The sequence below is a fragment of the Nocardia sp. NBC_00881 genome (assembly GCF_045207455.1).
Taxonomy (GTDB): domain Bacteria; phylum Actinomycetota; class Actinomycetes; order Mycobacteriales; family Mycobacteriaceae; genus Nocardia.
This window is the reverse complement of sequence record NZ_CP108798.1, coordinates 3,280,789-3,505,152: the sequence shown is the minus strand read 5'-3', so window position 1 is coordinate 3,505,152 and position 224,364 is coordinate 3,280,789. Positions and strand designations below refer to the sequence as shown.

Below are 224,364 nucleotides of genomic sequence, written 5' to 3'. Positions count from 1 at the left end.
ACGGCGGCCGGGCACCCCACACCTGCACCGTTATCAGCATCCGGAAGTTGTTCTGGTGCGGGCTGAGCACCACCATGGCCAAGCCGTCCGATGCAAAGGGATGCGCCGCCAGCGCACGGTCGAGGAGATCGATTTCCTCATCGGGATTTCCCAAACCGCCATCGATACAGAACTGTCCATAATCCATGAACAGCTTCACTGTTTCCTCGCTGATCGGACCTGCCGCGGTGCTCATCACGCCATCCTGACACGACAGGAGGGGTTGTCTATTCCTTCGCCGCTGATGTGATGAGGTCAGCGACAGCGTTCGGAGTGGAGACGGCGACTGCGTGTGAGGCCGCGATTTCGATGGTGTGGGCGTCCGCGCGGTCTACCATGAAAGTGCCTGGATCGGGATGTTCTTGTCCTCGGTGGTGAGTAGGGCGAACGCGGGGATGGTCCGCCACGCTGCCGCGGTCGCCGGTTCCTGTAGTGCGGCGAGGGCGACCGGCCGTTGGGTCGCGGCCATCAGCTCGGCGGTCTCGGCGGGGACGTCGGCGGCGAATTGGGCGGGGAATTCTTCTTGCCGGATATAGAGTTCGGTGCCCGTACCAGCGTCGGGTAGCGGGTACTGCACCGGACGGGTGGTCGGCCCGAGCGTGGACCCGGGGTACTTCTCGGTCAGTTGCAACACACTTTCACCCTCGGCGGGGATGAACGCGGCGATGTAGACGAGCGCTGTCACGTTCTCTTTCGCCGCGGCGGCGACGGTGATGACGCTGCCGCCGTAGGAGTGCCCGACGAGGACACAAGCGCCCTCGATGCTGTCGAGGACGGACCCGACATAGGCGGCGTCACTGTCGAGGCCACGCAGCGGGTTCGCGGCGGCGAGCGGTAGGGCAGCGCTCGGGTCATGCCGTGTGCAAGGCGGTCCGCAGCACCGCGACAGCTTGGGCGACAGCGGCTTTGGCGGCGTGGGTATCGTGCATCGAGTTGACCATGACGAAGTCGTGGATGATGCCCCCGTAGCGCGCCTGGATCACGGGCACGCCCGCGGCACGTAGCTTGCTCGCGAAGGCTTCGCCCTCGTCACGCAGCACATCGGCTTCGGCGGTGATGACCAGCGCCGGCGGAAGTCCCGCGAGTTGTTCGGTGGTGGCGCGCAGCGGCGACGCGGTGATCTGCGCGCGGTCTTCCTCACTGGTGGTGTACTGATCCCAGAACCATTGCATGCCCTCGCGGGTAAGGAAGTACCCTTCGGCGAACTGCTGGTACGAGCCGGTGTCGAAGTTGGCGTCGGTGACCGGGTAGAACAGCACCTGCTGCGTAAAGGCGACGTCGCCACGCTCCTTGGCCATGAGGGTCAGCGCGATGGCCATGTTACCGCCGACCGAGTCGCCCGCGATCGCGATCCGGGACGGGTCGAGCGCCTTCTCGGCGCCATGGGTGGTGATCCATTGGGCGACACGGTAGGACTGCTCGTTCGCGACGGGGTATCGCACGTCCGGCGAGCGGTCGTATTCGGGGAACACGACGGCCGCGTGCACGCCGACGGCGAGGTCACGCACCAGGCGGTCGTGGGTGTGCGCGTCGCCGAACACCCAACCGGCGCCATGCGTGTAGACGATCCCGGGCAGGGGTTCGGTGACGCCCTGCGGCTTGACGATCCGGGCCCGCACCGACCCGGTCGGTCCGCCGTCGACGGTGATCCACTCTTCGTCGATTTCGGGCTTGTAGATCGGCGAGTCCTGCACCGAGTCCACTGCTTTGCGGCCCTCGCCCGGGGGCAACTGGTAGAGGAAAGGGGGCTGCGAGGTCGCGTCGACGAACTCCTGTGCTGCCTGCTCCAGCGAGATGTTCAACGGATTTCCTGTCATTGTCGTTCCTTCGGATAGGGAGTGAATGTGTTGGGGCGTTGCGGATTCGAAGACTCAGGCCAGTTCGTCGATGGCCTCGCCGACGACGGTGGCGACCTCGTCGGGATGGGTGTGCATGACCAGGTGCGGCGCAACGCCTCGCCGCTGCCGTACCCGGCCGCCATCGCGGCCTCGGTGACGCTGTGCCCGGCATGCAGCATATCCCTGGCAACCCCGAAGCGGGTGGAAGCGACGTACTCGGCAGGCGATCGTTCGAACTCGGCGCGGAACAGCCGCGTCATGTGCCGGACGCTGACCTGGGCATGGGCGGCCAACGTCTGGACCGCATGCGGGAACGCCGGGTCCGCGCAATCAGGTCGACGACCCTTCGCACGAGCGGGCTGCGCGGCGCCGGGCCGCTGAGCGACGCCGAGAACTGTCATTGCCCCGCCGGCCGGCACGATCTCTGGCTGCCTTGGCCGTCCAGGTCATGTGCCAGGGTGCGACACAAATCGGCCGGACTAACCTGACAGTAGATGTCATGTTAGTCCGGCACGATTGCGTCCATGGCAACTCAGTACTACACCGCGACCAGTCTCGATGGCTTTCTGGCGGATCAGGACAATTCGCTGGGCTGGTTATTCGAGGTGGATGACGAAGGGCGCTCCGAGGAAATCACCTCCGCGTTCCTGATGGGCGTGGGCGCCATGTGTATGGGCGCGACCACCTATGAGTGGATTCTCGCGAACGATGGACCGGACTCTTGGGCGAAGTGGTACGGCGACATGCCATGCTGGGTGTTTACTCACCGCGAGCTGCCCGCGATGTCCGGTGCGAACCTGTGTTTCGTGTCCGGTGATGTCGAGCCGGTGCACAAAGCGATGGCCGAAGCCGCCGGGGACAAGAATATCTGGCTGGTTGGTGGTGGCGAGCTCGTCGGACGATTCGACGACGCCGGATTGCTCGACGAAATCATCGCGAGCATCGCCCCGGTGACCCTGGGTGCCGGGGCTCCGCTGCTGCCGCGCCGAATCCCGTCCTCGCGCATGCGACTTGCCGAAGTAGAGCGATTCGGTCAGTTCGCGATGCTCACCTATCGGCTGACGTAGTTCCTGGTCGGCGCGGACGAGACCCTCAGCGCTGGCGGCGATGCCACCAGCGAGCGCCGCACGACCGGCGTGAACCCTGGTGTTTTCGGGCAGCACATCTACGACGAGAGACGGCCCTGTGGTTCTGGTCGTGTCTCCACTCCACTCGACCGGCGTGTTGATGGAGGCCACTGGGCCGGGTCGGAGGAGACGTCACCGTATGGCCGCGGACGGTCAGTCCAGGCGAATTCCGCCTCCTATTCGTCGAGAATCACGGCCGCCTCGCTGCCTTCTCGTGTACCCGCGGGGCGCTCGGCCAGGACCGGGAATTGACCGGTGACTCCCTCGCGCTCCCGCACAATGGCCACCACCCGCTTGCGTGCCAGGAACCAGCCGCCGACCAGCAACGGAACCATGACCACCACTGTGGCGATCACCGAAACGCGCTGCACTTCGTCGTCACTGAAGGCCATCAGGGCGACTACCACCGCCAGGAACAGCAGCGTCGCCACGCTCGTGTAGGGGGCACCGATCAACTGGAACTTCGGACGTTCCATCCTGCCGCTGCGCGACCAGCGCCACAACTGCAGCTGGCAGATCACGATCGCCGACCAAGTCGAGATGGTGCCCAGAGCCGACATGTTCAGCACGATCTCGAATACCTTTTCCGGCACGACCACGTTGAGCCCGACGCCGATCAGCGCGATCGCGCCGGTCGCGAGTATGCCGACATAGGGCACACCACCCTTGGACATGCGCGACGTCACCGTCGGCGCACTGCCGTTCATCGACATCGAGCGCAGGATCCGGCCGGTCGAATACAGGCCAGCGTTCAAGCTGGAGAAGGCCGCTGTCAACACCACCAGGTTCATGATCGAACCGGCGCCTTCTACGCCGAGTTTCGAGAAGAAGGTGACGAAGGGGCTCTCACCGGCCTTGAAAGCCGTGTAGGGCAACAGCAGTCCGAGTAGCACCAGTGAACCGACATAGAACAGCGCAATGCGGGCGATGACCGAATTGATGGCCCGCGGCATGATCTTTTCCGGATTCTCCGCCTCACCAGCGGCTGTGCCGACCAATTCCACTGCGGCATAGGCGAAGACGACGCCCGTCGTGACGGTAACCAGTGGCAACAAGCCGGTCGGCAACAACCCGCCGTGGTCTGCGATCACACTCACACCGGTGTGCTCGCCCTTGATGGTGGACCGGCCGGCCAGGAAGATCGTGCCGACGATCAGGAAGGTGGCCAGTGTGACGACCTTGATCATCGCCGCCCAGAACTCCACTTCGCCGAACCAGCGCACCGAAATCAGGTTGACGGTGACCACCAGGGTCAGCGCCACGAGCGCGATCAGCCACTGCGGAACCGCTTCGAAGGCTCCCCAGAAATGGACATAGGTGGCGATCGCGGTGATGTCCACGATCCCGGTCATGCTCCACTGGAAGAAGGACATCCACCCGACCGCGAAAGCCAGCTTTTCGCCATAGAACTCGCGGGCATACGAGACGAACGACCCGGAGGAGGGGCGATGCAGCACCAGCTCGCCCAGCGCCCGCAGGATGAAGAACACGAACACGCCGCAGATGGCGTACACCAGGAATAAGCCTGGGCCTGCGCTGACCAGTCGACCGCCCGAGCCCAGGAACAGTCCGGTGCCGATGGCGCCGCCGATCGCGATCATCTGCAGCTGACGTGGGCGCAGCGATTTGTGGTAGCCCGCATCCTCGGCATGCGGTACGTCCACTGGCGCCTCGGACGGAGGTCGAACTGTTGTCATAGCGAAGACCTACTCACGTGATGGCGACCATATCAATGTGCAATGTACCGTCATTCAACGGCTCGTTCAATAGCGGTGGAGCGGCGCCTGAGGTTGATATCAGGGCGAAACAGCTTGCCGCACGGCGAGTTCGACCGATGCCGACGTGCCCGGTTGCGGCCGGTTCGCGGGTTGTCCCGAGTCGTGTTCGAGCGGTTCTTCACCCGACCCGTTCGGCCACCGCCGGGACTGGAGCCGCACAGGTGCGTAGGTGCCGCCACGCTCGGGCCACGGCGGGAACTGGTCGGGTGTCGTTGGCGCTGAGTGCGGTCGATGTGGCGCTGCGCCACGGGAGCCGCGCCGGCGGGCCGGAACGGTCGGTTCGGCTACTGCCGCAGTGCAATTGCGACGGTTGTTCCATCTGGACGAGAAAGGCCTTCGGGTCGATGAATAATGACGTTTCGAGCTTATTTCTCTCACTCTCCGCCCCTGAGGGCGCGGAAAGACGGCGGGGGCGGGCATGAGATCAATTGCCTCGGGCGGTATTTGGCTGATATACCGGTTGGCGGGTTCGGGTCCTCCTGTGGTGTCCCAGAGCGGGCCTGTACCCGTAGACGTGCGGAATTTGTTTTTCGAAGTGCCGCACGGTTCTTGATATCTCTCGATGCCTCTTCGATGCGAAAGTAATTGGGCCGTGCACCGTTGAGTACCTCTGGCGGATGCCGTCGCACCGGTATAGCAACTCGGTCGTTCACGTGACGACATCACTCACCGGCCAGGTAACAGCACGGCACTGATATCTACCCGCGCGCACACCGGGTAGAACCAGAAACTGTGGAGATTCGTGATGACATCGGAGATCGGTGAATACCAGGGTGCGTCGTCGGATGCGGTCCGGCATCACTACGACATCGGAACTGAATTCTACCGGCTGTGGCTGGACACCAGCATGACCTACTCGTGCGCGTTGTGGGCGGACGGCGACGACCTCGACCGCGCCTAGCAACGAAAACTCGACTACCTCATAGCCCAAGCCCGCATCACCGGCGCTGAACGAGTGCTCGACATCGGGTGTGGCTGGGGAAGTCTGATGCGGGGAATAGCCGACAGGCACAAGCAGGCCCACATCACCGGCCTCACCCTCAGTCGAGACCAATACGACTACGTCCGCACCCACGCCGCAGGCCGGATCGACGTTCGCTTGGAACACTGGAATGCGCACCGCCCCGACCGCAGGTACGACGTCATCTTCTGTATCGGCGCGCTCGAACATTTCGAGCGATTCGGATTGTCTCGGCAGGAACGCACAGCAGCCTATCGGGAATTCTTTACCCACTGTCACCGCATGCTCCACACCGGTGGCGGGCTCATAGAGGTGATCTCAGCAAGGCTCGGCGGTTGATTTCGGCGGTACGCCGGTATGCCGTGTCCGGGCGGTCTCGATGCGCTGCGGCCAGAAAGTGCTTGTGCGGGATCCGCGACCGGTCCACCGTGCTTACCTGTCATTAAGGATTCCTTAAGGCCGATCGGCAAGAGTGATCACGAAACCAGCGGCCTACCTATGGATTTCACAACGCGGGCAATGTAATAAGCGATCGGGGAGATGAATGTCCCGTACGGACGACAAGCGCAGACCTGCAACGCAGCTCATCGGCATCGTGCAGGTTGTCGGTGGGATTGCCACCGGCGGGATGGTGGGTTTCTACCTCTTTCCGACCGCCTTAAGACTCCAACGGGCTTTCGGCATCACCGATCCCCATGGACCCATCGGACACGGTGTCGGCGTGACTGGATTTTGGATGAGCTGGATCGTCGCCTTCATGGTGGTATTCGCGATCTGCGTCGCAGCGTCCGTCAGCAGACACACGCGCCCGTTCGGCATCGCTGCAGCGGCATCGTTCACGCTGCTTGCTCTGGAGATGGCGTGGGTCCTCGCTACCTTCGAGGGCCCGAGTTGACGCAGGGCAACGGCTCACACTCCTGGACCTAGCGGCGAAGTTGGCAAAGAGGTGCTGTCACCAACTTTCAGTTCGATCGGCGGTGTTCGAAATGGGTGGGTACGAGTGCGGCTTTGACGATGTCGCCGATCCTGGTGGGGCTGGCGGTGATGTGGTGCTGGGTGCGCCAGCGGCCGGTGAGCACGGCGAAGCCGCGTTCGCCCAGGCAGCACAGCCCGCGTAGGAGGGCGTTGTAGGTGTGGTTGTCCGCGTCGAGGGTCTGCCCGCCGGCGGGCTGTGTGATCGGAGTGTGTACCCCGATACCGGCGCCGGTGTAGCCGCCGTCGGCCAGTGTGGGCAGATCGAGGTGGGATGCGGCCCAGTACAGGGCGCCGAGTACATGCTCACGCGCCACGGTCACGTCGTGCACGGAGCCGGGCTCGACATCGGCTACCCACAGCGGGAAACCATCTGGTGCGCAGAGCGCTTGGATGTTGCCGCCGTGCTCATGGGCTTTCGCGGAGTACCACAGGTCGTTCTGCGTGCCTTGCACGCTGGTGGTTTTCTCGCCACAGTGGTCAGCGGGGAAGATCTTCCCGTCGAGGATCACATACGCCAGCGAGGACCGCGCCAGGCGGTCAGCGGGTGGACGGCCCCACCGGGATGTCGCCGCGCAGGGTTATGCGGTGCATGACGCGGTGTTGCGTGCCGTAGTCCCGGTTGGCGTAGTGCAGGGTGCTGCGGTTGTCCCACAGCACCAGATCACCCAACCGCCACCGGTGCCGTACGACGTGTTCGGGCTTGGTCAGATGGGCGTACAGCAGGTCGAGAATGCCGCGGCTCTCAGCGTCGGATACTCCCACGATGTGCGAGGTGAAACCCGGATTCACGAATAGGCCCCTGCGGCCGGATTCCGGGTGCACCCGCACCACCGGGTGTTCGACCGGTCGCAGAGTGGTGACGGGTTTGCCGTCCCAGATGTTGCCTCTTCCACCGCGCCGCTGGGCCAGGTAGTAGCCGAATTCGCGGGTGCCGTCGTGCACCGCGGTCAGCTCGTCGACCAGCCGGCGTACCGGCTCGGACAGTGATCGGTACGCCAATTGTGTATCGGCCCAACTGGTGTCGCCGCCGCTGAGCGGTAGCACCACCGGGCGCAGGATAGAGCCCATCGGCGGGCGCGGCATGAAGGTGACGTCGGTGTGCCACACATCGGCGAATCCGTTGTCCTGGCTGTCGAGGGCGTAGACCTCTGGTGGTACGGCACCGCTGTCGTGCACCGGGTGCCCCGCGGTCAATTCGCCGAGTCGTCGACCGAACTCGATATGCGCGGCGTCATCGAGACGTTGATTGCGCAGAATCAGCACCTTGTGCTCTGTCAGTGCTGCGCGCAGTGTCGCTACCTGCTCGTCGCCTGCCTCGCTGACTTCGACACCGGTCACCTCCGCACCGAAATCCGGTCCCAGCGGCGTGAATTCGAGATCGCCGTGCAATCGGGTCGTCGTTGTCATGCCGCTGCTGCTTTCACCGCGCTCGCGACCTCGCGGCGTAGCTGTGCGAACCGTGCCGAGGCCCGCAGTTCATCGGGGTCGACACCGCTGCGCGGGAGATCCACCGTCAGGTCCAGCGCGATCCGCCCCGGTCGCCTGGTCAACACCACGATCCGCGAACCGAGGAATACCGCCTCGTCGGCGCTGTGCGTCACGAACACGTTCGTCCTTCCCGATTCAGCGCTGACCCGGCGTAGGTCGTCTTGCAGCCGATCCCGTGTCAGCGCGTCGAGCGCGGCGAACGGTTCATCCAGCAACAGCAGCGAGGTGTTCGCGGCCAAGGCGCGGGCGATGGCGACACGCTGCTGCTGGCCCCCGGAGATCTCCCATACCCGCCGCGCGGCGGTATCGTCGAGTTCGACCCGTGCCAGCAGTTCATCACGGCGCGCGGCCCGCAGCTCGCGCGGCACACCGGCATACTTCAGTGCGAGCTCGACATTGCCGCCCACGGTCTGCCAAGGGAACAGACGTGGCTGCTGGAAGACCACACCGGAGCCGACGCCGGGCACGGGTGCGGCTCGGCCCACCTCTACCTGCCCGTCGCGGACCGGTTCGAACCCGGCCAGAATGCGCAGCAGGGTGCTCTTACCGCATCCCGACGCCCCCACGAGCATCAGGAATTCGCCGGCCGCGACTTCGAGATCGATCGGCCCCAGCGCGGTGACGGTTCCCGGACCGCGACCGTAGCGATGCGTCAGATTCCGGATCCGGATGCCGCCGGTCTGTTCCACCGTGGCGGAATCTGCTGCGGGTGTGGTGGTCGCCTCAACCGAGGACATTCGGAAGTCCCTTCACATACAGCGCATCTCGATACACCGACAACGGCGGCACCGACGGGATCTGCTGCTGGTTGGCCAGGAATTCCGCGGCACTATGCAGGTTGGCGGCCACGTTGCCCGGCACGGTTTCGGTGCCGAGCCACTCCGGGGTGGCCAGCTGCTCAGTGGTCAAGAAACTCCCTTGGCGCAGCTGCGCGGCCGCCTCGACGGGACTCGTGCCGATCTGCGCGGCCACGGCTTCGGCGGCCTGCTCAGGTGAATCCTTGATGGTTCGCAGTGCGCGAGCCTGCACCTGGCGCCAGGCGTCGACGACGTCCGGGTGCCCCTGTGCGAACTGTTTCGACACCACGCCGAGATCGAGGGTCGGCTTGCCGGCGGCAGCCAGTTCCTTGCTGGTGATCAGTGTCTTACCGGAGGCGCGCAACTGGTCGAGGGTCGGCAGCCAGGTGTACACCGCATCGATATCGCCGCGCTGCCAGGCAGCCAGCGACGCCTGCGGCTGCAGATCGATCAGCTGCACGTCCGATGCGGACAGTCCCGCGCGTCCGAGCGCCGCCAGCAGACTGTAGTGGGAGGTGGACGCGAATGCGGTCGCTACCCGCTTGCCGCGCAGGTCCGCGATCGATTTGACACCGGTGCCGGTGCGCGCCACCAAGGCCTCGTTCTCGCCGGCCACATCGAGCACGAACGCCACCTGATAGGGGATGTTCAACGGTGCGGCCAAGCCGCGGGCAACCGGGCTGGAGCCGATCGCACCGAAGTCGATCTGCCTGGCGAGGAATGCGGTATTGACATCGGCGCCGGAGTCGAACTTGGTCCACTTGATGTTGTAGCCGGGCAGCGCGTCCTCGAGCCACCGGTTGTTCTTCACGATCAGGTCGCCGCTCGGAAACGACTGGTACGCCAGGCGAATGGTAGGTTTGCCGGCGTCCTGCCCGGAGTGATCGATCGCGCAACCCGACAGTCCTAGCGCGGCCACCCCTACCAGCGCCGCAATCGACTGCAGCAGTTTGTGTTTCACAGCTTCCCTCTCCACGGGGCAACGCGGTGTTCGATCAGACGCAGCAGTGCGTCGATGAGCAGGCCGGACCCTCCGATGGCGAAGATCCCGACCAGCACCACCGAGGTGTTGTTGTAGTTGCTGGCGTCCTTGACCAGGCCGCCGATGCCGGGCATGCCGTTGAACAGCTCGGCGGCGACCACCGAGGAGTACGCGATACCGACCGCGATCCGAATACCGGTGAACGTCTCCGGGACGGCGGCGGGCACGATCACATCGCGGATGACCTGACCTCGGGTGGCACCGAGGGCTCGGGCCGCCTCGATCAGCCCGACCGGCGCGGCCAGCACCGCCGATGTGGTCGCGACGGCGGTCGGCGGCAGCGCGGCCAACGCGAGCAGGGTGATCTTCGGTGCCTCATCGATGCCGAGCCAGATCACCAGCAGGAAGAAGTACGCCAGCGGCGGCAACGCACGCAAGAATGTCAGCCACGGCTCCAGCACCCGCCGCAGCCAGCCGACGGTGCCCATCGCCAAGCCCGCCGCCGCCCCGACGGCAACCCCGACTCCCACGCCGGCCAGCACCCGCCGCAGTGTCATGTACAGGTGCTCCCACAACAGGTAACCCTGATAGCCACGGACGCCGTCGTGCGTGGTGGAGGTCTCGACGAATGCGCGCCACACCGTGGACGGAAACGGCACGAACGTCTCGTTCCATATGTGGCAGGCAGCCACCAGCTGCCACACCACGATGAACACCGCGACCGAGGCCAGCGGCAACGACACACGTACTACGCCGCGCAGCCTGGGTCCTGCCGTACTACTCCGCTCGACCGCGGCAGCGGCATCGACAGTGCTGCGGTCGACAGAGCTGGACATGGAACCACGACTTTCCGGATGGCGAGGTGATGACAATGCGCGCCGCGAGACGACGCCATGCAACCGGTAGTGTTCCCTGCTGCCGCATCCGAGGAAAGCGTTCGAATCGTCGTAATTCGAATCCTGTGCGGGACTGTTCGAGCGGACTACGCGACGAGTGTGACGGGAGCGTCCTCGGCCCTGCGGCCGCCTGCTCGGGTCATCAGGCGAGCGATGGCCTCGGCAACCCGGCTCGGCTGCTCGAGTATCACAGAGTGACCGGCGCCCTCGACCATGACGAAATCCGAGGACTCGACGGCCGCGGCCATCGCGACGGACTGCGACGGTGGTGTCATCAGGTCGGCGGAGCCGCACAGCACCAACGTCGGGATTTTCGAGAGAACAGCGAGTGCGTCGGTTTGGTCATAGACCACGAAGGCGCTCAAGAAGCTCGCCATCGTCACGATCGGCGTCTCGTTGTGCATCGCGTTGGCAAGGGTGAGCGCGCGAGCGCTGACCTTGCGATCGCCGAATTCGGCGGTACGGATGATCGGGGCGAAGACCTTGCAGCCCATGAGCTTTGCGTGGTGCATCACGTTCGGAGCACGCCGGACGGCGGCCTGTAATACCGAAACGACCGGGTTGCGCAGGAGGCGGCCGAAGCCGGCGTCGGCAAGCCCGCTCGCGGCGGTCGCGATAAGTGCGACACCGACGATGCGGGTGCCGATCTCGTGCGGGTTCTGGCTGGCGTAGGTCAGCGCGGTCATGCCGCCCATCGAGTGGCCGACGAGGACCACCGGTCCGGTGGGGGCGACAGTGTCGAGAACATCCCGCAGGTCGCGGCCGAGCTGCGCGAGGTTGTAGGTTTGTCGGGCTGCCGTGGCGGAGTCGCCGTGGCCGCGGTGGTCGTAGCAGACGACCCGGGCGCCGGCGTATTGGCGCAGCAGCGCGTCTCGAGCATAGGTCCAGGACTCGCTGCGCAGGCAATGTCCGTGCAAGAGCACGACTGTGAGTTCCGCATTTCGTGGGCCGTATTCGCGAACCGCGAGTGCCACACCGTCTTCGGTCGACACCGTGGCACGACGTTCTGCCGAGGTGGCGATTGTGCTGGTGATCGACATCGGAGGCTCCGGTTCGCTGGTGGTGACTTCTCCAACTGTGCGCCGTATTCGTCGCCGGTATCAGGTCCCCGAGTGCTGAGGTCAGTCGACCAAGGGTGGGCAGATCACCACCAAGGGTGCGGCCTTGTCGCCGATGGACCTGGGCTCCACGCCCGCCACGCCGTACGCCGCCCCGGCCCCCGCCCTGTCCGTCCTGCCACCCGTCGACATCGCCTGCGCGGAGTTCTGTCCGAACCGCTACGAAGGCATCTACTACGCGCTGCGGCTGCTGCGGGCGGCGTGCCGCATCAGTGGCCGGGCACATTCCACGGATCGCAGGCGATCCTGTCCGCCGACGTGTCTCAGCGGCAGAACGCCGAACTCGCCGCGCCCTGGCCGAATGAGGCACGCGAACGGCGTAGTTGCCGGGCGTCGAGATTTGGTTCCAGTTAGCCTCTACCTCAAACGTTTTCAACGGCTATGGAGGCCCACAACCATGCAGGCATCGCAGGATCCTGTTTCCCTGACCGCGGGGCTCGCTGGGCCCGGTGGCGTAGACGCCTCCGCGGAACTGTCGGAGCGAATGGTGGAGCTGATCGGCAAAAACGCCCGCGCTACAACAGTTTTCGGCGAACCGATCACGGCCGACGGCATCACCATCGTCCCCGTCGCACGCGCGGGCCTCGGATTCGGCGGTGGGGGTGGCGGCGCGGGAGGAGGCATTGACGTGCGCCCGCTGGGCTACATCGAAATCCGTCACGGCGTCGCGCGCTACCACCCGATTCGTGATTTATGGGGTCATGTCATCGTGCCGCTGGCCGCGATCGCTGCCGGGCTCGCCGCGCCATGGATAATCCGCTCGGTGATGAAATTCCGCCGCATTCGTCATCGATGACATCGCTGGACCTGAACAGGCGTCCGCCAACGGGCGAAATCAAGCCGGAGCTTTCCAGCCAGGCCGCCAGTTCACCCCACGCGTTCGGGGCGGCGTAGCCACCTGGGCATGTGCGGGCCCGGCCCGGATCGGACGATCCTGGGCCGAGCCGGGATTCGTCTGCCGGTCAGCTCAGCTCGATATGCTGGCGAATATGCCGGGCTCGTAGGAACCTCCCTGTTGGCGCAGGATCACGCCGAGCCGGTTGGCCGCGTTGATCAGGGCGACCAGGGAGACCAGTGTGGCGATCTGGTCGTCGTCGTAGTGTTCGCGCACTCGAGCCCAGGTCTCGTCGGACACGCCGTGGTGGGCGTCGGCGAGGCGGGTGCCCTCCTCGGCGAGCGCCAGCGCGGCCCGCTCGGCGTCGGTGAACACGGTGGACTCACGCCAGGCGGCGACCAGGTTGAGCCGGACCGGGGTTTCGCCGGCAGCCGCGGCCTCCTTTGTGTGCATGTCGATGCACCATCCGCAGCCGTTGATCTGGCTGGCTCGCAGGCTCACCAGTTCCTGCGTGGACTTCGGCAGCGTCGACTGGGCGATCACCTGGCTGAAGTTGGCGAACCGCTTGCTGATCTTGGTGCCGAGCTCGTTGGTCAACAGGTTGAAACGGGGTTCCATGACTTCGTCCTCACTCGTGGTGTTGCGGTGAACGAACATGAGATGCCAACGAGCCGATCCGTGTGACAGGCGCGGTTACGTGACGTGCGCCACACGTGAGGACTGGATCGGCCTGACGGACCGCTGCTCACGACACTGCCTCGACCAGAGAGGATGTCAACGTCTCGGTGTCACAAAACCGCGGGGCGCGGTGTCTGGTGGGTAACACAGCCGAGAGCGAAGAGACAGGAGCCACTATGGCCGGCACGTCCAAGACCAGGCCCGAAGATCGCGGTCCGGGCGGGAGCCAGGGGGACCACCCGGACCCTGCCACCGCCGCGTTCGTCGCCCACCGCAACCTGCTGTTCACCGTCGCCTACGAGATGCTCGGCTCGGCCGCCGACGCCGAAGACGTCCTCCAGGAAACCTGGTTGCGGTGGACGGGCGTCGATCTCGAGATCGTGCGGGATCAGCGTGCCTACCTGGTCCGGATCACCACCCGCCAGGCGCTCCTGCGGCTGCGCACCCTCAGTCGGCGCAAGGAGTCCTACGTCGGGTCCTGGCTTCCCGAGCCGCTGCTGACCTCACCCGACGTTGCCGAGGACGTCGAGATGGCGGACAACGTGTCGATGGCGATGCTGCTGGTGCTCGAGACGCTCGCACCGACCGAGCGGGCGGTGTTCGTGCTGCGCGAGGTGTTCGACCTGGCCTACGACGAGATCGCCGAAGCCGTCGACAAGAGCCCGGCCGCGGTCCGCCAGATCATCCACCGGGCGCGGGCACACGTCGCCGCGCGCCGACCGCGCGGGGTCGTTTCCCCGGCCGAGACCCGAGACGCGCTCGATGCCTTCCAGCGGGCGATCGAAACGGGCGATATGCAAAATCTGCTCGACATCCTCGCGCCGGACGTCGTTCTCTTGGGCGACGGGGGCGGAATCAAGCAGGCTGTGCCGCGCCCCGTCATGGGGGCCGACAAGGTGGCTCTTTTGCTGGCCCTCGGTCTGGACAGGGTTCGCGCCGAGGTTTCGGTCGAGTCGGTGCAGGTCAATGGCTCCCCGGCGCTGCTCCTCCGACTCAACGGGGAGGTCGACAGCGTTGTGGCGGTGCGGATCGACGACGGCCTCGTCACCGGGCTCTACGCCGTGCGAAATCCCGAGAAGCTGTCACACATGCAGCGCGAGACCGCTCTGCACCGCTGAGTTCCGTGGGCGTGCCATGCTGGCGGGATGCAGTCGGCCGCGGCGGAGATCCTCGACATCGTCGATCAGGTGTTGGCGATCGTGCAACACCTGCCGCAGGATCTGACCTGGCAGTCGCGGTACTCGGATGAGCGAGAGCTCGTGGATGATCTAACCGATCATGCTGGGCGAATCCGGCAGGGAGATTCGAGCCGGTTGCCTGATCTTCGATTCCTGTTCATGCCGACCGGGCCGCTGTGTGAGATCGCTGCCAGCAGCGGATGGCTGGATACCTACGCGGTGCTGGGGAACCGGTTCGATGAGTCGCACGAGCGCCTGCGACAACCGTGACGCCGGGTGATCGGAGTGGATGGGAAACTTCTCCCGTGCTGCTTCAGTTTCTCGCTGCCTCTGGTGTGCTCGCCGTGTTGACCATGGTGCCTGGTCCGGACATGGCTGTGGTGACGAAACGGGCCGTCGAATCCAGCTGGCAAGACGGCTTGCGGACGGTCGGCGGTATCACCATCGGACTGCTGATATGGGGCCTGCTCACGGTGATAGGGCTGGCCGCAATCGTGGCAGCTTCCGCAACGGTCTACACCGTCGTCAAACTGGCAGGTGCTACCTATCTGGTGTTCCTCGGCGCCCAAGCGCTGCTGCACAGTCGCCGTGCCCGCTCGGCTGCCGTGGTGGCAGCCGTTCGGTCTCCAGCGGGCGACCCGTGGCGGACGGGGTTGGTCAGCAACCTGTTCAACCCGAAGATCGCTGTCTTCTATACCGGCCTGCTGCCGACTCTCGCGCCGTCAGGCCTGTCTGCGCACCTCGGGATGATGCTGCTGGTTCTCGTGCACGCGGTGCTCACCCTCGGATGGCTGGGCGGCTACGTGATGCTGCTGGCCAAGGCCCGTGCATTCTTCGAAAGGCTCGTCGTACGCCGGGCCATGGATCGGGTGACCGGGGTCGTCCTGATCGGGTTCGGTGTGAAAGTCGCGGTCTCCCAGCCCTGACATACTCACTATGCCGCTGATGCTGCGGCACGGAAGCGTCTGAACGTCTGCTCATCAGCCCCGTGTGGTTAGGCCGGGAGGGAAAAGCCTTCGGGCGGCGCGCCCTCGGCGAACAGCATCTGAACGCGCACTTTGCCTTCCCGTATCCGGCGGGCTTGCAGGTACTCGGGGGAGTCATACCACTGCCGAATCCGATCCATGTCGGGGAACTCGATGACCAGGATCCGGGGTGAGTCCCAGGTGCCTTCCACCGGCTCCGGTGTGGGGCCTGCGACCAGATAGCGACCGCCGTGGCTGAGGATGGACTTCTGGGCCACGGGAGCGTAAGCCCATCCGGCCTCCTCGTCGAGCACCTCGGCGTTGACGATGACGTAAGCAGGCATGTGGTTTCCCATCTTTGGACACGGCGTGTAGTAATGGCACGCATAAGAGTATTGAACCCCCGTATCCTGTCAACGTGAGCAAGGGCGACAACGAATCCGGTGCGAGTGTGCTGAGCCGCCGAGAGCGACTGCGAGCGGAGGCCAGCCGGGAGATCCAGGCCATCGCGCTACGGCAGATGGCCGACGCAGGGCCCGGAGCAATCTCGCTGCGTGGCATCGCCCGCGAGATGGGGATGACCCCACGCGCGATATACAGCTACTTTCCCACCCGAGACGACTTGATCACGACACTGATCAGCGGAATCGCCACATCGCTCGCGGACGCGTTGGAGACCGCCACGAACGCGGTGCCCGAGACCGACCCCGGCGGCAGGCTGGTGGCATGGGGCCAGGCTCTGAGGGAATGGGCACTGGCTCACCCACAGCGCTTCCGGCTCTTCTATGGGCACCCCATTCCCGGCTATCAACCCCCCGAGGACGGGCCGGTGGACCGAACTGCACGCCGTGTGTGCCGCGAGCTCACCCGTCTGGTGGCTGCCGCATGGCTCGACGCCCAGCACCGTCAGCCCCAGGAAACCTCCTGGTCGGACCTTCACCCCGACTATGTCGCGAAGATTCGGAAGGACCTCCCGGACGTGCCGCCCGCCGCGGCGGCGCTCGCGCTGCGCGTCTGGGGCCGGATGCACGGTCTTGTGGCGCTGGAGATCGACGGCCACATCCATCCGGTTGCCCGCAATCCCGCCGCGTTGCACCACGCCGAGATGCTCGACCTGGTCAGATCACTGGGTTTGGCGTAGAAGTGTCAGCCCTTCTCGACGGTCTGAGCGCAGCGCCCGTGCAAGCCAACGTGATCGAACCCGAATTCCTGGATTCATCGGTGTTCGACTACACACGGTCCAGTGCGCTCGCCGCCCGGAACAACATCCTCCAGACCACAGCCGTCGTACTCGCGATCGCGGCGCTCGTCGCTACGGTGGTAATTGCGTTCGCCAGTTGACACAACCGTTCTGAACTCGGATATCCACAACTGCTTGATGTTCGCGCCGGTCGCTGTGGGACGCTGCACGTTATGGCTGAGCGTGTAAGCAAGTCGCCGAATCTGACGGGTACGGGGCGGCCGGCTTCGGTCTTGCGGTTCACCACCGAGCTGGTGGCCTGGGTTGCGACGCCGTGGGCGCTCGTTGGCTATTCAGCTCGGTCCTAGCGTTGAACGCGTTCCTGGCAACGCTTCCGGCGACACCGGCGCCGGCAGTCCCGGTGGTCACGGGTGCGGCGCGAGACGTTCCGCGATTCGGTGTGGGTCGCCGTAGCCGCGCGGGTCGCCTGGGGTTCTGACGCCCGGCAGCCGGGCCACGAGGTCCGCGGCCTGACTCAACGAGCACCTCGGACCGAAGAGTTCGCGGACCAGCACGATGCGTTCAGCGACTGAATGATGCGAGTCGGCAAACCGTTCCGCGAGTCCTGGCGTACCGTCGGCGGCCAGCACTGCGCGCAGGGCGGGCAGTTCGTGGCGGCAGTGCTCGGTCAGCAGCGGCAGGAGTCTGCTCGGGCCGGAAGGGAAGGTCGGGGCCAGCGCGACCACGAGTCGCCACACGAACTGCTCGTGTGCGCCGGCGAGCGGCGGGTGGTCTGCGGCGAATGCGTGCCAGTCGACGTCGTTGGCGATCTTCACTATCAGATCCAGCGGGGCATCGAGGGCGGCAAGCGCCGGTATATGACAGGACTGCAGGGCTTTGTCGAGTAGGTCACCGGGCAGCCGGCAATGTTCGGCCAGCAGAACGGCGTCGTAGAGGTCTTTACCCAACGGGCCGGGTTTGTCGGCGTCGTGATCCTCGTTCGGTTCGGCACCGAGGTCGGCGTCGGCAGCCAGCCAGGCGACCTTCCACGCCAGCGATAGTCGTTTACTCGCGGCCTGCAGCACCATCGGTGGGCCCGTCGAACCCGAGCGCGGAATCGACGTCGGCTCGGGCGGGTCGTGCAGCGGCTCGTCGAAGGCGAAATCGATCTGCACGGTGCCCACGTGTCCACGCCCGTGCCAGGACAGCACGAGCCGCTCGCCGGGCAGATTGTCGTAGTCGTCGCCGATCTCGCCGCGCCAGAGCAGTTTCCGGTCGATGCGGACGGTGCTACCCGGTCGGTGTGACATCGCCACAGCAGCTGCCACGATGTCGTCGAACATCTCGTCCACCGACGGCTCGTCGAGTCGCCACCGCTGGTGATGGACTACGAAATCCAGGTCGCCGGGCTCCCGCGCCCACACGCCGAACCATGCCTTGGCCAGTGCACTGCCGCGCAGGACCAGACGCGGCGACCACGGCGACTGCGCGATCGCGGCGAGCACGTGATCGATCGCCTCCCGCCGGGCGGCCAACCAGCCGCCGCCATCCTCGGGCTCGGTGAAGTACCAGGGAAGGTGAGCGGTCACGGCGCCACCGCCGGCTCGATGATCCAGCCCTCGTCGGCCGATTCGTTCGTGTCGTACACCACGAATTCCCGCTCGACGGACAGGACCCGGTAGTCCGTCAGCACCGCCAGTAGATCCGCCAGCCGGGCTTCGGCGGTCTGGTTGCCCACGGCCCGGCAGCGCTGGGTGACGAACCGCTCCGTCCGGCCGTCCGGCCGAGCCCGCCGCGCATTCGCGGACACGTGCGCCTGGTGTCCAGCGACCGTCGCGGCCGCATCTTCCGGTCCTGCGCCGACGGGAAGCAACAGCTTGATGTGGTGTTCGAAGTAATACCGCGATCCCAAAACCTTGGCGGCCTCGTCGGTGCTGGGCACCCCCTCGGCCCACGGTGTCGCCTCGAGCTTTACCCGCGCCACCTCGAACCCAGCTGCCGACAGCGCCACTACCACCGTGTCGATCCATTCACGCACCGCCACCAACGTTCCGGATCGCCGCACGGTCACCATCGGCTGATCAGGCATCCTTCCCCGCATCAACACGATGTGGGTGAACTTCATATCGTGTTGCGCCGCGTACCGTTCCAATGCCACGACGGTCCCGGGTTCGCACGCCCGAATGGTGATATGTCCCTCGAAATCGCCCCGCACGACCGCCAACTCAACCTCTGTCACCCCATGATGGAAGCAGAGGGCACCGACACCTCGGACACTTCCCTCCATCCCCGCCTATGACCCACTCCAGCCCTTGCACCCACTTGCGCGACAGCGGTATCGGCGACCGGCGCGGAGTCGGACGCCGATACCTGTCATGTCAGGCCGGTGCGGTGCCGACCCGCCGACTTTCAGACTTCAGCGCCGGAAAGTGACCACGTAGACCGAGACGCCCGTCTGCGGTCCGTCATCGCAGTTCGGTACCGCGCCACTACCGACGACGGTCACGGTGTCGTTCGCGAAGCGCGTGCTGTCGGCGGACACCTGTCCGGTGGCTGCGAACGCTTTGTTCGCGATGTCCGTGTGTCCGTTGGTCTTGGTGGTGGTACTTGTCCCGTCGTTCCAGCGAGTGGTGACCGTGTCCGCACATTGCGAACCGGCGGCCGTGCTCGCAATCTCTGATGTTCCCGAGATCAGAGGGTTTCCCTCACTGTCCGTGCACGAAACTGTGTCCCGCCCCGTGAAGATCCCCGTTTCCGCAAGAATGGGAAGCGCGGCCATCTGTGCGACACAAATAGCGTCGACATCGTCGCTTGGCAAGGGGGCGGCGGAGGCCGGGGTGAAGGTCCCCGCACAGCCGAGGAACGCGATTGCCAGGCAGACGCTGACACGAGCACCGACATCGGACACGTTCATACGGCGCCTGCTCTCGTTATCGAAGATCCTGGAGATCACAGATCGTTCCTTTCCGTTGTTCGGGACTGCCCCGAGTTCCGTTGACTCGCTGAGCTGCCCCGGATTTGATTACCGCGTGGTATTTCTGGCCGCGAGTACGGGCCCGGTTGGTGAGAAGCGTCCCCCGCCGCCTAGAGCAAGTAGGACACGAAGGGCGCACGCTCTGGAGTGGCCATGACATCCCAGAGCCGCACATGGCGAGGGTCTCGGGCGTGCAGGCGTCCACCCCGATGGACGCCGGAAGCCGAGGTCCCACCCAGCACGATCGCGCCCAGGGTCGACACGTCCATCTCGAGGTCGTGCTCTGCTGTCGTCCGTCGGCACACACCCACTCCGCTGTCGACTTCCAGACGGTAGGTCCCCGCCGCATAGCCCCTGGCGTCGTGCACCCGAATCGTGAGTACGCCGTCGGCCGACCACTCACGGGCCTCGAGCGTCCTGGGTACGTCGAGCAGGCGCAGCCAAAGCCCGTCCCGGCGCAGATTCCGCATCCACCGTGCGTCAGTGACCCACCAGCGCAGCGGATCATCCATCGACAGCCGTCGCACGTGGATCTCGCCGATCATGTCGATCGAGAACAGATACCGCCACAGCGCACCTGCGGTTTCGCTGTCGGCCGCCAGAAAATCGATAACCTTCAGCACGCCATTGGGTGCCTGCTCCGCTGTCCAACCCGGGGTGATCCGGTACGAGACGAAGCCGCGGTTTTCGATCGCGGCACAGTGCCGTGGTCCGCCGCCGGGACCGCTGAGCGACAGCGTCGTCTCCAATGCGGGCGAGGACGGCTCGGTGGAAAGCCGATCCCAGAAGGCGGCGGGGGGAATGACTTCGCCAGGGGTCGCTGCGGCGTGCAGCGCGTACACCCGCTGGGCCGTTTCCTGGGCCTCTTTCCCGGTGACTCGCCGCGGCCGGATGCCTGCTCCCGGCACATCGTCGCGCAAACCCGCTCGGCGCACATCGATCTCCGCGTATTCGTACCAGACAGCAGGGCCGTGCCCGAATCTCTGGTAGATGGGCCACTCCGAGGGCGAATCCGCGCACAGAGCCTTCTCCTCCTCCGCGGCCCGTCGGTACACCCGATCCAGCATGATCGTCATCAGCCCCCGTCGAGTAAGTGTCGGATGACAGGAGCCACCGGTGCACAAGGCCGCCGGCACCGTGGCGCCACCTGGCAGAACCAGATCGCAATCCAGCGAAGTGTTCGTCGCGCCGTACCCGTGGTTGTCCTGGATCGCGATGGCTCGCTCGGGCGGATAGACCTGGCGGTGGAAGTCCACAATGGCCGGATCCGGGTCGGTCGGGGTGGCGAGCGTGGTCAACCAGCAGCCCAGCCATTCGGGATAACGGTCCTCGGGAATTCCTTCTACGAGACTGAATCCATCAGGCAGGGTGTGGCTCACGGGCACGCGTCCTCTACAGGTGTATGGACTGGATCACACGAAGACTGTCCGGGCAGAGTGTACTGGCGAGTTGATGGAAATCCGCGGAACCCCACCGCCGCAAGGGTTATGCAGTACGCGCCCGTGGATCGGATCATCAGCCCATCCTCGGCTTCGAGGTCCACCTGGTTGTCACCCGCAACACCGCCATCCGCTACGCAACGATGCGGGCCAACTGCTCCAGGCCCCAGTCGAATCCGGTCTGAAGACGTGTCTCTAGTCGAAGGAACGATCACGTGTACCCATAGTTCTCAGACCCAGATCGCCCGACCGGACGTAATATCGACGCCGCTCGGTCGCTTGTTTCTCAGGCCGGATCGGATGCGCCGAGAGCGAGATATGCGGCATGAGCGACTATTTGTCCGAGGTATAACCAGGCGCGGACGGCCTACGAGTTCGGTAATAGGACGGTGCTGAATGCGGAATGCATTGGGCAGCAAGGCGTTTCAGCACGTCGGTAGGGGCGAGCGCTGTTGCGGCGAGCGCTCAGGTCGGCTGGGGTGCGGTCTGTAGGCCCGAGAAAACCGCAGCGATAAGGCGTCTACCCTGGGCCGCTCCGTCGTCGTTGTTCGCGACGCGCCACAAAAAGCTCATCAGCATGATGATGTCGGCGGGGTCGTGCCCGGCGGCGATGGTGCCCTCGGTTGCGGGCGAGGTCCGTGGCGCCGGATACCAGCAAGGCGTTGAGCCGTGATCGGGTCGCGGAGATCCTGAGATCGGATGCGCCGCTGCGGGAGCGGGTGTTGTGGCACATGCTGTACGAGTCCTCAGCGCGCGCCGAGAAGGTGCTGATGCTGGACGTGCCGGATCTCGATACGGCGAACCGGTGTGCGGTGGTGACCCGCGAGGGCGGGGCGCGTGAGGTCATCGCGTGGCAGACCGGCACCGCCCGGTTGTTGCCGCGGACGCTGGCCGGCCGCAAATCCGGTCCGCTGTTCCTCATCGACCGCAACGCCCGTCCTCCGGTGGCCCGCAACGACGTCGACCGGGCGACGGGGCGAGCGCGCCTGTCGTACCGCCGCCGCGCGGCCGAGCTGTTCGAGGCCCACACCGAGTGTTTCGACGACGGCCCGTACACGCTGCGCCAATTGCGGCATTCCCGGTTGACACACGCCGCGGAGGAGGGCGCGTCGACACCGGTGTTGATGAAGCTGTCGGGACATACGTCGGTGCGCAGCCTCGCCAAATACGCGAGGGTGTCCGACGAGGGGCTGCGGCGTTATCAAGCCGACAGTGACCCGGCTGCGCGTCGGCGGCCGGGTCACTGATCGGCGGAGGTGCCCATCGCGGCGTGGTTGGTAATGGGGCGGGGTTCGTGGTTTCTGCCCGTCGCGTTTGGTGCCGTGGATCGGGTGGGTTCGCCGGTCACTGTGGGTGCCGGGTCGGTGCTCGGGTGGAGGACCTGCAGCACGATCACGGTGCCGTTGGTTCCGTACACGTACATCGTGTCGAACAGCTCGAACGGGTACGGATCGAGTCGTATGGCGCGGTCGCCCATGAACAGACACCGGCCGGCGGGTGACCAGGCAGTCGGGTCGTAGACCACGCGTGATATCGGCCCGGTCCGTAACTGGAGTGCGGTGATCAGATCAGGGAGCTCGGTGACGAGGTCGCTCGATCGTGGCCACCAGGTGGCGTCGATGTAGTCCCTCGGGTCCGGATGGAGATGCAATCGCGGGGGCGGGGTGAGTGCGCGCGGCGGCGCCGACGGCATGGATAACGTTGACGGCGTCATCGGACGCTCCCGTCACGGCCTGGCGGAAGGCCGGATCGTTTGAATCCGGTGACGACGCAACCTCTGCTGGTCAGCGCGCGTGTTGCCGCCGGATACTGTCGAGCTTACGCCCCAGATGTGGCCATCCCGGTGCAGGCACCGACAGCAGGACCGGGTCAGGCCGTCCGTTCCGGGGTGCGCGCTGATGGTCGGTCGGGCCCGGATCAGTGGTGCGGATTACTGCGCGCCTGCTCGCGGATGAGCTGGTCGGCGGTCCACAGCGGTTGCAGCATGTGCCAGTCGGCGGGGTGCGCAGCGATACCGGCGGCGAACCGGTCGGCCAGGGCCTGAGTCGTGGGCTGCACGCCGCCGGCGGTGTCGATCGCAGCGCCCACGTGGAATCCCCAGCCGTCGGGGGTGAACCAGCAGTGCACCGGCAGCAGCGGCGCACCGGTGTCGATCGCCAGCCGGGCCGGGCCTGCCGGCATGCGGGCCGGTTCGCCGAAAAAAGTAACCGGCACACCTACGCCGGTGGTCAGGTCGCGGTCACCGAGCAACCCGACGATCCGCCCCTGCCGCAGCCGCGCGGTCAGTTGCTCGAACGGCGGTGCGGCGCCGCCGGTGAGCGGGACGATCTCGAATCCCAGGCGCTCACGGAACCGAACGAAGCGCCGGAACAACGATTCCGGTCGCAGCCGCTCAGCGACGACGGTCGGTGTGCCGACCCGCTGTACCAGCCACACTCCCGCCAGGTCCCAGTTGCCGCTGTGCGGTAGCGCCAGCACGGCCCCGCGCCCGTGCTCGACCGCCTCGTGGATGTGTTCGAGCCCGGTGGCCGCGGTTTCGATGGTCGCGGCCAGCCGCACCGGATCCAACGACGGCAGCCGGAACGCTTCGCACCAGTACCGGGCGTAGGAGCGCAGGCTCGCGCGCACGAGTTCGTCGGGCACATGCGCCGGGGTGGTGGACAGCACCCGGGCCAGATTCCGTCGTAGCTGAACCGATCCACCTCCTCGGGCAGCGCGATCGGCCGCGACCTCGAACGATCGCATCGCCCACCGCTGCGGCAGGGCCCGCACCAGCCGCCAGCCGGCCGCGTACCCGAGATCCCACACGCGGGCCTTCAGAGTCACTGACCAGCACCGGCCCCTGCTGAACACCGGCAGATCGTGGCGGTATCCGGCTGTGCACATGTGTCGGTGGGTTCGGCGAGGTGACCGAACAGGCGCGGCGGCCGACGATTCTTGCCTTCCATCTCTCGAGTGTCCTCCCCACCTACCGCGAACGGGCAGCACCGACGACCACAACACCGCCGACACCGACAATGACGACTGGGTAAGAGCACAGGTCACTGTGCATGCGTGCACGTCAGGCCAGTGTGTATCCGGTGGGTAGGATGAAGGTGTCGGGGGCTTTTCGTACGAGACCACCCGTGGTCTGGTCGTCGCCCGGCGAATATGCGGGGCCGCCACGCGGCCCCGGTCAGGAGCGTCGTGATGACGCTACAACACGAGCCGACCCTGCTGGACCGCTCTTCACGCTTTGCCCTCCGCAGCGGCCCGCCGCCGTCGTCACGGCGGTTAGCGACACCGCGAGCACCCCGCCCGGGGGCGGTGGATGGGGCCTGGTGGCCCCTCACGACCGACTTGGTCGCCGAACTGTCCGATCTGGAGGCGCTGCTGGGTCGGCGGGCAGGCAGCATCGACCGAATCATGTACAACATGGACGCCTGGCAGCCGGCCCCGAGGCGCACGATGATCGGCGGGTGTTCGGTTCGCCTGGACGGATACCGGCACCTGCCCGCCCATACACTCTGTGTTCTGGGACCCGACCGCACCCGTCTGGTCCTGCTGGTGATCCCCGCAGACACCCAGAACGCCACCGCCCAGGCCTTGCTGGCGGGCGCATCCCGACCGGGCAATGAATTCACCGCCGACGAACTCGTGGCCACCGACACCCGCCACAGCCTCGATCACACCCAGAACGAGGCCGCGTTGCGCCGCTGGGACGACGAAGGCGGTCACGGCGCGCCGATGGACCCGGCAGACCAACGCGCATCCTGCGCAGGATCCCCGGCCCTTGCCAGAGGCCTGATATGACACAAAACCCGCCGCAGGACAGAGGCGGCGCCGCCGGCGACCGCGGCCTGGGCCGATCCCAGGCCAGCGCCGAGGGTGGGCAACCATTCGGCACGCCGACGCGCACACCGCGGCTGCTGCTGCGCGAGGGTGACGAGGAATCCGGCGGTGTCGACGGCGCTTGGTGGCCCAGAACCGACAACCTCACCAGCGAACTGCACGACCTGGTCACCGCCCTCACCCCGCGACTGGGCGCGACCGCCCGGATCAGCTTCGACTGGAATTCGCTGAGCCTGTCCCAACGCCGCATCGACGCCCCCGACGGGATCGAGGTCACCGGACCGCTTCCGGACCAGCTACCCCAGGTGATGTATGTCTTCGGCCCACACGATCGGCGCCTTCGATTGCTGGTGATCAACCCCGCCACCACCGCAGACCGCGCCCACGCGCAGATGCGCAAGGCCGTAAGCGCCAGCGCCGACCAGCCGCAATCATGAACGACCCCGGGCAGCGACATGGCCGGCCACCGCGCCTTTGCCGCTGCCCGTTGCTATCCGATGGTGAGGTTCTTCATCGCGACCACCCTGTATCGCCGCGGCACCGACAGTGGATGGCTCAGTCGTCGGCGCGGGCGTCGGGATCACGCAGCGGGCGGTGGGTTCCGCCGAGGTCGGGCAGGTGGAAGGCGTAGTGCCCGTCCAGGCCGATGTGGCCGCGGATGAACGCCGACAACCGAGCGGCGTCTTCCTCACTCACCGGATAGTCTTGTGCGCGAAGCTGTTCAAGGGCGCGGTCGCTGTCGACGGTGTTCCACAGCACGAGACAGTTGAGCACCAAACACCATGCGCCGCAGTCAGAACCAGGAACCACCCTGACCAGCGGCTACCCGAACTTCGTTGTTTTTTGCGCGGTCCGGAACCCGCACACTCTACGGGGACCCTCAACCCCCCGAAGGGCGGGCGGACCAGCGGCCACCCGCACCCGAGACACACCTGTCCGCGCGCCGAAGACGCGCGGACAGGTTCGAAATCCTTTCGGTGTATCAGGGCTAGGGTGCCGTGATGGTGTTGGTGTCCAGGGTGACCGCGCCGTTGAGGGCCAGGACGCTCCCGTTCACGGTGGTGCCGGTTGTCACCGTGTCCGAGGTGAAGGTCAGGATGTTTCCGGCGAAGTTGGTGTTGGCGCCCAGTGTGGCCGAGCTACCGACTTGCCAGAACACGTTGTCTGCGGTGGCACCGTTGATGAGGTTCACGGTGCTGTTCGCGCCGGTGATCAGTGTCGTCCCGGCCTGGAAGATGAATACCGCGTTCGGATTGCCTTGCCCGTCCAGGGTGACGGTGCCGTTGACGCCGATCCCGCCAACTGCCTTGTACACCCCGGAGGTCAGGGTTTGTCCCCCGAGATCAGCGACCACGAACGCGGTGGGCGTCCGGCCCGCCGCGTCGATGTAGGCAGCCTGCAAATCGGTGTGTGCCTGGGCCGCGACCGCGTCCCCGGCATGGATCGCTCCGTTGATCACCGTTCCCGGGGGGAATCCGGTCACTGCGGTGCCCGGGCTGACACCCAGGTTACCGGAGATGGCCGTGGCTCCGGTGTTGGTGACTGTCGTGGCACCCAGCACCGCGAACGACGAGGCTGTCCCCAGATTGACCGGCGCCAGACCCGACACGTAGGTGTAGGCGATACCGTTGCTGGTTCCGCCGGGGGTGGTGACGGTGACCAGTACCGTCCCAGCTGAATGGGCTGGGGTGAGGGCAGTGATCTGGGTGTCGGAGTTGACGGCGAACAGAGCCGAAGGTGTCCCACCGAAACTCACTGCGGTGGCTCCGGTCAAGCCTGTCCCGGTGAGCACAACCACTGTCCCACCGCTCGGCGGGCCCACGTTCGGCACCACTGTGAGGAGGACAGGCACCGCGATGTAGGTGAATGCGACACCGTTGCTGGTGCCACCGGCGGTGGTGACGGTGACCGACACCGTCCCGGCTGAATGGGCTGGGGTGAGGGCAGTGATCTGGGTGTCGGAGTTGACGGTAAACAGGGTCGATGGTGTCCCACCGAAACTCACTGCGGTGGCTCCGGTCAAGCCTGTTCCGGTGAGCACAACCACTGTCCCACCGGTTGGCGGCCCTGAGCTCGGAGTGATGCTGGTGAGGGTGGGCACCGCGATGTAGGTGAATGCGACACCGTTGCTGGTGCCACCGGCGGTGGTGACGGTGACCAACACCGTCCCGGCTGAATGGGCTGGGGTCACCGCCGTGATCTGCGTCGAGGAGTTGACCGTGAACGAGGTTGCCGGTGTCCCACCGAAACTCACTGCGGTGGCTCCGGTCAAGTTCGTCCCGGTGAGCACAACCACTGTCCCACCGGCCGCTGACCCCGAAGCCGGACTGATGCTGGTCAAGGTCGGAGCCGGGAGCCCCCCATAGGTGTAGGGCAGCGGGTTGCTCGTGCCGTCCAGCAGTGCCTGTACGGTGACGTTCACCGTGCCGGTCCCCGGCGGAACGATGGCCGTGATCTGGGTATTGGAGTCGATGGTGAATGTCGTTGCCATCGTGCCGAACCGGACAGCCAAGGGACCGACATTGGCGAACCCGGAGCCGGTGATGACTACAGAGTTCAAACCTGCTGGAGGGCCGAAAGAGGGTGTCAGCGAGGTGATTACAGGTGCCATTTTTTGCCTTCTAATGAGTGATCGGTGGAAAAAAATTCTCCCGCAGCAGCGCAGGCCTGGCCGTTTTGTTGCGCCGCTTATATCCAGTAATCCTCCAGTGGCGGCACTTTGGCAATGCATCCCCGGTCCGTTTCCGTCCGGCCTTTGTTATTTTTCGGGTTCGGCCGGTAGCTATCGGAAAACTGGACACCAGGCGTGACCTTGTCGCCCGGCTTCGATTGGCGCCGCCGTTTAGTTCGGGCGCCTGAGCCTTGTTCGCGAATTCTGACGCCGGTTGTTCGCGAATTTAGGCGTCGGTTGGGCTGGGTGATTCCCGATCCCGGTCGCGAGAATTGACATCACCTGAGCGAGGACCTGCCACCACAACGGTGTCGAAATTCGCAATCACAAAAATCCCGAAGCGGTGTCGAGATTCACGACCAACTGCTGCCCAGATTCGCGATCAGAAACGTGCCGGTAAGAACCGCGTCATCTGGTATTTGAAGCGCAAACTGCCTGGTAGCCGGTGGTGGTGGGTGTAGTTTGCCGGTGATGAGGGGGCTTGACAAGAATCAGCTGATCGACCGATGGACGCTTGCCGTTGAGGAGTCGGGGCCGGTCGCTTCCAAGCTTGGTGCGGCGACGCTCGGGTTTGCTATCTTCAGCTGAATCGGGGCCGTCTACAACGACGGTCTGGCCGCCGCGAAGGCCCGCAGCCGGGTCGGCGGCCGCCTCGCGCTCTTTCCCAAATCCAGCTCGACCAGGCCCAGCGCATGTACGACGAGGACCAGCTCACCGTGGACCAGATCGCTAAGCAGCTGCCCACGCTCGGCTTGCAGCTCGGCGACGAGCGCCCGCACGTCAAGGGCAAGCTCCGCGAATACGTCCGGCTCTGACCAGCAGCCGGAAACCGAATGGAACCGAGAACATGGCACGACCCCGGGCGTCGGTGATCGGCTGCGGGCGCTGGCGACCGGCGACCTGCCGCTGACCCACGAAGCCTTCACCGAGGACACATTGCCCCCGATCGACCGCGTCGCGGGCCTTCTAGTCCTGCTCTATGCCCAGCCCGCCACCCGCATCGCCCAAACCAGGCTGGACGACGTGACCATCCAAGACGGTCAGGTGTTCCTCCGGATCGCTGAAGAAGACGTGCCGATGCCCGAGCCCCTGGACAGTCTCATCACCGATCTGATCACCCAACGTCGCAACATGGGCACCGCCGCCAACCCGACGTCACCCTGGCTGTTACCCGGGCAGCGGCCGAACCGCCCGATCAGCACCACCAGACTCCGGGAACGGCTTCGCCGCCTCGGTGTCACCGGCGCCAGCCGGGTCGCGGCCTTCAACGAACTGGCCGCTACCGGTGCCGAACGGCTGACTCAGTTCGTGTGCGGGTGGTCCTTATGCGGGTGCCGGATGGAGTCGCCACCCTTTGTCTCGTGCAGCCGGCCGAACCGGCTGGCGAGCAGATGTGCCATGCTCTCGGCCGCACCCCGACAGGCATCGTCGATCGTCGCGGCGTTGTGGGTCACCGCGACCGGCTGCTGACCGGTTGGACGAGCCTGCAACACGCATCGCTTGTCGCCTGGTCCACCTTTGCCCGCGTTCTGATCACTGAGGTGGGCTTCGACGCTGACGACCTGGTCGCTGAAGCGCTCGAGCGTCGAAGCGATCTCCTCCTCGACGTGCCGGATCAGCTTGTCACCGCTGTCGATGTTGCTATCGGTGTTGATCTGAATCTGCATGTGCGATCCATTCCGGTAGGTGGCAACTGTTACCCGGACAGAGGCGGATGGTGTTCATTGTCGACTCCGCCGCCTGCTCCGCCTGGACTCCCGTACTCACTGTAATCCCCGATGACTGTCGGACCGAGAGATCACTATCTGCGGTAAGTCCTACTTGGGACCCTGCGTATTGGACCCCATCCGGGCATGGGTCCGGGAATTCATTCCGGGACTGATTCCGGACCCCGTGAGGGTTGCCATGTGTGCGGACGTTCATTTACCAGACGAGACCGGGCTGTTGGGGAAGGTGCCCGGAATGGAAGGCGTCGTCGCGGCGGTCGGTTTCTCCGGCCACGGCTTCAAGATGGCCTCTGCACTGGGAGCCGTTGCTGCCGACCTCGTGCTGGACGGAACAACGGCCACCGACGTCAGTTTCATGAACCCTGCCAGGTTCCTCGGACCGGACTCGCGACTCACGTCATTGGCTCTGCGCTGAGAGCAGTAATGATGACATCAGTGAAAGCCATCCGCTGCTCGGCCCTGGACAAGCGCTCTTTCGAGAGCTTTGAACAGCCTTCAAGAAATGCAAGATAACTATGAACGGACGAAATATGGCAACCACAAACTTCCGGCCGAAGTACATCTCCTTCGACTGCTACGGCACACTGATCAACTGGGATACTGATCCCACCACCCGCCGGCTGCTCGCGGGCCGTCTTCCTGAAGAGCAGTGGCCCGCGTTCAAGAAGGTATTTCGCGGGTACCGTTTCGACGAGGTATGCGGCGACTACAAGCCCTACGAGCAGATCCTTCAGGATTCCTTCGACCGGGTGTGCCAGCGGTGGGGCATCGGGCCGACCGAAGGCGCCGGTGCACAGTTCGCCGAGGCTGTACGCGGCTGGGTTGCCCATGAGGACGTGCCGGCTCCGCTGAAGCTCATGGGCGACAACTACAAGCTGGTGATTCTGTCCAACGCAGACGACAGCTTCCTGGACATCAGCGTTCCGAGGCTCGGTGCAGACTTCCACGCCGTCTTCACCGCCGAGCAGACCCAGGCCTACAAGCCGCGCTACCAGGCGTTCGAGTACATGCTCGATACCCTGAACGCCAAGCCGGAGGACTTCCTGCACGTCTCCTCGCACACCCGGTACGACCTGATGCCGATGCACGACATGGGCTTCCGGAACCTGGTGCTGCTGGACCGTGGCTGTGACCCCATCACCGCGGGCTACGACTACACCACAGTTGAGTCACTGGACGAGCTCAACAAGCACCTCGGTCTCTGAACCCCATTCCTGATCTTCCGGACGAAGGGCGCTTGCTGGTCAGGTGCCGTTGGCGGGTTGGGTGTAGGTGTGGCCGTCAAGGACGGTGGTCATGGTGCCGGTGGCTCGGAAGTTGTTCTGGATCGTCTCGGGGCCGAGGGTGAATCCGTCGGGTTCACTGGTGCGTTTGGTTCCGGTGTATGTGCCTGAAATCTGTAGGTCGGTGTGCCAGGTAATGGGGGCGAACCCGGTCTCCGCGCGCCGTTGGACGCGGTCGGTGCCGTTGATGACGACGCCGTCGCCGTCGCCGAAGTCGGTGTAGGTCACCACGATCTGCATGATCATGGTCTTGGTCGCGTTCTCGGTGATCACGACTTGCGCGCTGCCGCGGTCTGTGCCGCGGAGGGTGTAGGTGCCCTCGGGCAGATGGGGAACCTGCGGCAACGGGTCGCCCGGACGATATGCCAGGCCCCACGCGGGCACGGGTGCAGGCGCCACCGGCTGTGGCGGGGTCGGTTCGATGTTGTCGAAGCGAGCGATCATCACGCGACTGCGACGCCCGCCGGGTTCGCCCGACGGCGGGCAGGGCAGTGGGTTGGCGCCATCGCAGGCGGGGGCGGTTACCAGGTTCTCCGCCCACACCACGCCGGTGCTGTCGGACAGCCAGGCCGGGTCTGCCGCGGCGTTCCAATTCGGGTCGCCGCCGACGTTGATCTGCTGACTCTTTCCGGTATCGAGGTCGACCAGGTACGGCAGGAAGAACCTGCGTCGACCGTTGTTGCGAATTCCGGCGATGTGGGCGGTGGTGGGCAGTTGGTCGGTAATCGGCGGGATTTCGGGCATCGCTGCGATGAAGTCGACCCGGCCTGACCCCAGCACTTGCTCGGCGAGCAGGTACCTACCGTCGGGCGAGGCGGCCATCGGATCGGTGTAACCGGCGTTGTGGGTCAACGGCCACGAGCGGCCGGTGACGTTGTCGGTGGCCCAGGCATCGATGTTGCCGGACGAGTGGTGCTGGATGCCGAGTGCTGCGGTGCCGTCGTGGTTCCAGCCCCGGAATTCTCCGATCATCCCGGCCGGGTTGAATGTCAGTTCGTTGCCCGCTCCCACGGTGTAGGGCTGAAACTGCTGGGCTGGGTTGAACAGGGTGCGCACGTCTTCGACGGTGTAGCGGCTGTTGGCCGGGTCGAACACAAGTCGGCCCATGAACGGCACCTGTTGGAAGCTGTCGTTGCCGGCAACCATGTAACTGAAGCCGATGTGGATGTCGTCCGGGTGCAAGCGCGGTTCGCGCAACGCCCCCAGCCGGCCGATACCGGCATCCCACTGCAGCGGGTAGACCCGCATCCGATCGGGAGTGCAGCGGTCGTCGGCGAACTGGATACCGTCGCATTCGATGATGCTGTTGCCCGCCAGCGCCCGAGTGCCGTCATGGAAACCGTTGATCGGGTATTTGACATCGGAGACGCCGTACTCGAACGAGGCCGTACCCAGCGGCGGCACCGGAACACCACAGGTCAGGCACTTCCAGCCGTCGCCGTTGGGGAACATACTGCCGTCGGTCCGCACCAGCAGCACTTGCGGGCCGGAACGGGCGGCGGCCGCACCCGTTGCCGGAGCTCCGGCGAACGTCGCGCCGACCAGCACATACTCGCTGTCGGGCCAGTAGGTACCGACGGAGCCCAACGCCCCCCACCCGGGGTCCACGCAGCCGGTACCTCGTGGGTTGATCGCACCGGTACACGATCCAGCCTCGGTAGATGGCGCCGTCGGCGGCATCGGAAGCTGGGCCAGCGACACCTCTTCCTCGAGTCCCGCCGACGGATCTACTGTCAATACCCCCTCCGCTGCGGTGATCCACCGCTGAGCGGGTTCCGGCGCATCAGCCGAGCAACTCGCCACCATCGCCGCCGCCACGGCAACAATCCACCCGCTAGCGCGACGGCGATCGGCCCGTGGCATCGCCGCGCGGGTGCGCCGGACCGGCTTCCTCAATAGCATCTGCACAGATACATCATTACAGATGTTTCTCTGCAGATGTATCTGTTGGTACAGTGGCTCTTCGTGAACGGCAGGCAACTGCACCGCTTGGCTCGTCGGCTCAGCGAGCTGTCCCGGCAGGCCAGCGTCTACCCCGGCGACCCGATCCCGCCGCCCGGAGAGTCCGCCGTGCTGAGCGAAGTGGCCGAGCATCCCGGATGCTCGATCAACCAGCTCTCCGCATCCACCGGTTTCGTTCAGAGCCACATCTCCACCCTGGTGGCCGGGCTGGTCGAACGCGGCCTGCTCACCACCGACACCGACCCCGCCGACCGCCGCCGTACCCGCGTGCACCCTGCCGAAGGGCTGACCCGTGGCATCAACCGCCGGCAACGCCCGATCGTCAACACCCTCGCCGTCACACTCGGCGATCCCGCCGCCGCCCGGCGCGCCGCCGAACTCCTCGACGAACTCGCCACCCTCCTACTGCCCGACCACCGACTCACTACCAACTCCGGCGCGGAGGCGGGTTCTCGCGACTCTATGGCTCCGGAAGGCTGATTCCGGCGATGTGGCGGCCGTAGCCGCTGACGGTGCGTTCGTAGGCATCTCGCGCGTCGGCCGAGTAGCTCTTCGAGGCGTACGGAACCGATGATTCCCGCTGTCGGGGGAGATCGAAATCCGACCCGCGGCCGACGTGGCTGAGGCATGGATTTCCGTACTGTCCAAGTCGCACGGCAGGTTCGGCTCCTCCTATCACAGCGTGAGCGCCTGTCCTTCACTCGCGCCTTTGTCAGGAGGATCTGTGCTTCCCGCCTTCGTATCTGCTTTCCGGACACCGGACTTACGGCGGAAGCTTCTTTTCACGCTGGGTCTGCTCGCGCTGTATCGCCTTGGTGCGACGCTTCCGTCACCCGGTGTCGACTACAAGTCGATTCGCACCTGTATCGATATCGTCTCCGGCGGCGACTCCGCCGGGATTTATCAGCTCATCGATCTGTTCTCGGGCGGCTCGATGCTGCAGCTGTCGGTGTTCGCGATCGGCATCGTGCCCTACATCACCGCCGGCATCATCACTCAGCTGCTGACCGTCGTGATCCCGCGGTTCGAGGAGCTGCGTAAGGAAGGCCAGTCCGGTCAAGCTCAGATCACGCAGTACACCCGTTATCTCGCAATGATATTGGCCGCCCTGCAGGCGTCGGCCTTGGTGGCGCTGGCCGCGCGTGGGCAGCTACTGCGCGGCTGCCCCGCCGATATCGTGGCGGACAAATCGTTGTTCGGCATGGTGGTCACTGTCCTGGTGATGACAGCGGGCGCGGCAGTGGTCATGTGGATCGGCGAACTGGTGACCGAACGCGGTGTCGGCAACGGTATGTCGCTGCTGATCTTCGTCGGTATCGCGGCTCGAATCCCGAGTCAAGGTAAGTCGATCCTGGACAGCCAAGGCGCGCTGATCTTCGCCGCGGTGTGCGTCGCGATGTTCCTGACGCTCGTGGGGGTGATCTTCGTCGAGCAGGGCCAGCGACGAATTCCGGTGCAGTATGCCAAGCGCGTGGTCGGTCGCAAGATGTACGGCAATTCGTCGACGTATCTGCCGCTGAAGGTCAACCAGGCCGGCGTCATTCCTGTCATCTTCGCTTCCTCGCTACTGTATATACCGACCCTGCTCGCGCGATTGGATCCGCAGAGTTCGGGCAAGTGGCAGAAGTTGATCGAGAAGTATCTGGTCACCCCGGGCAATCCGGTTTATGTGACGGTCTACTTCGCGCTGATCCTGTTCTTCACGTACTTCTATGTCGCGATCACCTTCGACCCGGCGGAGCGCGCGGACGAGATGAAGAAGTTCGGCGGTTTTATCCCGGGCTACCGGCCCGGCAGACCGACCGAGAACTACCTCGGGTATGTCCTCAGCCGGATCACTCTGCCCGGCTCCATCTATCTCGGCGCCGTCGCGGTATTGCCGAATCTGCTGGTGCATTTCGGTGCCGTCGGCTCGGCACAGAGCCTCGCGTTCGGCGGTACCTCGGTACTGATTGTGGTGAGCGTCGGTCTGGACACGATCAAACAGATCCAGAGTCAGCTGATCGGCAAGAGGTACACCGGGTTCTTGCGCTGATCACCCCATCGGGGGAGCTCGGATACTCCCGATTGCGTATGTACGCCGAAGGCTCGGGCATCTACGGTCGTACATCATGGCCAGGACTACGTCGACACACCCACTGCTCCGGGTGGTGTCGTCGCTCTTGCTCGCGATCACCGCCACGATGCTCTCGGTGAGTTACGCGCACGCCGACACCCCGATCGGTAGGCGTGGCGATACAGTGGAATTCGACCCGCGCGGATCGGAAGGCTCACCACCGGACGACATCCTTGCCGATGCACAGCACTCGACGATTTCAGTGTTGCTGGCCAACGATCACGCAGTGTTTCGTTCGGGTCTGCGGGCCGCGCTCGGCACCCAGCCGGATATCTACTGCATCGCGGAGGCCCCCGACGCAGTCACCGCCATGCGGGAAATGGAGCGTTTACAACCCGACGTCGCCATTCTCGATCTCGACATGCCCGGTCTCGACGACATTGCCGCCATCGAGACGGTCGCGGCACTCGCCAGCAGGACCAGGATCCTCACCCTCGCCACCTCTGACACCGATGAGAACCTCTACCGCGCACTACGTCTCGGCACCAGCGGATTCCTCACCAAGGCGCTGCCGTCCCAGGATCTGATCTCCGCCATCCGGATTGCGGCACACGGCGATGCCCTGATCGATCCACGCCTGACGCGCCGCCTGATCGCGCGGCTGACCGACGGAATCGACCCATTCCCCGCCGCGCCGGAAGTCGAGACACTCACCGCCCGTGAATATGAGGTCCTGCTTCTGATCGCCAAGGCACACACGAACCCCGAGATCGCCCGCGCCCTCGGCGTGGGAGAGCAGACGGTCAAGACTCACGTCTCCAATATGCTTGCCAAACTCGGTGTTCGCGATCGCGTGCACGCCGTCGTCTACGCCCATACCCGTCGCCTGGTTCCCCGCTCCTGACCGTTTCGTCCGCCAGGTTGCGGCGTGACCGAACTCCTCGAGTCGCAGCCAGTTTCGATCCCGAGGCCGATATGACCTGGACGTCGGTCGAAATTCATTGCCAACCGTCATAGGAGGAGGGTGCCATCCTCAGCGCACTGGAGCCGGGGGCCAAAGGTCGGGTTTGATATTGGTGGGCTTGCGGGCGGGGTTGTCGTCCCATTCGAAGTGGGTGCCGACCCATGCCGACGGGTTGTCGAAGCGGATTTCGCCGGCCGCGAACCGGGTGGTGGCGAAGGAGATGTCACCGAAGAAGTCGGCTTCGGAGAAGTCGACGGTGCGCCCACCGAAGAAGGTCGCGGCAAAGGTCACCGTGCCATGGAATTCGGCACGCGTGAAATCCGATCCGCGGGTTCCGGTTGCGCGCCAGCGTTGCTGCGCGCCGATCCGAGCGCGGTCGAATTCTGTGGTGCCGGCGTAGAGTTTGGCGCCGCTGAAGGTTATTCGCGGGCTGACGAACTCGGTGCTGTGGAACGAGGTGTGCTCGCCGTCGAAGGTCGCATTCTCGAAGGTGGTGAAAGCGGCACGGAATGTGGCCCCGCGGAACGATGTTCGGGTACCGACCAACCGGGCGCCGAGAAAGGTGGTGCGACTTCCCGAGAAGCGGGTGGCGGTGAATGAGCTGTGTGGGCATTCGACGGTCATCCCGTCGAATGTTGTGCGGTCGCCGCGGAACTCTGCACGGTCGAAGTCGACGAAGCGGCTGGTGAACGTGGCATCCCGGAAAGTGACATGCTCACCGGTAAAGCGAGCGTTTTCGAAGGTGGTGTTTCTGTCGCCGACGAACCGCGCCCTGTGGAACGTCGTGCGCCGACCCCCGAATTCGACGTTCTTGAAGTAGGCGTTGACGAACAGCGCGCCGGTGAAATCGAAATCGCAGTCCGACCAGGAAACCTCGGCGGGACGGCGCAGGCGTGCCGTGATCACCTCCAGAATCGTCCGGCGCACCTCATGGTCGTTCTGGCGGAACTGGTAGACCCGCTCGACCTTGGTTCCGAACTCCTCCGACGATTCGGCCCGCGACACAAGATGATTCGCCCCGGCATCGTGGTCGTAGGGCAGCCGAATGTAGCCGCACAGCACATCGACGCACTGCTGTCGGTGACCTGGTGCCGAGAACTCGTCAGCCACCCCGGCCATCGCGTAGACACCGGCGATCCGCACAGCCACATCGGTATCGCCCAATTGTCGGGCCGCCGCCCCGAACAGGTCGGCGAACCTGCCGCGTTCCAGATCGCGCTGCCGCCGATACGCCACCACCAGTCCGACCGCGCCACCGATGCCCGCAGCCACCGACAGCGCAATCTTGGCGAGTTCCATCTGATTCGGCGTCTCGGTCTTCGCCCCCAACATGGACCACAGCAGCCACCAGGTCAGCGCCGCGATCCCCAGCCCACACACCACGATTGTCAGCACCGATAGCAACAGCGCCGCGCGGTGCAGCCGGTCGCCCAACCACCCCCATCGCATGAGGTGCATGGTAGCTCGGATCATCCGTTCACGATCGCCGAGCAACCTTCGGCCGCCGAACTGCCCGAATCTATTTCACCCTTCTCATGACACCGATGTAGCTGTGGCACGGCACGTCGGGCACGCCCTCCACGCGCCTTGTGCCGCTCGGCGCGCAGGCGAAAAGAGTGGTGCGAGTCGCAGGATGTGCGAATGCTTGCGAAGGCGACTGGTCACGTCATCGAAAGTCGTTGGGGGGCACACCACAGACCACAAAGAACACCATCGCAGCCTTGTCGCCGATCGTCGTCGGCGCGACGGCGCACGACGAGCCCCCGGTTCTCGACTCGCCACGGATCGGCCAGACCAGGCAGCGCCCACATCGCCGTGTCACATGCGTATGCGTCGTCAGTGAGTTGCCGGATTCCGTGTGTCGTTCGCGACGCGACGCGCACCGGGACGCCGGGGGGCCCAGCGTGGCACTGCGCGCCGGTATCGAGCCGGAGCTCGAGCTTTGCACACAGGCGGTGCGGGCGGACATCCGCGTCTTCGGATGGCGTGCCAGACGTGTCGTGCGGGCTCGAGCCCTTGCACTACGCAAGCAGCGAAGCGATGAGCCGCCACCCAGTTTCGCTCCGCTGGAGGCGTGGACGCCACAGCCGTAGCCAGTGCCGCGCGGAGTTCCCGCCCGCGCACCAGGGCGGGCAGACCCGGGGTGCGGGACGTCACCGAAACCGGTGAAGTCTCGCCCAGCCGTCCCGCTTGTGCAAGTGGGGACTCCCCGCCTCCGCACCCGCCGGGCCGAGAAGACGGCCCCGGGAGACAGCCGAGCGCTTGCCGCATTTGTCTGCGGGTTCTGGCATTGTGGACGGCGCAGCGCCCGTCAATCGGGTGCGCTGCTGCATCGGTTCATCATGAGCAAGCTCGCAGTGGTGCAGCCGCTGCGTGGATGGGTGCCCGCTGCCCCGAAACAACCCGCACTACCGGACCCTGACGTCGTGGTGGCCGCCGACGAATGACCACTGATCGGCCGACCAGAAATAGATGCCGCGGGCGTAACAGGGCGTGTGCAATCCGGATGTCGGAGTGGTCGAGATGGCCACCGTGCTACCCGCATTCACGCCGGTCGAGGCGGGTCTGTACCTGACGCTCCGCGGCCGGGCGCTCTACAGTCGGCAGGAGCGCTCGATTCTGCCCGACCCCACCTTGCCGCCAGCCCGGCAACCTCCTGAGATCATGGATATCAGGAGGTGAGTGGGATGTCAGACATCTTGATCAGGGATGTTCCCGATCCAGCGATCGAGGAGATCGACCGGCGCGCCCGGGATATGGGCGTGTCCCGTAATGAATTTCTCCGACGCTGGCTCAGCCGAGAATTCCGCCCCGCGGTCTCTGTTACGACCCGCGACCTCGATCGCCTCGGCGAGCTTACGCGCGACCTCGATGACCCCGACGTTATGGGTAAAGCATGGTCGTGAGCCATCGCCCCTGGCTGATCGACAATTCGGCTTTGGTTCGGCTGGGTCGATCTCCCGATGCGGATGAATGGGCGGCGCGGATCGAGCGCCGGCCTCGTGCACATCACCACGGTCACCTTGTTGGAGGCGGCTACTCGGCAAGGTCGGCGACGGACCTCGGTGAACTGCTCGACCTCCCGCCACTCGCGCGCATGCCTGTGCAGTACATGACACCCGCATCAGAGAACCGAGCGGTCGAAGTTCTCCGCGCTCTCGCCGTGCACGGATATCATCGCGCACCCTCGATTCCGGACCTACTGATCGCCGCTACTGCCGAACAAGCAAAACTCGTCGTCCTCCATGCCGACAAAGACTTCGAACTCATTGCAGACGTGACAGGCCAGGCCGTCGAACGGATCAGCTTCGGAGACAAAGGGCCCCATTCCTGACCGGTGATAAAAGATCTGCGCCCATTTCCTGTCTTACCGCAAAATCGACGCCGGCACCCGGAACTGGCGATCCACCAGATCCGGCGCCCGCGACGCGGCGGGATCCGGTTCGGGGGTGCGGACCTTCTTGCGCCGCGTCACCCCGCGCCACCCGTGGGCGCGCATCAACCGCTCGACCGTGGACCGGGCCACCACGATACCCTGCACGGTGCAGGTGAGCCCACATTTTCACCGCACCGTACAACGACTTGGGCTGGCGTCTGCCGTTCTCGCCGGGCTCGTAGTAGCCGGCCAGGACCTCGGTGACCGTGATGTCCCAGGACCGCTGGCCATTGACATCTGGCGCCTGCCCGGAAAGTCAAGGGAGTGTCAAAATCCGCCAGGGGCGACGTCGGTAGCTTCCCTCGCCCCGGGGCCGGATGCTTCGATTTCTCCGCATGGTCCGACATCTGGAAGGTGAACACACTTGCGAAAGATATCTTATGCGCTGCTCGCTGCTGTTGTCATGGGTCTTGGGTCGCTGACCCTCGGGGCGGGAACAGCTTCCGCGGATCACTACGGCGGTCGGTTCTCGACAAAGTCCGCGTGCGAAGACAGAGGTAGTAGCCTGGTGAACCAACAGAGCGCGGCATACACCAAATACAGGTGTACATTCAAGGGTGGTTGGATGCTGTATCTCTACGACTGATGGCGCTCGAGAAAATTGGCTCTGGCCCACTTTTGATGATCGGCGTGTCGGTTCCATGATCGGATGGGCTCATCGGCTACGACACTGATTGTGGTTGCCGAGTTTGCGTCAGAGTCGTTGGTATAGTTGCTGTTTCCAGTCCTCGGGGCGGTGCGGATGGGACTGCCTCCGGTTCGGTTGACTCCTTGACCTGTGAACAGCGGATCGATGTCGGCGCGATCGCGCACCCGCAAAGGTTGTTTCCCAATAACATCGGTCCCTGTTTCGCGCCGACGATGGCCGGCGCGAGCATCGCGCCGGAGCGGGCCAGCGCAATGTCGTCCGGCTCGAGGACATACTTGCGCAACCGGCGGGCGGCGTCCTCGCTGATGGCGTCCGCACCGTCAGGCACCACCCGATAGTCGCGCAGGTGCTGTCGTTTCACGACGGGCACCGAGAGCTCAGCCCCGACCTCGGCTTTCGGCATCAGGTCGTGGGAAGGCCTGGGCTGAATCTTGCAGATATCGGCCAGCCGCACCTCTCGCCGGTCACTCGAAGCGTTCGGTTCGGGAGGTGCGGGTGGGAAGTGCACGGTCACCTGGAATGCGCTGAACTCGATCAGATCGCCGGGCTGCCCGCCGAATTCGTCGAAGACGGCAACGGCCCGCAGGCCACGCGCTTCGATTATCTGGTGCTGCGCGTCGAATACGCGAGCCTCACCGGCGAGCCCGGCTTCCCGGCACTGAAGACCCAGGTGCAGGAGGTCGCCGCCGAACTGCTCAGCCCGAGCCTGCAGAACATCCCGGCGGCTGTCGCAGATAAAGCGATGTTGCTACCAGGAGTCGGGGCGGGCGTCCGCTAGGCGTTGGAGGGCTTGGTTGATCCAGGTGGTGAAGTGGGTTGTCAGGTCGGTAGGGGTGGTGGGGCGGATGGTGATGTGGTGGGTGCGGAGTTCGGTGTAGCGGCCGTCGTCGGAGATGTCGTGCCATTGGAGAACTTTGGACGGTTTGGCGTGGGTGGGGAGTGGGGCGGTGAGGAGGACGGCGGTGCCGCCGCCGTCGGCGGGGCGGTGGAGGAGGCGTTGGTATTGCTCGCGGGGGGTGTTGCGGGCGTTGTCTTGCAGGTAGGTGTCGCGGCGGGGGGCGAGGTCGTCGGGGTGGAAGGTGGCGGGTTTCTCGGTGCCGGGTGGGCAGGCGGGGATTGCGTTCACGAGGCGGGTGGGGAGTTGTTCGGTGCGGAACATGCGTACGCGGATAGGGCTGTGCTCGTGTTGGGTGCCGGATTGGCTGAGGACTACGGCGCGATAGATGTTGCGGGCGCCGAGGATTCGGTATTCGCGTAGGTCGTCGCGGCCGGTGCTGTTCTTGTGTTTGCAGCTGCCGCCGAGGATTTCGATGCGAATGTCGGAGGTGCTCAGGGTGTGCAGTGCGGCGTTGATCTCGTCGAGTTCGTCGGGGGAGTAGCGGTCGCGCACCGCTGTGCGGTGGGTGTCGAAGTCGTCGCGGAAGGCGAAGCGGCTGGTGTAGCGCAAGGGGCTGGGAAAGCGGTCGTGTGCGTCGCTGTACCAGAGCGTGGCGAAATCATCTGGTTCCCAAGTCCATTCAGCCATTCGAGGTCCAATCTGGTCGCGTGGGGGAGGCGACCGCTATCGTGCGCGCACCCGCCCGCATGGCTTGTTCGGATGCCATGCGGGCGGATGCTGAGTCGAAGAGTGTTCGGCTGGCTCAGTCCGGGCTGCCGCCGATGACGCCGCCGGGCACCGTCCTCGGGATCTCACCGAGTAGTTTGTCGGTGTTCTCCTGGTTGATCAGGTAGTCCGGTGTCTTGTGCTCGGACTCGTCGTCCTTGCCGCCGCCCCGCGCGCCGGGTGCGCCCATGCCCGGCATACCGGCGGAACCGCGTGCGCTCGTCGTTGCCGCTGCGGCCGCCGCCGGGTTCGCCGATGTGTTCGGAGGCTGTGGCGCGCCGGGGATGCTGCGCCCTGGTTGCGGCTGATTCGGCGTGCCCGGGACGCCAGGGGTGCCCGGGCTGCTCGGGGTTCCGGTGCTGGTCGGGACGGTCTTGGTGGGGTCCGTGGTGTTGGCCGGAGTCGTCGCTGTGGGGTCTACGCCGGTGGGCGTAGTGGGTGTCGTCGCGGCGGGTTGTTGCTCTTGCGTCAGCTGATCGCCGGGCTGCTCTTCAGTGCTCGACTCGTCGGGCTTGCCGTTGCCCTCTTTGTCGCCTGGGATGCCGGAATCGGTGGTGCCGGGGCCGTTGCTCGGATTGGATGAGGTCGGCGCGCCGCCGTTGTCGTCGTCCTGGTAGCCGCCCGGCGGAGGCGGCGGAATGTCCACGGACGCAGTTGGACCCACCGGTGTAGGCAGCACGGGGATCTTGCCGTCCATCTCGCTGAAGGGCTTCACATAGAAGTCTCGCATCGCGGCCCGCGCCGTCTGCTCGGCCTCGGACTGGTCACGTTGCAGGTCCCAGCGGTGTGGGGGCCACGCCCATGAGGTCCAGGTGACGAGGACTGGGTCGGGGAGCGCCTTTTTCGTATTGGCGATCGCAGTGGCGGCGTCGCGAACCCGGCAGTACAGCTCTTCCAGGGAGTTGGTCAGATTCTGTGCGTCGCTGGTGTATTTGGCGATCGCGTTCTTGGATTGCTCAGCCGCCGGACCGGACCAGGCTTGGGCGATCGAATTCTGGATGGAGCGCGCGAAGGTTTCGACGCCTTGCTCCCATTGGTTGCGGGCGCTCCAGTATTTGCTGGCCTGGTTGACCGCATCGAGGGTATTGAGCGGATTGAACGCGTTGTTGATGCGCGGGTGTTCCCAACTGTCGGGCTGCTCGCCGCCGTTCGGGATGCGGGTGTTCTCATATCCGCTCATCTGCCTGTCCCGTCTGGGAGCAGGGCCGGTCCCGCTGGCAGTTGGACGGGAGGCCGGTTGGGAAGTGTGGTGTTGAGGCGATTGAACTCGGCAGCAAAGCTGCTGTCCACCTGCATTATTCGGTCTCGGACAATCCGGTGTACCTCTTGGATGTCTTCAACGATACGGAAGTGATCTTCCATGATCTGGTAGACGCTGTTTCCGTCTTCTGCCCCGCGGGCTTTCTTCTTGAAGCGGCCGACCAATGTTGATGCGGAGACCATATCGCCGTTGGATTCGCCTAGCCCCCAATGTTCTTGCTGGGACACGATGTCCATGGATCGCTGAATCTGTCGGATCGAGTCCTTGAAGTATTCGCAGTCGCGATCGATGTAGATGAAATCCTCTGGTGTCATTTCGATGTTCACCTGGCCGTCGCGGACTGCGTTGATCACATTTGCCATCGGTCGAGCAGGCGGAGCCTTGTCGTCACCCATATGTTTCTTCCCTCCCGGTGAGTCGCTTCGCTGTCACTGTGGTCTAAACGTTGGCGGGCATTGTTGCCACAACCTGCTCGGCCAAGGCCTTCGCGAGTTCGCAAGTGTTGAGCTGGCCCGTCTTTCGATTCGACGGCGGATTGCTGAGGAAGAATTCGAGGCTGCCGCCCTTCATCTCCACGTTTATAGTGCACACGGCGTCGGGGTGCTCATCGACCTGTCGTGTAGAGATCGCGCGCCGACCATTGATGGTGTACTCGCGGGCATCAGCGAACTTCTTGTCTCGCACCATGTCGACGGTGAGGTTCGTGGTGCGGATAGCTGGTGCGTACCCATCGGTTTGAAGCCACGCGCAACCACGCCATTTGACGCCGCCCGAAGCATCGGAGTCCTCTTTGTCCTTGCTGCGCAAGCTCTCCGAATCGAGCACACTCTGCGGGATGTCGGTGCAGGGGTTGTAGCCGGTGGGTACGTCGGGGGCGATGCTCGGGTTCGCGGAGGGACTTCCGGTCGGCTTGACATCGCCGTCGGTGGAGGGGCCGCAGCCTGCCAGTGCGAGCGCGGCACCGACGGCGAAGATGGTCAGCCGTTGCGAATTCGCCCCTGATGTCATTGATTCCCCTCGCAAACCGGTGTTGTGGCCTTGCCGGGGCCGGACCGGCTCCTCCGCCCCCCGTCAGTCACGCTGACGCTACCGGTGCATTCCAGTCGTATGCAAGCGATCCGCAGCTCAGCCGGGGGTTCTCCGCACAAGCGTGGTGTGATGAAAGCCGAGAGCCCCGGAATCCTCTGTGGCCGAAGTTCCGGGGCTCGGGGCTGAGATTTCGGCTCAGGGTCGAAGCCGGTTGAACTCGCCGTCGACGACACCTGCGGTAAACGCGTCCCACTCGCTTGGGGCGAATACCAGGGCCGGACCGCTGGGATCCTTCGAATCGCGAACGCTGACCATGTCAGCGCCGAGGAACGCGACCTCTACACAGTCCTGGTCTGAGCTGCTGTGGCTGCTCTTGAACCACATGGCCTTGGAAAGGTTGACGTTCACGGGGCGTACTCCCTTGCGATCTCGAGGATGAGGGATCGGCTTTGAGTCTCATCCAGTGCCGAACGTTGGATGTCGGCGTATGCCTGTCGGTACTGCTGTACCTCCTCGGTCTTCTCAAGATACAACGCGCCCGTCAACCCCTGCATGTAGATGACAGGCGGCTCAGTCAGATGCGCGGTTGGATGCGTGGGAAACTTGAGCATCACAAAAGTGCCAACCCGAAGCCCGCAGTACGCATCAGCGCCGAGTGGAACTACACGTATCGAGATGTTCGGCCTTTCAGCAGCTTTCCCGAGATTCCTCAGCTGATCCGACATCACCGCCGGACCGCCGATCGCCCGGCGTAGCGCAGATTCATCCACGGTAGCGTCCAGAATGAGCGGCGTCGGCCGACTACTCAGGCGCGCTTTTCGCAGGTTAAAGAGTTCGATCCTTCGTTCGACCTCTTCTGATGACATCGTTGGAAAATCCACCCATATCAGTGCTCGCCGATACTCGTCGGTCTGCAAGAGACCGGGGAGAAGCGTTGTCTGATACGAGAATATCTGTTTCGCAGCCGTTTCCAGCCCGACGAACAGATCGAAATGCTTGGGGATCGCATCCCCATAGGCATGCCACCAGCCGGTGCGGCTCGCTTCCTCGGTGAGCCCAAGCAGGATGTTGGTCACGTCCTCTGATGCCCCATACACCTTGCACAACCCTTCGATGAGTAGCGGATTCAGCCGGACCGGCTGCCCGGTCTCCATCCGCCACAGGGTCTGTTTGCCCACGCCGATCGCCTCGCGGGCGACCTCTGCGCTGACGCCCGAGTTGACCCGCAGCTCGCGCAGCTGTCGGCCCAGCATGCGGCGGGGGAGGGTGGATCCGGTTGGAGTCACGACGAATTCCCTTTCGTAGCCAAACTATTGGCCAGGTATCAAACTGGAACGTTTTGGCGGGGTGCCTTGGAACCTGGGCGATTTTCGCCGGATTCCACAACTGAGAATGTCCCGCCCAGCAATACCCGGTGCTCTACTGAACGCGCCCCGGTCCCGAATCGAAGAAGTCCTGAAACCTTAACCGCGACAACGGTTCCAGGTCCAGCGCCGGGCGTTGTCGCTTACCGGACGATGTGAATCGAGGATGGCGAATGGATCATGCGGCATTCGCGGATACGCCTGCCTCCCGCTGCGCCTATTACCGGCGCACCTGTGGGCTACCGGCCGGAATAGACCCGGAGGTCGGCCGGATTGTTGTAAAAGCGGGAGTGGTCGGCGGGATCACGATGCCCGGTGGGTTGGGGCAGCGGGTGCGTGACGACCTGGTCTTCCGTGGGCATCCGCAGGGTCCGGTGGTCGCCCATATCCGCTCTCGCAGATGGACTTTCCTGTGCCGACCCGATGTACCCGACGATATGCGGTTGTTCTCGGCCTTGTTCCGGCTCGACGTCTCCATCGTGCCTTTCGGCGGCGAGATCGCGCTGCCTTCGCCCGCCGAAGCGAGCGGCGGGTTTCGGCAGTGGGTGGTGGCACCGCGCGACACGTTCCGTCCATCCGGCGCGGTGATCGTGGATTGCGTGTTGACCTGCGCGGGCCGGAAGGGCGCGCGGTGAGCGCTGGTCTGCCGACGAGAAGCCAATTGCTGCACGCCTGCCGAGACGGGAACCCGCTGCCGGATCATCCGGTGCTGCGCCGGGCCCGCGAACTCGCCGCCCTGCACGCACGCAGTCTCGGCGCGGTCCCCGCGGTTGTCGCCGACCTCGATGAGCAGCGCGCTCACCTGGTCCGGGACATCGACCGCTGGGCCGAGGTGCGGCTGCCACCCGCACATGGTGGCGCCTACCTGCACACCGAATCGCTGGGCGCGGTGATCGACCGCCTCGCCCGGCTCAGCGCCCGCGCGTACGCGGCCTTGGCCGACGACGCGGAATGGGACCTGTGGTTCGCATGGGAGCGCCTGGCGGAGTCGGCCGTTGCCTATGAGGATCTGGCCACCGAACTCGCGACGGGGCGTCGTCGGCTGCCGAACGCGCTCTGAACATGCCGTTCAACCTGTGGATATTGTGACCGGGTGTGTAGCGACGATCTTTCGGAACTCTGGCAACGACGGTGGCCGCTGTGTCCCCCGTCGGCTGATGAGTTGAAGAGCGCCTATCACGATCGGTGGGTGCGATTCCATAGCCTGCCTGGGTCGAAGCGCTATCCCGAGACTGCTGACGAGTACGGCATCGTGCTCGGCCGGTACAACACCGTCCTGGACGAGTTGTTCACCGGGCAGGAGGTCTACGTCATCACCTGCGACTGGTCCGACCACCCTGAGCCGGGCGCGCGGCCCGATGGTCAGGCACGGTGGCATCCCGCTGCCCACTACTGGACATCTGTCTGCGAGAACCCGACCGAGACCGACGCCGAGTTGATCTCCTATGCCCACCTGTTCGTCAGCCGGATCACCTGGCGGCAAGGCGCTGTGGATGAACTTCTGTGTGCCGTCGCCGACGACGCCACCGCAGGGGTGATGATCGCTGGCCCGGGTTTGGAGCGGATCCACCATCCCTACGACGGCGGAGCGGATGTTCTGCTGCCCACCACCAACGAACGTGACACGCTCATGCACCGGCACATGCGCTGGCTTTCCGATCATCCCCAAGGTCTCTGAGGTTGCCGGGAATGCGAATGAAGGCTCGCTCGGAGAGCCGGCCGCGTTTCGTCAGAATTCTGTCGCCGCTCGACCGTGCGGGCGAATCAATCCCGGTGCAGGATGGCGGAGAGATGGTGCTGCAGCGGTTCGCCCACTGCCGCCATGCGCAGTGTGTAGTCGATCGTGTCGCCGGACAGGTGGATCGTCCGGCCGAGTGCGGTCACGGATTTCGCGGTGCTGCTGCGGCCGATACTGGTGGAGTCCAATTCCATCTGCACACGGTCGCCATCGATGGTGAGCGAGCCCTCGCAGATTTCGGTGATTCCGGTGGGGTGGGCGAGGATCAATTCGACGCGGTCGGGCCGCGGCCGGCGTAGATAGCCGGTTTCGGCGTGCATCGGGCGCCCGTCGTCGCCGGCGCGGGTCTTCTGCCGGTAGGTGAGAAACGGACGGCCCAGATGACCGAATCGGATTTCCTCGACATAGCCGAATGGCTCAATGGTCGGGTATTCACCCTGTCCTTTGCCGCGCCACGTGCCGAGCAGTGGTGCGAGCATGGCGATATCGGGATGCAAAGCTATCGGTGATTGGGTTTCGACCACGGCGAACAGCCTAAACCCGTACCTCGTGGGGCGCTCTGTTAGTCCCGAAATTACTTCACGCTAAGGTTAGCATCGCCTAATCGCCAAGAGTGGTGTGTGGTCGGAAAGGAAACAGGAAAGTTGAACGGACGCTGGAGTGAGTTGCGCCGCGGCGGTGCACCGCGGTCGCGGGCCAGGAACGGTCTGCTGCGGGTGTCGGTACTGAGCGTGGCGCTGGTCGCCGCCGCCTGCTCGACCTCGAACGCCGACGAGGTGCCCGGCCTCGACGGCAACAAGTACGTCCAAACCAATCTGGCCGCCAACGAAGCCGCGTACAACGCGGAGTTCACCTTCCCCGACATGGTGAACGCCTGGGGTCTGGCCGACCGGCCGAAGGGCGCGGGCGGGCACTTCTGGGTCGGGGCGGGCGGCAAGTCGTTCCAGTTCGTCGGTGACGTCACAAAGTCCTCGGACCAGCACGTGCAGAAGCTTTTCCAGGACCCGCTGAAGATCGTCACGATCCCCGGCGCGGATGCCGACACTTCGGACGACAGTGCGGGCAAGACCACCGGCGTGGTGTTCAACCCGGCGCCGATCACCTCCGATCTGTTCGTCGTGCACGACCAGCCGGTCGACGTGGACGGCGCACCACAGCTGCTGAACGGCTCGGCGCGGTTCATCTTCGCCACCGATTCCGGCAAGATCTCGGCGTGGACCGAGCAGGGCCTCGAAGGACAGATCGTGCGGCGGGACGGCCCTGCCAACCTGGTCTTCGACGGCCAGTCGCAAGGCATGCAGTTCTTCGGCATCGCGCTCGCCCCGTCCGGTGACACGCTGCTCGCGGCCGATTTCGGCGCCGATCCGCAGGTCCGGACGTTCGACAGGAACTGGCAGCTGATCCCGACCGTCGGTTTCGCCAACCCGTTCGCCACCGGCGACGCGATCGACGCGGCCGCGCCGGAGAAGGGTAAGAAGGCCAAGCCAGGCGACCCCGCGCCGTTCAACGTCTCCACCGTCGGCAATCGCGTGTTCGTCTCCTACGCCGCCACCAAGCCCGACGAGAAGGACGCGACCAAGTTCGACGCGGGCGAGGAGGACTCGCTGGACAAGGACCAGGAGAAGGCCGCGAACGGCAAACCCGACAAGGGCAAGGTCGCCGAGTTCGACGCCACCGGCAAGCTGGTCCGCATCCTGGACGACGGCAAGCACCTGAACGCGCCGTGGGCGGTTACCCTCGCGCCCCAGGACTTCGGTCCACTCGGCGGCAAACTGCTGGTCGGCAACTTCGGCGGCGCGGGCCACGTGGTGGCCTACGACGACGCCACCGGCAAGTTCGTCGACTACCTGCGTGACGGTGACGGCAAGCCGGTCGCGGTGGAAGGACTGTGGGCGCTGATGTTCGGCAACGGTGAAAGCCTCGGCGACGCCGACTCGCTCTACTTCACCGCGGGCCCGGAGGACGAGAAGGACGGCCTGTTCGGCAAGTTCCGTTCGAAGTAAGCCTGTTCCACACATCGGCCCGCACCCAACGGTGCGGGCCGATGTGCGTTATCGGCCTCCCGTCGGCGCCGACGGCCGAGGTTCGGTGCGCCGGTCGCGGATTGCCGACGCGACCTCTTCCACCGCGGAGCGGATGGTCGCGCCGTAGCCGTCGTCGCCGAGCGTGTGCAGGCGGGCGCGGGCGGCGTCGATCTCGCGTTGCGCCGCGGTGAAGGAGCTGAGCCTGCGGTAGTCGTCGGCGAGGTTGAGATGCAGCGAGGGGTAGAAGGCGGCGACATGCAGCGATCTGTCGTAGCGGCGGGCGCGGTCGTCGGACAGCTCCGCTGCGGCGTCCAGCGCCCGTACATCCCAGGTGAGCGCCTCGGCCGCGTCGTCGTACAGGTCGGCCAGGTAGTGGGCCAGGGTGCAGCGGTGCAGGGGGTCGCCTTGGGGGGCGAGCGAAGTCCAGAGAGTGAGCAGGGCCTCGCGCGCGTCATGCGGGCGGCCCTCGTGGCCGAGCGCGACCGCGCGGGTGATGGCGGCCATGGTGTCGTCGGTCTGAGTGGTCACGAGTTCTCCTGTACGGCGGTCGCGGGTAGGGGTGAGGTCGCGGGTAAGTGGTGCAGCCGCGGTCGGTTGGGGAATGCAGGTCTGGCGGCTGTCCTGGCTGAGCGTGACCACATGGGTGATGTGCTCATCGACGCCAGGGATCGCGGCCACGGCGGGTGCTCCAGACGAGGGCGCTGATACGGCAGCGGCACACGCCCCGCGAGGTTGCTTGTTTTCTCAGGTAGTGGTCACGTGTTCTCGTCCGGAGTGGTGGCGGGCCGGGTGGGCATGGCCAGCGTGGTGAGGTCGCCGTCGGTGGCGGAGCGCAGGACTACCGGCCGGTCGGTGGCGGCGATGTCGAGCATCAGGTCGGGACCGAGTGCGGTGTGGACGGCGGCAAGTAGCGTGGCGGGGTCGAACGAGAGGGTGATGGGGGAGCCGGTGACAGAGGCGGGCAGGTGGCTGCTGTCCGACACTGTGATGCCGGTCTGGTCGATCGCCAATTGCACTGTCGCTTCGGCCTTTTCGAGCATTTCCAGCAGCGATTGGCGGGCGACGACCACTCTGGTGCGCACCGGCCCGAGTGCCGACAGCACAGCGCGGTGGTCGGGGAATGGTTCAGCTATGACGGCGGAATGATGTTCGGCGCCGTCCCCAGCCAAAATCAGGGCATGCTCCGTCGGAGTCGCGACGATCTCGTCCACGTCGCGCAGCCAGGCGGTGACCGCAGCGAGTCCTTTCGGGTCGAGCACGAGTGACCATGCGCAGCCGTGCTGCCGGTGCGGCACCAAAGTGCGGGTCGAGAGCCGGTAGCGGTCGGTCGCGGTGAGCGTCAGCGCGTTGGCGCCTGCCTCGACCAGAACGCCTGCCAGCACCGGGATCTCCCGCGTTCGGGCCGCGGCGGCGCGGACCTGCTCCAGAGCCTCGGCGAGCGCGGTCGCGGAAACCGCCACGTGCGGGCTCATTTCGAGCGACTCTTTGACTGCCGCGACGATCCGCGCGGCCTCGCGTGCCCGTCGTGCCAGGTCGTCCACGTGGTGGTCGAGTAATTGCCGTGCCACGGCAGGGGCGCCGGACAGAATCCGGGCAATCGTTTCGAGCGGCAGGTCGATCGCGCGCAACTGCCGGATGAGTGCCGCCCGTTCACGCTGGGCCTCGCGGTAGTAGCGGTACCCGGTGATCGGATCGACCCGGGCCGGGATCAGCAGACCGCAGTCGTCGTAGAACCGCAGCGCGCTCGCGGTGAGCCCACTGGCCCGTGCGAGCACGCCGATCGTGATCAACCCTTCGAACTCCGAACTCGTCACCTGGCCATCATGGAGTCTCAACCAGGTCGAAGGTCAACCCGGCGGTGCGCTGGCACCCGCTACCACCGCGGCCCCCGACGAGATCGCGATCATCAACGGCCTCGTTTACCAGGACAAGTACGGTGACCTCAACGGATGCATCAAGGTCGGCCCGATGGACATCACCGTGGAGAATCACACCAGCAACCGCACCGCGTACATCTACCTGACAGCTGTCCATACTCCGAAGGGGTTTCGGAGTATGGACAGCGCGGGTGGGCATCCCATCAAGCGGCGTTGAGGGCTGTGGTGATCTTGCGGGTCATCTCGGCCAGGGTCGGGCTGGGCTCACCGTGGTGGGTACGGGTGGCTGCGTCGATGGCGACGAGGACGGTGCTGCGGAAGTTGTCGGCTTCGGCCGGCTCCTGCTTCTCGAGCAGGCTCATGGTGGCGGTCAGGGCCGGAAGCACGTGATCGGCGAGCTCGGCGACAGTCTTGCCCTTCAGTTCGATGTCTTTGGACTTCGCGGCGAGCACGTGCCCGACCAGGCCGGTCGCGGAGGACAAGGCGATGGAGCCGTTCGTGGCGACCTTGTGCGGCTTGCCGGTGGCATCGGCGGCGGCCATCAGCGACACGGCGCCGTACGCGGCGGTCCGCAGGGTGGCCTGGTCCTGGTTGGTAAGGGTGATGGACATGATGGTGTTCTCCTTCGAATCTGTTGTGGTGTAGTTCGATTGAACGGATGCTGGTGGAATAATGTCCTGTTGGCGCCCGGGTATTCAGATTGCTCTCGGCGAACCCTCCTGGTCGCGGGACGCTGCCGTCTCGCGTACGGCATCGGCGATGGCGCGGAAGTCCTTGCGCAGGAGGGCGCCGTGGTTGCTGGCGACCTTCGCGCTGACGCGGATGTTCGGGTTGCGGGCAGTCACCGCATCGAGGCTGGTGCGGATCCGTTCCTGCTCATCACCGCGGCTTCCGAAGGACGTCCCCGAAGCAACCACATACCGCACCGGCACGGTGATGCTGTCCAGCAAGGGGCCCAGCTCCCGCTCGCGGGAGAGCCTGCCGAGCTCGATGTTGCTGTTGGCCTGCTGTTCGGCGGTCATCCGCGGGGTCAGCCCTGTCGGGCGCAGCAACGGCATGAACCACCCCAGCCGCTTGAACAGCTTGCGGATCCGCTGCTCCATGGCCTCGTCCAGCCAGTCGTACGGGAACGCGCCGTCGACCAGGACGGTGCCCACGGCACGGTCCGGATTCCGGCCGGCCCAGTGTGCCGCGACGACTGCCCCGTAGGACCAGCCCACCACCAGCGCCCGGTCCACACCCCTGGCCGCCAGGATGGCATCGACATCCCGGACGGCAGCTTCGAAGGAATAGTCCGCCGAACGCCGCGATTTGCCGCGAGCCCGCTCGTCGTAGGTGATGTGCCGAAGCCCGGGACCGAGTTCAGCGATGACCCTCCGCCAGTACCCCTGAGTGGCGAACTGGCCATTGAGGTACACCACGGGGACACCGGGACCGCCGGTGTCGGTGACAGCCAGGGCCGTATCGTCGACCGGCACCATGCCGGTCCATTTCGACTTGATCGAGGAAGTGCTGTTCTTCGTCATGGCAGCAACTATCAGCGTCTGTCCTGACACCACGCTGACGCCACCCTGACACGGCCACTGACAACGGTGCTCCATCTGGTCGCGCCAGGCCAGGGCGTTGCGCGGCCAAGGGGCCGTATCCGGGTGCGGCCGGACTTCCAGGAGTAGCGATGAGTTTCGCCACATTCAAGAGTTCATCTACCGGCCCACTCTGCATGGCTGAGTCCGTCGATCGACTCGGCGCCTTCTGCGACCGATCAGATCCTCGGTCGACCACTCCTGACGTACTCCGGCACACTAGAGGAGTAATTCCAAGGTAATTGGTGCGCCCACCGTGGCGTTCCAGGTCCAGCTTCCCTTTCAGGGTCTGATTGATCGACTCGACGACTTGGCGCAGCGGTTTGAACAGGGCGGTACCGGGCCGTTCGAGCTCGCCTTTGCGGGTCGGCCGCAGCAGTTGCAGCCCGGTCGCGGTCAGTTCGGTTTCGAACCCGGCGCGCCTGGTTCTCTGGGAGTTCGAAGTCCTCGACCGCGACCTGCCGGAGGCAGAGATGACCGGCGGCGATCTCGGCGGCAGCGTTGGTCTTCGCGAGAGCGATGCTCCGCGCGGAGCGGTCGATCATGAGGATATGCCCGTCTCCGATTCGCCTCGCGACGGCTTGGCGGCGGCACCGGAGCCTCCACCGATCTCGAGGACCCGCATCCCGGCTCGCAGAGGAAGAGCCTCGACGATCGCTTCCAATCGTGGGGACAGGGAACTCATATCGGACCATCCTCACGCAGGGCGATGGTCCGAACAACCGGTCCGGCGATTCGCGGCATGTGACCGATCCCCTGCGATCGCGGACTTGCCGGTGCCGACCTATTTGCCGCCGGTTACCCTCCGAGCCGCTGCTCGAGTTCCCGGATACGTGCCCGGTACTGCTGCTGTTTCTCGGCAATGGCGGCATATTCCTCTTGTTTCGCCTGCTCCCACTTGTCGGTTGCTCGCTGCAGATTGGTGTACTCGCTGCTGATTGTCTCGAACATATCCAACAGGCCGGGCAGGTGGATTCGCATCCAGTCGACCCTTTCCCGTTCCGTAACGTCGGATTCCAGGATCGCGCGGGCGCTGTCGATCAAGCCCTGATGCTCATCGGGGTGTGTCGGCGGTGTTCCTCCGCTCTCATGGCGTACCCGGTCGGAACCGGCGCTACCGACCGTCCGCGCGGAGGTGAAGCCGAGCCCGAAATCCTTGCCCAGTTGATCGAGCTTGTCCGGATTGCCGAAAACGGCTTCTCCGGACCAGTCGTCGGATCGGGGATGCACGGGGCAGAAGCGCTGGGCAGCACCGGGGTCCAGCGTGTGCAGATAGGTGGCAAAGGTGAGCGAGGCTTCCATTTCCTCCCGTTCGCCACCGGGGTACACGGGCCACGATACGGTCGTGTCGTTCCAATCGAACTGGAGTTCCCATTTCGTGCTGTTCTCGACCAGTCGCACGTTGGTGACGGATGCTGTGCCACGGGTACAGGAGGCAATGGATTCCAGTTCGTTCCTGTACCACTCCAGCCGCGCGTCGTCGTCGGTCTCGCCGATCCCTTCGAATCTTTCGTAATCGAATGCGTATCGAATCCCGAGTTCGCTCAGCAGGCTGCGCAGGGCGTCTCCGGGGGTGTGGCCGTAGTAGCTCAGCGGTTTGTCGAGCTCGGCTGCCTCCCAGGTCTTTCCGGGCGTGGTCGCATCGATGAGACCGAGTTCGACGATTCGATCGACTACTTCGCGAATGGTGCGTTCCGGTGCCACGATTCTCCTCAGAACAGCTTCCTCATGAACGGATCCGGGCAGGAGCTTATCCAGAGTTCGCGGGAACCGCTCCTCATCCGCCCGGCGGCGGTTCTGTCGCGCTCCTCGTTCGATGCCGGTCACTGCTGGTGGTCGAGTTGGTGTCGGCATCGGACTACATCGCTCGCCATCTTGCCGAGCTGAACCAAGTCGATCAGTGCCTCGACGAGTCTCCGCGGGTGTAATCGGCCGCGCGCCAGGCCAGCGCTGAAATCGTCCGTTGGGGTTGCCGGAAACCATGATCGGCAGCACCGAGGCGTCCACGACGCGCAGGTCGGCCACGCCGCGAACGCGCAGGCACGAGTCGACCACCTCGTCGTCCGGTGCCGCCCTGTTCAAACCGCTGCGCCAAGTCGTCGAGTCGATCAATCAGACCCTGAAAGGGCAGCTGGACCTGGAACGCCACGGCGGGCGCACCACCGCTGGAGTCACCGTTCGCGTGCTGCAACGCCTCCTTGCGCTCACCGCCGCCATCTGGCACAACGACACCACCAGCGCACCGGTCCACCGCTCACTGATCGCATACGACCACTAACCACCGGGTGGGCAGCCCGCTCCGCGGGCTGCCCACCCCTTAGAATTACTCATCTAGACGAATCAGTCCGAGCGCGAGGCTATTCTGCGGCTCGAGCGAACGGGTAACTCTCATCGAGTGAAAGACGCTCGGTGGGCGGTGATCAACGACCGTGCAGCGGATCGCCGCTGCGGACGCGGTTGTGATGGGCGCCCCGACCAGCCTGGGCTTCGGTCGATGCACCCATACGACGGGAACGCACCAGCAGGGACAGGCTCGCCACCGGGCGGTCGTGATGGGGACGGCGGATGACAGCGACCCCACGGGTCTCGACATCGTCCAAAGCGTTGTGGACCAGACCGATGACAAATCGAAAAGCTGGGCGGTAGCCAGGGTCGATGTCACCGAGGACACGTTCACCCTCTACGAGTGTGGCACGCGCGGAACTCGCTGTGGCCGATAGCAACGCCCGCACTCCAGGGGTGTCGCGTCCCTTCTCCAGGTCCGCACGCGTCACACCGTGCCGGTCGAGGGCGGAGACCGGCAGGCACAGCCGCCCGTCGCGCAGGTCCTCGAACAAATCGGTGAGGTCGTCTGTCCGCTGCGCCGCGTCCACGAGCAAGCGGACGGAGGATATGAAGCGTTGCTCAGGGACCAGAAACGGCACAACCCCGAAACCAAGCATGAAAGACGGCACCGAAACTGTATCTAGGTAACGCTGGAAGTCTGCCTCCTGAGCAAATCCCGCGAACTCCAGTTCGAGGCGCGTGCCCGCCAGATACGCGTCGATCCACTCGCGCGACAGATTCCGCAGACCGGCGGAGTGCAGATACGCACGCATCAGCGGATGCCCCGAGCTTCCGGTGTCCAGCGCCGTGTTCACATGGTCGGCCCATTCCTCGAACCGCTGTGTCCGCCCCTCGACAGGGCCGGTGTCGCAGAGGTCATCGGTGTAGCGCGCGAACGCCGACGCCGCGAATATGTGCGGCTGTCCCTCCGGCGGAACTAAGGTCCGCAGTGACACCCAGAGATTGAAATGACTGCGCCGCCAATGCCGCGCCGCAGCCGAAAAGTCGGCACGCGCCGAGTCTCCCCGCACCCCTGCCGCATCCAAACAACGTCGCCACGTCCGCACGAACACGCCCCTAAGATCGACAGTCACACAAGGGATTTCGACTGTACCCCCGCATTCGCGCCGAAACTGTGGATTCAAGGTTGTTCCTACCCGACGCGATAGGACCCGATCCTGATCAATCCAGCAAGACCGCGGCACCCCACGCCCAAGGCCCGGATGGGGCTCAGCTATTTGCTTCAACGAAACAAGTGATATACTTGATTCATGAAAGCAAATAAGCAGCAGGTGTCGGAGCTGACGCGGATGACCTCGCGCTTCGCCGAGGCGATGCGGCTAGGTACCTCGCGGGCGTTCGACCCGGTGCGGGTCGGGGTGCTCCAGTGCGCGGTGGAGTCCGGGCCGGTGCGGGCCGGTGAGATCGCCGAGCGGCTGGATGCGTTGCCGTCGTCGGTCACCAGACATGTTCGTGCCCTGGTTGATTCAGGTCTGGCGCAGACCTCGCCGGACCCGGCCGACGGGCGTGCGGTGCTGGTCGAGGCCACCGACGCCGGCCGGGCCGAGCTCCAGCAATTCCTGGAAGTGGGAGACGAGGTATTCGGCGCGGTGATCGCCGACTGGTCCGCCGAGGATGTCGTCACCCTCACCCGGCTGCTCGACCGGTTGGTCGAGTCCTGGTCCTCGCTCGGGGTTCGGCACCAGCAGCGGGCGGGCTCGCGTTATCCGAATCGGTTCGGCTGGAGCCGGATCTGACATCGATGGGCAGAAATTTTATGGGTACCAATCGTTCTTCGATCGCTATTGCCGGTGCCGGTCTCGCGGGACTGTGCCTGGCGCAGTCACTGCACAAGGCCGGGATCGAGGTGCAGGTGTACGAGCGGGACTCCGGACCGTTCGTGCGCCGCCAGGGATACCGCATTACGGTCGACAAACACGGCAGAGCGGCATTGCGGCAGTGCGTTCCCGCCGAATTGTTCGAACTGATATCGGCGGTCGCGGGCGCCCCCGGCGGATACTTCCGGATCACCAACAAGGATCTGCGCGACGCCATCACCTTGCACTTCGACGAAAACGTTCCCGACGGTGCGGGCCAGATGGATCGCCAGACGCTGCGCACGATCCTGCTGCGGGGCCTCGAGGACCGGGTGCATTTCGGCAAGGGAGCGGTCGGTGTCGAGGAGGACCGCGACGGTGCCGTGTTACATCTGGCCGACGGCAGTTCGACACGCACGGACTTGGTCGTCGGCGCCGACGGCATTGGCTCGGCGCTACGCGCGGCCACGCTCCCCGACCACGAACCGATCGACTCCGGCATGCGTGCGCTGTACGGCCGCACGCCGCTGCAGATCCGCGGCCGGTGCATGGTGCCGCCGGCTCTGACCAAGAGCGGAGTGCTGGCCGTCGGTGACAGGCCAGGACGATGCGCGTTCTTCACCTCCATGCGTTTCGGTGAGCAACCCGCGGCAGCCTTCGAGCGGCTGGCGCCCGGGACCCGCGCCCCTGTCGACGACGACTATGTGATGTGGGGACTGGTCTTTCCAGGCGCCGACAGTCCATTCACTGATCGCCAGCCCACACCGCCGCAGCTGGACGAATTCGCCGGCACCCTGGTCGGCGAATTCCATCCTGCCGTACAGGAACTTATCGCCGAGTCCCAGCCCGAATACACCATGGAGGTGAAACTCATGGCCGCCCCTCGCCCTCGTGGGTGGCGGATGTCGCGGGTGACGCTGATGGGGGACGCGGTACATGCGATGCCACCCGTGGGAGCCCACGGCGGCAATACCGCTTTGCGGGATGCGGCCCTGCTGGCCACCAAGCTGGAACATGCTGTAGCGCAAGGTGATCCACTCGAGCACGCGCTGTCGGCCTACCAGGCCGAGATGGTGCCGTATGCATTCCGAGCAGTCGGCGACGCAACCAAACAACTACGCCGCCTGACCGGGAGCAATCCGGTGCAACGATGGGTCCTGCTGCGCGCACTACCTCGGCTACATCGCGTCACCGTCCTCTGAGGCGAGCAGCGACAGTCTCCTCGCCGGCCGTCGCTGCTACCGCGGAAAGTATGTTGGTAAGGGCCGGCCCCGCTCCTGAGCCTCGACGCGCCCGACTGCGACCGGAACCAAAAATGGTCGAATGGCGGGTTCTGTTGGGTCACAGTTGGATTGGGCCGAAGTCGGCGGCGGTGCGGGCCAGGGCGCGGACCGCGGCGCTGTCGGCGGTGGAGCGCCAGGTCAGGGCCCATTGCAGTTCGGGGGAGTCGGGCATGGGCAGGAAAGCGATGCCTGGGGGGTTGTTGTAGCGGGCTGCGAGCTCGCCCAGCGGGTGGACGCATTGCCCGGACGCGACCAGGGAAAGGATCTCGTGGAAGGTCCGCGCGATCGGCCCGCGTGGGATGCGACGGCCCTGCGGTGTGTGGGTGGGGACCATGGACGCAACCCAGTAGTCGGGGGCGTCGGGACCGAAGTCGACAACACGGTTGTCGGCGAGATCTTCCAGGGACGCGGAGCCGCGTTGGGCCAGTGGATGGTCGGTGGCGACGGCCAGTACGCGGCGGCCGGTGAGCACGGTGGGGCCGACGGTGAGGTCGGGTTCGAGGACGGGTAGCCACAGCACGTTCACATCGTGTTCCCCGCTGCGGAGCGCGTTGAACGGGTCGGCGCCGTTGACCTCGCCGAACGTGACGCTGCTACCCGGATAGCGGATGCGGAACGTCTCGAACAGGGGCCGCAGTTCGTGGCCGGCGTGCCCGAACACTCCGATCTTGAGGGTCTGGCCTGCGCTGAGCCCGGCGGCTTCGGCGCGGGCGAGTGCGGCTTGGAGCAGGTCGTGGACTTGCTGCAGGTCTTCGCGCAGGCGCCGGCCGACCGGTGTCAGCTGCACGCGGCGACTGGTGCGTTCGAACAGTGCCGTGCCGATGCGTCGTTCTTGTGTGCGGATGGCCTGGCTGACGCGAGCCTGGGACACGTGCAGGCGTTCGGCGGTGCGGCCGAAGTGCAATTCCTCGGCCAGCGTCAGGAAGATCTCGATATCGCGTAGCTCCACGAATAACTCCAGAGTTATCAATCAGTCCACGAAGCTTACGTTGATCGGTTGTCGGCCTGCCGCGAAGCTGGGTTTGTCACCGCGGCGCAGGCCCCGGTGGACAGACCGACAGAGAGGCCAACCCGATGAGCAACCCGCTGGTGATCGCGGACCGGGTCGAGATCACCGCCCTGTGTGGCGAGGTCACCGACGCGGTGATGATGCGTGACTTCGACCGTGTCGCATCTCTGTTCACACCCGAGGCGGTGGTGCGGTGGCCGCACATCGACAAGGAGTTCGTCGGGCGGCACGAGATCCGCACGGGGATCGAGTGGGGGCAAGGACTGTGGGAGTTCTTCGTCCAGAACGTCCACCCCGGCTTCCTCCGGCTCGACGGTGACACCGCTGTCGGTCGTGTCTATGTCGAGGAGTTCGGCCGAATGCTCGACGGTAGCTCGCACCGCAACTTCGCCCTCTACCACGACCGCTACCAGCGAACCTCGGACGGGTGGAGGCTCAGCGAACGCGTATACGAGGTCCGCTACCTCGACTCGACGCCATTGCCCGGTGCGCCGCTGGCCACCCACCACTGAATCCGAAAGTCCTCGACCCCGCCTCACCGGCAGTCACAGGGACGGGGCACACGGTGTCCTGTGCCCGAAACCCGCACCAAACAAAGGAAAGACAATGAACAAGTACGAAGTCGTCGTGGTCGGTGGCGGATACGCCGGCGTGATGGCCGCCAATCGCCTGACGCAGCGCGACGACGTCAGGGTGACCGTGATCAATCCCCGCCCGGTCTTCGTCCCGCGGCTGCGGTTGCACCAGTTGGTGGGCGAAACCCACGAGGCGGTCGTCGAGTACCAGGACATCCTGGCCGAGGGTGTCGAGCTGGTGGTCGACAGCGTGAAGCGGATCGACGCGGCCGAACGCACGGTGGTACTGACCGACGGCGGTACGATCGGCTACGACTACCTCATCTACGCGGTGGGCAGCGGCAGCCCTACGCCGCAGGTGCCGGGTGCGGCCGAGTTCGCTTACCCGGTAGCGACTTTGGAGGCGGCACAGCGGTTACGGTCGGTACTCCTCGACACGCCCATGACGTCCGCGGTGACGGTGATCGGGGGCGGCCCGACCGGAGTCGAGACCGCCGCCGAGCTGGCCGAGCAGGGGCGCGCAGTCACCTTGGTCTGCGGTGATGTCCTTGTTCCGTACCTGCATCCCAAGGCACGGCGCACGGCCCACAAGTACCTCGCCAAGCTGGGAGTGACCGTCATCGAGGGCTCCGAGGCGGCCGTCACCGCGGTGACCCGGGAGGCCGTGCAGCTCGGTGATGGCCGGACGCTGGCGAGTGACGTGACGATCTGGACGGCGGGCTTCGGGGTGCCGGATCTGGCCGACCGTAGCGGGCTGCGCACCGATGCCGCCGGGCGTCTGCTCACCGACGAGACCCTGACCAGCGTTGACGACGAACGCATTGTCGCGGCGGGCGACTCCTCGGCACCGTCGAATCTGCCGTTCCGGATGAGCGCCTACGTCGCCTACTGCCTGGGCGCGCACGCCGCCGACACCCTGCTACGCCGGATCTCGGGTGAGCAGACCTCGGCGATCGACCTGTCGTTCATCGCCATGTGCCTCAGCTTCGGGCGGGAAGCCGGGATCTACCAGCTCGGTCATAAGAACGAGACCGGCATGCGGCTCTACTTCAGCGGGTCCATGGGCAAGAAACTGAAGGAAATCGCCTGCGAAGCCGGCATCAAGCACCTGGCGACCGAGGCCCGCAAGCCCGGCTCACACCGCTGGTTGAAAGACGGCAAGCACCGGCCGGCGCTGCTGCTGGCCCAGCGCGAGAACACGACCGTATCGGTCGGGTAGGGCACCGAAAAAGCCGTCATCGCACCCGGCGATGGTCACTCGGCCACCCTGTGCGGCGGTGCCTGCGCTCGCAGACGCCGCCGCACAGGGCGGCCGGACGCCGGACCTGACGACAACCGGAGAGGACTGCATGAACACCACACCCGAACCCGGTGGGCGGCAGACAGCGGACCGGAACCGCGGTGACCACGCCGCGATCGAGTCGACCGAAACGTTTCTCGCGCACCGTAACCTGCTCTTCACCGTCGCCTACGAAATGCTCGGATCCACCGCCGATGCCGAAAACGTCCTGCAGGAAACCTGGCTGTGCTGGCGGAACATCAACTCCGACCAGGTCAGCGACCCGCGCGCCTACCTGGTTCGGACCCTCACCCGCAGGTCCCTGCATCGGCTGTGGTCGATGAAATGCCGCGGAGAATCCTCAGCCGGCCCGTGGCTGCCCGAGCCGCTGCCGACCACTGCGGACACCGCCCACCATGTCGAACTCGCCGAGAGCATGTCGATGGCATTGATGCTGGTCCTCGAGGCACTCTCGCCGACCGAGCGCGCTGTGTACGTCCTGCGTGAGGCGTTCGACCTCGGTTACGACGAGATCGCCGACGCGGTCGGCACGACCACTGCCGTGGTCCGTCAGATCGCGTATCGCGCCCGCCGCCATGTCACCGTCCGCCGCCCCCATCGGGTGGTCTCCGCGGACCGGGCCCGTGCGGCGGCGGAATCGTTGCAGCGTGCGCTCGAAACCGGAGAACCGCAGGTCCTGCTCGAGGTCCTGGCTCCCAACGTCGTCCTCGTCTGTGACGGTGGCGGCGTCGAACGGGCCGCGATACGGCCGGTCACCGGCGCCGTCAAGGTGGCCCGCTTCATCGTCGGCGGGCTCGGTACGAGCGCGGTATCGCTCACCGGCGAACCCGTCACCGTCAATGGCACTGCGGCATTGGCGGTTCACGTCGACGGTGAACTCGACGGCATCCTGGCGATCGGTATCGACGGAGACCGCATCGCCGGCCTCTACTTCGTCCGCAACCCAGCTGAACCGACCGGTATCGAATCCGAAAACCACCTGACCTTGCGGTGAACCACCGACCCGGATTCAGCCACCAGGTCTCGGTCAGTGCCGCCACAGCTCCCGGTTGCGGTATCGGCTTTCCCAGAACAGCTTGTTGATCGCCGCGACCGGGCCGGGCATGGCGGCCAGGAAGTGTTGGCGCTGTTCGGGTGTGGTCGAGTCGAGGACCCAGGGGACGTAGGCCGCCGCGCCGGAGGGGCCTTGTTTGCGGGCCATCGCGCCGCGAAAGGCGTTCCAGTCCTTGGGCGTCAGCACGTCGTCGATGAGCGGGAGGGCGGCGGTTTCCTCGTGGGCCATGTGGTCGGTGAGGATTCGTGTCAGTGTGTGGACGTGTTCGGCGAGGTCTGCGGAGTGGGTACGCAGCGCCTTGTCGACGGCGTGCAGGGCAGGGTCGAGGGAGGCGTGTTCGGCTTCCATGTCGGCCATGAGGGCGGTGTCGGCGGGGCGGTCGGTCAGGCGCGCCAGCACCGGGGGCCAGAGGGCGGCGTCTTCGACGGTGTGGTGGACGTGGAGTTGGCGGGTGAAGTTCGCCCAGCCGGCGTGGACGCCGGGGGCGTCGGCGCGGCCGGCCGCGGCGGCGGTGGCCAGTCGGGTCAGGTCGCGGCGGAAGGCGTCGTGGGTGGCGTACATGATGGTGAAGTCGATGGACATGATCGACCCTTTCAGCGAGTGAAGGCGGCGGCGTGTTCGGCGGCCCAGGTGGCGAAATCGAGGGCGGGGCGGCCGAGTAGCTCGGCGACGGTGCCGGTGGTGGGACCCGGGACGCGGGCGTAATCGGACAGTGAGCCGAGCAGCCGGGCCGGGACCTCCTCGGGCAGTCCCTGCGCCCTCATTCCGGCGCGCACCTGGTCGGCGGTGAGTTCGAGGAACGACAGGTCGCGGCCGGTGAGTTCGCCCAGGATGCGGACCTTGTCGTACTGGGTCAGCGCCTCGGGGCCGGTCAGCAGGTAGTGGCGGCCCGCGTGGCCGTCCTCGGTCAGCGCGCGGACCGCGACGGCGGCGATATCGCGCTCGTGGATAGGCGAGGTGGCGGCCTTGCCGTACGCGCCGCGTACCACGTCGCCGGCGCGCAGTTGTGGTGCCCAGGCCAAGGTGTTGGCGTCGAAATCCGCGCAGCGCAACGACGTCCACGCTAGCCCCGATGCCTCGGCCGCAGCCTCCAATGCCCGGAATCCGGCCACGAACCGCGGCTCCCCGGCAGGGTGCTCGATCGTCGACGCGGAGATCACGACTACCCGGCGCGCTCCGTGATCGAGTGCGGCGGAAAGGATTTCCGGTGCCGAGGCGATGATGGCGCGTGAACTCAGCAGTACCCCCTCGACGTCGTCCCAGGTTTCGGCGGGAATGCTCGGCACCGAGGGATCGGCCCCCACCACAACGGTTCCCCTCGGCATCCGTGCCTGTCCGGGGTCCCGGGTCACGGCGGTGACGGCTGTGCCGGTCGCCCGTAGCTGCGTGACGACTTCCCGGCCGATCGTTCCGGTGGCTCCGATGATGACGAACATGGTTGGCCTTCCCTTCTTCTCCGGTGGGTCGCCGATCCGGCCCTACCAATGTCGTAAGATACGAGAATCATATTATTTAATTTGGCTTGGAGATGATATGGATTCCGTAGAAAATCGGAGTGATGCTCGTCACCGACGACGCCTGACCGCCCGCGTCAAGGGCTCGCTACGCGATGTGCGCAGCCAATTGGCGCTGCTCAACCGGCAGGTCGGCACCCGCCTCGACCTCAAGGACATCGACTTCGACTGCCTGGACCTGATCAACAGCCATGGCCCGCTGAGCCCCAGCGCCCTGGCCAAACAGGCCGGTCTCCACCCTGCGACGCTCACCGGAATCCTGGACCGCCTGGAACGCGCGGGCTGGATCATGCGCGAACGCGCCACCGGCGACCGCCGCGCGGTCGTCGTCTGCTCCCGCCCCGAGCGGCTCGGCGAGGTCTACGACCTGCTGTCAGGAATGAACACCGCCGTCGACAACCTGTGCGCCGACTACACCCCCGACCAACTCGGACTACTGGCCGATTTCCTCGACCGCGTCATCATCGCCGGTCGCGAGGCCGCCGAGGGTCTCGCCACGGATTGATGTGGCCCCCGCGGTATGGCGATTGATGAACGCGGAAATGTTCTGGGAAACCCAGTCGCGGAACGTCTGAGCTGGAGACCGGGTTACCTGAGCAACTGTGTCACGGACCGCCAGCAACTCGTCGTTGGTGTCAGCGCCCATGACATCGAGAAGCGCGTCGGCTGTTTGCGGTCCCATGCCCGGAATCATCCGTTCGCGCGCTTGCGTACGGCTGATCTCGGTGACCGAGAGTGGATGTCCGAGGACCGAAGCGATGGTTTCGACCTGCTGGCGAGGAGTTATCAGCTCAGGTCCGGTCAGGGCGTACTCGCGTCCTCGATGCCCGGGTTCGGTCAACGCCGCACGGGCCACGCGCGCGATATCACCGGGATGAACGGTGGGCAGACCGACGTCGGCGAAGGGAACCTCCACGCCACCGCGTTCACGGATCGAGTCCGCCCACCACAAGGCGTTGGACGCGAACTGAGTGGGGCGCAAGATGGACCAGTCCATGCCGCTGGTCTCGAGCAGTTGTTCCACGGCGGCGTTCTCCTGCGCTGGCCTCAGATGGGGATGCGTTCGCACAGTGATCGACGACACCAGCACGACATGCTCGACGCCCGCACGCTGGGCCGACGACAGGATGCCGGCATCGTCCCCGACGCGTGACACGAGGAACAACGCGGTCGCACCCTCGACCGCGGACCGCAGCGAGTCCGCATGCTCCAAGTCGGCCTGGAAAGGCTCAACCCCTTCGGGCAGCCCGGCGGAGGTTGCGTTGCGGCTCGCCGCTCGCACGTGGACCTCACCATACTCAGCCAGTTGTGTCAGCAGTGCTCTGCCGATGTTGCCAGTCGCGCCGGTCACCAGAATCGTCTTCGCCGACTTGTTGATCACGGATGCAAAGCTAGAACCTCAACATCAGTTCAGGTCAAACGATCTGCCGCGACACGGCGCTCCGCGCGACCGCCAGCCTCTGAGTCCACGGCGGACGCCGTGACCTATTCGTGACATTGGGGTGGGCAGCCTGGTCGTAGGCGGGTAGCGTCCTGCCCTGCGACAGCCCCCCGGCGGCAAAGGCGCCGCCGGGGGGCTGTTGTCCAGTCCAGCCGCCCCGGTCCGTCCGACCGCTCGGGCCGCGGTCGATTCACCGGACCAGATGAGAGCGCGCTCCAGCCAGGCGCATGTCCCCACCATCGGCATGCTGAGAGTGTTGTGCTGATGGGAACAGACATTGACGGTGTTATCGAGAGTCGCTCGGCCGACGGGAGTTGGAAGGTGGAGATCGACCTGCTGGATCTCCGGCTGGGGCGGGACTACAACGCGTGGAACTGCCTGTTCGACGTCCGCGGGGTGGAGGATGTGCGTGCGCTCTTCTCCCGCAGAGGGTTGCCGAACGACGTATCGGATCTGGTGCGGGAGATGAGCACTGACACTGACAACGACTACCAGCACGGCCATACGTACGCCACGTGGGCTGAAGTCGCTGCGGTCGACTGGGGCGCGCCGCTTGCCGACGGGCCTGCCTTTTGCTGGGCGGGCGACTGGCGCAAACCGGAAACTGATGGCAGCGGCCTCGATCCGGAGATGCTGGCTGGCCACGAGGGCGCCGCCGCGTTCTGGTGACACCTACGAGCTGGTCTACCGGCGCCGTGACGAGATCCGAACCCGATGTGGCAGGCCGATCACACCCAACTCGACATCCTGGTCCTCGACACCGGGACCACGCGCCGGCCGTGCCTGACGGTGGCGCTCGACGACTACTCCGCGCGGTGCCCGGTTACACCGTCGGGTTGGTGCGCCCTCGGCGTTGACGTCGGCGGGAAGGTCGCCCGCCCGCCGCACGAGGGCCGGGTCAGCCCCCGGCCTCCCACACTGGCTCGGCGGCGGCCAGCGCCGCCGCGAGGTACGGCGGCAGTTCCTCCTCGGCGGCGACCGCATGCACACCGGGTTTCCGGAAGACCATGTGGTGCAAGGGCGTTCCCGCGGCGACCACGACGAGGTGGACCCACGCGGCGGGCTGGGTCGCGCCGGGGCCGGGTACCCGCCACGTGCGTAGAACCCGCCGCACCGCGGGTAGCCGCGCGGCCCAGGCCAGCAGTCGCTCCTCGTGTTCGGGCGGTCCGGCGGCGCCACGCGCGGTGAAGGTGTAACCGAGCGGCTGCTCGTCGGCCACCAGCATCGGGGTCCGGTCGGTCGCCTCGGTGAACAGCAGTGCGGGGGTCGCCGTCATCCAGCGCGGACGTGGCGTCCGCGCGCGCCTGGTCGACGTTGCCGATCGAAGTGACGTATGTCACATCTGGTCGTGTCATGTTTCGGCTTCCGCGGTGTCTTGAAGGCATGACTGAACACAACACACGCCACAAGGTTGTTGTCATCGGCGGCGGGTACGCCGGAACACTCTCGGCCAACCATTTGCGGATGCGCGGCGATGTCGACATCACGCTGGTCAATCCCCGCCCGACGTTCGTCGATCGAGTACGCACCAGTTCGCGGCCGGTACCGGCGCCGCAACGGTTGACTACAGCACGCTGCTCGGCGAGGGCATCGAGTTGGTTGTCGACAGCGCGACGCGCATCGACACCGCCGCCCGCATGGTGCGGCTGGCGTCGGGTCGCGCGTTGGGCTACGACTACGTCATCTACGCGGTCGGCAGCACCGCAGCGATACCGTCGTCTGTGTCCGGCGCGGCCGAGTTCGCCTTCCCCATCGCTGAATTCGAGTCCGCGCAGCGGCTACGCGCCCATCTGGACGAGTTGCCCCTCGATGCTCCGGTCACCGTGGTCGGCGGCGGACCAACCGGCATCGAGACGGCCGCCGAACTGGCCGAACAAGGACGCACAATCACGCTGGTATGCGGCGCAACCCTGATGCCGTCACTGAGCGCGCCGGGACGCCGGTACGTCGCCAAGTGGCTGTCCCGGCACGGTGTCACCGTCCCCGAGGCCGACGCGGTGACCGAGGTCCGGCCGGATGCGGTCGTCTTCGCCCACGGCGCGGTACGTCCGAGCGCACTCACCATCTGGACGACAGGTTTCGGCGTGCCGGAGTTGGCGGCCGAGAGCGGGCTGCAGACCGACGCGCTCGGCAGACTACTCACCGACGAAACGCTGACAAACCTACTGAGAGAAACCGCCGGAAACACCGTTAGCGAGATAGTCCCACCCCTTCACACATCGAACCCCGTTGGCGTCCTGCAATTCTGTGACTTGCAGGGATAAATGGCGATGTTTCGCATGGTCAGATGGCGCAGATGTGGCTACTGTCCGGGCATCCTCGATGAGGCTGTGGCACGGTAACCTTCGGCAGCGCCATCGGGTCGTGGAGGTTGTGGGGATGAGTTTCAGGTTGGCGGCCTACGCCGTATGCATCGAGGATGGGCAGGTGCTGCTCGCTCGGCATATACCGGCCAGCGGTGAGACCAACTGGACTCTTCCGGGCGGCAAGGTCGAGCACACCGAAGACCCGTTCGATGCGGTGACCCGGGAACTCGCTGAAGAGACCGGCTACCACGGAACCATCGAACGCCTGCTCGGCGTGGACTCGAGGGTGATCTCCGCCGCGGCCTCGCATTCGGGAGCCGAGCACCAGAATGTCGGGATTTTCTACCGAGTCCGTGTCACCGGCGGCCAACTCCGCCCTGAACCCAACGGTGCGACCGCCGAGCCGACCTGGATCCCGATCCCCGACGTCGACCGCCTGCGCCGGTCCTCGCTCGTGGATATCGGCCTCGCTCTGGCTCGGACGCTTCCGCCAACAGGTCATGTCGCTGCCGCGCCAGTCGGTGGTTTGGTTCAGCACTGAGGCGCGAGGCGTCTGGCCATGATCCTGCTGCCGTGGGTGTCTCGCGAACGTTTTCGATCTACGACGCCGCGCGCCTCGCGGCGAAAGCGGGCCGAGACAGCGGAAATCCTCGACACCACCGTCGTATCGGTGAACTGCTCCCTGCAGCGGGCGCGCACTCGCCTGAGGGAGATCAGGGTCGGGCTGGAACGGGTCAGCGGACCGTCCGCGGGCGAGCCGCGCGCCTGGGGCGAGCGCTACATGACGGCGTTCGCGCACGCCGACATCGAGGGCCTCGAGCGTCTGCTCACCGAGGACGTCATCATGGAGATGCCGCCGATGCTCAACTGGTTTTCCGGCCGCAGCAACTACGGCCTGTTCATGGAATGGGTCTGTTTTCTTTTCAGCGAACGCGATGAGTTCGGACGCCGCCGCCGGTATGTATTCCCGAGGTCGCCGGAACACTCCAGGCGAACCGATCAAACAAGGGAGACTCCGATGACGAACAATCGTGGCGCAGACGAGGCCGCAATCCAGGCTGTACTGGCGGATTCCTACAAGGCGTGGGAGGCGGGCGACGCCGACGCCATGGTCGCCAACTACACCGCAGACGCGACCGCCATCATGACCGGCTCGCTCCGCGACAGCCGTGAGGTGATCCGCCAGAACATGGCACTGGCCTTCGAGGGGCCGCTCGCGGGCAGTTCAACCTACAACAAGCAGCTCAGCATCCGCTTCGTCGGCAAGGACGCCGCGATCGTCATCAGCGAATCCGCCATCCTGTTCGCCGGCGAGACCGAAGTTCCCGCCGACGAGCGCAAGGTGAACGCGACCTGGGTCTTCGAGAAGCGCGACGGCCAGTGGCTGATCGCCGCCTATCACAACAGCCCGGTACTAACGCCTGCCCAGTGAGCCGCGGCGTGAACCAGCCACCTCGCTGACGTACGCGGCCCTCATCCGCCAATGCGGAGGAGGGCCGTCCGTCGCGGTCATGCCCGCCGCGCAACTGCGGATCCATTCGCACTGAATTCGGCTACTCGAGACTGGTGTCAGGGCTTGATCCCGGCCAGGATCGAGTTCCAGGTGCTCGGTGGGAGGCTCCCTGATCGGCTGCCCCCGGTTTCGTTTTGGTGTGGCTCGCTCGCTGAGCTGCGGACTGAAATTCCATTGTGCTGCAGTACCGATGAAGTGATCGAATATCACTATGGCCGGTATGAGGATCACGGTGTGTCTCCCAGCGCGTGAGGCTGTGCGGGTGGAGGCGGCGGTTGCGGACGCGATGGCACCCTTCGAGATCGACTACACACGTGGCGAAGAGCTCGACATCTGGGATGCTTGGCGCATCACGGGCGGCACCGTGCACGGTGGCGGGTTCAACGTTCTGCCCGGCCATGAACGAGACTCCAGGCTGATCCATGAGTTTCCGAGCCGTTGGTTGACCAATTCCACAACGACCCCCAACGACTTCGGCTGGTGCGCGGGCGGGCCTCGCGAGCTTCTCGATTTCTCGGCGTCGCGGGAAGAAGCGGCCGAGTTGGCGGACGCGGCCTGGCGGCAGTGGCGGGAACTGGCCGCGGAGTTGCCTGCGCCCCGACCTTGGGAGTTCTACTATGCTCGCCAACAGGTTGATCCGGGGGCATATTCGACCGAGCAGGCATCGGCGGACTACTACGGCCAGCCTCTTGCTCGGGCCTTCAAGGACTACCTGCAGACGCTGCCCATCAAACGCTACTCGTTTTGGTTCTTCAGTTCGGACCCCCTCATCAACGTCGGATCCGTCGGCCGGGAGGAGTTCGTCGCGAGCGAGGTGGAAGGGGCCCTCCGCCGGCGCAATCTCCTGTCGTTGGAGGGCTGGTGGTACGAGGACGGCAGTCCGGGGATCCACGGCGCCTGTGACAGTACTGCCGACTGCCCGCACGAACCGGAGCTGCCCGCCGGCTACGACCGCATCGACCGCTATCTGACAGCTCTGCCCGGCGATACGCTCCTGGTGAACGTGCGCTGCCACGTATGACCACGAGCACCCCGCTCGGCACAGTCGAAAGACCTTGGTAGACAGGTTGTGCACGCTCATCGGCTACATGAGCGGACGTAATCCGGCGAGCCTACCGAAGCGTCATCTCTCTCGACACGTCGATGTGACGTCTACGGCTTGGCCGACGAGGTGATCAGCGGTTCGGCCGGGGCCCCGGAGTCCGGCACCCCTGCGTAGTCGGGCAGCTCGATGCCGTTGATCGCACGCTCGATCAGCTCGAGGTCCCATTCGACGTCGGGCTCGGTGCCCGGCTCGACCTGCGGCGCGGGGACGGTGAGGCTACGAGCGTGCAACCGGCCGATCTCCTGGTTGGCCTCGACGAACGAGCGCATCCGCCGCTCGTAGCCGGCGAACCCGGCCTGCGGGTCCCATCCGGCGGCGGCCAGCTCTCCGGCCAGCAGGTAGGCGCCGACAAGGGCCAGCCCGGTGCCCTGCCCGGACATCGGCGACGAGCTGAACGCCGCGTCCCCGAGCAGCCCGACCCGCCCGTTCGACCAGCGGTCCATCACCACCTGGGCGACCTGGTCGAGGTAGAAGTCCGGGGTGTCGTCCAGGTGCGCCAGGATGCGCGGGGTCAACCAGCCCATGCCGGCCATCCGCTCGCGCAGCAGGCGCTTCTGGGCCTCGACGTCGCGGTAGTCGACATCGAAGTCCCCCGAGGGGAAGGAGAACATGGCCATCGCCCGAGTGGCGTCCTGGATGGGCCGCAGGCCGGCGGAGCGCCCGGACTCCTGATAGTCGATCAGCCAGCGGTCCAGCCCGAACTCGTTGGGCACACTGTAGAAGGCCAGCACGTGCCCGAGGTGGCGGACAAACCGCTCCCGCGGCCCGAAGACCATCGCTCGCAGCGCCGAGTGCAGCCCGTCCGCCCCGACCACCAGGTCGAAGCGCCGCCGGTCGCCGCCTTCGAAGGTCACGTCGACCCCGTCCCCGTCCTGGGTGAGCTCGGCGATCCGGTCGCCGAAGATGTACTCGACACCGTCGCGGGTGTCGTCGTGGAGCACCCGGGACAGGTCCCCGCGCAGGATCTCGATCTCCGCGATGTACCCGTCGCCGCCGTCGTCGTCCGCGCGGAAGATCTCCAGCACGTTCCCATCCGCGTCCACGGTGTGTGCGCCGGCGGTCTCGGTACAGGCCGCGCGGACCGCTTTGTCCAGCCCCATCCGCCGGATGACCTCCTTGGTCACCCCGCGCGCGTCCACCGCCTGCCCACCCGGACGCAGCTCGGCGGCCCGCTCCACCACGGTCACCTCGGCCCCTCGCCGGTGCAGCCAGTGGGCCAGCGCGGGCCCCGCGATGCTCGCCCCCGCCACCAACACCCTGGGACTGCTCACTGCGCCCCCCTGCTCACCCGTCCGGACCGTTTGCTCGTGCGCAGGGTTGTCGACGCTCATCATTGCCTCCATGTGCTTCTTCCCGCACTGGAACGGTCCCAGCACAGGCCCACCGCTGTCGGTGTATCCAGCGGTATCGACGGCGGATCCACACAAAATTCATCGGCGCAGCCGAGATCGTGTCCACGCTCCGGTGGTCTGGAAGGCCAGCACGAAGCTCGGGGTCGGGGTCGCCTGCAACACCGGCGGAAAAGGTGGGCAATACGTCGTCGCCCAGTACAACCCGGCCGGCAATATGGGGGCAACAACAACCAGTACTACCGGGAGAACGTGCAGCGCGGGTAGGGGTCGCGGGCGGTCTGGTGAGATCGCGTATTCGATTGTCGCGGACCGCCGAACCGCATGGCGCGACCCGCTGGCGACTTACCTGAATCAGCCGGTGAAGGACTCGGGGCCGAAGCGCCCCCAGGCCACGAAGGCGGCCAGAGCGAGGTAGCTGAGATTCAGCGCGACGTATTTGTACTGGCCGTAGCGGGCGTGGGTAATCAACGCGCCGACCATCAACAGGATCCAGCAGACGGCTGTTACCGGCACCATCACCGGTACGATGTCGAGCGCGGCGGGCAGGATCAGGCCGACCGCGGCCAGGATCTCGAGGACCCCGAGGGTTCTGACGAAACCTGCGCTTGCGTGCTGGGTCCATCCGCCGCCGGACTTCGCGCCCAGTTCGTCCAGCTTGGCCTTGGGCATAAACGCTTTGGTGGTGCCACCGAACAGGGAGAGGGCGGCAAGCAGCCCGGCAACGACCCAGAGGGCGAGGTTCATGAGCTTCTCCTTCAGGTGCAGGCGACTCGGGCTCGTCCTCGATCCGGCCGAGCCGTTCGTCGCCGACGGGCTGCCGGACGATGCCGTTCGTGGGCATCCGTGTCGGCTTCCCGATGGTGTAGCTGGTCGGGCATCAGACACCGCTGGCCCAGAGTGTGTGACAACCCGCTGGTGTGACGTGCGCCATCGCATGTACTGGGGTGCCGGTAAGAAGCACGCCACCTGAGGCAAAGGCAGGTCCCATGCCCGTACAGCTGAGTTGGGAACGAACGTCGTGATCTCCGGAAGTTCGTCCAGTTCGGGGACCGTGGCGAGAAAGTGGAGATAGCTGCCATCCTCGAGCCGGGTCGAGAAGGGCTGATCCGGATGGTCGTGCCCGGCTTCGACCGACAACTCGGGTTCATCGGCGAGCCACGGCTTCAGCCGATCCTCGATCTGCGTGAATGAGACTTGGGTGAGCCAATCGATCGGTCCTTCGGCGAGGCCGGAGTGGCTATGGTGACGGAGGCAGTCCGGCCGCGTTGCGCATGGCCGCCCGGCCGCGTTGGGCGGCGGATTCGTCATCGAGCAGCTGGATCTCCTGGTTGACCGCCATGGAAATGCCGATGAGTACGGTGGCGATCTCCTCGGGGGGGCGCCGCGATTCGGACGTTTCCTCTTGTGCCGCAGCGATTTCGGCGGCGAGAAAGGCGCGCCAGTCAACAACGACCGCACGCAGTCGGTCTCGTAGCATGCCAGGCCGCCCATCGAGTTCGGTCGATGCCGCGGTGACGAAACATCCTCCGGGAAAGGGGCATTCGGCAAGGTAGTCGATCCAGGCATCGATCAGTCGTACCAGGCGAGCCGCGCCGGGAGACATCTCCGCCAGCGGGGTGAGGACTGCTGCGCGAAAGATTCGGCCAGCCTGTTCGAGTGCGGCGTTCTGCAGATTTTCGCGAGATCCGAAGGGGTGGACCACACCTGCCTTGCTCATTGCGAGCCGGTCGGCGAGCGACCCGATCGTGAGACCTTCCAAACCGATGCATGACGCCTCCTCGACCGCGGTCTGCACGATTCGATCGCGAGTGCGGGCGGCTTCGGCGAATGAGCTGCGGGGAGACACCAAACCATCTTAGCGTCCGATCGTTCGCTATTCTTATAGCGAACGATCGGACGCTAATGAGAGAGTGTGCCAATGAGTGATCTGCTACGACTCGACGCGACGGCCTTGGCGCTGATCGCACACGATGTGGCCGCTGTTTCCGATACAGACCTGGACGCGCCGACTCCGTGCGCGGGCTGGACCGTCGCTGACCTCATGAGTCACATGAACGAACGCCACGAGGCTGTCATCGCGTCAGTGTTGGCTCCGATCGGCGACCACGCCGACAATCCCCGCGACGACTTCGCGCGTACAGCCGCACGGTGGGTGGTCGCGATGGAACAGACGGGCGATGTCGTGCACCTGCCGCAGCGCGGACCGCTGGCGACCGTCACAGTGCTGTCGATCCATTTCGTGGACATGCTCGTACACCGCTGGGACCTGTCCCGTGCGTTGTCGCGCCCTTGCCCGGTCCCCGACCGTCTCACCGCTCTCGCATTGCCGATCGCTCGGTCGATCACCGCGCCGGGCAGCGCACTCAACGGCCCGGATGGCGTCTACCGGCCCCCGGTGGAGCCGGACCAACCGCTGCCCGTACTGGACGCTATCGCAGCCCTTCTCGGCCGTGATCCCCACTGGGAACCCCGCCGCCTGGTGCCGGGCCGGACGCAACAGGCGATCAACCACGGAAAGGGCTAGCGCCGGCTACCGCCCGATAGTGGGAGAATGCGGTCGGGGCGGGCTTCGAGAAACCTTTTCGGCGCGAGGGATTACTGCATCACCGCGTGGATGATCATGTCGGCGTGGAGGTTGGGTGTGGTGCGGAGGGCCGGGTCGCTCGCTCCCGCATTGTGTCGATAAAAACTCTTTGCGGCTGGGGCCAGCTTCAGGATTCCCGGGCCTATCTGCGGTGTCTCAGGCTTTCTCGTCCAGCCGTTCTTCGAGCGTTTTCGCGAGAGCCGAGGCGATCAGGGCCACAACCCGATCATTGTCGTAGGCCAGTTGCTGCAGGATTTCCAGCGCGATAGTCCCCGGCATCTCGGCGAGTGCCTGGGTCAGTCGCATCCGCACCGCCGGGTCCGCTGCGTGTGCGGTGAGCTCGTCGACCAGCGCACCCAGGATCCAGTCTGCCCACTTCGCGTCCCGTGCCAACTTTCCCAAGAGCTCGGCCGCCTCGACATCGTTCGGGCCCTCGACCACCGTGCCGACGAGTGCCGGCACGGCCAGGGGCACGCCCCGCGCACCCAGCGCGAGCGCAGCATGTCTGCGGATCGTCGTGTCCGCGTCCCCGAGCGCGTCCGTGAGCACCGCGGTCGCCTCGTCGCCCGGTAGCTCCGCGAGCGCCAGGACCGCGCGGCGCCGGACGTCGACGTCTTCTGAGGCCATGCCGGATGCCACGCTCGTCACACCGTCGCCGCCGGCCCGCGCGAGGGCCCACCGCAGGGCCCCGGCAACGTTCGGATCGGTTTCGGTGAGGACCGCCTCGGCCAGCAGCTCGGCGGGCATCGACAGGTCCTCGGCCGGGGCGAGGGCGGCCTGCTGCCGCCGGGCGGCACTCTGCGAACCGAGTCCGTGTAGAAGCTCGACGATGCGCAGGACTTCTTGCCAACCGGAGGGCTCGGCCGCATCGACCATACGCAGATGCTCGAGGAGTTCTCGCTCCCGGTTCAGTCGTTCTTCGGTCTTTCGGATGAGGTCGCCGACCAGTGCGGAGGGCGTGAATCCGAGATCGTCGAGGGCGCGTCCGATTTGGCTCAGTGACAATCCCAGGGACCGTAGCCCCTCGACGTGGAAGATCCGCCGGATGTCGTCGGGGGAGTATTCCCGGTAGCCACCCACGGTGCGGCCTGTGGGTCGCACCAGCCCGAGGGTGTCGTAGTGCCTGAGCATCCGGGCGCTCACCCCCGAGCGGCGCGCCACCTCGCCGATCAGCACGCGGTTGTCTCCTCTCGATCCGGACCGAGCGCGACCACCCGTCTCGCTTCCTCAACTGCGAGGTCGAATCCGGCATCCGGGTCGCGCAGGAGCCGCTGCGTGGCGCTCGCATGCGCCCGCACCGTCGGGTCGTGGCTTGCCATCGCCGTCCGAAGGGTCGGCTCGACCACGTCTCCGAGCGTGACGAGGGCACGGCTCAGACTCCGCCGGACTTCTCGATCACCACGGCCGAACTGCATGGCCAGTTCCCCGGCCAGGCCTTCCTTCTGCCCGTCGGGCACGAGAACGACGGCAGCGCGCCACGCACTCCGCGCGACCTCGTCATCGGCGTCGTGCAGCAACGACCGCGTGATCGCCGACCAGGCGGTCGGGTCCCCGATCTTGGACAGAGTGTGCAACGCTTGGCTCCGGGCCTGAGCGCGCTCGGAACAAAGTTCCGCGAGGAGTTTCGGAACCGTGATCTCCGACGGGTGACGGGTCAGCGCCCATGTGAGCATGTCGCGCACGAAGAAGTCTGGCTCGACCGCGCACCGTTCGACGAGCGCATCGACGAAACCGGGCTCGGGATGCGTGCCGGCTGTCAGGGCCACCTCGAGCCGCGTTGACGAGTTCTCAGCTGCCAATGCGTCGAGTAATCGCATGTCCTGTGGACTCCTGTGTGTCGAGTTGATGGGGACCACCTCCGACTGCCAGTGAAGGCCTTGACACAGTGACAATGTCAAGTGCATGGGCGAGGCGTTGCCATAGGCAACGATCAGCTAGTGAGAACTCGGGTCCCGAATCCGGAGGGCGCAACCTTCATGTGGATGTGGTTTTCACTCTGACGATGATGTGGTGATCCGCTTCTCGAACCAGTGATGGGCGTACGGCTCCTCGTTGAAGGCGGCGATCTCTTGAAAGCCATAGAAGCGGTACAGGCTGATGGCGGCAGTGAGCGCTTTGTTGGTGTCCAAGCGCAGTGCATCGCAACCGTGCCGGGCAGCCTGTGCCTCCAGTTCGGCCAGGAACCTGCGGCCGAGGCCGAGACCCCGGACGTGGGGCGCAACCCACATGCGTTTGATCTCGGCCGCCCGATCGGGCGGCAGCTTCAGGCCGGCGCAACCGACAGGCTCGCCGTACAGCCGGGCGACCAGCAGCAGGCCGCGCGGAGGTTGCAATTCGCCCGCGTCAGGCAGAAGGCTCTGCGCAGGGTCGAAACCGGTCTCGAAGCGCTCCTGCAGCTCGGTGTAGTAGGAGCGCAGGCAAAATCTGGCGTCGGGGTGATCCGGAGCGACGGCGTCCAGCGTGACCGTCGTGGCGGTCAATAATTGGTCGACCTCGGTCATGGCGGCGACCAGCCGGGCGCGCTGGGCGGCGTTGAGCGGTTCGAGCAGACAGCCGGCCAATTCGTCGCTGCGGCGGTCGAGCACAGCGCGCTCAGCGCAGCCGGCGGCGGTGAGCCGAACGGTACGGACACGCCTGTCGCGAGGATGCGGCTCGACCGTCACCAAGCCGTCGGTCTCCAGGGAACGCAGCAGTCGGCTGACATACCCGGAGTCGAGGCCCAAACGCTCTCGCAACCACCGTACGTCCCGCCCTTGGTCGCCGATCTCCCACAGCAGCCGGGCTTCGCCGATGGGCCGATCCCGGCCCAGGTAGTGGTCGTGGAGCACGCCCACGCATTCGGTGACGGTGCGATTGAACCGCCGCACACGATCGATTTGTTTCGCATTCATTCTCTGACTCTAGTCAGGGAATGAATGCGTATCCAACGGGAGGTCGACGTCGAACGCACCTTCACCGACAAGGCTTCCGGGAAGGACACCGCTCGACCGCAATTGGACGAGCTGATCGAGTACGTCCGTGACGGCGACACGGTGATCGTGTACTCGACGGACCGGCTCGCCCGCGAGCCCAGCCCCAGCGTGAACGATCGGGTCTGCCTCCAGAGGTGGTGTAAAAGTTTGGCGCGGTGGGACAGTGGCGGGGAGGACCGTGCTCGACACACCATAATCGGAGATCCGCCTCTAGCATTCGGGGTATGCGCCGTAGCAGCTGGCTTCCGATCCTGATGTGCCTGACCGTGGTCGGCACCAGCGGATGTCTCGGTGCGGTCGACCGCGCGGACTTCGAGCAGCAGATACGCACACGCGGCGGTGGACTCGTCAACACACTGCCACGCGATGCCATCGCCGCACTCTCCAAGCGACTGGGCACCACCGACCCGCAGGCGAACGTCATCCTCCTCACCGCACCGAACTCGACCCAGTTCCGGCTGGTCCTGAACAATCAGCCGAATCAAGTGACACGGTTCCTCACCGGACGCGACGACCTGGCCACACGAGAACCCACCCTCCGCCTACGCATCCGCCACCCGGACCGATCCCGGCAACTCGACGACTATTCGTTCACCCTCGCCACACTCGGTTCCGCACAGCCGGTGCGGGTTTCGGCATTCGACGACCTCGACGGCGAGGGTTTCAACCTCAGCGAAGTGACCGGCCTGTCACAGATCGAGGACATCGTCGACACCGCCCGCACCCAGAGCGGACTTCCCGACGGGCAGGTGAACGCGATTGTGGTGAGCCGTTTCGGCAGCGAGATCCGGATAGTCACCAATGTGGTATCACCACGGTCGGAGATGATCGCCGAGTTCGACCGCACTGGCACCTTCCTGCGAATGCAGCAGGTGTAATCGATGACCCGATTCCTGGTGACCGCAGCCTCGACCGGTGTTGCCGCCGGCGTCCTCACCACAGTGGTTCCGGTAGCGATCTGGCCGGGCGAAGCCACATTGACCGCACCCCTCTTTTGTTCGTCCGCGACGGAGCCGATGGTCGTCTCGGACACCATGCACGATTCGGAGGGCACGTCGGTCAATTACACCCTGTACTGCGTGGGCGAGCGCGGCGCATTCACCGACGAGGGCTTCGCGCTTCCGATGCTGGCACTCTTCGGAGCACACGTCGTAGTGGTGACAGCGCTGGTGTTGCTGGCCAAACTTTGGACACGGTCACGAGCCGACCCGGCCGCGCAGTCGCCCGTCGATCCGGTCGAATACTGAACTGCCACACCAAATCTTTCCCCTCACAATCGTTACAACGGGTCCGGGCTTCACAAACGGGGTTGTAGGACTTCGAATTGCCTTGGTCGGTCTCGCCTCGTTCGTATCGTTCGGTGTTCCAGGCGTCGTAGGCCCCGGCGGCAATATGGTGTCAGTAGCCGCGCAGCGCTCTGGCCTGGCCAGGGGGAACACCGTGTCAGTGGCCGTGTCTGGCTCGTGTCAGGGTGGTGTCAGCCCAGACGCTGATAGTTGCTGCCATGACGAAGAGCAGCACTTCGCTGACACCGACAGCGGCGGTGCCGGTGTTCCCGTGGTCTACCTCAATGGCCAGTTCGCCACTCAGGGGTACTGGCGGAAGGCCACCGACCAGGACAAGGCCACCCTGCGGACTGCCGCGTACGGCGCCGTCTCGCTGATGGCCGCCGCCGGCTCGCCCCACAAGGCCATCACGAACGGCTCCATCGCCCTGACGTCGGCGACCGGCCTGGTCGGGCACGTACTCGCCGCGAAGTCCAAGGACATCAAGCTGAAGGGCAAGACCGTAGCCGAACTCGCCGACCAGGTGCTACCTGCCTTGACGGCAGCGGTGAGCCTGCTCGAGAAGCAGGATCCGGCCGAAGCCGACAACTTTCGCGGCACCGTCCTCGTCGCCGTCGACGCCGCCACCCGGATCCACAAGGGGCAATCCAACCCCGCCGTGGCCGAGATGACCCGCAAGATCACCGCAGCCCTCGACGCCGCCGGGCTGGCTACCGCGGACAGCGGGGCCGTGCCGGAGGCCGCTGCCAGGCAGGATCGCCCCGAGTTGCAGAAGGCCATCGAGGACATCGTCGATTCAGGTTTCGTCGGAATGACGCTGCGCGTGCACGATGAACGGGGCGAGTGGGTCGGCAGCGCTGGGGTGGCCGAGCTGGGCGAGAGCGCCGAGCCGCCGATCAACGGGCGGGTTCGGATCGGCAGCAACACCAAGACCTTCACCGCGACCGTGGTGCTGCAATTGGTGGCCGAGGGCAAGATCGGGCTGGACACTCCGACGGCCGACTACCTGCCCGAGTTCGGCTTGGACGAGCGGATCACGGTGCGGATGCTGCTGCAGCACACCAGCGGGGGTGTTCAACTTCACCGGCGAGTACTACAACGACGGGACGACCGCGCCGGGGATCGCCTGGTCCGGCCAGGAATGGGTGGACAACCGATTCAAGACCTACCAGGCGGAGGAGCTGGTACGGCTGGCGTTGTCCAAGCCGGCGCGGTTCGAGCCAGGCACGGACTGGAGCTACTCCAACACCAACTACGTGCTGGCCAAGCTGTTGATCGAGAAGGTCACCGGCCGCTCGTTCGCCGAGGAGATACAGCGGCTGATTCTGGGGCCACTCGGGATGCCCGGCACCGTGGCGCCGGGCACAAACCCGGAGATCCCCGAGCCGCACGCCCACGCCTACTACCGGTACGAGGACGCCGGCCAGCAGAAGACGGTCGACGTCACCCGCCAGAACCCGTCCTGGATCTCCAACGGTGGTGACATGATCTCGACCACCGAGGATCTGCACACCTTCCTCTCCGCGCTCGTAGGCGGCAAGCTCCTGCCGGCCCCACTGCTGGCCGAGATGTGCACGCCGCATCCCAAGGTCGGCTACGGCCTGGGGGTGTTCGTGCAGGACACGAGCTGCGGGGGCACCGTCATCACCCACAACGGCGGCCACGGTGGCCACGCGGCGCTGATGTACAGCACGCCCGACGGCAGCAAGACCCTGACCGCCGCACTGAACTATGTGGACGACGCCGAACTATCCTTGTCCGCGGTCTTCCAGCAGGCGACGCAGCGGCTCGTCAAGGAGGTGTTCTGCGGTGGGCCGGCCAGGTCGGCTGACGAGGCGGCCGAGCCGGCTCAGTAGGGGCCCCGTAGAACTCGGCCCCGAACTAAGGTCCGTGGACCGCGAGGATCTACGCATCAGGTTGCCGGGCTGGTCTGCGTTCTGGTTGTGGCGTAAAGGAGCATGTCGCGGCGTGTGCCGCCGATAGCCTGGTGGCTTCGTAGGAGGCCTTCTCGTAGGTAGCCTGCCGTCTCAGCGACGTGTATCGAGCTCGCATTCCACGGTTCGATGTGGAGCTCGATCCGATGCAGGGCCGGGATCGTCCAGGCGAATGTCGTCAGAGCGCGCATCGCGCTGCTGGCTATGCCGCGACCGCGGCGATGCGGTGCCACTGAGTAGCCTGCTGACGCGCGCCCATCCTGCAGATCTTTCAGCCATAGACCGACGCTGCCGACAGCAGTGCCGGTTTCGGTATCGGCGATGGCGAAGGCCAGCCCGATTCCTTCGGCATGGCGGCCCCGTTGCCGACGCACCCACTCGAGTGCCTGGTTCGGGGTCGGGGACTCCGGCAAGCTGCCGATGAGCGGGATATATGGATCCTGTGCCAACTCGGCTGCGAGGTGAGAGTCGTGATCGGTATACTCCCGTAGGACGATTGACCCCCAGGTTGGTGGGTCGTCGGGCCAAGGTGGCAGGGTCTGGGTCATCGTCGATAACTACCGTGCTGACGCGGCTCGCACACAATGGTTTTCGACCACTCCTACTGGCGGGTGGCCATCACCTGACGCAGGTATCAGTCCATCACGACCCGCCGACTGGCCACCGATTCTCCTCTGCCTCCGCGCGGATGCGCTGCTCTCCGGTAACGACACCGCCGAGTCCGATCCCGCGAAATCCTGCTGGCCGTCGGTAAGGTCGGGCGAGCATGTGGAGTGGATTCCCGCGCTGGGCGAGCGGATCCTGCGGTCCTCGACACCTGGTGGTTATCGGCTGCTGAAGATATGGGTCGATTTCGCCTGTCGGCGGTCTGCCACGTTCCGTGGTTGACTTCGGTCCATGCTGGTCGGTACGCATGAGGTCGAGGTGTTCGAGAACGCCAGGGCGCGTCTGGAAGCGATCGCGTATCGCCTGTTGGGTTCGGCGAGCGACGCCGAGGACGCGGTGCAGGAGACGTTCCTGCGCTGGCAGGCTGCCGATCGTGAGTTCATCGAGACGCCGTTGGCGTGGCTGACGAAGGTGCTCACCAACATCTGTCTCAACCAGCTCGCCTCGGCCCGGTCCCGGCGGGAGACATATGTGGGCCAGTGGCTACCGGAACCGGTCTTCGCCACGGACCTTATGCTCGGCCCGGCCGACACCGTCGAGCAGCGCGAATCGGTCTCGATCGCGATGCTCAGGCTCATGGAGCGGCTGACGGCCAAGGAACGCGTGGTCTACGTGCTGCGCAACGCATTCGGATACTCGCACGGTGAGATCGCCGAAATCCTCGACCTCACCGAGGCGAACTGTCAGCAGATCTACCGGCGCGCGAAGCAACACGTAGCTACCGACCGAACCCGCGTGGAGGTCGACGAGGCCGTCGCCCGCAGGATCGTCGAGGAGTTCCTCGCAGCGGCGCTGAGCGGCAACACCGACTCGCTGGTGCGGCTGCTGACCGATGATGCGATCAGCGTGGGCGACGGTGGCGGCGTGGTCGTGTCTCTGCCGCAGCCGATCACGGGCGCGCTGCGGGTGGCGCGGTTCCTGCGGCGACTGTTCGAGCCCACCGCCGCCAAGTGGGAGACCATCGGCGGCCGAGCTGCCCTGTTCGCCGCGATGGCCAATGGCATGCCCGCACTGGTGATCGTGGCCGGCGGCCGGATCGTCGGCGTCATCACCCTCGAGGTGACGACCGATGGCATCGCGGCCGTCCACACCCAGGCCAACCCCGCCAAGCTCGACCGCGCCACGCGCCAGTGGGCCACGTTCGAGCACGGTGGCCCCCTCATCGAAAACTGGTGACCTAGATCACAGTCCACTTCTGTCAGGTTTCGAGCCGCTGCCCGGTTCAGAAAGCGAACACCACCCAGACAGGAGCGAGACCATGACCCACCGCATCGTCGTCCTCGGGGCCGGATACGCCGGAGCCAACGCCGCCGGTCGCCTGGCCAAGCGGCTGCACCCCGCCGGCACCGAGATCACCCTCGTCAACACTGATCCGGAGTTCGTCGAGCGGGTCCGCCTGCACCAGCTCGCGACCGGTCAGAACCTGAAGCGCCGCCTGCTGGCCGACGTTTTCGCAGGGACGGGCGTGCGAGTGGTACTGGCGCGGGTCACCGCCGTCGACGCCGAACGCAAGATCGTCGACATCATCGACGCGGCCGGCCCCGGCAGGATCGCCTACGACACTCTCGTCTACGCCCTCGGCAGCGCCGCCGCCGACTGCGGTGTCCCCGGCGTGGCCGAGCACGCCTACGACATCGCCGGCAAGCAGTCCGCGCTGCGGCTGCGAGACCAGTTGACAGTCCTGCCCGCAGGCTCGCCCGTACTGGTCGTCGGCGGTGGCCTCACCGGCATCGAAGCAGCTACCGAGATCGCCGAAGCCCACCCGGACCTCCACGTCGCACTCGCTGCTCGCGGCGGCGTCGGCGACTGGCTGAGCGAGAAGGCTCAGCGGCATCTGCGCAAGGCATTCGACCGGCTCGGCATCACCGTGCACGAGAACACCGACATCGCGCACGTCCAGGCCAGCGGCGTCGTTACCGCCGAGGGGCGCACGATCGCGGCCCAGGCGACCGTGTGGACGGCCGGTTTCGCCGTGCATCCCATCGCCGCGGCCACAACCCTGCGGGTCTCACCGTCCGGGCAGATCATCGTCGACGACACGATGCGGTCGGTTTCGCACCCCGACGTGTACGCCGTTGGCGACGCCGCACTCGCACCCGGAGCGAGCGGCGAACCGTTGCGGATGTCCTGCGCCTCCGGCGTTCCTACGGCCTACCAGGCCGCCGACGCCATCGCCGCACGTCTGACCGGCCGCGGAGTGCCCCGCAATGCGATCGGCTACACCGGCCAGTGCATCAGTCTCGGTCGCCGCGACGCCATGGTGCAGTGGGTCACCCCCGACGACCAGCCCAAGTCGTCCGCCTTCACCGGCAGGTCAGCCGCGCGCCTCAAAGAACTGGTCTGCAAGAGCGCGGCCTGGAGCATCTCGCATCCGACGTCGATGCTCCCATCGCGCCGCCGTCGCATCACCGTGGCTCAGCAGACCACTATGAATGCCGGTTGAGGCGACGCCCGCGCGGGCCGTGCCGGACAGCCGTGTGTGGCGGGGCCGCACGTCGGCTCTGTGATCAGTAGCCGGAGCTCTCGGTCGATGAGCCGGGGGTGAGGTCGGCGGGGGCGCCCGGAGTGAGGTTGGTCTGGCCGCCGGGGGCCAGATCGGTCTCCTGGCCGCACGCCAGGTTCGGCCAGGAGCAGGTCGGCAGGTTGGGGTCCTGACCGGCCTGGGCCACCCGGCGCTCGCCAGGCCCGCGCCCAGTGCGCGCACGGTGGCCGATCTCGCGCGCGCCGTTGCTGGTTGGCTCCTGTCCGGGGGTCGCCAGGTGGAGGCTTTCCGCCTGGTGGCTGGCACCGCTCACATTCTCACCTGCCGCAGCACTTTGCCTCACCTGCCGCAGCACTTTGCACTAAGCCCACATCCAGATCTTTCTCCAGAGTCGCGATGCGCTTGGAGACCGCCTGCTGAGTGATCGACAACGCCGCGGCAGCTTCCCTGATACTGGCCGGCGTCCGCGGCTGCGACGAAGGTGCGCGCGGCGGTGAGATCCACGGCAGCAACCGTACATGTACAACGTATCGTTGTGGCTCGCCGCGAGCTCAGTTGTTTGATTCCGCCCCTCTGTCCTTGCTTTGATCACAAGAAATCAACAGTGCGTTGTTCGAGCACGATCGCGGACTGCTGATCCTCGCCAGCCCGCTGCTGCTACCCCGCCGCCAGGATTTCCCACTTACACCCGACCTTTCGGTGGCAACAGCCCATGCCCAACCACAGGCAGCCGGTTTTTCGCCGAAGCCAAGGAAAGAGGCCGCCAACAGGTTTCAGATGCAGCCACGCGACAACAGCAAGAACTGGCCCGAGCCACACGTGAGACACCCGCGGCAGAGCCGCCCATGCAGAAAGGCACAATTCATGACTGTCACCGCACTCGACTCGTCCAGCGCGCTGGTCATCATCGACTTGCAGAACGCCATCGTCGACGCTCCCACGGTCCCCTATACCGGCTCCGAGGTCGTGGCCCGGGCGGTCGAGCTGGCCCGCGCCTTCCACGAATGCAGCGCCCCGGTCGTCCTGGTGCGGGTCACGGCCCGTGCGGACGGATCGGATGCCGCGCCAGGTCGCAACGAAATCCCGAGCCTGCCCGGTTCCTTGCCCCACGGCTGGGATGTCATCGTCGATGACCTCGCCGGCCACCCTGACGACATCACAGTGACCAAGCGCACCTGGGGTGCCTTCTACGGAACCGACCTCGACCTGCAACTGCGCCGCCGCGGCGTCACACAGATCGTCCTATCCGGGCTCACCACCAGCATCGGCGTGGAGTCGACCGCCCGCGCCGCCTACGAACACGGCTACCACGTCATGCTCGCGACGGACGCCATGGCCGATTTGGATATCGAGTTGCACCGCAACAGCATTGAACGGATCTTCCCTCTCCTCGGCGAGACCGGTTCCACCACCGAGATCGTTGAACTGCTTGCCAAGACCCGCGACTGACACCGCGCCCCGAACCGGCCGGCCGCAGCAAGTCGTCGTAGTGCTCAGCGATCAGGGCAGATTCAGCTTGCGGGTCAGCAACGGACCCGCGTGCGGGAACCTGGCGTCGGTGTCGGCACGCGGACCTGGCCGGTAGAGGGTGACCCGCCCCAGTGCTCACCGCCGGCGTGGGTCTGGTTTCGGTCCTGGCCCCGTAAGCCACCGCCGCGCCAGCCCTGGTCGCCTGCGGCGCAGGCGAATACGTAAACGCCGACCACGTGTGCGTCCCGCGCCCGACGGGGCAAGCGCCCACTGCAAGGACGGCACCTACAGTTTCAGCCGACACCGCGCGGGCACCTGCTCCCATCATGGCGGTGTCGCCTGCTGGTTGGTCAGCCAGCCGTAACGCCGTCGGCGACGCCTCCCGGAAGGCGAGGCGCATCCACGCGCAATCCGGCTGTAGCGTGAATCGAACTGCCTTTGCTGTCGTACGGCCCCGGTGTGGCTGGTGCCGCGCAGAGTTTCCAGTGTCGACCAGCCCCGGCCGGTCGACGGGCCAGGTCGACCGTTCGAGTTCCGCGCATCATGCGCCACTACGTGCGGCAACTCCTTCTGGTACTTCTGGCTATCCGGCGGATACCTGCTCGCCGAACACCATATGGTGGCCTCGCGCAGTGTCCATGTATTCGCGGACCCGGCGGATGAGCCCGTCGCGCAGTTCGAAGACGAAGCAGTAGTCGTTGACGTACGAATTCCCATTCGCCAGGGTCGCGGTCATCGTCTCCTCCACGATCACCCGGTGTCCGTCGGCGTAGAGCCCGCGGAAGTCGATGTCGACGTCCCGCGTGAACAGTCGGGGGAAATCGTCGGCTATGAAGCGCGCGATTGCCTGTCGCCCGACCATGTGGCTGGGCACGTTCAGCGCCATCGCGGTGGCATTGCCTGCGGGTGCGACCCACTCGGCGTCGTCGCTGAAGAACTCGGCAATCCGTTCCGCGTCGTGTTGAGCGAACGACCGCCAAGCGGCGATGACGATGTCTTTATTGTTCAATTCCACAACCCCCGAATCTAACAGCGCACCTGAGCCGCAACCGGCGGAAATTGGACGGCGTCCCCACGCGGTCGGTTCGCCCCGCTGACGCTATTCGTGGGTACCGAATACAGCCTCCGCCTCCGCGATCAGGATAGTCAGCGGGCATCGTCGCGGGGCCGACGAAGAACACCCGCGCCGAGGAGACGGCACACCTGCAAGGCCAGTGCGATATCGAGTTTGTCGGACGGTGCGGCGCTGCTGGTTGCCGCGATTGCCTTCGTGATTCGGTATTTGACGGTGTTGCGATGCACGGTGAGACTCTGGGCGGTGTGCACATGGCTTTCACCTTTGGCGTAGTAGGTGCTGAGCGTGAGGCGCAGCGTCGCCGCTTGGTCGGTGTCCTCGGCGAGTTCCCCCAGAACCTCCCGAACCCAGGCTCTGGTGGAACCCAGATCCTTGGCCAGGAGGGAGACCGCTGCGACGCCCGGGTCCCCGAATCCGATGACGGGATGCGGGGACGAGGCACCGGGCACGGTCGCAATGAAGTAGGCGGCACCAGCCTGTTGATGCGAGCGGCGGAATCCTTCCAGGCCGTGGCTGGGCAGTCCGACGGCCAGCCGCGTCCCGTCGGTGAGGTCCACCACCGCGCGCAGCTTGGTGGTATCGGTGGCAGGGTGGCATCGGCCGAACGGTAACCACGCCCAGACTGTTCGTCGGTCGATGGCCGTGACAATCGGAGGGCCGTTGGTATGCAGGGCCTTGGCGATCGCCCGCGCCTGAGTGTCCAGCATATTGAGTGTGCTCGGTTGCTCAGGGCCTGGGCGCCAGAGGATGAGCGCCAGGTGGGTTTGCATCAGCCGATAACCGGTCTCGGTTTCGAAGGTGGAGGTATCGGGTCTGTCGGCTGAGAGTACCGCGTGCAGGGTAGCGGAGCGCACGCTGCCGCGGGCATTCATCCACCGAGTGCGTTCGGCTTCGTAGGCATCGAAGACGTAGAGCGTGATCCAATCGACGTAGCTATAGATGATCTCGGTGAGTCGTTTGATGACGGCCAGTGTCAGCGGCGCGGGCAATCCGCGCCCGGCGATCTCGTCATGGCAGATGCGCAGCATCGCGTGCTGGCCCATGTGATATGCCCGTACCAGAGAGTTGGATGGAACGTCGCGCTGGGCCAGCCGGCGCGCGTATTCGACGGCTGCGGTGGTGGGTTGGAGATGGTCGACGGGAATATCGTTGATCAGTACGTGGATGACGGTGGCAACGTTGCCGTGCACACTTGCCTCGAGCATTTCCACCAGCTGTGGATCATCGTCGAGATGATCGATTTCACGGGCCATCAGGGCAGTCATTCCCTCGGTGATCTCGCGTTCGCGCGACTTCAGCTCTCGCCCGATGTGCGCTATCGCCATGACGACCTCGGTATCGGTCGCGGCCGATGCTCGAGACAGCTGGCTCTGAGGGGGTGACATAGGGGAAAGAGTCATCGGTGCGCCTTCTTCTTGATGCGTGATCGATGCGGCGTCCGCAGGTCCCTCGGTGCCACGACTACGGTGGTCGCTGCCGTACCTCCGTGGCCGGGAAGCGGGATCGTGCATCGGGGGCTCCAGAGGCCGGACAGCTCGCTCGGAGCCCACGGCAGGTCGTTATCAAGTGCCCACTCCACGTCGAACGGGATGGGCCGTTGGGCAACCAGGGTTGTTCGGCGACGGCGACGGCAACACGGTAGGTGCCGGTTTCGATCATGCCGAGCGCGGCATCGATGACCTTATAGCGTTTTGTCCGCTTGTGGATGGGCCGGGATCCCCTGGGATGGACCGTCGAGCCCGCGGTGTAGTCGAGCAGGTCGGAATCAGCGGCAGTGGTTCTGACTGTGGGTGGCCAGTGTCAGAGCGCATACCGCGCTTGTGCTCGACCTCTATAGCCCCGAGCCGTACTACAGCCGCGGTGGGCTTGTCCTCCCGCTTGCCCATTCTTCACTTCCCATGATTCCTCGTCGCCCGCGACCTTTTCACGACGAGAAACTGCGGGAGCGCACCATCTTTGGTGAACTGCCATATGGATCTGCTCCGCAGACCCCGACACGTACTCCAGGGAAACTTTTCGATCGCGGCTACGAAGTCGCGGCTACCTGGATCAACACCCGCACGACCGAGCAACTCTTCGCTGCCGTCGATCGGGATCTACTCGGTGGACCGATGCGTGATAGACAGGACGAAGGCGTTGTGGCACCGTGTGCACACCGTGCCAACTCGACATCAGCAGCGAGCGCGCTGTACCTCGACCTGATCTCAGCTCGGCACAGGGGATCGGATCAGGCCCACTGGACGAAGAGCGCGGTGTGCGCAACAGTCGGCATGACGGTAGGTGGCTGCGGTGATGGAACGATTCGCCGGTGATGTGACACCTCGGAAGGGTCGGGAGACGAAAATGACGGCAGCTACCGCCGAGAGCGGTGCTCCTTTTGACGGAAACGAGATACTGCCACCAGGGAAATCAGCAGCGCGGACCGAGCGTCGCAGCGACTATTCGGTGTTGTTGCGGCAGGTACGGCAGGCGGGTCTGCTGAACCGGCGATTGCGGTACTACGCATGGAAGAGCGTGGCCACTTCGGTCGCGTGGGCGGCCGGTTGGACAGCTGTGATCCTGGGCGGCGACTCGTGGTGGCAGCTCATTACCGCCACATTCCTTGCCGTGGTCTTCGCGCAAATGGCCTTTCTGGGCCATGATGCTGGGCACCGGCAGATCTTCGGTTCCCGGCGAGCCGACTACCTGTTCGGATTACTCTTCGGAAACCTCGGCATCGGGGTGAGCATCGGCTGGTGGACGAGCAATCATCACCGGCACCACGCCCACCCCAATACCGAGGGCGCCGACCCGGACATCATGGGCGTGCTGGCGCATTCCGGCGATCGAGCGCGAGCGGGTCAGGGTCTGCGCCGACTGATTTTCCGCTATCAGGCCTGGCTGTTCTTCCCTATGCTGTTGCTGGAGGCGGGCAGCCTGCACTACTCGAGCGTTCGGGCGATCGTGCGGCGGGAGATTCCGCAGCGCGGCTGGGAGGCGGTGCTGCTGATCGCACACGCCGCTGGGTACCTCTGCGTGGTGTTCGCGATGCTTTCCCCAGTCAAGGCGGTGGTCTTCGTCGCTGTACAGCAGGGCCTGTTCGGGTTCTACATGGGCTGCACGTTTGCGCCCAACCATAAGGGAATGGCGGTACTGGCGGCCGACGACGACACCGACTACCTGCGTCGTCAAGTGCTCACGTCGCGTAACGTCCGTGGCAGTCGAGTCGTCGATACGGCGCTGGGCGGCCTGAACTACCAGATCGAGCATCACCTGTTCCCATCCATGCCGAGGCCGAATTTGCGCCGAGCCCAGCCGATTGTCGCGAAGTTCTGCACCGACCTCGGGCTGCCCTACTGTCAGACTGGGCTGGTCACTTCCTACGCCCATGCCTTGCGGCACCTCGACACCGTCGGACAGCTCGCCCGGTCCGATTCCGGAAGTGGCCGTAGCCGAGAATCGGACGGGCAGCCACCGAGACTGCCCGGTCAGGATGGCTCGGAATTGTCGGCCGATCCGCCTGGTCACTGACGGATCGATCACTGGCGAGCGAGCGTGAGCGATCCCGGCCGGTTCAGGCTCGGCTGGGTCATGGCGGCAGCAGCGGGGCGAACATCCGGACGGTCAGGCCGCACTTCGGATCGTCGGGGTGGGAAACCACACGTTCAGTCGGCCTGCGGATCGGTCGGCGACACTCGCCACCGCCGCGACCATTCCCAGACGGATTGCAGTGCCGCGCCGAGTTCGATTCCCGCGGTGGTCAATTCGTAGGACTTGTCGGGATTCTTCGTGATCAAGCCCGCGGATTGGAGGTGCTGCAACCGCACCGAGAGCATGCTTGACGAGCAGTTGTCCATGCGGCGGCGCAATTCGAGGAAACCGAGGCGTTCGGGTTCCAGCTCCCACAGGATGCGCAGCGTCCAGCGTTGACCGAGTAGATCCATCGCGGCCAGCGTCGGCGCGTCCCGGCCTCTGGGCGACTTCGCCTCGTTTGCGCTTCTCATTTAGAACTACCATAGTAGTTCTGAAATAGAAGCAGGAGCTCGGGTGCGATCGAAAGGGTGACGGTGGAGGACGCAGCTGGACAGCGAATCGTTCTGATCACGGGCGCCTCCCGCGGCATCGGCGCCGAGACCGCGCGGGTGCTGGCCGCGCGTGGCGATCATGTGGTCGTCAACTACCGCGAGAAAGCGAAGCGGGCCCAGGCTCTGGCCGACTCGATCAGGCATGCGGGCGGCAGTGCGTCGATCGCGGGAGCCGACATCTCCGACGCCGACTCCGTCCGTGCGCTCGTCGCGGGGATCGTCGAGGAGTTCGGCCGCCTTGATGTGCTGGTGCTCAACGCCTCCGGCGGGCTCGAGTTGCACGCCGGACCCGACTACGCCATGGCGCTCAACCGCGACGCACAGGAACGACTGGTGCGACTCGCAGTGCCGCACATGCCGTTCGGCTCCCGTATCGTCTTCGTGACCAGCCATCAGGCGCACTTCCACGGTCACAAGCCGGTCCCGGCCGAGTACGAGCCCATCGCCGCGAGCAAACGTGCGGGCGAGGACGTGCTGCGCGCTATGATCCCGGAACTCATCGCCCGCGGAGTTGCCCTGCACGTCGTCTCCGGCGACATGATCGACGGCACGATCATCGTCCAACTCCTGGAGCGCCGGAACCCCGACGCCGTCACGGCCCGGCGCGATCACGGAACCCTGCCGACGGTCACGGAATTCGCTACCGCTGTCTCCTTGGCCACCACCAGCCCCGCCGATCCGGGCCACACCACGTATATCGGCGGTCAGGACTACCTCGACGGGCGAGAAATAAACGTCTGAGCGGCTGGGCGTGCGCGCGGAGATTCCGGCGCGGCTCCGTTGTGGGCGCCGCGTCACTTTGCCGCCGCGCCCACCTCTGCGCGCGCGCCGTTGGACGCTTGATACCCGATCGGGTCCCCGGTGCAGGGCATCGGCGCCTCCGATGGTCGGAGAGCTGACAAGGGCGCAAGCAGTCCTTCGGCGGCTGCGGGAGACCGGTGCTCTCGGCCGCGTCGGAGGAGCGTGACCGCGCGTGTTTATCGGTGTAGGCGTGGCAGATATTCGTTTGTCAGCAGGCGGGCGGCGAGTGGCTCGAGCGCGGCCGCTTTCAGTCGGTCGGAGGTGCGGTTGGTGAGTTGTGCAACCATCCACATCAACGCTGCCGGCATGATGATGTTGATCTTCTCGGCGGCGCAGTGGGTGGCGTCGCGGACCACCCATGCTTGGCAGCCGGGTAGGTCGGCGAACACGGTGGTGTCGGCGAGCGGGATGAACTGGTCGTGTTCGCCGTTGACAGCGAGCACTGGTGAGACCGGCGCCCGATCGAGGTGGCCACGGCTGCCGAGGGAGAGCGCTTCCTGCAGGGCACGGAGGTCCTCCGGCGGCGGCATGTGATCCAGGCCTAGCGCGTGGGCGAGGATGCCGGGCATGCCGTTGGGGAGGGCCCGCAGGTCGTCGACCAGTTCGGCGCCGACGGGCCCGCCGAGTGTGATCGCGGCGTCGACATTCCCTTGGATAGCGAGTTGGGCAGCCCACAGGCCGGCGAAGCTCACCCCGATCATCCCGACCGGCCCACCGCCGACCAGCGTGCCGATCACTTCGATGGTCGAGGCCAGTATTTGCTCGGCTCCTGGGCCGGTCGGCGCCGCGGTCTCACCGGTTCCTGGGTTGTCCAGTGCGACAACGGTGAAGCCGGTCGCTCGGGCGATGCGCACGGCGGGACGGTGGAGTTCGACTTTCCAGGTGTCGACTCCGCCGCACAGGAAGATCGTTCCGCGCCGCGGTAGGCGGCGACGCCGGAAAACGTGCGCCGCCACAGTTGTCGGGCCGACAGGACTGTCGACGGTTAGAAGGTGGCGTGCGAACACCACGGGAAAGCTGGACACGGCTTTGTCGTAGGCGGCCAGCTGTCGCTGGTAGGCCTCCGCGTGCGAGGGCGTCGCGATGGCGGGGAACTTCGCCGCTCCCCAGCACAACGCCGCCAGCAGCCAATTGCGTTGCGCCTCTGCTTGTTCGGCTTCGATTGCCCACTCCGGTGTCCATCCGCCCGGCTGATCGCTCCAGGCGTCACGGATGCGGGCGTGGGCGCGGGCGACGACCTCGGCGGGAATACCCCATGCGTCGACGAATTGGGTGGTGCGTTCGGCGAACAGGTCGTCGGTGTCGAGTTCGAAGGTGAACACGCAGATCACACCCTTCCTGGAATGTGGCCGCATCGGCCATCAGTTGAATTGCGGCCATCCGCATTGGAGCAGAATAAAGTGAGCGCTCACTTCTGTCCAGCTATGATGCGTGCATGACGGAAAAGGCCGAGCGAACGCGGCTGCGCTTGCTGGAAGCCGCGGAGGTGGTCTTTGCTCGCCGCGGCTATGCACCCGCCACAGTCGACGAGATCGCCGAGGAGGCGGGGATGTCGATCGGGGCACTGTATAAACGGCTCGGCGGCAAGGAAGAAGCGTTCCTGTCGGTGTTCGAGCGTTACCTCGATCAGCGACTGGGCGAGATCCGTGGGCTCAGCAGTGCGGCCATAGGTGCGGACGAAGCGGCGGCCGCATGGATCGCGCTGATCCGCGCACGGCGCCAGCAACTGCTGCTGTTCGTCGAGTTCTGGCTGTATGCCGCACGCCAATCCGCACCAGCCGCCCAGCGCATGTCGCAGGCACTGCGCGAGTTCGACCAGCACGTCGAATCAGCGCTGGTCGATGGACTGATGAGGGGTGAGGAGCGCTCGGCAGAGGACGCTCGCGACACTGCACGTTCGATCATCGCACTCTACCGGGGGGCTGCCCTGGCGAACTCCCTCGACCAGATCCCGGACGCCGAGAAATCATTGGCCGAAGCCACTCGTCGCCTCGCCGACACGCGGCGAACCCGATCGCCTCGACGTGAGAACCCCTTGGCGAGATAGTCCCACCTCCCGGATCTCCGATCACCGCGTGTTGCTTACGAAGTGACCAACCAGTCGGTCGGCCAGCTGCGTGTAGTGCACGGCAACGTCACCGCCTCTGGCGCCCGCCTCAGAGTGCTGCCGGGACTCGACCTCTCGATCGAGTCGATGACGCCAACCAGAGGCAACCGAGGACCCATTCGTCAACGATAGGTTGACGATTGTCGCATCGTCAACTAATAGTTGACGCGAGCGGCGGTAGACGCTCGAGGAAGCTTGTGCTGATACGGAACAGACCTAGGAGTGACAGTGGCAGATATCGAGGATGCGGCGCACCGCCTCGGCGAGACGCAGGTCAAGCGGGTGGTTGTCGTGGGCGCCGGTATCGCCGGCCTAGCTGCCGCGCTGAGGCTTCACCAGGAGGGCTGGGAAGTGCTCGTAGTCGAGCGTGCCCAGGCTCGTCGTAGCAGTGGCTATCTGGTGAACCTGCACGGACCGGGATACGACGCCATGGAGCGGCTGGGGCTGCGGTCGGCGCTGGCTCCGCGCGATATCGGCTTCTTCACCTCGGTTGTGGTCCGGGCAGATGGTCGGGAGAAGTTCACGGTGCCGGCTGCCATCGCGCAAGCCGCTGTCGGCGATCGGGCGCTGACCATCTTTCGTGGTGATTTGGAGTCGGTGTTGTACGCCGCCGTGGCCGATGTCGTCACAATCCGTTTCGACACCACCGTGCAGGCCATCACCCAGAATGCCGACGAGATCCACATCACGCTGAGCGACGGCTCCTGCGTACAAGCCGAACTCCTCGTCGGCGCCGACGGCTTGCACTCCCGAATCCGCGAACTCGTATTCGATACCGAGACCGATTGCCTGGTGAACCTTGGGCACATGGTGGGAGCGTTCCCGCTGGCGCAGGTTCCCGAGCAGGTACCGGAGGGAGTCGGCACGACGTTTATCGGGCCTGGGCGCACGGCGGCGGTGATGAACTTGGGGCCGGGCCGGTCCTCGGCGTTTTTCGCCTACCGCAGCCCTGATCCGGAGGCCGAATCGACTCTTGGGCCGGTATCGGCGCTCACCGCGGCCTTCGGAGATCTGGGCCGGGGCGTCTCCGATGCGCTCCGCCAGCTCGAGGCCGACTCCGCGTCCGCCTACTTCGATTCCGTCAGCCAAGTCGTGATGGACCGATGGAGCCATGGCCGAGTCGTTCTGCTCGGCGATGCGGCCTGGTGTGTCACCGTATTCGCAGGCTACGGCGCCGCCCTCGCTCTGGACGGCGCCGACCGGCTCGGCGCCGCCGTGGCCGCCCACACCGGCGACATCCGCACGGCACTGGTCGAATGGGAAGCGTCCCTGCGCCCCGAAGTTCGCAAACGACAGGCACTGGCCCGCAAGGGAATGAGCCGCTTCGCCCCGCCCACCAGAGCTCACGTCTGGGCCGGCGAACTGATGCTTCGCGCCATCCAGCTCCCCGGCCTTCGCGGCCTGGTTCAACGCTCCGTCCAACGCGCGAACAATTAGACCCGGTACGTGCGGATGCCGGCGGTGAGTTCGCCAAGCGCTCCTTCGCGTTTCGACTCGGGATCATGGAGGAGATCGCGTCCGTGGATCAGCGGAGCGGGTTCAGCCGTGGTGTGGCGGCGCGGCTTCGATCGGCGGCCGGTTCGGCGGCTGCCTGCCGGAAGCTGGGCCGCCGCGTCGCCGCGCCTGCGCGACCGCAAAGCGTCGTTTGCCCGACTCACCCAACGTTGGCTGGCGTGTCGGCTCGGCTGGGAATAGTTCCAGTAAATCGCTTCCCTTCGGGGGATATCGTGCTGTCACTGGGTGTTTGCTATGACTTCAGTGGTGGAGCGGACACCGGCTTTGTGATCGATGGGCGTGTCGGATTCGCGGAACTGGGTGAAATCGACGCGCTGCGTGCCGGTCTCGGTCACGCTTGGCTGGTGTGGCTGGTATGGGAGGTGCCGGGACACCGGCGAGACGGGGCGTCGAGGACGCGACCGGCGGACGCGCGACCGGATCGCGCGCCCCGGTCGGGATGGGAGCGCTGCAGTGACACAAACGGCCGACGACCGGGCGATACCCGGAAAAGAACTGCTGCTGGCGGCATTCCGCGGCCTGCCGCACCTGGATCACCCCATGCTGGAGGTGGCGGGGGAACTGGCCCAGCTACACCAAGTCCGCGAGCACACCCCGGCCATCCGGTCCGGCAAGCTCGACCGGCGGCGACTACAACTGGCGCGTGGCATCGACCGCTGGGTCACGCTGGCCACCCCGATTCCGGATTCCCGCGCGCCCGAACATTCCGAGACCGTGGGAAGGATGGTGGACCGACTGGCCATGCTCACGACCCAGGCGTTCGTCGTCCTCGGGTACGCGCCCGAAGCGGTCTTCTACGACGCGTGGATCCAGATCGACGAATTGGGCGACGGTTACCAGGATTTGATCGATGACCTCCTCGCCGGAGCCCGGCGACTACCCGAGGGGCGCTACGACCGCTGGTAGTTATCTGCCTCGCCCGAAAAGCCGGAACGAACGAGTTCGCCGCCGCGGCAGCGTGGCGTACACCATGGTCATGTCGGCGAACACCTCGGCTTCCCGCTCGCGGTCGGTCCCGAATTCGCTGCGGCCGAGAACATGTTCGATCGAGTGCGGTGAGATCGACGGCAGGATGACGGCCAGCGAGGGCGGCAGGGGACCGCTGCGCTCCCCGTCTTTGCCGTGACCGAGCAGCATGTGCCCGATTTCGTGCAGGATCATGTGGTCCGCGTTGCGGCCTGTCGCGTCGGCGTCGTACACGATGATGTCGTCGTGTTTACGCGCTACCCACAGACCTCCTCCGCCGCACCCCGTATCGGCCAGCATCGTTGTGGGAACGGGGTGCAGGCTGATCGAGCGTCCGCGGTGCGCGGCCACCGCGGCGAGATACGCGGTCACGTTCCACGGGTTGGGGAGGGGCACCGTCCGGGTCGCGTCCCCGAAACGGGCTTCCATGCTGGTCATCGGCGCCCACCTTACCCATCGGTCAGCGACTAGTCATCTGCTGATCCGGACAAACCGTCTGCGCCTGATTCGCTGGGGAATAACGTGATCCATTACTTCGCCGGTGGTTCGGTGGCGAGCGGCTGCGCGCGCATCGAGCGGATGGCCAGGTAGTTCACGCCACACAGTGCGATCCCGATGGCCAGCAGGACACCCGCGATGACGTACTGCTCGATATTGCGGTCGGTGAACGGCGTCACCAGAAATCCACAGGTGAGTGCGCCGAGTACCGGCAGCGCTGTCGGCGTGTGGAAGTGCTCGTGCGTCACATGATCTCGGCGCAGCACCAGCACGGCGATATTCACCACGGTGAACACGGCGAGCAGCAGCAGCGCCGTGGTCCCGCCGAGTTCGGGCACCTCGCCGACGAACACGATCAGGCCGAGCGCGAGCAAAGTGGTGAAAACGATGGCGATGTACGGTGTTCTGCGCGTCTCGTGCACCCGGCCGAACGGCCGCGGGAGCACACCCTGCCTGGCCATGCCATACATCAGGCGGCTGGCCATCAGCATATTGATCAGTGCCGAGTTCGCGACGGCGAACATGGTGATGTAGGCGAAGATGTATGTCGGGAAGGCGGGTGCGCCGATCTCGACCACCTTCAGCAGTGGGGTGTCGCCCTGGCCGAGCTGTTCGGCGGGAACGAGCGCGATCGCGCTGATCGACACGAGAACGTAGCCGAGCCCGGTGATGGCCAGCCCGACGAACAGCACTTTCGGGAAGATCCGGCTCGGTTCCTTGCACTCCTCGGCCATATTCACCGAATCCTCGAAGCCGACCATCGCGTAGAACGCGAGGGTCGTGGCGACGACGACGCCGCCGACCGCGGTCCGCTCACCGGTGTCGAACTCGACGATGCGCCCGAAGTCGCCGTCGCCGACCCCCAACGCCCAGCAGCCGATCGCGATGACGATCAGCAGTCCGGTCAGCTCCACGCAGGTGAGCAGCACGTTGAGCTTCACACTTTCACTGACCCCGCGCAGGTTGATCGCCGCCACCGCCGCGATGAACACCAAGGCGGTCACCGTGACGGCGGCTCCTGTGCCGATATCCAGATCGAAGGCCTCGGCGAAGTTCGCCGCGAAGGCCCGCGAGGCGGTCGATGCTGAGGTGATCCCGGAGCTCATCACCGCGAACGCGACCATGAAGGTGAGGAACTGGATGCCGAACGCCTTGTGCGTATACAGGGCGGCTCCCGCGGCGTGCGGGTACTTGGTGACCAGTTCGAGGTAGCTCATGCCGGTGATGAGCGCGACCAGGAACGCGACCAGAAACGGCACCCACACCGCGCCGCCGACCTCGTTGGCCACCTTGCCGGTGAGCGCGTAGATGCCGGTGCCGAGAATGTCGCCGACGACGAACAGCAACAGCAAGCCCGGGCCCATCACACGGTTCAGTTCCGGACCGGAACCCCCAGTGAGATCGGACATGGGTGTACCTCCCCAGGCAGCTGAGCCGGGGGTACCCATCTCGCGGCGGAATAGTCGCGTGGGATGAACCGAACCCGCCGCTCGATCGATGTCTTCACCAGAGCGGGGTGGTCTTCTACGGGATCTCCGACTCGTTCCGCGCAGGGTCTTCGGGCGCCATGGCGTTGTTCGCGGTGCCCGCGGCGAGCGGATACCGAAGAGCGGGCCGGGCCTAACCCATCCGCGTAGCGGCGTCGATGATCATGGCCGCCGAGTCGCGTGGGCTCAGTGCCATGGCGCGCAACTGGTCGAAGATCACGCCGAAGCGGCGGATTTCGTTGTGTCCCTCGATCAGCTCGTCGCGCCCGATGCCCTCTACATAGACCAGCTCGGGGTCGGCCGGATCGTGGAAGTCCAGCATTGTGAATGAGCCTGTCATGCCGGGATGGGCGCCCGCGTCGAACGGCAGGATCTGCAGAATCACATTCTTGCGCTTGATCTCCAGTAGCAGCCGGTCGAGCTGGCCGCGCATCACCGCAGGCCCGCCGATCGTACGGCGGATCGCGGCCTCATCCATGACCACCCAGAGCTCGAGCGGGTCCTCCTTGGAGAGGTTGGCGGCGCGGTCCATCCTGGCCTTCGCCCTGCTCTCCATGACCGACGCCTCCAGCTTCGGCATCGAGGTGTCGATCACCGCCGTCGCGTACTGGTAGGTCTGCAAAAGCCCCGGGACGATGGAAGTCTGGTAATGGCGGGCCGAGAGCGCCTCGGACTCGAAGTTGATGTACGCCGCGTACACCTCCGACACGCTGCCCTCGTATGCGCGCGACATGCCGGGCTTCAACGCGTCCGACAGCAGCTCGAGCGCATCCTCGCGCTGCTGGCCGCCGATGCGGTACAGATCGAGCATCGCCATGAGGGTGCGGCGCTGCGGACGGGCCTGCGCGGTCTCGATCCGATACAGCGTGGTGACGTTGATCCCGGTCTGGGAACTGACCTCTTCCTTGCTGAGCTGGGCCTGTTCGCGCATCTCCTGCAGCATCGCCGCGAGACGTCGTAACCGGACGGTCAGGACGGTGCGCTTGCCTGCCATCAGAACAACCCTTTCGGTCTGCGCACTGGATAGAACGCGGTGTGGCGTTCGGCTATGGAAGACCATACGAACGTGCCGAAATCTGCTACGGAGGTGTGGTCTCCGCATCAGAGACTACCTCCAGTGATCCACGTTATGGTCAGTATTTCGGGCGAAGATGATGGTCACGGCCGCGCGATTTCGGCGGGCGCCTTCGGAACGACCGGCCGCGGGTTCTGCGGGATCGCTCATGGCCCTGCATGTTCGACTCGAATCACCTGGTCGGTGGAATGCGCGGTCGGTAGCGTGCGGCCTGCATTCTCGGTGCCGATGCGCGGGACGTCCGAGTCGGTGCCCGAACGCTCCAGGCGATCGGTGTTGCTCGCAGATCTCCGGGTCTTGGATACTCCGACATCCGCCTCGCAAGCGCGGCTGGGTGGGGAGGCCGGTCGCTTGGCACATCGCCCAGTGCGACAAAATTGCCCATGGTTCGATTCGGCGGTCGCTTTGATCATTGCAGCAGGTAGTAGGGTTCTAATCTAGTATGCGGAATGTTTGCTAGATACGTAACCTTCACTGCGTTCACGCGCTGATTCGTGCTGCTGGCGATGGATAACCGATAGGTGACGGGAATGGATCATCTCGCACTGAGAAACGCTGACGCGATCGAGCGTGTCGTGGCCGGCAAGCCGCAGAGTGTCGGTACTTTCCGCTTCTGGTTCGCCGAGCAGAGGTGGGAATGGTCGGACGAAGTCGCCGCCATCTACGGCTATGCCGCCGACGGCACGCAGCCGAGCACGGAGCTGCTGCTGTCGCATCGACACCCCGATGACCACGAGTGGGTGGCGCAGTCCATCGCGATCACCGTGCAGACCGGCGAGCCCTTCTGTGGACGCCATCGGGTCATCGACACGTCCGGCCATACCCACCACGTCATTGTCGTCGCCGACCGGATGCTCGATGATCGGAACGTGGTCGTGGGTACCAGCGGCTACTTCGTCGACGTGTCCGACGCCTTCGAGGAGAACCGGCAACAGATCCTCGACGCCACATTGCCCGGACTCGTCGAATCGCGGGCGGTGATCGAACAGGCCAAGGGCGTGCTGATGTTCGTCTACGGCATCAATGCCGAGCAGGCGTTCGGGGTACTGCAATGGCGCTCCCAGGAAACCAACACAAAGCTGCGGACGCTGGCACAGCTGCTGGTCTCCGAAATTCTCGCCATGGGTGGTGGCCCGGCCTCGCTGCGGACCAGCTTCGATCATCTGCTGCTGACCCTGCACGCCGACGGAGCCGGATCGCATCGAGCTCGGGCGGTCGACCCGCCGACTCGGTGATAGACCTCGGTTAGGGCAACTCCTCGGGTCGCAACCCCGCCCGCCACCGCCGGGTGAAATGGCCGCCGCCACCTCCGGCGGTCTTCAGTGATCGGCCGTGTCGCGCACCAGAGGCGTTGTCGGTCCTTGTTCCGGTTTCAATCGCTGACGCCGATTTGCGAACGCCGGGTATCGGAACCGCCGTGACGGGACGAAAACCCGCGGAGATCCGCGCTGTCGGACGCTTCGCCGTGACAGGGAGTTCGGCGTCGGCTAGGGGTCAGGAGATGGTGCCGGTGTGGATGTTTCGGCGTCGTCGGCGCCAAATGCCCAGTGCACCAAGGCAGATAGATATCGATGTCCTGGGTTTTCGCGGATTGGGCTGTGCTGCTCGCGTCATGTGAATGACAATTCAAGGGACGTGGTCACCGCGGGAGGGAGTCGTTGTGGGCAGTGAGTACACGTCGGCGCTCGAGCGGGAGATCGCGAACATGCGTTTGCAGCACGAGGGGTTGCTGCGCGCGGGGCAGCGGTGGTCGCTGCGCGCGTTGTTCAGTACACCCGACTGGGACATCGTCGACTATTGCCGCGATTTCCGGCCGAACCGGTTCGGTCAGGAGGCATGTGCCGAAGTCGAACGGTTTTGCCGCGCGCACGGGATCTGGCTCGAGCCCGGCGGCGAGCACTACAACAGCATGACGCCCTACCTGCATCCCGGGGCGATAAGTGCCGAGCGGATGACGATTATCGGTCTCTACAACGCAATCCTGTTCTGGCTCAACGACACTGTCGGCCGGGAGAAGTTCGGGCACTTGGACGGCGCCGCGCAGGCACTGGCATGGGTGGCCATAGACCGGCTGTGTGAGCTACTGCGAACTCGGTCGGCGCCAGTGGACCCGACCGAGTTGGAGATATCGACGTCGTCGTTTCTCGCGATGCTGTCCGACCTCGCGGAACCTGCTTGGCTCGACCGTTTCATCGCCGTCACCATCGCACACCTACGGCCCGCGATTCGGGATCAGAACGCACGTGCGCGAGGGGGACTGCTCGGGGTCGCGGAGTACATCGATCTCCGAGCCCAGGTCTCGGGCATGTATCCGGCGATCGCGCTGTGTGAATTCGGTCGAGACGACTACCTGCCCTGGGGTCGGATTCGGAACGCCGGTCTTGCCGGCGACCTCCGCCGTATGCGGGTCTTGGCCGTGGAGATCGGTGCGTTGATGAACGACGTGTTCTCCTTCGAGAAGGAGTGCATCGTCGATTTGGCGGATTTCAACCTGATCCCCGTGGTCATGTTGAACCATCCGGGGTGGATGCTGGAGGATGCCGTGCGGCACGCCGCCGAGATCGTGCGTGCGAAGCTCGTGGAATTTCGAACAGTAGGTGCGGCCGCCGCTGAACGATGCGATCGCATGGGGGCGACTGATTCCGAGCTCGCGGCGGCAATGTCGACGCATTTCGAGGACTTGGTCGGCTGTGTTCAGGCGACGTGGGTGTGGCAGATCAAGACGTTGCGGTACAAGGGAGCATCGGTCTTCGCGGAGAACAACCTGGCGTAATCCCTATCGCCAACCATGGGAATGGTCGAAGGTGGAAGTTTCTCGACGTTCTTGCATAAAGGTAGTTACGATGCGTCGGGGGCTATAGCGACCAGAAGGCGAGGGGGTTGCGGTGGAAGGGATCGAGTTCGGCACTCTGGCGGACTTGTGGTGGCGTTCGCTCCAGTCCGTCACCGGCCGATCGGTGTCCGTACCCGACCCGCAGGTTCTGTTCCTGAGCCTGGTCGAGGAGCTGGTCGCCGGTCTGGAGACCGAACAATTCGACGCGAGTGTCGGCATTCGCATCGGTTCGGCGCTGGTAGTCGCCGGGCTGGTCGATCCGGATGTGCCGAGTACATCCGCGCAGGTGCTGTACCGGTTGGCCGAGTGGAGTTCCCCGGAGACCGGCCCACGGCTCGCGGCGCTGCTCGCCGCGATCGGGCAAGGTTACGAAGCCGAACTGCAACGGCGCCGTCCAGGGCAGCACGCCGACGAGACGGCCGTGTGGGAAGCGGACCGTGCCGTCGACGCGAGGTTCCGCGCGGTCTTCGACAATGCGGCGATCGCGATCGCCATCGGCGACACCGACGGCACGCTGCTGGATGTCAACCGAGGCCTGGCCGACATCATCGGCGTGCCGATCGAAACATTGCGAGGGATCTCCGTCTACGACTTCGCGCACCCCAAAGATCGGGACGGTATCCGCACGCTCGTCTACGAGAAACTGGTCCCGACCGGGGAAGGCGCGGTGAAGCTGGAACAGCGGATTCGTCGGGCCGACGGCAGCTATGGGTGGGCGTCGTTCGCCATCACCTTCGTCAAGGGAGCCGACGGGCAAAGCGACTATCTGCTCGCCGTCGGCGAAGATGTCACCGAGCAGCACCGGATGCGCGAGGAACTGCACTGGCAGGCACGCCACGATCCCCTCACCGGACTGCCGAACCGGCGGCATCTCATCGAGCGGATCGACACGATGATCGTCGACGCCCACGACGGGGACCGCGCGGGCCTGTGCTTCATAGATATCGACCGCTTCAAGCACGTGAACGACCGCTACGGCCACGGAACGGGAGACCAGATCCTGACCGCGGTGGCAGCACGTCTCCAGGAGAGCGTGCGCGGAACGGGGTGTCTGGTCGCAAGAATCGGTGGTGACGAGTTCGTGGCGCTGGTCCCACCGCCTGCGAGCGACCACCGGGTCGCGACCGTAGCGAACAGCCTCGTGGAAGCGCTCGTCGATCCGATCGCCGTAGGCGACCGACGCCTACACATGTCGATCAGCATCGGGGCGGTGGTGACGACGGTTGCGGGCGCGGATGCCGAGTCACTGCTCGACGCCGCCGACACCGGGTTGTACCGCGCGAAGGCCGATGGCAAAGGCCGGTGGGTACTGCACATTCTCGACACGGACCAGACCCGCGGACCGCAACCCGTGCCGTGAGTTGTGGTGCGCGATTCCGACGATTCCACCGTTCCGGCGGCTGAGCGGCCCGCAGCGTTTCCTCCAGGGCACCCCTTATCAGCTGTCCAGCACCTTCCGCAGGAAAGCCTGTGGGACGCTCGGCCAACTGTCTTTCCAATCACCTGCTCGCAGATCGTGCTCCAGGGCACGAACCAGCGATGCGATCCACGGGCCCTCGTCGTGAAACGGCCGAATCAGGCCGACGTCGGCGTACTTCGCCAACACCGGCACAAGGGAGTCCTTGGCCGCGTCGAACTTTCCGGACGCCGCTAGGCAGGAGGCGAGCAGTAGCTGTGCCTGCGACGCGGCTCGTGGGCGTCGGGCGGCGTCGATGGAATCGTGCAACGTCGAGGCGCGCGCGGCGGCGGCTGCGACCCGCCGCGGCATTCCGGATCGCATCAGCATCCGGATCGCGGAATCCTCACGCAGTTCCGCGGCCAGTATCGCGACACCACCGTCGCCCGCCGCTGGTTCGGTCACATAAGTGCTGGTAAACCGGAGCCGGACCTGCTCGTTGGCGATGCGGGTGGCCAGACGTGGCAACTTCAGGGCTTGTGCGGCCTCGGCGCCTTCGTCGAGGCGTCGCGCGGCGGCGTCGCGGTGTCCGCGCAGTGCCTCGATCCGGGCACCCGTCGCGTAGCTTGCCATCATGAATTCGACCGGGTTGCCCTCGGTGCCCAGTCGACCAGCCTCGTCCAGGAAATGTTCGGCCTCGGCGAGCTGGTCGCGCTCGTACAGCAGCTCGCCGAGCAGGGCACCGGCCAAGCGCGCGGCATAGGACTCCGGGCCCGAGTTTGTGGTGGCGACCTGTAGCGCCGTGCGGAAGCTGTGTTCGGCGGCGGCGATATCGAGTTGTTCACGCGCGGCGATGCCCACCAGGCTATGGCTGTACACCAGGCTGAACGAGCTGCGGGTCTGCTGCTGGTAGGGCGCGGCCCACTCGTGCCATTCACGGGATCGGTCGTAGTCGAAGCGGCAGATCGCCGAGAAGGCGGCGAGGTTGGCGGCCGAGCACAATGCCCACGGACCCAACGTGTCGGTGTGCGCCAGACAGTCGGTGACCGCCGCGTCCACACCCTCGAGACGGTCGGCGAACGCGCGCTCCACACAGTCGATGAGGTTTGCCTCGCGGGAGAGATCTGAGTCGGCTGCCGCCCCTTCAGCCGACTCCCGCACGAGCCGCAACGCCGCATGGGCCTCGGTGGGCCGGCGCAGGAGTACCTGGGCCCACGCGACTCCCATTTGGAGCCACGGACGTGCGCAGGCGGACGCCGGTGGAAGTTTGGCGACCAGGCCGAGATAGGTCGAAAGCTGTGCATCCTGCACGAGGTCCCGGGCTTTCGCTTCGATGATGTCGACAGCCTGTTCGTCATCCCCGCAGGCCAGCGCGTGATCGATGGCCTCGCTGAGCATTCCGTGGTTGCGGAACCAGGTGGCGGTCGTCCGATGGAGTTCGTTCACTCGCTCGGGATGGTCGCGTTCGAGTCGCTGCCGGAGGAACTCTGCGAACAGGTGGTGGTAGCGAAACCATTCATCGTTCTCGTCGGCCCGGCGCAGGAACAGGTTGCGCCGTTCGAGGTTCTCCAGCAATGACTGCCCGTTCGGGTTGCCGGTCAGCGCGGTAGCCAAGCTGCCGCAGATCTGCTCGGGAACTGATGTGGCGAGCAGGACGTCGAGCAATTCCGGCTGCATCGTGTCGAACACATTATCGGCCAGGTATTCGGCGAGGGCGTGATGTCGCCCGGTGATGTCGCTGATCAGCGCCGCGGCGTCGGGGTGCTCGCGCAGCGACAGCGAGGCGAGTTGCAGTGCGGCGATCCATCCGTCGGTGCGGTCGCGCAGCGCGGCGCTCTCGTTGTCGGCGGGCGCGAGATCGCCTTGCCCCGCGAGGAACGCTTTCGCTTCGTCGACGTCGAAACGTAAAGCCGTGGCGTCGATTTCGACGAGTTCGTTATGAACTCGCATAATGCTGAGCGGCAATCCCTCGTAGGAACGGCTGGTGATGATGATCTGCAGGTGGTGACAGCCCCGCTCCACCAGAAAGCGGAAGGAGGCGATGGTGGCCGGCGCGGTGACCCGATGCCAGTCGTCGATGACGACGGCGAACCGTTCGCCACGGTTGTGAATGGTATCGATCAGAGTGGTGAGCACATAGCGCGTGATTCCCTCGTCCCCCTGTTCGAGTACCCGAGCGAGGTCGGGCACCAGCGTGGGGCACGCCTGGTTGAACGACTCGATCAGGTGCGCGAGGAACCATAGGACGTTGTCGTCGTCGCGGTCGGCGTTCAACCATGCCACCGTGACCCGCTCGGTCTCGGTGAGATACTCGGCCCACTGTGCCGCCAGAGTGCTCTTGCCGAACCCGTCCGGAGCATGAATGAGGGCCAGCCGCGGCCGCGGGTCCCTCCGCAGAACATCGATCAGTCTGTCGCGCGGAACCAGCGCCCGGCCGGACTCGGTGTCGGGGGCGGGCGGGGGGCGGCTGGTCGGAACCGAAAGCAGCGGGCGGCGGATCTCGGGCGGACGCGCCTGGTGATCGTCTGTGTGGACGCGCAGGACCATCTCCTCGACCGGCTCGCCATGGGTGCGCTGGACATCGCGCAGCAACTCACCGAACTCGGCCGCCGACCGGGGACGGTCCGCCGGACGGTGCGCCATACCGGCTTCGATGGCGGCGCACACGTCGTCGGGAATACCCTCGGGCCGCAGGTCGGGAAGTGGGTCGGCGGTGATACGGAGGAACTGCGCGACGATCTGCTCACCAGAGTGGCGCTCGTAGGCCGCGTGGCCGGTGATCATGGCAAACAGCGTCGCGCCGAGTCCGTAGACATCGGAGGCCGCCGACGGGTTGCCGGTGCGCAGCACTTCCGGTGCGGTGAACGCGGGTGACCCAGTCACCACACCGGTGATGGTCTCGAATCCGCCTTCGACGCGGGCGATACCGAAGTCGGTGAGTTGTGGCTCCCCGTAGTCGGTGAACAGGACGTTGCCCGGCTTGATGTCGCGGTGCAGGATCCCGGCGCGGTGCGCGGTTTCCAGGGCTCCGGCCAGTGCGATCGCTATCGGAAGGGCATCGTTCCAGGTCAGGCGACCTTCCTGGTGGATACGGATCTCCAGTGAGCCGTACGAGTAGTACGGCATCACCAGGTACGGCTGCCCGCTGCGGGTGGTGCCCACTTGCAGTACGGGCACGATGTTCGGATGCCCGGACAGCACACCCATCGCCTGCTGCTCACGAAGGAACCGCTCGACGTTCTCCGGCTCCGACTCCGGCCTGGCGGTGAGGACCTTCACCGCGACGTTGCGACTCAGTGCCCGTTGCCGACAGCGGTAGACCACACCGAAACCGCCATGTCCGATTACTTCGGGGTCGTCGAGACCCGCGTCCTCCAGTTCCTTCTCGATAGCTGGAGGCCGGTCGCGCTGTGTTGTGAACGGGTCTGAACCGACCATGGCCCTGCTCTGTATCGGTATCGGCGATCCCTGTGCTCGATTCTCAGTTTATGCCTGGCGAACCGCCGAATCGGCCCGATCAATAGAAGCCTTCCGAATTGCGGCATGCTCATGTGGCGAGGGCTGTCCGATGCGACCCCGTCCATCGACCAGCAGGCGCTCGCCGAAGCTGATCTCGTCATCACCAGGGCACGTCGAGAACGGGGTCTGATCGCCGCCGATCTCGATCCCGCGACTTCCAGCTCGTGGTGATGGGGATGGTCGTCGCCCCACTGCTGCTGTCCGGTTCGTGAGTTGTTCGCCATGGACGTGCAGTCAGCGGAATTCGAGCAATACTTTGGCGAATATTCGAGCGACACTTCGGCCAACAGTTGCGCCGCATTCTTCCCCCTCTCAGCCGCTCACCATCCTGCGACCGGGCGCCTTCGCCGCCAACGCCCGAACCCGATTCCCCACCATTCAAGCCGAACGCGTTGTGCGCCTGCCTTTCCCGGAGTTGAGCCGACCCCGATCCACGAGGCCGACATGGCCACCGCGGCTATCGCCGCACTCGACGATCCGGGCCACATCGGCAAGATCTATCCCCTCACCGGGCCCGATCCCTGTCGCATCGGCAGCAGGTCGATGCCATTGCCGCCGCACTCGAAGAACACGTCGAGTTGGTCGAGCTGAGCTATGAGGAGGCGGCCGAGTTCTTCTACCGTCGGGTGCTCGACCTGTGGACCGAGGGTGGAACGAACCCGAGCCCGGTCGGCCCACCTCCGAATCGGTGACCGGCGTCCCTGCCCGCACCTTCGCCATGTGGGCGGTCGACCACCTGGCCGACTACCGCTGACGGATGTCCCGGTGCGGCAGCATCATCGAGACCGGCGCGGCACCACGGCGGCGGCACAGCATCGGCGCCTCCGCCTGGGCCGACTCCGAAGTTGTTGCCGCGGAGGCGCTGTGGGCATCGCGCGCTGTCAGTACGCCTTGACCACAGCAATGCGGACGCAATCTTGCGTTCTTGCATCGGCGCGTGCATGATCCAGCTAGCCTAGTTGTGACAACCGATCCGATAACCGGGATAACCGAATCGAGAGCCAATTATGTTGGTACAAAGAGCGTTGGTGTCGGGTGAACTCGGAGTTACGCGGTGAGCGCGCCGACAGTCGGCGCATTGCCCACCGCGCCGCAATTACTATCCGCTTTCCAGGGGCGGCGTTTCGAAGACCGCGAACTACTGCGTTCCGCGCACGCACTCGCCGAGCTGCACGCGCGTCGCGCGCAGGTCAGGGACGCTGCCCTGATAGCCGAAATGGACTGTCGCCGTTGCGAACTCGTCGACGACATCAACGAGTGGATTGCCCAGGAGGTGCCACAGCACCGCAACGGGGCCTCCCTGCACACCGAAAGCCTCGGTGCGGTGGTGGACCGGATGGCGCGTAGCTGGGTGGACGCGAATCAGGTGATCGACGCCGAGGGCGCGCGCAGCGGCAATACCCATAAACACTGGTACCAGCTGGCCGAACTGGTCGATGGGTACACTGATCTGGTAGCCGACGTGGCCGGTGGCCGTCGCCGTTTGCCGGAACAATGAACTTGTCGCGAGGGCGGTGTCGACACCATCAATGACACTGCCTGCGTTGCTTTTCCGAACGGCGAAAGCCCCCGCTGCCGCGCCGTCCGGACAGTGACGTCAGCTCACTGGCCGCAGTGACGGTGGGCGCAATGGTGCGCCTCGCCCGGCGTGCCGCGTGGTTGACCGGCGCGGCACGCCGGAAGCGAATCCTGTTCTCCCGCAATCACTATGCATCAGCGGCGTGGCGTGCCGTGTCTGTAGGCGGCTCAGGTAGCGCGGACGAGTCGACCCCCGTCATTCCGGCGGACGCCGGTATCCAGCAGCCAACGGGAGACGGCCCGCGGCCTTGACGGTCGCCAGGACGGGTGTCGTCTCCACTGTGTGGATACCTTCCAGTGCGCCCAAGCGTCGGGTGAGGTAATGGTGCAGCGCCTCGGGATCCGGGCACATCGCTTGCGTGACAAGGTTTGTTGGGCCGGTGGTGGCCGCGACGAACGCCAGTTCGTTGTGTTCGGACAGGGTCGTTGCGACGCGATCGAGGTGCGAGGGTGCCACCGACATCCAGAGCAGGGCTTGGGCGGTGGCGCCGAGAAGAGCATCGTCCACTTCGACGTCGAAGAAGATCGCTCGGGCCGCTCGGAGATCGGCGAGGCGGCGGGTGACGGTGGCTTGGGACCAGCCGGTTGCGGTGGCGAGGTGGGACAGGGTGGCTCGGCCGTCGTGCTGGAGGGCGGCTAGGAGCGCGGCGTCGGAGTTGGCTGGAGCCCGAGGGCGCGCGGGGCCGGATGGGTTCGGCTCCAATAGTCTTCTTTGGTGGTCGGTGAGAGCCGCGACGTGGCCGCGCCAGGCGGTCGGGCCGCCGAGGTAGGTGTGCAGGATGTAGTGGGCGGAGACGGCTGTGATGCCCGCGGTTCGGGGGATATTTTGCAGCAGGCTCGAGCGGGAGACTTCAGCGCCGCGCGGGATATTCACTACGAGAAGGATTTCCGTGCCGCCGGAGGTCAGTTTGACCCAGGAGGTGTCGCGGCGGCGGGCGAGGCGCTGCCAGGCAGGCGATCGTCGACCACGGCGTACCGGAAGAACTGGCCTCCGCGATTATGGCGTTGCGGGCCATCGCGCTCGAGGCGTTCACCTCGGTTGTGCATCCGACCGTCGAGAAGATCACCGGCAACCTGCCCCGCTCCTTCCGGGAATGGGCCGAGCGGCATCGCGACCGGCTTGCCGCGGTACGGGCGGAGTAGCCGATAGAAATCGCCGTGCACGACAAACCGGCATCAGCTCGACTTGACCTGGAGTGCACTCCAGGTCGTAGCGTGATGGTTCAGGGTTGTCGATACACGAGGGAGCGTTCGATGGAGCTCGGTTTTCACCTACCGATATTCGACATCGACGGTGGTGCCACCGCGATTGCCGGTGAGCTGGCCAGAGTGGGTGCCGCGGCGGAGGAGTCCGGTGCTACCTGGCTGTCCTTCATGGACCATTACTTTCAGATCGAGCCGACCGGTCTGCCGGCGGAGTCGAACATGCTGGAGGGCTACACAACCCTCGGCTACCTCGCCGCGCATACCTCCAGCATCGAACTCGGCCTTCTCGTCACCGGCGTGACGTATCGGCACCCGGGCCTGCTCGCCAAAATCGTCACCACGCTCGATGTGCTGTCCGGTGGCCGGGCCGCACTGGGTATCGGCGCCGCGTGGTTCGAGCGCGAGCACCATGGGCTCGGCGTGCCGTTCCCGCCCACCGCCGAACGGTTCGAACGGTTGGAGGAGACGCTGCGCATCTGCCAGCAGATGTGGGACCAGGAGAACAACGGACCATTCGACGGCGAGTACTACCAACTCGCCGAGACGCTCTGCTCACCGCAGCCGATCCACCAGCCCAAGGTACTCATCGGCGGTGGTGGGGAGCGCAAGACGCTCCGGCTGGTCGCGCGATACGGCGACGCGTGCAACCTCTTCGGTTCCTCGCCCGAGGACGTCGAGCACAAGCTGGAGGTGTTGCGGCGGCACTGCGACGACGTCGGGCGGGACTACGACGAGATCCGCAAAACCATCATGGCCAACAATCCGCGGCCGAATCCGGATAATCGCGACGAGTTCGTCCGGCAGATGGCGGACTACGCCAAGCTCGGCGTGCACGCCGTCATCGTCACTCCGACCACCGGGTCTCCCGCCGCCTGGATCGACGCCATGGCGCCGACCGTCCCACAGCTCGCCGAACTCGGATGAAGTACAACCGCGTGACGCCAGAACTCTCGATCGGCGGCACGTAGGTGCGGACATTTGAACGGCGAAGGTGCGTCGGTGCCGGCCGTGTTCGATAGCTGATAGTCGTCGCTGTGCCTGCGGGCGCAGGCGTTGTCCCGGTGCGCGCAGTGCGCGGATTCGCCTGTTCCGGGGGACTTGCCGCTCGCCGCTGGGCGCGGTTCGGTCAACGCGAACAGTCATATGTATAGTTGGCAAAAGCAACTAGTTGTAGGTGCTAACTATGCTTACTGTTCGGGGAAAATAGGTGAGGACTATGACCGCTGCTGCCCGTGACCAGGCTGCCACCGCAGCTGACCTGGATGTCGCGGATCAGGTCGGCGTGCAGCTGGTCCGGCTCATGCGAGCGATCAACCGTGCGAAGTCGCAACTGGGCAAGCATGGTCCGGACGGGTTGGAACGGCTGGCGTACTCCGTGCTGTTCTGCCTCGTTCGTGACGGTCCACAGCGCACCGGTAAGCTCGCCGAGCTATTGCATGCCGAGATCTCCACCATCAGCAGACAGAGCAGATCGCTTGTGGCACATGGCCTCGTCGAGCGCCGGGCAGACCCGATCGATGGCCGTGCGTGCGTACTCGTGGCCACCGAGGAGGGGGAGCGGGTGTTTGAGCAGAACCGCATTCTGCGCAACCGGTGGCTGGCCGAGATTCTCGCCGACTGGCCTGCGGAGGACCGGGACAGCCTGACCGATCTGCTCGACCGGCTCAACACAGGTATCGAGACAACTCCACGACAAACAGCCGATCAGAAGTAGGGCTCAGTTATGACGAATTCCACCATCCAGGCACAGGCGGCGCCGCCGGGCTTGGACGCGGGCGAGGGCAATGCACTGTCGCACCGGCAGATCCTGACTATTCTGTCGGGCCTGCTGCTGGGCATGTTCCTGGCCGCACTCGATCAGAACATCGTGAGCGTCGCGATCGTGAAGATCGCCAACAGCCTGCACGGTTTCGATGAACAGGCGTGGGCGACCACTGCGTATTTGATCACCGCGACGATCACCACACCGTTGTATGGCAAGCTGGCCGACATCTACGGCCGCAAGCCGTTCTATCTCACCGCGATCGGCCTGTTCGTCATCGGTTCGGTGGCATGCACCTTCGCCACCTCGATGTACCAGCTCGCCGGCTTCCGCGCCTTCCAGGGACTCGGTGCCGGTGGGTTGATGTCGCTGGCGTTCACCATCATCGGCGACATCGTGCCCGCCCGTGAGCGGGTGCGCTACCAGGGCTACTTCATGATGGTCTTCGGCACCGCGACCGTGCTCGGCCCGGTGCTCGGCGGCTTCTTCTCCGACTACGACCAGCTCGGCGGCATCGAGGGTTGGCGATGGGTGTTCCTGGTGAACGTGCCGGTCGGCGTGATTGCCCTGCTCGTGGTCGCCAAAGTGCTCAATGTGCCCCACCAGCGCCAGAACCACCGCATCGACTGGTTCGGTGCGCTGACCTTGGCGATCTTCGTCGTGCCGCTGCTGCTCGTCGCCGAGCAGGGCCGCAACTGGGGATGGACCGACGAGCGGTCGCTGATCTGTTACGGCATCGGAGCGGTCGGCTTCCTGCTGTTCGTCTTCGTCGAGTTCCTGATGAAGGACGCGGCGCTGATTCCGCTGCGGCTGTTCAAGAATTCGACCTTCAGCGTCACCATCGCGGGCGGATTCATCGTCGGTGTCGCGATGTTCGGCGCGATGACCATGGTCCCGCAGTACTTCCAGGTGGTTCGCGGCTACTCGCCGACGAAGGCCGGTCTGTTGCTGCTGCCGCTGGTGTTCGGCATCATGATCGGCTCGCAGTCGGCCGGTCGGATCACCAAGAAGACGGGCCGCTACAAGATTCTGCCGGTGGCCGGCACCTTCATCATCGCGATCGGCGCGACGCTGTACGCGCAGGTGCACTACGACAGCGCCCTGTGGCAGCCTCTGGTCTACTGCGGGCTGATCGGCCTCGGGCTCGGCTGTTGCATGCAGACGTTGATCATCGCCGCGCAGAACGCCGGACCCCGCTCGGACATGGGCGTTTCGACCGCGGCGGCCACGTTCTTCCGGCAGATGGGCGGCACGCTCGGCGTGGCGGTGTTCCTGACCATCCTGTTCAACCTGTTGCCGCACCGGATCACCGACGCCTTCGGTGGCCAACTGCCGCCCGGATTCGACTCCGAGCAGCTCAGCAGCATGCAGAGCAACACCAGCGGAATCGCCGCCCTGCCCGACGAACTGAAGGTGCCTATCCTCACCGGCTTCACCAACTCCATGCACGGTGTGTTCTACGCTGCTGCCGCGGTCGCGCTGCTGGCCTGCGTGGTGCTGATTTTCATGAAAGAGATTCCGCTGCAGGACGATCCGACCGCGGCGGTGCCCGCGCCGACCGGCGAGCCTGCGGCGGCCGTTGCCGAGTCGAGCTGGAACGAGGACCAGGTCTGGGAGGGCGCCGCGCGGGCGCTGTCCGAGCCCGAGCCGGTGCTTGCCGGGGTGGTTGGGCGGCATGCGTCGGTTGATCGGAATGGTCATGGTGGGTACCGGGTGGGTGCTGCGTCGGAGTCTGTGCTGCCGACCGCGGAGTTGTCCGGGGCCGATTTCGATGGTGGGTCGCTGGGTGGTCGTATCCGTCGTGAGGACGGTCGTGCGGTGCCGGGTGCGGCGTTGACGTTGATCGACCAGCGTGGTCATCAGGTCGCGCGGGCGACGGGGGCTGTCGATGGCGGTTATGTGATCAGCGCACCGGTGGTGGGGGGTTATGTGTTGATCGTGTCGGCGACGGGGCATCAGCCCGCGGCGGTCAATGTGGCGCTCGGTCGCCGGTCGCAGCAGCTGGACGTGACCTTGACCGGGTCGGGTGAGTTATCGGGTGTGGTCCGCAGCGCCGGTCGTGGTGAACCGCTGGCGGGCGCGACGATCACGTTGACCGATCTGCGTGGTGAGGTCGTCGGGGCGGCCGTCTCGGGTGGTGACGGCTCCTACGTGTGCCACGATGTGGTCTCGGGCACTTACACGCTGGTGGCTGTCGCCGCGCATAGGCGCCCGCACGCGACCACTTTGACGGTGCCCGACACTGGCCTGCTGCGCCACGACATCGAGTTGGCCGCGATGGGTGTCGTCGCTGGATCGGCGTGGGCTGACAGCGGCCGCGCGGTGGCCGATATCCAGATCACGGTGCTCGACGCGGCAGGTGAGTTGACCGCCACGGCACGTACCGATGAGGACGGCCGCTACGTGGTAACCGATCTGCCCGAGGGGCAGTACACGATCGTCGCCCGCGGCTACCCGCCGGTGACCAGTCAGGTCACCGTGTCCGGTGGGGAGGTCGCCCACGATGTGCGCCTCGGTTACGGGCCCGAGGACCACGCGTGAGCGGGTTGACCGCTCACATACGCACTGCCGAGGGGTGGCCGGTGGCGGAGGCGGTACTGACGGTGACCGATATGCGCGGGCGTCAGATTGCTCGCGTGGTCGCCGATGCGACCGGGGCGGTGGCCACCGAGCCGCTGCCCCCGGGCGCGCACACCGCGGTATGCACCGCCGCCGGGTATCAGCCGGTGGCCCGGACCGCGCAGATCTCTACGGCGGGCACGGGTGTGCTCGGCGAGGTCGTGCTGGCACCGGTGGCAGGTGCGGTCGCGTTGCCACCACCGGGGCCGTGGACGATCGATCCGGTGCATTCGACGGTGATGGCGACCGCGCGTCATTTGGGTATCGCGAGTATCAAAGCGCGTTTCGGGCAGGTGAGTGGGCGGATCGAGGTCGCGGAGGTGTTCGAGCGGTCTTCGGGACTGGCGGAGATCGCAGCGGCGAGTATCGATACCGGTGTCTCGATGCGCGACAATCATCTGCGTTCGCCGGAGTTCCTCGATGTCGAGGGCTATCCGGTGATCACCTTCACCAGCAACGGGTTGCGCCGTACCGGTGCTGACACGTGGGTGATGCCGGGTGAGTTGGTCTTGCACGGGCAGCGTCGTCCGGTCGATCTCGATGTGACCTACGGTGGTTTCGGAGCCGACCCGTGGGGTGGTGTTCGTGCCGCGTTCCACGCCGAAACAGTGCTACACCGTAACGATTTCGCCATCGACTACAACGCGGTGGTCCGCGCCGGAGTCGCCGCCATCGGGACCACAGTCAAAATCGACCTGGACATCGAAGTAGTGCAAGGAGAACAACTCCCAGCAATGTAAGCCGGTCGAGGCGGATGTTCACGCCGCCGGTGACGGTGACGGCGAGCGCGACGGGGCGTCCTGCCCGGCGTGTCGCATGGTCGACCGGCGCGGCACGCGGGCGCTCATCCCGCTCGAAGTGTCGCCGTCGGCTTGTTCACCGCGGCCGAATCATGTGCCCACTGGTAGCCGTGGCCGCGCAGCGTGGACGCAGTCTGGCCATGTACACCCCCTCTGCCGGAGACCGCTTGTCTCGGGCGAGCGGAGGAGGTAGTTGCGTGCGTGGGATCGAGGTCTTCGGGCGCAACGACAGCTCCCGCGTTCTCCGGCAGGGTCCCGGTATCGCGGACCGCGAAGCCTTCGATGCTCAGCTCGGCAAGGACCGGCTCAGCGAACTCGCGGCGCGACCTTCTCGCCGAGTAGTTCGATGTTGTGCAGCACCTTCTCGTGTGGCAGCGTGCCGACGCTGGTGTGCAGCATGAAGCGATCCAGGCCAAGGGTGTCGCGGACGTCAGCGACCTTCTCCGCCACAGCATCCGGCGTGCCGACGAACAGCGAGCCACTTGGCGAGCGAAGTGCATCGAACTGGGCGCGAGTTATCGGACCCCAACCGCGTTCCCGCCCAATGGTGCTCATCGCCAAGGCGTACGGCTCATAGAAATCCGCAACGGCTTGCTCTTCGGTATCGGCGACATAGCCGTGTCCGTGCACCGCCACCGGTTGCTTCGCGTGCCCGCCTTCTTCCAGTGCCCGGTGATACAGATCGACCAGCGGCTTGAATCGTGCGGGCTCACCGCCGATGATCGCAATGGCCAATGGCAACCCGAGCAGCCCGGCGCGAATCACCGACTCCGGGCTGCCGCCCACCGCGATCCAGACCGGCAGCGGCCGGTTGTCGGTGCGCGGATAGACGACGGCGTCGCGCAGCGGCGCCCGGAACTTCCCGTTCCAGGTGACCGGCCCCTCCTCCCGGATGTGCAGCAGCAGTGCCAGTTTCTCCTCGAACAGCTCGTCATAGTCGCCCAGGTCGTAGCCGAAGAGCGGGAACGACTCGGTGAACGAGCCGCGTCCGGCCATCAACTCCGCACGGCCGTTGGATAATCCGTCCAGCGTCGCGAAATCCTGATACACACGTACCGGATCATCGGAGCTCAACACGCTGACCGCGCTGGTCAGCCGGATATTCTCGGTGCGCGCGGCAATCGCCGCAAGCACGATCGCGGGCGCGGAGGCGGCGAAGTCCTTGCGGTGGTGTTCACCGACGCCGTAGACGTCGAGTCCGGCTCGCTCGGTGGCGACGGCCTCCTCGACCACTTCGCGCAGCCGCTCGGCCGCGGTCGGTGCGGGCTGGTCGTCGACCGGGTACAGCTCGGCGAACGTCGTGAGTCCCAGTTCCACGGTTCGAGCCTCTTTCCTGAGTTGTTTCGATGTCAACCAACATCGTAAACGGACCGCGGTCCGATGCTATTCCAGCTGGCTCTCGGCATCGGCTCGGTCGTCCCATTACGCTGTTCGCTATGTCTGTCCGCACCCGCAAGCCGCTCGTCCCCGGCACGCAGTCACCCACCCGCGATGTTCCCCGCACCATCGAACGCCCGGAATACGCGTGGAAGAAAACCGCCAACGAGGGACATGAGCCCTGGGTGCAGACCGTGGAGACGATCGAGAAGATGCGGATCGCGGGCAAGATCGCCGCACAGGCGCTGGAAGAGGCGGGTAAGGCGGTCGCGCCCGGCGTCACCACCGACGAGCTGGACCGGATCGCGCACGAGTACATGTGCGACCATGGGGCGTATCCGTCGACCCTGGGCTACAAGGGATTTCCGAAGTCCTGCTGCACCTCGCTGAACGAGGTGATCTGCCATGGCATCCCGGACTCCACCGTGATCGAGGACGGCGACATCGTCAACATCGACGTCACCGCCTACATCCACGGCGTGCACGGCGACACGAACAAGACCTATCTCGCCGGCGACGTCGATGAGGAGGTGCGCCTGCTCGTCGAGCGGACCGAGGAGGCCACCAAGCGGGCCATCAAGGCGGTCCGCCCCGGCCGGGCACTCAACGTGATCGGCCGGGTGATCGAGTCCTACGCCAACCGCTTCGGCTACGGCGTGGTGCGCGACTTCACCGGTCACGGCGTCGGCCCCACCTTCCACAGCGGCCTGATCGTCCTGCATTACGATCAGCCCGCAGTGGAGTCGATCATCGAACCCGGCATGACGTTCACCATCGAGCCGATGATCAACCTCGGCGGCATCGACTACGAGATCTGGAACGACGGTTGGACGGTAGTCACCAAGGACCGCAGGTGGACCGCGCAGTTCGAGCACACGCTGGTCGTCACCGAGTCGGGGGCCGAGATTCTGACACTGCCATGAACCGCCGCCTGACCGGGCGCATGTCGCTGGATGGAGGTCGGCTCGCGACGTGGGCGGTCCGGGAGGTGCGCGTGAGTTCCTTTGTGCTGCTGTGTATTCCGGTCGATTGCGGTGCGTCAACTCCTTTCGGCTCTGCGTTCGAGATCGGCGTGCCGCGGTGAGGGGCGCGCTCCTGGTCGCGGGCACGACTTCCGATGCGGGCAAGAGCGTCCTTGTGGCCGGAATCTGCCGGATGCTGGCGCGGCGCGGCGTCCGCGTGGCCCCGTTCAAGGCGCAGAACATGTCGAACAATTCCGTGGTCACGCTGGACGGCGGGGAGATCGGGCGTGCGCAGGCGTCGCAGGCGCGGGCGTGCGGGCTGGAACCGAGCGTGCGATTCAATCCCGTCCTGCTCAAGCCGGGCAGCGACCGGCGCTCACAGCTGGTGGTGCGGGGCACGGCGGTCGGTACCGTCGGCGCAGGCGATTACTTCCGGCACCGGCGGGAGCTGCGCAATGTCGTCGCCGCCGAACTCGCCGCGCTGCGCGCCGAATTCGACGTGGTGATCTGCGAGGGCGCCGGATCGCCCGCCGAGATCAATCTGCGGGCCACCGATCTGGCGAACATGGGTCTGGCGCGGGCCGCCGAGTTGCCGGTGCTGCTCGTCGGCGACATCGACCGCGGCGGCGTGCTGGCGCACCTGTTCGGCACCGTCGCCATCCTGGAACCGGAAGACCAGCAATTGATCTCAGGGTTCGTCGTCAACAAGTTCCGCGGCGATGTCGAGCTGCTGCGGCCCGGTCTGGACCGCCTCACCGAGCTCACCGGCCGCCCTACTCTCGGGGTGCTCCCCTACGTCGAGGGCCTCTGGATCGATGCGGAGGACTCGCTCGGCACAGTCGCCGACGCGCCGGTCGGTCGCCCGCGTCCGCCGGTGGGCACCGAGTGGCTGACCGTCGCGGCGGTCCGGCTGCCGCGCATCTCCAACTCCACCGACGTCGAGGCGCTGGCCTGCGAGCCGGGCGTCGCGGTGCGCTGGGCGACCGAGCCGTCCCGGCTGGCGGGCGCCGACCTGGTGGTCGTGCCGGGCAGCAAGGCGACGGTGTCGGATCTGGAGTGGTTACGGCGCACCGGTATTGCCGACGCGCTGCGGGCGCGCGCGGCTGCGGGCGCGCCGATATTCGGCATCTGCGGTGGGTACCAGATGCTCGGGACCCGCATCGTGGACCGGGTCGAGTCCGGCGCGGGTGTGGTCGAGGGTCTCGGGCTGCTCGACCTGGCCATCGAGTTCGCCGAACCCAAAGTGCTGCGCCGCAGCGAGGGACATGGCGCGGGAATTGCCGTGCGAGGCTATGAGATTCATCATGGCCGCGTCGTCCACCGCGGCGACCGGGCGTGGCTGTCCGTCAATGGCGAAACGGAGGGCAGCGTGCGTGGCGCGGTGTGGGGTACCCACCTGCACGGCCTGCTCGAGTCGGACCGGTTTCGCCGCAGTTGGCTGCGCGCGGTCGCGTCGGCCGCGGGGCGCACGGGTTTCGTTGTCGCCGAGGATGTCTCGGTCTCCGCAGTGCGCGATGCTCAGCTCGATCTGTTGGCCGACCTGGTCGAAGATCACCTCGACCTCGCGCAGTTCGAACGTCTCCTCGCCGACGGGGCGCCTGCGGATCTGCCCACCCTGGTCACCGAGTCCGCTCGGACTTGACTTCCGGTGAGTGTTGAGGAAGGCGAAGGTGTTCCTTCGAGCTCCCCAACTCGCCTGGCCGGCGACAGCCTCTGCGCCACCCGGTAAGTGGCGGGGCACGGCCCTGCACCGCCGAGCGGATGGATAGGTTGGTGCACCCCGACGAAGGAGATGCACCGTGCTTGCCCGCCCCAGCGTTCTGTTCGTGACCGATCTCGCCTACCAGGCGTCGGGACGGTGCTACTGCGACGAGGACATCTTCCTTACCTCCCGACTCCGCGAGGACTTCGATATCGCCCTGTGTCACCCGCGGAATGTCGATGCGCTGATGGACTCCTTCGACGCGGTCGTGGTCCGCAACAGCGGTCCCGTGCTGCACTACCAGAAGGAGTACGACGCCTTCCGGAAAGAGGCCGCGGTGCGCGGCACACGGGTCTACAACCCGCTGTCCGGCCGAGGCGACATGGCCGGCAAGCAGTATCTGTTGGACCTGACCGCCGCCGGATACCCGGTCATCCCCACGATCGACCTGCCCCAGAATTTGAGTTGCCTGCCCGAGACCGGCCACTACGCGGTCAAGCCGAAGGCCGGAGCTGACTCCATCGGCCTGACCTTCATGCCACGGGATCAGCTGGGTGGCCTCGTCTACGGCGACATCCTGGTCCAGCCGCGCATCGACTTCCGTTACGAGGTGTCGTTCTACTATGTCGACGACATCTTCCATTACGCCCTCCATGCCCCCGACCCCACCCGGCGCTGGGTCCTCGAGCCTTACGAGCCCACCGATGCCGACCTCAGCTTCGCCCGCCGTTTCATCGACTGGAATGCCCTCGACCACGGGATCCAGCGCGTAGACGCCTGCCGCACCCGAGATGGTGAACTGCTCTTGGTCGAGCTGGAGGATCTCAACCCTTACCTCTCCCTGGACTGTGTCAACGACCGGATTCGCGACACGTTCGTCACCAGCATGACGGCCTCCCTCCATCGGTTTCTGGACGCCACCCGAAGCGCTTGAAACGGCATGCCGCCGCAGCCTTCCCTGACGCCAGGTAGCTTGCCGCCGTATCGGTTGACGCAGCCGACGTGGCCCCTTACCTTGCAGTAAGGAATTCGGTCTCGGGTAAGGCGCCGGGACCAGCGGCGCGAAAACGATCACAGTCGGTGAGGTAGATGGCGACAGAAAAGCGGCCCACCAACAGAGGGGGCAACGTGGTGTCGGCGACCGTGACCAGCAAAGGCCAGATCACCATCCCGATCGACGTGCGTGTGGCCATGGGCTTGCGTGCGGGAGTGCGGGTCGCCTTCGTACCCACCCCCAACGGAACCTATGAGCTGGTGCCCGAGACACGCACGATCAAGTCCCTGAAAGGCATCGTCGGCTGGTCCGGCTCGCCGATCGGCCTCGCGGAGATGAACGAGGCGATCGCGGGCAACGTCGTGGAAGGCAAGCAGCAATGATCGGTCTGGACGCGAATGTCCTCATCCGCTACCTCACCCAGGACGACCCTGTGCAGTCCGCTCGGGCCAACCAGGTGATCGACGGACTCAGCGAGAGCAGTCCGGGCTACGTCACGATGATCGTGCTCGCCGAGATTCACTGGGTGCTGCGCCGCGGCTACAAGCAGGACCCCGAGGCGGTCACCGACGTGCTGCTCGGTCTGCTCGACTGCACTGAGATCGTGGTCGAGCGCGCCGACACCGTGCGCCAGGCGCTGCGCCAAGCCGCCGACGGCGCGGATTTCGCCGACGCGTTGATCCAGCAGATCGGTCAGGAGGCGGGGTGTGACAGGACGGTCACCTTCGATCACGACGCAGGTGAGCGGGCGGGAATGCGGTTGCTCGCCTGAGTCGACCGCACTCGACACCCCTCCTTGCCGCGGTGATCCGTGTAGCGTGATTCGGCATGAAATCTCGGCAGATCACGGTTGGTGACGGGGCTTGGACCGTGCGGATCGACGGGCCGGAGTCGCGGCACAGTGTGCTGCTGCTGCCCGATGCGGGCGACGCGGTGGACGTCTACGACCGGGTGTGCGCCCGCCTGCACACCTCGGATCTGCGCACGTTCGTGCTGGAGTCGATCGAAGGCCTGGACGCTGCGGGCGTAACCGCGATCCTGGACGAACTCGGGCTGCCCTGGGTGAACGTCGCCGGGCGCGGAGCGGGCGCCGCGCTGGCCTGGCAGGTGTGTGCGGGCGGCTTCGGTCGATTCCAGAGCCTCGTCGTCGCCGACCGCGGCCACCCCGCTGTTCCAGGCGCCGACGGCACGGTGCTGGATGCGAAAACTCGTCCGGTGGAGGTGCCGACGACGCTGCTGGTCACCAAGAACCTGCCCCGTTCGGTGGCAGACACGTCCGGGCGGTTCGTCTACGGCGAGTTCCGGGTGGTAAAGGTCGACGTGACCAACGTGGCGACCGAAGCCGACCACGAGCTGGCCACCGAGATCGTGCTACGCACAAGCCTCTGGTGAGTTCTCGCCAGCGCCGACCCGGTAGGCCTCCAGCCAGTCCAACCAGCTGTCGAGTTCGGCGAACGCGCTGGACAGCGGCTCGGGGCCGGACAGGAACACGTCGTGCTTGGCGCCGTCGATCGGCACCATATTGGTGCGGTCGCCGAGACAGCCCGACCAGCGCTGGATCTGCCTGACGTCCAGCACCGCGTCGGCCACGTCCACGGCGGGCCCGTACTCCCTGGCGAACTTGGTCATCCTGGAGCGCAGGATCAGCGACGGCACCCCGATATCGAGGCCCGCGTGCAGCCGCGCGTGGCCGTTGCGGATCGCGCGCAGCCAGCCGAGCCGAACGGGGAAGCCATGCAAAGGTTTCCAGTCCAAGTTGTAGTCCCACTCGCCGGCCACCGACCGGTGCAGGCTGTCCCCGTAGGTGCTGACCTTGCCGCCGCCCGGCAGCTCGACCATCCTCCGGAATCGCCCGAGCCCCTTGATGATCGGCGTTCCGATGGTCCGGTAGTAGGACGGGCCGTGCAGGTCGAACCACGGGCTGTTGAGTACCAGCCCGGTGACCCCCGCGGCGGCCGTTCCGCGCGTACGATTCAGCCGATCCAGCCACAGCGGGACGATCAAACCGCCGGTGGAGTGTGCGTTGAGCACCACAGGAGCGCCGGTCTCCTCCTGGACGATCCGCAGCGACTCGTCCAGTTCCCGGTCGTAGAAAGCGAGATCCGTCACATAATGCGGAGTGTGTCCCTCCCGCAGCGATCGGCCGCACTTACGCAGATCGAGCGCGTAGAACTGGAAACCGCGTGCGGCGAAGTGCTCGGCGAGATGCTCCTGAAAAAAGTAATCGGTGAATCCGTGGACGTAGAGCACCGCGCCCGCGGTCTGCTCGACACTCCCGTTCGGCACGTAGCGCACCAGCGTGGCGACCACGTCGCCTTCGCGGTCCGGATCGGTCCCCAGCGGGAGCGTGCGCTGCTCGTAATGTGGGCCCAGGACGTCGGTGCGCCAGCCTCCGCCATCCGGGGAGGTGCTGACCGGCTCGGCGAGCGACTGTTCATTCGTCACCCGACCAATCTATTTGACGGTGGCTCCGGCCCGACAGGGCATGGTCCATTCCAGGCCTCGGAGTGACGACGATCTTTGTCGCATTCCGCACATTTCCCAGGCTGGTTGCCAGGGATGCGCGTGGTGAGGTGCACAATTGGGCTTAGGTGAACGGCGGGTAACCTAACCTCCGCCATGCTGTTCGGGAAGGCGGACGCCGGACCCGGGCCACAACAACACACCGTGCCCAGGCAGGTCCACCCGCCCGGTGGGCCCGCGCAGAAGGACAAGGAAGTCGATCTACTCGTGCGGAACGCTGCCATGACTGAAAAGACCGATGTAGTACTCATCGGTGCCGGCATCATGAGTGCCACTCTCGGCGCGCTGCTGCGGCAGCTGCAGCCGGACTGGTCGATCTCCCTGTTCGAGCGGCTGGACGCCGCCGCGGCAGAGAGCAGCGACCCGTGGAACAACGCGGGCACCGGACATTCCGCGCTGTGTGAGTTGAATTACAGCCCGCGGAACGCCGACGGCTCGGTGGACATCAGCAAAGCCATCGACATCAACGAGCGGTTCCAGGTCTCGCGCCAGTTCTGGTCCTACGGCGTCGAGAACGGCATCCTCGGTGATCCGTCCACCTTCATCAACCCGATCCCGCACGTCAGCTTCGTGCACGGCGCCGAAAACGTACAGTACTTGCGCAGACGATACGAGGCGTTGGCGCGGCACCCGCTGTTCGAGGGCATGGAGTACATCGACAGTCCCGCGGAGTTCACCCGGCGCCTGCCGCTGATGGCGCGCGGACGGGATTTCTCCGATCCGATCGCGCTGAACTGGACCGACCGCGGCACCGACATCGACTTCGGTGCGCTCACCCAGGAACTGCTCGCCTACCTCGGCGCCACCGGCGCCGACCTGGCCTTCGGCCATGAGGTGCGCAACCTGTCCAAACAGTCCGACGGTTCCTGGCTGGTCAAGGTGCGCAACCTTCGCACCCGCGAAACCCGCACGGTGGTCAGCAAATTCGTGTTCGTCGGCGCAGGCGGCGGCGCGCTTCCGCTGCTGCAGAAGGCAGGCATCGAAGAGGCCAAGGGATTCGGCGGCTTCCCGGTCAGCGGCCAGTTCTTCCGTTGCGTCAACCCGGCGCTCATCCACCGGCACGAGGCCAAGGTGTACGGCAAGGCCGCGGTGGGCGCGCCGCCTATGTCGGTGCCACACTTGGACACTCGCGTGATCAAGGGCAAGCCCGGGCTGCTGTTCGGTCCGTATGCGGGCTGGACCCCGAAATTCCTCAAGGACGGCAAGAATACCGACCTGTTCAAGTCGGTGAAGCCGAACAATATCTTCTCGCTGCTCGGTGTCGGCGTTACCGAGCTGGGCTTGACAAAATACCTGGTCAGCGAGCTGCTGAAGTCCGAGGCGGGCAAGGTGTACACCCTGTCGGAGTTCATCCCGCGCGCGGAAGCGAAGGATTGGGAGCTGATCACCGCGGGCCAGCGCGTCCAGGTGATCCGCCGCAAGGGCGCCGGTGGAGTACTCGAATTCGGCACCGCCGTGATCGCCGCGCAGGACGGCACCATCGCCGGACTGCTCGGCGCCTCACCGGGCGCCTCGACCTGTGTCACGGCCATGCTCGACGTGCTGCAACGCTGCTTCCCGCAGGAATACGCCGAGTGGACGCCGAAGCTGAAGGAAATGGTTCCCTCGCTGGGCATTGAGCTGTCGGACAACCCGGCTCTGTTCCAGGAAGTGTGGGATTGGACCTCCAAGGCGCTGAACCTCACGAACACGCCGAAGTACGTAGGGGTCGCGGCGAACGCTCAGGTGTGATAGCAAGGCGCGATGATGTCAACGGTTGCTCTCAAACGGTCATGGGCGCAGGATCTCGACACCGCCACGCTCTACCAGCTGTTGAAACTTCGCGTCGAAGTTTTTGTCGTCGAGCAGAAGTGCGCCTACCCGGAGCTGGACGGGAAGGATCTGCTTCCCGAAACCCGGCATTTCTGGCTCGACGACGAGGGTGAGGTCATCGCGACCTTGCGCCTGTGTGAGGAGCACGAGGGCGGGGTGAAGAGCTTCCGCATCAGCAGGCTCTGCACCGTGGTGCCCGCACGCGGCCACGGCTACACCACGCGGCTGCTGCAGGCGGCACTGGCCGAGGTCGGCTCGGCGACAGTACGGCTGAACGCGCAGAGCTATCTGCGCGACCTGTACAGCAAGCACGGCTTCAAGGTCGACGGCGACGAATTCGACGAAGACGGCATCCCACACTTGCCCATGCGCAAGGGCTCTGTTTGATTTGCCGCGCCTGCGGCGCGAACGTCGCTCGTAAGACTCGCTCCCGACGGGGTTGAGAGTCGTGGAACGGTGGTTTTGTAGCTCGGCCACGACTCGAGCCCGGTTGGTTTGCGCGCCTGCGGCGGGACGTGTTCGCTATCCCCTTTTGACTCGGGCTGCGAACGGGATGCTCTGCCCCGCGTTGTTCGAAGGCCGGGGGCAGGGCGAGGGGGACAAGGATGTGGCTGCGGGGCGATTCGGTTGGTTCGGGGGCGGATGGAGGCTGCCGGTCGGTGGCTATCGGGGCGTGCCTAGAGTTGGGGCGTGTCCGTGTCCCATGCCGAAACCGCGTCGATGTCCGACCAGCTGAGCGGAGTTCGTCCGACTTCGGACGGCGAGGCCGGGTTTCCGTTCTCGGCCGTCGTCGGGCAGGAGCAGCTGCAGCTCGCGCTGATCCTGTGCGCGGTGCATCCCGGTATCGGCGGTGTGCTGGTGCGCGGCGAGAAGGGCACCGCCAAATCGACTGTGGTGCGCGCGCTGGCCCAGCTGCTGCCGCCCGTCGTGGACGAGACCGGGGCACGGCCCGCTCGACTGGTGGAGCTGCCGGTCGGCGCGACAGAAGACCGTGTGGTCGGCTCACTGGACCTGGAGCGGGTGCTGCGCGACGGGGAGCAAGCGTTCCGTCCTGGCCTGCTGGCCGCCGCGCATCACGGCGTGCTCTACGTGGACGAGGTCAACCTGCTGCACGACCACCTGGTGGACGTATTGCTGGACGCGGCCGCGATGGGACGGGTGCACATCGAACGCGACGGCGTCTCGCACTCGCATCCGGCGCGGTTCGTCCTGGTCGGCACCATGAATCCGGAGGAGGGCGAGCTGCGTCCGCAGCTGCTGGACCGGTTCGGGCTGACCGTGGACGTGGCCGCATCGCGAGAAGTGGACATCCGCATGGCGGTGGTGCGCCGCCGACTGGACTACGAGGCGGACCCGGCCGGGTTCGCGGCGCGGTACGCCGGGGCTGACCGCGAGGTAGCCGAGAAGATTCTCGCGGCCCGCGATCGGATCGGCCAGGTCGTGCTCGACGACGTCGAGTTGCGCAGGATCGCCGCGCTGTGCGCCGCGTTCGACGTCGACGGGATGCGGGCCGACCTCGTGGTCGCCCGGACCGCGACAGCGCACGCCGCATGGCGTGGCAATGCTGCGGTGGCAGAAGAGGATGTTCGCGTCGCCGCCGAGCTGGCGCTGCCGCATCGGCGCAGGCGCGATCCGTTCGACGAGCCAGGCATCAGCGACGAGCAGTTGGACGACGCCATGCGTGCGGCCGCGGCCGAGGCACAGTCGCCCGCGCAGACCGGCGAATCCGAGCTCGCGCCGCCGTCGAGCGAGGAACCGGGGGAACGCGGGCCCTCCGACGACCCGGAGGATCCTTCCCCACCGGACGGTCCCGGTGGCGGCAACGCGCCGGAAGGATCCAGTGGCGCCCCGGTGTCCGCCGCGGCGCCACCGCCGCGCTGGGAAGTGCCCGGTGTGGGCGAGGGCGCACCCGGCCGCCGCTCCCGGGCCGAATCCCGGCACGGGCGGGTTGTGCGTTCCAGCGCCGACACCTCCTCCGGCCTGCACCTGCTCGGCACCGTGTTCGCCGCCGCACCGCACCAGCGCGCCCGTGGGCGCGGTGCGGGGCCGCTGAAACTTGCCGCCGATGATCTGCGCGGCGCATATCGCGAAGGGCGGGAAGGCAATCTCGTCGTGTTCGTGGTCGACGCGTCCGGTTCCATGGCCGCGCGGGACCGGCTGTCCGCCGTCACCGGCGCGGTGGTCGCGCTCCTGCGCGATGCCTACCAGCGTCGCGACAAGGTGGCCGTCATCACCGTGCGCGGCACCGAAGCCGAACTCGTCTTGCCGCCGACCTCCTCGGTCGACATCGCGGTGCGCCGCTTGTCCGCGATGCGCACCGGCGGGAAGACGCCGCTCGCGGCGGGCCTGCTGAAGGCGCGCGACGTCGTGCGCCGCGAGCGCGTCCGCGACCCGCGCCGCAGGCCGATGCTGGTGCTGCTGACCGACGGTCGCGCGACCGGCGGCATCGATCCGGTCGGGCGCGGTCGCGCCGCCGCGGGACTACTCGCCAAGGACGCGGTCACCGCGATCGTGGTCGACTGCGAACGCGGCATGATCCGTCTCGGCCTCGCGGCGGACCTTGCCCGTGACCTGCGCGGCGGATATTTGAGGCTGGCCGAGCTGACCGGAGATTCGGTCGCCGACATCGTCCGCGCCAGCTCGGGGCGTGCGTCGGTGCGGCCTGCTCGAGCAGGGTGAATCGGTTATCGGATCGAAGTCGGGTTCATGGTGGGCCGAACAGTAGCAAGGAGATTCGATGCCCAAGGGCGTTCCGGAAACCGTGCCCGACGACGGGCTGACCACGCGACAGCGACGCAATCAGCCGGTGCTCGCGGTGCACACCGGACCTGGCAAGGGTAAGTCGACAGCCGCGTTCGGGATGGCGCTGCGGGCCTGGAACCAAGGGTTCGACGTCGCGGTATTCCAATTCGTGAAGAGCGCCAAATGGAAGGTAGGGGAGGAGGCGGCCTTCCGCGCCCTGGGCAAGCTGCACGAGGAAACCGGCGCTGGCGGGGCAGTCCAGTGGCACAAGATGGGGGAAGGCTGGTCGTGGACCCGCAAACAGGGCACCGACGAGGACCATGCTGCGGCCGCGCTCGCGGGTTGGCAGGAAATAGCCCGGCGTCTGAAGGCGGAACAGCACCGCTTCTACGTCCTGGATGAATTCACTTACCCCCTGAAGTGGGGCTGGATAGATGTCGCCGAAGTGGTAGACACTCTCCGAACCCGTCCCGGCAACCAACACGTCGTCATCACCGGTCGCGACGCTCCACGACCCCTCCTCGAAGCCGCCGACCTGGTCACCGAAATGACCAAAATCAAACACCCTATGGACGCCGGTCGCAAAGGCCAAAGAGGCATCGAATGGTAACCCCCACTCCATTGAGTGGCACCACGCTGGGGCAACTCGCGAGCAGCCCCAGCCATGGTGTGCCACTCGCCCCGGAGGGGTGGTCGAGGTGAGGGCTGTGGTGGTTGCGGCTCCGGCTTCGGGGAGTGGAAAGACCACGGTGGCTACCGGTCTGGTGGGGGCGTTGCGGCGCGTGGGGCATCGGGTGGCACCGTTCAAGGTCGGGCCGGATTACATCGATCCGGGGTATCACGGGTTGGCGGCGCGGCGGCCGGGACGAAATCTGGATCCCGTGTTGGTGGGGGCGGAACGTGTTGTGCCGCTCTATCGGCATGGGGCACAGGGGTGTGATCTCGCGGTGGTCGAGGGCGTGATGGGGCTGTTCGACGGGCGGATCGACCCGAATCACTCCGGGCCGGTGGCGGAGGGATCGACGGCGCAGGTCGCGAGCCTGCTCGGTGCGCCGGTGGTGCTCGTAGTGGACGCCCGTGGTCACAGTCAGAGCCTGGCCGCGCTGCTCCACGGGTTCGCCACCTTCGACAGCGGGGTCCGGCTCGGCGGGGTGATTCTGAACCGGGTCGGCAGCGCGCGGCACGACCTGGTGCTGCGCGCGGCGTGCGATCGTGTCGGTCTGCCGGTGCTCGGGTCGCTGCCGCGGATGGCCGAGTTGGAAGTCCCCTCCAGACATCTGGGGCTGATTCCCGCGGTGGAACACGGTGCCGCAGCAGCGGCAGCGGTCTCCGCGATGACGGAACTCGTGGCCGCCCACGTGGATTTGCCCGCGATCACGGCGCTGGCCCGATCGTCGACCACCGGCCCGGCATGGGAACCCGCTGCCGCCGTGCGCGGTCTCGACGGTTACCAGGCATCCGTCGGTACCGACCGCGATGGTCCTGGTGATTCCAAGGCATCCGCCGGGAACACCCACGGCGCGGTCGCCCGCGATGTCGTCGACCAAGTGGGCCCACCGATTGCCATCGCGGGTGGGGCGGCGTTCACTTTCGGGTACGCGGAGCATCGGGAGTTGTTGGTGGCGGCAGGCGCGCGGGTGGTCGTGTTCGATCCGCTACGAGACGAATTGCCCACCGGCACTGCTGGGCTGGTATTGCCGGGCGGGTTTCCGGAGGAGCATGCCGCAGAGCTGGCCGCCAATACCGGACTGCTGGGGGCGGTGGCCGAGGCGGCCCGGCGGGGAATGCCGATCCACGCCGAATGCGCTGGGCTGCTCTATCTGACCCGTTCTCTCGACGGGCACCCCATGGCAGGCGTGGTGGCCGCCGACGCCGAGTTCGGACCGCGCCTGACCCTCGGTTACCGAGATGCTGTGGCGCTGGCCGACTCCCCGCTGTGGCGGGCCGGGGAGCGGGTGCGCGGGCACGAGTTCCATCGGACCCGCCTGGTGTCGGCGCCGTCGGCCGCCTCGGCGTGGGGTTGGCACGGCGCCGACGGTGAGCGCATCCGTGAAGGTGCGCTGGTCCGGCATGTGCACGCCTCGTACCTGCATACCCATCCCGCCGGAAACCCCGAAGCCGTAGCTCGTTTCGTTACCGCCGCGGCGGAATTCGCGAGTTCTCGTGCCGTCTGCTGAACTCGTGGTCGGCATCGGACTTCGGCCACGGACTTCGGCCGATCGCATCCGCGCCGCGCTCCGAGAAACATTGGGTGACAAGGTGATCGGATGCTTGGCCACGCTCGAGCAACGCGCGGCGGACCCTGGCCTGCGTACCGTAGCCGCCGAGCTGGGTGTGCCGGTCATGCCCTACTCCGCCGCCGACCTGGCGATGATCGATGTCCCCAATCCGGCGAGCCGGACACTGGAGGCGGTCGCGACGGCAAGCGTCGCCGAGGCCGCCGCTGTCCTCGCCGCCGATGGCGGGCCGCTGGTGGTGCGCAAGCGGGTCGTGCAGGGTGTAGTGATCGCGGCGGCGCGCGTGGGCCACCCGAGGTAGCGCGGCTCTGGCCTGCGCTCGGTTGATCGAATGCGCGTGCTCACCCCGACCTGGCCGACCTCGTCCCGGCAGCGCCGCCGACTCGTCTTCGGTCGCGGTGCACACCGCCTCCGGTCGAGACGACGTGCCGGCTCCACGGGGCAAGCGGCTGGACGGTCGAGGTCGCCGATCCGCGGGCCGAAACGACGTACCTCGCACTGGACGAGGCTCGACGAGATGTGTACCAGTTACGCAAGGAGTGCTACAACGACCCGGTGTCCGTAGAGCGTGATCGGCGTGGTGGGCAGCCTCCCGACCGCCGGGCCGAGCGCAGTGGGTCCGGCGGACCGACTACGTCGGCGCATCGACTTACGGTGCGACCGCGCCCCAGTCGGGGAAGCCGGTGGGGTCGTGGCGGCCGATGCTGGCGTGCTCGAACAGGCCCCAGCCTTCGGCTTCGCCGCAGCGGGCGTGTGCGACGTGGTCGATCACGCCATACGGGATACGGGCGACGATGGACGGGTCGGTGAGGTCGTATCGGCTGGAGGAGGCCCAGTCTCGGCCCTTCCATTGGCCGTGCTGCCAGTCGGGGTCACCGCCGTAGCCGCAGCCGACGTGCAGCGGGACACCGACGCCCGGTGTGATCTCGATTTCCAGCGGCTTGCCGTCCGGTGTGGTCATGGACAGCCGGGCCGCGACGGGAAGTCTTGTCCCGGAACGATATTCGATCGTTATTCGCGGCCAGCCGAGTTGCTCGGTGCGTCCGTCCGGCCAGATCCGCGTCGCGTCGTTGAGCGTGCGCCTGCCATCCGGGTCCTCCTGCACGATGACCACCACAGCGAACTCCTCGAACCGCAGCGGCACATACAGCCACCAGAAACCACCGGACGGCTCGGTAGCCGCGCGTCCGGGCGGCTCCGTCTCGCCGACCGGACGGATGCCCCACGAGCGGTCCCTGGTCCCGGTCCACACCATCGGGTCGACCGCGATGTCGTCGCCGTCCATGTGCAGAGTGCCCGCCCATGAGCCGGTCTGCGCGAACCGGGACGCGTCGATGATCGGCCGGTTGCCGGTGAGCATGAGGTGCGGCTGTTCCTGCACGGCGGGGAAGGCGCCGGTCCAGGTCAGGTCGAAGCCCAACTCGTCGTGCTCGCACACCACCCGGATGCGTTGCAGCGGCTCGAGCACGTCGACGCGGTAGCCGCCCACGCGTTGATCGAGGCTGCGTGCGCCGAGCGCGTCGGAGAACCGCACCGCCCGCAGCGTGTCACCGCGCCGGACGGCGGCGTAGGCGTCGATCACCCCCAGGTTGGGGTACACACCGAGGCCGGTGATCAGCAGCGTGCCACCGTCGCGGTCGTGGGCGTTGAAGTAGGCGCGGTCGTAGAAGTTCCGGTCACTGCTGGCCACTCGGGCCAGCGACAGCGGAGTCTGGTGGATCGGGTATTCGTCCAACGGCACAGGCATGGTCAGTCCCATTCGTAGGTTCCGTCGAGCAGCGCTTCCAGGCTGGTGCGGTGCATGACGTAATCGTCGCGGTCGGGGGTGTCGGTGTCCTCGCCGAAGTGGATCATCCTGCGCTTCACCCTGGCCATGACGATCGCGTGCCGCAGTGCGGCGTAGACGAGGTAGAAGTCGAGGTCGCGCACCATATACCCGGTGAGCTCCTGATATTTCGTCACCACGTCGTCGCGGCGCAGGAAGTCGGGGAGGCCGGGCTGCCCGAAGCGAGTGGCGAGGTCCTGGAAGAACCGGTGGATGAAGATCACCCAGCCCAAGTCGAGTTCGCGCGGCCCGAGCGCGGCCATCTCCCAGTCCAGCACCGCCACGGGGTCGAACTCCTGGTAGATGATGTTGCCGGGGCGTGCGTCACCCCAGCTGAGCACGTCTGGTCCGGGCTGGGCGGGCCAGTGCTGCGCCAGCCATGCGAAAGTTCGCTCGATGAGCGGGATCTCGAAGCCGTCATCCGCGAGCGCCCATCGGTACCAGGCTTTCTGCGCAGCGACGTGCCTGTGCAGCGACCGGCCCGGTCCGCTCAGCATCGGGAAACGCGCGGCGGGATCCGGGATGTCGTGGATCTTCGCGATCACTTCGACGGTGTTGTGGGTGAGGCGGCGGCGCTCCGCGGGGCCGGCCTCGAACAGCCAGCCGACGAACACGTACGGCGGGTTGTCCGTCGGTATTCGGCCGTCGACCCGGCGCATCACGAAGAACGGTGCGCCGAGCGGCTTTTCATCGTTCTCCAGCCAGCACAGTTCGGGCACCGGCACGTCGGTGGCGGCGGCGACGCCCGCCATCACCCGGTACTGGGTCGCCAGGTCGTATGTTTCGAACACGGGGAACGATCCGGCTTCGGGCGCCATCCGCGCGACGAACGACCCGCTTTCCCCTCGGCCTCCGACGCTCCACTCGGCGTCGAACAGGATCGACGTGCTGGACATGCCACCGGACTGCGGGCGCGACAGTTCTGAGATCCGCGGCGGACGGTCGGCGGAAACCTTCGAATCCAGCCAGCGCGCGAGGTCCTCGGCGAGTATGTCGAGATCGCGTTCGCTGACGGTCAGTTGCTGTCGCTGTGCCGGATCGGGATCGTCGGTCATCGTTGAGAATCCTCCTGACGCAGGAACCCCAGACCCGCGACGCGCTGGGATATGAGACTGTAACGCGTTCCAGTCTCATGGCGGGCGGAAAACCGGCCCACTGGGTGGCAGCGGCGCCTCGAAATGATCCGCGGGCCGGCAAGCCCGCAACCGGCCGGCAGGTCCGCATTCATGGGCGGGCACGGAACGCTGGTGCGGCGTTGCTTCGAGCTGTCGAAGGGGCCGGCATGCGAGCGTTCGGCGCTTCTATCGCGGCGAACGCTGCGTCGGGCAGGGTGGATCGAGCCTACTTCCGGTGCTCATAGCCCTCGATTCCGTCGGCGACGCCGATATCCTCATGCCACAGCGCCGGATACTCGGCGATGAAGGTGGTCATCAGGTCGATGCAGCGGCGATCGTCCAGCACGGTCACCGCAACGCCGTGCTCGGCGAGCCAATCGTGCCCGCCGGAGAAGGTCCGCGCTTCCCCCACTACAACCGAGCCGATGCCGAACTGGCGAACCAGACCGCTGCAGTACCAGCAGGGTGAGAGCGTGGTCACCATGATCGTGGAACCGTAGTCGCGTCGCCGTCCCGCCGCGCGGAAGGCGTCGGTCTCGGCGTGGACGCTGGGATCGCCCGACTGCACCCGGCGGTTGTGGCCGCGTCCGAGCAGGGTGCCATCCGCGTCGAACAGGGCGGCGCCGATCGGGATCCCGCCCTCGGCGAGCCCGCGCAGCGCTTCGTCGTATGCCACCTCTAGCAGCTGTTGGGCCGATGTCACCTGCGTCATACGTCCACTGTCCAAGCAAGCCACCCCCGGCCGCAACGTACAGTTCGTCCGCACGGCTGGGCCGCGAAGCAGCCGACGCTGGTGCCGCCCGGTTCCACGGCGACGACGCGGACTGGCGTGTTCGACTCGCTGTTCGGCTCGCCAAGGCGCGGTTGGATTCGGGGCGCGGTCGATTGATGGGGGCGTGCGGACAGGCCGTAGGCTCGAAACTTGTGCCGAACACGTCAGACGCAACGCAGGACCAGCCCACCGGCGACCCGAACTACCTGGTCGGGCTCGATCTGAACGGGCGGCGTGTCGTCGTGGTCGGCGGTGGCTCGGTGGCGCAGCGCAGGCTCGGACTGCTGATCGCCTCCGGCGCCCACGTGCACGTGGTGAGCCGTGCGGTCACGCCCGCGGTCGAGGCGATGGCGATCTCCGGCCAGATCTCCGTCACGCTGCGCGGGTATGCCGACGGAGACCTCGAGGGCGCATGGTACGCGATCGCCTGCACCGACGAGCCGGAGACCAACACGGCGGTCGTCGCGGAGGCGACCCGGCGACGGATCTTCTGTGTGCGCGCCGACATCGCCCGGCTCGGCACCGCGGTGACCCCGGCTACCGCGCGCTACGACGGACTGACGCTCGGCGTGCTGGCGAGCGGGCAGCACCGGCGTTCCGCCGCGGTCCGCAACGCGCTGCTGGAAGCACTGCAATCCGGTGTGGTGACCGATGATTCGACGCCGATCGCGCCGGGTGTCGCGCTGGTGGGCGGCGGGCCCGGCGATCCCGACCTGATCACCGTGCGCGGGCGGCGGCTGCTGGCCAGGGCCGATCTGGTCGTCGCCGACCGGCTTGCCCCGCCGGAGCTGCTCGCCGAACTCGGACCCGAGGTCGAGGTGATCGACGCCGCGAAGATCCCGTACGGGCGGGCGATGGCGCAGGAGGCGATCAACAGCACGCTGGTCGAGGGCGCGAAGGCGGGCAAGTTCGTGGTGCGGCTCAAGGGCGGCGACCCGTACGTGTTCGGACGCGGCTACGAGGAACTCGAGGCGTGTGTCGATGCCGGGGTGCCTGTCACCGTGGTGCCCGGCGTGACCAGCCCCATCGCGGTGCCGGCCGTCGCGGGGATTCCGGTGACGCATCGCGGCGTCACCCACGAGTTCGTCGTGGTGAGCGGGCATGTGGCTCCGGATCATCCGGACTCACTGGTCGACTGGCCCGCGCTTGCCAGATTGCGCGGCACCCTCGTGCTGATGATGGCGGTGGAACGGATCGAGCAGTTCGCCACCGTGCTGCAGGAAGGTGGTCGCCCGTCCGACACGCCCGCCACGGTCATCCAGGAGGGCACGCTGCGCACCCAGCGTGTGCTGCGCGCCGATCTCGGCACGGTCGCCGCACGGGTGCGGGCGGAAGGCATCCGGCCGCCCGCGATCGTGGTGATCGGACCGACCGCCGGATTCTCGGCCGACTCCGCCGCATCGCACGCCGACTCCGCTGCCGGGTAGCGCGCCAGCGGCGGGCCGAGTCGATCCGCTGGCAATCGGACGTCTCGAGCGGTGGCTGATCGAGTTCGGTCGGCGGTGCCCGATCGTGGTCCATGGCCTTCGCACCGGGTCCCGTGGCGCGGGCGGCGGTGGCTGCATCAATTACAGTGGCTCACTGTGCTCCAGAATCCCGCTGCGACGATGCAGTATCCGGTGACGCAGCGGGCCTTCGGGCTCGCGATCCTCGTACTGAGCGGGTTGCAGCTCATGGTCGTCCTCGACGGTACGGTGGTGATCTTCGCGCTGCCCCGGCTGCAGGAAGAGATGGGGCTGTCCAGCGCAGGCAGCGCGTGGACGGTCACGTCCTATGGGCTCACCTTCGCGGGTCTGATGCTGCTCGGCGGCAGGCTCGGCGACGCCTTCGGACGCAAACGCATGCTCGTCCTCGGTGTCGTCCTGTTCACCGTCGCCTCGCTGGCCTGCGGGCTCGCGCAGAACCAGGCCATGCTGCTCGCGGCGCGCGCGCTCCAAGGCGCGGGCGCGGCGGTGGCGGCGCCGACGGCCTTCGCCCTCGTGGCAACGACGTTCGCGCCGGGCAAGGCGCGCAATCAAGCGATCGCGATCGTCGGGTCGATGGTCGGTATCGGCTCGGTCGGTGGCCTGGTGGTCGGCGGCGCGCTGACCCAGTTGTCGTGGCGGTGGATCTTCCTGATCAACGTTCCGATCGGCGCGCTGATCATCCTCGGCGCGGTCTACAAGCTCGCCGACACAGAACACCACCGTTCGTCGCTCGATGTGCCCGGCGCGGTGCTCGGCACCCTCGCCTGCGCCGCCATCGTGTTCGGCGCCACCGAGGGCCCCGAGATGGGCTGGGGCCACCCGGCCATCATCGGTTCACTCATCGCGGGTGTCGTGCTGCTGATCGTCTTCGTCGCACTGGAGCGGCGGGTGGAAGACCCACTGCTGCCGTGGTCGCTGTTCGACAGCCGCGACCGCGTCGCCACCTTTCTGCTGATCTTCCTGGCCGGCGGCGTACTCGGCGCGATGACCTTCTTCGTCGCCCAGTTCATGCAGAACGTGATCGGCTACGGCCCGCTGAAGGCGGGCGTCGCGGCCATCCCGTTCACTGTCGGCATCGGTATCGGCGGCGCGCTGGCATCCAAGGCCGCGTTGTACATCGCGCCGCGCTGGCTACTCGCGGGCGCGGCCCTCGTGCTCGGCCTCGGGCTGCTGTTCGGCTCGACCCTCGACGGAGACGTGCTGTACTTCGCGACGCTGCTGCCCCTGTTGGTCGTGATCGGTCTGGGCGTCGGCATGGCCATGGTGCTCGCGCCGCTGTGTGTGTTGGTCGGCGTGCCACCGGCGAACATCGGTCCGTTGGCCGCGGTCGGGCAGATGTTCATGAACCTCGCCACGCCGGTCGCCATCGGCCTGCTTACGCCGATCGCCGCCTCGCGCACGCTTTCACTCGGCGGCCGCACCGGCAAGGTTGCGGGTATGACGCCCGCCGAGATCGCCGCGCTGGGCAATGGCTACACCCTGGTTTTGTTCGTGTGCGCTTTGATCGCATTCGCGGCGGGACTGGTCGCGTTGACGTTGCGATTCACCCCGCAACAGCTGGCGTTGGCGCAGCACGCGCAGGAAGAGGCCCAGCAGGCCTGAGACCACCGGGTCCGCGGACTACAGCCGGCCGGCGACCTTACGCGGTGTCACCCGCACGATAACCCGCGGTCCGTCGTGCGCCGAGGCGGGGTTGAAATCCAGATACTTCTGGCCGGTGTATTTCAGTGAAAGCTCGTCGGGCAGGAACTTGTCCGGATCCGGCGTGAGCGTCGCGTTGCCGCGGATCTCCGCGTACACATAGGGGTTGTCCGGTGGGTTGATCAGCACCGTGATCCGCGGGTCGCGTGCGAGGTTCTTGCCCTGCTGGCGATCGGTGGTGGTGGAGAACAACAGATCGTCGCCGTCGCGCTTGATCCAGATCACGGTCAGGTGCGGCTGCCCGTTCGGCCCGATCGTGGCCGCGGTGGCGAACACGCGCTCCTCGTCCAGGTACTTCTTCAGATCATCGGAAAGAACAGCGGTACTGGTCACGTTCTGAGCGAACAATCCGGTGCGCCAGGGCATTCCCGCTAGGTGCGGCCGAAACCGGACATCACCTCGTCGGCGACCTACTTGTTCTGCGGGAACCCGAGGTTCAGCCCGCCGTGGCTCGGGTCCAGCCAGCGGGTGGTGACCGCCTTGCCTCGGGTGAAGAACTGGACCCCGTCGGTGCCGTGCGCGTGCGCGTCCCCGAACAGCGAGTTCTTCCAGCCGCCGAAGCTGTAATAGGACATGGGTACCGGGATCGGCACGTTGATCCCGACCATGCCGACCTCCACCTCGTTGTGGAAGCGCCTGGCCGCGCCGCCGTCGTTGGTGAAGAGGGCGGTGCCGTTGCCGTAAGGGTTGGCGTTGACCAAGGCGAGTGCGTCGTCGTAGCTGTCGACCCGCACGATCGACAGGACCGGGCCGAAGATCTCGTCGGTGTAAACGCTCATATCCGTGTCGACGTGGTCGAGAATCGTCGGTCCGAGCCAGAACCCGTCGGCCGCGCCGTCGGCTTCGACGCCGCGGCCATCGAGAACCACTGTGGCACCGGCGGTTTCGCCTGCCGCGATGTAGTCCGCGACCCGGTCACGGTGTGCGCGGGTGACCAGCGGGCCCATGTCGGCCGCACGGGTGCCGTCGCCGGTCTTGATGGTCCCGGCCCGCTCGGCGATCTTGCCGACCAGCTCGTCGGCCGCGCTGCCGACGGCGACCACCACGCTGATCGCCATGCATCGCTCGCCCGCGGAGCCGAACCCGGCGTTCACCGCGGCGTCGGCGGCCGAGTCCAGATCGGCGTCCGGCAGCACGACCATGTGATTCTTCGCGCCGCCGAGCGCCTGCACCCGCTTACCGGCCGTGGTGCCACGCTGGTAGACGTACCGCGCGATCGGCGTGGAGCCCACGAACGAAACGGCCTTGATGCCCGGGTTGTCCAACAGCTCGTCGACCGCGACCTTGTCGCCCTGCAGCACGGTGAAAACCCCTGCGGGCAAATCTGCTTCATCCCACAGCTGGGCGAGCCACAGCGAGGCCGACGGGTCCTTCTCACTGGGCTTGAGCACCACCGTGTTGCCCGCGGCGATGGCGAGGGGGAAGAACCACATCGGCACCATTGCGGGGAAATTGAACGGGGAGATCACCGCGACCGGGCCCAGCGGTTGGCGGAGGGAAAAGATGTCCACCTTCGTCGAGGCATTCTCGGTGTAGCCGCCCTTGAGTAGATGCGGCACGCCGCAGGCGAATTCGACGACCTCCAGGCCGCGGCTCACCTCGCCCATGGCATCGGCCAGGACCTTGCCGTGTTCGGCCGTGATCAGGTGTGCGAGTTCTTTCTTACGTTCGTTGAGCAGTTCGCGGAAGCGGAACAGGATCTGGGTGCGCCGGGCCAGCGAAGTGTCCCGCCAGGCCGGGAATGCCGCGGCCGCCGAATCGATGGCCGCCCGGGTGTCCGCCACATTCGCCAGCGCGACCTGCCCGGTCACCACGCCGGTCGCCGGGTTGGTCACCGGTGTCGTCGCCTCGCTGGTGCCCGCGAAAGTCTTGCCGTCGAGCCAGTGCGCGATGGTCTGCATATCTCCTCGATTCGATCGTGAGCGTGGGCGGTGCCGTCTCTCGTCGCCACGTGCGGTGGCTCCCTCGGGCGGCGCGAAGTCGCTGATACCACTCTGATCAAGCCTTCCCGATGACTCGACGGTCTGTGGGTGATTTCGCGCCGTGTATTGCGATTCGTCGGCGCTTTCCTCGGTGGCCGACGTGTTGGCGATGTCGGTGGTCCACGCCGGTGAACCCGAGGTGGTCGGCGGGGGATCGCTGGTTCGGCCGATACGCTGGGTGCACGTCAGCGAGCTGCCGAACAGACGGCGGGCGACAAGCTATGGGCCGACCGCCGTCAGCTCCCGGATATGGAGCATTCGGGAGCGGTGACCTGCTACAGCCGTCGCGACAGTTGCCTCCTGGTTCCGATCTGCCCGGGTTCGGTGGTTCGCCGGGCATAAACTGGGAAGGCAGCGCGGCAGCACCGCGGCGCCCGACACAGACAAGACGATGGCCGACCAGGACCCATTCGCGACGCAGAGTGACCGGCCTCCAGACATCGATAGAGAGCTGGAGGGCACCGGTCTCGACGCCCCGCGACAGATCGGGCGGGGAGGTTTCGGGGTGGTCTACCGTTGTACGCAGCGGGCGCTGAACCGCAACGTCGCGGTCAAGATCCTGCTTGCGACGGCGGATCTCGAGCCGGAAAACGTCGAACGATTTCTGCGCGAGCAGCAAGCGATGGGCGCATTGTCCGGCCATCCGAACATCGTGCACATCCTCCAAGTCGGTACCACCCGCACCGGACGCCCGTACTTGGTCATGCCGTACCACTCCCACGGCTCGCTGGAAGACCGTATTCGCCGAGAGGGACGCCTGCCGCTCGACGACGCAATCCGTATCACGATCAAAATGGCCGGCGCCCTCGAGACGGCGCATCGGGCCGGAATTCTGCACCGTGATATCAAGCCGGGAAATGTGTTGCTCACCGATTATGGCGAGCCACAGCTCACCGACTTCGGGATCGCCCGCATCGAGGGTGGTTTCGAGACGACCACCGGCGTGATCACCGGCTCGCCCGCGTTCACCGCCCCCGAGGTATTGCGATCCGGAAACCCGTCGGTCGCGTCCGACGTATACGGTCTGGGCGCCACCTTGTTCTGCATGATCACCGGCCATGCCGCGTTCGAGCGCCGCTCCGGCGAGCAGGTGGTCGCGCAGTTCCTGCGGATCGCCGCCGAGCCGCTGCCGGATCTGCGGCCCGATGGCATGCCCGACGACCTCTGCGCCGCCATCGAGGCGAGTATGTCGCACAACCCGGCGGAACGCCCGGCGTCAGCCGCCGAGTTCGGTGAATTGCTGCGCGGTGTCGAGAAGTCCCACGGTATGCCGGTGCAGGATATGACGGTGCGCACCGACGACCACGGCGACCTGACGTCGTCTGTGGAGGACATCGGCGCACCGGGATCGGCTCCAACCGGCCGGTCACCGTCATTCCGGCGGACCACGACCCCGCCCACCCCCGAAACAAAGTTCCGCCCGGCCATGTCCGCGCGGGCGTTGGTGCATCGCGGCAGACTTATCGATCGATTACGGACCGCTTCCCGACCGCGACTGACTGTCATCCACGCTCCCGCCGGGTTCGGTAAAAGCACTCTGGCCGCGCAGTGGGCCGGACACCTTGCCGAGGAGCAGCAGGTGGCGGTCGCGTGGTTGAACGCCGATCGCGACGACAACAACGTCGTGTGGTTCCTGCTGCATCTGATCGAGGCGATTCACCGGGTGCGTCCGGCGCTGGTGCCCGAGCTGGGCCGGATGCTCGAGGAGCAAGGTTCGGAGGCAACTCGCTATGTGCTCACCACGTTGATCAACGACATCCATGAGCACCACGAACGTGTGGCCGTGGTCATCGATGATTGGCATCGGATTTCCGATCCCGCCGCCACTGCCGCCCTGCGGTTCCTGCTGGAGAACGGTTGCCACCATTTGCAGATCATCGTCACCAGCAGATCGTCGGAGGGCTTGCCGCTGGCGACTATGGGTGTTCGCAATGAGCTCGTCGAGATCGATTCCAGTGCTTTGCGTTTCGACGCTCTCGAGGCGGGCTCATTTCTGGTGGAGCTGGGTGGTCTGTCCCTGGATGACGGTGAGGTCGCGGAGTTGCGCGACAGCACCGAAGGCTGGGTCGCGGCATTGCAGCTCGCATCGCTGTCACTGCGCGGACACCACGACCCCGGTACATTGATCAGCCACATATCGGGACGCCATCACGCTATCGCCGAGTACCTCGCCGAGAACGTGCTCGACACGGCGGATCCGGCGCTGTTGGTTGCCCTGCTGGAGACCTCCCTGCCCGAAAAGATCTGCGGTGACCTCGCCACCGCATTGACCGGGCAGCGGCACGGGCAGGCGCTGCTGGAAAACATCGAGCGGCGGAATCTGTTCCTGCGCCGTATCGACGAGGATGGGGAATGGTTCCGCTATCACCACTTGTTCGTGGAATTCCTGCGTCAGCGGCTCGCGCGCGACCGCCCCGATCAAGTGGACGAACTGCACCGCACTGCCGCCACCTGGTTCGGCGAGCACGGGATGATCAGCGAGGCCATCGATCACGCCCTCGCCTGCGGCGACGGCGAACACGCAGTGGACCTCGTTGAGAAGCGGGCCATGGACCACGTCGCGCATGCCCAGTTCGCGACGCTGCTCGGCCTGGTCGCGAAGCTTCCGCCGCCGCTCGCGGCAACCCGTCCGCGTCTGCAACTCGCGCTCGCCTGGACATATACGCTGCTGCGTCGACCCGCCGAGCTGAACACAGCACTGCGGCTCGCGGGCGCGTCGATCGAGGGGCCCGATTCGGATCTCGCGGCCGAAGCAGCCCTCATCGAGAGCGCCGGGCGCGCGATGAGCGACCATCTCGAGGGCGTAGACGCTGTAGTGGCCGATTGCCTGTCCAGAACCGACACTTTGAGCCCGTGGGCACTGGGTGCTGCGGCAAGCACCGCAGCGTATTTGGCCTTCCGCCGTTTCGAGTTCGATCAAGTGCATGCGTGGTTCGACTGGGCCGCTCCTTACCAGCAGCAGATCGGCGGAACGTTCAGCCAGATAATCAACCACAGCTTGTTAGGTCTCGTGGCCCGTGAACAGCTCGACGTCTCCGCCGCCGAACACAGTTTCCGCAAGGCTCGCAAGATCGCCAGGAGCTCCTCCAGTTACCAGTCCTACCCGGCGTTGGCTGATGCGCTGCTCGGCGAGCTGCTCTACGAACGCGATCAGCTCGATGAGGCCGAGCAACTGCTGGATGAAGTCAGCGGTGTCGGAGTCGAAGGCGGCCCGGTGGAATTCATGATGGCCACCTATGCGACCGGCGCCCGGATCAAAGCACTGCGTGGTGATCTCGATGCCGCGGCGCGACGCCTGGACAAAGGCGCGAGGACCGCCAGAACGCTTGCCGTGCCGCGACTTGCCGCGCGAATCACCAACGAGCGGGTCCGCCTCGGACTCACGACCACCACAACCTCGGCCGTAGAAGCACCCGACCAGGCAGGCGCCGGCCGCCGTGCAATGGCAACGGGTGACAACGGCATCGCGATCCTGACCGGCGAACTGATCGAGGATTCCGCGATACGCGTGCTGCTACGTGACCAGATCCCGGCCCAGATCGCCGCCGCCTGCGCACGGGCCACACGGTTGCGTAATTCCATCGACGCCGCTCGCCGCCCACGAGCGGCGCTACACGCCCAACTGCTGCTCGCCTCCTGCCTTGCGGCGGCCGGACAGACCGACGACGCCAAGAACGCACTCGTGCCGGTCGTCGCGACCTGTGCTGACACCGGCCTGATCCGGCCACTGCGCGACGAAGGCCCGTGGATCACACTCCTGCTTCATGCTCTGGAACACGATCTGCGTGAAGGCCAGTGGCATCACAACTGGCCGAGGATTTCACACACTTTCCTCCCAGTGGTCCTGGACGACCCACAACGGCCTCCTCCGGCTTCACGCGCACCAGAGGAGGCCGACCAGCGGTAGTGGTTGTCGGGAAGATCCGCGCAGCGAGCGGCGGGTGCTCTGGTTCCGCACCGTCCGCCGGAACGCCGCCGCGTTCACCACGCCGACGATCTCGCCGAGGTCGGCCGCCCGTCGGTGACCGGACGATCGGACCGCGACCGCGCTCAGGTGATGACGAGAAGTTCAGTGGGCGAGGCGATCTCGGCTCGCAACCCGGCCTTCGCCGCCACCCGTGCGACGCCGCGGACGTCGGTCGGCTCGGCCCTGGTGAGCACGAGGGCGCGGGCCAGCAGGCCCTTGTGGTGCTTGTTGAAGTGACTCACCACCGTGCGGGACCCGTCGGGGTGCTCGGTGAGCACATTCGCGGTGATGGCGCCCGGAACGCGGCCCAGCTGCTGGTAGGTGCCGGAGCGCAGGTCGACTACGAGTTCACCCGCGGCCTCGGCGTGCAACGCCTCGGCAAGCGCGTCGCGCCAGACCGCTGAAAGGGTCGGCAGTCCAGGCAGTTTGGAGCCGCCGGAGAGCCGGTAGGCGGGAATGGGGTCACCCGCGCGGATCGCGCCGAACAGGGCTGAGCCGATACCGAGCCGGGCATACGCCTTGGCTCGTTGGACCTTCGTGAACGAGCCCGCGTCGAGCGCGTCGTAGAGGACGCCGGTGTAGCGCTCCAGCGCGGGCCGGGTCGGTGACGTGCGCAACGCCGCATTGCGGGCGATCTCGCCATCAGCCCCCTTGCCGAGCCCCAGCGCCGAGCGGGCGTTGTCCGGGTCGGCCGCCAGCCGCACCACTTCATCGACCAAGCGCGCACGCACCGCTGTGAGCTGCGGCATAGCCAGGGTGTCCAGTGCGAGGGGCGCGCCCACGCCGCCGTCGGATTTGGTTTCGGAAGGAGGCAGCAGCACCAGCACGAACCAATACGGTAATGCGCTGTCAACAGCATCCCGTCGGCGACTACCCTGTGCTTCCGTGATCACCCGCCTCTCCCGCCTGTTCCTGCGAACCCTCCGCGACGATCCCGCCGACGCCGAGGTGCCCAGCCATAAACTCTTGGTTCGCGCCGGCTATGTGCGCCGCGTCGCCCCAGGTGTCTACTCGTGGTTGCCGCTGGGCCTACGAGTGCTGCGCAAGGTCGCGGACGTGGTGCGCGAGGAGATGGACGCGATCGGCGCCCAGGAGATCTCGCTGCCCGCGCTACTGCCGCGGGACCCGTACGAGACCACCAACCGGTGGACCGAGTACGGTGACGGCCTTTTCCGATTGCAGGACCGCAAGGGCGCGGACTATTTGCTCGGCCCCACCCACGAGGAGCTGTTCGCGCTCACCGTGAAGGGCGAGTACAGCTCCTACAAGGATCTTCCGGTCATGCTGTACCAGATCCAGACCAAGTACCGCGACGAGGAGCGCCCCCGCGCGGGTATCCTGCGTGGGCGTGAGTTCGTCATGAAGGACTCCTACTCCTTCGATCTGAGCGAGGACGGACTGAAGGCGAGCTACGACGCACATCGTGAGGCCTACCAGCGCATCTTCGATCGGCTGCGGGTCAAGTACGTCATCGTCGCGGCAACCTCGGGTGCGATGGGCGGCAGCGCGTCGGAGGAGTTCCTGGCCGACAGCCCCGTCGGCGAGGACACCTACGTGCGCTGCCTCGAATCCGGTTACGCGGCCAATGTGGAGGCGGTGGTCACGTCGGCTCCCGCGCCGTTGCCGATCGAAGGACAGCCTGCGGCCGTCGTGTACGACACCCCCGGCACCCCGACCATCGCGACCCTGGTCGACTGGGCCAACAGCGCGGGCATCGCCGAGCGCTACGGTCGCCCGGTCACCGCGTCCGACACACTGAAGAACGTCATGGTGAAGCTGCGCCACCCGGACGGCAAGACCGAGATCCTCGGCATCGGGGTCCCCGGCGATCGAGAGGTCGATGACAAGCGCCTTGGCGCCTCGGTCGAACCGGCCGAGGTCGAGTTGCTCACCGAAGCCGACTTCGCCGAGAGCCCATTCCTGGTGAAGGGCTACATCGGACCGAAGGCGTTGCAGGCCAATGGTGTTCGCTACCTGGTCGATCCCCGCGTCGGCACCGGGACGAGTTGGATCACCGGCGCCGACCAGCCGGGCAAGCATGTCGTCGGCCTGGTCGCCGGTCGTGACTTCACGCCCGACGGCACCATCGAGGCCGCCGAGGTCCGCGACGGCGATCCCTCACCGGACGGGCGCGGCACCCTGGTGTCGGCCCGCGGCATCGAGATCGGCCACATCTTCCAGCTCGGCAACAAGTACACCGACGCGTTCGAGGTCGACGTGCTGGGCGAGAACGGCAAGCCGGTGCGGCTCACCATGGGCTCCTACGGCATCGGCGTCTCGCGCATGGTCGCGGTGATCGCCGAGCAGCAGCACGACGACAAGGGGCTGCGCTGGCCCGCCGAGGTCGCGCCGTACGACGTGCACGTCGTCATCGCGAACAAGGACGACGCGGCTCGTGCGGGGGCCGAAGAGGTGGTGGCCGGGCTACACGCCCACGGCTTGGATGTGCTCTTCGACGACCGCACTGCCTCGCCCGGCGTCAAGTTCAAGGACGCCGAGCTGCTCGGCATGCCGTTGGTCCTGGTCATCGGCCGCGGCTGGGCAGAGGGCAAGGTCGAGCTGCGCGACCGTTTCACCGGCGAGGCGGAAGAGATATCCGCCGCCTCGGCCGTGGACGCGGTGGTGGCCAAAGCCCGTCGCTGACTGTTCCGCCTCTCCGGGCCTTCAGGCCGTACCAGTCAGGCGTGGGGAAAGTTGCGTTGAGGTCTTGCGTTGGGTGCTGTTCCGCCTCTCCGGGCCTTCAGGCCGTACTAGTCAGGTGTGGGGAAAGTTGCGTTCAGGTCCTGCGTTGGGTGCCGCTCGGGTTCTGGGCGTACCCGGTGAGTTACCCATGTGCTTACGAAATCAGGAGTTCCGACGACCCCCTGACGCTTTGCGTCAGGGGGTCGTTCGCCTTGTGGCCACTCGGGCGGGATGCGGCCCGGCAGACCGCTCAAAGGGGGGTGCGATGCCACAAATCGGGCGGCGGCTACGCTTGCAGGCGTAGTGTGAATTTGCTGGTCAGAAATCCGCATACCTGGTAAACGCTGGGATTACTCGCTGGTAAGTTAACCGGCATGGCAAACAGCGACGCGCGGTTGTTCAACCCGGCCACCTATGATCCGCAGCAGTTCGACGTCGAGACGCGACGGTTGCTGCGCGCCACCATCGAGTGGTTCGAGGGGCGCGGCAAGCAGCGGTTGCTCGCCGACGACGCGAACGCGGTGTGGATTGCGGAATTCCTTGACTTCGTCAGGAAGGAAAAGCTGTTCGCCACCTTCCTGACCCCGGCCGCCTACGCCGACGGCGATCCGAACCGGCGCTGGGACGCGGCGCGCAACGCGGCGCTGTCGGAGATCTTCGGCTTCTACGGCTTGGCCTACTGGTACGCCGAACAGGTGACCATCCTCGGTCTCGGCCCGATCTGGCAGAGCGATAACGAGGACGCCAAGAAGCGCGCCGCCGCCGATCTGGCCGCCGGCGAGGTGATGGCGTTCGGCCTGTCCGAGCAGACGCACGGTGCCGATATCTACAACACGGATCTGGTTCTCACGCCGACCGAGCCGGGCAGCGCCGACGCCGAGGCGGGAATCCTGTTCCGCGCCAACGGCGAGAAGTACTACATCGGCAACGGCAACGTGGCGAGTATGGTGTCGGTCTTCTCTCGGCGCGCCGACATCGAAGGCGCGGACGGATACGTGTGGTTCGCCGCCGACTCCCGGCACGAGAACTACCGCCTGCTCGGCAACGTCGTGCACCAGCAGATGTACGTCAGCACCTTTCGCCTGGAGAACTACCCGGTGCGCGCCGGGGATATCCTGCACACCGGCCCTGAGGCGTTCTCCGCGGCGCTGAACACCGTCAACGTGGGCAAGTTCAACCTCTGCCACGGCGGGATCGGCATGGTCGAGCATTCGTTCTACGAGGCGATCACGCACGCCGACAACCGCATCCTGTACGGCAATCCGGTCACCGACTTCCCGCACGTGCGCACGAACTTCGTCGACGCCTACGCGCGCATCGTCGCGATGAAGCTATTCAGCGACCGCGCCGTCGACTACTTCCGCAGCGCGAGCCTGGAGGACCGCCGATACCTGCTGTTCAACCCGATGACGAAGTCGAAGGTGACCTCTGAGGGGGAGACGGTCATGACGTTGCTGCTGGATGTGCTGGCTGCCAAAGGTTTCGAAAAGAGCACGTACTTCGCCGAGGTACAGCGGCTGATCAACACGCTGCCGCGGCTGGAGGGCACAGTGCACGTGAACGTCGGCCAGATCCTGAAGTTCATGCCGAACTATCTCCTCAACCCGAAGGACTACCCGGAGATCGGCACCCGGCAAGACGCGGCCGACGACGACTTCTTCTGGCGGCAGGGCCCGGCCCGCGGCGCGGGCAAGGTGCAGTTCGCGGACTGGACTCCGGTGTACGAGAAGCACGCCGACATTTCCAACGTCGGCCGCTTCTACGAGCAGGCGCAGGAGCTGCGCACGTTGCTGACCATCGCGGCGCCCGACTCCGAGCAGCAGAAGGATCTGGACTTCATGCTGACCATCGGCCACCTGTTCTCCTTGGTGGTCTACGGCCAGCTGATCCTGGAGCAGGCTGCGATCACCGGCCTGGACCGCGACCTGATCGACCAGATCTTCGACTTCCAAGTCCGCGACTTCAACACCTACGCCACCACGCTCTACGGCAAGCCGTCCGCAACCCCCGGCCAGCAGGGGTGGGCCGCGTCCGCGCTGCGCCCGCCGGTTGCGGACCGGCCACGGTTCGACCGCGTGTGGGCCGAGGTCGCAACCTACGACGGCGCCTACGAAATGCGCCCATAGGGACCGAGGTTCGAGGTAAGCGGTGGTCCCGGAGCTGATCCGGGACTCCGCGAACGCCGACAAACATATGTGGCCCAATGGCTTTCGGGTCGATCGTGATCAGGTTTTGCCGGGAAACGCGGTCGTCGGTGGATTGGCGCCGAGAATCGACTGCCAGAGGGCCAGGCGGACGGCGGTTTCGGTGAGCGCGTCGACACCGGTGCGGCGGACGGATTCGGATTCGCCGTGTTCCACCACCGAGCGCCAGGCGACGGCGGTGTCGGACTCCACGGTCGCGGCGAGCCGGGCGGCCGGGATCGGATCGGTGACCGGGAACGGCACCGTGTAGGCGGCGTCCGGCGGTGGCACGGTCGCGCCGCTGGCGGCGAGCGCGTCGGCGGTGCTGTCGCGCCGTGCGCGGTGCGCGGCGGTGTGCTCGGCGATCAATCGGGTTCGTTCCGGCGAGGCGTACGCGGCGATCACCCCGTAGGCGTACACCGCGCCATACTCGGCGTTCAGCGCCTCCAGGAGCGCCTGACGTTCGGTGTCGGTCACGCGAGCAGCACCCCTGCCTGAGCGGCGCAGGCCGCGCTGATCGAGGCCAGCAACCCGGCGCGGTACCCCGACTGGGTGCGGGCGAGGTCGGCGGCCGACTTCTGGGACTCGGACAGCTGGGCGCGCAGTGCCTCGACACCGGGCGGCACGGCGCTGCCGGAAGCTACGGCGGACGGGCTCGAGGGCCGGGCTGGGCCGTTGGCGCGGGTGCGGTGCACCGGCTTGGTGCCGTCGCCGTACACGCCGATCACACGATCGATCTCGGCCTTCAGCGCGTCGGCGTGCGCGGTGCGTTCGACGGCGATCGCGGTCAGCGCGGCGTGCCGGTGCGGCGCCAGCGCGATGGCCGCGGTCGCCGCCGCCGCGTCCGCGCGAGCCAGGACCTCCTGGGCGGCAAGGGGATCCGGTTCGTGCACCACGTCGTCGGTGCCGCAGCCCGCCAGCGCGCCGATGGCAAGGATTCCGACGGTTCCTCCGCCCGCCAGACGTAGCGCGCCGCGACGGTCCAGGGCGGCACGACGAGGCTCGCTCAGGTCGGAGGGGATGCCGGATATGCACCCGGCACGCGGCGGGGCGGGAAGGCGGATGCGCACGGCATCATCGTGCCAGATTCACGGCACGCCACCGGACGAGGTGTCGGCCGTGGCGCGCGTACTCCTCGACCGCCGGTCCCTTACACTCTCGGGGCGCGTTACGCTAGACCTTCGGTAGAGAAATTTCCCACCGCGTCACAACTGAACCAGGAGCCGCCCCACATGCCGATGCCGACCGAGGAAAGGGTGAGCCAGCTCGTGGCTGGACTCGTCGAGCGCCGAGGATACGACCTCGAGGGTGTCGAGATCTCGACGTCGGGCAAGCATGCGGATGTGCAGGCTCGAGTGAAGGTGACGGTGGACAGCGACGACACCTCCGATCTGGACTCTATCGCCATGCTCAGCTCGGAACTGTCGGTCCAGCTCGACGACGCGGGCGAGTTCGGCGAGACGCCCTACCTGTTGGAAGTCTCGACTCCGGGGATCGATCGCCCGCTGACCGCGGTCCGGCACTGGCGCCGGGCGCGCGGCAGGAAGGTGCGGATCTCGCTACACAAGGGCGCGCAGTCCCCGGAGGGGTCGGCGACATTCGAGGCCAGGGTCGGTGCCCTCGCCGATGATTCGGTGGCGCTGGTGCTCGGCGGCAAACGGAACCCGCACCGGGTGACCGTCCCGCTCGCCGACATCGCCGCGGCCGTCGTCCAAGTCGAGTTCTCTCCGCCCGGCGCGCGGGAGCTGGAACTCGCCGGCGGAGTCGTCCCGGGGCGTCCGAACCCGGGCCAGGAAGATGCGGGAGCGGTCGATAACGCCGCTGATGTCCGAGGAACACCGAATGCACAACCCGAATCCGTAACAGCGTCCGATTCGCCGACCGAAGGGATCGTGGAATGAACATCGAAATCGAAGCCCTGCGCGCGATAGTCGCCGACAAGGGGATCTCGATCGAGACCGTGATCTCCGCGATCGAGTCGGCGCTGCTCACCGCGTACCGCCACACCGAGGGCCATCAGCCCAACGCCCGCATCGACATCAACCAGAGGACCGGTGTGGTCCGGGTGATGGCCCGCGAGCTGGACGTCGACGGCAATGTGATCTCCGAATGGGACGACACCCCAGAGGGGTTCGGCCGCATCGCGGCGACCACCGCACGCCAGGTCGTGCTGCAGCGGCTGCGGGACGCGGAGAACGAGAAGTCCTTCGGCGAGTTCTCCACGCACGAAGGCGATATCGTCGGCGGCGTGGTGCAGCGCGACGCGCGCGCCAACGCCCGCGGCACGATCGTGGTGCGCATCGGCAGCGAGCTGCACGGCGCCGAGGGGCTGATCCCGCCCGCCGAGCAGGTGCCGGGGGAGACCTACGAACACGGAGACCGGATCAAGTGCTACGTCGTCGGCGTCTCCCGAGGGCAGCGCGGTCCGCAGATCACGCTGTCGCGCACCCACCCGAATCTGGTGCGGCGGCTGTTCGCGCTGGAGGTGCCCGAGATCGCCGACGGGTCGGTGGAGATCGTCGCAGTGGCGCGTGAGGCGGGCCACCGCTCCAAGATCGCCGTGCGCACCACCGTGCCCGGCGTCAACGCCAAGGGTGCCTGTATCGGCCCGATGGGGCAGCGCGTGCGCAACGTGATGAGCGAGCTGGCCGGCGAGAAGATCGACATCATCGACTACGCCGACGACCCGGCGACCTTCGTCGGGAACGCGCTCTCACCGTCGAAAGTGGTTTCCGTCACTATTGTGGACCCAGAAGCCCGCGCGGCCCGCGTCGTGGTCCCCGATTTCCAGCTCTCGCTGGCTATCGGCAAGGAGGGGCAGAATGCCCGCCTCGCGGCGCGACTTACCGGGTGGCGCATCGATATACGCAGCGACGCCGCGCCCGACATGGGTGGTGGATCGGTTCGAACGGAGGCGCACCGCAGTTGACGGAAACCCGTCGGCGGAATGCTCGGGATGACATGTTGGTAACTTCCGCGGGGGAGGGGTTCGGCGTTCCGAGCGGGGCAGCGGTAGAGTGGTCGAAGGTTCAGTCCGAGCCTTCGGTTCCTTTGCTTGACCGCATCACCGAGCAGCAGGCGGCGCCCCAGCGTCCAGCAGCTCCCGTGCGGACCTGTATCGGGTGCCGGAAGCGCGAACTGGCCGTCGATCTGTTGCGGATCGTGGCTCGAGATCGTGAGACCGGAGACGGCTCCCACCCCATCGAGATCATTCCCGATCCGCGGCGTAGACTTTCCGGACGGGGTGCCTGGCTGCACCCCTTTTCGGCTTGTCTGAGCACGGCAGAGCGACGCCGAGCGATCGGCAGAGCACTACGAGTGTCCGGACAACTGGATATCTCAGTCCTGGAGCGTTACCTCGAGAACAGGCACGAGCACTCATGAGCACACCGTGAAGTACCAACGATGAACGTCCATCGGAGATAACCCGAGGTCGTGCGGGCCCCCGTCCCCAAAACGGTGGCGCTGCTCGACCTCTCAGTGAGGAGAGCAGTGGCAGGCAAGGCCCGCGTGCACGAGTTGGCCAAAGAACTCGGTGTCACGAGCAAGGAACTACTCGCAACGCTCAAGGAGCAAGGCGAGTTCGTGAAGTCGGCGTCCTCGACGGTGGAAGCACCCGTCGCGCGTCGGCTGCGTGAGTCGTTCGCGGCGAAATCGGCCCCGTCGAACGGCACCAAATCGGGTACACGCCCCGGTCCGTCCTCGGCCCGTCCGGCCGCGAAGCCCGCAGTCGGCGGCCCGCGCCCCGGTCCCCGTCCATCGGCCCCCGTTCAGGCGGCGCCTGCCGCCCAGGAGACCGCCCGTCCCGCCGCTCGTCCCAGCGAGTCGCCGGCCGTGAAGGGCGAGTCTCCGGCCGTGAAGCCGGGACCCGCCGCTCGTCCCGGGCCGTCTCCCAAGCCGGTGCAGGAATCCGTCGCGCCCGCGGCTTCGGCCGTGTCAAGCCCGACCGCGAATCCCGCGCAGGCACCGGCCGGTCCGCGTCCGACGCCGGGCGGCGGCCCGCGTCCCGGTCAGCAGCAGCGTCCCGCTGCTTCCGCGCCGGGTGGCCAGCGCCCGGGCGGCGCGGCTTCCGGTCCACGTCCGGGGCCGAAGACCCCGCGCGTCGGCAACAACCCGTATTCGTCGGCTCCCGAGCGTCCCGCGCCGCGTCCGGCCCCCGGTCAGGGGCAGGGTGGTCCGCGTCCCGGTCCGGGGCAGGGTGGTCCGCGTCCCGGTCCCGCTCAGGGTGGTCCGCGTCCCAGTCCCGCGCAGGGTGCGCGTCCGGCGGCCGGTCAGGGTGGTCCGCGTCCCGGCGGTCCGCGTCCGAGTCCTGGCTCGATGCCGCCGCGTCCGAACCCTGGTGCGATGCCGTCCCGTGCGGCGCGTCCGGGCGGTGCCGGTGGTCCCGGTGCCGGTCGTCCGGGTCGTCCCGGTGGCGCCGGTGCCGGTCGTCCCGGCGGCGGTGGCGGCGGTGGCGGTGGCGGTGGTTACCGCGGTGGCGGTGGCAGCGGTGCGCCCGGTGCGGGCGCGGGTGCGCCCGGCGCCGGTGGCGCTGCCGGTGGATTCCGCGGTCGTCCCGGTGGCGGTGGCGGCGGTCGTCCAGGTGGTCCCGGCGGCCGCGGCGGTGCGGCCGGTGCGTTCGGCCGTCCCGGTGGCGCGCCCCGTCGTGGCCGTAAATCGAAGCGGCAGAAGCGGCAAGAGTACGACTCGATGCAGGCGCCCGCCGTCGGCGGTGTGCGGCTGCCGCGCGGCAACGGCGAGATCATCCGGCTCGCCCGCGGCGCCTCGCTGTCGGACTTCGCGGAGAAGATCGACGCGAACCCGGCCGCGCTGGTGCAGGCGCTGTTCAACCTCGGCGAAATGGTCACCGCGACCCAGTCGGTGAACGACGAGACGCTCGAGCTGCTCGGCGGCGAGATGAACTACGTCGTGCACGTGGTCAGCCCGGAGGACGAGGACCGCGAACTGCTGGAGTCGTTCGACCTCACCTACGGCGAGGACGAGGGCGGCGAGGAAGACCTCGAACAGCGTCCACCGGTGGTGACCGTCATGGGTCACGTCGACCACGGTAAGACCCGACTGCTGGACACCATCCGCAAGACCAACGTCCGCGAGGGCGAGGCCGGTGGCATCACCCAGCACATCGGCGCCTACCAGGTACTCACCCACCTGGGCCAGGAAGACCGGCTCATCACCTTCATCGACACCCCGGGTCACGAGGCGTTCACCGCCATGCGTGCCCGCGGTGCGAAGGCCACCGACATCGCGATCCTGGTGGTTGCCGCCGACGACGGTGTCATGCCGCAGACGGTGGAGGCGATCAACCACGCACAGGCCGCCGACGTGCCGATCGTGGTGGCGGTCAACAAGATCGACAAGGAAGGCGCGAACCCGGAGAAGATCCGGCAGCAGCTCACGGAGTACAACCTGGTGGCCGAGGAATACGGCGGCGAAACCATGTTCGTCGACATCTCCGCCAGAGAGAACATCAACATCGAGGCGCTGCTCGAGGCGGTTCTGCTCACCGCGGACGCCGCCCTCGACCTGCGGGCGAACCCGGACATGGACGCGCAGGGTGTGGCCATCGAGGCGCACCTCGACCGCGGTCGCGGCCCGGTCGCCACGGTGCTGGTGCAGCGCGGCACGCTGCGCGTCGGCGACTCGATCGTCGCGGGCGACGCCTACGGTCGGGTGCGCCGCATGGTCGACGAGCACGGCGAGGATGTCGAGGCGGCGCTGCCGTCGCGGCCGGTCCAGGTCGTCGGCTTCACGTCGGTGCCAGGCGCCGGTGACAATCTCCTCGTAGTCGACGAGGACCGGATCGCCCGGCAGATCGCCGACCGGCGCAACGCGCGCAAGCGCAACGCGCTGGCCGCACGCAGTCGTAAGCGGATCAGCCTGGAAGATCTGGATGCCGCGCTGAAGGAAACCAGCGAGCTGAACCTGATCCTCAAGGGCGACAACTCCGGTACCGTCGAGGCACTCGAAGAGGCGCTGCTCGGTATCCAGGTCGACGACGAGGTGCGGCTGCGGGTCATCGACCGTGGTGTCGGTGGCGTCACCGAGACCAATGTCAACTTGGCCTCGGCGTCCAACGCGATCATCATCGGGTTCAATGTCCGTGCGGAGGGCAAGGCGACCGAACTCGCCAACCGCGAGGGTGTCGACATCCGGTACTACTCGGTGATCTACCAGGCCATCGACGAGATCGAGAAGGCCCTCAAGGGCATGCTCAAGCCGATCTACGAAGAGGTCGAGCTGGGTCGCGCCGAGATCAGAGCGATCTTCCGCTCGTCGAAGATCGGCAATATCGCCGGCTGCATGGTCACCTCGGGTTCGGTCAAGCGCAACGCCAAGGCGCGCCTGCTCCGCGACAACGTGGTGATCGCCGAAACCACGACGATCTCGTCGCTGCGCCGGGAGAAGGACGACGTCACCGAGGTCCGCGAGGGCTTCGAATGCGGTATGACGGTCACCTACTCCGACATCAAGGAAGGCGACATCGTCGAGGCCTACGAGCTGCGCGAGAAGCCGCGCGACTGAGAGACCGAGACGATTCCGGACGCCGCGCCGAGTAGGTGTGGCGTCCGGACCGGCCGTCCGAACCACAAAAGAAGGTAAGTGGGTGTATCTGGGTGCCCTGGAGTTCGACCTCCTGCTGGGCGATGTGCATTCGCTGAAACAGAAGCGCTCCGTGATCCGGCCGATCCTTGCCGAATTGCAGCGCTTCGGTGTCAGCGCCGCCGAGGGCGGGGAACACGATCTGTACCGCCGCTCGGTATTGGGGGTGGCCATGATCAGCGCGGGCATTGGCCATCTGACCGAGGTGTTGGACAAATGTGAACGGCACGTCGCGGCACGTCCGGAGTTACAGTTGCTGGCGGTGCGCCGCCGAATCTTCGGACCTGAAGACTGACCGCGGCGGGAGCGACGGGCACAGAGGCCGTCACTCGCATGACCACGGAGGGTTCTGCTTCCGCCGCCATTGAACAGAGTTAGTAGTGAGGAGGAAACGGCCATGGTGGATCAAGCCAGGGCACGCCGACTCGCCAAGCGGATTTCCTCGATCGTGGCGACCGCGATCGAATACGAGGTGAAGGATCCGCGGCTGCGTTTCGTGACCGTCACCGACGCCAAGGTCACCGGCGATCTCCGGGAGGCGACGGTGTACTACACCGTGATGGGTGAAACCATCGACGCCGAACCGGATTACGTCGGCGCTGCCGCGGGCCTGGAGAAGGCCAAGGGTGTGTTGCGCTCAAAGGTGGGCGCGGGAACCGGGGTGAAGTTCACCCCCACGCTGGCGTTCGTGCTGGACACTGTGCCCGACGCGGCGCGGCAGATGGAGGACCTGCTCGCCAAGGCGCGGGCCGCGGACGACGCGGTCGCCAAGGTGGCAGCCCACGCCAGGCACGCGGGCGACGTCGACCCCTACAAGGTCGAACGCGACGGCGACGAGTGACATGCGGTAGTCGATGACGACGATGCGGGAAACGGCCGACTTGGACGCGGCCGTGCTGGCGTTGGACGCGGCACGCTCGGTCACCGTCGTCTGCCATGTCCAGCCCGACGCGGACACCATCGGAAGCGGCCTTGCGTTGGCGCTGGTCCTGCACCGGCGCGGAATCCCCGTGTGGGTGTCGTTCGCCGAACCGGCGGAGTTGCCCATGTCGATGACCTCGCTGCCGGGTGTGCGGCACTTGGTCGCGCCCGCTGACGTGCCCGCTGAGGTCGACCTGCTCGTCGCGGTGGACTGCGGCAGTAGGGGGCGGCTCGGTGTGCTCGCCGACCGATTGCCCGGTGCCGCCACGACACTGGTGATCGACCACCATCGGTCCAACACGCGCTTCGGTGCGATCAACGTGGTCGATCCCGGTGCCGAGTCCACGACGAGTGTGGTCGCGCGGCTGCTCGACGCGTGGCGAGTGCCGATCGATCCGGACGTGGCGCATTGCCTGTACGCCGGCCTGGTGACCGACACCGGCTCGTTCCGGTGGGTCCAGCCAGGCACACACGAATTGGCGGAGCGGCTGCTGGCCACCGGCATCGATGGCGCGGACATCGCTCGCACTCTGCTGGACACCCACCCGTTCGGCTGGCTGATGATGCTGTCGCGGGTGCTCGGTACCGCGCAGCTGGCGCCGGATGCGCTTGGCGGCGTGGGGCTGGTGTATGCGTTCGTGCGACGTGACGATGTCGACGGGGTGCGGTCGGAGGAGGTCGAGAGCGTGATAGACATCGTGCGCACGACCGCCGAAGCCGGGATCGCCGCGGTGTTCAAGGAATCTCGTACGGTGCCCGACCGGTGGACGGTGTCGCTGCGCTCGCGGGACAGCGGGCGGAGCACGGGCGACGGTATCGATCTCGCCGAGGTGGCCACGGCGCTGGGCGGTGGCGGACATCGCTTCGCGGCCGGCTACACCGCGTACGGTATGCCCGACGATCTGGTCGGCGCGCTGTTGGCCGCACTCGGGTGATCGGGTCCGCCGACTCCGGTCGGTTACGGGCGGAGATTGCTCGGCCGAATCGTCTTGCCGTGGGACGATGATGTTCGCTTTATGCCTGGGCGCACGTCTTCACACGACCGATCGACGTCCATACCCTCTCCGAGCACTCCGGTGGTCGTGCGACGAGTGCGGCCGCCATGGTTCGAGTCCACATACCGCCCGGCCCGCGGGCGACGGAATGTGTCGGTGCCCCATGCAAGGGTGGGAATCGCGTGGATCGTCGGCGGCCTCGAGCACGCCCGTGCAGGGAGGTTTCGGTGAATGCGATGGGTTCCGGTGAAGCGGAGGTCGCCGGCCCGGAGACGCCGCAGATACCGGGCCGCACCGAATCGGCCACCGAGGCCGGCCCCAGGCGCATTCTCGGTCTGGCGTTGCCGACGCTCGGCGTGCTGGTCGCCGAGCCGATCTATCTTCTGTTCGATCTCGCCGTCGTCGGCCGTCTCGGTGCGCTCGCGCTGGCCGGTCTCGCGGTCGGTGGATTGATTCTGACGCAGACCAGTTCGCAGCTGACCTTCCTGTCCTACGGCACTACCGCACGGTCGGCTCGCCGTCACGGCGCGGGTGACGCCCGGGGCGCGGTCGCCGAGGGCGTGCAGGCCACCTGGATAGCGATCGCGGTCGGCGCCACGATCGTGGTGCTGGTGCAGGGCTTCGCCGTTCCGCTGACGAACGCGATCGCGGGTGGCGGCGATATCGCCGCCACCGCGCTGGCCTGGGTGCGGATCGCGCTGTTCGGTGTTCCCCTGATCTTGATCTCGATGGCGGGCAACGGTTGGCTGCGCGGCGTCCAGGAGACGCGCAGGCCGCTGGCATATGTCGTTGCCGGACTTGCGGTTTCGGGAATCCTCTGCCCGATGTTGGTGCACGGGTTGCTCGGTGCGCCGCGTATGGAACTGTCCGGTTCCGCTGTCGCGAACGTCGCCGGTCAGACCCTCACGGCGGTCCTGTTCCTGAACGCGCTGATCCGTGAACGGGTTTCGCTCACCCCGCACTGGTCGGTGATGCGCGCGCAGCTCGTCCTCGGTCGCGATCTCATCGTCCGCAGTTTCGCCTTCCAAGCCTGTTTCGTCTCGGCTGCGGCGGTCGCGGCCCGGTTCGGCGCCGCCTCGGTCGCCGCCCACCAGTTGGTTCTGCAGCTGTGGAACTTCCTCGCGCTCACCCTGGATTCGCTGGCCATCGCCGCGCAGACACTCACCGGCGCCGCGCTCGGCGCGGGCGACGCGGAGGGCGCCCGCCACCTGGCCCGGCGCGTCACGCGCTGGTCGGAGATCTTCAGCCTCATCCTGGCGGCCTGTTTCGCGGTGGGGGCGGCGGCCATCCCGACGCTGTTCACCGATGACCCGGAGGTTCTGGATCGCACCCACGTCGTGTGGTGGTTCTTCGTTGCCCTGATCCCGGTGGCGGGCATCGTCTTCGCCCTCGATGGTGTCCTGCTCGGTGCGGGCGATGCCGCCTACCTGCGCACCACCACGCTGACCGCGGCATTGCTCGGCTTCCTGCCCGCCATCTGGCTGTCGCTGGTCTTCGGATGGGGGCTCGCCGGAATTTGGTCCGGCCTGGTCGCGTTCATGCTGGTGCGGCTGATCGCCGTGGCGTGGCGTGCGCTGTCCGGCCGGTGGGCCCGAGTCGGCGCCGAGGTGCCAACATGAGGGAGCGTCGGCGAGTGAGTCGCGCACGACGGAGCCCTGCATCAACGAGGTGCAGTTGTGAGGGAGCGTCAGCGAGTGAGCCGGGGACACAGCGCGCAGTCGCGCACGACGGAGCCGAGCGTCAGCGAGGTGCAGTCGTGAGCGACACCCCCACCGGTCGGTGGACGCGGATCGGAACGGATGTGCCAAGGTAGGTGTGGTGATACCCAAGTTGATGGCGGTGAGCGACATTCATGTCGGGCACCAGGGGAATCGGCCGGTTGTCGAGCAGATCACGGCGGACTCTCCGGAGGACTGGCTCATCGTGGCCGGGGACGTCGGGGAGAAGACCGAGGACATTCGGTGGGCGTTGGAGCTGCTGCGCGGCCGGTTCGCCAAGGTGATCTGGGTGCCGGGCAACCACGAGCTGTGGACCACGGCGAAGGATCCGGCGCAGATCTCGGGCGTGGCGCGCTATGACTACCTGGTGTCGCTGTGCCGGGACCTGGACGTGCTCACGCCGGAGGACCCGTTCCCGGTGTGGGACGGCGCGGGCGCCGAGGAGTATGGCGGACCGGTGACCTTGGCGCCGATGTTCCTGCTGTACGACTATTCGTTCCTGCCAGAGGGCGCGACCACCAAAGCCCAGGGCCTTGCCATCGCCCGGGAGCGCAACGTGGTGGCCACCGATGAGTTCCTTCTCTCGCCGGAGCCGTATCTGACCAGGGACGCGTGGTGCCACGCCCGCGTGCAGGTGACCAGGCGCAAGCTCGACGCACTCGCACCCGGCACGCCGGTCGTGCTGATCAACCACTTTCCATTGGTTCGCCAGCCGACGGACGTGCTGTTCTACCCGGAGTTCGCGCTGTGGTGCGGTACCGAACTCACCGCCGATTGGCACACCCGGTACAACGTGGTCTGCTCGGTCTATGGCCACCTGCACATTCCGCGCACTTCGTACTACGACGGTGTGCGGTTCGAGGAGGTCTCGCTCGGCTACCCGCGGGAATGGCAGCGTCGCGGCCTGCCCGCGCAGCTGCTGCGCCAGATCCTGCCGACCCCGCAGTATCCGCCGGGCACGCTGAACAAATTCGGCGGCCACTTCCAGGTGACCCCCGAAATGGAAGCCGCCGCCGCCGAAATGCGTAGCAAGGCGCAGCAGCGGCGCGGACGCCAGTAGTGCGCACCGGCTCGACTAGGCTCGTCGGTGATGATCGAGAATATTTTGCCCGGGGGTGTCGCCTCGGCTGAGCTGCTGGATTACCCGGAGGATCTGAAGCCGCATCCGGCCGAGGAGCATCTCATCGCCAAGTCGGTGGAGAAGCGGCGCCGCGATTTCATCGGCGCGCGGCACTGTGCCCGGCTCGCGCTCGCGCAGCTCGGCGAGCCGCAGGTCGCGATCGGCAAGGGGGAGCGCGGCGCTCCGGTGTGGCCGCGCGGGATTGTCGGCAGCCTGACGCACTGCGACGGGTATCGCGCCGCCGCGCTCGGCCACAAGCTTCGGTTCCGTTCGATCGGCATCGATGCCGAGCCGCACGCCACGCTGCCCGACGGGGTACTCGACTCCGTCAGTCTCCCGCGGGAGCGGGAGTGGCTGAATACCATGGACTCCGCACTGCATCTGGACCGTCTGCTGTTCTGCGCCAAGGAGGCTACCTACAAAGCGTGGTTCCCGCTGACCCTGCGCTGGCTGGGCTTCGAGGAAGCGCACATCAGCTTCGAGATCGAGGACTGCTCTGCCGAGTCCGGTCACGGCGGCTTCCACAGCGAGCTGCTGGTGCCCGGCCAGACCACCGATGGCGGGGTCCCGCTGCGTTCGTTCGACGGTCGCTGGCTGATCGCCGACGGTTACATCCTGACCGCGATCGTGCACGCCTGATGGGCAGTCTCGGCGGGCTGCTCATTGTCGACAAGGACGGCGGCTGGACCAGCCACGATATCGTCGCGAAATGTCGGAAGCTACTGCGCACGAAGAAAGTCGGGCACGCGGGCACCCTCGACCCGATGGCCACCGGCGTGCTCGTTCTCGGCGTGGAACGGGCGACGAAGCTGCTCGGCCTGCTCACCTTGACGACGAAGGTGTACACGGCGACCATCCGCCTCGGGCAGGCGACAACCACCGACGACGCCGAGGGCGAGGTGTTGTCCACCACTCCGGCCACACACCTCAGCGACGACCACATCGCCACGCGTACGACCGAATTGACCGGCGATATCGACCAGGTTCCGGCCACCGTGAGCGCGATCAAAGTGAACGGCGAACGCGCCTACGCCCGCCACCGCGCGGGCGAGGACGTGCAGCTGGCCGCCCGCCCGGTCACGGTGTCGCGGTTCGACGTGCTCGCCCGCCGCGACAACGGCGATTTCGTGGACCTGGATGTGGTGGTCGAATGCTCCTCGGGCACCTACGTGCGGGCGCTGGCCCGCGATCTGGGCGCCGCGCTCGGCGTCGGCGGCCACCTGACCGCGTTGCGCCGCACCAGGGTCGGTCCGTTCACCCTCGACCACGCCCGCAGCCTGGACGAGGTGGCGGCCGCGGCGGAAGCCGACGGGCCGCTGCTCAGCCTCGACATGGACCAGGCCGTGCGCACCGCCTTCGCGCACCGCGACATCGACGCCGCGCAGGCCGAGGATCTGCGTAACGGTCGTTGGCTCGAACCGGTCGGAATCCCGGGCGTGTACGCCGCCATCGACTCGGAGGGGCGTGCGATCGCGCTGCTGCGGGAGAGCGGCAAGCGGGCGTCCTCGGTCATGGTTGTGCGCCCGGCGAACCTGTAGCGGGACGCGGACCGCTCGCGCCCGTGCGGCGTGGAGCAACCGCGTGTATCCGAGTGCCTGGCTCAGGGCGGAATTCATTGGTGGACAACGATTTCATCGGTCAGCTGTGCCTTCGACGTCGAGGTCGATGATCGGCCGCAGTGCGCCGAGCAACGCCCCGAGCGAGGTCTCGCGCATTTCGGTGCGCGTCAGAGTGCCGTTTTCCAGCCAATCGACGGTGAGCACCCGGACGAAGGTAAGCCAGCTCATCAGGATCGAGGAGACGGTCGCGCGAAGGCGCCCATCCAGCCGCATCGCGTCGAGCACGCGGTTGCGCAGTTCGCCGAGTTCTCCCGTGATGATCGCCTGGATCGTGGGATCGGCGGCCAGCACGTGGTTGGCGGCGAGCACGCTGTTGGCGTTGGCCTCGAAGTAATCGAAGTGCGCGTCCAGACCCGCGGCGAGCTGGTCGGCCAGTGGGGCATCGGCGTCGAAGGTCGTCGCGATCAGCAGCTGATCGGACGCGAGTTCGTAGACGGCTGCGAACAGCTCGCGCTTGCTCGGGAAGTGCCGGTAGAGCAGAGCGCGGGACACGCCCGCCGCGGCGGCGACGTCCTCCATGAGGACGCCGTCGTACGGGCGTTCGGCGAACAGCTTCGCCCCGGCATCGAGCAGCACGCGGCGGCGCTCATCGGGGGAGAGGCGGCGGCGGGTACTCATCTCCTGAGCTTAGTTGACGTACGTCTACCGAGAGCCGTAGGGTCTTAGTAGGCAAACGTCTACTAATGACACGGCAGTGGTCGGGATGTCGATTCCCCCGACATGCCTGTCGAATACGTCATGTCATCCGGGAGGGATGTATGTCCGCAGCATTGAAATGGCTTTCCATGGTGATGGGCTTCGCCTGTGTTGCTATCGGGTTCCTGCACATCGCACTCGGCATCGACGCGGTGCCCGACATGGGCTCCTCCGGCGTGACCGCTGACAGTCAGAGCCGGTTTTTCGGCGCGATCTTCCTCGGATACGGCCTCGCCTGGATCTGGGCGGCACGGCAGTCGCCCATCCCGGCGACCGCGGTGCGCTGGCTGGCCGGCATTTTCCTGCTGGGCGCCGTGGCCCGGTTCATCTCGATGGCTGTGTACGGCTGGCCGCACTGGTTCCAGCTCGTGCTGACCGCGCTAGAGGTCGTGCTGCCCCCGATCTACTTCTGGCTCGCCGACGCCGATGAGAAGCGGGCCGGCGCGGCCCGGCTCGACGGTCGGGTGCCCGCGGCGAGCTGACCGCACTAGCGACCCGCGTCGGCGTAGCCCGCTCCGCAGCAGCCGGGAACACACGTTTTGTCCCCACTGCAACCCTCCGAAACGGGACCGTCGCGCGCTCAGGTCGCGCTCGGCGTCGCGCCGATCTGGTGGCGGAGGCGTTGCACGGCATCGTCCATGTGGTCGATGAGGAGGGCCCTGGCTCGGGTGGGTGTCGCGGCGACGATCGCCTCGCGTAGGTCGAGGTGTTCGCGAACCTGCTCCCTGAGGTCGGGATAGGTGATCTGCAAGGCGCCCAGGCACATTCGGGTCTCGATCAGCAAAGTGCGGGCGGCTCGGACCAGCCGGGGGCTGGCCGCGCTCTCGACAAGGGCCTCGTGGAAGGCCTGATCGGCATCGGACACGCCGACCACGTCACCGCGTTCGGCGCATGCGCGCATCTCCTCGACGCTCGGCCCGAGGGCCTCGTAGGCGAGCGGGCGGCGACCGTCCAGGATCAGCTCCAGCGCGCCACCCTCCAACGCCGTCCTGGCCCGGTAGATGTCGATGACGTCGTCGAGGGTCAGTTCGATCACGAAGATGCCGCGATGGCGGATGCTGTGCAGCAGCCCCTCGGACACCAGGCGCTGCATCGCCTCGCGGACCGGCCCGCGCGACACCTTGAACTGCGCCGCCAGGTCGGCCTCGCCGAGTTGCTCCCCGGGGGCGAGATTGCCGCGCATGATTGCCTCACGGAGCCGGTCGGCGATCATCTCCGCGGTGGACTGCCGGTTCACCGGCTCGAAATCAACGACGGACATCGGTCTGCCTTTCCGCGAACAGAATGCCCAACCCGGGGACGACCGGCTCGGCGCCCGCCAGCCGCAGGCCCGCCCAGATCGTCACCTGGTTGGCGGTCAGCACCGGCTTCCCCAGCGTCGACTCCAGCTCCGGCAGTACGGCCAAGGTGTGCATGGCGGTGTCGGGGATCAGCAGCGCCTCCGCGTCGGGGTGGTCGTTGTCTACGGCGAGCCGCAGCACCTCGGCGGGAGTAAGGGTGCCGACCTCTGCGGCGGTGTCGATACCCGCGCTGGCCATCGAGACGACGTCGATGCCCGCGTCGGCGAGGAACTCGACGAACAGCCGCGCGACGTCGTCGGGATAGCTGGCGGCGATGGCGACTCTGTGCAGGCCGAGTGCATGGACAGCGTCGGTGAACGCGAGGCTGGTGCTGGTCGCGGGCACGCCCGCGACCTCGGCCAGCGCGCGCACCTGGTCACGCGCGCCCGTGGGGCCGTAGACGAAACTGCCCGAGGTGCAGGCCCAGACAACCGCGTCCGGCCGGTGTGATGCGAGCAGTGCGGCGCCGCCGCGCAACTTCTCCGGGCTGCCCAAGTCGAGCAGTTCGGGGACGGCGTGCAGATCGGTACCGTAGATGTGCGCCACCGGAAGGTGCGCGCCGAGCGCGGCGGCGGCCAGCGGGTAATCGTCCTCGGCCGCGTGGTCGGGATAGATGAATCCGACGATGGGTGCCTGCATGCGATGTTCTTCCTTCAGAAAACGTTGAGGAGCCACTTTCCCGGACCCATCATGGGCAGCTTCATCCGGCCGAGACAGGCCCACATGGTGAGCTGGTTGGCGGTGAGGACCGGTTTGCCGAGCGCCTGTTCCAGCGGCTCGATGACGTCGTAGGTCGGCAGATTGGTACAGCTGACGAAGATGGCCTGGGCCGCGGGGTCGTCGGCCCCGACGATCCGCTCCGCGATGGTGCGGTAGCTGACCTTCCAGATCCCGCCGCCGAGCCCGAGATGATCGGAGCGGACCACGGCGCAGCCCGCCTCGGCGAGGAAGTCGTGCAGCTTATGGGTGAGGATCTCGTCGTACGGGGTGAGCACGGAGATCCGGGTGAGATCCAGATGGCGGATCGCCTCGAGCAACGCGCCCGAGGTGGTCACCGCGTCCTGGGCGCCGGCCCGGCAGATGGTGTGGCGCAACGACTTCTCGTAGGCAAGGCCTTTGATGAAGCTGCCCGAGGTACACAGGTAGGCGACCACTTCGGGTTCCACGTGCAGCACGTCGCGGGTAGCCGCGGTCAGGTGTACCGCGTCGGACACCAGCTCGGCCATCTCCAACGACACCGGTACCGGCTCGTAGGGGGTGCGGGCGAGGTGCAGGCTCACCTCTAGCGGCGCCCACCGCCAGAGTTCCCGTTCGAGTGCGAGGTCGAACGGGGCGATGACCCCGATACCTCGTTGGGCAACGGGCCCATCGAGGTCGGGAAAGCTCAAATCCACTGCGGCCCCTCTCGCGCTCAGCCGGGACGACCTCCGAACACGATCGGATTGTTGACAATCATACGATGTGATCTTAACGTGTCAATATGGATCAGGGCCCCATTGTCGCCGTCCTGCATAGTGACAGTGTGCCCGACGCCGAGCTGATGGCCTCCGTGGCAGAACGCGCCGTGGTTCGCTACACCGAGGCGTCCGGGCTCGCCGACGCACTGTGCGGGGCGGAAGTGTTGTTCGTCTACGACTTCGGCACTCGCGCGCTCCCCGGCGCATGGCACGCCGCCGACCGGCTTCGATGGCTACACATGGGGTCGACCGGTGTCGACCCCGCGATGTTTCCCGAAATGCGGGCGAGTGATGTGGTGGTCACCAATACCCGGGGCGTCTTCGATGCCGCGATCGCCGAATACGTGCTCGGGCAGATTCTGGGTTTCGCCAAAGACCTGTCCGGCTCGCTGCTGTTGCAGCAGCGGCACGAATGGCGTCACCGCGAGTCCGAGCGAATCGAGGGGGCTACCGCGCTGATCGTGGGCACCGGCTCGATCGGACGCCGCATCGCCCGGCTGCTGCGTGCGGCGGGGATGACCGTGCGCGGGGTGGGCAGGCGCGAGCGCGCCGCAGACCCGGATTTCGGCACCGTCGCCATCGACCTGCACGCCGAACTGCCCTGCGCCGACTACGTCATCGCGATCGCCCCGCTGACGCCGCAGACCAGGAACATGTTCGACGCCAGCGCTTTCGCGGCGATGAAGCCGCATGCCAGGTTTGTCAACGTCGGTCGTGGGGAACTCGTTGTAACCGACGATCTCGTCGCCGCGCTGCGCACCGGATCGATCGCCGCGGCGGCGCTCGATGTGGTGGATCCGGAGCCACTTCCGGCGCAGCATCCGCTATGGGAGCTGCCGAATGTCCGAATCACCCCGCACAACTCGGGTGACTTCATCGGCTGGCGCACCGAGATCGTCACCGCATTCACCGAGAACTTCGACAAATGGATCGCCGGACGTCCGCTGGACAACGTGGTCGACAAAAGGCTGGGGTACGTGCCCGGCTGAAGGAGCCCAGTCATGAGCTACCCCGACATGAATATCCCCACCGACCCGGCCGCCATGACGGCGGTCGAGCTGGTCTCGGCCTACGCGGCGGGCACACTGTCGCCCGTGGAGGCGACCGAGGCGATCCTGCGGGCCATCGCCGACCGGGACGGCGCGTTCAACGCCTTCTGCCTCGTCGATCGCGACCGCGCCCTGGTACAGGCGAAGGATTCCGAGGCGCGGTGGCATTCCGGCCATGCCCGCGGACTGCTCGACGGCGTGCCGATCTCGATCAAGGACGTCTTCCTGACCGAAGGGTGGCCCACTCGGCGCGGCTCCACCTCGATCGACCCGAGCGGGCCGTGGTCGGTGGACAGCCCCGTTGCGGCGCGGCTGCGCGAGGACGGGATGGTGTTTCTCGGCAAGACGACCACCCCCGAGATCGCGTGGAAGGCCGTGACCGACAGCCCGCTGACCGGCATCACCCGCAACCCGGCCGATCCGTCCACCACCGCGGGCGGGTCTTCCGGCGGTAGCGCCGCCGCCGTGGCGGCGGGCATGGGCCCGGTCTCGGTCGGCACAGACGGGGGAGGCAGCGTGCGAATTCCGGCGGCCTTCTGCGGCATCGTCGGGTTCAAGCCCACGTATGGCCGGATTCCGCTGTACCCGGCCAGCCCCTTCGGTCCGCTGGCGCACGCGGGACCGATGACTCGCACGGTCGAGGACGCGGCATTGCTGATGGACATCCTTTCGCTGCCCGATCCACGCGACCCGACGGCGCTGGCACCGACGCTCACCGCGTTCCGTGCCGAGATGCATCGCGAGGTGCAGGGTCTCCGCGTGGCGTACTCGGCGACGCTCGGCTACGCCCAGCTCGACTCCGAAGTCGCCACGATCGTTGACGCGGCGGTGGCCCGCCTTGCCGAGGCCGATCTGCTGGTCAGCGCGGCCGACCCAGGTTTCACCGATCCACGCGAGGCGTTCGAGTCGTTGTGGGCGGCGGGCGCGGCCACCATGCTGTCCGGCTTCCCGGAGGGAACACGCGGGCGGGTCGACCCCGGGCTGCGTGCGGTGTGGGAGCGCGGCGAAACCGTCGGCGCCGTCGATTATCTCGTCGCGCGCAACGTGGCGGCACAGATCGGCATCACGATGGGCACCTTCCACACCGACTACGACGTCCTGATCACGCCGACAGTGCCGATTCCCGCGTTCGAGGCAGGCCACGACGTGCCGCCCGGCAGCGGCCTGCAGAGCTGGCCGCAGTGGACGCCGTTCACCTACCCGTTCAATCTCACCCAGCAGCCCGCGATCAGCATCCCGGCGGGCACCACGCGCGCCGGCCTGCCGGTCGGATTGCAGATCGTCGGCCCGCGCCACTCGGACGATCTGGTGCTGGCCGTGGCCCGCTACGCCGAACACGTGCTGGCGTCCTGAACGCGACCAGCGGCCCCGGACTACTCCGGGGCCGCTGGATTTCGGACGTGGTCAGGCGCGGGCGAAGGCGAGCGTCTCGCCTTGTACTCCCTGCACCCACAAGGCATTGCAGGCCGCGGCGATCTCGGCGAGCCCGTCCTCGATGGTGGCGAAGACATTGCCGGGGACCCAGCCCATGTCACCATTGATCAGCAGGTTGTTGCGGCCGTAGAACAGGGCCAGGTCGGTGGCGCCGCGCTCGTGCTCGGCCGCCGAACCAGGGTCGTAGCCGTAGGCCGGGTTGCCGATCTCCCACGGCTCGAAGTCGAACAGGCACACGTCGCCGGGGATCGGGGTGACGGTCGGATTTTCCCGATGCGGCGCCGCGTCGATCCTCGGGACGAGGGTGTAGACCTCGTTGCGGGCGTACTTGGCGTGAAACGCGTCACCCTCCTGTGGCAGCGCGTCCCACACGGCCGCGCAGGTTTGCGGCGCCTCTGCGTCGAGCAGCCGTGCGCGACAGGACACTCCGGCTTTGGTGAGGCTGATGGTGATGTAGCGGGCCATGTGGTCCTGCTTCCTGGTTGGTGCTCGGCGGTCGAGCACAGCGGTCACGGAGCGGACGACCTGCGGCGGTCGCCGCGGGATGGTGTTACAGCTCGGCGAGGACCTCGGACCAGATCGCGAGCGCGTCCTCGATCTGAGTATCGGTCACGATCAGCGGCGGAATCATCCGCACTACGTTCATGTGTGCGCCGCAGGTCAGCAGCAGCAGTCCCTTGGCCACCGCCGCACGCTGGGCGGATGCCGCGGTGGCCGGATCGGGTTCGCCGGTGGCCGTGGTGAATTCGGCGCCCGCGAGTAGACCGAGTCCGCGCACGTCGCCGATCGCCTTGGTGGCGCGATCGCGGAGGCCGCGCAGCAGTTGCGTGCCCCGGGCGGCGGCGTTCTGCACCAGCCCTTCGGATTCGATGACGTCGAGCGTGGCGATCGCCGCCGCACACGCCACCGCGTTGCCGCCATAGGTCCCGCCCTGCGAGCCCGGCCACGCCCGCGCCATCAGTTCGCGCGACGCCGCGATGCCCGAGAGCGGAAACCCGCTGGCCAGTCCCTTGGCGATGGTGATCACGTCAGGGCGCACGCCGAAGTGCTGGTGGCCGAAGAACTTTCCGGTGCGCCCGAAGCCGGTCTGGATTTCGTCGAAGACCAACAGGATGCCGTGCCGGTCCGCGCGCTCGCGCAATCCGTGGAAGAACTCGGTGTTGCCCGGAATATAGCCGCCCTCGCCGAGCACTGGCTCGACAATGAACGCCGCTGTCTCCGCTGGAGAGGTGAGCGTGGCGAACAGGTAGTCGAGCTCACGCAGCGCGAAGGCGGTGGCCTCCTGCTCGCTCCAGCCGTAGCGGAACGCTGTGGGGAAGGGCGCGACGTGCACACCCGACATGAGCGGACTGAATCCCGCCGAGAATCGGGTACCGGAGGTGGTCATGGTCGCGGCGGCGACAGTGCGACCATGGAATCCGCCGTGGAAGACGACGACGTTCGGCCGCCCGGTGGCCTGCCGCACCAGCCGCAGCGCCGCCTCGACCGCTTCGCTGCCGGAGTTGGCGAAGAACAGCGCGTCCAGCCCGTCGGGAAGGACCGCGCCGAGCCGCTCGGTCAGCTCCAGCAGCGGCCGGTGCATGACGGTCGTGTACTGACCGTGAATCAGCGAGGCGACCTGCGCCTGCGCTGCCGCGACCACGTGCGGGTGGCAGTGGCCCGTGCTGGTAACGCCGATGCCCGCGGTGAAGTCCAGATATCTGCGGCCGTCGGTGCCGTAGAGATAGCACCCCGTGCCGTGGTCGACGGTCACCGGAGTGGCCTGTTTCAGGACGGGCGATAGCTCGGTCATGGTGATCCGCCTCCATGTGGTTGGACGTACATCCGAAGTTGTCTATTGTCGGATTGTCGACAATATGCATAACATGGCCGCACGGGTCGCAGCAATGGCCGGACGCTGCGCGGGACGAGAGGAGCCGCCGATGCTCACCGAGAGCACCCTCAGCGCGGGGGAACGCGCCGCGATCGACACCGTGCCGCGGGGTCTGTTCATCGACGGGCGGTGGCGGGAGACTGCCGGATCGCTGCCGGTCGTCGATCCATCGACTGGACAGCTGCTCTGCGAGGTGGCAGACGCCGACCCCGCGGACGGACTCGCGGCGCTGGACGCGGCGTGTGCGGCACAGGCGGATTGGGCCCGCACACCGCCGCGGGAGCGCAGCGACCTGCTCATGCGCGTGCACCGCGCGCTGCTGGCCGACGTCGACCGGCTCGGACTGATCGCGACCCTGGAGATGGGTAAGCCGCTGGCCGAGGCGCGTGGTGAGGTTGCCTATGCCGCGGAGTTCTTCCGTTGGTTCGCCGAGGAGGCTGTGCGCCTCGACGGCGGCTACCTGCCCGCGCCGACCGGGGGCTCACGGTTCCTGGTGACCAGGCAGCCGGTCGGCCCGAGCCTGCTCATCACGCCATGGAACTTCCCGATCGCCATGGGAGCGCGCAAAATCGCGCCCGCGCTCGCCGCCGGTTGTACCAGTGTGGTGAAACCCGCTGAGCAGACACCACTTTCGATGTTGGCGCTGGCCGAGGTGCTGTCCGAATCCGGGCTGCCCGCGGGGGTCGTCAATGTCGTTACGACCGTCGACCCTGCGGCGGTGATGACTCCGCTCATCCGCGACGGCCGTTCCCGCAAACTGTCGTTCACCGGCTCGACCGCGGTGGGCAAGCAGCTGCTCGCGCAGTGCGCGCAGACGGTCATGCGCACCTCGATGGAGCTCGGTGGCAACGCCCCCCTGCTGGTGTTCGACGACGCCGACCTCGATGAGGCGGTCGAGGGCGCGCTCGCGGCGAAGATGCGCAACATCGGTCAGGCCTGTACCGCCGCCAACCGCATCCTGGTCCAGCGCTCCGTCGCCGCCGATTTCGCCCGCCGCCTGGCGGACCGCATGGCGGCGCTGCCGATCGGCCGTGGCACCGAATCGGACGTGGTCGTCGGCCCGCTCATCGACGCCGACGCCGTGGCCAAAGTGCAGTATCTGGTCGGCGATGCCCGCGCTCGCGGAGCCACCGTGCTCACCGGCGGCACCGCGTTCGACGGGCCTGGCACCTTCTATCCCGCGACCGTGCTGGTCGACGTGCCCGACGACGCCGAGTTGTGCCACACCGAGATCTTCGGCCCGGTCGCCGCGATCGGTATCTTCGACACCGAGGACGAGGCGGTTACCCGCGCCAACGACACCCCGTACGGATTGGTGAGTTACGTGTTCACCGAGAACCTCCGGCGCGGACTGCGAGTGTGCGAAGCGTTGGAGACCGGCATGGTGGGACTCAACCAGGGCGTGGTGTCGAATCCGGCCGCGCCGTTCGGCGGCGTCAAGGAATCCGGGCTCGGCCGCGAGGGCGGCCTGACCGGGATCGACGAGTTTCTGGAGACCAAGTACATCGGGGTTCGACTGTGAAGGGAATACCAGTGAGCGAGCGTCAGCGAGTGAACCATAGGCACAGTGCGCATTCGCGCACGACGGAGCCGAGCGTCAGCGAGGCGCGGTCGTGAGTGGATACCGGATCGCCACCATCCCGGGCGACGGCATCGGCGTCGACGTCACCGCGGCGGCGGTGACCGTGCTCGACGCCGTGCTGCCCGGGCTGGAATGGACCGAATTCGACTGGTCCTGTGAGAACTACCTGCGCACTGGCGCGATGATGCCGGCCGACGGCGCGGAGCAGCTCGCGGGTTTCGACGCGATCTTGCTCGGCGCAGTCGGCTTTCCCGGTGTGCCCGACCATGTTTCGCTGTGGGGCCTGCTGATCCCGTTGCGCCGCGCCTTCGGTCAGTACGTCAACGTGCGTCCGGTGCGCCTGCTGCCCGGCACCCAGTCCGCGTTGCGCGACCGCACCGCCGCTGACCTGGACATCCTTATCGTGCGGGAGAACTCGGAGGGCGAGTACTCCCGCATCGGCGGCATCCACAACGAGGGCCGTTCCGACGAATTCGTGCTTCAGGAGTCGGTGTTCACCCGGGTCGGGTGCGAGCGGATCATCCGCTACGCCTTCGAACGGGCCACCGAACGGTCCGGGCGGCTGTGCTCGGCGACGAAATCGAACGGAATCATCCACTCGATGCCCTATTGGGACAGCGTATTCGAACGCATCGCGACCGAGTATCCACAGGTCACGACGCGCCAGATGCACATCGACGCGCTGGCTGCCGAATTGGTGCTGCACCCTGACCGGCTCGACGTGATCGTCGGCTCGAATCTGTTCGGCGACATCCTGTCCGACCTCGCTGCCGCCGTCACCGGCGGGCTGGGCCTTGCGCCTTCGGGCAATATCAATCCCGACCGCACCGCCCCGTCGATGTTCGAGGCCGTGCACGGCAGCGCACCCGACATCGCCGGGCAGGGCATCGCCGACCCGGTGGCCCAGATCCTGGCGGGCGCCATGCTGCTGGATCATCTCGGTGAGTCAGCGGCGGCCGCCGCGGTCGACCAAGCGGTATGCGAGGTACTGGCCGCGGGCGAGGCCAGGACTCCCGACCTCGGAGGCACCGCCACCACCTCCGATCTCGGCACGGCGATCGCGGACCGCGCCGCCGAACTGGCGCGTCGACCGGCCTCTGCCGAGCGGCACTGACCAGCCGCACCCACCCGAGACGTCCTCTCGTAGGGGGCTCTCGGTCTTGCTGCCGAACAGTCGACACTTGATCCGGCGGGTGGGACATGGTTGGGTTGCGCGCGAGAAAGCTCACCTCCATGTCCCGCTCGCCGCGGTGCTGGTCAGCTGGGGTGGGCCGCTTCCAGGGCAGCGACGGAGGGTGCCCGGGGAATGAACGCGGTGGTTGCCAGCGCCAGGAGCAGCAGGGCGGTACAGGCGTAGCTGGACATCGCCAGAGCGGTGCTCATCGCCTCCCACGAGGGCGGTCGACGGGTCCGCCGCCAGTGCCGGTATCGCCGAACCCGCGCTGTCGGTGATGCTTTCGCTCATCCGACCCGCTTCGGCAGTTCCGCCGAGACGATCGCGCAGGCCGGTGTCGAGCACGCTGAACAACAGCGTGGTGAGCGCGGCGATGCCGAGTGCGGAGCCCAACTCACGCGCGGTGCTCTGTATGCCCGCACCCTGTCCCGCGCGGTCGGCGGGGACGTCGGCCAGCACGACATTGGTTACTTGTGCGGTGGCGAGGCCGACGCCGATTCCGTAGAGGAAAAGGGCGAACGCGATCGCCCGGTCCACTGCGCCATTCGAATCTGCCGAGGGTGACCGGTTCAACGGTCCACAGCCAGCCGTGCGAACGGCCCTCGATCAGTCCGAATGCCAGCAGGCCGAGCAGGCGATGGGCGCGCCGTTGTCGCCCGCGCTGCTCGGTAAGCGCATCCCGCTGACCTCGGGCGCCATGACCGCCTTGCTGAACCGCCTCGAACGGGCGGGCTATGTGACGCGGACTCGGGAGCACACCGACCGGAGGGTTGTCACCCTGCGCAGCAGTGCTGGGATCAAGCAGAGCGCGGACAAGTACTTCAGTCCGCTCAACGCGCGGCAGTGCGCGATAATCGCCGAGTATTCGCCGGACGTGTTGCGGCAATTCGAGATGTTCCTGAGCCGGTTGCGGGCCACCCTCGACGACCGACTCGGCGCAGACCCGCCCGAGCGGTCAGGTGGTGAGCCAGATGGCCTCGGCGGCGGGGCGGCCAAGGTCGGTCGGTGACTCGGTGGCGCCGATACAGATCGCGATGGTTCCCGCGAAGTCGCGGCGCTCGACGACCGTGATGGAGGTGTCCAGGGCGATGCCGACGGAGTCGAAGTAGCGCAGCATGTCCGGGTCGGAGTCCGAGATCCGGGCGACCCGGCCGGACTCGCCCGCGTGGAAGTCGCTGAGCTGACGCGCGGGCGGAGTAGGTACCGCTCCGTCCACCGACGGGATCGGGTCGCCGTGCGGATCGCGATCGGGGTAGCCGAGTTTGGCGTCGATGCGGGCCATCAACAGTTCCGAGACCGCGTGCTCGAGCACCTCGGCCTCGTCGTGCACCTCGTCCCAGCGGTAGCCGAGCTCGTTGACCAGGAATGTTTCGAGCAGCCGGTGCCTGCGCACCATGGCCACGGCGGCGCGGCGCCCCGCCGGAGTGAGGGTGATCGCGCCGTAGCGGGCATGCTCCACCAGTCCCTGGTCGGCGAGCTTGCGCACCGCCTCGGAGACTGTCGACGCGGACACGCCGATCCGCTCGGCGAGCAACTTGGTCGAGACCTTTTCCTGCGACCATTCCTGCGCGGTCCAGATCACCTTCAGGTAGTCCTGGGCGACCGACGAGAGCGCGATCGTCGCGGTACCGCCGTGCGGTTCGCCTCGAACGGGGGCGTCGGCAAGCTCACGTCGCGTGGCGATATCTCGTTTACCAGGCACATACCCGAGCTTAGGCACAAGGGTGCCGATATACACATTCAGACACCTGAAGGCAGCGAACTCGCAATATGCGTGTTCATAGGGTCATATCTGCCGCCCGCGGCTTCTGGCGGCTCAGCCCTGTCCGGCGGAGGGATCCTGGCCGTGGTGCGACTGGGGCGACTACGTCCTGCGCGGATTGTCCCGATGTGCCTTGGTGCGCAAGCGATCCGCAGCCGAAGTCGGCCGCGATGCCGGTAACCCGGCGGCTGGTCCCGGACTTGGCGAGGCGATTCCGGCGCCGGCGACTCGTTCTACAGCTATCGTGGCCGCGGCCACAGCATCGATCGGCCGCGCGGACCAGGTGCGTCGCATGCCGTGTGCCCGGACGATTCGGCCGCACGCTGTGCGATCAGCGCTGAACGATCGGCATGAATCGATGTCATCAGGAGAGGACGCCATGAGCGATGATCCGGCCGCCGGAGAGGACACCGGTATCTACGATGTCGCCGTTGTCGGTGCGGGCATCGTCGGGCTTGCGGTCGCGCGCGAGATGCTGTCGCGGCGTCCGGCGGCGCGTTTGCTCGTGATCGACAAGGAGCGCGCTGTTGCGCGGCACCAGACCGGGCGCAATTCCGGTGTGGTTCACGGTGGGATCTACTACACTCCCGGATCGTTGAAGGCACGCCTGTGCGTCGAGGGCACGCGGTTGATGTACGACTACTGCGACGAGCACGCCATTCCGTACGAGCGATGCGGCAAGCTGATCGTGGCCGTCGCGGACCAGGAGCTCGCGGGACTCGACGAACTGGAGTCCCGAGGACACGCCAACGGCGTGCCGGGGCTGCGGCGGGTCGGTGCCGAGGAGATCCGCGACATCGAACCGGCGGCTCGCGGTGTGAGCGCACTGCACGCACCGGATACCGGCATCGTCGACTACGGTCTCGTCGCCCGGACGATCGAGCGCGAGTTACGGGACAAGGGAGTGCATTTCGCGCTGGGCTGCGAGATCACCCGGATGCGCCGGTCCGGCGTCCACACAGTGCTCGAGCACGCCGACGGCGAATTCCGCGCGGGTCGGGCGATCTGCTGCGCGGGTTTGTGGTCCGATCGGCTCGCGGTGTCGGCCGGGGCCGCACCGGATCCGCGTATCCTGCCGTTCCGCGGCGCGTACCTGTACTTGGCCGCCGATCAGGCGCCGGTGGTGCGGGGGATGGTGTATCCGGTCCCGGATCCGGCGTTGCCGTTCCTCGGTGTCCACATCACCAAGCACATCGACGGTCGGGTGTCGCTGGGGCCCACCGCCATGTTGGTCGGTTCGCGCGAAGGCCGAGGTGCGCTACAGGTGTCCGCGCGTGACCTGGCGAGCACACTCGCCTGGCCCGGGACGTGGAAGGTGGCGCAGCGGTTCTGGCGGGTCGGCCTCACCGAGATCCGCATGGCCTCGAGTCACCGCGCCTTCGTGCGGGCGTGCGCGAAATACGTGCCTGCCGTGGCCTCGATGCGGTTGGACGAAGAGACCGGAAGTGGCGTACGGGCGCAGGCAGTCACCCGAGACGGGACGCTCGTCGACGACTTCGTGCTGTCGCGGACCGCGGGCGTCGTCCATGTGCGCAACGCTCCGTCGCCGGCCGCGACGTCGGCGTTCGCGTTGGCGCGGGAACTGGCCGACCGTTTCGAGAAGCACTCCGTCACCGGCTGATCTTCCCCGCCGTTGCGCGAACCGTCAGCAACCAGGAGTGGTTGCGCACACCGACACTCCACGCCCAACATCGAAGCCCCTGCTCGTACGCCGAAACCCGGGCCTCGACCCCTAGGTCGATCGACGGGCCTCGGCAACGCCATCGAATCTTCGGCCGGTCAGCCGCGCGGTCGACGGGGCGCTCAGCTGCTCACCGGCGAGGTTGTAGAACGTCGCGGTGGCCGATCCCGTGAACCGGTCGCCGGTCACCTCGAGTTCGAAGGCGACGATCCCTTTACTCACTACGGCGGGATCGGCTCGATCGACGACGAACTCCAGGAATGCGCCGGAAACGAGGGCTCCATCGGAGCGCCACGTGCCCATGCCGTTGCTGTCGCTGGTGGCACGATTGCCGTGGTCAGGGTTCGACTGCAGCATGGTGCCGCCGGTGTGGAACTGCATCACATGGTGAGGGAACGGAGCGCCATCGGCGATGACCTCCCATGTTCCGAGAACGGGATGCTGATCGTTCATGCCTCCACCTCGCTGGCGCTCGGCTCCAGCATGACCGATAACTCGGCTGTGCTCATCGTTCGCTCGCTCACGCGGTGTCCTTGCATACAGTGGCCAACATTTCGATGCCGCGGTCGATGTCGTCTTGCGGCACGTTCGCGAAGCTCAGCCTCATCGTGTTGTGGTGGTCGCCTTCGCTGTCGGCGAAGAAGACGCTCCCGGGCAGGAAGGCGACGCCGTGCCGCAGGGCCCTGTCCAGAAGCGCGTCGGCGTCGAACTCTCGGGGGCCCTCGATCCACAAAAACATCCCGCCCTCGGGCGTGACCCACCGGAAGCCGTTCGGAAGGTGTCGCTGGACGGCGTCGACCAAAGTATCCAATTTGGCCGAGTACGTGCCGACGATGTGGGTAAGGTGCGCGGTTCCCGCCGCGCTACCCAGAAACTCCGCGGCTATCGCCTGACAGTACGTCGACGTTTGCATATCGATGCCCTGCTTCAGGGCGAGCACAGTGTTCAGCAGCTCGGGAGGCATGACGGTGATACCGATACGGATCGCGGGCGCAAGGGTTTTCGATAGCGACGTGATATAGACCGAGTTGTCCGGCGCGAAGGAATAGAGCGCAGGTGGTGACACCCCGCGGTAGCGCAGGTCGGTATATACGTCGTCCTCGACCGCCAGCGCGCCTCGACGGACAACGACATCGGCTACCTGTATTCGCCGCTCGGTCGACATCGTTCGTCCAGTAGGGTTTTGGAAGGTCGGCAGCAGGTACACGAAGGCGACGTCATATCGGGCCAGGGCCTCGTCCAGCGCTTCCGGCACGATTCCGAAATCGTCGGATGCCACCTCGACAACGGTCGCACCGTGGCTACGGAATAACTTGACGGCCGGCCCATAGGTCGGGGTTTCCACTAGAACCACGTCGTGGGGGTCGAGCAGCGCCAAACACACGTTGTGCAATGCTCCGGACCCGCCGGTAGAGATATGCAGTCTGTCGAGCGAGCACCGAATATAGCGTTGACTCAGAAGATTTCGAGCTTGATCGAGTAGTGGTGCGAATCCCCGGGTCATACCGTACTGGAGGACCGTGCTTCCATACCTGCCGATAACGTCCTGGGACAGTGCCGCGACGAGTTCGCCAGGCAACAGTGCGGGGTCCGGCGCGCCGACGGCGAACGAGACGACCTCGGGGCGCCGTGCGAGCGCCGCAAAGATGTCGTCGATCGGCCCGCTGGTCACCGCGGCAGCACCGCGGCTGCGTTTGCCGAGAACCATCCTATGAACCGATCGGATGACGTCGCCGCAGCCGGGCTACGACATCGGGCACGTCGACATCATGTTCCGGCGCCAACACGACGTCGTCGTTGAACAGGGGATCGGTTCGCATCTCCACCGCGACCAGGTCCTCGGCCTCGTCGAGGTTCACGGCCACGTGAACGACACCCTCAGGAATGTAGATGAACTCGCCTGGGCCATGAAAGTGGGGAGTCAATTCGGGCCCGATCAGCGTGACCGCCGTACCGCGCAGGCAGACGACGATGATCTCGGTGTGTGCGTGGTAATGCGCTTTCGACATCGCGCCGGGAGCCATGTTGACCATGCCCGCCGAGATGCCGGACGCACCACAGGTTTCTTTTGTGACACAAGGGGTCAGACGTTGCCGTTGCCGTCCGATTTTCTCCGCCGAATCGGATGGTCCGATCACACGGACTCGCTTGACTGCACTTTTCATGGGGATACTCCCGGATACTACTGGCGCCGACAGAGTCGGACGCTAGACCATTCCCATCGCTGGTGCGAGGTGAAAGTTCTGGTCGCGGAAATTTCCGCATGCGTTGGCTATTCGCGAATCGGCCCTCCTCGTTTCCCCGTTGGGCATCGAGAATTCCCACATCGGTTGTCTCGGCGGAGTAGTCGCGGGGCCGTCGGTGTCGGGAACTGCGACGTTGTGGCATAGCAGTCCACAACCCTTCCGGCAGACATGCGGTGTCCGCCTTCTCCCGGAGCCGAGCGAGTTCGGCGAACGCGGCTTCGCCGTCACCACGAGGTCCGCCCGTAATCGCGCGAACAACCGGCTCCGGTGTGCCGGCCCGATCTCTCTCCACAGCCCCTTCGTATCCGGCATGTCGGCGGATGCACTCTTCGTGCGGCCGTCGCTCGCGCGGCTGAACCTGGATCGACCACGGACCCACGACACCGGAATCGTCGCGCGACATCAGCATGCCGAATACTGTTCGCAACCTGATTTGCGTAGGCTGCGCACTGTGCAGAGATGGCGAAGTCTCGACGAAGTGCCCGCAGACTGGGGGCGCTGCGTCCTCACGATCGGTGTGTTCGACGGTGTGCACCGCGGTCACGCGCAGCTGATCAGCCGGGCCGTCAAATCCGCCGCCGCGCGTGGCGTCCCCGCGGTGCTGATGACCTTCGACCCGCACCCGATGGAAGTGGTCCGCCCTGGCTCGCACCCCGCGCAGCTGACCACCCTGACCCGCAGGGCCGAGCTGGCCGAGGAACTGGGCGTCGACGTGTTCTGTGTGATGCCCTTCACCCAGGATTTCATGAAGCTGCCTCCTGCCCGCTACGTGCACGATCTGCTGGTCGAGCGGCTACACGTGGTCGAGGTCGTGGTCGGTGACAACTTCACCTTCGGCAAGAAGGCCGCGGGCACGGTCGCGACCATGCGAGAACTCGGTCAGCGCTTCGGGTTCGAGGTCGATGGTGTCACGCTGCTCGGCGAACATGCGGTGACCTTCTCCTCCACCTACATCCGTGCCTGCGTCGACGCGGGCGATATGGCGGCAGCGGCCGAGGCGCTCGGCCGTCCGCATCGGGTCGAGGGCGTCGTGGTGCACGGCGACGGCCGCGGCCGTCAGCTCGGTTTCCCGACCGCGAACGTCGCTCCTCCGATGCACGCGGCGATCCCGGCCGACGGCGTGTACGCGGGCTGGTTCACCGTGCTCGGCCCCGGCCCCACCATCGGCACCGTCACCCCCGGCGAGCGGGCCATGGCCGCCATCTCGGTGGGTACCAACCCGACCTTCTCCGGCCGCGCCCGCACGGTCGAGGCGTACGTGCTCGACGGCGAGGCGGACCTCTACGGCCAGCACGTCGCGGTCGATTTCGTCGAGCACGTCCGCGGCCAGCGCAAGTTCGACTCGATCGACGAGCTCATCGAAACGATGGGCCGCGACGTGGAGACCGCACGCAAGATCCTGGCCGCCGTCGACGACCGCTGAGCGTCAGGAACTTCATGAAATCGAGCAGATCATCGTCGAGCTGCCTGGCGCGCGTGATGTATGACCCGCGCCCCGCGGTGGGGTACTTCTCGTAGATCCAGTTCGGGGGTGAGCTTCGCGGTGCGCCCGCTGGCCGGCACCGCCCGCGATTTCTGCGGGAACAGCCGGGTCCGGTAAGGTGGATCCTCGGGTTTGCTGCGGTCCGCGGCGGCGCCCGCACCGGGTCACCGGATCTCCGAGCGCGGAACTGAGAAATAGGAGTGGATGCCGCATGGCGCTGACCACCGAGCAGAAGTCGGCGATTCTCGCCGAGTACGGCCTGCACGAGAAGGACACCGGTTCGCCGGAGGCGCAGATCGCGCTGCTGTCCAAGCGGATCGCCGACATTACCGAGCACCTGAAGAAGCACAAGCACGACCACCACACCCGCCACGGTCTGATGGCGCTGATCGGTCGTCGCAAGCGGCTGTCGAAGTACCTGCAGGACAACGACATCCACCGCTACCGTTCGCTGATCGAGCGTCTCGGTCTGCGGCGGTAATTTTCGGCTGTATTCGTTCGGCCGCAGCGTGTTCGCGGCCCCTTGGAGTTCGCGTCCGAGCGGCCGACGCTGGCGACTTCGTCGCGGACGCGTCGGCCCCGCTCGGATGCGAGCGGGGCCGCGAACGGGGAATGCTCGGTCTCGCTTCGCTCACGAAAGCGAGGTCCGGTGCGGGTGAGTTTGTGGGTAACGCGTGGCGCCGAGTGTTCGCCGCTGTGTGGTGACTGGCCGCTGACGTGACCGCCGCTTGCGCCTTCGTCACAAATAGGTGACTGGTGGTAATCGACTGCTCGATACGTGGTGTGTCCGATGCGGTCGATAGCTCGGCCGACGGGGAGACGTACAATCGCCTCGTTGGCTACTCGTGTATCAGGGGTGGATTTGCCCCGTCGCACTACAACATGCACAGCCGTATGCACCCGCCGCGTGGCGTCGGTCTTCGGTAGTGGCCTTTCGGCAGCGAATTCGCGCCGTCGGGCTTCGATCGATGACCGCCTCCGCGTCGCCGTGTCCAAGGGGATTCGGCCGGGTGTGCGCGTCGCAGCCAGGAGGGTTGCCGCGCGCCCGTACCCGGTACGGCTGACGACAGCCGGATCGCGCCCACAACGCGCTCGAGCCGGCGAAGACGAGAGGTTGAGAGAAGAGAATGACCGAAACAACTGAACGCAAGACATCGGCCATCGAGGTCGAGCCCGGCGTATTCGAATCCGTCGCACTGATCGACAACGGCAGCTTCGGCACCCGCACCGTCCGGTTCGAGACCGGACGTCTGGCGCGGCAGGCCGCCGGTTCGGTCGTCGCCTACCTGGACGACGAGACCATGCTGCTGTCGGCTACCACCGCGGGCAAGCATCCCAAAGACCAGTTCGACTTCTTCCCGCTGACGGTCGATGTGGAGGAGCGGATGTACGCCGCGGGCCGCATCCCCGGTTCCTTCTTCCGCCGCGAAGGCCGTCCCTCCACCGACGCCATCCTGACCTGCCGCCTGATCGATCGTCCGCTGCGCCCGTCGTTCGTCGACGGCCTGCGCAACGAGATCCAGGTCGTGGTCACCGTGCTGAGCCTGGACCCGAACGACCTCTACGACGTGGTGGCGATCAACGCCGCGTCCGCGTCGACCCAGATCGCCGGTCTGCCGTTCTCCGGCCCGGTCGGCGGTGTACGTGTCGCGTTGATCGAGGGCGAATGGGTGGCGTTCCCGACCGTCGAGCAGCTCGAGGGCGCCGTGTTCGACATGGTGGTCGCGGGCCGCGTGGTCGAGTCCGGTGACGTCGCCATCATGATGGTCGAGGCCGAGGCCACCGACAAGGTGATCGAGCTGGTCGAGGGTGGTGCGCAGGCGCCGACCGAGGCCGTCGTCGCCCAGGGCCTCGAAGCCGCCAAGCCGTTCATCGCCCGCCTGTGTCGCGCGCAGCAGGACCTCGCCGAGCTGGCGTCGAAACCGACCGAAGAGTTCCCGCTGTTCCCGCCGTACGGCCAGGACGTGTACGAGGCCGTCGAAGGCACCGCCAAGCGGGAGCTGAGCGAGGCGCTGGGTATCGCGGGCAAGCAGGAACGCGAGGAGAAGATCGACGAGATCAAGCTCGCCGTGCTCGACCGGCTCGGCGACGACTTCGCCGGTCGCGAGAAGGAGCTGGGCGCCGCGTTCCGCTCCGTCACGAAAAAGTTGGTGCGTCAGCGCATCCTGTCCGACGGCTTCCGCATCGACGGCCGTGGGCTCGCCGACATCCGTGCGCTGTCCGCCGAGGTCGCGGTCGTACCGCGCGCCCACGGCTCGGCGCTGTTCGAGCGGGGCGAGACGCAGATCATGGGTGTCACCACCCTGGACATGGTGAAGATGGCCCAGCAGGTCGACTCGCTCGGCCCGGAGACCAGCAAGCGCTACATGCACCACTACAACTTCCCGCCGTTCTCCACCGGTGAGACCGGCCGAGTCGGTTCGCCCAAACGCCGCGAGATCGGTCACGGCGCGCTGGCCGAGCGTGCGCTGATCCCGGTGCTGCCCAGCCAGGAGGAGTTCCCGTACGCCATCCGGCAGGTCTCGGAGGCGCTGAGTTCCAACGGCTCCACCTCGATGGGCTCGGTGTGTGCCTCCACACTGTCGCTGCTGAACGCCGGTGTGCCGCTGAAGGCGCCGGTCGCCGGCATCGCGATGGGCCTGGTGTCGGATACCATCACCAACGACAAGGGTGAGGACGAGGTCCGCTACGTCGCGCTGACCGACATCCTCGGCGCCGAGGATGCCTTCGGTGACATGGACTTCAAGGTCGCGGGCACCCGCGAGTTCGTCACCGCGCTGCAGCTGGACACCAAGCTGGACGGCATCCCCTCGCAGGTGCTGGCGGGAGCGCTGAGCCAGGCGCACGACGCGCGCACCACCATCCTGGACGTGATGGCCGAGGCCATCACCACCCCGGACGAGATGAGCCCGTACGCGCCGCGCGTCACCGCGATCAAGATCCCGGTCGACAAGATCGGCGAGGTGATCGGCCCCAAGGGCAAGGTGATCAACCAGATCACCGAGGAAACCGGCGCCAATATCTCCATCGAGGATGATGGCACCGTCTTCGTCGGCGCGACCGACGGCCCGTCGGCGCAGGCCGCGATCGACGCGATCAACGCCATCGCCAACCCGCAGCTGCCGAAGGTCGGCGAGCGCTTCCTCGGCACGGTCGTCAAGACCACCGCCTTCGGTGCGTTCGTCTCGCTGCTGCCGGGCCGCGACGGTCTGGTGCACATCTCCAAGCTGGGCAACGGCAAACGTGTCGCCAAGGTCGAGGACGTGGTGAACGTCGGGGACAAGCTGCGCGTGGAGATCGCCGACATCGACAACCGGGGCAAGATCTCCCTGGTGCCGGTCGACGAGAACGCTGAAGAGCCAGCCGACGACGCGGCCGATGCGGGCGCGGCCGGGACCGAGTAGTACTTGTCTCTGTGACGAAGAAGAAGACGGCAACCCCTCTGCTCAACACCGGGCGGGGGGGTTCGTCACTGGAGCTGCGGGTGGAGAGCGACACCGGAGTGCGGCGTACCGTGCTGCCCGGCGGATTGCGCGTGGTCACCGAGTATCTGCCTGGGGTGCGCTCGGCCTCGATCGGCGTCTGGGTAGGGGTCGGTTCGCGCGACGAAGGCCCGACGGTCGCGGGCGCCGCGCATTTCCTGGAGCACCTGCTGTTCAAGGCGACGCCCACGCGGTCGGCGCTGGACATCGCCGAGGCGATGGACGCGGTCGGTGGTGAACTCAACGCGTTCACCGCCAAGGAGCAGACGTGCTACTACGCGCACGTGCTCGACGAGGACTTGCCCTTGGCTGTCGACATGGTGTCCGACGTGGTGCTGAATGGCCTGTGCCGGTCCGCGGACGTCGACGTCGAACGTCAGGTGGTGCTCGAGGAGATCGCCATGCGCGACGACGACCCAGAGGACTTGGTCGGCGACGCGTTCCTCACCGCGCTGTTCGGCGATCACCCGATCGGGCGCCCGGTGATCGGCTCCATCGAATCCATCGAATCCATGCGGGCCGCGCAGCTGCGGTCGTTCCACCTGCGGCGCTACCGGCCGGACCGGATGGTGGTCGCGGTCGCGGGCAATGTCGAGCACGACCACACGGTGGAGTTGGTGCACCGTGCTTTCGAGAATCGGCTCGACCTTTCGGCGACGCCCGCGCCACGGCGGGAGGGACGGTTCCGCCCGCACGGCGCGCCGCAGCTGCACTGGAGCCACCGCGACAGCGAGCAGGCGCACCTGGCCTTCGGTGTGCGCGCCTTCGGACGGCACGAGGGGGACCGGCGCTGGCCGTTGTCGGTGCTCAACGCGGTAGTCGGTGGGGGGCTGAGTTCCCGTCTGTTCCAACGCATCCGGGAAGAACGCGGACTTGCCTACTCGGTGTATTCGAGCGTCGACACGTTCGCCGATACCGGTGCGTTCTCGGTCTACATCGGCTGCCAGCCGGAGAACCTCGGCCAGGTGGCGACGCTGGCGCGTGATGTGCTGGAGGAGGTGGCGGCCAACGGTATCAGCGACGCCGAGTGCGCGCGAGCCAAGGGCTCGCTGCGCGGCGGTCTCGTGCTCGGCCTGGAGGACTCCGCCTCACGGATGAATCGGCTCGGGCGCAGCGAACTCAGCTACGGCAACCATCGCAGCGTCTCCGAAACCCTTTCGCGCATCGACGCCGTCACGACCGAAGAAGTGTCCGCCATCGCGCGCACGCTGCTGGCCCGGCCCTTCGCCGCGTCGGTCGCGGGGCCGTACAAGCGCATTCGCGATCTGCCCGCGACCGTTCGGCGGCTGGTGCCCAGCTGATCCCGGTACTGCCGCGGTGTGATCACGTCGCTTGATCCCGGATCTTCGTGTCCGGCTTGGTGGAGAATTCGTCGCTGCGATACGGTTTCGGCCGACCGGGGGCCGGCATCCGCGTCGGTGTAGTGCTGAACTCGGTTGTCCAGGTACCGTTCCGGCAATCTGTGGCTAGGAGTCGAGATGAATCGAACGAACCGTGCCCTTCGCTCGCTGTGCGCGGGGTCGATGCCGATCCTCATGCTGTCCGCGTGCGGCGGTGCGAACGGGGGCACCACCGGCGGGCCGACTTCCGCCGCGCTGCGCGACGAAGCCTCGAAGATGGCGGCCGCGCTGGCGAGCCACGATTACGCGGCCGCCTATCAGTTCCGCTCCGCCCGCTGCAAGCTCACGCTGAACGAGGACGACTACGCGGCGTCCATGGCGCAGCTCTACGACGGCAGGGACCTGAACAACAAGCCGTCGGAGGTCAGCGTCACCACGTCGGGATCGACGGGGACAGTCACGATCAAGAACTTCGACGCCCGCTCCGGTGAGGACGATCCGAAGCCGCGGACCTGGACGTTCATCGACGGGCAGTGGCGGTTCGACAGCTGCTGAGCGCGGTTCCGCGGCGAAGGCGACCGTATCACTCGCGCTGGGCCCGATTGGCGGCATCGATGATCGTGCGAATCAGCCCGGGCAGGGCGGATTCGAGGTCCTCGGTGCGTAGGCGCTGACAGGTCTGGCCGTCGATGACCAGGCGCTCGATGACACCGGCCTCGCGCAGGATCTTGAAGTGGTGGGTGGCGGTCGATTTGTTGATCACCTCATAGAGCGCTCCGCAGCGGACGGCCGTTCCCGCGTTGCTGAGCCGCCGTACCATCTCCAGACGCACCGGATCCTGGAGCGCGCCGAGCACCGTGGGTAGCGAGGCCACCGGCGGCGCGCCGGGTGCTGCCTCGTCAGTGTTCGCCATGATCCAGCTCACTCCCAGGTTTGATGACCATCGTACTGGATGTATGGTCGATTGCGGTTCGACCGTTATCAAACTTACCTGATCGGAGTTTCGATGGCAGCGACAATGACGGTGGCCGCCGCCGACGAGCAGACCGCGCAACGTTGGGCTTACTCCTTGGTGCTGGCCGCGACCGGTGTGGCACTCGGCGTATCGGGCGTGCCCGCGCCGCTGTATGGCATCTACGAGAAGCAGTGGCACCTCTCGCCGCTCACGACGACCATCGTGTTCGCCGTCTACGCGGTCGCCGCGCTGGGCGCGGTGCTCGTCTCCGGACGCCTTTCCGACGTGGTCGGTCGAAAGCCGGTGCTGCTCGGCGCTTTCGCCACCATGGTGGCGGGGCTGGTGGTATTCATGCTGGCCGACAGCGTCTTGCTGCTGCTGCTCGCGCGTGCGCTGCACGGCGTCGCGGTCGGCTCCACCGTGGTCGCGGGCGCCGCCGCGCTGCTGGATCTGCGCCCGCATCGCGGCGCGCGGTCCGGGCAGCTCAGCGGCGTCGCGTTCAACGTGGGCATGGCCGTGGCGATTCTGGGCTCGGCGCTGCTCGCGCAGTACGCTCCACATCCGCTGCGCACGCCCTACATCGTGATCACCGTCGTCTGCCTGGCGATCGGCGTCGGCGTGCTCGCCCTGCGCGAACCGCACTCGGCGCGGGTGGCCGTTCGTATCCGGATTGCGAAACCGGCGGTGCCGCAGGAGATTCGCGGCGACTTCTGGTTCTCGGCGGTCGGGGTAATGGCCGCCTGGTCGGTGCTCGGTGTGCTGCTGTCGTTGTACCCCTCGCTGGCTACCCAGCAGACCGGCATCCACAACCTGGTCTTCGGCGGAGCCGTGGTCGCCTCGACCGCGCTCTCCGCCGCCACCGCTCAGCTGTTCGCGACCGGGGTGCCCGCACGCTGGGCCGCGATCATCGGCGACACCGGCATGGCGCTGGCGCTGCTGCTGACGGTGCCGGCGCTGGCCACACACAACTGGATCGTGGTCCTCGGCGCGGGTGTCGCGCTCGGAGGGCCCTTCGGACTCGGTTTCGGCGGTTCGCTACGCCACTTGTCGGAAGTTGTGCCACAACACAAGCGGGGCGAAACGATGTCGGCGTACTACCTCCTGGCCTACTCGGCCATGGCGTTGCCCACCATCCTGGCCGGCTGGGCGGCCACGACCTGGGGCCTGAGCACTGTCTTCCCGTGGTTCATCGGTATCGTAGCCCTAGCCTGCCTGTTCGCGGCCGGGCTCGGCGTGCGCCGCAACCGAGCGGCGGCCCGGTAGACGGCATGAGCGGCGATTGGCATTTGCCCCCGGGTGTCCGCTAATGTTTTGTGTCGCACCCCGGACAAAACCGCGATGCGAATGCGGATGTAGCGCAGCTGGTAGCGCATCACCTTGCCAAGGTGAGGGTCGCGGGTTCGAATCCCGTCATCCGCTCCACGAAGAGACCTGGTCAGAGCTGCTGAATTGGCATCCAGCGTGTCAGCGGACTTGGCGGCGCCCTAGTCTCTGCCATCGGCCCGACGGTTCTGGCCGATCAAGTCAGTCAGCGGTCGCGGAGGGATTCGATTGCTGTGCGGAGTTTGGTGGTGGCCTCGCTGGCGACGGGCTCGAGTGCGGGCTCGTTGGTGACCTGGACCATCAGTTCGGGATTCATCGCTTCGATGATGATGGTGTTGTCGGTCGCGGTGTCGCGCCGGACGATCACATTGCAGGGCAGCAGCAGCCCGATCTGACGGTTCACGCCGACCGCGCGGTGGGCCAATGATGGGTCGCAGGCGCCGAGGATGCGATAGTCCTCCATGTCCGCGCCGAGTTTGGTCTTCAACGTCGATTTCATGTCGATGTCGGTGAGCACGCCGAATCCCTGGTCGGACAGTGCTGCACGGGTTCGTTCGACGGCGTCGTCGAAGCTGGTGTGGAGTGTGGTCGATAGGGCCAGGTTCATGGTGCGGTCTGCTTTCTGTTGGTTCGGTGGTGTGGCGTGACGTCATGCTCGTGGCCGGACCGCGACGGCTTGGCCGCCTGCTGTGGTGACGTCCATGACCGCGGATTCGGCCTCGGCGGTGTTGGCCGTGTAGGCGATGACGACCGCCATGCCGTCGGCGGCCAGCCGCTCGGCGCTGCGGCGTCCGATGCCCCGCGATCCGCCGGTCACAATGGCTACACGGGTGCTCATGGTCTCGGTCCCTTCGGAAATGGGTTTTCCGGTTGGACGCCATTCCGCTTGCGACAGGCCGGAGCCGGAGAGGTCGCCATGCTCGCCGGGATATCCACCGACTGCTACATCGAAACCGAACGGACTTCTGTTGTAGCCATCGAGCTGACACTGATCGAACGCTCGTTGTGACTGCAAGAGCGGTATCGGCGGTGACGTCGAGGCTCGAGTTGGCAGGGGCCGGGCGGGTGAGCCGTCCCGCCGTTTGAATGCGGCTTCGTGGGTATCCGTTCTGTTGAGTCTCGAGCGAGAGGAGATGAGCACGATGATGATGTTGGATCAGATGATGGCGATGGCACGTGACTGGTTGAATCGAATGTTTCCCGGCATGCCGATGATGATGTGATCATCCACCGCGGAACGTCTGCGGCGCGGCTGCGCTGATTCCGAGCCTGATCGAGGCGAGCGGTTCGGTGGGCTTTTCGAATCTCGACCCGAGGCTGGGCCGCAGGTGTAGTACGGCTTTCACCGTATCCCGCCGGGAGTACAGCGGAACTCCTGCCCGTAGTCGAGTCTGAAGGGAGACCGAATGCAGGCCGACTTGCAGCACGCGAAACGTCCGGTCAGCGCGGCGCTGGCGGGTCCCTACGGGCACCCGTTCCATCCGATCATGGTCACCGTGCCGATTGGTGCGTGGGTGTCCAGCCTGGTATTCGATATCGCCAGCCGCTTCGTCGATGACCCGGATTTCCTGGCGAAGGGCTCGCTCTGGCTGATCGGCCTCGGCGTCGTGGGCGCCTTGGCCGCCGCGACCGTCGGGTTCCTGGATTTGCTCGCTATCCCGACCGGGACCGCAACGTATCGCACCGCCCTGGTGCACATGACCCTGAATCTCGCTGTCACCCTCGCCTATGTCGTGAATTTCCTGTGGCGCCGCGTCGGCAATGGTCCGACGGGTCCGGTCCCGATAGGGCCGATCGCGTTGTCCATAACCTGCCTCGCAGTGCTGGTGATATCCGGATATCTCGGTGGAAAGCTTGCCTACCACTACGGCGTCCGCGTTGCCGACGAACGGACGCAGGCCGAGGGCTACCGAAAAACATCGGAGGAGCATTGATCATGGATATCGCCGCTCTCGTCACCTGGGTGCTGACCGCGTCGGGTGGCGCTTTCCTGTTGGGTACCTGGATCGCCAAGGGTGGCCTGCGGAGAAAAGACGCCAGTCATTTCCCACCCGCACTGATCTTCGGCCACTTCGCATTGGCCGCGATCGGGCTGATCATTTGGATCGTCTATCTCCCCACCGACAACCGCACGCTCGCCTGGATCGCATTCGCGTTGCTGGTTCCCGTCGCCCTGCTGGGCTTTCTCATGCTGGCCCGGTGGTTGCCGACCTATCAAAATCGCACCACGAACGACATTGTCGGCAGCGAACGGCCCGAACAACATTTCCCAGTGGCCGTCGTCGTCGGCCATGGACTCCTTGCCGTCATCACAGTCCTACTCGTCCTTCTGGCCTCGGCGGGTGTCGGCAGCTGAGCGCAGTCACCCTTGCCGGGCGCGCCGCCACGGTGCCGGTCTCGGTGTCGTCGTGACACCACTTCTGCTCCTCGGCAGCTACCCATGCAGTCGCTGCGAGACCTCGGTGGCCCAATAGGTGATGACGATCCGCGCACCCGCCCGGCGGATCGCGGTCGAACTCTCCTCGATGGCCCGCTCCCGTTGTAGCGTCCCCTGCTGCGCAGCGGCCTCGATCGCGGCGTACTCGCCCGACATCTGATAGGCCGCTACCGGCACATCCACCGTGTCGGCTACGCTGCGCACCACGTCGAGGTAGAGTCCGGACGGTTTGACCATGGCCAGATCGGCGCCTTCCTCGATGTCCAGCCACACCTCGCGCAGCGCCTCGCTGAGGTTGGCCGGGTCCTGTTGATGGGTGGCTCTGGTGCCGACCAACCAGGATTCGACGGCTGTGCGGAAGGGTGGAGTGCGCCATGAACGTTTCGCGCTGATCACTGCTTCTGCGATTACCGTCTCCCTGCCGCAGTGCCGGTCCGATGTGATATGAACTCGACGTCGAAATCAGGTTTTGTGTCCTTGTCAGGCGCGAACACGCCCTACCGGGTCGAGGGTGTGGAAGGAATGACATGCCTGAACCTGAACCGTCCGTGGTCTCGACACAACAGGAGAGAAGAGTTATGAGCACAGCAATAACCCGCACCGCCATCGTCACCGGCGCCGCCCGCGGCATCGGTGCCGCGTCCGCCCGGCGTTTGGCGAGGGACGGATTCGCCGTCGGCGTCGTGGATCTGGACGAATCGACATGCGAATACATTGTGGGCGAGATCGAATCGGCCGGTGGAAAGGCGATCGCGGTCGGTGCCGACGTCTCCGACGAACAGGCCGTGACGACCGCTGTGGAGCGGATCGCCACCGAACTGGGCGCACCGACTGTACTGGTGAACAACGCCGGCATCCTCCGGGACAACCTGCTGTTCAAGATGACAGTCGCCGACTGGGACTCCGTCATGAACGTGCATCTGCGGGGTTCATTTCTGATGAGCCGTGCCGCGCAGAAGTACATGACAGAGGCCAAGTGGGGGCGGATCGTCAACCTGTCCAGTACTTCGGCGCTCGGCAACCGCGGCCAGGCAAACTATGCCGCGGCCAAGGCGGGCCTACAGGGGTTCACCAAAACGCTCGCGATCGAGCTGGGCAAGTTCGGGGTGACTGTGAACGCGATCGCGCCCGGATTCATCGAGACCGATATGACCGCCGCGACTGCCGAACGGATGGGTGTGCCGTTCGAGGAGTTCCGCGATGCTCTGGTGGCGCAGATTCCGGTGGGCCGCTCCGGCAAACCGGAGGACGTCGCGAACGCCGTGTCGTTCTTCGTCAGCGAGGACGCCGGGTTCGTCTCCGGGCAGGTGCTCTATGTCGCCGGTGGGCCGACGAACTGAGGAAGGGCCGAAACATGAGAGTGTTCCACGGAATTGCTGAACTCGAGCAGGCCATCGACACCCATCTCGGCTACAGCGACTGGTACACGGTGACTCAGCGGCAGGTCGATCTGTTCGCCGAGGCCACCGGTGACCGTCAGTGGATCCACGTGGACCCGGTGCGGGCCGCTCGGGGCCCGTTCGGCACCACCATCGCGCATGGCTATCTGACACTGTCGCTGCTGCCACTACTGGTGTCGCAGGTCTATCGAGTCGACGGTCTGAAGATGGGGATCAACTACGGCTGCAACAAGGTTCGATTCCCTTCTCCGGTACCGGTGGGCAGCCGGGTGCGGGCCGGTGTCGAGTTGGTGGAGCTGAAACAGACCAGCGCAGGGGCTCAGGTGACAGCTCGGGTAACCATCGAACGTGACGGTGGCGAGAAACCGGCCTGTGTCGCGGAGGCACTGTCGGTGCTGGTGCCCTGATCGCGTCAGAGACCGGCCTCGGTCGCGACGCGGTCGGCGGTGTCGATGAGGCCTTCGACGAGTTCGCGGGTCGGGGTGCCCGCGGCAGCGCGATTGCGGGGATCGTCGAGGGTGCGACGGAATACGCCCTCGGCGATGATCGCCAGCTTCCACAGCCCGAGCGCATGCCAGAAACCCAACGCTCGCCGATCGCGCCCGGTGACCGCGAGATACTCCTCGATCAGCTCCTCGCGGACGGGGAAGCCGGGCAGGGTACAGATCTCCAGGCCTGCGATGGTCGGTTCGCCGACGGTTGGCCAGTAGGCCAGGAGACTGCCGATGTCGGCAAGCGGATCGCCGAGTGTGCATAGTTCCCAGTCGAGCACCGCCGCGATTTCACCAGTGGGCGCGACGATGACGTTGCGCAGGTTGAAATCGCCGTGCACAAGGGTGAGTTCTTGTTGTTCGGGAACGGCGGCCAGCAGGCGTTCGGTGAGCCGGTCCAGCGGTGGCAGCTGGCGGGTCTTGGACCTTTCCCACTGATCGGACCAGCGCTTCAGCTGACGCCCGGCGTACGGCTTGTGGCTGGCCAGGTCGATCAGGCCCGTGGCCGCCAGGTCGACGGCGTGGATGCGGGCCAGCGTGCGCACCAAGGCGATGGCGGTCTTGCGACGCTGCTCGGCGGTCAGCTGGACGGCGCTGTCCATCCGATCGACCACCAAGCCGTCGACGTACTCCATCAATACCAATGCTGTGTCACCCTCGTGCCGCACATCGTGGATCCGGGGGACGGGGACGTCGGTGGGTTCCAGTGCGGACACGATCCGCGCCTCGCGAGCTACATCGTGCGCGGACGCCAGCAGGTGCCCCAAGGGTGGACGGCGCAGGATCCAGCGTCGGCCGTCGGCATCGGTGAGCAGAAAGGTCAGGTTGGACTGTCCGATACCGATCCGGACAGCCTGAACCGGCGTGGTGCAGGCTATGTCCAGCATCGACAACCACGCGGTGATTTCCGCATCGTCGATGTCGAAGGTCGACGAATCCTCGGTGGGACGAATGAGTGCCGTCCCGCTGTCGTGTTGCATTTCCTACTCCCGCTGAAGGTGCCCTGTTATGAGCCGAAGGCGGCCGGTGTGTCCACCTTCGCGCGGACCTTTCCCAGCTCGGCCCGAGCGATGGAACGTTTGTGCACCTCGTCGGGCCCGTCGGCGAGACGTAGCGTGCGCAGGTGCGCGTACATGCTGGCCAAGGGGAAATCGTTGGTGACGCCGCCGCCGCCGTGCACCTGGATGGCGCGGTCGATGATCTGCAGGGCCATGGTGGGCGCCGCCACCTTGATCGCGGCGATCTCGACTCGCGCCGCCTTGTTGCCGACAGTGTCCATCATCCATGCGGCCTTCAGCGTCAGCAGCCGGGTCTGCTCGATCGCGATGCGGGCCTCTGCGATCCAGTCCTGGATGTTGGCGCGCTCACTCAACTTCTGTCCGAACGTGTTGCGTGATTCGGCACGCGCGCACATCAATTCCAGGGCGCGTTCGGCCATGCCGATAGCGCGCATGCAGTGGTGGATGCGACCGGGGCCCAGCCGGGCCTGGCTGATGGCGAAGCCTTCGCCCTCGCCCTTCAGCACATCGGTCGCGGGTACGCGCACGTCGGCGAAGACGATCTCCGCGTGGCCCTCGCGATCCGCATACCCGAACACAGGAAGGTTGCGGACGACGGTGACACCCGGAGCGTCGATGGGCACGACCATCATCGACTGCTGGCGATGCTTCGGGCCGTCCGGATCGGTCTTGCCCATGACGATGAGCACCTTGCAGTTCTGGTGCATCGCGTTGGACGCGAACCACTTTCGGCCGTTGAGCACATAGTGGTCGCCGTCGCGTTCCATGCGCAGTTCGATGTTGGTGGCGTCCGAGCTGGCCACTGCCGGTTCGGTCATCGCGAAAGCCGAGCGTATGGTGCCGGCCAGCAGCGGCTCGAGCCAGCGCTCTTTGTGCTCCTGCGAGCCGAAGAGAGTGAACACCTCCATATTGCCGGTGTCGGGAGCGTTGCAGTTACATGCCTCTGGGGCAAGGTTGGGGCTGCGACCCATGATCTCCGCCAGCGGAGCGTATTCCAGATTGCTCAGTCCCGGCCCCCATTCCGGGTGCGGGTGGAAGAGGTTCCACAGACCGCGGCGGCGTGCCTCGACCTTGAGATCCTCGAGAATCCGCGGATGGTGATGCGGATTGCCGGACGCGGCCATCTGCTCCTCGTAGACCGATTCGGCTGGGTACACGCGCTCGGCCATGAAGGCGAGCAGCTCCCGCTGATACTGCTGGGAGCGTTCGGACGAGGTGAACGGATCCATGGGACCTCCGATGGGTCGGGGCGCGGGCGTGCCGCTCGCTGTGAGCGACGGCGCGGCGTTGTGTAGTTACTGGGATGGCCGGTCGAGCCGGCCAACTCTGACGCCGGCGTTCTCGGGCCGCATCGGGAATGCTTGATTCCGGGTGCACCGGGCACTGCCGCCTCGCTGGTCATGGGCCATCGCTTCCACTGCGTAGCCAGGTCGAGCGTATTCGAATTTGACGTCATATTCAACTAAGGTAGGTGTGGCAGGTTGGCGAGACGCTGTGGGCCGGTGCGAAATCTCGGTGCACTGGAGATGCTTTTCGGACTTCCGGCTCTCCCTTACTCGACAGTCTCGGCGATGCCTCCGAGCCGTCGGGTAATGCGAGTCGAATCCCCTGGCTGTACGGCTCCTGGCCGAGCAGTAGAGTGCGTTCTCCGTCCGGCGCTGTCCCGTGGGGTAGCTCGCCAGCGCTGTTACGATCCCCGAAATGAGCATCTGATCCGACGACATGGAGTGAGACGTTGAGCGCCCAGGACGTTGCCGAGGGGGACCCCGGCCGCGGGGCTCCGCGCAGCAAACGCGGGATGCGGACCCGTAGCGCTTTGGTGGCAGCGGCTCGGGAGGTGTTCGAGCGGGAGGGGTACCTGGATGCCCGGATCAGTGACATCTCCAAAGCCGCCGGGGTGGCATCGGGGTCCTTCTACACCTATTTCGACAGCAAGGACGAGATCTTCGCCGCCGTCGTCGAACAGGTGCGCGAGGAAATGCTGCACCCGCATGTGCGGCAGCGGACGGGAATCGAAGACCCACGGCAGTTGATCGCCGCGGCCAATCGCGAATACCTGCTGTCCTATCGCCGCAACGCACGCCTCATGGCTCTGCTGGAACAGGTGTCGCAGATCGACGACAAATTTCAGGCGATGCGGTACGAGCGCGCGATGGCGTTCGGTGAGCGCAATACCGCGATGATCCGCGAGCTGCAGGAACGTGGCGAGGTCGATCCGGAGCTCGATCCATGGGTAACCGCGCTCGCACTGTCGAACATGGTCAGCCGGATGGCGTACACGGTGTTCGTACAGCGGGAGAAGATCACTTTCGAGCAACTGGTCGACACCCTGAATCGACTCTGGTGGAATGCCCTTCGACTGGACCCGGTCAGCTGATCGCTCGACACCTGGGGTCGACCTCCTCCTCCGAGGCGCCGAGGCCAGGGAGACCGATCCCGCGGACTGCCGAGCCTGGTCAGGGCGTGCGCACTGCCTGCGGTTCCAGCCCGCTCCGCAGCGCCGTCATGCCCGCCGCGGCTTGGACGACGAACATTGCCAGCAGCGACCATAGGATCGGACTCCAGTCGTCGGTGCGGACGTGCAGCGCGCTGAGCGTAGCGACTCCCGCTTCGAGCTCTACCTGAGTGAGAAGACCGTCGAGGCTCACCTGACGCGCCTGTACACCAAGCTCGGCGTCTCCTCGCGGGCGGAACTCGCCGCCCTCGCGGCCAGCGATCGGATCAGCCAGGTACGTGACCCGCGCGAGCCGATTGCGCGCGTTGTTCGCACTTTTTGTTTCATCTCCCACTCCGCGCGGTCCGATGCCGGGACGGCACGCTATGACGGTCGTTGGCGGCACTTTGCGCGCCAAAATCCGTTGTTCGGGTCCACGGCGGGCCCGTAACGTCGCTTCGGTTTGCCCATCGATCAACCGAAGGAGATTCGTTATGCACGCCGTCACCGAACGCGATATCAGGTCGTCGTTCGTCAACTGTTCGAAAGGCGAGGCCAAGCGATTACCCGTGCCCCGCGACCTGGACGACCGACCGTGGGACGATCTGGACTTCCTCGGCTGGGGCGACCCGTCCTTGCCCGGGCGGTGCTATCTGGTTGTCCCACAGGACGATCGGTTCGTCGGTGTCGCGCTGCGCTACGCGACCGGTGGCTCCGGTCGGGCGCAGATGTGCACGATCTGCCTGACCACGCACACCGGCGGCGTCTCGCTGATGACCGCGCACAAGGCGGGCGAATCCGGGCGAAAAGGCAACTCGGTCGGCACCTACATGTGCACTGACCTCGCCTGTTCGCTGTACGCGCGGAACAAGAAGAGGCCCGCGCTCGGCAGCCGGTATCGCGAAGATCTCACGCCCGAGGAGAAGGTGGAGCGGGTGCGCGACAACATGAGCGCGTTCCTGGCAAAGCTCTATACCTGATCCCGAACGCGACAACGACCCAGCACGCAGCCGCCGGGCTGCGCACCCGAACGGAGGTAGATGCCATGCGCCGACACTCGAGGACCGACTTGCCGAGGCGCCCCGAGTCCAGCGACACCGCAATAGGACTCGGGGTTGGTCGGTACTTCCCTGATCCCGGCCGGGTCATCATGGGTAGCACAGTTAGCCGGTGGACATGTCGGTTTCGTGCAGGGTCCGCCATCGGAATCGCCGCTCCGCGGCATCGATGACCAAGACCGCGGTCGTCCGCCGATCGGATCGACGGCCCGCGTGGCGGTGGCGTTCCAGGAACCGGACCACCGTGAAATCGGCTGTGTCGAGCAATACTTCGAACTCGGCAATCTCGATCCTCAGGCCGGGACTGCTGTTTCGGGCGGTTCGCAGGGCCGCGAGCAAATCTGCCTTGGCAAGCACGGCGCCCGAGGTGGTGACCATGGAGAACTCTGTGTGCTGCGTCGCGGCGAATTGTTCCAAAACCTCTGGTGACGCTTCCGAACCCAGCCAGGTGGCCAATAGCGCATGTACGGACTCGACGTCGGTCAGCGGATCGAGTGTGTTCTCCTTACCCATGCCCGAAACCATACGATTGTTGCCGAACGGCTAGGGGCAGCGGATGGGGGAGTCCGGTCGCCGGCAATCAGGCGCAGCGGCCAAATCCACGCATCGCGGCTGTAATACACGCGGCCGCGTGCTCCCAACCCGCCGGAAGCGGATGCCGAACGAGGGGGCGGCGCCAGCGGACGCCGCCCCTCGTCGTTACGTCGGCCAGCCGCCGTACGGAACGGTGATCAATTCCAGGAAATGACCGCTTGGGTCGAGGAAGTAGACGCCGCGACCGCCGTCGTTGTGGTTGATCTCGCCGACCCCTTGTTGGCGGGGATCGGCCCAATGCTCCAGCCCGTAGCGCTGGATCTTGGCGTAGGCCGTGTCGAACTCGGTCTCGGAGATCAGGAATGCGTAATGCTGGGGTTGGATTTCGGTGACGTGTGGCGGCACGTTCGCGAAGTCGAGTGTGACGCCGTTATCCAGGGGAACCGGAATGAACGGCCCCCAGGGTGTTCCGATTTCCAATCCCAGGATGTCCCCCCAGAATTCGGCGGACACCCGATTGTCGTGGCAACCGACAATGGTGTGATTGAACTGTACAGACAGTGGAATTTCTCCTCTGATCGTGACGGTCCCGACCCCGGGCTCGGTACAAGGCGGCCAACGGGAGCACCGTCACGATCGAAGAAAATAGCACCGTCATCATGGAGAGCGCCAGTGCCCATCCGGCCGACCCGGCCGGCGTCGAGGTTGCCTGCGCCGGTCACCTGTCCATCAGCATGCCAACACGCAGCGGCGACCCCAGATCTGGCGGTTGCCCGCCGCATGCGGCCACATCGGCCCCACTCCCGCTTCCGAGCGGAGCGAGACCAAGCATTCGCCGCGAACACGCCGCGCCCGCGCGGCCAAAAACACAGCTGTAAAAATGCACTATGAAGATTCGTGGGGCGGTCCTGGAGCGGATCGCGGCGCCGGTGCCGTTCGCCGAGTCGGAGCCGATCACCGTATGCGAGCTGGAACTGGGCGAACCAGGGCCGGGTGAGCTGCTGGTTCGGATCGAAGCGGCGGGGCTGTGCCACTCGGATCTGTCCGTGGTGGACGGCAACCGAGTGCGGCCGGTGCCGATGCTGCTCGGACACGAGGCTGCCGGGCTGGTCGAGGCAATAGGACCTGGTGACAGCGATATCGAGGTCGGCCAGCGCGTCGTGATGACCTTCCTGCCGCGCTGTGGGGACTGCGCGGGCTGCGCGACGGAGGGGCGGACGCCGTGCGTGCCGGGCAGCGTCGCCAACAACGCGGGCGAACTGCTCGGCGGCGGGCGGCGGCTGATCCGCGATGGCGCCGAGGTGCACCACCATCTCGGCGTGTCCGCCTTCGCCACCCACGCGGTCGTCGACCGCAGGTCGGTGGTACCGGTCGACGACGATGTGCCGCCGGAGGTCGCCGCCGTACTCGGTTGTGCCGTGCTGACCGGTGGTGGCGCCCTGCTGAATTCGGCGAAGCCGGGCCTGGGGGACCGGATCATGGTGGTCGGTCTGGGCGGCGTCGGGATGGCGGCAGTACTCGTCGGGCTCTCGCTCGCGGCGGAAGGGCACGAGGTCATCGCAGTCGACACAGTTCCCGAAAAGCTTGCTCTCGCACGGGAATTGGGCGCTGACGCGGTGTATAGTCCGGCCGATATCGCCGAATTCGGTGTGCAGGCGGAGGTGGTGGTCGAGGCCGCGGGCAATATCCGCGCCTTCGAAACCGCGGTGGCGGCGACCGCGCCCGGCGGCACCACGGTCACCGTCGGACTCCCGGCTCCGGACGCGCGCGCCGGCATCTCGCCGCTGGCCCTGGTCGCCCAGGGTCGTTCGATCGTCGGCAGCTACCTCGGCTCCGCCGTTCCCTCCCGCGACATTCCCGAGTACGTCCGTATGTGGCGCTCGGGCCGCCTCCCGGTCGAGCGGCTCGTCTCGGCCCACATCGGCCTCGACGAAATCAACCGCGCCATGGACGAACTCGCCGCGGGCCACGCGCTGCGGCAGGTGATCATCTTCGATTGAGGCGGTCAGCGGCCCTGGGTCGGGATTCGGCCCCGATGGGTCGGTCCATCGCGTCGACGAACCGTTCGAGCAGGCGTGCGAACTCTGCGCGTTCACCGGGTGTCCAGTCCGCCATCGCGGCGGCCATGGCGGAACGGCGTCCCGTTCTGGCGTCCGTCACGGCGTCGCGTCCACCAGGGGTGAGGCGCAGGACGGCGCGCCGTCCGTCGCGCTGATCGGCGACCCGTTCCAGCAGGCCGGAAGAAACCGCCTGGGCCACCACGCGGCTCGCGCGCGGCTGGTCGATACCGAGCGCAGGGGCCAGCGCTCCGACCGTGACGGCGTCGCCGTCGGCGACAGCATCGAGGACGCGGAACACGGCGACCGGTATTGCCCGGCCGCCCCCGAGCGCACCGCGGGTCTGCCTGCGCCGAATCCGGACCATGGCCGCTTCCACGGCCACGGTGATCGCATCGTGCTGATCCATTCGATCACTCTGCCACGCGTCGAAAGTATATGTAAGAATACATGTAATTGTCCAAATGCATCTATTGGGAGTGAGATGGCTATTCAGCGCGCGATCGGGTACTGGCTCGTGGAACTCGATCGGCTGATCAGCAAGCGCTTCGACGAGGACCTCGCCACGGGTGAACTGAGCCGCAGGCACTGGCAGATGCTGCACTCCCTGGCGGACGGGCCGCAGCGCGCCGACGACCTCAGGGACGCACTCGCCGCATTCTGGACGCACGACTCCGAATGGAGCAGCGAACTGGCCGCCGTGACGGACCGGGGATGGGTGGCCGACGACGCGGGCATGTTGGTGCTGACCGAGGCAGGACGCGGCACGCATGATCAGGCGTGGGTCCGGATCAGGGAGCGGCGTCGACGGATGGTCGAAGGCATCACCGACGAGCAGTACACGGAGACCGTGCGGGTGCTGCGGCGGATGGCGGAGAACATGGCGGGCGCGCCGAGCGCAGGTCAGCCGACCGGTACCCCAGCGCGGTCGATAGGCTGACCCGAACCGAAGCGGAATTAGGAGGTGCGGTGGCCATTCGGGTCGGAGTGCTCGGAGCGCGCGGCAAAGTCGGTCAGGCGATCTGCGCGGCGGTGGACGCGGCGGCCGATCTGGAGCTGGTCGCGTCCGTCGACAAGGACGATTCTCTCGACCGGTTCACCGCGGCCGACACCCAGGTCGTCGTCGACTTCACCCACCCCGATGTGGTGATGGGCAATCTGAAGTTCCTGGTGGAGCACGGGATTCACGCGGTGGTCGGGACCACCGGGTTCGATGTGGCCCGCCTGGCGGAAGTGCGTGGCTGGCTGGCCGACCGCCGGACGACCGGAGTGCTGATCGCCCCGAACTTCGCCATCGGCGCGGTGCTGTCCATGCGTTTCGCCGAGCAGGCTGCCCGGTTCTTCGAGTCGGTCGAGGTCATCGAGCTGCACCATCCGAACAAGGCGGACGCGCCGTCGGGCACCGCCTACCGCACCGCGGGTCTGATCGCCGCCGCCCGGGACAAGGCGGGTGTAGGCCCCAGCCCCGACGCGACGACGTCCGAACTGGACGGCGCCCGCGGCGCCGACGTGGACGGGGTGCGGGTGCACTCGGTGCGCCTGGCCGGTCTGGTCGCGCACCAAGAGGTCCTGTTCGGCACCCAGGGGGAGACCCTCAGCATCCGGCACGACTCGATCGACCGCTCGTCCTTCGCCCCCGGCGTGCTCCTCGCCGTACGGGAAATCGCGAACCGCCCGGGTCTCACCGTTGGGCTCGACCCGTTCCTGGACCTGTGAGCAGCGCGGAACCGGTCCCGAACGGGCAGAACAAGGAAATCGTCAAGGTCGTCGCGCTGATCGTCGCGCTGGTGCTGGTGCTGGGCTTCTATTTTCTGCTGCTCGGCCGCATCGCGTTCAGCCTGATCGATTCCGGCGACGCGGCGGCGATCATCATCGGCATCGGTGTGCTGATCCTGCCATTGCTGGGTGTGTGGATTGTCGCGGCGACCGTGCGCGCGGGCCTCGCGCATCAGCATCTCGCGCGGCGTATCCACCAGGAGGGTCTCGAGCTCGACACCTCACAGCTGCCGCACCGCCCGTCCGGCCGCATCGAGCGCGAGGCCGCCGACGCACTGTTCGCGAAGATCAAGGCGGAATGGGAAGCCGATCCGGACAACTGGCGTGTCTCCTATCGGCTCGCGCGCGCCTACGACTACGCGGGCGACCGCGCCAGAGCCAGGGAGACGATGCGCCGCGCGGTCGCGCTGGAACGCTACGAGCGCGGCAACCCCTGACCGTCGCGAGGGCCGATACCATCGCACTGTGGCCCGGTTGCTGATCGTCCATCACACTCCGTCCCCCCATATGCAAGCGATGTTCGAGGCCGTTGTCTCCGGTGCCACCGCCCCCGAGATCGAAGGCGTGGAGGTTGTGCGCCGGGCAGCGCTGGCCGTCACCACACCGGATGTGCTGGAAGCCGACGGGTACCTGCTCGGCTCTCCGGCGAATCTGGGCTACATGAGTGGTGCGCTCAAGCACGCGTTCGACACCTTCTACTACCCGTGCCTCGACTCCACCCGCGGCCGCCCGTACGGGCTCTACCTGCACGGCAACGAGGGAACCGAGGGCGCGGAGCGCGGCGTGGAGCGCGTGACGAAAGGCCTGGGCTGGGAGTGCGTCGCCGCGACGGTGGTCGTCTCCGGCCCGCCCGACAAAGAGGACATCCAGCGGTGCTGGGAACTCGGCGCGACGCTGGCCGCGGGACTCATGGAGTAAGGGATCCCCCGATTTCTGGTGTCTGACCATTCCGAGTGACGGCCCGGCATACTGGCACAGCGATTGTTCGGGGGATATGGGAAAACTCGGGATTGGAGAGTCACGTGACGTGGGCCGAAGGAGGCGAGAACGCACCGCGTCGGATCGGATTGGTCGAAGACCACGAATCCGTCGCGATCGGTCTCGCCGCGATGCTTGCGCCGGAACCTGATCTCGATCTGGTGCTGGCCTCTGGCACCGTGCCGGACCTGCTGAACGCCGCCGATGGCGCGCCGAAGCTGGACTTGGTCGTGCTCGATCTGCGACTGGCCGACGGGTCGACACCCGAGGACAACGTGCGCGCACTGCGTGACCGCGGCATCGAGGTGCTGGTTTTCACCGGAGCGGACAACGCGTTCCTGGTGCGCTCCGCGGCGCGCGCCGGTGTGCTCGGAGTAGTGCGCAAGTCCGAGGATGCGCCGACCGTGGTTGCCGCGGTGCGCCGCGCGGCGTCGGGCGAACAGGTGGTCACCACCGACTGGGCGGCCGCCATCGATGGTGATCCACAGTTGTCCGACGTGGGTCTGAGCCCGCGCCAGGAAGAAGTGCTGACGCTGTACGCGTCCGGCGAGAAGGCGTCCCGGGTCGCGCGGCTGACCGGTTTGTCCGAGCAAACGGTCAACGACTATCTCGGCCGGATCCGGCAGAAGTACGCCGACGCCGGGCGTCCGGCGCCGACCAAGACCGACCTGTACAAGCGGGCGGTAGAGGACGGATGGCTACCGGTTCCCGAGCGGCATCCACGCGGATGATCGCGTCCAGCATGCTGGACACCCCGCAGCCCGCCCGCTCCATCCCGCTCGACCGACCCCGTACGAGCCGTTGGCGCCGCAGAATTGCCGCGGTGTCCAGGGAGAAGGCGTCCGAGGGCGGCTCCGGCCGCATACTGCGCAGGCTCGGTCTGGCCATCGGGATCGCGGGGGTGATCGCCGCGATCGTCGAGCTACCCGAGATCGCCGACCAAACCCGGTTCGTGCCGTTCGGATGGACGGTGGTCGAGGTGGTGCTGGCCTTCGGGTTGTTCCCGGTGCTCGCGATCGTCTCGGTCGGAATGAGTTGCCGCGCCGTCCAGTACGTCGCCGGTGTGGCGGCCGTGAGTTTCGTCGCCGCGATGGCGGTGGTCCCGTTCGCCTATTCGCAGCCCGAGGCCGATGGTGCCTCAGTGTGGCTGTACCGGGTACTCGCGCTGGGTGTCCTTGCGGCCGTCCTTGCTTGGCCTCCGCCGCTGGCCATTGCGTACCTGTTGGTCAGCGCCGCACTCGGTGCGCTCGCGAATCTGGCCGTGCTGCGGGAGACCACAATGCTCTCACTGCTGGGTGATTTCGCCAGGGCAGCCGGGCTCAGCGCGTTGTTTCTGTGGTGCGCTATCCATGCCAGGGTCGCCGCCGACCGAGTCGACCGCGAGTCGGCGATAGAGAGCAGTCGGGCCGCGGCGGTCGCGGGCGCGGCGGCCAGGGAGCGCGAGCGGGCGCGCTTCGCCGCTCTGATCCACGACGCCGTGCTTTCGACTCTGCTGGACGCTTCGCGCGGCGGAACGGAATCGCCGGTGCTGCGCCGACAGGCCGAGCGGACTTTGGAACAACTCGACGCATGCCGGGTCGGCGAGGTCGAACCCGACCGGTTGGACGCGCAGTCCGCGATCGGGTTCCTGCGCTCGGCAGTGCACGAGGTAAACCCCGGCATCCGGTTCACCGCGCGCCGCTGGGCGGGATTCGACGATCTGCACCTGCCGGTGGAGGCCGCGAGCACGATCGCCGCGGCGCTGGCCGAGGCAGCACGCAACAGTTTGCGTCACGCCCCGTTCGCGGGACGTGAGGTGCGGCGTACCGTCACCGTGACGATCAGCGCGGGCGGAATCCGCGTGGTGTTCCGGGACGACGGCGCTGGTTTCGACCTGAGTGAAGTACCCGCCGATCGGCTCGGTATCTCGGTGAGCATCCTCGGCCGTATGCGCCGCCTCTCGGGCGGCGCCGGATTCGTGGAATCGCAGCCGGGTGAGGGCACGACTGTGACACTCGTGTGGGGTAGCGATGGCTGACCAGGACACCGGGTCCGGACTGCGTGATCTGCTGGGCCTGCGCGACCGGGCGGCCTGGCTGTTCCTGATCATCCTCGAGGCGACCATCGTGTTGTACATGGTTCGGAATTTCTCGGAATCGCGCCTGGTCGCCGCGATCGCCGCGCTGGTGCTGCTCGCGGCGGCCGGGGTCGTGGTGCTGGTGGTCCCGGTGGATCCGCTGCCCTGGCCCGCCAGCGTGTACGTTGCGGCCTCCGGTCCTCTGGCGACCACCCTGACCTCGTTCGACGTGGAGCACGGGTCATCGAGACAAGTGTGGACGGCGTTCGCCTCGTCGTACCTGCTGGCGGTGCTGGTGCTGCGCGGACGGCTGGGCGCGGCCTGGCTCGGTGTCGCGGGTATCGGTGTGGTGATCGCGGTGGTCGGTGTGGTGGCAGGACCGCGATCCGGTGTGGTCGTCGGCTCGATAGTCCCGGTCGCCACGGTCGCGGGGGTGTCGCTGTTCGCGGCGATTATGCGCCCGACCCAGCGTTCGCTGCGTCTGCTGCGTGAGGAGGCGACCATGCGCGCTGCCGCGGAGGCCGGTATGGCCGCGCAGAACGGGGAACGGAACCGGCAGCTGGCCAGGCTGGATGCGGTGGTGCGGCCGATCCTGGAGCGCATCGCCGACGGCGACGAGCTCACCGTGGGGGAGCGCGAGCAGTGCAGACTCCTGGAAGCCGAACTGCGCGATGGACTCAGGGCGCCGCAGCTGGTCACCGACCAGCTCAGCAGCGCCGCACGTGGCGCACGCTCGCGCGGCGTGGAGGTGGTCCTGCTCGATGACGGCGGTTTCGCGGGAGTCCCGCGCGGAGTACGTCGGCAGGTGATCGAAGCGGCCACTCGCGAATTGGACGCCGCGAACGAAGGGTCGGTCACGGTCCGTGTCCTGCCGGTCGGCCGGCGCATTCTCGCAACCGTGCTTGCGATGGCGTCGGATCAGGACCGCCGCTTGGAGATCGACGCGGCGGGCGTGGTGACCGTATCGACCTAGCGCGGTCCACAGCGGCTTGGGGGCGCCGACGGGCCGATCGGCGGCTCGACCGCCGCGACAAACCTGTCGGTCCCGCATGGCAAAGTTCCCTTCATGCGGAACATGAGTGCGGCGGCGGCGCGTCGAACGGCGTTGGCGGCGCAGGGTTTCGGTGCGCGCAGGCCCGCGCGGGTCACCCGGCGGTCTGTACTCGGGGTGCTGGACAGAACCCAACTGCTGCAACTGGATTCGGTGTCCGCGGTGGTGCGAGCGCACTACGCGCCGGTGTTCAGCCGGATCGGGGCTTATGACCGCACGCTGCTCGACCAGGCCGCGTGGAGCGACGGCGTGCGGCGGCCGCGTGCACTCGTCGAGTACTGGGCACACGAGGCCGCGCTCATTCCGGTCGAGGACTGGCCGCTGATGCGCTGGCGGATGTCGCAATACCAGCACGGGCGCTGGTCCGGCATGCGCAAGGTCGTGGAGCGCAATCCCACGCTGGGCAAGGACATTGTGGACGTGATCACCGAGGTCGGAGCGGCCACCGCCGGCGAGGTGGAACGCCATCTCGAACTGGACAAGCCGCGACCCAAGGGTTCCTGGTGGAATCTCAGTGACACCAAGATGATTTGCGAGCAACTTTTCGCCGCCGGTTCACTCTCCGTGGCCGAACGCGTCGGGTTCGCCAGGCACTACGACCTCACGGAGCGGGTGATCCCGGCGGAGGTGCTGGCGCGCACTGTTTCCGAACAGGACGCGGTGCGCGAGCTGGTGCGCCGCGCGGCCATCGCGCACGGCATCGGCACCGAGACCGACCTGCGCGACTATTACCGCCTGCACCGTACCCAAACCGAACCGGCCATCGCCGACCTGGTGGACGCGGGTGAGTTGATCCCGGTGGCGGTCGAGGGGTGGGACAAACCCGGCTTCCTGCGGGCCGGTGCGCCCACGCCGCGCCGTGTCGAGGGCGCCGCGCTGCTGTGCCCGTTCGACCCGCTGATCTTCTTCCGCGCTCGGACCGAGCGGATCTTCGACTTCCACTACCGGATCGAGATCTACACCCCGGAACGCAAACGGGTGCACGGCTATTACGTCTTCCCATTCCTGCTCGACGGCGAACTCGTCGGCCGCGTCGACGTGCGCGCGGAGCGATCTACCGGTCGCCTGCGGGTGCCGGGGGCGTTCGCCGAACCCGGGTACGACACCCTGGCTACCGCGCACGCACTCACCGGTGCGCTGCGTGAGATGGCCGACTGGCTCGAACTCGACGAGGTGGTGATCGGTGACCGGGGCAATCTCGCCCCGCTGTTGTAGCCGGTGACGTGGCCGGCTCGGGCGCGCCGTGGAATCAGGCGTCGCGTTTCGACCCGTACCCCCGCATCTGGTCGCGCAGCGCGCCGTGCACGGCGCCGGACAGCCACGAGTTCAGCGACTGACCGCTCTGTGCGGCAGCCTCTTCCGCGCGCGCCTTCATCTGCTCGACCAGCCGGAGCGTGACGCGGCTGATATCGCCGGTCATCTCCTCGAACGTCGGTGCCTCGTCGGTTGCGGTGCTCTTGCGCACATCGATCGAGGCATCTGTGCCGTCGACCGACACGTGCACCGTTCGGTCGCCGAGCGCTGCACCGACCTCGGCGGCGAACTCGGACAGCGCGGCGAGTAAGACCAGCCGTGCCGAGCCGTCCGTTGCCGTGGCCAGCGCTGCCGCCGTGGCCTGGGTCTTCTCGTCGCCGAGTGCGCCGGCCGCGATCAGGTTCTCGCGCAGTTGCGTGGTGTACTTGTTCAGATCCATGACATCAGTGTGGCGTCATCGACGATGTCTTACAAGGGTAAGTGCGACATCATTGTGCTGTCGTGGGAAGCGATTCGCCGGGCGGGCAGGTCCGAACGTCGACGAGGGTGTCGAGGGCGTGTCCTAGACCGGGTAGCCTTTCTGACCATGACGAACGGTGAATCGACGCCAACGGAGCTGCGCGCGTCCGGCACAGTAGGCGTCGCGATGGTGACCCCCTTCAGTGTCGACGGCAAGCTCGACGTCGATGCCGGGGTCGCGCTCGCGGCCCGCCTGGTCGACCGCGGTGTCGACCTGCTCGCGATCTCGGGAACCACCGGCGAATCGCCGACCACCACCGAATCGGAGAAGGCAGACCTGCTGCGCGCCGTTGTCGATGCCGTCGGCGACCATGCCACCGTGATCGCGGGGGCAGGAACCTACGACACCGCGCACTCGATCGAGCTTGCGCGCAACGCGCAGCGCGCGGGCGCGCACGGTTTGCTCGTGGTGACGCCGTACTACTCCCGGCCCAGCCAGGCGGGTTTGGTCGCGCACTTCACCGCCGTCGCAGATGCCACCGATCTGCCGGTCACCCTGTACGACATTCCGGGCCGGTCGGTCGTCCCGATTGCCAGCGACACCATCCGCACGCTTGCCGAGCATCCACGCATCGTCGCGGTCAAGGATGCCAAGGGTGACCTGAACATGGGGGCGGAGCTCATCGCGAACACCGGCCTGGCCTTCTACTCCGGCGACGACGCCCTCAACCTGCCGTGGCTCTCGGTGGGCGCGGTCGGATTCATCAGTGTCATCGGGCATCTCGTGCCTGAGCGGTTGCGCGCGCTGCTGGCGGCCTACACCGCCGGTGAGGTGGGCCGTGCCCGCGAGATCAACGCCACGCTGCTGCCGCTGAACACCGCGATGGCCCGGCTCGGCGGCGTCGCGATGAGTAAGGGCGGGCTGCGGCTGCTCGGCATCGAGGTCGGTGAACCGCGGCTGCCACAGCTGATGCCCGACGCTCGGCAACTGGAAATGCTGGCCGCCGATCTGCGGACCGCCGGGGTGATTTCATGAGTGATCCTGTGGCCCGTCGCCCTCGCCGCGGTGCGTCCCGTGCCTCCGGAGCGCCTGCACCGTCCACGCCGGTCGACCAGACGAAACGGACCGAACAGCCCAAGCGCGCCGAACATCCCGAGCCCGCGGCACCCGCCGAGGTGACCGTCCAGGCCGAGGTGACCGTGCCGCCCGAGAGGAAGGCGAAGAAGTCCGCCCAGGCGAAGCAGGACCCCACGCCGCGCGACGGGCAGCCGCGGCGTTCGGGCCGGGGACGCCAGCAGCCCGGTCGTGGCCGTGCCGAAGCGCCCGCTCCGCCGCCGAATCCGGTCGCCGCACACGACCGTCTCGGCGCCCCGCCCGCCCTACCCAAGCAGGGTCTGCGCGTTTTCGCCCTCGGCGGCATCGGCGAGATCGGCCGCAATATGACCGTTTTCGAGTACGGCGGCAAGCTGCTGATCGTTGATTGCGGTGTGCTGTTTCCGGAGGACCAGCAGCCCGGCGTCGACCTGATCCTGCCCGACTTCCGCCCCATCGAGGACCGGATGGACGACGTGGTTGCCGTCGTGCTCACCCATGGACACGAGGACCACATCGGCGCGGTGCCGTTTTTGCTGCGGCTGCGGCCGGACATACCAGTCATCGGGTCACGATTCACCCTCGCGCTGGTAGCCGCGAAATGCCGGGAGCACCGCCAGCATCCGAAGCTGATCGAGGTGACCGAGGGCCAGCACACCACACACGGCCCGTTCGGCTGTGAGTACTTCGCGGTCAATCACTCCATTCCCGACGCGCTCGCCGTCGCCATCCGCACACCCGCCGGTGTTGTTCTGCACACCGGTGACATCAAGCTGGACCAGCTTCCGCTGGACGGACGACTCACCGACCTTGCCGGATTCTCCCGCCTCGGCGACGAGGGCGTCGACCTGTTCCTGGTGGACTCCACCAACGCCGAGGTGCCCGGCTTCGTCACGCCGGAGCGCGAAATCGGCGGCGTGCTGGACACCGTGATCGGCAAGGCCCGCCACCGAGTGATCGTCGCGTCGTTCGCCAGTCACGTACACCGCATTCAGCAAGTGGTCGACGTGGCCCAAAAGTACGGGCGGCGAGTGTGCTTCGTCGGCCGTTCGATGGTCCGCAACATGCAGATCGCCCAGGATCTGGGTTATCTCACCGTGCCGGACGGCGTGGTCGTGGACCTCGATGTCGCCGCGACGCTGCCCGGCGATCGGCTGGTGCTGATCTCGACCGGTTCGCAGGGCGAGCCGCTGTCGGCGCTGTCGCGGATGGCCCGCGGGGACCACCGTCAGATCAACATCCGCGCCGACGACCTGGTGGTGCTGGCCTCCTCGCTCATCCCCGGCAACGAGAATTCGGTGTTCGCCGTGGTCAACGGCCTTGCCAGGCTCGGAGCCACGGTGATCACCCAGCAGAACGCCAAGGTGCACGTCTCCGGGCACGCGTCGGCCGGCGAGCTGCTGTACCTGTACAACGCGGTGCGGCCGACCAACGCGATGCCGGTGCACGGCGAATGGCGGCATCTGCGCGCCAACGCGGCTCTGGCCGTGTCGACCGGTGTGCCCGAAGACCGGGTAGTGCTCGCCGAGGACGGCGTAGTGGTCGATCTGGTCGACGGCATCGCCTCGATCGTCGGCCGGGTGACGGTCGGGCACGTGTACGTCGACGGGCTCTCGGTGGGTGATGTCGGTGAATCGACGCTGTCGGACCGGCTCGTGCTCGGCGAGGGTGGTTTCATCTCGATCACCGTCGCCATCGATGAAACCACCGGCAAGGCGGTGAGCACCCCCGAACTGAGCGGACGCGGCTTCTCCGACGATCCGACCGCGCTCATCGCCGCGGCGGAACTGGTGGAAATCGAACTGCTGAGACTGGCAGGAGAGGGTGTCACCGACACCCACCGGATCGCGCAGGGTGTGCGCCGGGTGGTCGGTCGCTGGGTGGCCGACAAGTATCGCCGTCGCCCGATGATCGTGCCGACCGTGATCGGCGTCTGACCACCGACCGAACGAAAAGCGCCGGACGGCGCGGGGCCGTTCGGCGCTTTTCGTTCGGTCGGGCGCGGTTACTCCTCGCAGGCCGCGGACTCGATCTTCGCGCTCTTGACGATGTTGCAGGCGAAGGTGTGGTCGACCTTCCATTCGCCGCCCTCGGAGACGAACTGGATGAAGGCGTTGTCCACCGGGGTGCCGTCGATGGTGACTTTCGCGTCGGCCTTCAGCTTGCCGTCTTTCGGATCGCCCACATTGGTGACCTCGACCTTGACGTTCTGCTTCTTCGCCGCGTCGACCAGGTTGGCGACCAGGTAGGGATCCTGCTCGGCGGCCTGGATCCAGCTGATCTTCTCCTTGTTCGGCACGTTCGGATCGAACGCCTTCTGCAGCCGCTCGTTGAGCTGCTGTACCGAGGGCTTGGCCAGCGCTGGCGCGGACGGGGTGGTCGGCGCGGAGCCGGTCTCCTTGTCACCCTTGTCCGAGCCGCCCTCCAGTTCGCCCGGAGTATTGCTCGGGTTGGCGCTGGTGCTCGGGGACGACGAGTCGTCGTTGGAGGCGCAGGCGGCCAGTGAGCAGGCCGCCGCGGTGAGAACGACTGCCACGGCGGTCCGGAAAATGCGATGCTTCACGATGTTTCCTTCGACTCGAATCCCGGACATCAGCCGTGGTTGGACGTGCAGTTCCAGTGCACGATGTAGGCGTCGGAACTGTTATTGGACAAGGCTCGGCTCTGCGCGGCACGGCGCGACGAGGCGTACGCCCAGCTCCAGTTGCCGTTGCTGCTGGAGTACGCCACGGCGCCGCACCCGTTGGCGAACCAGACCCTTGTGCTGCAGTCCGCTGCGCCGCAGGAGCTGATGGCGCGTCGCTTTGCGGCAGCGGAGTCCGGGTAGTCGTAGGAATACCCGATCAGCCCGGTCGAGGTGGACAGTGCGATGGCGCCGTAGTTGTTGGTGTAGGCATGTGCCGCAGGTGCGCTGATGGCCAGCGCGGTACCCGCAGCCGCCAGCACGGCCACACCGCTAGCAAGCTTCTTCACGGAGGATTTGCCCTTCTTGTCATTGGGTCCACGACCCGATGGACCGAGTGACAAAGGTACATAGCCGACTCTCATTACGCTAGCCGGAGATTCCCGGGGTAGGGAGTTCGCGTTCCCGCGACGAGGACGGTGCGGGATCTCGCCGCGCATGTGGTGATTCGCGAGCGGCGGCCCGACGCCGCACCGGGAATCCTGCTGAAGCCGATCGCAGGCTACCTCGACCGGGTGCAGACGAAGGCGGCGAGCAAACCGTTTTCCGCGCTGCTGGAGCAGGTGCGCACCGGTCCGCCGTGGTGGTCGCCGCTGCGGCCGGTCGACGCGGTAGTCAACCTGTCGGAGATGTTCGTGCACCACGAGGACGTGCGCCGCGCCGCCCCGGGCTGGCAGCCGCGCGAGCTGACCGCCGCCGACGAGGACAAGCTGTGGTCGCAGGTGCGCAGGATGGCGTCGATGTCCTACCGGAAGGCGCCTGTCACGGTCGCCCTACGGACGCATGACGGCAGGCGCGTGGTTGCCAGGTCCGCGTCCGGCGTGGTGGTGACGTTGACCGGCAAGCCGTCGGAGCTGTTGCTGCATGCTTTCGGGCGAGACGAGGTTCTGCTGGAAACCAGCGGTGACGCCGACGCCGTCCGCGCGGTGCTCGACCTGGACCGCTCGGTGTGACTCCGTCTTGCACGCGGCTGCGACCGGCGATACCAGTGTTGCGGATGGTCCGGATGGTGCGTTTGCGGCTAGCCTGGGTCCATGGCAGGTAAGTCCCGCAGCACCACGACGACTCGGGCGCGGGCGGGATCGGCGCGGGGGAGGACGACGGCACGGTCTCGCGCGGCCACGCCCCGCACCTCTGGGGCGCCGCGTCGGCGCACCACGCCGGTCCGGCGCCCGGTGCGTCGCAAGTCGGACACGGCACCGCTCGCGGTGCTCGGGCGCGGCATCAGCAGCGGCTGGACCATGCTGGCCCGTGCCGTCGGCGCCACCACCCGGACGTTGAGCCGGGCCGGGGAGATCGAACACGGACATCGCCGCGACGGCATCGCGCTCGCCTTGATCGCGCTCAGCGCCGTGATCGCGGCGGCAGTGTGGCTGTCGGCGGGTGGGCCGGTCGGGCACTGGGTCGAGGACGTCATCCGCGCGGTGTCCGGGTCGGCTTCGGCGGGATTGCCTTTCGTCGCATGCGGGATCGCCGTCGTCCTCATGCGCACCGAGGCGCGGCCCGAGATTCGCCCGCGGCTCGTGCTCGGCGGGCTGCTGATCGGCTTGCCGGTCCTGGGGCTGTGGCACGTCGCAGCAGGCGCACCCTCCGATGCGCACGGGCGTTCCCACGCAGCCGGTTTCGTCGGCTTCGTGGTGGGCGGCCCGCTCACCGATGGTTTGACCGCCTGGCTCGCGGTCCCGATCCTGTTGCTGGCGATCGTCTTCGGTGTGCTGCTGGTGACCGGGACGACGGTGCGCGAGGTGCCTGACAAGTTCCGCCGATACTTCGGCACCGCGAGCGGTGGTGACGAATACGGTGACTACGGCGGCGAATTCGGAGAATTCGATCCGGCCGACTACGACGCCGACGGCTTCCCGGTGCACCGCTCCGGCTCGAAACGGCGTGGCCGCACGCCCGCCGAGAACTACCCGGCCGACGAGTTCGGCGATCCCGATGCCGTCACCGAGGTGCTCGGCGAGCCGCCGCTGCGCGATGCCAAGCCGATCGCGGTCGAGGAGCCCGCGCCGAAGCCGAAGCCGAGGCCGAAGAAACAACCTCCGGCCGCGGTGGCCGAGGATCAGACCCCGGCCGCGCCGAAGCAGCTCGAATTCGTTACCGATCGCGTGGTCGAGGGCGACTACACGCTGCCGCCGCTGTCCCTGCTGACCGACGGCGACCCGCCCAAGAAGCGCAGCGCCGCCAATGAATCGATGATCGAGGCGATCACCGAGGTCCTGGTGCAGTTCAAGATCGACGCGGCGGTCACCGGCTTCGTGCGTGGGCCGACGGTCACTCGCTACGAGGTGGAACTCGGGCCGGGCGTGAAGGTTGAGAAGATCACCGCGCTGGCCCGCAATATCGCCTATGCCGTCGCGACGGAGAACGTCCGGCTGCTCGCACCGATCCCGGGCAAGTCCGCGGTCGGCATCGAGGTGCCCAACGCCGACCGCGAGCTGGTCCGTCTCGCCGATGTGCTCAAGGCACCATCCACCCGTAACGATCATCACCCGTTGGTGATCGGCCTCGGCAAGAACATCGAGGGCGAGTTCGTGTCGGCGAACCTGGCCAAGATGCCGCATCTGCTGGTCGCCGGTTCCACCGGCTCGGGTAAGTCGAGCTTCGTGAACTCGATGCTGGTGTCGCTGCTGCAACGCGCGACGCCGGATGAGGTCCGGATGATTTTGATCGACCCGAAGATGGTGGAACTCACCCCCTACGAAGGCATTCCACACCTGATCACGCCCATCATCACCCAGCCGAAGAAGGCCGCGGCCGCGCTGGCCTGGCTGGTGGAGGAGATGGAGCAGCGCTATCAGGACATGCAGGCGAACAAGGTGCGCCACATCGACGACTTCAACAAGAAGGTGAAGTCCGGCGCGATCACCGCGCCGCTGGGCAGCGAACGGGTGTACAAGCCTTATCCGTACGTCCTGGCCATCGTCGACGAGCTCGCCGACCTGATGATGACCGCCCCGCGCGACGTGGAAGACGCCATCGTGCGGATCACCCAGAAGGCCCGCGCGGCAGGCATTCACCTCGTGCTGGCCACCCAGCGCCCGTCGGTGGACGTGGTCACCGGCTTGATCAAGACCAACGTGCCGTCTCGGTTGGCGTTCGCCACCTCCTCGCTGACGGACTCGCGCGTCATCCTCGACCAACCCGGTGCCGAGAAGCTGATCGGCATGGGCGACGGATTGTTCCTGCCGATGGGCGCGGGCAAGCCGACACGTCTGCAGGGCGCCTTCATCAGCGACGAGGAAATCCACGGTGTCGTCGACTTCGCCAAGAACCAAGCCGAACCCGACTACCAGGACGGTGTGACCGTTGCCAAGCCGGGGGAGAAGAAGGACGTCGACCCCGACATCGGTGACGACATCGACGTCTTCCTCCAGGCGGTGGAACTCGTCGTCACCTCCCAGTTCGGGTCGACTTCCATGTTGCAGCGCAAGCTGCGGGTCGGCTTCGCCAAAGCGGGGCGGCTGATGGACCTCATGGAGACTCGCGGCGTCGTCGGTCCGAGCGAGGGGTCCAAGGCGCGCGACGTGCTCGTCAAACCCGATGAGCTGGAAGGGTTGCTGTGGTCGATCCGCGGCGGCGGTGCGGGCGGCGAAGGAGCCGAGCCCGAGGAGTGATCCCTGAGCACGGTGGCAGTTCGGACATCCGGCGAGGGTCTGCGAAAGACACGGTCAAGGGCCGCTCCGGGCGATCATCCGCCGATTTCGCCGACCCTGGCCCCGGTGCCCGGGTGAACGCCTGTGAAAGTATGCTCGGCAACCACCCCGCAAGCAGAAGCGAACGGACAAATCGGGCATTATGGACACCATGACTTTCCCTGCCGATCGGCGCACCGCATGCAGGTAACCGCACTCGAATGGGGAATCACCGTCGCGGTGATCCTCGGCTTGTTCGTCTTCGACTTCTTCGCGCACGTCCGCACGCCACACGAGCCGACGTTCCGGGAATCCGGATTCTGGTCCGCCGTGTACATCGGGTTGGCGCTGGCCTTCGGCGGCGTCGTCGCCTGGCAGTGGGGATCGACGTTCGCGGGCGAGTACTACGCGGGCTTTGTCACCGAAAAGGCGCTCTCGGTGGACAATCTGTTCGTCTTCCTGATCATCATGTCCACCTTCGCGGTACCGCGGATCTACCAGCAGAAGGCGCTCCTGATCGGCATCGTCATCGCCTTGGTGATGCGCGGTGTGTTCATCGCCGTCGGTGCGGCCGCGATCAGCGCGTTCAGCTGGGTGTTCTATCTGTTCGGCCTCTTTCTCGTCTACACCGCCGTCACGTTGATCCGGGACAGCGGCCACGAGGTCGAGCACGAGCAGAAGCGCGACAGCCGCATCGTCGCGCTTGCCAAACGGATGCTGCCGACTACCGAGGAGTACGACGGCGACAAGCTGGTCACCAAGATCGACGGACGCCGCGCGATGACACCGCTGTTGCTCGCACTGCTGGCCATCGGGTTCGCCGACCTGCTATTCGCACTGGACTCCATCCCGGCGATCTACGGCCTCACCGAGGAGCCCTATCTCGTCTTCACCGCGAACGCGTTCGCTCTGATGGGCTTGCGGCAGCTGTACTTCCTGATCGGCGGGTTGCTCGACCGGCTGGTCTACCTTTCCTACGGTTTGGCGGCCATCCTCGCGTTCATCGGTGTGAAGCTGGTGCTGCACGCGCTGCACGAGAACACGCTGCCGTTCGTCAACGGCGGTGAGCACGTCGTTGTCCCGGAGATCTCCACGTCGGTCTCGTTGGGTGTCATCCTCGTCATCCTGATCGTCGCGACGGTCGCGAGCCTGGTCCGGACCCGCGGCGCGGCACGCACCCGGGTCGGTCGATAGCCCGGTACCCGTTGTCGACCGTGATCAGGGCGCGAAGGCGCCCATCACGGGAACCCATTCGACCGCGCGGACGTCGTCGATCAGGCCCTCCCGCGCGAACGGATCCCGCGCCAGCAGCTCCTTCAGCTGTCCCGCGTCGTCCGACCGGAAGAGGAGCAGCGCGCCGGACCCGTCCGGGTACGGTCCGCTGCTCAGCAGGGTGCCGGATTCGACCAGAGCGGCCAACCAGGTCCGATGCTCGGGACGGTGGGTGTCGCGTTCGGCGATGGTGCTGTCGGAGTAGACGTAGTGGACGGCGAAGATCGGCATGAATGGATCGCTTCCTGTAGAGACGGACTCAGAGCGTCAGCAGCATTCGAGTATTGCCGAGGGTGTTCGGCTTCACGTAGCTCAGATCGAGGAACTCGGCGACACCTGTGTCGTAGGACCGGCACATCTCCGCGTACACCTCGGCGGTGACCGGGGTGCCGTCGATCTCGACGAACCCGTGTCTGCCGAAGAACTCCACTTCGAAGGTCAGCACGAACAGCCGCCGCAGCTCGATTTCACGGGCTACCGCGATCAGGCGCTGCACGATGAGCTTGCCCACACCGGAGCCTTTGACATCGGGATGGACAGCCACCGTTCGTACCTCGCCGAGGTCGGCCCACAGTACGTGCAGCGCGCCACAGCCGACGACGCGGCCGTCCAGCTCGGCAACCCAGAACTCTTGCACTGCCTCGTACAGCGTGACCAGGTTCTTTTCCAGTAGGATCCGGCCCGCGTAGGCATCGACGAGGCGCTTGATCTCGGGCACGTCGGAGGTTCGCGCGCGTCGGACAGCCGGGACAGAGGTCTGCGCGGCACAAGCCGCGCCCGGATGCGCGTCGCTGGTCGAACCACCTAATGGTCCCCGAGAGGTCATGGGGTGCACATTAGTCGGCCGGGCTACCGATAGTCTGAACGTGTGCCGCACCTCCAGTCGTTCCGCTCACCGCATCGCGCCGGGCAGCGCGACGGGATGACGAGGCTGCCATGACCGAGCCGACCGTGGGCAAGGCGGGGCATGAGCGTGCAACCTGACGAGATGGACCGTCCGTGGAGCGCTCCGAGCCCGATGCGGCCCGGTTTCGCCCAAGCCGAGACTGCGGTGCCGCTGCTGAACATCGCGAATATCCTCACCATGCTGCGGATCGCGATCGTGCCGCTGTTCGTCGTCGCGCTGTTCGTCGGGGACGGGCACGAGGCCGGTTGGCGGATCACCGCCGCCGCCCTGTTCGGCCTCGCCGCGATCACCGATCGGTTCGACGGGCAACTGGCGCGCAAATACGGTCTGGTCACCGATTTCGGCAAGCTCGCCGACCCCATCGCGGACAAGGCGCTGATCGGGTCGGCGGTGATTGGCCTGTCCGTGCTCGGCGATCTGGCTTGGTGGATCACGATCATCATCTGCGGCCGCGAGATCGGCGTGACGCTGCTGCGGCTCGCGGTCGTGCGGCGCGGTGTGATTCCCGCCGGACGCGGCGGCAAGCTGAAGACGCTCGTACAGTCGTTGGCGATCGCGGTGCTACTGCTGCCGCTGTCGGGCTGGTTTGCCGACGCCGGGATGGCGCTGATGTACCTCGCCGTCGCACTCACCGTACTGACCGGGCTGGACTATGTCGGCCAAGCAGCCAGGGTGTGGTTCGCGGGCGGGCCGGGCCGGGCGCGCGGCGCATGACCGATCCGCTCACCGCGGGCGTGCCCGCCGCCGATCTCGTGCGAGCGTTGGTGGCCGCGCGGCAGACGGTGGCGACCGCGGAGTCGCTCACCGCGGGCTTGCTCGCCGCGACCATCGCCGGAGTTCCCGGCGCCAGCGCCGTTCTGCGCGGCGGGTTGGTGGTGTATGCCACAGACCTCAAACAGAGCCTCGCGGGCGTCGGTGCGGAAGTGCTGGCGACGGAAGGTCCAGTGGCGGCGAGTACCGCGGAGCAGTTGGCGGTGGGCGCGCGGACGAGGTGCGTTGCGGACTGGGGTGTGGGGCTGACCGGCGTCGCCGGACCCGATTCGCAGGACGGACGCCCGGTGGGAACCGTCTTTCTCGGCCTGGCTGGTCCAGGACATACCGAAGTGGTGCGGTTGAAACTCCCGGGGGACCGGTGGACTATCAGAATCGGAGCAACACACAGGGCGGTGCGCGAGTTGCTTCGATGTGTGCGTGAGCCGTACCCCGGTCCGGCCGAACGCGTCGGGCGGAGCGAATGATTTGGCTCTGTGGGAACCAACCGGCCCTCCTCCGACGTTGTGCGAGAAAGAACGGCATGCGTGGGGATCCGACGTAGCTTGTCGGCCCGGCGACCGGGAGCGAAGGAGAACGAGATGACGCTGCTGCGAGAGGCGATCGGGGACAGTCTGCGGCGTGCGCGTCTCGCCCAGAACCGCACCCTGCGCGAGGTGTCCACCTCGGCGCGCGTGAGCCTGGGATACCTGTCCGAGGTCGAGCGCGGCCGTAAGGAAGCCTCCAGTGAATTGCTCGCCGCCATCTGCGAGGCACTGGACGTTCCGCTGTCGCGAGTGCTGTGGGACGTGAGCACGGTCATGGCCGGCGCCGACGCGCCCGCCGGCACTCCAGCGGACGCCGCGGCCGCCGCTCCCGCGGAGCGGGAGCAGACCGCTGTCGAGGCCGGCGCAAACTCGGAGGCCGCCGCGCCCGCCGAGCCTGCGTTGGCTCCCGCGACCGCCACCATGTCGGTGGCCGGCGCGCGTCCGCTGCCGCTCGCCGAGGACACCAGGATCGTGATTCCCGCGCCGAAGTCGGACATGCTGGTTTTGGTGAAGGGTGTGTGACGCAGAACGAGACGTGGTCGCCGCCGCAACACTGCGGACCGACGCCGAAAGCGGATAGATTCTCCATAGGTGTCGATTGGGCCGGGTTCGCCCGGCCCGGGTGCCACATGGTGGAGGATAGGCAGATATCGAGTGCGTGACGGTCGCGCACTGGAGTCGCGCCGAAGCGCGGCGTGTCAGATGGAGGCGGGATCAATCGATGGCTAATCCGTTCGTCAAGGCCTGGAAATACATGATGGCCCTCTTCGATGCCAAGATCGAGGAGCACGCGGATCCGAAGGTTCAGATTCAGCAGGCTATCGAGGAAGCTCAGCGGCAGCATCAGGCTCTTTCGCAGCAGGCCGCGTCGGTGATCGGCAACCAGCGTCAGCTGGAGATGAAGCTGAACCGGCAGCTGGACGAGGTCGAGAAGCTCAATGCCAACGCGCGCCAGGCCGTTCTGCTGGCCGATCAGGCCGCCGCGGCGGGCGACACCGAGAAGGCGATCCAGTACACCAACGCCGCCGAAGCGTTCGCCGCACAGCTGGTCACCGCCGAGCAGTCCGTCGAGGACCTGAAGGTCCTGCACGACCAGTCGCTGCAGGCGGCTGCCCAGGCCAAGAAAGCCGTGGAGCAGAACGCGATGCTGCTGCAGCAGAAGGTCGCCGAGCGCACCAAGCTGCTCAGCCAGCTGGAGCAGGCAAAGATGCAGGAGCAGGTCTCCGCGTCACTGCAGCGGATGGATTCCACGCTGTCGGCGCCTGGCAGCACCCCGAGCCTGGATGCGGTGCGCGAAAAGATCGAGCGCCGTTACGCCAACGCCCTCGGCGCCGCCGAGCTCGCGCAGAACACGGTGCAGGGCCGCATGCTCGAGGTCCAGCAGGCCAGTGTCCAGATGGCCGGACACAGCAAGCTGGAGCAGATCCGCGCCTCCATGCGCGGTGACCAGTTGCCCGCCGGTGGCGCCGCCCAGCCCGCTATCAAGCCGGCGCAGACCCAGTCCAATCCGGCGCAGCAGCAAATGAACAAGGGCCAGACCGCGCAGCAGTAGGCAGCGGTCGGACGCTCGGCAAGGATATGTCGGTGGGGGCTGGTTCACTGAACGGCAATGCGTGGATACCCGGCCGGCCGGCCGTCGGCCGGCTCGGGCGCACGTCCGTCCGATCCGCGCAACCGGTGGGAGAAAAAGCATGAGCGGCAGTGCATTTCGCGAGCGACGGCCAGAAGCGCGTCGGGTCCGTGGGTCCGCGATCATCCGGGCGCAGGCCGCTTTGGCGCCGCAGCCGGGTAGCCTGCCGGACAACATTCGCGAGGTCGGTGAGAACGCACTTGTCGCAGTGCGGCGCTGGGCCGATCCCCGGGAGCGGGAGCTGCGTCGCCGCCGCAGGGTCCGCCGACGCAGCTTTCAGCTCGGTACCGTTTCCGGTCTCACCACCGCGGGAACCGTTGGGCTCGCGGTCATCTCGGCGCCGGTGTGGGCCGTGGTCATGGTCGGTGGCGGAGCGGTCGCGCTGGTCACCGGCGCGGCTTTGAGTACCCGCCGCTATCTGCGTCTGCGTGGTGCTCCGCTGCCGCAGGCGGCGTTCCTTCCGCGCAAACAGCCGCCGCCGTGGTCGAGCGCCCGTCCGCCGATCGGCCGACTGGTGCGCGCGGAGAAGGCATTGCATGGGCTGGGCGCCCAGATCCTACGCTCGAATCGACTGCCCGAGGATGAACTGGCCGACCTGCTCGAAACCGCTGCCTCGGGATCCGCGGCGTTGCACGCTCTCGCTGCCGACATCACCGCGATGGAGCAGGCGCTCGGCACGATGGGCTACTCGAATTCGCCTGCGGGGGTGGCGCTCACGGAGAATGTGCGCCTCGCCCTCGGCAGACTCGACGCCGGGGTAGCGGAGTATGAACTGGTGGTTGCCGCGGCGGGCCGTATGCTCGCGGTTCCCGAAAGCACCCTGCTGCGGCACAATTTCGACACGATCGTCGCGGATCTACGGCATGCGTCCGACCGCCTGGACGGGTGGGCCCAGGCGCTCACCGAGGTTGCCGATCAATCGGTGCCCGCGTCGCCGCGGCCACCGATCTGATCGGTCCGGCTCAGCGCAACCGGTCTCGGTGGCGTTGTTCCTCGGCTCGAGCGCGCAGCGCCGCACCCACCAGTTCGCGGCCTTCGGCCATGAGGTCGAGCACCTCCCACGACGCCTTGCGCGCGGCGGAGCCGACGATCCCCGCGATCGCCGAACCATGCCGCCATGCCGCGGCCGCGAGTTCCTGCGCCAGCTCGTTCGTGTTTTCCATCAGGTCCCGGCCCTCACCTGAGGTTCAGTGCATGACTGTGTGCTGAATGAGGTGTCTGCATCAATCGATCATCTCTTTCCGGTTGCCGTTCAACGGTACTGTGCGCTCGAGATCAGAGTACATCCGTGCACTGAAAAGGATGCGGCGCGGACTGCGAGCGGGTTCTTCGGCCGAGGTACGCAATCGCGCGTGCTGGCAAAGGAATTGACGGGCGACCGACACGGTGCCTGATCGGTCGGTAGGCTGCGGCGATGCGGCATCTTTCGACTCGCGGATCGGGCAGCAGGCGTATCGCCGGTATGGCAGGCAGCTTGGATCGCTGGTTGGTCGCCCGCAGCGCGCGCGTTCGCCCGACCCACGGGGACCGCCTGCTCAAAGGATTGAGCACGGCGGCCGACAAGAACCGCCTGTGGATCGTGCTCGGCGCGGTCCTGTTCGTAGCGGGGGACCGCGCGACCCGGCGCGGCGCGGTCCGCGGTCTCCTCGCGTTGGGCATCGCCAGCAGTGTGGCCAATGGGATCGCCAAACCGCTGTTCCCCCGTCGCCGCCCGCCCGACGAATCCGTGCCGTTCGTTCGCAGATTGGTCGTTCCGCCGGTGTCGTCATCGTTCCCGTCGGGGCATTCGGCCTCGGCCGCCGCGTTCGCCACCGGGCTGGCGCTGGAGTCGCCAGCGGCGGGAGCGTTGGTGGCGCCGGTCGCCGCCGCGGTCGGCTATTCCAGGGTGCACATCGGCGTGCACTGGCCCTCCGACGTGGTCGCGGGGGCGCTCTTCGGTGGGGCGGTCGCGTTGGTCACCCGGCAGTGGTGGGCGCTGCGCGACGACGAACCCGCCGCGCTCGGACCGGCCGAGCGGATCGAGCCGATCCACGCCGGCGCCGGAGTGCTGCTGATCGGCAACCCGCAGTCGGGAGCTGGCGACGGCGACGCCACGCTTGCGTTGCTGCGCGACCGGCTCTCCGAGGCGGAGGTGCTCGAACTCGACGGTGCCGACGATTTCGAGACGCGGGTCGACGAGCGGCTGCGCCACGATCCCGTCGTCGCGCTCGGCGTGGTCGGAGGCGACGGAACGGTGTCCACCGTCGCGGAGTGCGCGGTGCGCCATCGGATGCCGCTTGCCGTTTTCGCGGGTGGCACGCTGAACCATTTCGCCAGGGACGCCGGAGTGGACGAGGCCGATCGGACCCTCGCCGCGCTCGAGGCGGGCGAAGCGGTCCGGGTAGACGTGGCCGAGGTGCGTGTCGACGGCGCCGACAAGCGTGTCTTCGTCAACACCGCCAGCCTCGGCGGCTACCCCGATTTCGTTCGCATCCGGGAACGCTGGGAGCGTCGCATCGGCAAATGGCCCGCCGCGGGAATCGCGATGGTGCGTGTGCTGTTCCGCGCCCAGCCGGTGCATGTCACCATCGACGACACTCGCACCGCCCTGTGGATGCTGTTCATCGGGAACGGCAGGTACGAGCCCGCCAACCAGATCCCGATGTCGCGCCCGGAATTGCGCGGCGGCACCCTCGACGTCCGCTATCTGCGCGCCGACGTCCCGTTCTCGCGGCTGCGCCTGATCGCTGCCACCGTGACCGGCAAGTTGGAAGACTCTCCCACTTATGTCCATCACCGGGTCGTCCGGCTCGACGTGCGGGTGGCCGAAGCGCCGGTGTCGCTGGCGACCGACGGCGAAGTCGACTACCGCGGCAAGGACTTCCGGTTCACCAGCCGACCCTCGGAGCTGATCCTGATCAAGAGGGCCGACGGGGAACCCGACCCCGCGCACGGGAATCGCTGAGCCGGGGCCCGCGCGAGTAGCTTCGGCAAACGTTGTGGCGGCGTTCTCCGGACGCCAACCCTGTCGACACTCTATCCAAGGGCGGCGAGCCTCGAACCGACCCGCTTGCTATGGCGTCGCCGGGGGGCGCGCGACGATCGAATCCTCGTCGAGTTGATCGAATTGCCACCGACTTCTTGTTTGATGCGCCGATAGCCGGGTAGTTGCCACCATGTTGCTGACCGTCCGACCCGAAGCGGGCCGGGAAAATTCACTACTGGGCAGGAGCAACGTTATGTTCGATGTTTCCTACCGAATATCTCAGCTCGACCAGGACACGCAGCGGCTGGACATCAGTCGATACCTGACGTGTGACCTCGAAGAGGACCCGGTGCGGCAGGCGCGCAGAGCGCGGCGTAGCACTGCCGGGCTCGACGTGAGCGAGCGATCGACAAGCGACTGAACCACTCTCAGCAGACGCGGTGTACAGCACGCGTTCCGTCGGCCTGCGCACCGCATCGAACGAACCGCGGAGGAACCATGACTGACATGCTGGACGCGCTCATCGGCAGCGCTGTGTACGACCCGGGCGGCGACAAGATCGGCAAGGTCAAGCGGGTCTATATCGATAATGATTCCGGATCGCCCACCTGGGTCGCGGTATCCACCGGGCTGTTCAGCGACGATTCGCTGGTGCCGCTGGCCGGTGCCCACCACCAGTGGGACGCGGGCGCGCTGCAGGTGCAGGTGAAGAAGGAGTTGGTGAAGACCGCGCCGAATCTGGCACACAACGGGATGATCAGTCCGGAGGCCGAGCTCGAACTGTTCGACCACTACGACATCGACCCGAATCGGTCCGAGTGCGACATCTTCGGCAGGAATCCGCGGCAGGCCGCGAGCCCGGCCCCGGGCCGGCAGCGTCCCGACACCGGTATGGTGCGCTCGGAGGAGCGGTTCGACCTCGGTACCGAGCAGGAGATCGCGGGCAGGGCGCGGATGCGCAGGTACTTGGAGGCCGAGGACCAGACTGTCGAAGTGCCTGCCCGGCGCGAAGAGGTGCAGGTCGATCGTGAGCCGATCACCGACCCTTACACCTTCCGTCCTTACGACATCGGCGAGCAAGAAGCCGAGGTCACCCTGCGCCACGATCAGATGATGGTGAACAACGAATCGGGGCGGGCCGAGCGGGTCTGCCTTGATGTCGACGAGGTCGAGGACAGCCGCATCGTCTCCGATGGCGTGCGCGAGCAGCTCATCGACACCCAGGGGGTCGATGACCCCGACTGTCGTCGGCGGTGATCCGCCGCGCACGGGGTGGCACCGGCCGTGAAGTCGGCCGGTGCTGCCCATGCGTGGGCCGCTCTTTCCTAGGGGGGAAGGATAGCCAAAAGGTCGCACCGAAGCGACTCCTCGACTCCGCCAAGGTAATCCGACAAAGCCATAGCCGCATGAGCGGCAAGTGGTCAACTGCCGGCGTTGTCGAGGCCGATCGCCGTGCTCCGCCGCCGCACCACTGAGCACTTCACCGCGGTGCGGCGGCCGAAGTGCTCGCGATACGGCACGGCCGCAACCGATCGTTCAAGCGGTGCCGCGGTCCTCGGTCGCGCCACCGCCTACTCGCGGAACACATGCCGGGAAGTCGGGCACACCCTTGATTGGCCTGCTGGTTGTCGGGTATTCGGCTGGCGACAAGCGCGGCCGGCCGGATACGGAGGAGGAGCCAATGGCGCAGCAGGTCGGGGACTATGTGGTGGAGCGTCTTCGGGAGTGGGGGGTTCGTCAGGTTTTCGGTTATCCCGGTGACGGGATCAATGGCTTGGTGGCGGCGTTGGGCCGCGCGGAGGATGACGGTCCTGCCTTCGTCCACGGTCACGTGGGAGTTGCGTGCGATGGGTGGTGCACCGAAATTCGATGAATCCCAAACACTTCCGGATATCTCCTACGCCGATATCGCGCGCAGTGCCGGACTGGCGGCGATCACGGTGGACGACCCTGACCAGCTCGGTGCGGCCTGGGATCGTGCGCTCGGCTTTGACGGGCCGGTGGTGCTGGATGTGCATTGTGATCCCGAGGTGCCGCCGATCCCGCCGCATGCCAGCTGGGAGCAGATGAAAGACACCGCCGAAGCGGTACTGCGCGGCGACCCCGACGGGTGGCGCCTGATGGTGCAGGGCGCCAAAACCAAAGCACAGGAATTCGTTCCGTTTCGGCAGAAATGAGAAGCACGATGACCGAACAGGATGTGGTCGATCTGCTTACCGCCCAGCACGAACAGATCACCACCCTGCTGCGGCGGTTGCGGGCAGGGCACGACGCGAAACAGGAAGTGTTCACCGAATTGGTCCGGCTGCTTGCCGTGCACGAAAGCGCCGAGGAGGAGGTCGTGCACCCGGTTGCCCGGCGAGCCAGGTTCGGCGCCGACGACGTCGTGCGCCCCCGTCTGGAAGAGGAGAACGAGGCCAAGCGTGCCCTCTCGGAACTCTACGATCTCGGCGTCGAGCATCCCGACTTCGACGCGAAGCTCGCGGGGTTCGCCGATGCGGTAGCCGCCCACGCCGCGCATGAGGAGGCCGAGGAGTTCACCATGCTGCGCAGCCAGTATTCGTCCCATCAGCTGGAGCGCATGGCCGGGTCGGTGCGCGCGGCCGAGGCGGTCGCCCCCACCCGCCCGCATCCGCACGCGGGGGAGTCCGCGCTGGCGAACCTGGTGGCTGGTCCGCCCTTGGCGTTGTTCGATCGGGTACGTGACGCCGTGCGGGATTGGCGGCACAAACAAGACCTGTGAGCGTGTCGGCGGCATTATCCGAGCTGGCGAGCGTACTTCTCGTCTCGGATTCGGTTGACCATGTGCGGGTAGTGCAGTTCGAAGGCTGGGCGCTCCGACCTGATCTTCGGCAGGCGGAAGAAATTGTGCCGGGGCGGTGGGCAGGTAGTGGCCCATTCCAGAGAGTTGGCATTGCCCCACGGGTCTTCGCCGGAGACGACTGGGCCGAAGCGGTAGCCGGTCATGATGTTCCACAGAAACGGCAGCATCGAAACGGCGAGCGTGAGCGCGCCGGCCGAGGAGATCGCATTGAGCGATGTGAAACCGTCCGAGGGCAGATAGTCGGCGTAGCGGCGCGGCATGCCGGCCGCTCCCAGCCAGTGGTGGGCTAGGAAGGTGGTGTGGAAGCCGACGAGGGTCAGCCAGAAGTGCCACCGCCCGAGGCGTTCATCGAGCATGCGCCCGCTCATCTTGGGAAACCAGAAATAGATACCGGCGAACGTGGCGAAGACGATGGTGCCGAACAATACGTAATGCATATGGGCCACCACGAAATACGTGTCGGTGACGTGGAAGTCCAGGGGCGGGGAGGCGAGTACGACGCCGGACAACCCGCCGAACAGGAAGGTCACCAGGAAGCCGACCGAGAACAGCATCGGCGTCTCGAAGGTGAGCTGTCCCCGCCACATGGTGGCGATCCAGTTGAAGAACTTGATACCGGTCGGTATTGCGATGAGCATCGACATAGCGGAGAAGAATGGAAGCAACACCGCACCGGTCGCGAACATATGGTGAGCCCATACCGCCATCGACAGGCCGGTGATCGCGGCGGACGCGAAGACCAATCCGGCGTATCCGAAGATCGGCTTGCGGCTGAAGACCGGCAGAATCTCCGAGACGATGCCGAAGAACGGCAGTGCCACGATGTAGACCTCGGGATGTCCGAAGAACCAGAACAAGTGCTGCCACAACACCGGGCCGCCGGTGCCGGGATCGAAAATGTGGCCGCCGAGGTGCCGGTCGACGTAGAGCCCGGCCAGGCCGGCGGTAAGCACCGGAAATGCCAGCAGCACAAGCACACTGGTGAACAAAATGTTCCAGGTGAAGATCGGCATACGGAACATCGTCATCCCGGGTGCGCGCAGGCAGACAATGGTCGTGGTCATATTGACCGCCCCCAGGATCGTCCCGATGCCGGAGACGATCAATCCGGCAATCCACAAATCCGCGCCGCTACCGGGTGAACTCGTGCTGAGGGACAGCGGTACGTAGCCTGTCCACCCGAAATCGGCGGCGCCACCGGGAGTCAGGAATCCGGCAAGCAGTACGGCCGAGCCGAACAGGTACAACCAGTAGGCGAGCGCGTTGAGCCGCGGAAACGCAACGTCAGGCGATCCGATCTGCAAGGGCAGCACGAAATTCGCGAATCCGAACAACACCGGCGTCGCGTAGAGCAACAGCATGACCGCCCCGTGCATGGTGAACAGCTGATTGTACTGTTCGCTGGACAGGAACTGCATGTCCGGCGCAGCCAACTCGGCGCGCATCAGCAACGCCATCAGTCCGCCGACGAGGAACAGCCCGGTCGCGGTGACGAGATACAGGATCCCGATCTTTTTGTGATCGGTGGTGCTGACCAGTTCCCACAGCAGGCTCCCCTTCGGCACGCGACGCGGTGCTGCGGTCCTGGTATCGGTGGAAATGGAGGTCACGCCTGCGTCCTACCCTCGACGCGGCATCGGAAACCGCTCCGGGACAGGATCAGACCGGGCTTTGCGCCAGCGCGGCGACAGCCGAGGCGAACATGGTGGATTTGATGGCGCCGAGGGTAGCCGGGTCTTTTCCTGCGATTGGTCGGATGAGTTCTATGGCGGTGTCGAGCACGGCACCTTCCGGTGCTGTGTGGTCGACCAGCCCGCTGGCGTGCGCCTCGGTAGCGCCGTAGCGGTGGCCGGTGGCCATGGCGGTCATCGCGGTCTGTGGTGTCAGCTTGGCTTGGATCAGAGCTGCCATCCCCGGGGTGAAACGGATGTGGATATCGACCTCGGGGAAGCAGTAGTAGCCACGGTCGGCGCGCATTACCCGGTAGTCGTGGGCGATTCCGAGCATCGCGCCCGCGCCGAATGCGTGCCCGTTGACCGCGGCGACGGTCGGCAACGGACAGGTCAGAATGCGGCTGAACAATGCCTGCACTTGCCCGACGTACCGTTCGGCCTGGTCGCCGTGCGACATCAGCCAGTCCAGGTCGAGTCCGTTGGAGTAGAACTTGCCCGTCGCCGTGGTGACCAGCGCCTGCGCACCGTTCTGCTGTGCCTCGTCGAGGAGTTGGTCGACGGTGTCGAGCCACCCGGGGGAGAACCTGTTCTCGTCGTCTCCGAGGTCGACGACGGCGATCTTGTCTCGGTAGGTGAGGGTGGCAGTCATCAGTGTGATCCTTTTTCGTTGTCGCTCTGTCGTTTTCGCGGTGTTGGTGGGTCCAGGGAGAGGACGGCGCGTACGGCCGTTTCCAGGCGCCGGCGCATCGCGGGGTTCGGCGTCCGATGCCCGCGCAACAACAGGCCGGTGGGAAGGCCGACGACGCATGCCTCGACCACCTCGACGGCAGGCCCGTCCGTGCGTCCCCACAAAGTTCCTGCCAGTCGGATGAACAGGTCGACAAGAACGGAGTCCAGCCGCGCCAGCTCGTCCGCGACGTCCTCGGGAACGCCGGAGCCGAGCAGCTCGTCACGACGTACGTGGAGCAGCAACTGCGACGAGCGAGGGAACTGCTCGGCGAATACCGCCGGGGCGTCGGCGGCTGCGACCACCGCGTCGACGGCAGCCGCACGACCATCCTGGGATGCAGGTGCGAGTGCGGTGTCGACGGCCGCCTGCTGCAGGTCGAGAAACCGGCGGGCGGCGCGCAACCACGCGCGCCCGACCAGTCCGCCCCGGGAACCGAATGCGTGGTAGATCGTGCCGTTGGACACCGCGGTGGCGGCGGCCACCGCTCGGATCGTCACCGTACTCGGGCCACCCTCCACCGCCAACCGTTCGGCGGCATCGAGGATGTCGTCGAGGTCGTGCACGCGTGGCCTGGGCATGCTCTCACGATAACAGAGCGAATGATCTGTTACCAATGGGTAAGTTACTTGTCCTGCCGCTGGGCTGGGCGGCCTGGGCTGGTGATCCATCGGCGTCGGCCAGATGGTGATGGCGAACTATCAGGGTGAACCCTGAACTTCACCCGGATATCCCGTCTCACCTGCTGATTTGTATACGTCCAGGTGTCATGCTGGAACGGAAACACAGACTATGGGAGGCACGACATGTTGTGGAAGATCATCGGTATCGTCGCGGTCGTCTGGATCGCGCTGGTCGTGATCGGTGCGCTGATCAAGGGGTTGTTTCCCATCCTGGTGATCAGTGCGATCGTGTTCGGGTTGTACCTGTTGTACAAGGCGGTATCGGGCTCGGACAACTCCACGGTGAGCAAGCTTTGACATCCTCTCCCGTCTGAAGGTGGGAGATTCCGGCCTGGGTGGGCTGTGCCGCGCTTCCGGTGGGTTCCTGCTCCAACGCCGACTGCTCGACCGAGGCCGAGGCTGACACCAGCTCCACAAGCGTTGGACTGTCCGCATGCCCTGCGGCCAGGATATTCTGGGCGGCGTTCACGTCCCGGTCGTGGG

At 66.4% G+C, this 224,364-nt stretch carries 233 protein-coding genes, 1 tRNA gene and 10 pseudogenes (2 of these 244 cut by a window edge); 139 read left to right on the top strand and 105 right to left on the bottom strand.

Translation table 11 applies throughout. The features are described from left to right. The 4 genes from OH799_RS14535 to OH799_RS14520 form a co-directional block, all read right to left on the bottom strand. Positions 1-235, bottom strand: partial view of a hypothetical protein gene (locus tag OH799_RS14535; protein ID WP_406280497.1) — the 5' portion only. Its footprint begins 947 nt before the window's first position; 235 of the gene's 1,182 nt are visible here — the first part of the coding sequence; its start codon is at positions 233-235; its stop codon lies beyond the left edge, outside the window. 135 nt (positions 236-370) lie between these two features. Further along, complete coding sequence (locus OH799_RS14530) at positions 371-853, bottom strand: alpha/beta hydrolase (RefSeq protein ID WP_406282104.1); 483 nt, start codon at positions 851-853, stop codon at positions 371-373. A 37-nt stretch (positions 854-890) separates the two neighbouring features. Next, positions 891-1,856: an alpha/beta hydrolase gene (locus OH799_RS14525; protein ID WP_406280495.1), complete on the bottom strand. Its 966-nt coding sequence runs from the start codon at positions 1,854-1,856 to the stop codon at positions 891-893. Next, the gene (locus tag OH799_RS14520; RefSeq protein ID WP_406280492.1) at positions 1,853-2,278 is read right to left on the bottom strand and encodes a helix-turn-helix domain-containing protein; all 426 of its coding nucleotides are present in this window, start codon (positions 2,276-2,278) and stop codon (positions 1,853-1,855) included. The genes OH799_RS14525 and OH799_RS14520 overlap by 4 nt, the downstream gene beginning before the upstream one ends. A 123-nt stretch (positions 2,279-2,401) precedes the next feature. On the opposite strand from OH799_RS14520, the gene OH799_RS14515 reads away from it, so the two are divergent. Next, complete coding sequence (locus OH799_RS14515; RefSeq protein WP_406280490.1) at positions 2,402-2,944, top strand: dihydrofolate reductase family protein; 543 nt, start codon at positions 2,402-2,404, stop codon at positions 2,942-2,944. 236 nt (positions 2,945-3,180) lie between these two features. Here OH799_RS14515 and OH799_RS14510 read toward each other — a convergent pair whose 3' ends face one another. Beyond that, positions 3,181-4,701 carry an amino acid permease gene (locus OH799_RS14510; RefSeq protein WP_406280488.1) on the bottom strand — a complete coding sequence of 507 codons (1,521 nt, stop codon included), beginning with the start codon at positions 4,699-4,701 and terminating at the stop codon, positions 3,181-3,183. Positions 4,702-5,527: 826 nt separating this feature from the next. Between OH799_RS14510 and OH799_RS14505 the strand changes: the two are divergent. Together OH799_RS14505 and OH799_RS14500 are read left to right on the top strand one after the other, a co-directional pair. Then, positions 5,528-6,082, top strand: a pseudogene (locus tag OH799_RS14505) (SAM-dependent methyltransferase). Positions 6,083-6,287: 205 nt separating this feature from the next. Then, on the top strand, positions 6,288-6,638 hold the full coding sequence (locus OH799_RS14500; RefSeq protein ID WP_406280486.1) for a hypothetical protein: 351 nt from the start codon (positions 6,288-6,290) through the stop codon (positions 6,636-6,638). Between the two features lie 67 nt (positions 6,639-6,705). On the opposite strand, the gene OH799_RS14495 is transcribed toward OH799_RS14500, so the two are convergent. The 6 genes from OH799_RS14495 to OH799_RS14470 all read right to left on the bottom strand — a co-directional run bounded on the left by OH799_RS14495 (position 6,706) and on the right by OH799_RS14470 (position 11,921). Then, on the bottom strand, positions 6,706-7,227 hold the full coding sequence (locus OH799_RS14495; protein ID WP_406280484.1) for a transposase family protein: 522 nt from the start codon (positions 7,225-7,227) through the stop codon (positions 6,706-6,708). 28 nt (positions 7,228-7,255) lie between these two features. After that, on the bottom strand, positions 7,256-8,125 hold the full coding sequence (locus OH799_RS14490; protein WP_406280482.1) for a TauD/TfdA dioxygenase family protein: 870 nt from the start codon (positions 8,123-8,125) through the stop codon (positions 7,256-7,258). Continuing rightward, on the bottom strand, positions 8,122-8,943 hold the full coding sequence (locus OH799_RS14485) for an ABC transporter ATP-binding protein (RefSeq protein WP_406280480.1): 822 nt from the start codon (positions 8,941-8,943) through the stop codon (positions 8,122-8,124). Before OH799_RS14485 ends, OH799_RS14490 begins: the two co-directional genes overlap by 4 nt. Continuing rightward, positions 8,930-9,964: an ABC transporter substrate-binding protein gene (locus tag OH799_RS14480; protein WP_406280478.1), complete on the bottom strand. Its 1,035-nt coding sequence runs from the start codon at positions 9,962-9,964 to the stop codon at positions 8,930-8,932. Before OH799_RS14480 ends, OH799_RS14485 begins: the two co-directional genes overlap by 14 nt. Further along, complete coding sequence (locus OH799_RS14475) at positions 9,961-10,821, bottom strand: ABC transporter permease (protein WP_406280476.1); 861 nt, start codon at positions 10,819-10,821, stop codon at positions 9,961-9,963. The genes OH799_RS14480 and OH799_RS14475 overlap by 4 nt, the downstream gene beginning before the upstream one ends. A gap of 146 nt (positions 10,822-10,967) precedes the next feature. After that, positions 10,968-11,921, bottom strand: coding sequence for an alpha/beta fold hydrolase (locus OH799_RS14470; protein ID WP_406280473.1), 954 nt, complete (start codon positions 11,919-11,921; stop codon positions 10,968-10,970). 475 nt (positions 11,922-12,396) lie between these two features. Here OH799_RS14470 and OH799_RS14465 point away from each other — a divergent pair, with 475 nt between their 5' ends. Further along, on the top strand, positions 12,397-12,795 hold the full coding sequence (locus OH799_RS14465; protein WP_406280471.1) for a hypothetical protein: 399 nt from the start codon (positions 12,397-12,399) through the stop codon (positions 12,793-12,795). Positions 12,796-12,966: 171 nt separating this feature from the next. On the opposite strand, the gene OH799_RS14460 is transcribed toward OH799_RS14465, so the two are convergent. Beyond that, on the bottom strand, positions 12,967-13,452 hold the full coding sequence (locus OH799_RS14460) for a carboxymuconolactone decarboxylase family protein (protein ID WP_406280469.1): 486 nt from the start codon (positions 13,450-13,452) through the stop codon (positions 12,967-12,969). Between the two features lie 236 nt (positions 13,453-13,688). Here OH799_RS14460 and OH799_RS14455 point away from each other — a divergent pair, with 236 nt between their 5' ends. The 3 genes from OH799_RS14455 to OH799_RS14445 are packed head-to-tail and all read left to right on the top strand — an operon-like array spanning position 13,689 to position 15,616. Continuing rightward, entirely contained in the window at positions 13,689-14,630 is a 942-nt protein-coding gene (locus tag OH799_RS14455; protein WP_406280467.1) for an RNA polymerase sigma-70 factor, read from the top strand. A gap of 27 nt (positions 14,631-14,657) precedes the next feature. Continuing rightward, complete coding sequence (locus OH799_RS14450; protein WP_406280465.1) at positions 14,658-14,960, top strand: hypothetical protein; 303 nt, start codon at positions 14,658-14,660, stop codon at positions 14,958-14,960. 35 nt (positions 14,961-14,995) lie between these two features. Continuing rightward, positions 14,996-15,616, top strand: a complete 621-nt coding sequence (locus tag OH799_RS14445) for a LysE family translocator (protein WP_406280463.1) — start codon at positions 14,996-14,998, stop codon at positions 15,614-15,616. 68 nt (positions 15,617-15,684) lie between these two features. Here the strand turns inward: OH799_RS14445 and OH799_RS14440 are convergent, their stop codons facing one another. Continuing rightward, entirely contained in the window at positions 15,685-15,999 is a 315-nt protein-coding gene (locus OH799_RS14440) for a DUF1330 domain-containing protein (RefSeq protein ID WP_357269834.1), read from the bottom strand. A gap of 74 nt (positions 16,000-16,073) precedes the next feature. Between OH799_RS14440 and OH799_RS14435 the strand changes: the two genes are divergently transcribed. Both OH799_RS14435 and OH799_RS14430 read left to right on the top strand, forming a co-directional pair. After that, positions 16,074-16,796: a TetR/AcrR family transcriptional regulator gene (locus OH799_RS14435; RefSeq protein ID WP_406280460.1), complete on the top strand. Its 723-nt coding sequence runs from the start codon at positions 16,074-16,076 to the stop codon at positions 16,794-16,796. A 2-nt stretch (positions 16,797-16,798) separates the two neighbouring features. Next, the gene (locus OH799_RS14430) at positions 16,799-16,996 is read left to right on the top strand and encodes a hypothetical protein (RefSeq protein ID WP_406280458.1); all 198 of its coding nucleotides are present in this window, start codon (positions 16,799-16,801) and stop codon (positions 16,994-16,996) included. 264 nt (positions 16,997-17,260) lie between these two features. Here OH799_RS14430 and OH799_RS14425 read toward each other — a convergent pair whose 3' ends face one another. The 4 genes from OH799_RS14425 to OH799_RS14410 all read right to left on the bottom strand — a co-directional run bounded on the left by OH799_RS14425 (position 17,261) and on the right by OH799_RS14410 (position 21,188). Beyond that, positions 17,261-18,424, bottom strand: a complete 1,164-nt coding sequence (locus tag OH799_RS14425) for a nucleotidyl transferase AbiEii/AbiGii toxin family protein (protein WP_406280456.1) — start codon at positions 18,422-18,424, stop codon at positions 17,261-17,263. After that, complete coding sequence (locus tag OH799_RS14420) at positions 18,421-19,074, bottom strand: hypothetical protein (RefSeq protein WP_406280454.1); 654 nt, start codon at positions 19,072-19,074, stop codon at positions 18,421-18,423. The genes OH799_RS14425 and OH799_RS14420 overlap by 4 nt, the downstream gene beginning before the upstream one ends. Before the next feature lie 177 nt (positions 19,075-19,251). Continuing rightward, positions 19,252-19,788, bottom strand: coding sequence for a hypothetical protein (locus OH799_RS14415; protein ID WP_406280452.1), 537 nt, complete (start codon positions 19,786-19,788; stop codon positions 19,252-19,254). A gap of 131 nt (positions 19,789-19,919) precedes the next feature. Then, complete coding sequence (locus tag OH799_RS14410) at positions 19,920-21,188, bottom strand: GNAT family N-acetyltransferase (RefSeq protein WP_406280450.1); 1,269 nt, start codon at positions 21,186-21,188, stop codon at positions 19,920-19,922. A 683-nt stretch (positions 21,189-21,871) separates the two neighbouring features. Between OH799_RS14410 and OH799_RS14405 the strand changes: the two genes are divergently transcribed. Continuing rightward, the gene (locus OH799_RS14405) at positions 21,872-22,495 is read left to right on the top strand and encodes a tyrosine-type recombinase/integrase (protein WP_406280447.1); all 624 of its coding nucleotides are present in this window, start codon (positions 21,872-21,874) and stop codon (positions 22,493-22,495) included. Here the strand turns inward: OH799_RS14405 and OH799_RS14400 are convergent. Both OH799_RS14400 and OH799_RS14395 read right to left on the bottom strand, forming a co-directional pair. Further along, positions 22,489-22,962 carry a DUF5994 family protein gene (locus tag OH799_RS14400; RefSeq protein WP_406280445.1) on the bottom strand — a complete coding sequence of 158 codons (474 nt, stop codon included), beginning with the start codon at positions 22,960-22,962 and terminating at the stop codon, positions 22,489-22,491. The two genes, OH799_RS14405 and OH799_RS14400, sit on opposite strands and share 7 nt — an antisense overlap. A 203-nt stretch (positions 22,963-23,165) precedes the next feature. Next, the gene (locus OH799_RS14395; RefSeq protein ID WP_406280443.1) at positions 23,166-24,074 is read right to left on the bottom strand and encodes a phosphatidylinositol mannoside acyltransferase; all 909 of its coding nucleotides are present in this window, start codon (positions 24,072-24,074) and stop codon (positions 23,166-23,168) included. Positions 24,075-24,437: 363 nt separating this feature from the next. Here OH799_RS14395 and OH799_RS14390 point away from each other — a divergent pair, with 363 nt between their 5' ends. Continuing rightward, complete coding sequence (locus tag OH799_RS14390; RefSeq protein WP_406280441.1) at positions 24,438-25,040, top strand: DUF5994 family protein; 603 nt, start codon at positions 24,438-24,440, stop codon at positions 25,038-25,040. After that, positions 25,037-25,516, top strand: coding sequence for a DUF5994 family protein (locus tag OH799_RS14385; protein ID WP_406280439.1), 480 nt, complete (start codon positions 25,037-25,039; stop codon positions 25,514-25,516). Before OH799_RS14390 ends, OH799_RS14385 begins: the two co-directional genes overlap by 4 nt. A 118-nt stretch (positions 25,517-25,634) precedes the next feature. On the opposite strand, the gene OH799_RS14380 is transcribed toward OH799_RS14385, so the two are convergent. Together OH799_RS14380 and OH799_RS14375 are read right to left on the bottom strand one after the other, a co-directional pair. Next, on the bottom strand, positions 25,635-25,853 hold the full coding sequence (locus tag OH799_RS14380) for a Tn3 family transposase (RefSeq protein WP_406280437.1): 219 nt from the start codon (positions 25,851-25,853) through the stop codon (positions 25,635-25,637). A gap of 214 nt (positions 25,854-26,067) precedes the next feature. Then, positions 26,068-27,690 (bottom strand): ice-binding family protein, encoded by a 1,623-nt coding sequence (locus tag OH799_RS14375; protein ID WP_406280435.1) that lies wholly within the window; start codon positions 27,688-27,690, stop codon positions 26,068-26,070. 752 nt (positions 27,691-28,442) lie between these two features. Between OH799_RS14375 and OH799_RS14370 the strand changes: the two genes are divergently transcribed. After that, a complete protein-coding gene (locus tag OH799_RS14370) occupies positions 28,443-28,565 on the top strand; it encodes a hypothetical protein (protein WP_406280433.1) in 123 nt (40 codons plus the stop codon). A 151-nt stretch (positions 28,566-28,716) separates the two neighbouring features. On the opposite strand, the gene OH799_RS14365 is transcribed toward OH799_RS14370, so the two are convergent. Continuing rightward, complete coding sequence (locus tag OH799_RS14365) at positions 28,717-28,872, bottom strand: hypothetical protein (protein ID WP_406280431.1); 156 nt, start codon at positions 28,870-28,872, stop codon at positions 28,717-28,719. Positions 28,873-29,051: 179 nt separating this feature from the next. Beyond that, positions 29,052-29,417, bottom strand: coding sequence for an HPF/RaiA family ribosome-associated protein (locus OH799_RS14360; RefSeq protein WP_357269789.1), 366 nt, complete (start codon positions 29,415-29,417; stop codon positions 29,052-29,054). Positions 29,418-29,571: 154 nt separating this feature from the next. Here OH799_RS14360 and OH799_RS14355 point away from each other — a divergent pair, with 154 nt between their 5' ends. Together OH799_RS14355 and OH799_RS14350 are read left to right on the top strand one after the other, a co-directional pair. Further along, positions 29,572-29,892, top strand: coding sequence for an FAD-dependent oxidoreductase (locus OH799_RS14355; protein WP_406280428.1), 321 nt, complete (start codon positions 29,572-29,574; stop codon positions 29,890-29,892). Positions 29,893-30,007: 115 nt separating this feature from the next. Continuing rightward, positions 30,008-30,682, top strand: coding sequence for a haloacid dehalogenase type II (locus OH799_RS14350; RefSeq protein WP_406280426.1), 675 nt, complete (start codon positions 30,008-30,010; stop codon positions 30,680-30,682). Between the two features lie 39 nt (positions 30,683-30,721). Here OH799_RS14350 and OH799_RS14345 read toward each other — a convergent pair whose 3' ends face one another. After that, a complete protein-coding gene (locus OH799_RS14345) occupies positions 30,722-32,497 on the bottom strand; it encodes a hypothetical protein (RefSeq protein ID WP_406280424.1) in 1,776 nt (591 codons plus the stop codon). A 228-nt stretch (positions 32,498-32,725) separates the two neighbouring features. On the opposite strand from OH799_RS14345, the gene OH799_RS14340 reads away from it, so the two are divergent. The 3 genes from OH799_RS14340 (at position 32,726) to OH799_RS14330 (ending at position 35,682) form a co-directional block, all read left to right on the top strand. Beyond that, positions 32,726-33,202 (top strand): MarR family winged helix-turn-helix transcriptional regulator, encoded by a 477-nt coding sequence (locus OH799_RS14340; RefSeq protein WP_406280422.1) that lies wholly within the window; start codon positions 32,726-32,728, stop codon positions 33,200-33,202. A 244-nt stretch (positions 33,203-33,446) separates the two neighbouring features. Beyond that, the gene (gene secY / locus OH799_RS14335) at positions 33,447-34,757 is read left to right on the top strand and encodes a preprotein translocase subunit SecY (protein WP_406280420.1); all 1,311 of its coding nucleotides are present in this window, start codon (positions 33,447-33,449) and stop codon (positions 34,755-34,757) included. A 76-nt stretch (positions 34,758-34,833) separates the two neighbouring features. Then, on the top strand, positions 34,834-35,682 hold the full coding sequence (locus tag OH799_RS14330; RefSeq protein WP_406280418.1) for a LuxR C-terminal-related transcriptional regulator: 849 nt from the start codon (positions 34,834-34,836) through the stop codon (positions 35,680-35,682). Between the two features lie 129 nt (positions 35,683-35,811). On the opposite strand, the gene OH799_RS14325 is transcribed toward OH799_RS14330, so the two are convergent. Then, on the bottom strand, positions 35,812-37,215 hold the full coding sequence (locus tag OH799_RS14325) for a pentapeptide repeat-containing protein (RefSeq protein ID WP_406280416.1): 1,404 nt from the start codon (positions 37,213-37,215) through the stop codon (positions 35,812-35,814). A 1,050-nt stretch (positions 37,216-38,265) separates the two neighbouring features. Between OH799_RS14325 and OH799_RS14320 the strand changes: the two genes are divergently transcribed. From OH799_RS14320 to OH799_RS14310, 3 genes and pseudogenes are all read left to right on the top strand, one after another. Continuing rightward, positions 38,266-38,424 carry a hypothetical protein gene (locus OH799_RS14320; RefSeq protein ID WP_406280414.1) on the top strand — a complete coding sequence of 53 codons (159 nt, stop codon included), beginning with the start codon at positions 38,266-38,268 and terminating at the stop codon, positions 38,422-38,424. A gap of 5 nt (positions 38,425-38,429) precedes the next feature. Then, complete coding sequence (locus OH799_RS14315) at positions 38,430-38,648, top strand: ribbon-helix-helix protein, CopG family (RefSeq protein ID WP_406280412.1); 219 nt, start codon at positions 38,430-38,432, stop codon at positions 38,646-38,648. After that, a pseudogene (locus OH799_RS14310) lies at positions 38,639-39,076 on the top strand (PIN domain nuclease). The gene OH799_RS14315 and the pseudogene OH799_RS14310 overlap by 10 nt, the downstream one beginning before the upstream one ends. 48 nt (positions 39,077-39,124) lie before the next feature. Here the strand turns inward: OH799_RS14310 and OH799_RS14305 are convergent. Beyond that, positions 39,125-39,395: pseudogene (locus OH799_RS14305) on the bottom strand (IS3 family transposase); the annotation flags it as partial. 445 nt (positions 39,396-39,840) lie between these two features. After that, on the bottom strand, positions 39,841-40,281 hold the full coding sequence (locus OH799_RS14300) for a hypothetical protein (protein WP_406280410.1): 441 nt from the start codon (positions 40,279-40,281) through the stop codon (positions 39,841-39,843). Between the two features lie 48 nt (positions 40,282-40,329). On the opposite strand from OH799_RS14300, the gene OH799_RS14295 reads away from it, so the two are divergent. Continuing rightward, positions 40,330-40,605 (top strand): hypothetical protein, encoded by a 276-nt coding sequence (locus OH799_RS14295; RefSeq protein WP_406280408.1) that lies wholly within the window; start codon positions 40,330-40,332, stop codon positions 40,603-40,605. Here OH799_RS14295 and OH799_RS14290 read toward each other — a convergent pair. From OH799_RS14290 to OH799_RS14265, 6 genes are all read right to left on the bottom strand, one after another. After that, positions 40,576-41,352 (bottom strand): ESX secretion-associated protein EspG, encoded by a 777-nt coding sequence (locus OH799_RS14290; protein ID WP_406280406.1) that lies wholly within the window; start codon positions 41,350-41,352, stop codon positions 40,576-40,578. The genes OH799_RS14295 and OH799_RS14290 overlap by 30 nt on opposite strands. A gap of 115 nt (positions 41,353-41,467) precedes the next feature. Next, on the bottom strand, positions 41,468-42,610 hold the full coding sequence (locus OH799_RS14285) for a WXG100 family type VII secretion target (RefSeq protein ID WP_406280404.1): 1,143 nt from the start codon (positions 42,608-42,610) through the stop codon (positions 41,468-41,470). Continuing rightward, the gene (locus OH799_RS14280; RefSeq protein ID WP_406280402.1) at positions 42,607-43,086 is read right to left on the bottom strand and encodes a hypothetical protein; all 480 of its coding nucleotides are present in this window, start codon (positions 43,084-43,086) and stop codon (positions 42,607-42,609) included. The genes OH799_RS14285 and OH799_RS14280 overlap by 4 nt, the downstream gene beginning before the upstream one ends. Positions 43,087-43,129: 43 nt before the next feature. Further along, positions 43,130-43,699: a DUF3558 domain-containing protein gene (locus tag OH799_RS14275; protein ID WP_406280400.1), complete on the bottom strand. Its 570-nt coding sequence runs from the start codon at positions 43,697-43,699 to the stop codon at positions 43,130-43,132. Between the two features lie 216 nt (positions 43,700-43,915). Next, on the bottom strand, positions 43,916-44,128 hold the full coding sequence (locus OH799_RS14270; protein ID WP_406280398.1) for a DUF397 domain-containing protein: 213 nt from the start codon (positions 44,126-44,128) through the stop codon (positions 43,916-43,918). Next, a complete protein-coding gene (locus tag OH799_RS14265) occupies positions 44,125-45,006 on the bottom strand; it encodes a helix-turn-helix domain-containing protein (protein ID WP_406280396.1) in 882 nt (293 codons plus the stop codon). Before OH799_RS14265 ends, OH799_RS14270 begins: the two co-directional genes overlap by 4 nt. Before the next feature lie 251 nt (positions 45,007-45,257). On the opposite strand from OH799_RS14265, the gene OH799_RS14260 reads away from it, so the two are divergent. From OH799_RS14260 to OH799_RS14250, 3 genes are all read left to right on the top strand, one after another. Continuing rightward, positions 45,258-45,719: a DNA-directed RNA polymerase subunit beta gene (locus OH799_RS14260; RefSeq protein ID WP_406280394.1), complete on the top strand. Its 462-nt coding sequence runs from the start codon at positions 45,258-45,260 to the stop codon at positions 45,717-45,719. Beyond that, complete coding sequence (locus OH799_RS14255) at positions 45,716-46,144, top strand: DUF4254 domain-containing protein (protein ID WP_406280392.1); 429 nt, start codon at positions 45,716-45,718, stop codon at positions 46,142-46,144. Before OH799_RS14260 ends, OH799_RS14255 begins: the two co-directional genes overlap by 4 nt. Before the next feature lie 129 nt (positions 46,145-46,273). Further along, positions 46,274-46,762: a hypothetical protein gene (locus tag OH799_RS14250; RefSeq protein ID WP_406280390.1), complete on the top strand. Its 489-nt coding sequence runs from the start codon at positions 46,274-46,276 to the stop codon at positions 46,760-46,762. An 86-nt stretch (positions 46,763-46,848) separates the two neighbouring features. Here the strand turns inward: OH799_RS14250 and OH799_RS14245 are convergent, their stop codons facing one another. After that, a complete protein-coding gene (locus OH799_RS14245) occupies positions 46,849-47,346 on the bottom strand; it encodes a peroxynitrite isomerase (RefSeq protein ID WP_406280388.1) in 498 nt (165 codons plus the stop codon). Positions 47,347-47,547: 201 nt separating this feature from the next. On the opposite strand from OH799_RS14245, the gene OH799_RS14240 reads away from it, so the two are divergent. Then, positions 47,548-48,825, top strand: coding sequence for a TIGR03118 family protein (locus OH799_RS14240; RefSeq protein ID WP_406282101.1), 1,278 nt, complete (start codon positions 47,548-47,550; stop codon positions 48,823-48,825). 48 nt (positions 48,826-48,873) lie between these two features. Here the strand turns inward: OH799_RS14240 and OH799_RS14235 are convergent, their stop codons facing one another. Both OH799_RS14235 and OH799_RS14230 read right to left on the bottom strand, forming a co-directional pair. Further along, a complete protein-coding gene (locus OH799_RS14235; RefSeq protein WP_406280386.1) occupies positions 48,874-49,524 on the bottom strand; it encodes a hypothetical protein in 651 nt (216 codons plus the stop codon). Between the two features lie 77 nt (positions 49,525-49,601). Continuing rightward, the gene (locus tag OH799_RS14230) at positions 49,602-50,660 is read right to left on the bottom strand and encodes a MerR family transcriptional regulator (RefSeq protein WP_406280384.1); all 1,059 of its coding nucleotides are present in this window, start codon (positions 50,658-50,660) and stop codon (positions 49,602-49,604) included. On the opposite strand from OH799_RS14230, the gene OH799_RS14225 reads away from it, so the two are divergent. After that, positions 50,629-50,940 carry a hypothetical protein gene (locus OH799_RS14225; protein ID WP_406280382.1) on the top strand — a complete coding sequence of 104 codons (312 nt, stop codon included), beginning with the start codon at positions 50,629-50,631 and terminating at the stop codon, positions 50,938-50,940. The genes OH799_RS14230 and OH799_RS14225 overlap by 32 nt on opposite strands. On the opposite strand, the gene OH799_RS14220 is transcribed toward OH799_RS14225, so the two are convergent. The 3 genes from OH799_RS14220 to OH799_RS14210 all read right to left on the bottom strand — a co-directional run bounded on the left by OH799_RS14220 (position 50,927) and on the right by OH799_RS14210 (position 54,010). Next, complete coding sequence (locus OH799_RS14220; protein WP_406280380.1) at positions 50,927-51,334, bottom strand: hypothetical protein; 408 nt, start codon at positions 51,332-51,334, stop codon at positions 50,927-50,929. The genes OH799_RS14225 and OH799_RS14220 overlap by 14 nt on opposite strands. 84 nt (positions 51,335-51,418) lie before the next feature. Next, on the bottom strand, positions 51,419-52,249 hold the full coding sequence (locus OH799_RS14215; RefSeq protein WP_406280378.1) for an alpha/beta fold hydrolase: 831 nt from the start codon (positions 52,247-52,249) through the stop codon (positions 51,419-51,421). 855 nt (positions 52,250-53,104) lie between these two features. Further along, entirely contained in the window at positions 53,105-54,010 is a 906-nt protein-coding gene (locus OH799_RS14210; RefSeq protein WP_406282983.1) for a hypothetical protein, read from the bottom strand. A 382-nt stretch (positions 54,011-54,392) separates the two neighbouring features. Here OH799_RS14210 and OH799_RS14205 point away from each other — a divergent pair. Continuing rightward, positions 54,393-54,584: pseudogene (locus OH799_RS14205) on the top strand (IS982 family transposase); the annotation flags it as partial. A 142-nt stretch (positions 54,585-54,726) separates the two neighbouring features. Here OH799_RS14205 and OH799_RS14200 read toward each other — a convergent pair. After that, positions 54,727-55,587, bottom strand: coding sequence for a squalene/phytoene synthase family protein (locus OH799_RS14200; RefSeq protein ID WP_406280376.1), 861 nt, complete (start codon positions 55,585-55,587; stop codon positions 54,727-54,729). A gap of 315 nt (positions 55,588-55,902) precedes the next feature. Here OH799_RS14200 and OH799_RS14195 point away from each other — a divergent pair, with 315 nt between their 5' ends. Beyond that, positions 55,903-56,388, top strand: a complete 486-nt coding sequence (locus tag OH799_RS14195; RefSeq protein ID WP_406280374.1) for a MarR family winged helix-turn-helix transcriptional regulator — start codon at positions 55,903-55,905, stop codon at positions 56,386-56,388. A 20-nt stretch (positions 56,389-56,408) separates the two neighbouring features. Then, positions 56,409-57,650 (top strand): FAD-dependent oxidoreductase, encoded by a 1,242-nt coding sequence (locus OH799_RS14190; RefSeq protein ID WP_406280372.1) that lies wholly within the window; start codon positions 56,409-56,411, stop codon positions 57,648-57,650. Positions 57,651-57,789: 139 nt separating this feature from the next. On the opposite strand, the gene OH799_RS14185 is transcribed toward OH799_RS14190, so the two are convergent. Then, positions 57,790-58,680 carry a LysR family transcriptional regulator gene (locus tag OH799_RS14185; RefSeq protein ID WP_406280370.1) on the bottom strand — a complete coding sequence of 297 codons (891 nt, stop codon included), beginning with the start codon at positions 58,678-58,680 and terminating at the stop codon, positions 57,790-57,792. 125 nt (positions 58,681-58,805) lie between these two features. On the opposite strand from OH799_RS14185, the gene OH799_RS14180 reads away from it, so the two are divergent. The 3 genes from OH799_RS14180 (at position 58,806) to OH799_RS14170 (ending at position 61,609) form a co-directional block, all read left to right on the top strand. Beyond that, a complete protein-coding gene (locus tag OH799_RS14180) occupies positions 58,806-59,252 on the top strand; it encodes a nuclear transport factor 2 family protein (protein ID WP_406280368.1) in 447 nt (148 codons plus the stop codon). 94 nt (positions 59,253-59,346) lie between these two features. After that, positions 59,347-60,534, top strand: coding sequence for an NAD(P)/FAD-dependent oxidoreductase (locus tag OH799_RS14175; RefSeq protein ID WP_406280366.1), 1,188 nt, complete (start codon positions 59,347-59,349; stop codon positions 60,532-60,534). Between the two features lie 130 nt (positions 60,535-60,664). Continuing rightward, positions 60,665-61,609: a sigma factor-like helix-turn-helix DNA-binding protein gene (locus OH799_RS14170; protein WP_406282098.1), complete on the top strand. Its 945-nt coding sequence runs from the start codon at positions 60,665-60,667 to the stop codon at positions 61,607-61,609. A 33-nt stretch (positions 61,610-61,642) separates the two neighbouring features. Here OH799_RS14170 and OH799_RS14165 read toward each other — a convergent pair whose 3' ends face one another. Further along, the gene (locus OH799_RS14165; RefSeq protein WP_406280364.1) at positions 61,643-62,251 is read right to left on the bottom strand and encodes a hemerythrin domain-containing protein; all 609 of its coding nucleotides are present in this window, start codon (positions 62,249-62,251) and stop codon (positions 61,643-61,645) included. A gap of 11 nt (positions 62,252-62,262) precedes the next feature. Then, positions 62,263-63,105 (bottom strand): NAD(P)H-binding protein, encoded by an 843-nt coding sequence (locus tag OH799_RS14160; RefSeq protein ID WP_406280362.1) that lies wholly within the window; start codon positions 63,103-63,105, stop codon positions 62,263-62,265. Between the two features lie 97 nt (positions 63,106-63,202). On the opposite strand from OH799_RS14160, the gene OH799_RS14155 reads away from it, so the two are divergent. After that, positions 63,203-63,688 (top strand): MarR family transcriptional regulator, encoded by a 486-nt coding sequence (locus tag OH799_RS14155; RefSeq protein WP_406280360.1) that lies wholly within the window; start codon positions 63,203-63,205, stop codon positions 63,686-63,688. On the opposite strand, the gene OH799_RS14150 is transcribed toward OH799_RS14155, so the two are convergent. Next, the gene (locus tag OH799_RS14150; RefSeq protein WP_406280358.1) at positions 63,617-64,564 is read right to left on the bottom strand and encodes an SDR family oxidoreductase; all 948 of its coding nucleotides are present in this window, start codon (positions 64,562-64,564) and stop codon (positions 63,617-63,619) included. The two genes, OH799_RS14155 and OH799_RS14150, sit on opposite strands and share 72 nt — an antisense overlap. Positions 64,565-64,888: 324 nt before the next feature. Here OH799_RS14150 and OH799_RS14145 point away from each other — a divergent pair, with 324 nt between their 5' ends. Continuing rightward, complete coding sequence (locus tag OH799_RS14145; protein ID WP_406280356.1) at positions 64,889-65,293, top strand: hypothetical protein; 405 nt, start codon at positions 64,889-64,891, stop codon at positions 65,291-65,293. Between the two features lie 229 nt (positions 65,294-65,522). On the opposite strand, the gene OH799_RS14140 is transcribed toward OH799_RS14145, so the two are convergent. Next, positions 65,523-65,900 (bottom strand): hypothetical protein, encoded by a 378-nt coding sequence (locus OH799_RS14140; protein WP_406280354.1) that lies wholly within the window; start codon positions 65,898-65,900, stop codon positions 65,523-65,525. A 107-nt stretch (positions 65,901-66,007) separates the two neighbouring features. Here OH799_RS14140 and OH799_RS14135 point away from each other — a divergent pair. The 4 genes and pseudogenes from OH799_RS14135 to OH799_RS14120 form a co-directional block, all read left to right on the top strand. After that, positions 66,008-66,789: pseudogene (locus OH799_RS14135) on the top strand (NAD(P)/FAD-dependent oxidoreductase); the annotation flags it as partial. A gap of 214 nt (positions 66,790-67,003) precedes the next feature. Then, positions 67,004-67,471 carry an NUDIX hydrolase gene (locus tag OH799_RS14130; RefSeq protein ID WP_406280352.1) on the top strand — a complete coding sequence of 156 codons (468 nt, stop codon included), beginning with the start codon at positions 67,004-67,006 and terminating at the stop codon, positions 67,469-67,471. Positions 67,472-67,489: 18 nt separating this feature from the next. Beyond that, a complete protein-coding gene (locus OH799_RS14125) occupies positions 67,490-68,362 on the top strand; it encodes an SgcJ/EcaC family oxidoreductase (RefSeq protein ID WP_406280350.1) in 873 nt (290 codons plus the stop codon). A gap of 343 nt (positions 68,363-68,705) precedes the next feature. Continuing rightward, entirely contained in the window at positions 68,706-69,464 is a 759-nt protein-coding gene (locus OH799_RS14120; RefSeq protein WP_406280348.1) for a hypothetical protein, read from the top strand. A 131-nt stretch (positions 69,465-69,595) separates the two neighbouring features. Here the strand turns inward: OH799_RS14120 and OH799_RS14115 are convergent, their stop codons facing one another. Together OH799_RS14115 and OH799_RS14110 are read right to left on the bottom strand one after the other, a co-directional pair. Further along, entirely contained in the window at positions 69,596-70,879 is a 1,284-nt protein-coding gene (locus tag OH799_RS14115) for an FAD-dependent monooxygenase (protein WP_406280346.1), read from the bottom strand. Positions 70,880-71,251: 372 nt separating this feature from the next. Beyond that, the gene (locus OH799_RS14110) at positions 71,252-71,644 is read right to left on the bottom strand and encodes a DoxX family protein (protein WP_406280344.1); all 393 of its coding nucleotides are present in this window, start codon (positions 71,642-71,644) and stop codon (positions 71,252-71,254) included. 318 nt (positions 71,645-71,962) lie between these two features. On the opposite strand from OH799_RS14110, the gene OH799_RS14105 reads away from it, so the two are divergent. Beyond that, positions 71,963-72,091, top strand: coding sequence for a hypothetical protein (locus tag OH799_RS14105; protein WP_406280342.1), 129 nt, complete (start codon positions 71,963-71,965; stop codon positions 72,089-72,091). A 46-nt stretch (positions 72,092-72,137) separates the two neighbouring features. Here OH799_RS14105 and OH799_RS14100 read toward each other — a convergent pair whose 3' ends face one another. Next, positions 72,138-72,746, bottom strand: a complete 609-nt coding sequence (locus tag OH799_RS14100; protein WP_406280340.1) for a TetR/AcrR family transcriptional regulator — start codon at positions 72,744-72,746, stop codon at positions 72,138-72,140. Positions 72,747-72,818: 72 nt separating this feature from the next. On the opposite strand from OH799_RS14100, the gene OH799_RS14095 reads away from it, so the two are divergent. Further along, positions 72,819-73,424 carry a maleylpyruvate isomerase family mycothiol-dependent enzyme gene (locus tag OH799_RS14095; RefSeq protein ID WP_406280338.1) on the top strand — a complete coding sequence of 202 codons (606 nt, stop codon included), beginning with the start codon at positions 72,819-72,821 and terminating at the stop codon, positions 73,422-73,424. A 216-nt stretch (positions 73,425-73,640) separates the two neighbouring features. On the opposite strand, the gene OH799_RS14090 is transcribed toward OH799_RS14095, so the two are convergent. From OH799_RS14090 to OH799_RS14080, 3 genes are all read right to left on the bottom strand, one after another. Continuing rightward, complete coding sequence (locus tag OH799_RS14090; protein ID WP_406280336.1) at positions 73,641-74,660, bottom strand: MerR family transcriptional regulator; 1,020 nt, start codon at positions 74,658-74,660, stop codon at positions 73,641-73,643. Next, entirely contained in the window at positions 74,654-75,301 is a 648-nt protein-coding gene (locus tag OH799_RS14085; RefSeq protein ID WP_406280334.1) for a HEAT repeat domain-containing protein, read from the bottom strand. Before OH799_RS14085 ends, OH799_RS14090 begins: the two co-directional genes overlap by 7 nt. 174 nt (positions 75,302-75,475) lie before the next feature. Beyond that, positions 75,476-76,375, bottom strand: coding sequence for a GNAT family N-acetyltransferase (locus tag OH799_RS14080; protein WP_406280332.1), 900 nt, complete (start codon positions 76,373-76,375; stop codon positions 75,476-75,478). 48 nt (positions 76,376-76,423) lie between these two features. Here OH799_RS14080 and OH799_RS14075 point away from each other — a divergent pair. The 3 genes and pseudogenes from OH799_RS14075 to OH799_RS14065 form a co-directional block, all read left to right on the top strand. Beyond that, positions 76,424-76,549, top strand: a pseudogene (locus tag OH799_RS14075) (recombinase family protein); the annotation flags it as partial. A 131-nt stretch (positions 76,550-76,680) separates the two neighbouring features. Next, on the top strand, positions 76,681-77,334 hold the full coding sequence (locus tag OH799_RS14070) for a hypothetical protein (RefSeq protein WP_406280330.1): 654 nt from the start codon (positions 76,681-76,683) through the stop codon (positions 77,332-77,334). Between the two features lie 3 nt (positions 77,335-77,337). Continuing rightward, complete coding sequence (locus tag OH799_RS14065; RefSeq protein WP_406280328.1) at positions 77,338-77,703, top strand: hypothetical protein; 366 nt, start codon at positions 77,338-77,340, stop codon at positions 77,701-77,703. A gap of 339 nt (positions 77,704-78,042) precedes the next feature. Here OH799_RS14065 and OH799_RS14060 read toward each other — a convergent pair whose 3' ends face one another. Further along, a complete protein-coding gene (locus OH799_RS14060) occupies positions 78,043-78,522 on the bottom strand; it encodes a hypothetical protein (protein ID WP_406280326.1) in 480 nt (159 codons plus the stop codon). Between OH799_RS14060 and OH799_RS14055 the strand changes: the two are divergent. Then, positions 78,410-78,817 (top strand): annotated as a pseudogene (locus tag OH799_RS14055) (serine hydrolase domain-containing protein); the annotation flags it as partial. The gene OH799_RS14060 and the pseudogene OH799_RS14055 overlap by 113 nt on opposite strands. After that, a complete protein-coding gene (locus OH799_RS14050) occupies positions 78,813-79,598 on the top strand; it encodes a serine hydrolase domain-containing protein (RefSeq protein WP_406280324.1) in 786 nt (261 codons plus the stop codon). The pseudogene OH799_RS14055 and the gene OH799_RS14050, both read left to right, overlap by 5 nt. Before the next feature lie 56 nt (positions 79,599-79,654). Here OH799_RS14050 and OH799_RS14045 read toward each other — a convergent pair whose 3' ends face one another. Then, positions 79,655-80,224: a GNAT family N-acetyltransferase gene (locus OH799_RS14045; protein ID WP_406280322.1), complete on the bottom strand. Its 570-nt coding sequence runs from the start codon at positions 80,222-80,224 to the stop codon at positions 79,655-79,657. 349 nt (positions 80,225-80,573) lie between these two features. Between OH799_RS14045 and sigJ the strand changes: the two genes are divergently transcribed. Together sigJ and OH799_RS14035 are read left to right on the top strand one after the other, a co-directional pair. Further along, the gene (sigJ, locus tag OH799_RS14040; protein WP_406280320.1) at positions 80,574-81,518 is read left to right on the top strand and encodes an RNA polymerase sigma factor SigJ; all 945 of its coding nucleotides are present in this window, start codon (positions 80,574-80,576) and stop codon (positions 81,516-81,518) included. Positions 81,519-81,600: 82 nt separating this feature from the next. Then, complete coding sequence (locus OH799_RS14035; RefSeq protein ID WP_406280318.1) at positions 81,601-82,785, top strand: NAD(P)/FAD-dependent oxidoreductase; 1,185 nt, start codon at positions 81,601-81,603, stop codon at positions 82,783-82,785. Positions 82,786-82,849: 64 nt separating this feature from the next. On the opposite strand, the gene OH799_RS14030 is transcribed toward OH799_RS14035, so the two are convergent. Both OH799_RS14030 and OH799_RS14025 read right to left on the bottom strand, forming a co-directional pair. After that, positions 82,850-83,167, bottom strand: a complete 318-nt coding sequence (locus tag OH799_RS14030) for a hypothetical protein (RefSeq protein ID WP_406280316.1) — start codon at positions 83,165-83,167, stop codon at positions 82,850-82,852. Next, positions 83,142-83,255: a hypothetical protein gene (locus OH799_RS14025; protein WP_406280314.1), complete on the bottom strand. Its 114-nt coding sequence runs from the start codon at positions 83,253-83,255 to the stop codon at positions 83,142-83,144. Before OH799_RS14025 ends, OH799_RS14030 begins: the two co-directional genes overlap by 26 nt. Positions 83,256-83,688: 433 nt before the next feature. Between OH799_RS14025 and OH799_RS14020 the strand changes: the two genes are divergently transcribed. Together OH799_RS14020 and OH799_RS14015 are read left to right on the top strand one after the other, a co-directional pair. Further along, complete coding sequence (locus OH799_RS14020) at positions 83,689-84,273, top strand: isochorismatase family protein (RefSeq protein ID WP_406280312.1); 585 nt, start codon at positions 83,689-83,691, stop codon at positions 84,271-84,273. A 139-nt stretch (positions 84,274-84,412) separates the two neighbouring features. Continuing rightward, positions 84,413-84,658, top strand: coding sequence for a DUF3761 domain-containing protein (locus OH799_RS14015; protein WP_406280310.1), 246 nt, complete (start codon positions 84,413-84,415; stop codon positions 84,656-84,658). Between the two features lie 219 nt (positions 84,659-84,877). On the opposite strand, the gene OH799_RS14010 is transcribed toward OH799_RS14015, so the two are convergent. From OH799_RS14010 to OH799_RS14000, 3 genes and pseudogenes are all read right to left on the bottom strand, one after another. Continuing rightward, positions 84,878-85,309: a nuclear transport factor 2 family protein gene (locus OH799_RS14010; protein ID WP_406280307.1), complete on the bottom strand. Its 432-nt coding sequence runs from the start codon at positions 85,307-85,309 to the stop codon at positions 84,878-84,880. Between the two features lie 131 nt (positions 85,310-85,440). Beyond that, positions 85,441-86,754 carry a PucR family transcriptional regulator gene (locus OH799_RS14005; RefSeq protein ID WP_406280305.1) on the bottom strand — a complete coding sequence of 438 codons (1,314 nt, stop codon included), beginning with the start codon at positions 86,752-86,754 and terminating at the stop codon, positions 85,441-85,443. 11 nt (positions 86,755-86,765) lie between these two features. Further along, positions 86,766-87,085 (bottom strand): annotated as a pseudogene (locus OH799_RS14000) (DUF3556 domain-containing protein); the annotation flags it as partial. Positions 87,086-87,712: 627 nt separating this feature from the next. On the opposite strand from OH799_RS14000, the gene OH799_RS13995 reads away from it, so the two are divergent. Further along, complete coding sequence (locus OH799_RS13995; protein WP_406280303.1) at positions 87,713-88,879, top strand: fatty acid desaturase family protein; 1,167 nt, start codon at positions 87,713-87,715, stop codon at positions 88,877-88,879. Between the two features lie 134 nt (positions 88,880-89,013). Here the strand turns inward: OH799_RS13995 and OH799_RS13990 are convergent, their stop codons facing one another. Continuing rightward, on the bottom strand, positions 89,014-89,352 hold the full coding sequence (locus OH799_RS13990) for a winged helix-turn-helix transcriptional regulator (protein WP_406280301.1): 339 nt from the start codon (positions 89,350-89,352) through the stop codon (positions 89,014-89,016). Between the two features lie 57 nt (positions 89,353-89,409). Here OH799_RS13990 and OH799_RS13985 point away from each other — a divergent pair, with 57 nt between their 5' ends. Beyond that, positions 89,410-90,174, top strand: coding sequence for an SDR family oxidoreductase (locus OH799_RS13985; RefSeq protein WP_406280299.1), 765 nt, complete (start codon positions 89,410-89,412; stop codon positions 90,172-90,174). Positions 90,175-90,410: 236 nt separating this feature from the next. On the opposite strand, the gene OH799_RS13980 is transcribed toward OH799_RS13985, so the two are convergent. Continuing rightward, positions 90,411-91,556 carry an alpha/beta fold hydrolase gene (locus tag OH799_RS13980; protein ID WP_406280297.1) on the bottom strand — a complete coding sequence of 382 codons (1,146 nt, stop codon included), beginning with the start codon at positions 91,554-91,556 and terminating at the stop codon, positions 90,411-90,413. Between the two features lie 113 nt (positions 91,557-91,669). On the opposite strand from OH799_RS13980, the gene OH799_RS13975 reads away from it, so the two are divergent. The 3 genes from OH799_RS13975 to OH799_RS13965 all read left to right on the top strand — a co-directional run bounded on the left by OH799_RS13975 (position 91,670) and on the right by OH799_RS13965 (position 94,762). Further along, positions 91,670-92,281, top strand: a complete 612-nt coding sequence (locus tag OH799_RS13975; RefSeq protein ID WP_406280295.1) for a TetR/AcrR family transcriptional regulator — start codon at positions 91,670-91,672, stop codon at positions 92,279-92,281. 288 nt (positions 92,282-92,569) lie between these two features. Beyond that, entirely contained in the window at positions 92,570-93,778 is a 1,209-nt protein-coding gene (locus OH799_RS13970; protein WP_406280293.1) for an FAD-dependent oxidoreductase, read from the top strand. A 531-nt stretch (positions 93,779-94,309) separates the two neighbouring features. Then, positions 94,310-94,762 carry a hypothetical protein gene (locus OH799_RS13965; protein ID WP_406280291.1) on the top strand — a complete coding sequence of 151 codons (453 nt, stop codon included), beginning with the start codon at positions 94,310-94,312 and terminating at the stop codon, positions 94,760-94,762. Here OH799_RS13965 and OH799_RS13960 read toward each other — a convergent pair whose 3' ends face one another. From OH799_RS13960 to OH799_RS13950, 3 genes are all read right to left on the bottom strand, one after another. Next, the gene (locus OH799_RS13960; protein WP_406280289.1) at positions 94,763-95,260 is read right to left on the bottom strand and encodes a hypothetical protein; all 498 of its coding nucleotides are present in this window, start codon (positions 95,258-95,260) and stop codon (positions 94,763-94,765) included. Between the two features lie 92 nt (positions 95,261-95,352). After that, positions 95,353-96,729, bottom strand: a complete 1,377-nt coding sequence (locus OH799_RS13955; RefSeq protein ID WP_406280287.1) for an APC family permease — start codon at positions 96,727-96,729, stop codon at positions 95,353-95,355. Between the two features lie 211 nt (positions 96,730-96,940). After that, complete coding sequence (locus OH799_RS13950; protein ID WP_357270505.1) at positions 96,941-97,801, bottom strand: helix-turn-helix transcriptional regulator; 861 nt, start codon at positions 97,799-97,801, stop codon at positions 96,941-96,943. 611 nt (positions 97,802-98,412) lie between these two features. On the opposite strand from OH799_RS13950, the gene OH799_RS13945 reads away from it, so the two are divergent. From OH799_RS13945 to OH799_RS13935, 3 genes are all read left to right on the top strand, one after another. After that, positions 98,413-99,117, top strand: a complete 705-nt coding sequence (locus OH799_RS13945; protein ID WP_406280284.1) for a PAS and ANTAR domain-containing protein — start codon at positions 98,413-98,415, stop codon at positions 99,115-99,117. Between the two features lie 425 nt (positions 99,118-99,542). After that, positions 99,543-100,655 (top strand): terpene synthase family protein, encoded by a 1,113-nt coding sequence (locus OH799_RS13940; RefSeq protein ID WP_406280282.1) that lies wholly within the window; start codon positions 99,543-99,545, stop codon positions 100,653-100,655. A 112-nt stretch (positions 100,656-100,767) separates the two neighbouring features. Further along, positions 100,768-102,075, top strand: a complete 1,308-nt coding sequence (locus OH799_RS13935; RefSeq protein ID WP_406280279.1) for a diguanylate cyclase domain-containing protein — start codon at positions 100,768-100,770, stop codon at positions 102,073-102,075. A gap of 78 nt (positions 102,076-102,153) precedes the next feature. Here OH799_RS13935 and OH799_RS13930 read toward each other — a convergent pair whose 3' ends face one another. Beyond that, positions 102,154-105,549 carry a protein kinase domain-containing protein gene (locus tag OH799_RS13930; protein WP_406280277.1) on the bottom strand — a complete coding sequence of 1,132 codons (3,396 nt, stop codon included), beginning with the start codon at positions 105,547-105,549 and terminating at the stop codon, positions 102,154-102,156. A gap of 105 nt (positions 105,550-105,654) precedes the next feature. On the opposite strand from OH799_RS13930, the gene OH799_RS13925 reads away from it, so the two are divergent. The 3 genes from OH799_RS13925 to OH799_RS13915 all read left to right on the top strand — a co-directional run bounded on the left by OH799_RS13925 (position 105,655) and on the right by OH799_RS13915 (position 107,128). Next, positions 105,655-105,801, top strand: a complete 147-nt coding sequence (locus OH799_RS13925; RefSeq protein ID WP_406280275.1) for a hypothetical protein — start codon at positions 105,655-105,657, stop codon at positions 105,799-105,801. Between the two features lie 51 nt (positions 105,802-105,852). After that, complete coding sequence (locus OH799_RS13920) at positions 105,853-106,221, top strand: hypothetical protein (protein WP_406280273.1); 369 nt, start codon at positions 105,853-105,855, stop codon at positions 106,219-106,221. Between the two features lie 463 nt (positions 106,222-106,684). Continuing rightward, a complete protein-coding gene (locus tag OH799_RS13915; protein WP_406280271.1) occupies positions 106,685-107,128 on the top strand; it encodes a DUF4254 domain-containing protein in 444 nt (147 codons plus the stop codon). Positions 107,129-107,404: 276 nt separating this feature from the next. On the opposite strand, the gene OH799_RS13910 is transcribed toward OH799_RS13915, so the two are convergent. Continuing rightward, entirely contained in the window at positions 107,405-108,082 is a 678-nt protein-coding gene (locus tag OH799_RS13910; RefSeq protein ID WP_406280269.1) for an Lrp/AsnC family transcriptional regulator, read from the bottom strand. Between the two features lie 125 nt (positions 108,083-108,207). Here OH799_RS13910 and OH799_RS13905 point away from each other — a divergent pair, with 125 nt between their 5' ends. From OH799_RS13905 to OH799_RS13885, 5 genes are all read left to right on the top strand, one after another. Continuing rightward, positions 108,208-108,351 (top strand): hypothetical protein, encoded by a 144-nt coding sequence (locus OH799_RS13905; protein WP_406280267.1) that lies wholly within the window; start codon positions 108,208-108,210, stop codon positions 108,349-108,351. A 111-nt stretch (positions 108,352-108,462) separates the two neighbouring features. Continuing rightward, positions 108,463-109,338, top strand: coding sequence for an LLM class F420-dependent oxidoreductase (locus OH799_RS13900; RefSeq protein ID WP_406280265.1), 876 nt, complete (start codon positions 108,463-108,465; stop codon positions 109,336-109,338). A gap of 292 nt (positions 109,339-109,630) precedes the next feature. After that, positions 109,631-110,128, top strand: a complete 498-nt coding sequence (locus OH799_RS13895; RefSeq protein ID WP_406280263.1) for a MarR family winged helix-turn-helix transcriptional regulator — start codon at positions 109,631-109,633, stop codon at positions 110,126-110,128. 9 nt (positions 110,129-110,137) lie between these two features. Then, positions 110,138-112,717 (top strand): MFS transporter, encoded by a 2,580-nt coding sequence (locus tag OH799_RS13890; protein WP_406280261.1) that lies wholly within the window; start codon positions 110,138-110,140, stop codon positions 112,715-112,717. Beyond that, positions 112,714-113,535 carry a YceI family protein gene (locus OH799_RS13885; protein ID WP_406280259.1) on the top strand — a complete coding sequence of 274 codons (822 nt, stop codon included), beginning with the start codon at positions 112,714-112,716 and terminating at the stop codon, positions 113,533-113,535. Before OH799_RS13890 ends, OH799_RS13885 begins: the two co-directional genes overlap by 4 nt. A 366-nt stretch (positions 113,536-113,901) precedes the next feature. On the opposite strand, the gene OH799_RS13880 is transcribed toward OH799_RS13885, so the two are convergent. Next, a complete protein-coding gene (locus OH799_RS13880; protein ID WP_406280257.1) occupies positions 113,902-114,912 on the bottom strand; it encodes an LLM class flavin-dependent oxidoreductase in 1,011 nt (336 codons plus the stop codon). A gap of 119 nt (positions 114,913-115,031) precedes the next feature. Here OH799_RS13880 and map point away from each other — a divergent pair, with 119 nt between their 5' ends. The 6 genes from map to OH799_RS13850 all read left to right on the top strand — a co-directional run bounded on the left by map (position 115,032) and on the right by OH799_RS13850 (position 120,022). Continuing rightward, positions 115,032-115,895: a type I methionyl aminopeptidase gene (map, locus tag OH799_RS13875; protein WP_406280255.1), complete on the top strand. Its 864-nt coding sequence runs from the start codon at positions 115,032-115,034 to the stop codon at positions 115,893-115,895. Between the two features lie 157 nt (positions 115,896-116,052). Further along, positions 116,053-117,576, top strand: coding sequence for a cobyric acid synthase (locus OH799_RS13870; protein ID WP_406280253.1), 1,524 nt, complete (start codon positions 116,053-116,055; stop codon positions 117,574-117,576). Between the two features lie 157 nt (positions 117,577-117,733). Beyond that, positions 117,734-118,570 carry a hypothetical protein gene (locus tag OH799_RS13865; RefSeq protein ID WP_406280251.1) on the top strand — a complete coding sequence of 279 codons (837 nt, stop codon included), beginning with the start codon at positions 117,734-117,736 and terminating at the stop codon, positions 118,568-118,570. A 155-nt stretch (positions 118,571-118,725) separates the two neighbouring features. Then, the gene (locus OH799_RS13860) at positions 118,726-119,013 is read left to right on the top strand and encodes an AbrB/MazE/SpoVT family DNA-binding domain-containing protein (RefSeq protein ID WP_406280249.1); all 288 of its coding nucleotides are present in this window, start codon (positions 118,726-118,728) and stop codon (positions 119,011-119,013) included. Next, positions 119,010-119,402: a PIN domain-containing protein gene (locus OH799_RS13855; RefSeq protein WP_406280247.1), complete on the top strand. Its 393-nt coding sequence runs from the start codon at positions 119,010-119,012 to the stop codon at positions 119,400-119,402. The genes OH799_RS13860 and OH799_RS13855 overlap by 4 nt, the downstream gene beginning before the upstream one ends. A 56-nt stretch (positions 119,403-119,458) precedes the next feature. After that, positions 119,459-120,022 (top strand): alpha/beta hydrolase, encoded by a 564-nt coding sequence (locus tag OH799_RS13850; protein ID WP_406280245.1) that lies wholly within the window; start codon positions 119,459-119,461, stop codon positions 120,020-120,022. Here OH799_RS13850 and OH799_RS13845 read toward each other — a convergent pair. Then, a complete protein-coding gene (locus OH799_RS13845) occupies positions 120,002-121,075 on the bottom strand; it encodes an alpha/beta hydrolase (RefSeq protein WP_406280243.1) in 1,074 nt (357 codons plus the stop codon). The two genes, OH799_RS13850 and OH799_RS13845, sit on opposite strands and share 21 nt — an antisense overlap. Positions 121,076-121,375: 300 nt before the next feature. Between OH799_RS13845 and mqo the strand changes: the two genes are divergently transcribed. From mqo to OH799_RS13815, 6 genes are all read left to right on the top strand, one after another. Further along, positions 121,376-122,884 (top strand): malate dehydrogenase (quinone), encoded by a 1,509-nt coding sequence (gene mqo / locus OH799_RS13840; RefSeq protein ID WP_406280241.1) that lies wholly within the window; start codon positions 121,376-121,378, stop codon positions 122,882-122,884. 12 nt (positions 122,885-122,896) lie between these two features. Further along, complete coding sequence (locus OH799_RS13835; protein ID WP_406280239.1) at positions 122,897-123,352, top strand: GNAT family N-acetyltransferase; 456 nt, start codon at positions 122,897-122,899, stop codon at positions 123,350-123,352. Positions 123,353-123,685: 333 nt separating this feature from the next. Beyond that, positions 123,686-125,644: a magnesium chelatase subunit D family protein gene (locus OH799_RS13830; RefSeq protein WP_406282095.1), complete on the top strand. Its 1,959-nt coding sequence runs from the start codon at positions 123,686-123,688 to the stop codon at positions 125,642-125,644. Between the two features lie 58 nt (positions 125,645-125,702). After that, positions 125,703-126,317 carry a cob(I)yrinic acid a,c-diamide adenosyltransferase gene (gene cobO, locus OH799_RS13825; protein WP_357270569.1) on the top strand — a complete coding sequence of 205 codons (615 nt, stop codon included), beginning with the start codon at positions 125,703-125,705 and terminating at the stop codon, positions 126,315-126,317. A 97-nt stretch (positions 126,318-126,414) separates the two neighbouring features. Next, the gene (locus OH799_RS13820; protein ID WP_406280237.1) at positions 126,415-127,884 is read left to right on the top strand and encodes a cobyrinate a,c-diamide synthase; all 1,470 of its coding nucleotides are present in this window, start codon (positions 126,415-126,417) and stop codon (positions 127,882-127,884) included. Next, on the top strand, positions 127,871-128,245 hold the full coding sequence (locus OH799_RS13815; RefSeq protein ID WP_406280235.1) for a cobalamin biosynthesis protein: 375 nt from the start codon (positions 127,871-127,873) through the stop codon (positions 128,243-128,245). Before OH799_RS13820 ends, OH799_RS13815 begins: the two co-directional genes overlap by 14 nt. 348 nt (positions 128,246-128,593) lie before the next feature. Here OH799_RS13815 and OH799_RS13810 read toward each other — a convergent pair whose 3' ends face one another. The 3 genes from OH799_RS13810 to OH799_RS13800 all read right to left on the bottom strand — a co-directional run bounded on the left by OH799_RS13810 (position 128,594) and on the right by OH799_RS13800 (position 131,569). Next, positions 128,594-129,703, bottom strand: a complete 1,110-nt coding sequence (locus OH799_RS13810) for a hypothetical protein (RefSeq protein WP_406280233.1) — start codon at positions 129,701-129,703, stop codon at positions 128,594-128,596. After that, entirely contained in the window at positions 129,694-130,824 is a 1,131-nt protein-coding gene (locus OH799_RS13805) for a phosphotransferase family protein (RefSeq protein ID WP_406280231.1), read from the bottom strand. Before OH799_RS13805 ends, OH799_RS13810 begins: the two co-directional genes overlap by 10 nt. A 286-nt stretch (positions 130,825-131,110) precedes the next feature. Next, positions 131,111-131,569 (bottom strand): nucleoside deaminase, encoded by a 459-nt coding sequence (locus tag OH799_RS13800; RefSeq protein WP_406282092.1) that lies wholly within the window; start codon positions 131,567-131,569, stop codon positions 131,111-131,113. A gap of 239 nt (positions 131,570-131,808) precedes the next feature. Here OH799_RS13800 and cobA point away from each other — a divergent pair, with 239 nt between their 5' ends. After that, the gene (gene cobA / locus OH799_RS13795; RefSeq protein WP_406280229.1) at positions 131,809-133,083 is read left to right on the top strand and encodes a uroporphyrinogen-III C-methyltransferase; all 1,275 of its coding nucleotides are present in this window, start codon (positions 131,809-131,811) and stop codon (positions 133,081-133,083) included. A gap of 180 nt (positions 133,084-133,263) precedes the next feature. Continuing rightward, positions 133,264-134,724: an MFS transporter gene (locus OH799_RS13790; RefSeq protein WP_357270624.1), complete on the top strand. Its 1,461-nt coding sequence runs from the start codon at positions 133,264-133,266 to the stop codon at positions 134,722-134,724. Positions 134,725-134,742: 18 nt separating this feature from the next. Here OH799_RS13790 and OH799_RS13785 read toward each other — a convergent pair whose 3' ends face one another. Next, positions 134,743-135,156, bottom strand: coding sequence for a PPOX class F420-dependent oxidoreductase (locus tag OH799_RS13785; protein ID WP_406280227.1), 414 nt, complete (start codon positions 135,154-135,156; stop codon positions 134,743-134,745). Between the two features lie 77 nt (positions 135,157-135,233). After that, positions 135,234-136,724 (bottom strand): CoA-acylating methylmalonate-semialdehyde dehydrogenase, encoded by a 1,491-nt coding sequence (locus tag OH799_RS13780; RefSeq protein WP_406280225.1) that lies wholly within the window; start codon positions 136,722-136,724, stop codon positions 135,234-135,236. Positions 136,725-137,196: 472 nt separating this feature from the next. On the opposite strand from OH799_RS13780, the gene OH799_RS13775 reads away from it, so the two are divergent. Beyond that, complete coding sequence (locus tag OH799_RS13775; protein WP_406280223.1) at positions 137,197-140,712, top strand: protein kinase domain-containing protein; 3,516 nt, start codon at positions 137,197-137,199, stop codon at positions 140,710-140,712. A gap of 143 nt (positions 140,713-140,855) precedes the next feature. On the opposite strand, the gene yaaA is transcribed toward OH799_RS13775, so the two are convergent. Continuing rightward, positions 140,856-141,599: a peroxide stress protein YaaA gene (yaaA, locus tag OH799_RS13770; RefSeq protein WP_406282089.1), complete on the bottom strand. Its 744-nt coding sequence runs from the start codon at positions 141,597-141,599 to the stop codon at positions 140,856-140,858. A 58-nt stretch (positions 141,600-141,657) separates the two neighbouring features. On the opposite strand from yaaA, the gene OH799_RS13765 reads away from it, so the two are divergent. Together OH799_RS13765 and OH799_RS13760 are read left to right on the top strand one after the other, a co-directional pair. Next, complete coding sequence (locus tag OH799_RS13765; protein ID WP_406280221.1) at positions 141,658-143,415, top strand: proline--tRNA ligase; 1,758 nt, start codon at positions 141,658-141,660, stop codon at positions 143,413-143,415. A gap of 413 nt (positions 143,416-143,828) precedes the next feature. Next, complete coding sequence (locus OH799_RS13760) at positions 143,829-145,580, top strand: acyl-CoA dehydrogenase family protein (RefSeq protein WP_406280218.1); 1,752 nt, start codon at positions 143,829-143,831, stop codon at positions 145,578-145,580. Between the two features lie 99 nt (positions 145,581-145,679). Here OH799_RS13760 and OH799_RS13755 read toward each other — a convergent pair whose 3' ends face one another. Then, positions 145,680-146,114: a ferritin-like domain-containing protein gene (locus OH799_RS13755; protein WP_406280216.1), complete on the bottom strand. Its 435-nt coding sequence runs from the start codon at positions 146,112-146,114 to the stop codon at positions 145,680-145,682. After that, positions 146,111-146,707: a hypothetical protein gene (locus OH799_RS13750; RefSeq protein WP_406280214.1), complete on the bottom strand. Its 597-nt coding sequence runs from the start codon at positions 146,705-146,707 to the stop codon at positions 146,111-146,113. The genes OH799_RS13755 and OH799_RS13750 overlap by 4 nt, the downstream gene beginning before the upstream one ends. A 162-nt stretch (positions 146,708-146,869) precedes the next feature. Between OH799_RS13750 and rimP the strand changes: the two genes are divergently transcribed. The 11 genes from rimP (at position 146,870) to truB (ending at position 158,529) form a co-directional block, all read left to right on the top strand. Next, entirely contained in the window at positions 146,870-147,538 is a 669-nt protein-coding gene (gene rimP / locus OH799_RS13745) for a ribosome maturation factor RimP (protein WP_357260503.1), read from the top strand. Beyond that, positions 147,535-148,566, top strand: a complete 1,032-nt coding sequence (gene nusA, locus OH799_RS13740; RefSeq protein ID WP_357260506.1) for a transcription termination factor NusA — start codon at positions 147,535-147,537, stop codon at positions 148,564-148,566. Before rimP ends, nusA begins: the two co-directional genes overlap by 4 nt. A 176-nt stretch (positions 148,567-148,742) precedes the next feature. Next, entirely contained in the window at positions 148,743-149,021 is a 279-nt protein-coding gene (locus OH799_RS13735; protein WP_406280211.1) for a YlxR family protein, read from the top strand. Between the two features lie 108 nt (positions 149,022-149,129). Continuing rightward, positions 149,130-152,159 carry a translation initiation factor IF-2 gene (infB, locus tag OH799_RS13730; RefSeq protein ID WP_406280209.1) on the top strand — a complete coding sequence of 1,010 codons (3,030 nt, stop codon included), beginning with the start codon at positions 149,130-149,132 and terminating at the stop codon, positions 152,157-152,159. A gap of 82 nt (positions 152,160-152,241) precedes the next feature. Next, positions 152,242-152,532 carry a DUF503 domain-containing protein gene (locus OH799_RS13725; RefSeq protein WP_406280207.1) on the top strand — a complete coding sequence of 97 codons (291 nt, stop codon included), beginning with the start codon at positions 152,242-152,244 and terminating at the stop codon, positions 152,530-152,532. 102 nt (positions 152,533-152,634) lie between these two features. Further along, positions 152,635-153,078 (top strand): 30S ribosome-binding factor RbfA, encoded by a 444-nt coding sequence (rbfA, locus tag OH799_RS13720; protein WP_406280205.1) that lies wholly within the window; start codon positions 152,635-152,637, stop codon positions 153,076-153,078. A 13-nt stretch (positions 153,079-153,091) separates the two neighbouring features. Next, positions 153,092-154,093, top strand: coding sequence for a bifunctional oligoribonuclease/PAP phosphatase NrnA (locus OH799_RS13715; protein ID WP_406280203.1), 1,002 nt, complete (start codon positions 153,092-153,094; stop codon positions 154,091-154,093). Between the two features lie 296 nt (positions 154,094-154,389). Continuing rightward, complete coding sequence (locus OH799_RS13710; RefSeq protein WP_406280201.1) at positions 154,390-155,772, top strand: MATE family efflux transporter; 1,383 nt, start codon at positions 154,390-154,392, stop codon at positions 155,770-155,772. Positions 155,773-155,986: 214 nt separating this feature from the next. Beyond that, a complete protein-coding gene (locus OH799_RS13705; RefSeq protein ID WP_406282086.1) occupies positions 155,987-156,931 on the top strand; it encodes a metallophosphoesterase family protein in 945 nt (314 codons plus the stop codon). A gap of 30 nt (positions 156,932-156,961) precedes the next feature. Then, entirely contained in the window at positions 156,962-157,630 is a 669-nt protein-coding gene (gene npt / locus OH799_RS13700; protein ID WP_406280199.1) for a 4'-phosphopantetheinyl transferase Npt, read from the top strand. After that, entirely contained in the window at positions 157,630-158,529 is a 900-nt protein-coding gene (gene truB, locus OH799_RS13695) for a tRNA pseudouridine(55) synthase TruB (RefSeq protein ID WP_406280197.1), read from the top strand. Before npt ends, truB begins: the two co-directional genes overlap by 1 nt. A gap of 93 nt (positions 158,530-158,622) precedes the next feature. Here the strand turns inward: truB and OH799_RS13690 are convergent, their stop codons facing one another. Beyond that, positions 158,623-159,228, bottom strand: coding sequence for a TetR/AcrR family transcriptional regulator (locus tag OH799_RS13690; RefSeq protein WP_406280195.1), 606 nt, complete (start codon positions 159,226-159,228; stop codon positions 158,623-158,625). Positions 159,229-159,368: 140 nt separating this feature from the next. Here OH799_RS13690 and OH799_RS13685 point away from each other — a divergent pair, with 140 nt between their 5' ends. Next, complete coding sequence (locus OH799_RS13685; RefSeq protein WP_406280193.1) at positions 159,369-159,788, top strand: DUF4345 domain-containing protein; 420 nt, start codon at positions 159,369-159,371, stop codon at positions 159,786-159,788. A gap of 98 nt (positions 159,789-159,886) precedes the next feature. On the opposite strand, the gene OH799_RS13680 is transcribed toward OH799_RS13685, so the two are convergent. From OH799_RS13680 to OH799_RS13670, 3 genes are read right to left on the bottom strand one after another with little or no spacing between them, the layout of a single operon-like run. Continuing rightward, on the bottom strand, positions 159,887-160,567 hold the full coding sequence (locus tag OH799_RS13680; protein ID WP_406280191.1) for a GntR family transcriptional regulator: 681 nt from the start codon (positions 160,565-160,567) through the stop codon (positions 159,887-159,889). Next, positions 160,554-161,285 (bottom strand): maleate cis-trans isomerase, encoded by a 732-nt coding sequence (locus OH799_RS13675; RefSeq protein ID WP_406280189.1) that lies wholly within the window; start codon positions 161,283-161,285, stop codon positions 160,554-160,556. The genes OH799_RS13680 and OH799_RS13675 overlap by 14 nt, the downstream gene beginning before the upstream one ends. A gap of 14 nt (positions 161,286-161,299) precedes the next feature. Further along, positions 161,300-162,040 carry an Asp/Glu/hydantoin racemase gene (locus OH799_RS13670; RefSeq protein ID WP_357260543.1) on the bottom strand — a complete coding sequence of 247 codons (741 nt, stop codon included), beginning with the start codon at positions 162,038-162,040 and terminating at the stop codon, positions 161,300-161,302. Between the two features lie 86 nt (positions 162,041-162,126). Here OH799_RS13670 and OH799_RS13665 point away from each other — a divergent pair, with 86 nt between their 5' ends. Together OH799_RS13665 and OH799_RS13660 are read left to right on the top strand one after the other, a co-directional pair. Beyond that, on the top strand, positions 162,127-163,092 hold the full coding sequence (locus tag OH799_RS13665; protein ID WP_406280187.1) for a D-2-hydroxyacid dehydrogenase: 966 nt from the start codon (positions 162,127-162,129) through the stop codon (positions 163,090-163,092). A 27-nt stretch (positions 163,093-163,119) separates the two neighbouring features. Further along, positions 163,120-164,505 (top strand): amidase, encoded by a 1,386-nt coding sequence (locus OH799_RS13660; RefSeq protein WP_406282083.1) that lies wholly within the window; start codon positions 163,120-163,122, stop codon positions 164,503-164,505. 51 nt (positions 164,506-164,556) lie between these two features. Here the strand turns inward: OH799_RS13660 and OH799_RS13655 are convergent, their stop codons facing one another. Together OH799_RS13655 and OH799_RS13650 are read right to left on the bottom strand one after the other, a co-directional pair. Continuing rightward, entirely contained in the window at positions 164,557-165,051 is a 495-nt protein-coding gene (locus tag OH799_RS13655) for a DUF3830 family protein (protein WP_406282080.1), read from the bottom strand. A gap of 85 nt (positions 165,052-165,136) precedes the next feature. Next, positions 165,137-166,378, bottom strand: a complete 1,242-nt coding sequence (locus OH799_RS13650; RefSeq protein WP_357260551.1) for an aminotransferase class III-fold pyridoxal phosphate-dependent enzyme — start codon at positions 166,376-166,378, stop codon at positions 165,137-165,139. 130 nt (positions 166,379-166,508) lie between these two features. Here OH799_RS13650 and OH799_RS13645 point away from each other — a divergent pair, with 130 nt between their 5' ends. After that, a complete protein-coding gene (locus OH799_RS13645; RefSeq protein WP_406282077.1) occupies positions 166,509-167,981 on the top strand; it encodes an NAD-dependent succinate-semialdehyde dehydrogenase in 1,473 nt (490 codons plus the stop codon). Between the two features lie 91 nt (positions 167,982-168,072). Then, positions 168,073-169,155, top strand: a complete 1,083-nt coding sequence (locus OH799_RS13640) for a tartrate dehydrogenase (protein ID WP_406280184.1) — start codon at positions 168,073-168,075, stop codon at positions 169,153-169,155. A gap of 111 nt (positions 169,156-169,266) precedes the next feature. Here the strand turns inward: OH799_RS13640 and OH799_RS13635 are convergent, their stop codons facing one another. Next, positions 169,267-169,752 carry a hypothetical protein gene (locus OH799_RS13635; protein WP_406280182.1) on the bottom strand — a complete coding sequence of 162 codons (486 nt, stop codon included), beginning with the start codon at positions 169,750-169,752 and terminating at the stop codon, positions 169,267-169,269. A gap of 52 nt (positions 169,753-169,804) precedes the next feature. Between OH799_RS13635 and OH799_RS13630 the strand changes: the two genes are divergently transcribed. Continuing rightward, positions 169,805-170,224 (top strand): MarR family winged helix-turn-helix transcriptional regulator, encoded by a 420-nt coding sequence (locus OH799_RS13630; protein ID WP_406280180.1) that lies wholly within the window; start codon positions 169,805-169,807, stop codon positions 170,222-170,224. Here the strand turns inward: OH799_RS13630 and OH799_RS13625 are convergent. Then, positions 170,171-170,833 (bottom strand): metal-dependent transcriptional regulator, encoded by a 663-nt coding sequence (locus OH799_RS13625; RefSeq protein WP_406282074.1) that lies wholly within the window; start codon positions 170,831-170,833, stop codon positions 170,171-170,173. The genes OH799_RS13630 and OH799_RS13625 overlap by 54 nt on opposite strands. Before the next feature lie 523 nt (positions 170,834-171,356). On the opposite strand from OH799_RS13625, the gene lhgO reads away from it, so the two are divergent. Beyond that, the gene (lhgO, locus tag OH799_RS13620; protein WP_406280178.1) at positions 171,357-172,598 is read left to right on the top strand and encodes an L-2-hydroxyglutarate oxidase; all 1,242 of its coding nucleotides are present in this window, start codon (positions 171,357-171,359) and stop codon (positions 172,596-172,598) included. A gap of 111 nt (positions 172,599-172,709) precedes the next feature. Here the strand turns inward: lhgO and OH799_RS13615 are convergent, their stop codons facing one another. The 3 genes from OH799_RS13615 to OH799_RS13605 form a co-directional block, all read right to left on the bottom strand. Then, positions 172,710-173,111, bottom strand: coding sequence for a hypothetical protein (locus OH799_RS13615; protein ID WP_406280176.1), 402 nt, complete (start codon positions 173,109-173,111; stop codon positions 172,710-172,712). Between the two features lie 67 nt (positions 173,112-173,178). Next, on the bottom strand, positions 173,179-174,366 hold the full coding sequence (locus tag OH799_RS13610; RefSeq protein ID WP_406280174.1) for a PLP-dependent aminotransferase family protein: 1,188 nt from the start codon (positions 174,364-174,366) through the stop codon (positions 173,179-173,181). Between the two features lies 1 nt (position 174,367). Further along, on the bottom strand, positions 174,368-174,823 hold the full coding sequence (locus tag OH799_RS13605; protein ID WP_406280172.1) for a cupin domain-containing protein: 456 nt from the start codon (positions 174,821-174,823) through the stop codon (positions 174,368-174,370). A 532-nt stretch (positions 174,824-175,355) separates the two neighbouring features. On the opposite strand from OH799_RS13605, the gene OH799_RS13600 reads away from it, so the two are divergent. The 5 genes from OH799_RS13600 (at position 175,356) to OH799_RS13580 (ending at position 181,764) form a co-directional block, all read left to right on the top strand. Further along, the gene (locus OH799_RS13600; RefSeq protein ID WP_406280170.1) at positions 175,356-176,327 is read left to right on the top strand and encodes a bifunctional riboflavin kinase/FAD synthetase; all 972 of its coding nucleotides are present in this window, start codon (positions 175,356-175,358) and stop codon (positions 176,325-176,327) included. 271 nt (positions 176,328-176,598) lie between these two features. Further along, positions 176,599-176,868, top strand: coding sequence for a 30S ribosomal protein S15 (gene rpsO, locus OH799_RS13595; protein WP_327119649.1), 270 nt, complete (start codon positions 176,599-176,601; stop codon positions 176,866-176,868). A gap of 646 nt (positions 176,869-177,514) precedes the next feature. Next, complete coding sequence (locus OH799_RS13590) at positions 177,515-179,791, top strand: polyribonucleotide nucleotidyltransferase (protein ID WP_406280167.1); 2,277 nt, start codon at positions 177,515-177,517, stop codon at positions 179,789-179,791. A 38-nt stretch (positions 179,792-179,829) separates the two neighbouring features. Next, positions 179,830-181,170: a M16 family metallopeptidase gene (locus tag OH799_RS13585; protein ID WP_406282071.1), complete on the top strand. Its 1,341-nt coding sequence runs from the start codon at positions 179,830-179,832 to the stop codon at positions 181,168-181,170. 177 nt (positions 181,171-181,347) lie between these two features. Beyond that, positions 181,348-181,764, top strand: coding sequence for a hypothetical protein (locus tag OH799_RS13580; protein WP_406280165.1), 417 nt, complete (start codon positions 181,348-181,350; stop codon positions 181,762-181,764). Positions 181,765-181,792: 28 nt separating this feature from the next. Here the strand turns inward: OH799_RS13580 and OH799_RS13575 are convergent, their stop codons facing one another. Further along, entirely contained in the window at positions 181,793-182,122 is a 330-nt protein-coding gene (locus tag OH799_RS13575; protein ID WP_406280163.1) for an ArsR/SmtB family transcription factor, read from the bottom strand. 93 nt (positions 182,123-182,215) lie between these two features. Between OH799_RS13575 and OH799_RS13570 the strand changes: the two genes are divergently transcribed. After that, complete coding sequence (locus tag OH799_RS13570) at positions 182,216-183,427, top strand: MFS transporter (RefSeq protein ID WP_406280161.1); 1,212 nt, start codon at positions 182,216-182,218, stop codon at positions 183,425-183,427. 83 nt (positions 183,428-183,510) lie between these two features. Further along, positions 183,511-183,586, top strand: a tRNA-Gly gene (locus OH799_RS13565). 106 nt (positions 183,587-183,692) lie between these two features. Here OH799_RS13565 and OH799_RS13560 read toward each other — a convergent pair. Both OH799_RS13560 and OH799_RS13555 read right to left on the bottom strand, forming a co-directional pair. Next, positions 183,693-184,094: a DUF302 domain-containing protein gene (locus OH799_RS13560; RefSeq protein WP_406280159.1), complete on the bottom strand. Its 402-nt coding sequence runs from the start codon at positions 184,092-184,094 to the stop codon at positions 183,693-183,695. A 42-nt stretch (positions 184,095-184,136) separates the two neighbouring features. Beyond that, on the bottom strand, positions 184,137-184,325 hold the full coding sequence (locus tag OH799_RS13555) for an SDR family NAD(P)-dependent oxidoreductase (RefSeq protein ID WP_406280157.1): 189 nt from the start codon (positions 184,323-184,325) through the stop codon (positions 184,137-184,139). 568 nt (positions 184,326-184,893) lie between these two features. Between OH799_RS13555 and OH799_RS13550 the strand changes: the two genes are divergently transcribed. After that, positions 184,894-185,421, top strand: a complete 528-nt coding sequence (locus tag OH799_RS13550) for a DUF2231 domain-containing protein (RefSeq protein ID WP_406280155.1) — start codon at positions 184,894-184,896, stop codon at positions 185,419-185,421. Positions 185,422-185,423: 2 nt separating this feature from the next. Beyond that, positions 185,424-185,843: a hypothetical protein gene (locus OH799_RS13545; protein ID WP_406280152.1), complete on the top strand. Its 420-nt coding sequence runs from the start codon at positions 185,424-185,426 to the stop codon at positions 185,841-185,843. Positions 185,844-185,921: 78 nt separating this feature from the next. On the opposite strand, the pseudogene OH799_RS13540 reads toward OH799_RS13545, so the two are convergent. Beyond that, positions 185,922-186,287: pseudogene (locus OH799_RS13540) on the bottom strand (porphobilinogen synthase); the annotation flags it as partial. A gap of 215 nt (positions 186,288-186,502) precedes the next feature. Between OH799_RS13540 and fabG the strand changes: the two are divergent. Both fabG and OH799_RS13530 read left to right on the top strand, forming a co-directional pair. After that, on the top strand, positions 186,503-187,264 hold the full coding sequence (fabG, locus tag OH799_RS13535; RefSeq protein WP_406280149.1) for a 3-oxoacyl-ACP reductase FabG: 762 nt from the start codon (positions 186,503-186,505) through the stop codon (positions 187,262-187,264). A gap of 14 nt (positions 187,265-187,278) precedes the next feature. Continuing rightward, positions 187,279-187,731, top strand: coding sequence for a MaoC family dehydratase (locus OH799_RS13530; RefSeq protein WP_406280146.1), 453 nt, complete (start codon positions 187,279-187,281; stop codon positions 187,729-187,731). A 5-nt stretch (positions 187,732-187,736) separates the two neighbouring features. Here OH799_RS13530 and OH799_RS13525 read toward each other — a convergent pair whose 3' ends face one another. Then, entirely contained in the window at positions 187,737-188,795 is a 1,059-nt protein-coding gene (locus tag OH799_RS13525; RefSeq protein WP_406280143.1) for a phosphotransferase family protein, read from the bottom strand. 26 nt (positions 188,796-188,821) lie between these two features. Next, entirely contained in the window at positions 188,822-190,063 is a 1,242-nt protein-coding gene (locus OH799_RS13520; protein ID WP_406280140.1) for an acyl-CoA dehydrogenase family protein, read from the bottom strand. Positions 190,064-190,632: 569 nt separating this feature from the next. Between OH799_RS13520 and OH799_RS13515 the strand changes: the two genes are divergently transcribed. The 3 genes from OH799_RS13515 (at position 190,633) to OH799_RS13505 (ending at position 192,248) form a co-directional block, all read left to right on the top strand. Further along, positions 190,633-191,211: a TetR/AcrR family transcriptional regulator gene (locus tag OH799_RS13515; RefSeq protein ID WP_406282068.1), complete on the top strand. Its 579-nt coding sequence runs from the start codon at positions 190,633-190,635 to the stop codon at positions 191,209-191,211. Between the two features lie 202 nt (positions 191,212-191,413). Continuing rightward, positions 191,414-191,719 (top strand): helix-turn-helix transcriptional regulator, encoded by a 306-nt coding sequence (locus OH799_RS13510; RefSeq protein WP_406280137.1) that lies wholly within the window; start codon positions 191,414-191,416, stop codon positions 191,717-191,719. Between the two features lie 43 nt (positions 191,720-191,762). Further along, positions 191,763-192,248 (top strand): FBP domain-containing protein, encoded by a 486-nt coding sequence (locus tag OH799_RS13505; protein WP_406280134.1) that lies wholly within the window; start codon positions 191,763-191,765, stop codon positions 192,246-192,248. 183 nt (positions 192,249-192,431) lie between these two features. On the opposite strand, the gene OH799_RS13500 is transcribed toward OH799_RS13505, so the two are convergent. Together OH799_RS13500 and OH799_RS13495 are read right to left on the bottom strand one after the other, a co-directional pair. Then, positions 192,432-192,839 carry a hypothetical protein gene (locus OH799_RS13500; protein ID WP_406280131.1) on the bottom strand — a complete coding sequence of 136 codons (408 nt, stop codon included), beginning with the start codon at positions 192,837-192,839 and terminating at the stop codon, positions 192,432-192,434. 186 nt (positions 192,840-193,025) lie between these two features. Continuing rightward, positions 193,026-193,421, bottom strand: a complete 396-nt coding sequence (locus OH799_RS13495) for a VOC family protein (protein WP_406282064.1) — start codon at positions 193,419-193,421, stop codon at positions 193,026-193,028. A gap of 326 nt (positions 193,422-193,747) precedes the next feature. On the opposite strand from OH799_RS13495, the gene OH799_RS13490 reads away from it, so the two are divergent. After that, positions 193,748-194,860 carry an alcohol dehydrogenase catalytic domain-containing protein gene (locus OH799_RS13490; RefSeq protein WP_406280128.1) on the top strand — a complete coding sequence of 371 codons (1,113 nt, stop codon included), beginning with the start codon at positions 193,748-193,750 and terminating at the stop codon, positions 194,858-194,860. Here OH799_RS13490 and OH799_RS13485 read toward each other — a convergent pair. Then, positions 194,847-195,326, bottom strand: a complete 480-nt coding sequence (locus tag OH799_RS13485; protein WP_406280125.1) for a MarR family winged helix-turn-helix transcriptional regulator — start codon at positions 195,324-195,326, stop codon at positions 194,847-194,849. The two genes, OH799_RS13490 and OH799_RS13485, sit on opposite strands and share 14 nt — an antisense overlap. Positions 195,327-195,401: 75 nt before the next feature. On the opposite strand from OH799_RS13485, the gene OH799_RS13480 reads away from it, so the two are divergent. The 8 genes from OH799_RS13480 (at position 195,402) to OH799_RS13445 (ending at position 201,993) form a co-directional block, all read left to right on the top strand. After that, positions 195,402-195,857: a MarR family transcriptional regulator gene (locus OH799_RS13480; protein WP_406280122.1), complete on the top strand. Its 456-nt coding sequence runs from the start codon at positions 195,402-195,404 to the stop codon at positions 195,855-195,857. Between the two features lie 29 nt (positions 195,858-195,886). Continuing rightward, complete coding sequence (gene dapB / locus OH799_RS13475; protein WP_406280119.1) at positions 195,887-196,633, top strand: 4-hydroxy-tetrahydrodipicolinate reductase; 747 nt, start codon at positions 195,887-195,889, stop codon at positions 196,631-196,633. Then, positions 196,630-197,130: a hypothetical protein gene (locus tag OH799_RS13470; protein ID WP_406280116.1), complete on the top strand. Its 501-nt coding sequence runs from the start codon at positions 196,630-196,632 to the stop codon at positions 197,128-197,130. Before dapB ends, OH799_RS13470 begins: the two co-directional genes overlap by 4 nt. A 28-nt stretch (positions 197,131-197,158) precedes the next feature. After that, positions 197,159-197,611, top strand: coding sequence for a flavodoxin family protein (locus OH799_RS13465; RefSeq protein WP_406280113.1), 453 nt, complete (start codon positions 197,159-197,161; stop codon positions 197,609-197,611). A 104-nt stretch (positions 197,612-197,715) separates the two neighbouring features. Next, positions 197,716-198,402, top strand: a complete 687-nt coding sequence (locus tag OH799_RS13460) for a LuxR C-terminal-related transcriptional regulator (RefSeq protein ID WP_406280110.1) — start codon at positions 197,716-197,718, stop codon at positions 198,400-198,402. Beyond that, positions 198,366-199,688 carry an ATP-binding protein gene (locus OH799_RS13455; RefSeq protein WP_406280107.1) on the top strand — a complete coding sequence of 441 codons (1,323 nt, stop codon included), beginning with the start codon at positions 198,366-198,368 and terminating at the stop codon, positions 199,686-199,688. The genes OH799_RS13460 and OH799_RS13455 overlap by 37 nt, the downstream gene beginning before the upstream one ends. After that, a complete protein-coding gene (locus OH799_RS13450) occupies positions 199,681-200,700 on the top strand; it encodes a hypothetical protein (protein WP_406280104.1) in 1,020 nt (339 codons plus the stop codon). The genes OH799_RS13455 and OH799_RS13450 overlap by 8 nt, the downstream gene beginning before the upstream one ends. A gap of 93 nt (positions 200,701-200,793) precedes the next feature. Further along, a complete protein-coding gene (locus OH799_RS13445) occupies positions 200,794-201,993 on the top strand; it encodes a winged helix-turn-helix domain-containing protein (protein WP_406280101.1) in 1,200 nt (399 codons plus the stop codon). Positions 201,994-202,027: 34 nt separating this feature from the next. Here the strand turns inward: OH799_RS13445 and OH799_RS13440 are convergent, their stop codons facing one another. Further along, positions 202,028-202,471: a hypothetical protein gene (locus OH799_RS13440; RefSeq protein ID WP_406280098.1), complete on the bottom strand. Its 444-nt coding sequence runs from the start codon at positions 202,469-202,471 to the stop codon at positions 202,028-202,030. A gap of 147 nt (positions 202,472-202,618) precedes the next feature. On the opposite strand from OH799_RS13440, the gene dapA reads away from it, so the two are divergent. Continuing rightward, positions 202,619-203,527 carry a 4-hydroxy-tetrahydrodipicolinate synthase gene (dapA, locus tag OH799_RS13435; protein ID WP_406280095.1) on the top strand — a complete coding sequence of 303 codons (909 nt, stop codon included), beginning with the start codon at positions 202,619-202,621 and terminating at the stop codon, positions 203,525-203,527. Next, positions 203,524-205,521, top strand: coding sequence for a ribonuclease J (locus OH799_RS13430; protein ID WP_406280092.1), 1,998 nt, complete (start codon positions 203,524-203,526; stop codon positions 205,519-205,521). Before dapA ends, OH799_RS13430 begins: the two co-directional genes overlap by 4 nt. Before the next feature lie 68 nt (positions 205,522-205,589). On the opposite strand, the gene OH799_RS13425 is transcribed toward OH799_RS13430, so the two are convergent. Together OH799_RS13425 and OH799_RS13420 are read right to left on the bottom strand one after the other, a co-directional pair. Beyond that, entirely contained in the window at positions 205,590-206,147 is a 558-nt protein-coding gene (locus OH799_RS13425) for a hypothetical protein (RefSeq protein ID WP_406280089.1), read from the bottom strand. Between the two features lie 29 nt (positions 206,148-206,176). Then, on the bottom strand, positions 206,177-206,557 hold the full coding sequence (locus tag OH799_RS13420) for a DUF4189 domain-containing protein (RefSeq protein ID WP_406280086.1): 381 nt from the start codon (positions 206,555-206,557) through the stop codon (positions 206,177-206,179). A 129-nt stretch (positions 206,558-206,686) separates the two neighbouring features. Here OH799_RS13420 and OH799_RS13415 point away from each other — a divergent pair, with 129 nt between their 5' ends. The 3 genes from OH799_RS13415 (at position 206,687) to OH799_RS13405 (ending at position 211,096) form a co-directional block, all read left to right on the top strand. After that, positions 206,687-207,220, top strand: coding sequence for a TIGR03085 family metal-binding protein (locus tag OH799_RS13415; RefSeq protein WP_406280083.1), 534 nt, complete (start codon positions 206,687-206,689; stop codon positions 207,218-207,220). Between the two features lie 81 nt (positions 207,221-207,301). Continuing rightward, positions 207,302-209,884 (top strand): DNA translocase FtsK 4TM domain-containing protein, encoded by a 2,583-nt coding sequence (locus OH799_RS13410; RefSeq protein WP_406280080.1) that lies wholly within the window; start codon positions 207,302-207,304, stop codon positions 209,882-209,884. 219 nt (positions 209,885-210,103) lie between these two features. Further along, a complete protein-coding gene (locus tag OH799_RS13405) occupies positions 210,104-211,096 on the top strand; it encodes a TerC family protein (RefSeq protein WP_406280077.1) in 993 nt (330 codons plus the stop codon). A 24-nt stretch (positions 211,097-211,120) separates the two neighbouring features. Here the strand turns inward: OH799_RS13405 and OH799_RS13400 are convergent, their stop codons facing one another. Together OH799_RS13400 and OH799_RS13395 are read right to left on the bottom strand one after the other, a co-directional pair. Further along, positions 211,121-211,405, bottom strand: coding sequence for a YciI family protein (locus OH799_RS13400; RefSeq protein ID WP_406280074.1), 285 nt, complete (start codon positions 211,403-211,405; stop codon positions 211,121-211,123). A gap of 28 nt (positions 211,406-211,433) precedes the next feature. Beyond that, entirely contained in the window at positions 211,434-212,000 is a 567-nt protein-coding gene (locus OH799_RS13395) for an amino-acid N-acetyltransferase (RefSeq protein ID WP_406280071.1), read from the bottom strand. Between the two features lie 141 nt (positions 212,001-212,141). Between OH799_RS13395 and pgsA the strand changes: the two genes are divergently transcribed. The 5 genes from pgsA to pspM all read left to right on the top strand — a co-directional run bounded on the left by pgsA (position 212,142) and on the right by pspM (position 215,961). Then, positions 212,142-212,795 carry a CDP-diacylglycerol--glycerol-3-phosphate 3-phosphatidyltransferase gene (gene pgsA / locus OH799_RS13390; RefSeq protein ID WP_406280068.1) on the top strand — a complete coding sequence of 218 codons (654 nt, stop codon included), beginning with the start codon at positions 212,142-212,144 and terminating at the stop codon, positions 212,793-212,795. Next, positions 212,792-213,319 carry a CinA family protein gene (locus tag OH799_RS13385; protein ID WP_406280065.1) on the top strand — a complete coding sequence of 176 codons (528 nt, stop codon included), beginning with the start codon at positions 212,792-212,794 and terminating at the stop codon, positions 213,317-213,319. The genes pgsA and OH799_RS13385 overlap by 4 nt, the downstream gene beginning before the upstream one ends. 114 nt (positions 213,320-213,433) lie before the next feature. Next, a complete protein-coding gene (locus OH799_RS13380; RefSeq protein ID WP_406280062.1) occupies positions 213,434-213,901 on the top strand; it encodes a helix-turn-helix domain-containing protein in 468 nt (155 codons plus the stop codon). A gap of 199 nt (positions 213,902-214,100) precedes the next feature. Beyond that, complete coding sequence (locus OH799_RS13375) at positions 214,101-214,931, top strand: PspA/IM30 family protein (RefSeq protein ID WP_406280059.1); 831 nt, start codon at positions 214,101-214,103, stop codon at positions 214,929-214,931. A 139-nt stretch (positions 214,932-215,070) separates the two neighbouring features. Next, positions 215,071-215,961, top strand: coding sequence for a phage shock envelope stress response protein PspM (pspM, locus tag OH799_RS13370; protein WP_406280056.1), 891 nt, complete (start codon positions 215,071-215,073; stop codon positions 215,959-215,961). Positions 215,962-215,971: 10 nt separating this feature from the next. On the opposite strand, the gene OH799_RS13365 is transcribed toward pspM, so the two are convergent. Continuing rightward, positions 215,972-216,172 carry a hypothetical protein gene (locus OH799_RS13365; RefSeq protein WP_357260685.1) on the bottom strand — a complete coding sequence of 67 codons (201 nt, stop codon included), beginning with the start codon at positions 216,170-216,172 and terminating at the stop codon, positions 215,972-215,974. A 251-nt stretch (positions 216,173-216,423) separates the two neighbouring features. On the opposite strand from OH799_RS13365, the gene OH799_RS13360 reads away from it, so the two are divergent. The 5 genes and pseudogenes from OH799_RS13360 (at position 216,424) to OH799_RS13340 (ending at position 220,717) form a co-directional block, all read left to right on the top strand. Beyond that, the gene (locus OH799_RS13360) at positions 216,424-217,953 is read left to right on the top strand and encodes a bifunctional phosphatase PAP2/diacylglycerol kinase family protein (protein ID WP_406280053.1); all 1,530 of its coding nucleotides are present in this window, start codon (positions 216,424-216,426) and stop codon (positions 217,951-217,953) included. A gap of 274 nt (positions 217,954-218,227) precedes the next feature. Beyond that, positions 218,228-218,395, top strand: coding sequence for a hypothetical protein (locus OH799_RS13355; protein WP_406280050.1), 168 nt, complete (start codon positions 218,228-218,230; stop codon positions 218,393-218,395). A 77-nt stretch (positions 218,396-218,472) separates the two neighbouring features. Continuing rightward, positions 218,473-219,231, top strand: a complete 759-nt coding sequence (locus tag OH799_RS13350; protein WP_406280047.1) for a PRC and DUF2382 domain-containing protein — start codon at positions 218,473-218,475, stop codon at positions 219,229-219,231. Between the two features lie 566 nt (positions 219,232-219,797). Beyond that, positions 219,798-220,151: pseudogene (locus tag OH799_RS13345) on the top strand (thiamine pyrophosphate-dependent enzyme); the annotation flags it as partial. An 8-nt stretch (positions 220,152-220,159) separates the two neighbouring features. Beyond that, the gene (locus OH799_RS13340) at positions 220,160-220,717 is read left to right on the top strand and encodes a hemerythrin domain-containing protein (RefSeq protein WP_406280044.1); all 558 of its coding nucleotides are present in this window, start codon (positions 220,160-220,162) and stop codon (positions 220,715-220,717) included. Positions 220,718-220,731: 14 nt separating this feature from the next. Here OH799_RS13340 and ctaD read toward each other — a convergent pair whose 3' ends face one another. From ctaD to OH799_RS13320, 4 genes are all read right to left on the bottom strand, one after another. Further along, the gene (gene ctaD, locus OH799_RS13335) at positions 220,732-222,408 is read right to left on the bottom strand and encodes a cytochrome c oxidase subunit I (RefSeq protein ID WP_406280041.1); all 1,677 of its coding nucleotides are present in this window, start codon (positions 222,406-222,408) and stop codon (positions 220,732-220,734) included. Positions 222,409-222,457: 49 nt separating this feature from the next. Continuing rightward, complete coding sequence (locus OH799_RS13330; RefSeq protein WP_406280038.1) at positions 222,458-223,120, bottom strand: enoyl-CoA hydratase/isomerase family protein; 663 nt, start codon at positions 223,118-223,120, stop codon at positions 222,458-222,460. After that, positions 223,120-223,779 carry a TetR/AcrR family transcriptional regulator gene (locus tag OH799_RS13325; RefSeq protein ID WP_406280035.1) on the bottom strand — a complete coding sequence of 220 codons (660 nt, stop codon included), beginning with the start codon at positions 223,777-223,779 and terminating at the stop codon, positions 223,120-223,122. The genes OH799_RS13330 and OH799_RS13325 overlap by 1 nt, the downstream gene beginning before the upstream one ends. A 319-nt stretch (positions 223,780-224,098) precedes the next feature. Further along, on the bottom strand, positions 224,099-224,364 hold the 3' portion of the coding sequence (locus OH799_RS13320; protein ID WP_406280032.1) for an RNA-guided endonuclease InsQ/TnpB family protein. The gene runs 1,012 nt beyond the window's last position; 266 of the gene's 1,278 nt are visible here — the last part of the coding sequence; its start codon lies off the right edge, out of view; it ends in the stop codon at positions 224,099-224,101.

Bases quoted from the DNA above. Each gene is read 5' to 3' on its own strand.
- OH799_RS14525 (WP_406280495.1), bottom strand. From the start codon at position 1,856: ATGACAGGAAATCCGTTGAACATCTCGCTGGAGCAGGCAGCACAGGAG.
- OH799_RS14520 (WP_406280492.1), bottom strand. From the start codon at position 2,278: ATGACAGTTCTCGGCGTCGCTCAGCGGCCCGGCGCCGCGCAGCCCGCT.
- OH799_RS14515 (WP_406280490.1), top strand. From the start codon at position 2,402: ATGGCAACTCAGTACTACACCGCGACCAGTCTCGATGGCTTTCTGGCG.
- OH799_RS14510 (WP_406280488.1), bottom strand. From the start codon at position 4,701: ATGACAACAGTTCGACCTCCGTCCGAGGCGCCAGTGGACGTACCGCAT.
- OH799_RS14500 (WP_406280486.1), top strand. From the start codon at position 6,288: ATGTCCCGTACGGACGACAAGCGCAGACCTGCAACGCAGCTCATCGGC.
- OH799_RS14490 (WP_406280482.1), bottom strand. From the start codon at position 8,125: ATGACAACGACGACCCGATTGCACGGCGATCTCGAATTCACGCCGCTG.
- OH799_RS14485 (WP_406280480.1), bottom strand. From the start codon at position 8,943: ATGTCCTCGGTTGAGGCGACCACCACACCCGCAGCAGATTCCGCCACG.
- OH799_RS14475 (WP_406280476.1), bottom strand. From the start codon at position 10,821: ATGTCCAGCTCTGTCGACCGCAGCACTGTCGATGCCGCTGCCGCGGTC.
- OH799_RS14470 (WP_406280473.1), bottom strand. From the start codon at position 11,921: ATGTCGATCACCAGCACAATCGCCACCTCGGCAGAACGTCGTGCCACG.
- OH799_RS14465 (WP_406280471.1), top strand. From the start codon at position 12,397: ATGCAGGCATCGCAGGATCCTGTTTCCCTGACCGCGGGGCTCGCTGGG.
- OH799_RS14460 (WP_406280469.1), bottom strand. From the start codon at position 13,452: ATGGAACCCCGTTTCAACCTGTTGACCAACGAGCTCGGCACCAAGATC.
- OH799_RS14455 (WP_406280467.1), top strand. From the start codon at position 13,689: ATGGCCGGCACGTCCAAGACCAGGCCCGAAGATCGCGGTCCGGGCGGG.
- OH799_RS14450 (WP_406280465.1), top strand. From the start codon at position 14,658: ATGCAGTCGGCCGCGGCGGAGATCCTCGACATCGTCGATCAGGTGTTG.
- OH799_RS14440 (WP_357269834.1), bottom strand. From the start codon at position 15,999: ATGCCTGCTTACGTCATCGTCAACGCCGAGGTGCTCGACGAGGAGGCC.
- OH799_RS14400 (WP_406280445.1), bottom strand. From the start codon at position 22,962: ATGACGCCGTCAACGTTATCCATGCCGTCGGCGCCGCCGCGCGCACTC.
- OH799_RS14390 (WP_406280441.1), top strand. From the start codon at position 24,438: ATGACGCTACAACACGAGCCGACCCTGCTGGACCGCTCTTCACGCTTT.
- OH799_RS14385 (WP_406280439.1), top strand. From the start codon at position 25,037: ATGACACAAAACCCGCCGCAGGACAGAGGCGGCGCCGCCGGCGACCGC.
- OH799_RS14375 (WP_406280435.1), bottom strand. From the start codon at position 27,690: ATGGCACCTGTAATCACCTCGCTGACACCCTCTTTCGGCCCTCCAGCA.
- OH799_RS14370 (WP_406280433.1), top strand. From the start codon at position 28,443: ATGTACGACGAGGACCAGCTCACCGTGGACCAGATCGCTAAGCAGCTG.
- OH799_RS14360 (WP_357269789.1), bottom strand. From the start codon at position 29,417: ATGCAGATTCAGATCAACACCGATAGCAACATCGACAGCGGTGACAAG.
- OH799_RS14350 (WP_406280426.1), top strand. From the start codon at position 30,008: ATGGCAACCACAAACTTCCGGCCGAAGTACATCTCCTTCGACTGCTAC.
- OH799_RS14330 (WP_406280418.1), top strand. From the start codon at position 34,834: ATGGCCAGGACTACGTCGACACACCCACTGCTCCGGGTGGTGTCGTCG.
- OH799_RS14325 (WP_406280416.1), bottom strand. From the start codon at position 37,215: ATGATCCGAGCTACCATGCACCTCATGCGATGGGGGTGGTTGGGCGAC.
- OH799_RS14320 (WP_406280414.1), top strand. From the start codon at position 38,266: ATGGCCACCGTGCTACCCGCATTCACGCCGGTCGAGGCGGGTCTGTAC.
- OH799_RS14315 (WP_406280412.1), top strand. From the start codon at position 38,430: ATGTCAGACATCTTGATCAGGGATGTTCCCGATCCAGCGATCGAGGAG.
- OH799_RS14290 (WP_406280406.1), bottom strand. From the start codon at position 41,352: ATGGCTGAATGGACTTGGGAACCAGATGATTTCGCCACGCTCTGGTAC.
- OH799_RS14285 (WP_406280404.1), bottom strand. From the start codon at position 42,610: ATGAGCGGATATGAGAACACCCGCATCCCGAACGGCGGCGAGCAGCCC.
- OH799_RS14280 (WP_406280402.1), bottom strand. From the start codon at position 43,086: ATGGGTGACGACAAGGCTCCGCCTGCTCGACCGATGGCAAATGTGATC.
- OH799_RS14275 (WP_406280400.1), bottom strand. From the start codon at position 43,699: ATGACATCAGGGGCGAATTCGCAACGGCTGACCATCTTCGCCGTCGGT.
- OH799_RS14260 (WP_406280394.1), top strand. From the start codon at position 45,258: ATGGATCATGCGGCATTCGCGGATACGCCTGCCTCCCGCTGCGCCTAT.
- OH799_RS14220 (WP_406280380.1), bottom strand. From the start codon at position 51,334: ATGTCCATCACCCTTACCAACCAGGACCAGGCCACCCTGCGGACCGCC.
- OH799_RS14215 (WP_406280378.1), bottom strand. From the start codon at position 52,249: ATGACGAAGAACAGCACTTCCTCGATCAAGTCGAAATGGACCGGCATG.
- OH799_RS14195 (WP_406280374.1), top strand. From the start codon at position 55,903: ATGAAAGCAAATAAGCAGCAGGTGTCGGAGCTGACGCGGATGACCTCG.
- OH799_RS14190 (WP_406280372.1), top strand. From the start codon at position 56,409: ATGGGTACCAATCGTTCTTCGATCGCTATTGCCGGTGCCGGTCTCGCG.
- OH799_RS14180 (WP_406280368.1), top strand. From the start codon at position 58,806: ATGAGCAACCCGCTGGTGATCGCGGACCGGGTCGAGATCACCGCCCTG.
- OH799_RS14175 (WP_406280366.1), top strand. From the start codon at position 59,347: ATGAACAAGTACGAAGTCGTCGTGGTCGGTGGCGGATACGCCGGCGTG.
- OH799_RS14170 (WP_406282098.1), top strand. From the start codon at position 60,665: ATGAACACCACACCCGAACCCGGTGGGCGGCAGACAGCGGACCGGAAC.
- OH799_RS14165 (WP_406280364.1), bottom strand. From the start codon at position 62,251: ATGTCCATCGACTTCACCATCATGTACGCCACCCACGACGCCTTCCGC.
- OH799_RS14160 (WP_406280362.1), bottom strand. From the start codon at position 63,105: ATGTTCGTCATCATCGGAGCCACCGGAACGATCGGCCGGGAAGTCGTC.
- OH799_RS14155 (WP_406280360.1), top strand. From the start codon at position 63,203: ATGGATTCCGTAGAAAATCGGAGTGATGCTCGTCACCGACGACGCCTG.
- OH799_RS14145 (WP_406280356.1), top strand. From the start codon at position 64,889: ATGGGAACAGACATTGACGGTGTTATCGAGAGTCGCTCGGCCGACGGG.
- OH799_RS14140 (WP_406280354.1), bottom strand. From the start codon at position 65,900: ATGACGGCGACCCCCGCACTGCTGTTCACCGAGGCGACCGACCGGACC.
- OH799_RS14130 (WP_406280352.1), top strand. From the start codon at position 67,004: ATGAGTTTCAGGTTGGCGGCCTACGCCGTATGCATCGAGGATGGGCAG.
- OH799_RS14125 (WP_406280350.1), top strand. From the start codon at position 67,490: ATGATCCTGCTGCCGTGGGTGTCTCGCGAACGTTTTCGATCTACGACG.
- OH799_RS14115 (WP_406280346.1), bottom strand. From the start codon at position 70,879: ATGAGCGTCGACAACCCTGCGCACGAGCAAACGGTCCGGACGGGTGAG.
- OH799_RS14110 (WP_406280344.1), bottom strand. From the start codon at position 71,644: ATGAACCTCGCCCTCTGGGTCGTTGCCGGGCTGCTTGCCGCCCTCTCC.
- OH799_RS14095 (WP_406280338.1), top strand. From the start codon at position 72,819: ATGAGTGATCTGCTACGACTCGACGCGACGGCCTTGGCGCTGATCGCA.
- OH799_RS14085 (WP_406280334.1), bottom strand. From the start codon at position 75,301: ATGCGATTACTCGACGCATTGGCAGCTGAGAACTCGTCAACGCGGCTC.
- OH799_RS14080 (WP_406280332.1), bottom strand. From the start codon at position 76,375: ATGAATGCGAAACAAATCGATCGTGTGCGGCGGTTCAATCGCACCGTC.
- OH799_RS14070 (WP_406280330.1), top strand. From the start codon at position 76,681: ATGCGCCGTAGCAGCTGGCTTCCGATCCTGATGTGCCTGACCGTGGTC.
- OH799_RS14065 (WP_406280328.1), top strand. From the start codon at position 77,338: ATGACCCGATTCCTGGTGACCGCAGCCTCGACCGGTGTTGCCGCCGGC.
- OH799_RS14060 (WP_406280326.1), bottom strand. From the start codon at position 78,522: ATGGCCTTCTGCAACTCGGGGCGATCCTGCCTGGCAGCGGCCTCCGGC.
- OH799_RS14045 (WP_406280322.1), bottom strand. From the start codon at position 80,224: ATGACCCAGACCCTGCCACCTTGGCCCGACGACCCACCAACCTGGGGG.
- sigJ (WP_406280320.1), top strand. From the start codon at position 80,574: ATGCTGGTCGGTACGCATGAGGTCGAGGTGTTCGAGAACGCCAGGGCG.
- OH799_RS14035 (WP_406280318.1), top strand. From the start codon at position 81,601: ATGACCCACCGCATCGTCGTCCTCGGGGCCGGATACGCCGGAGCCAAC.
- OH799_RS14020 (WP_406280312.1), top strand. From the start codon at position 83,689: ATGACTGTCACCGCACTCGACTCGTCCAGCGCGCTGGTCATCATCGAC.
- OH799_RS14005 (WP_406280305.1), bottom strand. From the start codon at position 86,754: ATGTCACCCCCTCAGAGCCAGCTGTCTCGAGCATCGGCCGCGACCGAT.
- OH799_RS13995 (WP_406280303.1), top strand. From the start codon at position 87,713: ATGACGGCAGCTACCGCCGAGAGCGGTGCTCCTTTTGACGGAAACGAG.
- OH799_RS13990 (WP_406280301.1), bottom strand. From the start codon at position 89,352: ATGAGAAGCGCAAACGAGGCGAAGTCGCCCAGAGGCCGGGACGCGCCG.
- OH799_RS13975 (WP_406280295.1), top strand. From the start codon at position 91,670: ATGACGGAAAAGGCCGAGCGAACGCGGCTGCGCTTGCTGGAAGCCGCG.
- OH799_RS13960 (WP_406280289.1), bottom strand. From the start codon at position 95,260: ATGACCAGCATGGAAGCCCGTTTCGGGGACGCGACCCGGACGGTGCCC.
- OH799_RS13955 (WP_406280287.1), bottom strand. From the start codon at position 96,729: ATGTCCGATCTCACTGGGGGTTCCGGTCCGGAACTGAACCGTGTGATG.
- OH799_RS13950 (WP_357270505.1), bottom strand. From the start codon at position 97,801: ATGGCAGGCAAGCGCACCGTCCTGACCGTCCGGTTACGACGTCTCGCG.
- OH799_RS13945 (WP_406280284.1), top strand. From the start codon at position 98,413: ATGGATCATCTCGCACTGAGAAACGCTGACGCGATCGAGCGTGTCGTG.
- OH799_RS13930 (WP_406280277.1), bottom strand. From the start codon at position 105,549: ATGGTCGGTTCAGACCCGTTCACAACACAGCGCGACCGGCCTCCAGCT.
- OH799_RS13925 (WP_406280275.1), top strand. From the start codon at position 105,655: ATGCTCATGTGGCGAGGGCTGTCCGATGCGACCCCGTCCATCGACCAG.
- OH799_RS13920 (WP_406280273.1), top strand. From the start codon at position 105,853: ATGGACGTGCAGTCAGCGGAATTCGAGCAATACTTTGGCGAATATTCG.
- OH799_RS13905 (WP_406280267.1), top strand. From the start codon at position 108,208: ATGGCGTTGCGGGCCATCGCGCTCGAGGCGTTCACCTCGGTTGTGCAT.
- OH799_RS13900 (WP_406280265.1), top strand. From the start codon at position 108,463: ATGGAGCTCGGTTTTCACCTACCGATATTCGACATCGACGGTGGTGCC.
- OH799_RS13895 (WP_406280263.1), top strand. From the start codon at position 109,631: ATGACCGCTGCTGCCCGTGACCAGGCTGCCACCGCAGCTGACCTGGAT.
- OH799_RS13890 (WP_406280261.1), top strand. From the start codon at position 110,138: ATGACGAATTCCACCATCCAGGCACAGGCGGCGCCGCCGGGCTTGGAC.
- map (WP_406280255.1), top strand. From the start codon at position 115,032: ATGTCTGTCCGCACCCGCAAGCCGCTCGTCCCCGGCACGCAGTCACCC.
- OH799_RS13860 (WP_406280249.1), top strand. From the start codon at position 118,726: ATGGCGACAGAAAAGCGGCCCACCAACAGAGGGGGCAACGTGGTGTCG.
- OH799_RS13855 (WP_406280247.1), top strand. From the start codon at position 119,010: ATGATCGGTCTGGACGCGAATGTCCTCATCCGCTACCTCACCCAGGAC.
- OH799_RS13850 (WP_406280245.1), top strand. From the start codon at position 119,459: ATGAAATCTCGGCAGATCACGGTTGGTGACGGGGCTTGGACCGTGCGG.
- mqo (WP_406280241.1), top strand. From the start codon at position 121,376: ATGACTGAAAAGACCGATGTAGTACTCATCGGTGCCGGCATCATGAGT.
- OH799_RS13835 (WP_406280239.1), top strand. From the start codon at position 122,897: ATGATGTCAACGGTTGCTCTCAAACGGTCATGGGCGCAGGATCTCGAC.
- OH799_RS13830 (WP_406282095.1), top strand. From the start codon at position 123,686: ATGTCCGACCAGCTGAGCGGAGTTCGTCCGACTTCGGACGGCGAGGCC.
- cobO (WP_357270569.1), top strand. From the start codon at position 125,703: ATGCCCAAGGGCGTTCCGGAAACCGTGCCCGACGACGGGCTGACCACG.
- OH799_RS13810 (WP_406280233.1), bottom strand. From the start codon at position 129,703: ATGGGACTGACCATGCCTGTGCCGTTGGACGAATACCCGATCCACCAG.
- OH799_RS13805 (WP_406280231.1), bottom strand. From the start codon at position 130,824: ATGACCGACGATCCCGATCCGGCACAGCGACAGCAACTGACCGTCAGC.
- OH799_RS13790 (WP_357270624.1), top strand. From the start codon at position 133,264: ATGCAGTATCCGGTGACGCAGCGGGCCTTCGGGCTCGCGATCCTCGTA.
- OH799_RS13780 (WP_406280225.1), bottom strand. From the start codon at position 136,724: ATGCAGACCATCGCGCACTGGCTCGACGGCAAGACTTTCGCGGGCACC.
- OH799_RS13775 (WP_406280223.1), top strand. From the start codon at position 137,197: ATGGCCGACCAGGACCCATTCGCGACGCAGAGTGACCGGCCTCCAGAC.
- OH799_RS13760 (WP_406280218.1), top strand. From the start codon at position 143,829: ATGGCAAACAGCGACGCGCGGTTGTTCAACCCGGCCACCTATGATCCG.
- rimP (WP_357260503.1), top strand. From the start codon at position 146,870: ATGCCGATGCCGACCGAGGAAAGGGTGAGCCAGCTCGTGGCTGGACTC.
- nusA (WP_357260506.1), top strand. From the start codon at position 147,535: ATGAACATCGAAATCGAAGCCCTGCGCGCGATAGTCGCCGACAAGGGG.
- rbfA (WP_406280205.1), top strand. From the start codon at position 152,635: ATGGTGGATCAAGCCAGGGCACGCCGACTCGCCAAGCGGATTTCCTCG.
- OH799_RS13715 (WP_406280203.1), top strand. From the start codon at position 153,092: ATGACGACGATGCGGGAAACGGCCGACTTGGACGCGGCCGTGCTGGCG.
- OH799_RS13710 (WP_406280201.1), top strand. From the start codon at position 154,390: ATGGGTTCCGGTGAAGCGGAGGTCGCCGGCCCGGAGACGCCGCAGATA.
- OH799_RS13705 (WP_406282086.1), top strand. From the start codon at position 155,987: ATGGCGGTGAGCGACATTCATGTCGGGCACCAGGGGAATCGGCCGGTT.
- npt (WP_406280199.1), top strand. From the start codon at position 156,962: ATGATCGAGAATATTTTGCCCGGGGGTGTCGCCTCGGCTGAGCTGCTG.
- truB (WP_406280197.1), top strand. From the start codon at position 157,630: ATGGGCAGTCTCGGCGGGCTGCTCATTGTCGACAAGGACGGCGGCTGG.
- OH799_RS13690 (WP_406280195.1), bottom strand. From the start codon at position 159,228: ATGAGTACCCGCCGCCGCCTCTCCCCCGATGAGCGCCGCCGCGTGCTG.
- OH799_RS13685 (WP_406280193.1), top strand. From the start codon at position 159,369: ATGTCCGCAGCATTGAAATGGCTTTCCATGGTGATGGGCTTCGCCTGT.
- OH799_RS13680 (WP_406280191.1), bottom strand. From the start codon at position 160,567: ATGTCCGTCGTTGATTTCGAGCCGGTGAACCGGCAGTCCACCGCGGAG.
- OH799_RS13675 (WP_406280189.1), bottom strand. From the start codon at position 161,285: ATGCAGGCACCCATCGTCGGATTCATCTATCCCGACCACGCGGCCGAG.
- OH799_RS13665 (WP_406280187.1), top strand. From the start codon at position 162,127: ATGGATCAGGGCCCCATTGTCGCCGTCCTGCATAGTGACAGTGTGCCC.
- OH799_RS13660 (WP_406282083.1), top strand. From the start codon at position 163,120: ATGAATATCCCCACCGACCCGGCCGCCATGACGGCGGTCGAGCTGGTC.
- OH799_RS13655 (WP_406282080.1), bottom strand. From the start codon at position 165,051: ATGGCCCGCTACATCACCATCAGCCTCACCAAAGCCGGAGTGTCCTGT.
- OH799_RS13650 (WP_357260551.1), bottom strand. From the start codon at position 166,378: ATGACCGAGCTATCGCCCGTCCTGAAACAGGCCACTCCGGTGACCGTC.
- OH799_RS13645 (WP_406282077.1), top strand. From the start codon at position 166,509: ATGCTCACCGAGAGCACCCTCAGCGCGGGGGAACGCGCCGCGATCGAC.
- lhgO (WP_406280178.1), top strand. From the start codon at position 171,357: ATGAGCGATGATCCGGCCGCCGGAGAGGACACCGGTATCTACGATGTC.
- OH799_RS13615 (WP_406280176.1), bottom strand. From the start codon at position 173,111: ATGAACGATCAGCATCCCGTTCTCGGAACATGGGAGGTCATCGCCGAT.
- OH799_RS13610 (WP_406280174.1), bottom strand. From the start codon at position 174,366: ATGGTTCTCGGCAAACGCAGCCGCGGTGCTGCCGCGGTGACCAGCGGG.
- OH799_RS13605 (WP_406280172.1), bottom strand. From the start codon at position 174,823: ATGAAAAGTGCAGTCAAGCGAGTCCGTGTGATCGGACCATCCGATTCG.
- rpsO (WP_327119649.1), top strand. From the start codon at position 176,599: ATGGCGCTGACCACCGAGCAGAAGTCGGCGATTCTCGCCGAGTACGGC.
- OH799_RS13590 (WP_406280167.1), top strand. From the start codon at position 177,515: ATGACCGAAACAACTGAACGCAAGACATCGGCCATCGAGGTCGAGCCC.
- OH799_RS13580 (WP_406280165.1), top strand. From the start codon at position 181,348: ATGAATCGAACGAACCGTGCCCTTCGCTCGCTGTGCGCGGGGTCGATG.
- OH799_RS13575 (WP_406280163.1), bottom strand. From the start codon at position 182,122: ATGGCGAACACTGACGAGGCAGCACCCGGCGCGCCGCCGGTGGCCTCG.
- OH799_RS13570 (WP_406280161.1), top strand. From the start codon at position 182,216: ATGGCAGCGACAATGACGGTGGCCGCCGCCGACGAGCAGACCGCGCAA.
- OH799_RS13560 (WP_406280159.1), bottom strand. From the start codon at position 184,094: ATGAACCTGGCCCTATCGACCACACTCCACACCAGCTTCGACGACGCC.
- OH799_RS13555 (WP_406280157.1), bottom strand. From the start codon at position 184,325: ATGAGCACCCGTGTAGCCATTGTGACCGGCGGATCGCGGGGCATCGGA.
- OH799_RS13550 (WP_406280155.1), top strand. From the start codon at position 184,894: ATGCAGGCCGACTTGCAGCACGCGAAACGTCCGGTCAGCGCGGCGCTG.
- OH799_RS13545 (WP_406280152.1), top strand. From the start codon at position 185,424: ATGGATATCGCCGCTCTCGTCACCTGGGTGCTGACCGCGTCGGGTGGC.
- fabG (WP_406280149.1), top strand. From the start codon at position 186,503: ATGAGCACAGCAATAACCCGCACCGCCATCGTCACCGGCGCCGCCCGC.
- OH799_RS13530 (WP_406280146.1), top strand. From the start codon at position 187,279: ATGAGAGTGTTCCACGGAATTGCTGAACTCGAGCAGGCCATCGACACC.
- OH799_RS13525 (WP_406280143.1), bottom strand. From the start codon at position 188,795: ATGCAACACGACAGCGGGACGGCACTCATTCGTCCCACCGAGGATTCG.
- OH799_RS13520 (WP_406280140.1), bottom strand. From the start codon at position 190,063: ATGGATCCGTTCACCTCGTCCGAACGCTCCCAGCAGTATCAGCGGGAG.
- OH799_RS13515 (WP_406282068.1), top strand. From the start codon at position 190,633: ATGCGGACCCGTAGCGCTTTGGTGGCAGCGGCTCGGGAGGTGTTCGAG.
- OH799_RS13505 (WP_406280134.1), top strand. From the start codon at position 191,763: ATGCACGCCGTCACCGAACGCGATATCAGGTCGTCGTTCGTCAACTGT.
- OH799_RS13500 (WP_406280131.1), bottom strand. From the start codon at position 192,839: ATGGGTAAGGAGAACACACTCGATCCGCTGACCGACGTCGAGTCCGTA.
- OH799_RS13490 (WP_406280128.1), top strand. From the start codon at position 193,748: ATGAAGATTCGTGGGGCGGTCCTGGAGCGGATCGCGGCGCCGGTGCCG.
- OH799_RS13485 (WP_406280125.1), bottom strand. From the start codon at position 195,326: ATGGATCAGCACGATGCGATCACCGTGGCCGTGGAAGCGGCCATGGTC.
- OH799_RS13480 (WP_406280122.1), top strand. From the start codon at position 195,402: ATGGCTATTCAGCGCGCGATCGGGTACTGGCTCGTGGAACTCGATCGG.
- OH799_RS13455 (WP_406280107.1), top strand. From the start codon at position 198,366: ATGGCTACCGGTTCCCGAGCGGCATCCACGCGGATGATCGCGTCCAGC.
- OH799_RS13450 (WP_406280104.1), top strand. From the start codon at position 199,681: ATGGCTGACCAGGACACCGGGTCCGGACTGCGTGATCTGCTGGGCCTG.
- OH799_RS13445 (WP_406280101.1), top strand. From the start codon at position 200,794: ATGCGGAACATGAGTGCGGCGGCGGCGCGTCGAACGGCGTTGGCGGCG.
- OH799_RS13440 (WP_406280098.1), bottom strand. From the start codon at position 202,471: ATGGATCTGAACAAGTACACCACGCAACTGCGCGAGAACCTGATCGCG.
- dapA (WP_406280095.1), top strand. From the start codon at position 202,619: ATGACGAACGGTGAATCGACGCCAACGGAGCTGCGCGCGTCCGGCACA.
- OH799_RS13430 (WP_406280092.1), top strand. From the start codon at position 203,524: ATGAGTGATCCTGTGGCCCGTCGCCCTCGCCGCGGTGCGTCCCGTGCC.
- OH799_RS13410 (WP_406280080.1), top strand. From the start codon at position 207,302: ATGGCAGGTAAGTCCCGCAGCACCACGACGACTCGGGCGCGGGCGGGA.
- OH799_RS13405 (WP_406280077.1), top strand. From the start codon at position 210,104: ATGCAGGTAACCGCACTCGAATGGGGAATCACCGTCGCGGTGATCCTC.
- OH799_RS13400 (WP_406280074.1), bottom strand. From the start codon at position 211,405: ATGCCGATCTTCGCCGTCCACTACGTCTACTCCGACAGCACCATCGCC.
- OH799_RS13395 (WP_406280071.1), bottom strand. From the start codon at position 212,000: ATGACCTCTCGGGGACCATTAGGTGGTTCGACCAGCGACGCGCATCCG.
- pgsA (WP_406280068.1), top strand. From the start codon at position 212,142: ATGAGCGTGCAACCTGACGAGATGGACCGTCCGTGGAGCGCTCCGAGC.
- OH799_RS13385 (WP_406280065.1), top strand. From the start codon at position 212,792: ATGACCGATCCGCTCACCGCGGGCGTGCCCGCCGCCGATCTCGTGCGA.
- OH799_RS13380 (WP_406280062.1), top strand. From the start codon at position 213,434: ATGACGCTGCTGCGAGAGGCGATCGGGGACAGTCTGCGGCGTGCGCGT.
- OH799_RS13375 (WP_406280059.1), top strand. From the start codon at position 214,101: ATGGCTAATCCGTTCGTCAAGGCCTGGAAATACATGATGGCCCTCTTC.
- pspM (WP_406280056.1), top strand. From the start codon at position 215,071: ATGAGCGGCAGTGCATTTCGCGAGCGACGGCCAGAAGCGCGTCGGGTC.
- OH799_RS13365 (WP_357260685.1), bottom strand. From the start codon at position 216,172: ATGGAAAACACGAACGAGCTGGCGCAGGAACTCGCGGCCGCGGCATGG.
- OH799_RS13360 (WP_406280053.1), top strand. From the start codon at position 216,424: ATGCGGCATCTTTCGACTCGCGGATCGGGCAGCAGGCGTATCGCCGGT.
- OH799_RS13355 (WP_406280050.1), top strand. From the start codon at position 218,228: ATGTTCGATGTTTCCTACCGAATATCTCAGCTCGACCAGGACACGCAG.
- OH799_RS13350 (WP_406280047.1), top strand. From the start codon at position 218,473: ATGACTGACATGCTGGACGCGCTCATCGGCAGCGCTGTGTACGACCCG.
- OH799_RS13340 (WP_406280044.1), top strand. From the start codon at position 220,160: ATGACCGAACAGGATGTGGTCGATCTGCTTACCGCCCAGCACGAACAG.
- OH799_RS13330 (WP_406280038.1), bottom strand. From the start codon at position 223,120: ATGACTGCCACCCTCACCTACCGAGACAAGATCGCCGTCGTCGACCTC.
- OH799_RS13325 (WP_406280035.1), bottom strand. From the start codon at position 223,779: ATGCCCAGGCCACGCGTGCACGACCTCGACGACATCCTCGATGCCGCC.